Below are 230686 nucleotides of genomic sequence, written 5' to 3' on the forward strand. Positions count from 1 at the left end.
TCCTCTGGTCATGCCCATCTGGGGTCTGTTGTGGCTGCGCAAGCACCCTGAGAAGGTAGCTCGATAATGAAGCGGTGGTATTCACTGGCTGAAGTTCCCGCAGGGTGGGGGCCAAGTGCGGTCACCATTGGGAAGTTTGATGGCGTGCATCTGGGACATCGTGAAATTCTTCGACAGTTGCGTGAACTTGCTGATTCTCGAGGTTTAGCCTCTACGCTGATCACTTTTGATCGTCATCCTGCAGAGGTAACCGCACCGGATGCTGCACCCCTTGAAATACTCAGTGATGCCGAACGCCTCGAGCTCATCGCTCAACAGGGTGTTACTGCAGCACTAGTGCTTCCCTTTGACCAAGAGCTTGCTGCGGTGAGTCCACGAGAGTTTGTGACCGAGATTCTTTTGGGCACTCTCAACGCCAAAGCAGTACTCGTCGGTCACGACTTCCGTTTTGGCGCGAATGCACAAGGGACCGTGGAACTGTTGACCGAGTTCGGCCACGAGCTCGGTTTTGATGTTGTCCTCATCGAAGATGTGAAAGAAGACGGCCATGGCCGTATTTCTTCCTCACATATTCGTGAGCTCATTGCTGCAGGAGAGGTTACACAGGCAACTGAACTTCTGGGAACTTACCCCAGGGTCAGTGGTGAAGTTGTTCACGGACATAAACGTGGACGAGAACTCGGTTTCCCCACCGCCAACATTGGCCATGATGCACGAATTGTGATTCCCGGTGACGGAGTCTATGCAGGCTGGTTTGTGGACGCTGGAAAGCGGTACCCCGCAGCTATTTCTGTGGGAACAAACCCGACCTTTGAAGGAAATCTGTCACGCACGGTTGAGGCTTATCTCCTTGATGAAAACCTTGACCTCTATGGCCACATGGCCACTGTTGAATTTGTGGCACGCATTCGAGGAATGATTGCTTTCAGCGGGGTTGAAGAGCTTGTGAAACAAATGCACGACGATGTTCGCGTCACGAGAGAGCTCGTGGGATCGGGAAAGCAATGACGGAAGAATTCAACACCACCAACGATGATTTGGGTGAGTCCCAAGATGTTGGCGGAGTGAAAATAGCTGTTGCACAGTTTGGTCCTGGTCCTAACGTTGCTGAGAACGTAAAAACCATTCAAGCTCTCGTTCACGCGGCCGCCGACAATGGTGCTCGGCTAGTGATCTTGCCGGAATACTCCTCCGTGCTCGGCGGAAAATTGGGTGACTGGGTCTTTGACTATGCCGAGCCGCTTGATGGTCCTTTTGTTGAAGCAATGACGGATCTAGCAGAAGAGTGCAATATCGGCATTGTTGTTGGCATGCTCGAGCAATCCTCTGATCCTTCAAACAAGCTGCCCTTCAACACTGCCGTTGCAGTTCTCCCCGGTGCTGGGTTGGTGGCCAAGTATCGCAAGGTTCACCTCTTTGATGCTTTCGATTACAAAGAAAGCGAGTGGATGCAAGCAGGTAATCCTGCCGATGCACCAGAGGTTTTCGAGATTGATGGAGTTGTCGTTGGTATGCAAACCTGCTTCGATTTGAGGTTCCCGGAGACCACCCGAGAGCTCGTTGATGCCGGTGTGCACCTGGTTGCGCTCATCGCTGAGTGGATTTCAGGACCGAAGAAAGCCCATCACTGGGCAGCACTCACCTCCGCTCGAGCGATTGAAAACACCGTGTATCTCGCCGCTGCCGATCAGATTCCACCAATTGCGGTGGGGATGTCTCGCGTCATTTCTCCGCTTGGTGAGACCCTGATCGATATGGGGCAGCAAATGGGTGTTTCCATTGCGACCGTCAACGTGCAGGCGGTTGAAGATGCGCGGGCACAAAACCCCTCTCTTCAACTTCGCCGCTATAGCGTCACCCCAAGGACCTAGGGGGACAAGTCATGGTTGCACAGTGCCAGAGCTGCGGTATGCCACTGCACACAAAGAAAGCTGGAGATTGCCGTGGCACGGAGGCCGACGGTAGTCGTAGCGAGAAGTGGTGTTGTCTCTGTTATGAAAATGGTGCATTTATTGGCCCAGATTGCACTCTTGAACAGATGCAGGAGATTGTCGATAACGCATTGAAAGAACAGGGCAGTTCCAAGCTGATGCGGTGGCTTGCCAAGAAGGGTGTCCCGCGACTAGAACGCTGGAGGAATTAACAGGTTCTCAGGCGTAGTGTGTATTTCATGAGCACGCTTAAGAAAGCATCTGATGCCACAGCGTTAGTGACCCAACTCCGTGAGAGTTTTGAATCTGGTCTGACAAAGAAGCGCCAGTGGCGCATCAACCAGCTCACTGCACTGAGGCAGTTGATTACTGACAATGAGAGTGTTCTCGAGTCAGCGCTTGCTACTGACCTTGGAAAATCTGCCACCGAAGCGCAGCTGACAGAAATTGGCATCGTCCTCGGTGACATTGATTATGCGCTGAAGAATTTGTCATCGTGGCTGAAGCCTCAGAAAGTCTCCATCCCGCTTGCGATGATGCCGGGCAAAGCCTTCGTGGTGAGCGAGCCCTTGGGTGTGGTGTTGATTATTGCGCCGTGGAATTATCCGCTACAGCTTTTGCTTGCACCGTTGATTGGTGCCATCGCAGCGGGTAATGCTGCAGTGCTCAAACCCAGCGAAATGGCTGCGGCAACCTCAGCTGCCCTAGCCAAGCTCATTCCGGTGTATCTGGACACACGTGCCGTGGCAATCGTTGAAGGTGCCGCGAAAGAAACCGGTTGGCTACTCGAACAACGTTATGACCACATTTTTTACACCGGTAACGGACGTGTGGGCCAGATAGTGCTCGAGGCCGCAGCCAAGCACTTGACTCCCGTCACCCTCGAGCTTGGCGGAAAGTCTCCCATCTATGTCGATGAGACGGTTGACCTTGAGGCGGCCGCGCAGCGCATCGCCTGGGCAAAATTCCTCAATGCTGGTCAAACCTGTGTTGCTCCGGACTATGTGCTGGCCACCTCTTCTGTGCAACACGAGTTGGAAGCTCACTTGGTTGCCGCTATTGCTTCCCTGTATGGCCCTGTGCCAAAGGATTCCCCAGACTATGGCCGGATCATCAATCAGGGACATTTTGAACGTCTCACCGGGCTCCTTCAAGACGGACGCGTTGTTGCTGACGGTGACCCAGATGCGAAACAGAAATTCATTCCACCAACAGTGCTTGCTGAAGTCTCCCGCGATGCACCTGTGATGCAAGATGAAATCTTTGGGCCCATTTTGCCGATGATTACCGTGCAAGACCTTGATGACGCCATTGATTTCATCAATTCCAAGCCAAAGCCGTTAGCTCTATATGTTTTCAGCGAAAACACTCTGGTTCGTCGCGCCTTCACCGAACGAACCAGCTCAGGCTCTCTTGCTTTCAACGTTGCTGTGGTGCAGCTGAGTGTTCCTGAACTTCCGTTTGGGGGAGTAGGTGCCAGTGGCATGGGTGCCTATCGCGGCAAGCGTTCCTTCGACACGTTCAGCCATGAGAAGGCCGTCTTCGCCAAGTCCTTCAAGCCGGAAACTCTTGCACTCATTTTCCCTCCCTACACCGAGTCAAAAAAGAAAATGATTCGTGGTTTGCTGCGCAAACTGAGCTAAATAAGAACGGAAGCTGACTGTTTGTCAAAAAACGCTGTTTTTTGTCTGAAAAACTGGACAGTCTTCTTGTTTGGCTCCAAAAGACAGACATAGACTCAAAGTCGACCCACAAAGTCCTTTCAACACAGCAATGGAGCTGATAACCAGTGTCTGAACAGACAACACCTTCAACACGTCCAATTGACACTCTGGGATTGTCCTCAACCGACAAGGTGGGCAATTTCTCGGGGAATGCGCAACTGCCCATCGCGCCGGCAGCTACTCGCACAGAAACCGACTCACTCGGAGCCATGCAGGTTCCAGCAGACGCATATTGGGGTGTTCACACCGCTCGAGCTTTGGAGAATTTCCCCATCGCTAAGCGTCCTATCTCAGTTTTCCCTGAACTTATCGTTGCCCTGGCTTGCGTCAAGCAGGCGGCAGCCCGCGCCAACCTAGAAATTGGTGTGCTCGATCCCCACAAGGCCGAAATTATTGACCGCGTCTGTCAAGAAATCATTGACGGTGCTTGGCACGAACAGTTCGTAGTGGGAATCATTCAAGGTGGCGCTGGAACCAGCACCAACATGAACGCCAATGAGGTTATTGCTAACCGTTGTTTGGAGCTCATGGGCCACGCCAAGGGCGCATACCAATACATGCACCCCATTGACGATGTGAACAAGTCCCAGTCCACCAATGACACCTACCCCACTGCGGTCAAGTTGTCTTTGGCTTTTGCTCTTCCTCACCTTCTCAAGGAATTGGGGCTGCTTCGCGATGCGTTCAACGCCAAAGGCGAAGAATTCAAGCACATCCTCAAAGTGGGTCGCACCCAGCTTCAAGATGCGGTCCCCATGACTTTGGGACAGGAATTCCACGGCTTTGGAACCACCTTGGGCGAGGACTATGACCGTTTGACTGAGACCGTGTGGATGCTCAGTGAAATCAACCTTGGTGCTACAGCTATTGGTACCGGTATCACAGCTGATCCTCGATACCGAGAGGCAGCTGTGCGTCATCTGGCACAGATTTCTGGTCTCGACATTCAAAGCGCACCTGACCTCATCGAGGCAACCAGCGACGCCGGAGGTTTCATGAGCTTCTCCGGAACACTCAAGCGCTCAGCTATCAAGCTTTCAAAGATCAGCAACGACCTTCGTTTGCTCTCTTCGGGTCCCCAAGCAGGTTTGGGAGAAATCAACCTTCCAGCCCAGCAGGCAGGATCCTCCATCATGCCGGGCAAGGTGAACCCTGTAATTCCTGAGGCGGTCAGCCAGGTTGCCTATGCAATTGCCGGCAATGACGTCACAGTCACCATGGCTGCCGAAGGCGGCCAGCTTCAGCTCAATGCGTTTGAACCCGTGATCGCTTACTCCCTGCTCCAAGGAATTAGCTGGTTAGCCCAAGCATGCATGACATTGCGCGTGAACTGTGTCGAAGGCATCACCGCCAACGTTGAACGTCTTGAAGGAATGGTTGCCTCCAGTGTCGGTGTTATCACTGCACTGATTCCATTCATTGGCTACGGTCCTGCAGCTGAGCTCGCTAAACAGGCTCTCAAGACTGGACGTCCCGTTGCGGACCTCGTCGTTGAAGCGGGATTGATGTCCAAAGAGGATGTCTTGCGTGAACTCTCTCCAGCCAAGATTTCTGGAATGGAAGCGTAACCCTCAGCGTTCACTGGTTACGCTGGAGAGATGAGTAGCGCATCCGACGTCGTCATGCAACGCATGTTGACGGTTCCAGATTTTCCCTCGGAAGGAATCCTGTTTCGCGATTTGACTCCGGTCTTTGCCCACGGCCCTTCTTTCCGAGCCGTAGTGGATGGGCTCATCGAGCCTTTTGCCGGCAAGTTTGATGCAGTTGCCGGGCTGGAAGCCCGTGGGTTTCTTCTTGCTGCTGCCGCAGCAATCGATGGGGGTGTGGGTGTTCTTCCTATCCGTAAAGGCGGCAAGCTCCCTGGCGACATCATTGGTGAAACTTATGACCTCGAATATGGCACTGCCACTCTCGAGGTGAATCCACTTTCACTGCCAGCTGGTGCTCGTGTCTTGGTCTTGGATGATGTCCTGGCAACCGGCGGAACTATCAATGCATCAATCTCGCTGATAGAGCGTGCTGGCTGGACAGTGGCAGGAATTGCAGTCGTGTTGGAGCTTGAAGCACTTGAGGGACGCCAGCGATTAGCTGGCCGAGAGATTCATTCACTTCTTACTCTCTAACCCCTTTCAAACCTCTACGCTTAGAGTCATGACAATCCCTACCGTGACTCTCAATGATGGCCTCGTTCTTCCCCAGATTGGCTTGGGAACATACAAGCTCACAGACAATGACGGCATTGCCTCGATTGTTTCTGCCATTCACTCGGGATACCGCCTGATTGATACGGCAACGCGTTACAACAACGAGGTTGAAGTCGGCAAGGCAATCGCTGCATCGGGTGTTCCACGCGAAGAGATTATTGTTACCACCAAGCTTCCAGGTGCTGCACACGGTTTTGATGAAACCATGGCTTCTTTTGAGCTCAGCCGTCAAGCATTGGGCTTGGACTACATTGATCTGTACCTCATTCACTGGCCGAATCCCAGCGTGAATCGCTATCTCGATTCATGGCAGGCCATGATCGAGCTCAAAGATGACGGCCTTGCCCGAAGCATTGGGGTGTGCAACTTCACAGAGGAGTTCCTCACCCGTATTATCGAAGCAACCGGGGTGGTGCCTTCGGTCAACCAAATTGAGTTACACCCCTATTTCCCTCAAGCACACATGCGTGAGGTACACGCCAAGTTAGGTATCCAGACGGAAAGTTGGAGTCCTCTGGGTAAGACAGAGGAACTGCGCCACGAAAAGATCATCGTTGATCTTGCCGAGGCCCGTGGAGTAACTCCAGCTCAGCTCATTCTTCGCTGGCACACCCAGCAAGGCTTGATTCCTCTGCCCAAATCTGCCGACCCTGAACGTCAGGCCTCGAATCTGAACAGTTTTGGTTTTGACCTCACAGTTGAGGAAATTAGCCTCATCTCAAGTCTTGAACGTGGTCGCTTGTGGGGTGGAGACCCCAACACCCACGAAGAAATGTAACCGGGAAGCTCACAGCTAGGAAGTTTTTCGAAGATGTCAGCGCACGATTCACGTTTTCTCTTCAGTGGCGGTACCGTTTACACCCTCAACCCTCAACAACCTGTTGCCGACACCTTGGTGGTTGAGGGAAGGAGCATTGTTTATGTCGGGGATCTCTCAGGTGCAGGTGAGTTCGTCACAGAAGACACCAGGGAGATAGATCTCGCCGGTGGCATGTTGCTCCCAGGGTTTATTGACGCACATGATCACCTGATCATGGGTGCTGCCACAAAAGTGGGAGTTGACCTCAGTGGGATAACTGGAACTGCTCAGGTGTGTGCTGCCATCAAAGAGTGGGTTGATGCAGCACCTGAAGGAACACTTCTTCGAGGTCACGGGTGGATGCCAGCATCCTTCGAAGAGGGAACACCACGCAGGCAATGGCTTGATGAGATTACCGGTGACCGCCCGATGGCACTGCTGTCGGCCGATGCTCATGACATCTGGTTTAACACTGCTGCAATGAACGTGTGTGGACTGACCAAGGACAGCCCTGATCCGGTGCCTGGTGCACAGTATTTTGTCCGAGATGAGGACGGCTTGCCAACAGGCCACGGTGTTGAGGGTGCAACTTGTTTGCTCATCGGCTCACGCTTAGGTTTCTTTTCACCCGAGGGCATCACCGAAGCAATGAAGCTTACGGTTGATCCCGCCCCATCGTGGGGGATTACTGCGACCTATGATGCGGGAATTCTCATCGGAGAAAAGCAAGACGAGTCAGAACCGATCTTCCAGATGCTCGTCGAGCGAGACAAAGCTGGCAATCTGCCGATTCGAATTGTTGGTTCGGTGTGGACTAGGAACGCAGATGATGTGCCCCAGCACGTCACAGACACCTTGGTGAAGTGGAATAAAAAATACGCTTCAGAGCATGTCAGCGTCAGTGTCAACAAACTCTGGGCTGATGGAACCATGATGAGCTATGGCTCCTTGCTTTTGGAGCCTTTCTGCACGGGAAACCATGGCCGTGGAACCATGTCCTTCACACCTGAGCACATCGAGGCTCAAATTGAAGCTACTCAACGTGCAGGTTTTGATATGCACATCCACAACGACGGTGATGGCTCTGTTCGAGTAATCCTGGATGCCATAGAGCGAGTGCAACAACGCATTGGGCGTGGTGATTCACGTCACACCGTTTGCCACAACACTTTGGTTCACCCTGACGATATTCCACGCTTTGCCGAGCTCGGCGTTATCGCGAATGTCACACCGATGTGGGGAACGAACTACAACGGTGTCTACATGGATGTCTATGAAGAACTACTCGGACCAGAGCGTGTCGAACTGGAATCTTTTCCCTATGGCGATCTCCTTCGAAGTGGTGCAGTGGTGACCTATGGTGCCGATATTCCAGGGGTTCTCATTTCAGAAATCGCTCCCTTGATTCAGATAGAAGCAGCTGTAACCAGGCAACGTCCGGGATTTCCCAACGATCGTGTCTTTATCGAGCGTCAGCGGGTGAATCTTGAGCAAGCTTTGGCTGCAGTCACCATCAATGCTGCGTATCAAATACGAATGGAAGACCAGATTGGTTCACTTGAGGTGGGCAAGCGGGCAGATCTTGTCGTTCTCGGACGAAACTTGTTTGAGATTGACCCTCACGAGATTCATTCAACGCCCATCCTGCTAACCATGATGGATGGAAAGATTACGTTCGAGCAGAACGTGAACGCTTAACCACTGTCACAATCACGGCAACGATAACCACTCCGAGAGTGAATAACACGTTGGGGCCGTTCAAGATCAGCAACACAATGGTCATCGCTAGTGCCACGATGGCAACCCACCAATCCCAACTCCAACGAGGGAAGATCAACACCGCGGCAGTCATACCTAAGACATAGATAGCCACCATGGAACTTAGGTGGATGGGGATGAGGGTGAGCAATTGGAAATCTTGGGCAAAGAGTATGCAGAAGAAAACTATCGAAATAATCAGTGACAACATCAAGCTTCGGCGAGGAATTTCATCGGGCTCTGCGCCTTTGGCGAGATAACGGGGAAGATCTCCGTCTCTGCCCAGTGAAGCACCGAGTTTGCCGATGGCAGCAAGGTAAGCGTTGAGGACTCCCAACGAGACGATGGCGGCGATACTGGCGATAATGATGGAGCCTGCCTTGGGAGCTGTTTCGTTCACCAAGGTGAGCAACGGAACACTGCCCTTACCGGCGTCTTCACCGAGAACACCTATGGTCACCCACTGCAGTGCTAGATAAGCAAGGCCAACAATCAGCAGCGCAATTGCTGTTGCTATAGGGATTGTGCGGCGAGGGTTCTTAAACTCGGCGGCGATATGTGTGCCAACTTCCCAACCAGCAAAAGCCCACACGAACAAGCTGATGGCCACACCCACACCAATCCACCCGTGAGGCATGAAGGGAGTGAAGCTTTCTTCTTGCACCGCTGGTGCGCCATAGGCAATCACGCCAACGACGACAATAACGAGGAGCGCACTCAAACCGAGTTGAACCCAGCCGGCAACTTTCACTCCGAACAGGTTCAGGGTGAAAGGAACCAAGAACAACACCCCGGCAACTAATGGCAGTAGAGCACGGTCCGCGCCCGAAATGGCAATGACATATTCCGCACCCATCACCGCGACGACAGGCTCGCCAGCAGCAACTCCGAAGAAGAAAAGATATCCAGCTACGCGTGCCCAGGTGTTACCCATCGATTTGCGAACATAGCTGGCAACACCGCCAGAGTCTGGATAGCGGGCAGCTAAAGCGGCAAAGGTTCCAGCCAGGGGGATGGAAAGGAAGAAGATGATGGCTACCGAAAGAATTGAGGCGGGTCCTGCAACCTGTGCGGCTAAACCCGGGAGAACCAAGATTCCGGTGCCGAGAACGCTGGCAATGTAGAGAGCGGTTCCTTGCGCAATACCTAAGGTGCCTTTGTGTTCACTCACTTACTCACTCTGCCATGAAAAAGTGCGCCAGCATGATTTCTGCGGGTTAGGTTGCGACATCTCATTTTTGGTTAACCGAGGAAACCACGAAGAAGAGCTGCAGATCCTGAAACGTGATCTGCCATGGCAGCGCGTGCTTTTTCGGAGTCACCCGTCAAAATGGCCAACACGATTGCCTCGTGCTGTTCGTTGGAGTGAGAGATGTTGGGTGCAAGCAGTGGAATTCCATCGAGCAATTCGTTGATGCGCATGCGTGAGGAGGCAACCTCGGAGAGTAACGAGGGTGAGCCGGTGAGCTCTGCAATGAGCAGATGAAGTCTGGAATCGAGCATGCGGTAATTCTCTGCCGTAGACAGAGAAGTTTCCTTTAACACTGCCCAGAGCTGTTCTCTTTCAACCGAGGTCAAGCTTCGAACAGCAGCGAATTCGGCGGCGCCACACTCCAAAATTTGACGCAAGACGAGGGCGTCCTCGAGTTCATCGTGAGTGAACTCTAGGTTGTGTGTGAGCTCACCATCACGACCCATTCGAAGGGGTTGGCTGGGCAGGTTTTCTGCCACGAAAGTTCCGCCATAACGACCACGCTTAACAATGAGATAACCCGCATCAACAAGGGCAGAGATTGCTAAGCGAACCGTATCCCGGCTGACCTCAAGCATCGCTGCGAGTTCTCGCTCGGGAGGAAACTGGGCGCCAGGAAGAGCTAGACCTAAGCGAATAGTTTGCAGAAGACGCTCCACGGTTTCTTCATAGGTGTTTCCACCGCGAACAGGCCGAAGAAGCAAATCCCCGTTGAGAGGATTTGCCGCAACGGCCTGGTCGGAGTGAAGCTCTGGCGACATTGGAGGTGGTTTAGTCCAAGGGTGTGACGTAGGCAGATGAAATTCCGCCATCAACCAGGAATGTTGATCCTGTGATGAAGGAGGAGTCATCACTTGCCAAGAACGCGACGGCTGCAGCCAGTTCTTCCGGCTTGGCGAATCGGCCGATAGGGATGTGAACCAGACGACGCTGTGCACGCTCAGGGTCCTTGGCAAAGAGCTCCTGAAGCAAAGGAGTGTTCACTGGCCCGGGGCATAGGGCGTTAACACGGATTCCCTGACGAGCAAACTGGACACCCAGTTCACGGCTCATTGCAAGAACACCACCCTTAGACGCGGTGTAGGAAATCTGAGAAGTTGCAGAACCCATCACGGCAACAAATGATGCGGTGTTGATAATGGAACCGCTTTGTTGCTTGACCATGTGACGAAGTGCAGAACGAGAACACAGGTAGACAGACTTGAGATTCACATCCTGGACCTTGTTCCAAGCAGGAAGCTCGGTTGTTTCGATGGAGTCATCATCTGGAGGAGAGATGCCTGCATTGTTGAAAGCAATATCTACTGAGCCATAAACCTTAAACGCAGTATCGAAGAGGTTGTTGACCTGATCTTCGTCAGTAACATTCACGAGAACAAAGAGACCGCCAACTTCAGCAGCGGCTTTCTCGCCAGATACAGGATCCATGTCGCCGATGACAACGGTTGCACCTTCTGCAGCAAATCGCTTCGCTGTGGCAAGACCAATTCCGCTCGCACCACCGGTAATGACAGCAACCTTGCCAGCAAGGCGCTGGGTGAGGTCAATTTTTTCGATACTCATTGTTTTCTCCTTTGTGAGGTTTATGAAGATTGTTTAGTCAGCGGGGATGAAGACGTTTTTCGTCTCCGTAAATGCCAAAGCCGCATCGGGGCCCAGTTCGCGCCCCAAACCAGATTGCTTGAAGCCGCCAAATGGTGTGTTGTATCGCACCGAGGAGTGCGAATTCACAGACAAGTTTCCTGATTCCACGCCGCGTGAGATGCGGATAGCGCGCCCCACGTCTCGAGTCCAGATAGATCCAGACAGGCCATACTCCGTCGCGTTAGCGAGCTCAATAGCGTCTGCATCATCATCGAAAGGAAGCACCGTGACGACAGGACCAAAGATTTCCTCGGTCGCACTGACGTGGTCACGAGATCCTGGAGTGAGAACGGTGGGAGCAAACCAATAACCAGCACCCTCAGGCGCGGTGCCGCGGAATGCCACAGGTGCGTCACTGGGGACATAGCGGGAAACACTCTCGAAGTGGTTTTTGTGAACCAGAGGCCCCATTTCGGTTGCCTCATCACGCGGGTCACCAACCTTCACACCCTTGACTGCTGGCTCGAGGTATTCCATGAACTTTTCATAGACACTTCGGTGAACCAAGATGCGACTGCGAGCGCAGCAATCCTGCCCAGCGTTTTCAAAAACCCCGTAGGGAGCAGTTGCCGCCGCTTTTTCGATGTCAGCATCAGCAAAGACGATGTTGGCGCTCTTTCCGCCCAGTTCTAGCGTGACGCGCTTAATCTGGTCTGCAGCGCCTGCCATGATGCGTTTGCCCACCTCAGTTGAGCCGGTGAACACCACTTTGCGAACGGCCGGGTTGGTGACGAAGCGCTCGCCAACGACAGAGCCTTTTCCCGGCAAGACCTGGAAGAGCCCTTCGGGCAGCCCAGACTGAAGAGCGAGTTCACCTAAACGAATGCTGGTGAGGGGAGTCCACTCGGCTGGTTTGAGAACGACAGCATTTCCTGCCGCTAATGCCGGGGCAAAACCCCACGAAGCAATGGTCATGGGGAAGTTCCAGGGCGTAATCACACCGACAACCCCAAGAGGTTCTTGGAAGGTGACATCGAGGCCGCCGGCGACAGGGATCTGCTTACCAAACAGACGTTCTGGCGTTGCTGAATAGTATTCCAAGACATTGCGCACGTGTTCTGCTTCCCACCGTGCTTGCCCTATGGGGTGGCCAGAGTTGCGCACTTCGAGTTGCGCCAGGTTTTCAACATCCGCATCAACCGCATCAGCGAATAATCGCAGTGCTGCCGCGCGGTCTGCTGGGTTGCGTGCAGCCCACTCTTTTTGTGCCTTCTGGGCCCTATTGATGGCCTCATCGGTTTGTTCCTGGCTGAGGTGCTCAATTGTTTCCCCGGCTTCTTCCGTTGCAGGGTTGATGATGGTGTAACTCACGATGAGCTCCTTTGTGATGAGGAAAGACTGCGACGGTGGGTGAGGGCATACTCTCGAGCTGCCTCAACGAGGCCTTCAAACAGGCCAATATCTTCCGGGGTCTGTTCGGGGTGCCACTGCACAGCTAACCCAAACGGAACATCATCCAGCTGCAATGCCTCAATCACGCCGTCTTCGGTGGTGGCTACGACGGAGAGGCCTTCACCGACTTCCCCGATGGCTTGGTGGTGGTACATCGCACCAACAGGGGAGTCATTGTTTAATACGGATGCCAGCAGTGAGTCTTCTTTGACGTTGACAGGAATGTGGCTGAAGTTTCCCTGCCCTTTTTGATAGCGGTCATCCCCGACAACTTCGGGTAAGTGTTGAATGAGATCTCCACCACGAATCACGTTAAGCATTTGTGCACCACGGCAGATGCCAAGGAAGGGGAGCTCTCGTTCAATAGCAGCGGTGAGGAGTTCGTCCTCGAGGTTGTCACGATCAGGGCGCGGTTCATCGGTAAGTGGATGTGGTGTTTGACCATATCGAGCTGGGTCCACGTCCTTTCCACCGCAAATAATCAAGCCATCGAGGCCGTCAAGAATAGTGTTGGCAATCTCGGCGTTGACGGCCTGTGGTGGAATGAGAACAGCTATGCCGCCAGCTTTATTGACTGCGTCAAAATAGACCTTCGGCAGGAAGGCAGCCTGGACATCCCACACGCCCGACTTGGCTTGTTCGAGATAGGTTGTGAGCCCGATGACTGGCAGTGGTTTAGAGACGTTCGAAGCCACGAATTCGCTCCCAGTCTGTGATCGCCGCATCGTAGGCGGCTACTTCAATACGGGCGTAGTTGAGATAGTGATCAACTACTTCTTGGCCAAAGGCTTGCTTGGCAATCTCTGACTGCGCGAAGAGTTCAGCCGCTTCGCGGAGGGTCGAAGGAACACGGGGAGCGCCCCCGGTGTAGGCGTTTCCGGTTGTGATGGGCTCAAGCTCCAGTTCATTTTCGATACCGTGCAGTCCTGCTGCAATCAATGCGGCAACCGCGAGGTACTGGTTCACATCTCCACCAGGAACTCGCTGCTCCACACGCATGGCGTGGCCTTGGCCCACTACACGCAATGAACACGTGCGGTTGTCTAGACCCCAGGCAACTGCGGTGGGGGCAAAGCTGCCGTCAACGTAACGCTTGTAGGAGTTAATGTTGGGGGCAAAAAACAAGGACAGTTCACGCATCGCAGCGATCTGACCTGCCAAGAAGTGGCGGAACAGTTTGCTCATTCCGTGATCTTGGCTCTTGTCGGCGAAGACAGGGTTGCCGTCGTTGTCACGCAGGCTGATGTGGATGTGGCACGAGTTTCCTTCACGCTCATTGAACTTCGCCATGAAGGTCAATGATTTGCCGTGCTTGTCAGCGATGACTTTTGCTCCGCTTTTGTAAACAGAGTGGTTATCGCAGGTGACTAACGCGTGGTCATAGCGGAAAGCTATTTCTTGTTGACCCAGGTTGCATTCCCCCTTGACGCCTTCGCAATACATTCCTGCAGCATCCATCGAATTACGAATGTCTCGCAGGAGAGGCTCTACTCGGGTCGAGGCCAGGAGGTCGTAGTCCACGTTGTAGTCGGTGGAAGGACGAAGGTTGTCATAGCCCTTAGCCCAAGCCTCACGGTATGTGTCATCAAAAACAATGAATTCAAGTTCTGTTCCGACATAGGGGACCAGTCCTAGCTCTGCTAGACGATTGATCTGGGTGCGCAGTATTTCACGAGGGGACTGCTCAACGGGGGTGTGATCCAGCCATTGCATGTCTGCCATCACCATCGCTGTTCCTTCAAGCCAGGGTGCAGTTCTGAGTGTGCTCATGTCGGGAATCATGGCCATATCGCCATATCCTCGTTCCCAACTGGAGATCGAGTAACCATCAACGGTGTTGTTTTCCACGTCGACAGCAAAGAGGTAGTTGCAACACTCGGCACCGTGTGCCATCACGTCTTCTACGAACAGGCGCGCAGAAACTCGTTTACCTACCAATCGCCCTTGCATGTCAGTAAACGAGACGATGACGGTGTCGATGCTTCCGTCCTCGACGAGGGCTTTGAGCCCTTCAGGGGTGAGGTTTCCTGCGGCACTAGACATCCTGGCTCTCTTCCTTGAGGTAGGTATTTCAACCATTAGACCACCCTATTGGGTGATTACTGTCAAGTGTTATGCGGTAAATCGCAGATTTCTTTTTGAAAAATTTTTGGTTAAAGGTAGTTACAAGAACCAAATTGAGGCATATAGTCATCTCCAAGGAATCTCACAGCGTTGTGTGCCTCGCCTCGTATAGAGGTGCTCAACCCGAGCAGAAGGAAATTGTAAATGTCCAAAGACACCTTGAACGTCTCGGGTGTGACGTACACAACCGCAGACGCCAACTATTTCAAGAAACGGACGCTCAAGCGTTCTGCTGGATTGTGGGGCCTGTGGGGTCTCGCCGTCGCAGCAGTTATCTCTGGCGACTTCTCCGGATGGAACTTCGGAATTGGGTTCGCTGGCTTTGGTGGAATGCTGATCGCATTCGCCGTACTTATCTTCATGTACTACGGAATGATGTTTAGCATCGGTGAGATGGCCGCTGCCATGCCTCACTCGGGTGGTGCCTACTCCTTCGCTCGATCCGCATTGGGTCCCTGGGGTGGTCTAGCAACAGGGCTTGCAGAAACTATTGAATACGTCGCAACAACGGCGGTTATTGTCTACTTCTCTGCCTCCTATGCGAACAGCATTACCGCAGAACTCCTGGGACTCTCCTTGCCCATGTTTGTCTGGTACATCATCCTGTACGCGGTTTTCGTTCTATTGAATGCTGCGGGTTCCGCCATCTCGTTCAAGTTTGCAATTGTGGTGTCCATCATCTCTATTGCTATCTTGTTGGTCTTCTCAGTAATGGCGGTGTTCTCCGGCAAGCTCGACTTCAACTCACTGTGGAACATCGCACCTGAAGAAGGACAGTCCGCATTCCTGCCATACGGTTGGTTGCCAATCCTCTTTGCTCTTCCCTACGCAATGTGGTTCTTCCTTGGTATTGAAGAGCTTCCTCTGGCTGCAGAAGAATCTCACAACCCCGTTCGTGACATCCCTCGTGCTGGTTTGATCGCTCGCACCACCCTGATCATCACTGGTCTGCTGGTTCTCTTCCTCAACACTGCATTGGTGGGTGCTGAAGAAATTAGTGCTGCAGGTGAGCCACTGCTCGATGGATTCCGTGCCATGGTTGGTGACGGTGCTGCGGCAGTCCTCGCATTGTTCGCACTCATTGGTCTGCTTGCTTCACTGCAAGGAATCATGTTCGCATATGGACGTAACATGTACTCCCTGTCACGTGCTGGTTACTACCCCAAGGTGTTCTCCCTCACTGGAAAGCGCCAGACTCCTTATGTTGCACTGACCGTGGGCGCCGTTATTGGTTTTGTCGCCTTGGTCATTGTTGACAGCCTGGGTGGTGCCGGTGGTGTTGCTGGAGCCATCGTGCTGAACATCGCAGTATGGGGTGCTGTGATTGCCTACGTGCTGCAGATGATCTCCTTCATCGTTCTGCGCAAGAAGTTCCCTAAGGCAAACCGCCCCTACAAGAGCCCCTGGGGTATTCCAGGTGCTGTGATCGCAGCAACGGTATCGATTGCAATCTTCTTCGGGTTCTTTATTAATGAACCCGCACGACCAGCAATCATTGCTATCGCTGTGATCTACGCCATCATGCTGCTGAGCTTCGCTGTCTATGGACGAAAGAACCTGATTCTTTCTCCCGAAGAGGAGTATGCAGTCTCCGGTGGTCTCCACGGCGACCCACAAAAGGAAGGCTACGGCGGCAAGGTTGAGGAAGAACTCCTCGCCATGGACGGCGTAGACGACGACAAGAAATAACAACAACGCAGTCGGGGGCCGGTTCCTTCAGGGACCGGCCCCCTTTTCTCTGACAGTATTGAGACATGACTGAACACAACCTCACAAAGCCAGAAATCGACGCTCCTATGGAGCCAGCTCCCGTAGAGCTCGTTATCACCGACATCGTCGTGGGTGACGGTGCTGAAGCAACTCCTGGAGCCACCGTGGACGTTCACTACGTCGGTGTGGAATACGAAACCGGTGAAGAGTTTGACGCATCCTGGAACCGTGGCGAATCGATCAACTTCCCCTTGCAGGCCCTCATCTCCGGATGGCAAGAAGGAATCCCCGGAATGAAGGTTGGCGGACGCCGCATGCTCGTGTGCCCTCCAGCTAAGGCATACGGTCCCGCAGGTGGTGGACACCGCCTCTCCGGCAAGACTCTCATCTTTGTTATCGACCTGCTAGGCGTTAGCTAAGCATGACCTTTCCTGCCATCGACAGCACCGCTGTGCGCTGGTCAGTACCTCGCGAAAAGGTCGCCTCCGCTCTGGCCGAACGCCCTCTGCTTCTGATGATGCACGGCTACGGCTCGAACGAGGGCGACCTCTTCTCGTTGGGGCAATACATGCCCGAAGAATTTGTGATTGCCTCACTTCGCGCTCCGCTGAGCGCTGGCCCAGGTTTTGCCTGGTTCCAGATTGACTACGACGCAGAGAATGCGACACTTCGACGTGACGTGAACGAAGTGACGCGCTCCACACACCAACTGATTTCCTGGATCGATGAACTCGAGGACGAAGTTGGCGGTTTTCAAGATGTTGCCCTGCTGGGCTTCTCCCAAGGCGGTGTCATGCTTACCCAGCTCTTCCGTCATCAGCCTGAGCGTTATAGCGCTGGAGTATTTCTTGCCAGCTTCGCCGTCGTTGACACCACAGAAGGTGGTATAGAACGCGACACTGCGCTCGCTGAGGTCAAGCCACCAATTTTCTGGGGCAGAGATCCTCAAGACCCCGTGATCACCCCCGACCTCATTGATTTCACACGTCGTTGGCTTCCGGCACATTTTGACGTTGACGCACAGCTCTATGCTCACGTGGGGCACGGGCTATCCCTTGAAGAAATTGAAGACGCTACCGCCTTCCTCAGAAAGCACGTTGGGCTTTAGTCGTCGATTTCAATTTGTTTGATGCGTGACGTGTGACCACGCACCACACGGACGTGAGACTTGGCAGTGCCGAAGTGCTCAGCAATCAATTTCAGAACAGCATCGTTGGCTGCGCCATCGATTGCTTTTTCTCTCACGAAGACAACAAGTCCTTCAGCATCCTCTTCAATGAGAGGTCCTTTGCTGCTGCCGGGTTTAACCCGAACAACAATGCGCATGGAAATTACTTAGCGAGGTAGGGAGCGCCGTATTTGTTTGATCCAGGCTGGCTGGGCTGCAACATGAACACCAGCTCGATAATCCAGCCCACACTGGGAATGAGAAAGAGCAGGAAGAACCAGCCGCTCACTCCCTGGTCGTGAAGTCTGCGCACGGTAACCGTAATGGTTAATAGCCACAAGAACACTGCAATGGCTCCCGCTGCGATGAGGAAGGGAAACAACGCCCAGACATCACCCTGGCGCACCATCATGGCGACAAGGACAACCGGGATAACTGCTACCAACGAGACGATGAATACGAACAATCTCCAGTACCAATACTCTGAGCGAGGGGAGCGTCCCTGGAGCTTGTTGAACTTGGAAAAAACGGACTGAATAGCTTCTGCAAAACTCATGCTTCCATCTTCTCGCATTTAACGATTACTGCCTCCCAAGGCTGGGAGGCAGTAATGAGAATGGGACTTGCTTTATACGGCTTTGGGGTTCGGCCCAAAGCGGTTGTCGGTGGGGTCACTGTCCTTGACGTACCACACAAGCAAAAAGATCCAGCCGACCAGTGGAATCAACGCGAAGAGGATGAACCATCCAGATTTGTTGATGTCGTGAAGGCGACGAACCGAATAAGCCAGTGACGGCAGGAAGATTGCCAGAGCAGCAAGTCCTCCTAAGAAGCCAAAGAAGCTTTCTGACTTGCCTCCAGATAGGACGTTGAACACGAGTGATACGAGGATGGTGAAAAGGTACCAGTACCAGAAACCAGAGCGACGGCTTCGTCCCTTGAAGTTGACGTAGTCGCTAAAACCAAACTTGATGGATTCAACGAAATTCATGATGAATCTCCTTTTTCTTTGGTTGTGTCGTTCACAACCACGATATTTAGAGTATCTGCGTAAGGAGTGTGTCTCGGTAAATACACTGCAGCCTCGAAAATCGAAGGCAGCAGTTGAGAGTGTTGGCTTCCTATGCAGACTTGGGGTTGTCACCAAACCTGTTAGCTCCAGGAGTTGAATCCTGAACCCAGAAAATGAGCAACACAATGAATCCCACCAGGGGAATTAAGCCGAGGAAATAGAAACCTCCTGAGCGGTTGGTGTCATGAAGGCGTCGCCAGATTACTCCGAGCGTCGGAAGCAAGAGTGCGAGTGAGACCACAATCCAGAGGTAATACGCCCAGTTGAACATTCCCGCCAACATAGCGTCCAGGCTGGTTGCACTGGTCAACATTCCTATGGTGCTCATGTTCCAAATGAAACTCATCACGATGTTCACCAGGGAGATAAAGAGGTACCACCACCAGAATTCAGATCTGCTGGCGCGGCCACTAAATGTGGCATATTTCGAGAAGACGCTTTTGATTGATTCTGTGAAATTCATTTCTTTCCCCTTACCTCGGCATGAAGGTGAGTGTTTCCTTGCCACACACAGTACTCCTCGGGCGTCAAATGGTCAGCTATTTCTCTGCTAATCTTGTGAGGTTGCCGTCTAACGGCCGCGGATACAGAGAGCTCCACGCACAAGGCATGGGGCGCCGCGCAACGAGGTACTAAGAAAGGGGATCCCACTATGGCACTTGAAGCAAATGTCAAAAAGGCGATCATCGAAGAATACGCAACTCACCCCGGTGACACTGGATCTCCTGAAGTTCAGGTTGCTCTTCTCACCAAGCGCATCAAGGACTTGACCGAGCACCTCAAGGAGCACAAGCACGACCACCACTCACGTCGTGGACTGCTCCTGCTCGTTGGTCAGCGTCGCCGTCTTCTCGGCTACCTGGCTGATGTCGACATCACTCGCTACCGTCAGCTCATTGAGCGTCTCGGACTGCGTCGATAGTCAAATCAGACACGTCAACGAATGCCACCCTGCGGGGTGGCATTCGTGTTTATCCTCGCCCTAAACGACAAATTCTCAGGCTTCATGGGCTTATTGAGGGTTTTGGGGTACTCTTGAGATAGAGCAGGCAGGCAGTTCGCTGGTCTTCGGTGGTGGTTTACCAACAGATGTTGGTGGATTTCTACTGGTGGCCAGCACGAAGTCTGATACTCGTGCAACGTATGTCCGTGTTTGAACGGCTTCGTTCTGCCTTGCTTCGCTCCGGATGTATGAGTCGGTGCCCACACGGGGTAACGACGATAAACAAAGGAGAAAGACCTTAATGGAAGGTCCAGAAATCAAATTTGCCGAAGCCGTTATTGATAACGGTAAGTTCGGCAAGCGCGTGGTCCGCTTTGAAACCGGACGTCTCGCACAGCAGGCTCAGGGCGCAGTTGCGGCCTACCTGGATGAAGAAACTATGTTGCTCTCTGCCACTTCGGTGAGCAAGCAGCCTAAAGACAACTTCGACTTCTTCCCACTGACTGTGGATGTAGAAGAGCGTAGCTACGCAGCAGGAAAGATCCCCGGTTCGTTCTTCCGTCGTGAAGGCCGTCCGTCGACTGAGGCCATCCTGGTCTGTCGTCTGATTGACCGCCCACTGCGCCCATCCTTCGTTGATGGTCTGCGTAACGAGGTTCAGATCGTTGTTACCGTTCTCTCTATTGCTCCTGGTGAGTTCTACGACGCACTGGCCATCAACGCTTCTTCCGCGTCGACCCAGATCTCCGGTCTGCCATTCTCAGGCCCTATCGGTGGTATCCGTATGGCCCTGATTGACGGCCAGTGGGTTGCATTCCCCAACGTTGACCAGCTCAAAGAGGCCGTCTTCGACCTCGTCGTTGCAGGTCGCATTGTTGTGGACAAGGATGGCAAGGAAGACGTCGCCATCATGATGGTTGAGGCAGAAGCTACCGAAGTGAGCTGGGACCTCATCAAGGCTGGTGGCATCAAGCCTGACGAGGCAATCGTCTCGCAGGGTCTCGAAGCATCAAAGCCTTTCCTCACTGCATTGATCAAGGCTCAGGAGGAGCTCGCACGTCAGTCGGCTAAGGAAGTACAGGACTACCCTGTATTCCCTCTCTACTCTGACGAGCTCTACGCAGCAGTGAGCGAACTTGCTCTTGCTGACCTGGAGAAGGTTTACCTCATCGCAGACAAGATCGAGCGTCAGAATGCTGACGACGAGGTCAAAGCTCGCGTCAAGGAAGCAATTGTGGCCAAGGTTGAAGCAGGCGAGCTTGATGAGACTGCTCTCAACCAGTTCAGTGCCGCATACAAGTCGGTTACGAAGAAGGTTGTTCGCGGACGTATCCTCACTGAGGGTGTTCGTATGGACGGCCGTGGTTTGCGCGACATCCGTGCCTTGGATGCTGAAGTTCAGGTCATCCCACGCGTTCACGGTTCAGCTATCTTCCAGCGTGGAGAGACCCAGATCATGGGTGTCACCACGTTGAACATGCTGAAGATGGAACAGCAGATTGACTCGCTGTCACCAATCACCTCAAAGCGCTACATGCACCACTACAACTTCCCTCCATATTCCACCGGTGAAACCGGTCGTGTGGGAACACCTAAGCGCCGCGAAATCGGTCACGGATTCTTGGCCGAGCGTGCACTTGTGCCCGTTCTTCCAGGTCGTGAAGAGTTCCCTTACGCCATTCGCCAGGTATCTGAGGCTTTGGGCTCTAACGGCTCGACCTCGATGGGTTCTGTCTGCGCATCGACTCTGTCGCTGCTCAACGCTGGTGTGCCACTGCGCGCACCTGTTGCAGGTATTGCGATGGGTCTCGTCTCTGACGAGGTCAACGGTGAGACCCGCTACGCAGCTCTGACCGACATCCTTGGTGCAGAAGATGCTCTCGGCGACATGGACTTCAAGGTTGCAGGTACTTCCGAATTCATCACCGCGATTCAGCTCGACACCAAGCTTGATGGCATCCCTGCCTCCGTGCTGACCGGTGCGCTGACTCAGGCTAAGGAAGCTCGTACCGCAATCCTCGCTGTCATCAACGCAGCAATCGATGGTCCTGACGAGATGGCACCTACTGCTCCTCGCGTGATCAGCGTTCAGATTCCTGTCGACAAGATCGGTGAACTCATCGGCCCTAAGGGAAAGACGATTAACACCATCCAGGACGAGACTGGTGCAACCATCTCGATCGAGGATGACGGAACCGTCTACATCGGTGCAACCGATGGTCCTTCGGCTGAGGCAGCTCGCGCACAGGTTAACGCCATTGCGAACCCCACCAACCCTGAGGTTGGCGAGCAGTTCCTCGGTACCGTCGTCAAGCTGGCAACCTTTGGCGCGTTTGTCTCCTTGCTTCCTGGCAAGGACGGCCTGCTGCACATCTCAGAGGTGCGCAAGCTTGCAGGTGGCAAGCGTGTTGAGAACGTTGAAGACGTTCTCTCCGTTGGCCAGAAGGTTCTCGTCAAGATCACCAAGATCGATGACCGCGGCAAGCTTTCGCTGGAGCCCGTTCTCGAAGGTGAAGAGGGCGAAGCAGCCGCTGAAAGCGACGCTGAGTAGCTCCAATTCCTCACGTAATGCCCGCCCGCTTTTGTGGGCGGGCATTACTGCGTTGTAAGGATGTATTCCTGTTTTTGGGGGACGGAATTGAGTGGGTTCGGGGGACAGTTTTTCCATATTGGTGGACTTCAGGTCTGTCGTAACATTGCTGTGACATTTCTCCTCTAATGTCAGATTTATGAGTGGGGAAAACATCAGTACACCGGGGGGAATAACCCCTGCCACTGATGCTCCAGATGTCTCTCGCACCATCGGCCAGACTGATATGAGCGTGTTCCCACTTGCTCTCGGTGGTGCCGTGTTTGGCTGGACTCTTCCTAGCGGTCGTTCCATCGATTTACTTGACCGTTTTGTCGAGCTCGGTGGTCAGATGGTGGACACCTCGGATTCTTACTCCTCTGGGATGTCGGAGCAGATCATTGGAAAATGGATGCGCGAGCGCGGCAACCGTTCTGAAGTTGTGGTGGCAACAAAGGTCGGACGTCACCCCGATTTTCCTGGCCTGTCTGCAACCAACATCGTTGAGGCCGTTAATGCCTCGTTGGAGCGTTTACAGACCGATTACATTGACCTTCTCTATTTCCATGCTGAAGACCCAGACGTCTCGATGGAAGAAAGCCTTTCTGCGGTAGAGAATCTCATCCAAGCAGGCAAGGTGAGAGCTTTAGGAGCTTCCAACTTTTCTGCCGACCGTTTACTCGAAGCCCGCATCATTGCAGCAAGTGGCCTTCCGCGTATTGAAGCAGTGGCTTTGGAATATTCACTTCTTCGACGAGACATCGTCGAAGGCAACATCACCATGATGGCGATTGCGCAACAGATGTCGATCATGCCGTATTTCATTTTGGCCAACGGTTTCTTAGGGCGTCACCGCAACATTAAATCGTTCAACCCTAATGACACCCGCTCACGTCGTGCAGCTCAACACGGTGGTCGACACGGCACTCACGTGCTCAGAGTTTTAGACAACGTTGCTATGGCTCAGGGAGTTGATATTTCTACTGTCGCGGTTGCCTGGGTTTTGGGCAGATCAGCGGTGGGAATTCCCACAATCGGTGCTGAATCTATTCGTGAGCTCGAAGCTCTGATGCATGCACCGCAACTGAACCTTTCTCGTCAGCAGATAGCTGACCTTGATCGTGCTTCCGTGGAACAGGGTCGTAACTGGCTGCCCTCGCTCAATCGTTCGTAATCGGCCGGCATAAAGTCAGTAGTGTGCTCTAGGCTTGAGCACCGTATGAATAAACCCATTGCTTTTCCCTTAGATCAAGCAGAACTGAGCTTTGTTGCCTCAGGTGATGCCTTAGTTCGCCGCAGTGTTTTACCCTCCGGTGTGCGCATTTTGACCGAACGAGTTCCCGGTGCACGCAGCGTGACGCTGGGGTATTGGGTTGCCGTTGGCTCGCGTGATGAAGTGCCAGCAGAATCAGCACACGATGGTGTTGCCGCTCACCCTGCCAGCTTGGGCTCCACTCACTTTTTGGAACACCTGCTTTTCAAGGGAACGCCCACTCGCTCTGCTTTAGATATTGCGATTGCTTTTGACTCAGTTGGCGGCGAACATAACGCCGCGACCGCCAAGGAATACACCTGCTATTACGCCAAGGTGCGCGATCAGGATCTTCCCATGGCTATTGATGTGATGAGTGACATGCTCACCTCGAGCGTGATTGATCCAGACGAGTTTGAAACAGAGCGTGGTGTAATCCTCGAAGAGCTCGCCATGGCTGAAGATGATCCTTCGGATGTTGCTCAAGAAAGATTCTTTGAAGGCGTGCTCGGAAATCACCCCCTTGGTCGTCCAATCGGTGGAAATCCTGAGACTATTCGTTCAGCCACCAGGGAAGCAGTTGTTGCCCACTACCGCGCCAACTATCGCCCCAATGACCTTGTGATTACGGCTGCAGGTTCGCTTGATCATGATGAACTCGTCGCACAGGTGCAACGCACTCTCGAGGCAGCTGGCTGGGACTTGAGCGTGGAGGCAACTCCTGTTCCGCGTCGATCTACTACCCCAGCTCTGATTACTCAGGGAACACCACTTCAGGTGATTGAACGTCCCATTGAGCAAGCAAACATCATGGTCGGTGTCCCGGGCATTGTTGCAACGGACGAACGTCGTGTCGTGCAAACGGTCATGAATTCCATTCTCGGTGGTGGAATGTCTTCACGTCTCTTCCAGGAAATCCGCGAAAAACGTGGCCTGGCATACTCCGTTTTCTCTTTTGCATCCTCTTATTCGGATGCAGGAGCGTTCGGGCTTTTTGCGGGAACATCTCCCAAAAAAGCACCCGAGGTCGCCGAGCTTTTGATTGGTGAATTTCACAAGTTAGCAGAGTATGGCGTCACCGCGGATGAACTTTCACGAGCACGAGGACAGCTCGCCGGGGGTTCGGCTTTGGCGCTCGAAGACACGGACACTCGCATGTCTCGATTAGGTAAGTCCGAAATTTCTTCTGGCGAATTCATCGATTATGACGCAGCTCTTGAACTCCTCGATGCTGTCACTGTTGAGCGAGTTCAAGAACTTGCCAAGGAACTAGCAGCAGGCAAACTCTCTGTGGTTTCAGTTGGGCAAGCCGATGAGGCCGCGTTATCGCGTATCCTTGCTCAGGGATAATTCATGGCACACAACATCATCTTGGTTCGTCACGGCGAACAACTCGACGCCGAACATGGTGTTATTGACGGTCCGCTCTCACCTCGCGGCATTGCGCAGGCAGAAGCCGTGGGGCGTCGCCTTGCTGACGTTGAGTTCTCTCATGTGTGGCACTCACCATTGGAACGCGCGTGGGAAACCGTTCGCGTGATGAGTGAACAGATGCAAGGTGTCACCACCGAACCATCTGCACTGCTGATGGACTGTATCCCAGCAGGCAAGAGCGAAGAAACACCTTCGGTGTTTGATCCTTTTTTTGGTTCGGTTACCGAAGCAGATATTGAAGCAGGCTCTGCTCAAATGGCGGATGCTGTTGCTGAGTTCCTGGCTCCAGGCCGCCAAGGTGAAACAGATTTACTCGTAACTCACAACAACGTCATTGCGTGGTTTGTTCTCGAAGCGCTCGGTGCACCAGCTTGGAAGTGGGTTACCTTGAACCAGGCATACTGCGGCATTACGGTTCTGCAGCAGCGACCAGGTCGCCCCTGGGCTCTCGTCTCACACAACGACCTTGGTCACCTGCCCGTGGAATTGCGTTCGGGTATTCCTGACGCTTACACAATCTAGACTTGTCTTGTGACTACTTCTGTTGCTGTTGTTGGCGCCTCAGGCAAGCTGGGGACTTTAGTATGCCGTTTGATCACTGAGTCAGAAGATTTTGAACTTGCAGCTCAGCTGGGTTCCACTAGTGACCTATCCGAGATGCTTGTTGCAGACATCGTGGTGGATGTGTCGCTTCCTTCCATCAGCCGTAAGGTTCTTGAATTCGCTGTGGAGAACGGAAAATCAATACTGATTGGAACCTCAGGTTGGTCTGCTGAGCGGATTAACCAGGTTGAGCCGTTGATTGATCAGCACCCTGAGGTTGGCGTGATCTTTATCTCCAATTTCTCCCTTGGCTCAGCTCTTTCTGCACACCTAGCAACGCTTGCTGCCAAGCACTTTGATTCCATTGAAATCATCGAAGCCCACGGTATTCACAAGGTTGATTCTCCTTCGGGTACCGCGGTGAGCACCGCAGAGCGAATCGGCAAGGTTCGAGACCAGGACATTCAAGCTCCGCATGCTGACCAGCGCGCACGTGGCCAACTCGTTGCCGGTGTTCCTGTGCACTCTCTGCGCATGGAGGGTGTTGTTGCCAAACAGGATGTGATCTTTGGCGGCAACGGTGAAACGGTAACCATTACGCACACCACACTCTCGGACCGTTCCTACGAGGCGGGCATCATGGCCGCAATCCGAGCACTTCCTGGGCTTTCTGGAAAAATCGTCGGCCTCGACCGCGTCATTTCTCTCTAATAACGTGCGCACTTTCCTCGGAGTACTCCTGATGGCAGCGCTGCTAGTGCTGTATTTATGGGCTGCGTTCTACCAAGGCATCATCTTGATTTCCACCGGAGTGCCGGTGGCAGTCGTGATGGGGTATGCCCTCATCGTGTTGCCTTTGGTGGGTGCCTGGGGTTTGTGGCGAGAACTCGCATTCGGGTTTACCACCAGCAAACTCGTCAAAATCTTGCAGGCTGAAGGTGCTCTCCCCGGAGAAGATATTCGTCACCGTCCCAGCGGACGCCCCCTTCGAGAGGATGCCGATAAGGAATTTCCTCGTTATGCCGCAGCGGTGGAAAAGGAACCTGAGAGCTGGCGCGCGTGGTTTGAACTGGGAATGGCTTATGACGCTTCGGGCGATCGCAAGCGAGCTCGTCATGCTATTCGAACAGCCATCGCTCTGCACAAAGCCAATCCTGCGTAGCTAGTTATCCCAGGGCAGCAACACAGCAGGTGGAATGGTTGCCAAAAGAGCTAAAGGTGAGAGATAGTTCCCATTTTTGCGAGCGCCCATATGGAGACATTCACAGTGAGGGCCAGTCGAAACCTTCCCAATAACTTGTCCGCGTTCTACTAGGTCTCCTACTTTCAGCTCTGTGCTTACTGGTTCAAAACTGGAGAGATATTGCCCGTGTTGGAGGGAGATGACGTCTCGATTGATCACGTGTCCCACAAAGTGCACAACCCCGTCTGCTGGGGCCAGCACCTCCTGCCCCAGGTGCGCAGGGAGATCTATGCCGCGATGACCAGGTGCATAAAACCGCTCAGGGGCCTCGTAATGCCGCAGGACTGAACGCTGACCGGAGAGCGGCCACGACCACGTTCCTGAAAGTAAAGCTTGAGCACTATGTGCATTGAAGCTCACCACAACAGCTATAGCTAACAGGCTTGTTGCGAGTAAACGAATTGCTTTGACATTCCACATGCGCTCGAGCATGCGCGAAAGTGATCACCGACATGTGACATTTAGCGTTCTTTGCGCACAACGTCACATTTAGTGCGTTGTGGAGGACTCCTTGGCGTATTCGGCGTACAGTTCACGTTCTCGGTTCTTGCGGGGGAAGAAGAAGAACGTGATAAACATGCCAATAATCATCACGAAGATGCCGGTTGCATAAGCCCAGTTAGCTCCTGCGAGGAAAGATGCTTGTGCTGCATCAACAATGGCGGTGGCGTAGTCGGGATATTGCTTCGCGACATCCTCGGCACTTCCAAAGGATTTTTGTAATGCCTGGCTCACATCCGAGGTGATGAGCGACTTTGTTGCTTCTGGAGCATCCGCAATGGCTTTCGAAATAGCTGAGGCGTATCCAGCGCCCAAAATCGCACCCAATAATGACTGCATGATTGAGCCACCGAGATCACGTTGAAGATCGCCTGTACCTGATGCCATACCCACTTTGGTGACTGGAACGGAATCGGTGAGTGCGTGAGATGCGGGGGTACCGGCAAAGCCCACTCCGATTCCGACAAGTATGTAGCTTAGCATGACAAAGGCAACTGGGGTGTGGATATTCCACAAGAGGAGCATGCTGACGAAGCCAAGCATGCACACAACAAAACCTATGAGAAGAGTTGTGCGTGATCCAAAGCGTTCAATCATACGGCTGGAAAATGGAGCCACGATGACCATCGAAATTGCACAAGGCAAGATGGCTGCACCAGCTTCGAGCGTGTTGTATCCTAAAACGTTTTGAAGAAATTGCTGTCCAACAAACATCGCGCCCATCAGTGAACCAAAGACGATAATTCCGGACACCGCCGCAACCCAGAAGGGTGGCCTCGCGGCATAGTGCAGGTCAAAGAGAGGTTCACTGGCACGTTTTTGTCGCCAGAAGAAGAGAACTCCCATCACAACAGCAAAGCCGAGCATTCCCAAGGCAATGCCTTCCTGAGAATCCAGTGCGAGGTAATTGATACCCAACACCAATGAACCAATGAACAGCGCAGAAAGAACACCGCCGAGGTGATCGACTTTGTCGTTTGTTTCATTCACGTGTGCAGGAACCAAACGCCAGACCATGAAAATGGCCACAACGGCAAAGGGAACAGCAATGAGGAAGCTGTAACCCCAGGGGAGAACAAGCAGAACAGCACCTGCGAGCAAGGTAGAAGAGGCGGACATGGCCGCACCAATAGCAGACCACAATGCAATGGCCCTTGTTCTGGCAGGTCCAGACCACAGCGCTGTAATCAAGGCCAAAGTGGTGGGATAGGCCATCCCGGCAGCAAAACCTCCGATGAGGCGAGAAAGTGCCAACACCTCAATCGTGGGAGAGAGGGACGACATCAATGCTGCAGGAATACCAATGATCAAACCCAGTAACAGCATTCCTTTGCGACCGAAGCGGTCACCGAGAGCGCCCAAATACAGAACCGTGGCAGCGAGCCCCAAAGAGAAACCGACGGCAACGATATTGAGTCCGGCTTGAGAAGCACCCAAGTCTCGACCAATATCAGGAAGCCCAACGTTAGCTACCGACAAGTTCATGTTGGCAACGCCAGCACCCAAAATGAGAGCGGTGAGGATGAGGGAAGCATTCTTGGGGGAAGTGCTGGGGGGAAGTGCTACGGGAGCTGAAGATGCCATACCCCTATTGTGCCTGTTATGCTTGTTGAGCACTCCATTTATGGGGTGACTTCGCGTGCCCACCACGTATGACAAAACCCTTCGGTCGAAACTGAGCAATCAGATTCGCGGGAATTGCATCGGGCACTAGGGCAGAAACCAACCGGTTATCTGCGACAAAACCGCAAGCGGTATGTGTTGTGCTGTGCACAAAACATGCCAAGAAAAGGAGATGGCCATGGCCGTCGTAACAATCCGCCAGCTGCTTGACAGCGGTGTTCACTTTGGACACCAGACCCGTCGTTGGAACCCTAAAGTAAAGCGTTTCGTTCTCGCAGAGCGCTCCGGTATCCACATCATCGACCTGCAGCAGTCTTTGGCACACATTGACAACGCCTACGACTTCGTCAAGGAAACCGTCGCACACGGCGGCACCATCCTGTTCGTAGGAACCAAGAAGCAAGCTCAGGAAGCAATCCTTGAGCAGGCAACTCGCGTAGGTCAGCCTTATGTCAACCAGCGTTGGCTGGGTGGCCTCCTCACCAACTTCAACACCGTTGGTAAGCGCCTTGCTCGCATGAAGGAGCTCGAAGAGCTCGACTTCGAAGACACCACAAAGAGTGGCTTCACCAAGAAGGAACTGCTGATTAAGAAGCGTGAACTCGACAAGCTCCACAAGAGCCTCGGTGGTATCCGCAACCTGACCAAGACTCCTTCCGCTATCTGGGTTGTTGACACCAAGAAAGAGCACCTGGCAATTCAGGAAGCTAAGAAGCTTGGTATTCCCGTTATCGGTATCCTCGACACCAACTGTGACCCAGATGAGATGACCTACCCCATCCCTGGTAACGACGATGCAATCCGCTCTGTTGGTCTGCTCACTCGTGTGATTGCAGATGCAGTTGCTGAAGGTCTGATCCAACGTCACCAGAAGCCTGCTGAGGGCGAATCTGCTGAGCCACTGGCTGAGTGGGAGCGCGAACTCCTCGAAGCAAGTGCTGAGGCAGTAGTTGAAGCAGCAGTAGTTGAAGCTGTGGCAGAAGAGGTTGCAGCAGAAGTTGTAGCTGAAGTTGCTGCAGAAGAGAAGAAGCCTGCTGCTAAGAAGGCTGCTGCTCCGAAGGCTGACGCTGCAGAAAAGAAGCCTGCCGCTAAGAAGCCAGCTGCCAAGAAGCCAGCTGCCGAATAATTTCCGACACTCAATCCTTAAATAGGAGATAAAACTATGGCATCTTTCAGCATGGAAGACCTCAAGACTCTGCGCGAGCGCCTCGGCACCGGCATGGTCGACACCAAGAACGCCCTCACCGAAGCAAACGGTGACTTGGAAAAGGCAACCGAAATTCTTCGCCTCAAGGGAGCAAAGGGTAACGCGAAGCGTGCCGACCGTTCCACCAGCGAAGGTCTCGTTGCTGCCAAGGAAGAAAATGGCACCGCAACCATGATCGAGCTCGCCTGCGAGACCGACTTCGTGGCCAAGGGTGACAAGTTCGTTGCTCTGTCTGAGAAGGTTCTTGACGCAGTTTCCGCAGCTGGTGCAACCAGTGTTGAAGCAGCGCTGGCAGCTCCTGCCGGTTCACAGACTGTTGCTGAACTCATCGCAGATGAAGCAGCAATTCTTGGTGAAAAGATTGAACTTCGTCGTCTCGCATCATTCAGCGGAGATAAGTTCTCAATCTACCTTCACCAGACCAGCCAAGACCTTCCTCCACAGGTTGGTGTTGTTGTCGCCTACTCCGGTGACGACGCAGAGACCGCTCGTGCAATTGCACAGCACATCTCCTTCGCTGACCCTGTGTACCTCAGCCGCGCAGATGTTCCTGCAGAGGACATCGAAAAGGAGCGTGCAATCGTTACCGAAATCAGTCGTAACGAGGGCAAGCCCGAGGCTCAGCTGGAGAAGATTGTTGACGGTCGTATCACTGCCTACATCAAGCAGATTGCTCTGCTCGAGCAGGAATACTCTCGCGACAACAAGTTCAAGGTTCAGCAGGTCGTTGACAACGCTGGCCTGACCATCACCGGCTTTGCACGTTTCAAGGTTGGCGCATAGTCACAAGCGCTATTTGCAAAGAAGCCCAATCCCAATGGATTGGGCTCCTTTCATGTGTGCCGTGGTGGGCACCACGTTTCACCAGAGTAAATTAGTACCAGCGCTACTTCACAAGATAAGGATTCTCATGCCGACAAACACCCGCCGTCGAGTACTTCTCAAGCTTTCGGGTGAAGCGTTTGGTGGCGGTGGACTTGGCGTCAACCCTGACGTCGTCAGCGCCATTGCCCGAGAGATTGCCGTCGCCTCTGAAAAGGTAGATGTTGCGGTTGTCGTCGGTGGAGGAAACTTCTTCCGCGGAGCTGAGCTCTCCCAGCGAGGTATGGATCGTGCACGAGCTGACTACATGGGAATGCTCGGAACAGTTATGAATGCCCTCGCACTGCAAGACTTTCTTGAGCAAGCAGGTGCTGCTACCCGCGTGCAATCCGCTATCGCAATGAGCCAGGTTGCTGAGCCCTATCTGCCACTGCGTGCAATACGACACCTTGAGAAGGGACGAGTGGTTGTCTTCGGTGCCGGTGCTGGTCTGCCATTCTTCTCCACCGACACCGTCTCTGCACAGCGTGCTCTCGAAATTCACGCTGATGAAGTACTCGTAGCAAAGAACGGTGTGGATGGTGTTTACACAGCAGATCCTAAGACCGACCCTCAAGCAGAAAAGCTAGATACCGTCACCTTTAGGGACGCACTCAAGCGTGGACTCAAAGTGGTGGACTCCACCGCGTTTAGCCTGTGCATGGATAACAAGATGCCCATGCGAGTTTTTGGTATGGAACCTTCCGGAAATGTCACCAAGGCAATCCTGGGAGAAAAGATTGGCACGCTGGTCACCAACTAGACTGGCATTCTCGCACCAAATTTCAAGGAGTTACCGTGATTGCGGATGTATTGTCAGACGCTTCAGAGCGTATGGCCAAGGCTGTTGAAGTAGCCAAGGAAGATTTCTCGAGCGTTCGCACTGGCCGCGCTAACCCTGCCATGTTCCAAAAGGTCATGGTGACCTATTACGGCAGCCCTACGCCTCTGGCTCAGTTGGCTTCTATGCAGAACCCTGAGGCACGCACTCTCCTGATCACTCCATTCGACAAGGGTGCGCTACGTGACATTGAGCAGGCCATTCGCGACGTGCCAAACCTGGATGCTAACCCCACTAATGACGGCAATGTCATTCGTGTGACCATGCCTGAGCTCACTGAAGAGCGACGCAAAGAATACGTCAAAATCGTGAAGGCTAAGGCCGAAGATGCCAAGGTTTCTCTGCGCAACATCCGCCGCAGTGCCAAGGATGGCATTGATGCGTTCAAGGGTGAACTCGGTGATGACGAGCGCGCTCGTGGCGAGAAAGAACTCGAAGCACTCACCAAGAAGTATGTCGATGCTATCGATGAAGCTCTAAAGCACAAGGAAGCTGAACTACTCAAGGTGTAGTGAGCTCTGGTTCCTGCCATGAACGAGAATCCACATCGCGATGAACACAGCAAGAGAAATCCTGCTGGTGAATTGCACGCCCAATTAAGGGCTACTCGGGCTGATTTTGAACGCCAACTCGAAGCCAGGCGTCTCCAGTTTGAAAAAACGAACGAAAAAATCAAGCAAAAATCCGGTCGTAATCTTCTCGGAGCCATTGGCATCGGAGTCGGCCTAGGGGCACTTTTGCTCCTGAGTCTGTTGGTCACTAAAGAGCTCTTTATGCTCTTTGCGGCTGTACTGCTGGGGATATCTGCCGTTGAATTATCTACAGCATTGCGGGCTATGGGGCGGCGTGTGCCTCGCATCTCCTCGGCAGCGACCGCGGTCATTGCCGTTCCAGTAGCCTATTACTTCGGGGTAGTTGCAGCCATCGGTGTGGCAATTATCGGTGTGGTTTTTGTCTCTGCGTGGCGTGCTCTCGAAATCAAGCGAGGGTTTCACGCCATAGCGGACGTGAGCTTATTCAAGGACTTCAAGGCTGCGGCTTTTGTTCAGGCTTATGTCACTGTGTTGGGTAGCTTTGCCGTGGCACTTGTGTCACAACCTAACGGACAATGGTGGACTTTGGCTTTCTTGATCATTGTCGTCTCAGTGGACACCGGGGCTTATGTCAGTGGTTTGAACTTTGGCAAGCACCCCATGGCGCCCAAGATCAGCCCCAAGAAAACTTGGGAAGGTTTTGCTGGTGCAGCGCTAGCAGCAATCATCGCTGCAGTTCTGCTGAGCATTTTTATGCTCGGTCAGCCGTGGTGGTTTGGTCTCATTCTCGGTCCTATTTTGCTCGTTACTGCAACCCTGGGCGATTTGGGTGAATCACATATCAAGCGCACCATCGGAGTGAAAGATATGAGTTCCTGGCTTGCTGGCCACGGTGGTTTTCTTGATCGTTTGGACTCGATTTTGCCTTCAGCTCTCGTGACGTATGTGATCTATGTCTTGGTTGTGCACTAACGCACATAATTCTCTGAAACAATAAGTCTTGTGAGTAAGTCATTTCCCCGCGTCAAGCGCGGCGCCCGCGGATACAACGCAGAGCAAGTCGATGCCTTTATTGAACAGGCACGCATAGCCTACGACAGCAATATTGCCGGGGCGGTGACTTTGACCTCCACAGACATTCGCAACACCGCCTTCTCGTTGCAAAAGGGTGGATACTCCACACGCCACGTTGACGGGGCTCTAGAGAGACTCGAAACAGCCTTCGCCGAGCGAGAACGTGCCGTTGCATTGGCAACAATGGGTGAGGCTGCATGGCTGCAACAAACGAGCGAGCTGTCCGCTGCCCTCACATCACGTTTTGCACGCAAACCAGGACAGCGATTCAACAAAGCTAAATTCCTAGCCCAGGGTTACAAAGTTAAGGACGTGGATGCGTTTGCCCAACGGGTCAATGCATTCCTCACAACTGGTGAACCTCTGAGTGTTGCTGATGTGAGATCTGTTACATTCCGACCCGGTCGTGGGGGATATGACGAGGCGCAAGTGGATGCTGTCCTTGATGCTCTTGTAGAACTACTGTTAGCCCTCGGAAACAACTAAAACCCCTGTTCAGAGGCCCTCTGTTGGCTGATTCTCAGCCTTCTGGGCTAAAATTGGAGAACTGTGGGTAGACATTCAGAAGTAACTCGCGCGTCGGACCGTTCGGTTCCACGCGCCACGAGTGACTCTGCAGCCTCAGCTTCATCGGCGCGCAGAGGCTTTTCGCTTGCCCTGCCACACTTCTCAGGTCCACAGCTGTTCCCTTCTCAGCGTTCATTCAAGCTGTTCTCTTCAGCCTTTTTTGTCACCGTCGGTTTGCTGCTGGTCAACGTAGTTGATCCTTATTCTGGTGCCGTGGCTTCGCCGTATTACATCCCGGCAACAATTGTGGCTCCGGATGGTCAAGATATTGATCTCGACGGCACCTACACCACTGCTGCTGGCCGTGATGGTGTGAGCATTAGCGCGAGAGTTGCCGCAAAGTCTGCATCCGCCACTGCGCCTGCAGCAGGCATTCCTGATCCTGATACAGCACAGGCCATTGGTCTTCAGGCAGTTTTGGCACGTGGCTGGGGTATGGAACAGTTTGATTGTCTCGTTGCCCTGTGGAATCGGGAATCCCACTGGAATGTTTACGCTCACAATAAGAGCAGTGGTGCTTATGGCATTCCGCAGTCCCTTCCAGGCGAAAAAATGGCAACTGTTGCAGATGACTGGCAAACCAACCCGGCAACACAGATCGAGTGGGGTCTTCGATACATCCAGGGTCGTTATGGATCACCCTGTGGTGCATGGGCACACTCTGAAGCTGTTCACTGGTACTAATGGCTAAGAACAACCGTTCCCGTAAACGGGATGCGGAATATGAACCATTGGACGTTGAGCGTCTCACAACGGGATTTCGCCGCACAGAGGTGCGAAACGGTCGTGAATGGACTGTACAGCCCATTTCAGCCCTCAATGCAAGCAAGAACTATACCTGTCCGGGATGCTCGCTGATCATTCAGGAGGGCGTTCCCCACGTGGTTGCGTGGCGCAACGATGGAATCTTGGGTGATCAGGCAGATCTGGAAGCCCGGCGCCACTGGCACCAGGCATGTTGGAAAATGAGTTAGTTATGGCTGTGGAAATTCGTGGCGGGATCAACCTGCCAGCTCGTCGGGAAGAAATCGAACTGCATACCAGTGACGGTCTGACCTTGGTGGGGGAGTTAGCTCTCCCTCTTGAAGGTGAACCTGTCGCCACATTGGTGACATTGCACCCTCTGCCCACGGCAGGAGGATTTATGGATTCTCATATCCTGCGGAAAGCTGCCGGCAGACTTCCTGCACTTGCTCAGTTGGCAGTAGTGAGATTCAACACCCGTGGTACGAAGTCGGCTCGCGGTCAGAGCCATGGTGAATTTGGCCATGGCGTTGATGAGCGGGCAGATGTTGCTGCCGCCATGGATTTTGTTCACCAGCGAGGACTTCCGCATCCCTGGCTTGTTGGCTGGTCTTTTGGAACTGAGTTGGCATTGAAATATGGCCGGGAACACGCCATTGATGGTGCCATTCTGCTTTCGCCCCCACTGCATCGTGCCACGGCAGAAGAAGTAGCTGCTTGGAATAACGACCACCGTCAACTCGTGGCACTTGTACCCGAGCACGATGACTATTTACAGGGACCTGAAGCGCGTGAGCGCTTCTCTACGGTCTCTCACATCGACATCGTTGAAGTCGAAGGGGGAAAGCACCTGTGGGTTGGTGAGAACCAAACCAAGCGTGTCCTCAACGAAATAGTTGAACGGGTTAACCCAACAGCAGCACCATTACCCGAATATTGGGATGGTCCTTTCGTCGAATAGCTGCTCGGGGAAGCCCTAAATTTCGTTCTGAGCCGGATAGACGACTTCTTTCACAATCAAGACAATTGATGCTGCAATCGGGATTGCCACCAAAGCACCCAAGACTCCCATGAGTGTTCCACCTGCGAGGGCGGCAATGACCACGACAGAGCCGGGGATAGAAATAGCCTTGTTCATGATTCGAGGACTGAGAACATACGCCTCAATTTGCATGTAAATCAAGAAGTAGATGCAGATCACCAGTGCCGTTTCTGGACCTGCCAAAAGAAGCTGACCTGAAGTCACCAAGATCCAGGACAATACGGTACCGACAAGAGGAATCAGCGCGAACAGGAATGCGAGGAAACCAAAGAGGAGGGCTTGTTTTCCTCCGATAATTGTGAGGACGATGAAAGCCAGTAAACCATTGAGCACAGCAAGTGAAATCTGGCCAACAACGTATTTGCCCACTCCGCTCGTGATTTGTTCACTCATCCGAATGAAGCCCTCACGCTTGCTCAGTGGAACAAAACGGTATGCCGTGTCTTTGACCAACTGAAGAGACGCGGTGAAGTACAGGGTCAGAATAACCACAATCAAGGTTCCACTGATGGCATTGGCAACACCCACACCGACGGCTAATGCACCACCAGCAATCTTGCTGATGTTGGCGGGGTCACTGAAGAATTTGCCCAATTCGGCCAGTACGGCATTGACATCAATGACGTTACCGAATTGCTTGTCGAGAAAAGCAATCCAATCTTGCGTTTTCAAATCAGTAATCTCTGAAGGCAAGTGGGTCCACAATGAGACCAATTGGTCAATCATTGCGGGAACAATTGCGAACAAGACCCCGATAAAGACTCCAAGAACACCCACCACCACAGTTGCGATTGCGGCCCACTTAGGGAATTTCTTGGTTTCAAGCCACTTCACTGCAGGGTCAAGACCTAATGACAAGAACAGAGCAATAAAGATATATGTGAGAACTGTTGCCAACGACTGCACCGCAGTCATCAGGATGATTCCTAGGCCAACGCCCAAGCTACCGATCAGACCGGCGCGGAATGCGTTTTGAATTTTCACTGGGAAAGCTCCTTTTTTGTGGCCCGCTTCGTGGGGCGTGGTGCCACCGGAAGTGTTTTCTCTAACTCCAACCGTAGTGCGTCAAAGAATGAAGCGACGGATTCACGCTCGAGTCGGATTTCTTCAAGCTGGGTATAAATCGAAGCAAGCACTGCGGCAACATACTTTTCGGCATCAGCAATGATTTTGCGTGCGTGTGTGGTGGCCGCATCCTCTGTAGCTGCAGCCTTCTTTCGTGCCTGCTCAATGATGTTCCGTGCATCTTGATCAGCAGTGTTTTCTTGCGCAGCTAACTGTGCTTCCAGTTCGCGCTGCGCAGTTCTCGATACCGCAAGTTGTGCCTCAGCAGAAGCTATGTATTTATCTGTTTGTAGGACAGATTCTTGGTGCCTTTGTTCAATATCGTGTTCCATTTGTGCACGAACTGCAGCCCCATCTGCATTGAGCTTGAGAATCTGCATAATCTCGTCGCTGACCGTGACGCCTTTGTCTCGGCCAGCTACGAGGACCAAACGCAACTCGGCAGCCTCACGCTGGGCATCAGCAATGATCCGGCTTGCTTCATTGCGTGACTCAGCACGCATTTTTGCGCTCAGGGTTGAACTGTCACCGTGAATCTTCTTTGCTTCAGCTTGCGCTTCAGAAATGATGCGATCTGCTTCAGCCTGTGCAGAAGAAATTATCTCTCCAGCCTCAGCAGTAGCCTCCTCGCGAATCTCCTGAGCATTCTGAAGAGCTTCAGCTCGAACTTGTTCATATCCTTCACGCGCAGATGCAATGAATTGGCTTGAGGTTTTCTCAGCAGCTGAGCGAATAAGCAGCGCATCGCTTTCCGCGTTGAGAATAATCTGCCGTGCTTGCTTATCTGCCTGAGTAAATTTTTTTGCAAGTTGAGCTGTGAGCCCAGCAGGAGTGGGGCTTGCTTGGTTGTTGAGCTCGAGTTCGAGCTCGGCCACTCGTTCCTCTAAAACTTTAACTTGAGCAAGGGTGTCATCGTGCAGCGTTTTGGCGGCGAGCAGTTCGCGGCGGAGTTTCTGCACCAGTGCGTCCACCTGCTGAGGATCGTATCCGCGCAAGACGCGAGAAAACGAAGATTCAGAAGACACTGTTCCCTTTCGTACTCCCGACTTTCGGGAGAAAGCAACCCTGTGAGTCTACCTAGGAGTGGGGGCCAACTCTGCGTCGAATATAGGGAAAAAGCCCCTCACAGGTTTCCCTCACGCGTTTCGGGTATCTTTAGAAGGACTTAACGTGACGTTAGTGACCACATCTGGTGTCATGAACGTGCATACGTACAAGGAGACAAATCGTGCGGTTCATTATTGCTATTGGCGTGTTCGTCGTAGCAGCCATCCTGCTTGGCATCGGTGTAACCCAGAAGCTGTTTTTCTCCGGACCCGAAATGATCACCCTCAGTGCGGAAGTAAATCCCAACGCCCCTTACGTGGTCATTGACGGTAAGACTCTTACTCTCCACGGAAACACCCCCTACGTCACAGTTACTGGAGCGAGCAAGGGTAACTTTGTCGGTTATGGTCGCACAACTGATGTGAAGGCGTGGATCGGTGCTGACGATTATGAAGCTTTGGGTTATTCCACAAACCAAAGCAAGTTTGTTCTCGCTGAGGGTAAGCCTCTGGTGAACAACCCAGAGAACCCGGCCCTGACTGAAATTCCCGAACAATCAATCACCACTCCCGCCGGTAGTGATCTGTGGCTGGGTGAGGCTAGCGCCCAAAAAACTGCCACAGTACCCACTGAACTCGACAAGAGTATGTCTGTCATCATTGCATCAGATGGGACAGCCAATGCTCCAGGCAATGTAACCATTTCATGGCCGCTTCCTAGTGCTGTTCCGTTTGCAACTGGATTCATCATCATCGGTGGGGTGTTGGCGCTCGTCGGCCTCATTCTTTATTTGTGGGCTCTGCGCCATGACCGTAATACTCAAGGACCTAGGCGTCGAGGATCAGGTCCTAAACCCCCTAAGCCTCGTAGCTTGAGCATGCCCACACCAAAATCTTTGGTCAGTGCTGCGGCCAAAGGCCGCCGGGCACTGCCTCGAGGTTCCAGTTTTGTAGCCCTCGGTCTCGCCGGTGTTTTGACAGTGGGGTTGAGCTCCTGCAGTCCATTCCAGGCTCCACAGGCACCTGCTGAGCAAGCAACTCCTTCAGCAACGCCAACACCAGGTATCGAAGGTGAACCACCAGCAGTGACGGAACGTCAGCTGGGTGTAATTCTGGAGAAGATTTCGACCGTTGTTTCCTCGGCTGATTCCACACTGGATGCAAACCTTTCTGCAACGCGATTGATCGGTCCTGCCCAGGAAATACGCGCGGCAAACTATGCCATCCGAAAGGTTGACAGCGGGGTTCCCGCATTGCCAGCATTAGCGGCTTCACCAATTACGTTTGTGATGCCTCAGGCCACTAACGCGTGGCCTCGACAAGTCATTGCGGTTGTCCAGAACGAAAAAGATCCATCTGTACCAACCATGGGGCTGATGATGATCCAAAACTCTCCTCGGGATAACTACCACATTGAGTATTTGGTCACACTGGAACCAAATGCTTCCGTACCGACAGTTGCGCCAGCAAATGTAGGTTCTGCATTGGTCATGCCAGATTCAAAGCTCCTCCTGATTTCCCCCGACCAACTTTCTGCCGCATATGGTTCAGTATTGATGCAGGGTGAAGCAAGTCCCTATTTCGGTTTGTTCGATCTCACTGCCGACACTCTTGTTACTCAGATTGGTAAAGCTTACAAAGACCAAAAAGTTGCTTCACTCTCAGGACGCGCATCCGTTGAATTCAGCCAATCACCCGGAACTGGGGTTCCTATGGGCTTGGCCACACTCGACTCAGGTGCCATTGTGACTGTTGGTCTGAACGAAATTGAAACCGTCAAGCCCACCGAAGCTGGTGCATCGGTCAGTCTTGAGGGTCAAGCCAAAACCTTAAGCGGCATTTCTTCTTCCCCTACAGGCGTGGAATCTACCTATGGCTTGCAACTTGCCTTCTATGTTCCGCCTTTGGGCAGCACAGAAAAGATTCGTCTCCTGGGTTACACCCAAGGTCTGATTGCAGCAAAGGGACTCTAATGTCGATGCCGTCACTTCCTAACCTGCGTGGCGCGGTTGACCTCAGTTCACTGGTGAACCGCCCTGCACCTGGATCAGTAAACACCGCTGGTGGAACTCGCGCTCCGGGGGAGACTTCTGCTCCGGTTTCTGCAGGAACCTCCGTTCCAGTTCCGCAATTAGTTCTCGAAGGAACAGACACCAACTTCACCGCCATCTTGGATCTGTCGAACCAAGTGCCCGTAATTGTTGACCTGTGGGCAGATGAAGCACCCCAGTGTGCTGAACTCTCTCCGATACTGGAAAAAGTTGTTCTCGCATTTGAAGGACGACTCATCCTTGTCCGAGTGAACGCGGTAGAAAACCCTCAACTAACTCAGGCATTCCAAGCACAAACCGTTCCAACGACCGCTGCCGTTTTAGCTGGACGACCTCTTCCACTCTTTGCAGGGGTTGCCGGGGAAGCTGACATTCAGAACCTCTTTGAACAAGTTCTGGAACTTGCTGCACAAAACGGTGTTGTGGGCATTGCCAAACCTGCAGGAGATTCTGTCGGTGAAGAAAGTGCTGAAGTTTCGCCTCCAGCACCAGCTCTACCCCCGTTGCACCAAGAAGCCTTTGACGCTGCAGAGCGCGGAGACTACCCAGCTGCAATTGCGGCGTGGGAGAAGGCACTCAAGCAAAACCCTAACGACGCGGATGCGAAAGCCGGTCTTGCCCAGATTTCCTTATTGCACCGCTTGCAAAGCAAAGCAATGGCAGATATTCGTTCCGCAGCTGCAGCTAATCCTCACGGGTTAGAGCAGCAGCTGGATGTTGCAGATCTCGACGTCTCTGGCGGTCACATTGAGGATGCTTTTGATCGTCTGCTCGTGCTTTTTCCCACCTTGGATCAAGATGGTAAGAACGTCGTTCGTGCCAGGTTGCTTGAGCTTTTTGAGGTTGTCGGTGTGACTGACCCTGTCGTCAATGCCGCACGGTTGCGACTGACAAACCTGCTGTACTAGCTACTTCGCAGGCTTGTAGAAGAACAGAACACCCAAAGGTGGCAGGGTAATTCGAGCGGAGTGTTCGAAATTGTTCCACTGGTCCTTGGTTGCAGTCACCTTGCCCATGTTGCCCACACCGGAACCACCAAAGTCCTGAGCATCAGAGTTGAACAGCTCAGTCCAGACTCCACCTGAGGGTAAACCAAGCTGGAAATCATGGTGTGGGTTTCCGGCAAAGTTCGCCACCACAGCTAACGCATTGCCCTTGGCGTCATATCGGACGAAGGAGACAACATTGCGACCGTTATCTGCACCATCAATCCACTGGAAGGCTTCAGGGTCGCTATCGCGCTGCCACAGTGCTGGGGTATCTTGATAGACCTTATTGAGCTGCTTCACCATTCGTTGAAGTCCTTGGTGGGCAGGCTGGTCCAAAATCCACCAATCGAGAGAGCGTTCCTGGCTCCACTCTGAGGGCTGACCGAACTCTTGTCCCATAAAGAGCAGTTGCTTGCCAGGATGGCCCCACATGAACGCCAAATATGCACGCATATTTGCCAGCTTTTGCCAGTGGTCGCCTGGCATCTTTGCCAGTAACGATCCCTTGCCATGAACGACCTCGTCATGAGAGATCGGCAGGATGAAGTTTTCACTAAACGCATACTGGAAAGAGAAGGTGATGTCCCAGTGGTGATATTCCCGATACATCGGATCGGTGTGGATGTATTCGAGGCTGTCGTGCATCCACCCCATGTTCCATTTGAAACCAAAGCCTAAACCGCCACCTTCGGTTGGGGCGGTGACACCACCCCAGGAAGTGGACTCCTCGGCTGCCATGATGACACCGGGGTGGTGTTTATACACGGTGGCGTTGGCTTCTTGCAGGAAGTTGATGGCTTCGAGGTTTTCTCGTCCGCCGTATTGGTTCGGTAGCCACTGGCCGTCTTCGCGACTGTAATCCAGGTACAACATGGATGCGACAGCATCGACGCGCAAACCATCAATATGGAACTCTTCGATCCAATACAGCGCATTGGCCACGAGAAAGTTTCGCACCTCATTGCGACCAAAATCAAAGATGTAGGTTCCCCAGTCGGGATGCTCGCCCTTGCGAGGATCAGCATGTTCGTAGAGGGGCTGACCATCAAAACGTGCCAAAGCCCATTCGTCTTTGGGGAAGTGCCCAGGAACCCAGTCCAGAAGCACTCCGATTCCCGCATCGTGCAGGCGGTCAATGAGGTATTTCAGATCATCTGGGTCACCAAAGCGTGCAGTGGGCGCGTAATAGCCAGTGACTTGATACCCCCAAGAAGGCCCATACGGATGCTCTGCCAACGGCATGAACTCCACGTGGGTAAAGCCAGTTTCAAGAACGTGACCAATGAGGTCATCTGCTAGCTGGCGGTATGACAATCCTTGGCGCCATGAACCCACATGCAGTTCATAAATACTCATGGGGGCAGCATGCTGAGCGGTTTTTGCTCGCTTGGTCAACCACTTCTTATCGCCCCACTTGTAGTTGGAGTGAGCAATGATGGAGCCCGTCAGCGGTGGGCACTCGGTTTGGCGTGCCATCGGATCAGCACGTTCAACCCAGTGGCCTGCCTTGGTGAGTATTTCAAACTTGTAGACCTCACCGGGGTGCACATCGGGTACAAACAGTTCCCAGACGCCACTGGAGCCCAGCGAACGCATCGAGTGGCCTTCACCATTCCAGCTATTGAAGGTTCCTTTAACGCGCACGGCCTGGGCATTTGGAGCCCACACGCTAAATGCGGTTCCTTGAACAGTCCCCTTGACTCCACCGTGGCCGATATAGCGAGCCCCGAGGACTTCCCACAGCCGCTCGTGTCGACCTTCACGAATCAAGTGCAGGTCCAGCTCACCGACGGTGGGGGCGAAGCGGTAGCCGTCTTCTGCAATCCATTCAGAACCATCGGGGTAACGGGTTTCAATTTTGTAATCTTGCAAACCCAGTTTGTGTGCACCCTCCCAGATGCCGTGACCGGCGTGACTGAGCTCGATACGTGCTTTGCTACCCAATACGGCGATGACCTCAGAGGCCAAAGGGCGCCGAGTGCGAATAATCGTGACGTGATCTGTTGAACCTTCGACAGTGATGAGGTGCTGTCCAAGCACACTGTGTGGGTCGTAATGACTTCCCTGGGCAACCCAGGCAAGCAAACCATCATCGAGCTGGGGAGTGCGCCAATCCGAGGTCGCGGCTTTCTTAGTTGCAGTTATTTTGGCTGCAGATCTTTTCACGGTTGGCTTTTTCTCTGTCACGAGTTCACTCCGCTCACGTGCAAAATATGGACTGGTTCAGTGAAAGGATCCAAGCGCACGTAGTTATCTGCACCCCAAGTCCATTCGGTACCTGTGATGAGGTTGGTAACGGTGAGGGTGTCACCGTGTGAGGCACCCAGGGTTGTCAGATCCAAATGCACGGTGGTTTCCCTCACAGAGTGAGGGTCAGTGTTCACCACGATGATGAGAGTGTCGGAGCTTCCAGTTCCCGTAAATTGCGCATCCAAGTGCTTGCTGTAACACAGGATTGCCTCATCGTCAGTGCGCTGAATGGTGATGTTTCGCAACTGTCCCAGAGCAGGGTGTTCTGCGCGGATGGCGTTCAATTGAGTCAGGTAGGGAGCTAGTGAGGTCCCGGCCTTGTCGATGGCAGCCCAATCGCGGAATTTGTATTCGAACTTTTCGTTGTCGATGTACTCCTCTGCGCCCGGGCGAGCTACAGATTCATAGAGTTCAAACCCTGTGTACACCCCCCACAGTGGTGCAGCTGTTGCCGCGAGCGTGGCGCGAATAGTGAAGGCGGCAGGGCCGCCGAATTGCAAGTATTCGGTGAGAATATCTGGGGTGTTCACAAACAGGTTAGGCCGCATGAAATCTGCGGTGTCATGCGAAATGGAACGGAAGAATTCTTCCAGTTCCCATTTCGTGTTACGCCATGTGAAATAGGAATATGACTGTTGGAATCCCACTTTGGCAAGTGTTTGCATCATGGCTGGGCGAGTAAACGCTTCCGCTAAAAACACAACCTCAGGGTGTTTGGTGTTGACTTCAGAAATCAACCATTCCCAGAAATCGACAGGTTTGGTGTGTGGGTTATCCACCCTGAACGTGGTGATCCCTTTGGAAATCCAGAACAAAACCACCCGCAGCACCTCAGCACGAATGCCTTCGGGATCGTTATCAAAATTGATGGGGTAGATGTCTTGATACTTCTTTGGTGGGTTTTCTGCGAAGGCAATGCTGCCATCGGGCAAGGTGGTAAACCATTCAGGGTTTGTTTTCACCCACGGGTGATCAGGAGCAGCTTGTAGGGCAAGATCTAATGCAACCTCGAGCCCGTTCTTTTTCGCTTCTTTGAGAAAGAACGCAAAGTCAGAAAAGTCGCCCAAGTCGGGATGGATTGCATCATGGCCGCCGTCTGCAGAACCAATGGCCCACGGAGAGCCTGGGTCACCTGGCTGTGTGACCAAGGTGTTGTTGGGGCCTTTACGGTTGATAGTGCCGATCGGGTGAATGGGGGGCATGTATAAAACGTTGAAGCCCATTTTGGCCACAGCCGGTAAACGTTTGGCAGCCGTGCGGAAGGTACCCGACGTCCAGGAGCCATCTGCATTGAGCTTGGCACCCTCGGAGCGAGGGAAGAATTCATACCAGTTAGCAAACCCGGCACGCACGCGCTCTACATGCAGCGGGTATTCAGCTGAGAAGGTTTCCAAGCTAGAAATGGGGGCGTGCAAAAGCAAAGCATCAACTTCTTCGCCACTAGCTTTTTCAAAACGAACCAGAGGGTCAATGGCTGTATCTGCCAATGTGGCTGCAACAGCCGCCAGTTTCTTGCGGTGGGTTACCGTCCTCGAGGGTTCCTTGGAAGCTCGAGTGAACAGCTCGGAACCGATGGTGAGCATCAACTCCACATCAATTCCTAGAGGAATCTTCACCTCAGCGTTGTGATGCCATGTTGCATAGTCATCCGAGTAGGCCTCAACGGTGAAAGTCCACGCACCAGGCTTATCTGGCTGTGCTTGAACAATCCACCTGTCGGTGCCAGGACCTGCAGAGTGCATCTGAATCCTCGAAGACTTCCCTTCGGGGTTGCGTAAATGCAGTGCAACACCGATCAGGTCGTGACCTTCACGGAAACATGTTGCACTGAAGGGGACAACTTCCCCGACAAACGCTTTCGCAGAAAGCCCAGGCACCCCCAGATCAGGGCGAACGTCGAGAATGGGAATGCGGCCGATGGATGAGGGTTCCATAATCGAAAACTACTCTCTTGCAGTGTGTTCTGGAAACTACGAGTTTGCAGCGTTAAACAACAAAATGGATGTTCCCGTGAGTTTGAACGTCTCACCGGGGCGCAGCACGCCAGGAACTTCCCGCGGGGTGTGGTGGGGACTAAACCACAGTGGTTCGTAGAAGAGAACCCCCTCATGTTTGGGGACCACCACAGAAGTGGGTTGTTCTGTTCCATGGATGATCATCAAAATACGGTTGAAATCACCAGATTCTGGGGTGCTTGCGGCAACATATTGCAGCGTGCGGTTGTGAGGATCTTCCCAATCCTCCAACTCCATCATTTCGCCCTGCGTGTTGTACCAATCAACCTGGCTGGCACTGGGAATGCGCTCGCCGAAGACACCAAATTTGGTTGGACGCAGTGCCGGATGTTCCTGGCGCATCTTTGTCAGATGCTTGGTGGTCGCAAGCATGTCTTGCTGCCACTCTTGCAGTTCCCAGTTCACCCACGTCAAAGGGGAGTCGTGACAATAGGCGTTGTTGTTACCGTGTTGAGTGCGACCGAATTCGTCACCGGCGGTAATCATGGGGATACCCGCAGACAAAATCAGTGTTCCCATCAAATTACGCATGGTGCGCCGGCGTGCAGCAATAACATCTGGATTATCTGTGGGGCCTTCAACGCCATGGTTGAAAGAACGATTGTTATCCGTTCCATCACGGTTATCTTCACCGTTACCGATGTTGTGCTTGTAGTTGTACATCGTCAGATCGTTCAACGTAAAGCCATCATGTGCAGTGATGAAGTTCACCGAGGCGACAGGGCCGCGCCCAGCAGAGAATGTGTTGCTTGATCCTGCCAGACGGGTGGCGAAACCGCCCACACCGGTGGGAGCAATACCTGTCTCTCGAGCCTGTGCAATATCAGGAAGCCAGAAATTACGGATGCGATCGCGGTAGCGGTCGTTCCATTCGTGCCAGCCATCTGCAAAGTTTCCGGTCTGCCAGCCGCCTAAGCCAACATCCCACGGCTCCGCGATGAGCTTGGTCGTGGAGAGCACAGGATCAGTTCGTATTGCCTCGAGCAGTGGGTGGTCTTTTTCGTACTCAGCATCTTTATTGCGACCCAACGTCACAGCAAGGTCAAAACGGAACCCATCAACGTGAACCTCTTCGGCCCAGTAACGTAGCGAATCAAGAATGAGTTTTTGAACAACAGGCTCAGATGCATTCAACGAGTTTCCGCACCCTGTGGTGTCGATGTACTCACCATCTGGTGTTTGGCGGTAATAGCTTGCATTGTCTAAACCGCGAAAGCTCAAACGTGGGCCGAATTTACCTTCTTCTGCGGTGTGGTTGTAGACCACATCAAGAATGACTTCTAAACCAGCAGTGTGAAGGTCTTTGACCATCTGTTTGAATTCACGAAGTACCGCTGATGGTCCTTCCGTACGAGATTCATGGGTGGCATACGCCTCATGTGGGGTAAAGAAGTTGAGGGTGTTGTAACCCCAGTAGTTGGTCAGGCCCTGTCGAAGTAGGTGTTCTTCGGATAAAAAAGTGTGCACAGGAAGTAGCTCAACTGCCGTCACGCCAAGCTCGGTGAGGTAGGTCGTCATGGCTTCGTGACCAAGCCCAGCGTAGGTTCCGCGAAGTTCCAGTGGAACGCCAGGGTGCATCTTGGTCAAACCGCGTACATGGGCCTCATAAATGACTGATTGGTCAAGTGGGGTTTGTGGTTTGGCTGAATTTTCCCAATCAAAGCTGGTGTCCACCACGACATTGCGCCACTGATTACCAACCTTGCTCAAGCCCTTGGCGTAAGGGTCAATGAGGAGTTCTTCAACTGAGAAAGAATCTTGGGGGCCAGCAGGACCCCACGCTTGAAGTGAATACTCTGCACCAGAAATGAGCTTGGAGGACGTGGTGCTCCACACCCCGGCTTTACCCTTTTTCAAGGAGTGGCGTTCAGCAATGTGATTACTGCCGGGAGCCTCATAGATCAGCAGGTCAATTCCCTCAGCATGCGCACTAAAAACCTTGAGCTCGCCACCGTTTCCGGTTTGGCGCACGCCAAGGTTGTTCAGTGCAGGAGGGATAGTCACTCGAAATAGACTATCCAGATACATTGCCAGTATGTTTCGAACGCGGTGGCCTGGCAGAAAATAGGTTCAACCACAGGTTTAAGGAGAGGAGAACACCCATGGCTTATCTTGACCATGCTGCCTCCACTCCGGTTCGTCCTGAAGCAGCCAAAGCGTTCATTGATGCTCTTGAACTATCAGGAAACCCATCTTCCGTTCATCGCCACGGACAGGCTGCTCGAGCACTTGTTGAAGACGCCAGAGAATACTTAGCAACTGTGCTGGGGTGCGAACCTATCGAAATCATCTTCACCTCTGGTGGCACCGAATCCATCAACCTCGCCCTCGTCGGGCTCTTTCGGGCTTCTGTCGAGAAAGACGCTAAGCGCAACCGAATTATTGTTCCTGAAGCAGAGCACCATGCCACCTTGGACACTGTCTTGTGGCTGCAGGAGCACGAGAGTGCGGTACTCGAGTGGATTTCCGTTGACAGCTTGGGACGCATTGATGTCACTGAACTTGGAGAGACACTCGAGCGTGCCGGTAGTGCTGTAGCACTGATGACCATGTTGTGGGCTAATAACGAGGTGGGCACCATCCAGCCTGCGGCGGATGTTGCCGCGCTCGCCGCACAACACAAGGTTCCTCTCCATATCGATGCGGTTTCTGCATTTGGTCATATCCCCATCAACTTTGCCCAGCTGCGCGAAGAAACAGGCGCTGAAGGATCAACAGGTCTTGTTGCGATGAGTCTTTCTGGTCACAAGTTCGGTTCCGTACCTGGTGTTGGTCTCCTCATTGCCAGCAGGCATGCCCAGTTGGAACCCCTCATTCATGGTGGGGGACAGCAGCGTGGTCTGCGCAGTGGAACTCTAGATGCTCCAGCCATCTCTTCTATGGCCATTGCCGCGTTGAAGACAGATACAGAGTTTCCGGAGCAAACCAAGCGATTGAGCGCACTTCGTGATCTGGCTATCGCCAAAATTCAGGAGTTGGTTCCTGAGGCCGTTCTTAGCGGGGATCGAGTCAACCGCCTCGATAACAACGTCAACTTCACTTTCCCGGGTTGCCAGAGCGATTCTTTACTCTTCTTACTTGATGCCATGGGGGTCTCAGTCTCCACCGGCTCAGCATGCCAGGCGGGCGTAGCACAGCCTTCCCACGTATTACTAGCAATGGGCTATGACGAAAAGGGAGCTTCTTCTGCTATCCGAGTCTCGCTAGGACACAGCACAACTGAGGAAGAACTTGAAGAATTCTTCGCAGCACTGCCTGAGGCATATGAGCGTGCACGAAGGGCCGGCACAACTTCCTAGGCTTTGGTCAGCTGGGGCACCTGGTCACGGCTTAAACTTGGTTTATGCGAGTTTTAGCGGCGATGAGCGGTGGAGTTGATTCTGCCGTCGCTGCTGCGCGCGCTGTTGAAGCGGGCCATGACGTTGTTGGCGTTCATCTTGCCCTAAGCCGTATGCCTGGAACTATGCGCACCGGTGCTAGAGGCTGCTGCACGATCGAAGATTCGATGGACGCGCAGCGTGCTGCCACGATGCTGGGCATTCCCTATTACGTGTGGGATTTTTCCGAACGTTTCAAATCAGACGTGGTGGAAGATTTCATCTCTGAATATCAAGCTGGCCGCACACCAAATCCCTGCATGCGCTGCAATGAGAAAATCAAGTTTGCTGCCCTGATGGAGAAGGCGCTTGCTCTCGGTTTTGATGCCGTGTGCACTGGCCACTACGCCAATCTCGTTCCAGATGCCCACGGCAATCTTGAACTCCACCGGGCAAGTGCCTGGGCTAAAGACCAGTCCTATGTCCTGGGTGTCCTTACCAGTGAGCAGTTAGCTCATGCCATGTTCCCCCTCGGGGACACTCCGTCCAAGGATCTCATTCGCGCAGAAGCCGCACAGCGCGGCCTCAGCGTTGCGCAAAAGCCGGACAGTCATGACATTTGTTTCATTCCCGATGGAGATACTCGAGGCTGGTTGGCAGACAAAGTTGGTATCAGCGAGGGCGACATCGTTGACACTGAGGGCAACAAACTCGGCACACACGAAGGGACCCCTGGTTTCACTATTGGTCAACGCAAGGGTCTTCACATTGGAACCCCCGCCCCAGACGGCCAGCCCCGTTTTGTTCTAGAAATTCGGCCCAAGTCCAACACCGTCGTGGTTGGTCCCCGCGAAGCACTCGACATTACTGAGATTGCAGGCACCAGTTACACCTGGTGTGGTCAAGCTCAAGAAAACCCTGAAACTGCCTTTGAAGTTGATGTTCAGATTCGTGCGCACGCAGATCCTGTACCTGCGATAGCTCAGTTGGTTGGTGACGAACTTGTCGTTCGGCCGACCACCCCACTGAACTCTGTCGCAGCAGGGCAAACAGCAGTCATTTATGTGGGTACGAGGGTGTTAGGCCAGTTCACTATTTCTCGCACCGTCAGTGATCTCAACACTGTTCTCACCGAGAAGGCCACCACATGAGTGGGGACGCTTTGTTTGGTGATGATTTAGAAATCGTTACTGAACCCAGCGACTTCGAGAAAGCTCAACACGAAGCCGAAGAGCTGACCTCCAAAATCTTGGATGCTCGTGATGCCTATTACGAGCGAGACGAAAGTCTGATTGCTGACGTTGAATACGACGCACTGATTCACCGTCTCGAAGAAATCGAGCGCGAATATCCCGAGCTTCAGGGACAAGACAGCCCCACATTGTCTGTTGGTGGGAAGGTTACAGAGCTTTTTGCTCCCGTCACCCACGCCGCACGAATGATGAGCCTGGACAATGTCTTTTCGGAAGAACAGTTCATGGACTGGGCGGCACGAATTAGAAAAGACACAGGGCGTGAGGTCAACTATCTCTGCGAGCTGAAGATAGATGGCTTGGCCATCAACCTTCGCTATGAAAACGGTGTGCTCATTTCTGCTGCAACCCGTGGTGATGGTGTTGTTGGAGAAGATGTCACTGCGAATGTACTGACGATCAAGTCCATTCCCACGCGTCTTGCCGGCCAAGGGCACCCGGCACTGGTCGAAGTGCGCGGGGAAATCTTCTTTCCCGTAGAAGCATTCCGAAAATTGAATGTGGAATTAGCTCAAGCTGGAGAGAAAGTCTTTGCTAACCCGCGTAACGCCGCCAGTGGGTCCCTGAGGCAAAAAGACCCAGAAAAAACAGCTACCCGTCCACTGAGCATGCTGGTGCACGGTATTGGTGCGTGGGAAAACGCACCCGTCCCCACACAGTCAGAGGTGTATGAACTCCTCAAGAGTTGGGGATTACCTACCTCAAGCCACTATCGAGTTGTTAGCTCCGCACAAGAGGCGGCCGGCTTCATCCGAGAGATGGGTGCAGCTCGCGATTCTGTAGAGCATGAAATAGACGGCATTGTCATTAAGGTCGATGACATGGCCACTCAGCGTGAGCTGGGATCCACTTCTCGTGCGCCACGTTGGGCTATCGCCTACAAATACCCACCAGAGCAGGTCAACACCAAGCTGGTAGACATCCGTGTCAGTGTTGGACGCACCGGACGGGCCACGCCCTTTGCGGTCGTCGAGCCCGTTAAAGTTGCCGGCTCCACCGTAGAGTTCGCTACTCTTCACAACCAAGACGTGGTCAAGGCCAAGGGTGTGCTCATCGGTGACACCATCGTCATCCGCAAGGCAGGCGATGTTATTCCTGAAGTCCTCGGCCCTGTGCTGGAACTGCGTAATGGCACTGAGCGTGCGTTCGTGATGCCGGAAGGTTGCCCTGAGTGTGGTGCGAAGCTCGCACCTGCTTCTGAGGGGGACATTGACTTGCGGTGCCCTAACCAAAAGAGCTGCCCTGCCCAGGTTCGTGGACGGGTAGAACACATCGGTTCACGTGGCGGTCTGGATATTGAAGGCCTCGGCGAAGTTGCCGCCACCGCACTCACAAACCATAAAGATGGCGAACAGCCTCCGCTTGAAACCGAAGCCAACCTGTTTGCGTTGACCTTAGAAGATCTCAAAAAAGTTCCCTACTTCGTCAATGCTGATGGCTCTGAATCCAAAAACGCGGTGGAACTCATTGCGAACCTGGAACTGGCAAAGACAAAACCACTCTGGCGTTTGCTGGTCTCTCTCAACATTCGCCACGTAGGCCCAGTAGCAGCAAGAGCACTGGCAAATCACTTCGGTTCTCTTGATGCCATCCGTACTGCCTCCATCGATGAGCTTGCAGCAGTTGATGGTGTGGGAACAATCATTGCTGAGTCGTTGAAGAATTGGTCCGAGGTTGACTGGCATCAGGACATCATTGAGCAATGGAAGGCAGCAGGTGTTCAGTTTGAAATCCCTGGACATGCGGGCCCTGGAGCGGTTGCAGAGATTGATGGCCCCTGTTCTGGACTAACAATCGTTGCCACAGGTTCTCTCGAGGGATTCACTCGCGAGGGAGCTCAGGAAGCAATCATTGCTGCGGGTGGCAAGCCCGCATCGAGTGTGTCGAAAAAGACAGACTTTGTTGCTGCAGGACCAGGAGCGGGTTCGAAGCTCACTAAGGCTGAAGAACTGGGTATTCCTGTTCTTGATGCTGAAGGGTTCAAGAAGCTGCTTGCCGAAGGTCCCAGTGCCTTTCGCTCGGTAGACTAAATACTCAATCCCCCGAACTTTCAGGTTCGTTTGTAGTGCACGGAGAATCATGTCTGACATTTCTGCCGAGCAGGTGCGCCACCTGGCGAACTTGGCTCGTATTGACCTTTCCGACGCGGAAATCGCGACGATGACAACTGAGTTGGGCCAGATCATGGAAGCTGTGGCTTCTGTGCAGGCTGTTGCCACTCCGGATGTGCCTGCAACCAGCCACCCCATTCCCCTCAAGAACGTCTACCGTCCCGATGTTGTCGCTGATGTGATTCCTACCGAGAAGGCATTGGCCTCTGCTCCTGAGCACGATGGTTCGCGCTTCAAAGTCTCTGCAATTCTGGGGGAGGAGCAGTAATAATGTCTGACCTCATTCACAAGACCGCTGCTGAGCTTGCAGAAATGCTCGCAGCGGGAACTACAACTTCTGTTGAAATTACCCAGGCACACCTCGACCGTATTGCTGAAGTTGATGGCGACCTCAATGCTTTCTTGCACGTCAACGCCGAGGTTTCGTTAGAAGCAGCGAAAGCTTCAGATGCACGTCGTGCTGCTGGAGCACCGCTGAGTTCTCTCGATGGTGTTCCCATCGCCATCAAGGATGTTCTCGTAACTACCGATATGCCCTCAACCTCGGGTTCCAAGATTCTTGAAGGGTGGATGTCACCTTATGACGCCACCGTGGTGACCAAGGTCCGTGAAGCAGGGTTGGTGCCTCTGGGTAAGACCAACATGGACGAATTCGCTATGGGTTCTTCCACGGAGCACTCCGCTTATGGTCCAACACGCAACCCCTGGGATCTGGACCGTATTCCTGGCGGTTCCGGTGGTGGTTCTGCTGCTGCTGTGGCCGCTTATGAAGCTCCTCTTGCTTTAGGTTCTGACACGGGTGGTTCTATTCGCCAGCCTGCACACATCACGGGAACTGTGGGCGTGAAGCCAACCTACGGTGGTGTTTCTCGTTACGGTGCTATTGCTTTGGCATCAAGCCTTGATCAGATTGGTCCCGTTACCCGAACCGTAATGGACTCTGCCTTGCTGCACGATGTGATCAAGGGTCACGATGTGCATGACAGCACCTCACTGAAGGACGAATGGCCTTCCTTTGTGGAGGCTGTCAAGAATGCCAACGTTGCAGGCCTCAAGATTGGTGTTATCGAACAGCTCGACGGTGAGGGCTTCCAGTCTGGTGTTCTTGCTCGTTTCCACGATGCTCTGGAACTTCTCAAAGAAAATGGTGCAGAAATTGTTCCAGTTTCTTTGCCCAGTCTGGAATATGCGGTTGCTGCGTATTACTTGATTCTTCCTGCAGAAGCATCCAGCAACTTGGCCAAGTTTGACTCCGTTCGCTTTGGTCTGCGTGTAACCCCAGAAGGCGGTGGAACCGTGGAGCAGGTGATGTCTGCAACCCGTGAAGCTGGTTTCGGTGCTGAAGTAAAGCGACGGATCATCTTGGGTACGTATGCACTTTCCGCTGGGTACTACGACGCCTACTATGGCTCTGCTCAGAAGGTGCGCACGCTCGTGCAACGTGACTTTGCTGATGCCTTCAGCAAGGTTGATGTCTTGGCTTCACCCACAGCACCCACCACGGCGTGGAAGCTTGGCGAACAGCTCGACGACCCCGTTGCAATGTGGCGCGGAGATGTTGCAACCATTCCTGCCAACATGGCTGGTATTCCTGGCATCAGTATTCCTGCTGGTCTCGCAGACGAAGACGGATTGCCAGTCGGCATCCAGTTCCTCGCCCCGGCTCGTGAAGATGCACGCCTCTACAACGTCGGTGCCGCACTCGAAGCTCTGCTGGAGCAGAAGTGGGGTCACACGTTGATCAGCCAAGCACCAGAACTCAAGGGAGGGGCGCTCTAATGGCTCAGGCAAAGCTCATGGACTATGACAAGGCGCTCGAACTGTTCGAGCCCGTCCTCGGTTTTGAAGTTCACGTTGAACTCTCGACAAAGACCAAGATGTTCTCGGCAGCACCCAACAACTTTGGTAGCGAACCCAACACAAACATCACCCCTACCTGTTTAGGTTTGCCAGGTTCACTTCCTGTTGTTAACGAAGAAGCAGTTCGCTACTCCATTAGCTTGGGCCTTGCACTGGGCTGCGAGATTGCAGAATCTTCGTCCTTTGCTCGAAAGAACTACTTCTATCCTGACCTGGCGAAGAACTACCAGATTTCACAATATGACGAGCCGATTGCCTTGAACGGAAACGTGGAAGTTGAACTTCCCAACGGCCGCATAATCAATGTCGATATTGAACGTGCCCACATGGAAGAGGATGCTGGCAAGCTCACCCACGTTGGTGGCTCCACAGGCCGTATTCAAGGCGCTGAATATTCGTTGGTTGACTACAACCGTGCTGGTGTCCCCCTGGTGGAGATAGTGACCCGCATGATTGAGGGCGCAGAACATGACGCACCTGAATTAGCCAAGGCCTATGTTGCAACTATTCGTGACATTGTGATTGCTCTGGGAATTTCTGACGCCAAGATGGAACGCGGAAACCTGCGGTGTGATGCCAACGTTTCTTTGCGTCCTCGTGGTTCAAACAAGCTCGGTACTCGCACCGAAACCAAGAACGTCAACTCACTGCGTTCGGTAGAGCGTGCTGTGCGCTACGAAATTCAGCGCCAGGCGCAAATCTTGGCTGATGGTGGAACCATCATCCAAGAAACACGCCACTGGCACGAAGACACTGGTGCAACCAGCGCCGGTCGCCCCAAGTCAGATGCTGATGATTACCGTTATTTCCCCGAGCCAGATCTACTGCCGGTCGTGCCAGATCCTGCGTTGATTGAAGAATTGCGTGCAGCGCTTCCAGAGAAGCCAGCTGAACGTCGTCGTCGCCTCAAAGCAGAGTGGGGCTTTACTGACCTTGAATTCCAAGACGTGGTGAACTCTGGCCTCCTCAATGAGGTTTCTGAAACTGTTGCTGCAGGTGCGTCAGCTCAGGCGGCACGTAAGTGGTGGACCGGTGAAATTGCTCGCCTGTCTAACGCTGCCGGCGAAGAGGGAATCGACATCACACCTACACAGGTTGCCGAACTGCAACAGCTCGTTGATGAAGGAACCCTCAACGACCGTTTGGCACGGCAAGTTCTTGAAGCTGTAGCAGCTGGTGAAGGCTCTCCTCGCGACATCGTGGAAGCTAAGGGTCTTGCTGTTGTGAGTGATGATGGCGCTTTGATCGCCGCTATCGACGAAGCACTTTCCGCTCAGCCGGATGTCCTTGAAAAGATCAAGGATGGCAAGGTTCAAGCTGCCGGTGCGGTTATCGGTGCAGTGATGAAGGCGATGCAGGGTAAAGCAGACGCGGCTCGCGTTCGTGAACTCGTGCTTGAACGGGCCGAAGCGCTCTAAACTAAATGTGTGGTTGGCGTGAGCTCACGCCCTGATATGAAGGAGCTTCCATGCGAGTTCTCTTGTTTATCGTCGTGATGGCACTTTCTGTTGGCTCCTGCTGGACCATGGGACAGGCATTCGCATACCCCGAATACGGCGCTTGGATTTTCGCAGCTGGGGTTCTCGGTGCAACCCTTGCATTCGGTCTCGCTTCTAGGTGGAACCGCGCCTAACATTCTTCATATCGACATGGACGCGTTCTTCGCGTCCGTGGAGGTATTGGATCGACCTGAGGTTGCCGGCAAGCCGGCAGTTGTTGCACACGATTCACCACGATCAGTTGTCACGAGTGCAACCTATGAAGCTAGGGCTTTAGGTATCCGTTCAGCGATGCCGTTGGTCAGCGCCAAGAGGTTATGTCCTGATGTCATTGTTCTTGAACCCCATTTTGAGAAGTATCGGGCGTATTCCAAGAAAGTGATGTCTATCTTTCATGACTTCACTCCCGTCGTTGAACAGCTTTCTATCGACGAAGCATTTTTGGATGTCTCTGGTGCACAGAAAATTTTTGGCACACCAGAACAGATTGCCCAGCAAATAAAGGATCGCGTTCGTGACGAGACGGGATTGCCCTGCTCTGTGGGAGTAGCAAGTACAAAGTTTGTCGCAAAGCTGGCCTCAACAAAGTCAAAACCTAACGGCTTGCTTGTTATTCCCGATGATGAAACGTTGGCATTTTTACACCCCCTTCCCATTGAAGCCATCTGGGGTGTGGGAAAGAAAACTGCTGAGGTGTTACACAAGCGTGGGTTGCACACGGTTGCAGATATTGCCCAGTCGCCACCAGCAAGTTTGATTTCAGCTCTAGGCCAGGCCGCGGGGACTCAGCTGTTTGAATTGTCTTGGGCGCGGGACCCGCGCCCTGTGACAACGCAACGGGCAGAGAAAAGCATTGGCAAAGAACACACCTTCAACGAGGACGTCACGGACGCTGAGAAGCTCAAAGCCACACTGTTGTTCCAAGCCGACCATGTTGGAGCCCAGCTTCGCAAAGCGCAGCTCGAGGCTCGAACAATCGGCTTGAAGGTCACGTTCTCAGACTTTGAATCGCTCACTCGCAGTCGCACACTCCCAGAAGCCACGAGTGTGGGACGCGAAATACACAAAGTGGTGTGTGAACTTCTCGACGAGCTCAAAACCGGCGGCAGAGCGATACGTCTCATCGGTGTTCGCGCCGAATCCTTGGTGGATGCAGGTACGCAACAACTCTCGTTGTGGGGCGACGAGGGGGACGCCTGGAAAGAAGCAGAGATTGTGATGGATCAGGTGGGAGAAAAGTTTGGTCCCGATAGTGTTCGTCCTGCCTCGTTCTTGCGTAAGATTGAACCAACACGGGAGTCCGGTACACCGGGCTGAGAGGAAAGTTTCGTAACTTTCGACCGTCGAACCTGATCTGGATCATGCCAGCGCAGGGAGGCATTCTCAACGAATAATCCCGTGCCCTCATTTCAACCGAAAGGGGCACGCAAGTGCACGCAACAACTGTAAGTAAGTACCGCTGGCGCGTTGTCGATATCGTCGTCGCAAGTGTGATTGGTGTCGCATCCGGCATCATATTCTGGGCCTGGGGTTTGGCCTATGGGCCACTCTCGGCAGCACTGTCTGCAACACCAGGCTTCACTGCACTGCTTGGTGGTGGGTGGCTGTTTGCCGCTGTCCTGGGTGGTTTGATCATCCGCAAACCTGGCGCCGCAATTTATACCGAACTCATTGCAGCAACCGTCTCAGCATTGCTGGGTAGCCAGTGGGGATTTGGGACGCTCATCTCAGGTCTTGTTCAGGGCCTCGGGGCTGAGATTGTCTTTGCCCTATTCCTCTACGCCAACTGGTCTGTGTTTACAGCTGTGTTAGCTGGTGCTGGCGCAGGTGTCGCGATGAGTGTCAATGACTTAGTTGTTTGGTACCCCGGTGTCGACGCGGGATTCCAGATCACCTACGTCATTTGTGGAGTTATCTCTGGTGCTCTCATCGGTGGATTGATGTCCTGGTTTATTGTTCGAGGCTTAGCCAGGGCTGGTGCGCTCAGTAGATTTGCCGCGGGGCGAACAAGCTAGGTGGCAACTCTTTCAGCGCAGGAGTGGGGCTGGCAGTATGCTGCCCGCTCTACCCCTGCGCTGAGCAATATCTCCTGTGAGATTGCGCAGGGGGAGCGAGTTCTACTTCTTGGCGCTTCCGGCGTTGGTAAAAGTACCCTACTCAGAGCTTTCGCGGGTGTGCTCGGTGAGGATGAAGGAACTGAACAGGGTTCCGTCTTGGTCAATGGGCTGCCCCCATTGAATTCCCGTGGTCGCATTGGTTTGGTATTACAAGATCCGGAGAACCAAGTCATTTTGGAGCGCGTCGGTGACGATGTTGCTTTCGGTTGTGAAAATCTCGGCATTCCCCGTGAGGAAATCTGGCAGAGAGTGGAGACTGCCTGTGATCTTGTCGGGCTGAATGTTCCACTCAACCACTCAACTTCCGCACTATCCGGAGGCCAAAAGCAGAGATTGGCTTTAGCTGGAGTGCTGGCAATGCAACCAGAAATCATTGCCCTGGATGAGCCCACGGCAAATCTTGATCCTGCAGGAGCTCTCGCATTGAAGAATGCGTTGACCAAGGTCGTTGATGCCACTGGTGCAACCATCGTGATGGTTGAGCATCGTGTGGAGCTGTGGTGGGATTTTGCCACCCGCATTATTGTGCTGGGGCACAACGGTGTGCTGTGGGACGGTGCGCCGTCAGAGTTATCTCAGGAGAAAGCTATTGAGTTCGAGAAGGCTGGCGTTTGGCTCCCGCATGTAACTCAACCAACTCAGCATCCTGGAAAAGCAGGGGAAACACTCCTCGCTACGAAACAGCTCGAGGTCGGATATCCCTGTTCAACCTCAGCACTGCGCATTCCAAACCTTGAGGTTCATGCCGGTGAAGTTTTGGCGATTATGGGGCCCAATGGTGCAGGCAAAACAGCGCTTGCGCTGACTTTAGGTGGGCTTATTCCTGCGCAATCAGGAAAGGTTGTTGCCTCAGAACAACTGTGTGGAATATCTCGATCGGATGAACCCATTCAATGGCGCTCACGCGAACTCTTAAGCCGTATCGGCAGTGTCTTCCAAGCGCCCGAACATCAATTCATTGCCGCTACCGTTCGGGAAGAGCTCTCGGTTGGGCCACGAGCTCTCAAGATGCCTGAGGATCACATTCACGCGCTCGTAGATTCGCTGATGCAACGTTTGCACCTTTCTGATCTTGCGGATGTGCACCCGTTTACTCTCTCTGGTGGGCAACAGAGGCGTCTTTCTGTGGGAACTGCTCTAGCAGCACAACCTGCAGTGCTCATGTTGGATGAGCCAACATTTGGCCAAGATGCCTCCACCTGGACGCAAATGGTGGAGCTGCTGAGAGAGCTACGGGATGAGGGACATGCCATCGTGGCTATCACCCACGATGAGGCATTCGTGTCAGCTCTTGCAGATCGGGTTGTGAGAGTCGGAGGTGTACATGACCTCGATTAATCCGATTGCCAAACTGTGTGCTGCTGCCATTCTTGGTGTGGTTTTGCTGCTATCTCTTGATCCTGTTTCTGCTGTTGTTGCACTGATCTGTGAATGTGCATTGTTGCCTTTTGCCGGGGTTCCAGCAAGGAAACTTCTCAAGATTTTGACTCCACTACTTATTGCTGCCCCGTTGGCAGGATTATCAGGTCTTTTGTACGGACGTGATGAAGGCAACACGGTTGTTGTTATTGGTCCATGGAACATTACTCAGGGAGAGGTTGCGCTGGCAGTAACCATCTCGTTGCGCATTCTGGCAGTGGCACTTCCTGCGATAGTCCTCTTCGCAACAACAGACCCCACGGATTTAGCTGATTCGCTGGCTCAATTCTGGAAGCTTCCTGCTCGGTTTGTTCTCGGCGCACTCGCGGCCATTCGTATGCTGGGTTTGATGCGTCAGGACTGGAACATGCTTCGACTTGCCCGCCGTGCTCGTGGAGTTGCTGATGGCGGTGGGCCGATCAGAGCACTTACGCGATTGATGAGCTTGGCTATGGCGTTACTCACTCTGGCAATCCGACGAGGTAGTTTGTTGGCTACAGCAATGGAATCACGTGCATTTGATGCGCCAATTGTCAGGACCTGGGCTAGGCAATCTGTGTGGCGAGCGCAAGATGGCTGGTTTATTGGCGGAGCATTCGTTGTGGCAGGAATATCTGTCACTGTGGCTGTGATGACGGGAGCGTGGAATTTTGTTATCTCCTGATATGGAGCACATTCTTGCTCACATCAATCAGCTCTCCACGGCCTATGAGAAGAATGTGAAACACACTCGTGATGCTCCGGCACCCACGTTCCTACTCGATGGTCCGAGCGGAGCCGGAAAGACCACTCTTTCCGCGCACATTGAGAAGAACTGGAATTCGGAAGTAACACTCCAGATAGTGCACATGGATGATCTGTATCCAGGCTGGGATGGACTTGTTGAAGGCTCTCGGATTGTCTCGCGCATGCTCGAGGAGCGCGCTGCAGGCCAGAACACCCAATGGCAGAAATATAGTTGGGCCAGGGCAAAACTCACAGATTGGCATTCGGTTGACGCACATGTGCCGCTGTTGATCGAAGGTTGTGGGGCATCGCCTCAGGGGTCCCAGAAACATTCACAAGTGCGTTTGTGGCTCGATTCAGACACAGAACTGCGTAGGGAGCGGGCACTTTCACGAACGGGTGAGAACTTTGCCGAACACTGGAGTGACTGGGATGCTCAATTTACTGAATATGTTCGTATCCACAACCCACAGTCCATTGCGACACTTCAGGTGCGCTCAACCGAGTAGCCTAGAAGTATGACTACACCAGATCACACCGACGTCTTCTTCACCGCCGAGTTCATTGACGGTCCACTCGCAGGTACCGCTGAGGAACGTGTCCTTGTTCGTGGAACTCACGACGAGAAGCTTAGCGAGGTCGCCCTCGTCGACGGTATTGAGTCGATCTTCCGCTACTTCGCAGTAGACACTCGAGAGGTTGCTGGCAAACTTCACGTTCGCTACACCTTCAACGAGCCAGCAAGCGACACTTACATCTCAGAGGACGAGAACGAGTAGACGTTCCATTAACGAGAAAAAGTAGCCCCGGAACAAAAAGTTCTGGGGCTTTTTCTTGTCTGGTTACTGCTCTTCGGTTTCGACTAAGGCCGAAGCAATCTCTCTGGTTGCTTTGGCCTGACGTGCAGTGACTGCTCGAACAATCCACAACGCAACAGCACATAACACTATGACAATGCCCAGGAGGATTGCTTGTGCCATGGCAGCGAGAACAACAACACCGACAATCAGGACCGCTATCGCAGCGATACCGAAGAATGAGCTGAGTTGGTCCTTGGTTTGGGCAGATTTTGTGTAATTCTCGGAAAGCACTGCTAAGCCTTTAGTGCTGTCCGTATCGGTACTCACTGTCTCAGCGACCTCAACGAGAGTCTCTTTCACGTCAAGATCTTCGTTGACGGCAGAGGGATTGCGGAGCAGTCGGATGTATTTGTCCGAGATGGAGTCGGTGTTCATCGTCTCGAGAACATACTCAGGGCTAGTGCGGGCCTTGTTGCGATTCTTAAATTCGTTGAGGAGTTCATCAAATGCATCTTGTGGGTCAGACCCAGACAATGGCGATGCGTTCACAGTGTTTATTCCCCTATATAAATCACTTCACAGTATAGGGGAAAACACCTTATCAATTAGGGGGATACTCCTAGCTTGAGAGGTCAAGGGTTAAATGACGATGTCCCGGAAAGATTTTCCGGGACATCGTTCTTGGGGTGAGTAACGGGGCTTGAACCCGCGACCCCCTGAACCACAATCAGGTGCTCTACCAACTGAGCTATACCCACCAAGGGTGTTTCTGGCGAACCGTCAACTCAATAATCTTACACGTTAGACGCAGGGAGAAAAACTTGGTTTATGAGTGCTTGGCGACAACCTCGGCAGCGATTTTCCCTGCCTCTTCGCTGGAAGGCCCGGGGTTAGGAATCAAGAGTGCGTGGCGGTAGTAATCAAGTTCACGAATGGACTCTTGAATGTCCGCCAGAGCACGGTGGCCGCCATCTTTGGTGGGGGAGTTGAAGTAGACGCGAGGGAACCAGCGGCGTGCGAGCTCCTTCAATGAGGAAACATCAATGTTGCGATAGTGCAGGCGAGCATCTACCTCAGGCATGTAGCGAACAATAAATGCCCGGTCCGTGCCAATGGAGTTGCCGCACATCGGGGGCTTCTGTCCCTCGGGCACATGCTCGTTGATATACGCAAGAACTTGAGCCTGTGCTTCAGCAAGGGAAACTCCGTTGGGAATTTCGTCAATAAGCCCCGAGGTGGTGTGCATGGTGGTGACAAACTCACCCATGTTTTCCAATGATGCCTGGCTTGGGTTGATGACAACATCAAAGCCCTCATGAACCGCGTTGAGTTCCGAGTCAGTAATGATGACGGCCACTTCAACCAATTCGTCAACATCGAGGTTGAGTCCGGTCATTTCACAGTCAATCCAGACCATGTACTCATTCGGTGTTCCCATACTCACAATTCTAGGCGTGAGCACAGACAAAGATTCCCTGGCCATCAGCTGGCCAGGGAATCTGTTGAGGTGAGGGTGCTCTACTTCAGAATGCGAATGAGTTTACGGTTGACAAACTCTTCGATTCCGTATCGTCCAAGTTCGCGACCGAAACCGGAGCGCTTGATGCCACCGAAGGGAAGCTCAGGGCTATCTAGGCCAACACCGTTGACGTAAACCATGCCGGCTTCAATCTGATCTGCTACACGAAGAACTTGTTCTTTATCGGTGGAGAAGAGGTAGGAGCCCAAACCGAATGGGGTGTCATTAGCTACAGCAATAGCTTCTGCTTCATCCTTGACGGAGTAGACAATGGCCACAGGTCCAAAGAACTCTTCGTGGTGAGCATCCATGCTTGGCTTCACATCAGTGAGCACAACACCTGAGAAGTAGGTTCCGTTGCGGTCGCCACGTGCGTGAACGGTTGCACCTTGTTTCACTGCGCGAGAAATCTGTTCTTCGAGTCCGTCTGCAGCGCCTGCGGAGGACAAGGGTCCAAGGTAAGTGTCCTCATCCATAGGGTTGCTAGGAACCATCTCCATCATCTTGGCGGTGAACTTCTCCAAGAACTCTGGGTAGAGGCTTTCGATGACGACAAAACGCTTAGCTGCGTTACAGGCTTGAGCGTTGTTGTCGTTACGACCAGCGATTGCAGCCTCAACGGCATAGTCCATGTCGTCGGTGCTGAGCAGAATGAAGGGGTCGGATCCACCGAGCTCGAGAACAACCTTCTTGAGGTAGCGACCAGCGGTCTCGGCAACAGCAGCACCTGCACGCTCAGAACCGGTGAGAGAAACACCCTGCACGCGGTCATCAGCGATAACAGTTTCAATCTGCTTGCTGTCGGCATACAGGTTTTGGTACGCCCCAGCAGGGAAGCCTGCGTCGAGGAACATCTTCTCCATTGCTGCAGCAGATTCGGGGCACTGTGATGCGTGCTTGAGCAAAATGGTGTTTCCCAGGACGAGGTTTGGGCCTGCAAAACGTGCAACCTGGTAGTAAGGGAAGTTCCACGGCATGATGCCCAGCAGCACACCCAGCGCAGAACGGCGAATGAAGGCTTCGCCTTCACCCTCGAATTCCACGATGGGTTCGTCTGCTAAATACTTCTCTCCGTTTGCTGCATAGAAAGAGTAAATATCTGCAGTGAAGTCGACTTCGCCTAGAGCCTGGGCAAGTGGCTTGCCCATCTCGCGAACAATGATTTCTGCGAGCTCTTCACGGCGTTCGCGGTGAAGCATCGCAACCTTTTCAATCAGGGCCGCACGTTCGGCAATCGTGGTCTTCTTGGACCAGTTTTGGTAAGTGTTGTGGGCTGCTTCGATAGCAGCACTGATCTGTGCATCAGAGTCTTGCGCATAAGGTGCGCCGCTTTCTCCGGTAGCAGGGTTCGTAACGATGTACTTGCTCATATCCACTCCTATGTGGCGTCAATGGTGATGCTTCGATACTAACTGTTTGGTTGCGAATAGAAACAGGGTTCACCGTTAGTTCACGGCGCATTCACGGGAAAAAAAGTCCCCCCGGCAGGAATCGAACCTGCGACCAAGAGATTAGAAGGCTCTTGCTCTATCCACTGAGCTACGGAGGGTTATCTCTTAAGTTTACGGGGTGTTTATGACGCGGTTTTTCAGTTCAGAGTTACTTCTTCGCCACGGGAATAGTTCCGGTTGTTGCTGCTAGGTCTAGATCCATAACTACCTTGCCCTGACGTGATGTTTGAGCCAGCACGATTCCTGCGGTCACAATCAGTGCACCAATGATCTGGATGAGAGAGAGCGCCTCGCCTAGCCACAGCCACGCCACGATGAAGGCAAAGATCACCTCGGAGGACGCAATAATTCCTGCTGAGGTGGCCTTGAGCAGGCTCAAGGCCTTGAAGGAGAGATAGAACGCCACGAAGGAACCCATGGTGATGGCCCACAAGAAGGGAACCCAGAGCGGAACATAGATTGCTGCAAGGGATCCTGAAAGGGAAATCTGGTGGGCAAAAACGGAGTAGTCCATGTTTTGCCAGCCGCTAAAGAATGCCCAAAATAGCGAGGCAAACAACATGGCCCAGAACGTCATTCCTAAGACGTTCATTCCCTTGAGGGCGTGCTCACCGATGAGGAAGTAGACGGTGTACGCGGCGGCAGCGATGAGGGCAAAGATCATGCCCAAGCCATCTACAGAGCTATTCCATACCTCGGCAACGACGGCCAGGCCTACAAGGACAAGAGCAATAGCTGCCCACAAACGGGCACGCACTTTTTCTTTGAAAACAAAACGTGCAATGACAGCAACAGCTAGAACAGCCAAGTATTCAAACAGCAGTGCAATACCTACGGGAATGCGTGCAATAGCGAGTGCATAGAACCACTGAAGCATCGCCACACCAAAGACACCCAATGCGGCCATTGTGAGTAGTTGCTTGAAGGTAATTTTGAAGGCACTGCGGTCGGTGAATAACAGCACAATGCCGGCAATGATCATTGTTGCTGTGGCGCGAAAGAAGGTCATTTGCGCGGCGGTAACGCCCTCGGAGAGTACGAGTTTGACCACGCTTCCGTTCGAGCCGAACAAGATCGCGGCTAGGAAGCCAATGATGTAACCCATGTCAGTTACTAATCTAGAGGAATGACAACTTTCGTAGTAGCTGGTGGATGTTTTTGGTGTTTAGATGCGGTGTACCGCACCCTCAACGGAGTGACTGATGTCATTTCCGGTTATTCGGGTGGAAACACCGAGAACCCCAGCTATGAAGAAGTGTGCACGGGAACTACAGGTCACGCTGAGGTAGTCAAGGTTGTCTTTGACGAGAAGATCATTCCTGCCGAAGTCATCTTGGATGTCTTCTTCACCTTGCACGACCCACGTCAGCTCAACCGCCAGGGCAACGACATTGGCACGCAGTATCGCTCCGCCATGTTCTATGACGGAGAAGCACAAAAAGAACTATTCCAAGCAGCTATTGACCGCGCGAATGAGTACTGGGGCGGTGGACTGGTTACCACGCTAGAGCCGCTGGGTGCTTTCTACGATGCTGAGGAGTATCACCAGAACTTCTTTGCCAGAAACCCTGGACAGGGTTACTGCCTAGCTGTTGCTGTTCCCAAAGTAAACAAGGTTCGCGCGTCTTTCTCCAGCTACATCAAGGACTAGTCCTCCACAGGGGGTAGATCTCAGGTTCTTCCTCGAAAGCCGAATCAAGCACGTTCTTCGTCTCCATAACGGCGCATCCTTCCTACACGTGTTCACACTAAGGAAGGACGTCATCATGACTGACACGATTACCCTCAGCGGATTGGTTGCAACCACTCCTCGCCATCTCACCACCAGTGAAGGTTTAGCAATTACAAGTTTTCGTTTGGCATCGAGCCAGCGACGCTTTGACCGGGCATCCTCTCGCTGGGTAGACGGTGACACCAATTGGTACACCGTCTCTGCTTTTCGACAGCTTGCCGAAAACGCTGCAGTATCTGTCAATAAAGGAGATCGCGTCGTGGTCTCTGGCAAGCTGCTCATTCGCGATTGGGAAAACACCGACCGTTCGGGAACGACCGTGGAAGTTGAGGCAGATGTCCTCGGGCACGACCTCAGCTGGGGAATCTCTCACTACACCAGAAACACAACATCCGCTGATGTGACAACCATCTCCGAAGATGATTGGGGTGGCTTGCCGGACCGCGACAATGACGAGGAAGACGAACTCCCACTTGCAGCGAAAACTCGCAAAAAGGTTTCCGCCTAACGCCTGTCTCAGCTCCTACCCAGAACGCCCCCTTTAGACTTGGGGGCGTTCTGTGTTGCGCAGAAGTAGGCTCAAGGGGATGACCGTGAAGAAAAGAATTGCACTTGCTGCGCTTGCGCTCGCCGCAGCCAGCTCTCTGTTCTTGAGCGGTTGTGAAGGTGGCGCCTCAGAATCCACCTCATCTTCAAAGCCCAGTTCTAGCCCAGTTGCAAGTGAAACGGCTAAGGCAAAGAAAGCACCGAAATTCCTCCCCGAAGGAAGTGCCAAAGACAATCTGTACTACTTCACGTGGGTGATGGAACAAGCTCTTGCAGCTGACCCTGCAACTGATGCCACCACGATGGCCCAGAAGATTGCTGATTCAGGTTTTGGAGCGGCGGGCATTCAATTCACCTTGGACCGCACTGCTGTAGGGCTAGCCTCTGACTCTATGTTCATTGGTGTTCCCTTTGCAGGAGAGTGTTTAGTAGGCCAGTTTGGCCCCAAGATTTCTGGCGTTAAGACAGATGTTGAACCTGCACTAGCCTCTGGTGGCTGCTTACTGGGGACGGGAATTCAAACCCTGGGCTAACACCTAGAATTAAGCCATGGCTGAGTTCATTTATTCCATGGTTCGTGCGCGCAAAGCAGTGGGCGACAAGCTCATTCTTGATGACGTCACAATGTCGTTCTTCCCTGGCGCAAAGATTGGTGTCGTTGGTCCCAACGGTGCTGGTAAGTCAACGATTCTCAAGATCATGGCAGGGCTAGACACTCCTTCAAACGGTGAAGCTAAGCTCAGCCCCGGCTACTCGGTCGGCATCCTCATGCAAGAGCCTGAACTCGACGAGAACAAGACTGTCCTGGAAAACGTCCAAGAGGGTGTTGGCGAAATCATGGGCAAGATCAACCGTTTCAACGAGATTTCTGCTGCCATGGGTGAGCCAGACGCAGACTTTGACACCCTGCTTGCCGAGATGGGCACCCTGCAGGAAGAAATCGACGCTGCCAATGGCTGGGACTTGGACTCCCAGTTGGAGCAAGCCATGGATGCCCTGCGTTGCCCACCTGGAGACTGGCCTGTAGACAAACTCTCTGGTGGTGAGAAGCGTCGTGTGGCATTGTGCAAACTCCTATTGCAGAAGCCCGACCTTCTGCTTCTCGATGAGCCCACTAACCACCTTGATGCTGAATCTGTGCTCTGGCTTGAACAGCACTTGGCGAAGTACCCTGGCGCTGTTCTCGCCGTGACCCACGACCGTTACTTCCTGGACCACGTTGCTGAGTGGATTGCTGAAGTTGACCGCGGACACCTGTACCCCTACGAGGGCAACTACTCCACCTACCTCGAGAAGAAGCGTGAGCGTCTTGAGGTTCAGGGCAAGAAGGATGCCAAGCTTGCTCGCCGTCTCTCGGAAGAACTTGATTGGGTTCGCTCGAACGCCAAGGGCCGTCAGGCTAAGTCCAAGGCTCGTCTGGCTCGCTATGAAGAAATGGCTGCCGAGGCAGAGAAGGCACGCAAGCTGGACTTCGAAGAAATTGTTATTCCTGCAGGTCCTCGACTGGGACAGGTTGTTCTTGAGGTCAAAGACCTCAAGAAGGGCTTCGGTGATCGCACCCTCATTGACGGCCTGTCTTTCTCGTTGCCTCGTAACGGCATCGTTGGAATTATAGGTCCTAACGGTGCGGGTAAGTCCACTCTCTTTAAGACGATTGTCGGTCTCGAAGAGCCAGACAGTGGTGAAGTCAAGATTGGTGAAACCGTCAAGATTTCCTATGTAGACCAGAGCCGAGGCGGCATTGACCCTAACCTGAACCTCTGGGAAGTTGTCTCTGACGGACTGGACTTCATCCAGGTTGGAAACGTGGAAATCCCTAGTCGTGCCTATGTCTCCACCTTTGGTTTCAAGGGTCCCGACCAGCAGAAGAAGGCTGGAGTGCTCTCCGGTGGTGAGCGTAACCGCCTGAACTTAGCGTTGACACTCAAGCAGGGTGGAAATTTGTTGCTTCTCGATGAGCCCACCAACGACTTGGATGTGGAAACTCTTGGAAGTCTCGAGAACGCCTTGCTCGAGTTCCCTGGTTGTGCTGTGGTCATCACGCACGACCGGTGGTTCCTCGACCGTATTGCCACACACATCCTGGCTTACGAAGGCACCGACGAGAACCCTAGCTACTGGCACTGGTTCGAGGGCAACTTCGAATCCTACGAAGCTAACAAGATTGAGCGTCTTGGCCCAGATGCTGCCAAGCCACACAGCAGCACCTACCGCAAACTCACACGCGACTAGGGCTTCATTATGCGTTTACACATCCCCACGAACATCCGCTGGTCTGACCTGGATGCCTACGGGCATGTGAACAACGCAGCCATGTTTGGTTTGCTTGAAGAAGCTCGTATTCACGCTTTCTGGGCGGGGGATTCTGGTCATGGAAATGACCACATGGCCACCAGAATTCTTGAGGGTGGCCCGGATGCCGATACCTTCACGCTCATTGCGCACCAAGAAATTGAATATTTAGCTCCCATTCCCTACATGCGTGAACCACTGGATTTACAAATGTGGTTAGGGCACGTTGGGGGAGCAAGCTTGGAAGTCTGTTACGAAATCTATTCCCCGCTACAAACTGCCACGGTAGAGAACCCACAACAGCTGTTTGCGCGTGCAACAACAACCATCGTGTTGGTCGATGCGAAAACGACTAAACCCCGTCGTATGACTGAGGACGAGCGTGAAGCTATTGCTCCCTATGTGGAGGAAGGCATCCAGTTCAAGCGTCGGAGCTAGAACAGCTAGCTAGCAACTAGGCGGTATAGATCACGCCGTCTTTGACTTCAATCGCATAGCTGGGCAGAGGCGAATTTGCAGGGCCGCTCATCGGATCGCCGTTGACCGGATTGAAAGTTGCCTCATGGCAGTCGCACTTGATGATTTTTTCGCGGCATCCCACAACACATCCCTCGTGGGTGCAAATGGCGCTGAAAGCGTGAAACTCGTCGGCAACAGGTTGCGTGACGACAAGCTTGGTTCCCTCAACTTCGAAGTTTCGTCCTGCACCAACGGGAACATCGGATGTGGGTCCAATCTCAAGCCCCTTGGGGAGCATTCCGCTTCCACCGGCACTGGCGCTGACAGCATTGGAGCACCCTGTCAGGGCAACGGCAACACCGGCAGCGCCTATTGCTCCAAGCCCAAGAACTTCTCGGCGTGAAAGCTTAGGGGTGAGATTACGGGCAGCCATTAGGACTCCATTCCAGGAATGCGGACCATGCCCTCTTGGGCAACGGAAGCAAGAAGTATTCCATCTCTAGAATAGATACGTCCTAAGGATAAACCACGTCCCCCTTGAGCACTGGGTGATTCTTGGACGTAGAGCATCCACTCGTCTACTCGACCGAAACGGTGGAACCACATGGCGTGGTCGAGACTTGCTGCCTTCAAGCCGGGTGTGGCCCAGGGGATGCCGTGCCGGCGGTAAATCGGTTCAAGGATTGTGTAGTCGCTGACATAAGCCAAAGCCGCACGGTGCAGCATCGGGTCATCCGGGAGTGCTGACAGAGATTTCATCCACACAGCTTGGTGTGCAACCTTTTCTCCTTCAACGCTCATATATATCGGAGATTCACAGTGGCGAAGATCAAAGGGACGCTGGGTGGCCCAATACTGTGCCACAGGGTGATCAATGGGCCCTAAGAGTTCACCTGCGGTGGGCAAGCTTTCAGGTTCAGGAAGTCCTGTGGGCATGTCCATTTGATGATTCACGCCTGGATCTTCGTCTTGGAAAGAGGCAATCATCGAAAAGATGGGAAGTCCATCTTGATAGGCCTGGGTTCGACGGGTTGAAAAAGAGCGCCCATCGTGAATGCGGTCAACAGAAAACGTAATCGGTTTAGTTATATCCCCGGCACGCAAAAAGTAACCGTGCAAAGAATGAACCGGACGATCTGTCGGAATAGTTAACGAAGCGGCTGTGAGGGATTGAGCCAGAACCTGGCCGCCATAGACCCGGCCGTGTGGCATGAACTGGTTGGGGGCAGAGAACACGTCTTCACCATTGACACTGGGTTCTGGGGTGAGGTGAAGAGTTTCGAGCAGTGCTTCGATGTTTTCGTGCATATGTTCTGGCTGCATATCGTCCCCGGTGAGGTGAAGAAGTGATTCATTCGCTAGTTTAGGTTGCGAGATGACGAATACGGTGACCTTGGCTAGCGAACATGACGCTGCTGATCTGAAGACCTATCTAGAACGTGCGGATCGGCTGGGATGTGAACATGTGTGGCTAGTTGGTGCCGGTGGCGCTCTAGCCGCTTATGTCGCTGTGCTGACACCGCATGGACTGCTCGATGTTGCTCCGACTGTTTTGGGCTTAAGAATCTTCGAACGGGTGGAAACAGACCACCTGGACTTGGTCGTTCATGTTCGTGCCATGCTCGATCGTTTAGCCCGCGACGAACTTGCCATTGCACTCCCGGTCGGGCAAGCAGGTATTGCCTGGACAGGAGTAGCACCACCGCGAGGTAATTGGGCTCCGGAAGGAACTATGAGTGAAATTGAACTTCAGCTCACCGCCAAATCTGGAATAGAAGAAGTGGCCAAGGCCAACGGCTTGGGAACAAACATTGTCACTGCAGTGCGCGAAGAGGTGTGGCACAGGCCACTTAACGTTCTGGGCTCAGACGGAATGAGTGTCCCTGCTGGTGTTGCCTTTGCCGCCTTTGGCTTAGGTTTCCTGGGAACAGCTGAAGCTCACGTCACCCGCTCTGCTGCGTGGAAGCGTATTTCGACCCAGCGCGGTCACATTCTGGTGAAGTAGTTAATCCTCAAAAGTGTTTGTCATGGCATAGGCGGCGCGTTCGAGATACTCCAAAAGTGTTTCCCTTTGCAGTGGTGGAAGGTTCAGTTTGTCCACGGCATGTTCCATGTGGCCTAACCAACGATCTCTCGCGTCAGGGTTGATTTTGTAAGGCATGTGGCGCATTCGTAGCCGTGGATGTCCACGGGTATCACTGTAGGTCGTGGGGCCACCCCAGTACTGTTCCAGAAAAAGCTTGAGGCGCTCTTCAGCCGGCCCCAAATCCTCTTCGGGATACATGGGCTTGAGAACGGGGTCTTTGGCTACGCCTTTGTAAAACTCATGTGCCAGTTTGGCAAACACAGCTTCGCCACCAACCTCCTCATAAAAGGAGAGAAGTTCGTCGCTCATTACTCAGAGGCCTGGATCGCTGAGGTGTCGCGAGCGGGCTTCTTGGCTGGCGCTTTCTTTGTAGCTGGTTTTTTGGCGGGCTTCACAAAAGCGGCAATAGGCTCGGCAGATTGGCCATAGGTCATGTTTCCGACGCGAGTAATTTCACCGTTACGAACAAACCAGATGGTTCCGTCATCACCCTTGATGGTGGTGATGCGCACACCGACGGATTCGACAACGCCCACAGCTAGACCGACATCCACGCGGTCTCCCACGCCCAACTGATCTTCAAAGACCATGAACATTCCGTTGAGTACGTCTTTGACAATATTCTGAGCACCAAAACCTAAAGCTGCAGCTCCAATACCGGCAGATGCCACAATCGCTGTGACGGAGACTCCTAGCTCTTGAAGAACAACAATGGCAGCAACAGCAATAACCATCCAGGAAATGGAATTGCTGAACACGGTTCCCATGGTTTGGGTGCGCTGAACCTGACGCAACGCAGAAATGTTGGCGGGAACACCTGCAAGCTGGTGCTTTTGGTTCTTGTTATGAGCATCGGAGACCATGCGGCGAATCACACGGCGACTCAAAGCTAATAGAGTCCAGCGAATGATCGCTGCGGTGATGATGGTTATCGCAATGTTGATGGGGATTGAAGCGGAGTTATAGATCGCTTCTAGTGTTTCTGCGAGGTTCATGCAGATTCCTTTGTGTCACGAGCTTGCGCAGCAAGCGTGCGTTCTGTTCCAGCCAAGTTTTCAACAATCAAACGGCGCAATGGAGCCGGTGGGTTGTTGTTGTTCAAGTAGTTACGTGTTGCCTCAGCCAGCGCTTCGTTAGCCAGCGGAGCAGGGTAGTAACTTTCCACCAGCTCTTCGGCAATTGCATAGCTGCGGCTTGCCCAGACCTTTTCGATTGAGTCAAAGTATTGCTTGACGAATGGTTCTAAGACTTCCAGATTGTGTGCTTTGTTGAAACCTAAACCGGTAGCGCGCACAATCAAGTTGGGCTTGTCATCTGCAACCCAGACCGAGTCCCACGCTGCTTGTTTTTGTTCCAAGCTCGGCAGGGCAGCCTTGGCGTGAGCGGCAGACTGGGCTCCGGTCGCGGTGTTGTCCTCAGCGAGGTAGGCATCAATATCTGCTTCGGTTGCCTGACCGCCAGCAGCAAGTGAAATAAGCAGCTCCCAGCCAAGATCAGTATCGATATCAAGCTCACCGAGAGAAATCTTTCCCTCACGCAATGCCTTGACGTTATTGAGGTGTTCTTTCGTGGTCGCGATCGCGGCAAAGTTACGTAAGAACTGGAACTGGTTGTCGCTACCTGGTTCTGCCTGGTTGGCGAGCTCCCAGAGAGCATCGGCGACACGGACTGTTTGTGCCTCACGTGTTTCAGGATCGACATAGCTGGAGGTAACAAGCAGGAGCTGCCCCAGAACGGTGCGCACAACTGTGGACTCTGTTTCGGTTGCAATATTGCCTAAGACGAGATCAATGAAGTCGCGACCAGCAGTTTCTGCATCGCGCGTGGAATCCCACACAGATCCCCAAACCAGTGAGCGAGCCAGAGGATCCTCAATGTCTTTCAAGTTGGCAATTGCCACCCGCAGAGAAGCATCATCAAGACGAATCTTGGCGTAGGCAAGATCATCATCGTTGATGAGGATCAGATCCGGCCGCTGAAGGCCAACGAGTTCGGCTACTCCTGTGCTCACTCCATCAACATCGAGCTCAACGCGGTGATCGCGAACGAGCTTGCCAGCCTTGAGGTTGTAGAAACCAATCGCCATGCGGTGTGGGCGGATGGTGGGCCAGTCAGTCGGAGCAGACTGTTCAATTGAGAAAGCAGTGATGGTGCCATCTGCATCGGTGGTTAGGGCGGGGCGCAGCGTGTTTACGCCTGCCGTTTCCAGCCACAGTTTGGACCACGTGGTGAGGTCACGACCAGAGGTGGCTTCCAACTCGGCCAAGAGATCTTTCAGCTCAGTATTTCCGTAGGCGTGCTTCTTGAAATACTGACCAACACCTGCGAGGAACTGTTCCTGACCGACCCAGGCACCAAGTTGCTTAAGCACGGAGCCACCCTTTGCGTAGGTGATGCCATCAAAGTTCACGCGCACGGCATCAAGGTCGGGGATATCCGCCACGATGGGGTGTGTGGAGGGGAGTTGGTCCTGGCGATAGGCCCAGCTTTTTTCCATGACAGCAAAGGTTGTCCAGGCTTCATGCCATTCGGTTGCCTCTGCAGTGGCCAAGGTGGAGGCATACTCTGCGAAGCTTTCGTTGAGCCACAGGTCATTCCACCAGCGCATAGTGACAAGGTCACCAAACCACATGTGGGCAAGCTCGTGCAGGATGGTCACTACGCGACGCTCACGGATGGCGTCAGTTACTTTGGAGCGGAAAACGTAAGCCTCGGTGAAAGTGACACATCCCGCATTTTCCATGGCACCGGCGTTGAATTCGGGCACGAAAAGCTGGTCGTATTTGTCGAAAGGGTAGGGGTAGTCGAACTTGCTTTCGAAGTAGGCAAAACCTTGGCGGGTTTTTTCAAACACGTAGTCAGCATCCATGTATTCCGATAGCGACTTGCGGCAGAACACACCCAAAGGAATCACGCGACCATCAGTACTCGTGAGCTCGCTGCGCACCACGTCATAGGGTCCGGCAACGAGCGCAGTGATGTAGCTGGAGATGCGGGGAGTAGGGTCAAAAATCCAGGTAGCTGAGCCATTGCTGTGCTGTACCGGGGCTGGAGTGGGTTGGTTGCTGGTGACCACCCAGTAGTCAGGAGCTGTCACGGTGAACTGGAAAGTTGCTTTGAGGTCTGGCTGTTCAAAAACAGCAAACATGCGCCTCGAGTCAGGAACCTCAAATTGTGTGTAGAGATATACCTCGTTATCGACAGGGTCAACAAATCGGTGCAAACCTTCACCAGTGTTGGTGTATTTCGCATCAGCAACAACCGTCAACGTGTTGTGTGCTTGCAAGTTTTCTAGCTGGATGCGAACACCGTTACTGACTTGTGCCGGATCAAGATCAACACCGTTGAGCGTGACCGAGTGAACCTTCTCAGTAATGGCGTCGATAAAGCTGGAATAACCTTCCGTCGCAGAAAACTCGACAGTTGTGGTGGTGCCAAAAACCTGCTCACCGCGCAACAGATCAAGATCTACCTTGTAGCTGTGCACGGCAATGTGCTGTGCTCGTTCAATGGCTTCGTGGCGAGTGAGATTTTCTCCGGACACTACTTTTCCTTCCAGCGGTTTGGTTAAGAGCCTAACCCGGACCGCGTCCCCCTAAAATCGAGGAATGCGCATACATATCGCCACAGACCACGCTGGCCTGGAATTTAGCCAGTTCTTGCAAAATCACCTCACTGAGGCAGGCCACGAGGTTATCGATCACGGCCCCACCGAATATGACGCATTAGATGACTATCCCGCTTTCTGCATTAACGCAGCTGCGGCTGTTGCTGCGGATCAGGCCGCGGGTGTTGAGGCACTCGGTGTTGTCTTTGGTGGTTCTGGAAATGGTGAACAGATTGCCGCAAACAAGGTCAAAGGTATTCGCGCCGCCCTGGTGTGGAGTTTGGCTACCTCAAAGCTCGCTCGTGAACACAACAATGCGAATGTGATCTCCATTGGTGCACGTCAGCACAGCTTGGAAGAAGCAGTGAGCTTTATTGACACCTTTATTGCGGAACCTTTCCCCGGTGATGAACGTCACGTTCGTCGTATTGCCCAACTGGCTGAATACGAACAGACCGGCGACATTCTGGGCAAAGGCGTAGACAAGTACTAGCGACGAATTAGTGCGCCATGCCTGAGGGACATTCTGTTCACCGTATTGCCCGGCAGTTTGAGCGAAACTTTGTCGGGCAGCGCGTTGCTGTTACCTCCCCTCAGGGACGATTTGCTGACGGTGCGGCATTACTGAACAACCTCGAGTTGGAAGAAGCCTGGGCGGTCGGCAAACAGCTCTTCATGCGTTTTTCAGATGATCACTGGTTGCGTGTTCACCTGGGGATTTATGGCGCATGGGATTTTTCTGGCACCATCCACGCTGATGCCACGATCGCCTCTGCAAATGGCCGGATGGGGCAAACCAATCAGCGCGGCACTGTTTTTGATACTGCAGGAGAAAACTCTCTCAGTTCTATCGGTGCACCCCGCAAAACGCGCATGCGCATGGCCGAGGAACAGCACGAACGCGAACTCGAGCAGACAACCCAGTTTCCACCCGAGCCCATCGGAGCTGTCCGCGTTCGACTGCTGACCGAGACGGTCTGTGCAGATCTTCGCGGACCAACCGCGTGTGAAGTATTGACCTCGGAACAAGTTGATTCCGTTCTAGATCGGTTAGGCCCTGATCCGCAGCGTGACTCCAGCGATGAGGCAGGCCAGAAGTTTGTCGACGCTGTTGTGAAAAAGAACACACCTATAGGGTTGCTCCTCATGGATCAATCTGTGGTTGCCGGAATTGGCAATGTGTACCGGGCAGAAATGCTATTTCGGGCACACATAGACCCCTATCGCCCCGGTAAGAACGTCACCTCTGATGAAGTCTGGGGATTGTGGCGAGACTGGGTGTACCTTCTCGAAATTGGTGTTCAGACCGGACAAATGATGACCATCGACGGTCTTGAAGGTGAAGCGTGGCGTAAAGCAATGGCTAACCGAGCCGATCGGCACTGGGTTTACAAACGTGAAGGTTTGCCCTGTCTGAAATGCGGAACGCATATTCGCCTCGATGAGATGGCTAATCGCAAGCTCTATTGGTGTCCTTCGTGCCAAACTTGAGCCATGCAGCTCACTCTCACTAACGCACGTATCCCCGGTGAACGCGGCCTGATGGGCAGCCTCATCAATGTGGTCATCACTGATGGGGTGATTAGCGACATTGAATTTGTGGGCGCCACCGGTGCGATAGATCTGACACAGGTTCTCGACGGCGAGAGTATCGATGTTGGTGGGCGCTACGTCATCCCGGGAATGTGGGACACACACACCCACTTCACCTCGTGGTCTTTGATGTTGCAGCGACTGAATTTAGAAGGTGTTGAATCTGCCCGTGAGGTAGGCGAACAAGTGAAGAAACGTCACCAAACCCACCCTGGAACCATGGTGGGTTTCGGCTGGCGTGGCAGCCTGTGGGAAGAAGCGCCACACTTCAGCATCCTGGATGAAGCTTGTGCTGATGAAGAGGTGTATCTCTTCAGTGGCGATGGTCACAGTGTGTGGCTCAACTCGAAAGCTCTCGAGGTTCGTGGCCATGCGGGGCACCCCACAGGGCTTCTCGTTGAAGACGATTGTTTTGCTATCTGGGGTTCACTCTCTGATCAAACTCCTGAACAGCTCGATAAGGCAGTCCTTGATGCCTCACGTGCAGCTGCTGCACGAGGAGTTGTCGGCATTGTTGATTTCGAAATGGGATGGATTCTGCCGGACTGGCGCCGTCGTATCAGCAACGGAAATGATCTCCTGCAGGTTGAATTCAGTGTGTACACCGAGTACTTGGACCGTGCCATTGAGACTGGTTTGCGCACTGGCGATGTCATCGCCTCCACAGATGGCCTGCTTCGTATGGGAAATTACAAAGTCATCTCTGATGGTTCACTCAACACCCGCACAGCCTTCTGTCATGACCCCTATCCAGGTCTAACGGGAAAGAATGCCCGCGGCATTCTCAATGTTCCTTATGACGAACTGGTTTCCTTGATGACCAAGGCAAGTTCTGCCGGCATCAACCCATCCATTCACGCCATTGGTGATGACGCCAACACCTTTGCCCTCAATGCTTTCGAAGAAGTGGGCTGTGAAGGAACCATTGAACACGCCCAGCTGTTGGCATGGGAAGACATTGAGCGATTTGCTCAGCTAGGTGTGATCGCATCAGTCCAACCCGAACATGCCATGGATGACCGAGATGTTGCTGACGTGCTGTGGGAGGGGCGCACCGACCGCTGTTTCCCCTTTGCCTCCATGCTCAAAGCAGGTGTGAAGCTCTCCATGGGTTCTGATGCTCCCGTTGCGCCTTTAGATCCGTGGCTCGCTATTGCTTCTGCTGTAGAGCGCACACGCGATACCCGTGAGCCTTGGCATCCCGAGCAACGCATCGAGCCTCAGGCGGCACTTGATGCCTCGGCTCGCACGCGTATTGCTGTGGGGCAGCCTGCGGACTTGTGCTTGGTTGATATCGATCCGCTGTATGCGTCAGTTGACCAATTGCGCACAATGCCTGTCGCACTCACCCTCAATGGTGGGCGAATTACTCATAACACGCTCTAGATATGGAAGCACGAACAAGCGTCGCAAGGCGGCAGAAGGGCTATGGGTGGTTTCTCTACCCCGGCCTTGGCGTGCTCGTGGTGTTCTTTTTCGGCATGTTTTTGTGGAACGTCGGGATCAGCTTTCTCAAGTGGCCAGGATATGGGCCCGCAAAATGGGTGGGCTTAGATAACTTCCGCAACATTCTGGATAATCAAGACTTCTGGGAATCATGGATTCATGGTGCGTTTTATGTGATTCCGTATGCACTTATTCCCACAATTCTTGGGTTAGTACTTGCGGTGGCAACCTATGACGCTTTCGTCGGCAAATTCGGTTCCAAGCTTGTTTCCGTTGCCCGAACTGGTTTCTTTCTGCCACAGATTGTTCCTATTGCAGTATCGGGAATGATCTGGATGTGGATGCTAGATGGTTCTGGGGGAGCGCTTAATTCGTTCCTTGAGCAACTCGGCATGGGGACGGTGACAAAAGAATGGCTTCGTGAACCAGATACTGCCCTGTTGGCGGTTGCATTCTTCATGCTGTGGCTACAAACCGGGTTCGCTTACGTTGTGTTCCTAGCCGGGCTTTCTCGACTGGACCCCTCCGTGTTAGAAGCATCCCAACTTGATGGAGCTAACTGGTGGCAGCGGCTGCGCTGGGTCACTGGCCCTTCTCTGCGCCCAGAAAGTTTTGTCATTCTGTTGTTTTTGATTGTGGGCGCATTGAAGGTCTTTGCCCCTGTCTTTTATCTCACGGGTGGCGGTCCCAACGGGGCGACGATGTCTCCCGCAACGTTCGCCATTGATAGTTTCTTTGGCGGCGCCTCGGTGGGTATTGGTTCTGCTTTGGTCACCACTCTGGCGCTCATTATTGGTGGACTCCTCGGCGTCACATTCTTGATTGTTCGACTGCGTGCTCCGGCGGTGAACCGCGATGCGTAGAGCACTTTCTCGCCTGCCCAGATCTTTGGTTATTGCATTGGTCATTGCTGTGGCAGTGCTCTGGCTCTTGCCGGTGATTATGGTCGTGCTGGCTTCGGTGAAATCCAATCAAGACTTTGCCTCTAGTGGGTTCCTGGATCTGCCCAAAGAAATTGCCTGGAACAACTTCGAGATGTTCTTTGGTGGCATCAATATTGGTCAGAAGATTCTCAACTCGTTCACCATCAGTATTGGTGCGGTTCTGATCAGTTTGTTCTTAGCGTTCCCTGTTGCCTATGCCGTGAGCGTGGGCAAACACCGCTTACGTCCCGTCGTGATCACGTTGAGCGTGCTGATCTTCTTGCTCCCTGTTGAATCAGTGGCATTCCCCATCTACTTGCTCTCGAAGATGACCGGGCAATACGGCAGCATCGGATTCTTGATCATGCCGCTGGGCATTATCGGCAGCGCCTTTGCCATCTTCCTGCTGGCGAATGTGATGAATCACATTCCTGCCTCGCTGGCAGAAGCTGCCGAGATAGATGGAGCCAACAAGTGGCAGGTGATGTGGAAGGTTGTTCTTCCGCTGATGACGCCGACAGTGTTGACTGTTGCGTTGTTGTTGTTTGTCAACAACTGGAACGAGTATTTGCTCACCTTGTTGCTCCTGCCTGACACAGCAAGCCAAACGGTGCCCTTGGCCATTTCTATGGTCAACTATGGCCAATTTGGTGGTGCGCCTGGAGAGCTTGTTGCTGCTGCAAGTGTCTTAGCAGCATTACCGTCCCTGCTTGTTTTCCTGTTCTTTCAGCGCACACTCGTGCGAGGAATTACTGCAGGAACGCAGTAGTTAGAGAATAATTCAAGGGGGGATTATGAAAAAGAACGAAGATCTTGATGATGATCTGAACATTGAAGATGCCATGGATGATGACGGCGCTTCGTCTAGCCCTGGAATCATTGGCACCATCGTTGCGGGCATTGTGAACTTCTTCGGTTACTTCTTCCGCTAACGCGCATAAACCGTTGCCAGTTCGTCCCACCTGGTGGTGGCACGAAGAGAGAGCATTTCTCGCTTCATTTCCCACTCGCGTGCACTCTTGAAACCTGCCGCACCCAACCCGATGCTGAATGCACCGTGCTTTTCCATCACTTTGTCTAAGGTTTCCCCTAATCGCCTGCGTTCATGAACAGGGGTGAACAGATCTAAGTATTGGTGGGACTCCTTAGGGCTGACATCATGCAGCAGGATTCCCGCGCGGACGTATTTGCGGCCTTCTTCAATCCGGTTTAGCAGCACTGAACTGGAGGCTTTGAGAATTTCCACCGGATCGTTGGTGGGGATAGAAAAGACAGCGTTGACATAGGGGGAGTGGAATGGTTCATTGGCAAAGCGTGAGGTGCCAGCAAAACAGGTCAATGCCCCTGCCACAGAGCCTTGTTTGCGCAGACGTTTACTGACCCGCTGGGCATAGACAGCCAAGACTTCTTCCATCTGTTTGCGGGTGGTCACCGGGGTGGCGAAACTACGTGAATACATCACCTGGTTCTTGACTAGGCGTTCACCCTCGAGTTTGATGCAGTCAATTCCACGCAGTTCGTAAACAGAGCGTTGCACCACCACGCCAAACTTTTTCTTGATGCGAACCGGGTCCGCATCTCTCAGGTCTTTGATGGTGTGAATTCCTTGTGCCGCCAGCCGTTTACTCAAACGCCTGGCAATGCCCCACAGATTGTCTACGGGCAGCGCGGCCATGATGAAATCCAATTTTTCTGCAGAGAACATATCTAGATTGCAGACCCCGTTCATTCCCGCAGATTTCTTGGCGCCGGCATTAGCCAGCTTTGCTTGCGTCTTCGAGCGGCCAATGCCGACGCAGACGGGCAACCCTAACCGGGTCTGGATAGCTTCTTTGATGCGGTGACCTGTTGCAAGTAGCTCTTCTGGTGTTCCGGTGAGCTCCAAGAACGCCTCATCGATGCTGTACACCTCCACGGCGGCGGAGAACTCCTGCAAAATACTCATCACCCGGGCAGAAAGATCACCATAAAGCTCATAGTTGGATGAGCGCGCTACTAAGCCCACACTCGGCGCCCACGCAGAAATCTTGAACCAGGGAACACCCATCGCAACACCTAAAGCTTTCGCTTCACTACTGCGGGCAACAACACAACCGTCATTGTTTGAGAGCACTACAACGGGCTTACCCATCAGTTTCGGATCAAAGACGCGCTCGCAGGAGGCGAAGAAACTATTGACGTCCACGAGTGCGATGCGGCGCTGTGACGAATCAGACATGATGCAAACACCTGGTCACAACACCCCAGATAATCAGTTCACTCAAGGACGCCACGGAAATATCTGGATACTTGGGATTCTCTGCTTTGAGCAGCACATTCTCAGAACGAATGTGCAGGCGCTTGAGGGTCAGCTCACCATCGAGCACTGCCACCACGACGTCACCGTCGCGAGGTGTCAGGGCTCGATCTACGATGACCTCATCGCCGTCACTAATGCCTGCATTTTTCATGCTGTCACCAGAGACGCGAACAATAAACGTGGAGTTCACGTCTTTGATCAGGTGAGTGTTCAGATCTACGCGACCGTCAAAATAATCTTGGGCAGGGGAGGGCCACCCCGCTGAAACGGCGGTTGATGCGGCCAAAATAGCCGGAATGGATTCCCCGCGCAGTGGTCTGACCGCTGCAGATGGTGCAGTTTGTGCCATGGTGAGCCCCTCTGTTTATTCGAATATATCTTCGAATAGTTGAGCATATCCCACGGACACTGGGTGTTGTCTAGTCCTGAAGTGAGGTAGGAGCAAAACAAGAAATCCCCCGGAATTCCGGGGGATTTTCTCTATGTGGAGGGGATGACGGGAATCGAACCCGCGTAATCAGTTTGGAAGACTGAGGCTCTACCATTGAGCTACATCCCCAGAAGGGTTGGCACCAGTTTAGCGTGGGCCAGCCATCTCATCTTATACGTTAGAGTAGTACTCGGTCATTTCGCCTCGGCGAATGCCGGACTTGCTTGAAGTTACCTTCTGTGTAACGTGAGGGCAGGACCGGGGCGTAGCTCAGCTTGGCTAGAGCGCCCGCTTTGGGAGCGGGAGGTCGCAGGTTCGAATCCTGTCGCCCCGACCACATCCAGATCCACACCATCACAAGCAGGAGTACCCCTTCGTGAAGACTACGGTCGAAAAAGTAAGCAACACCCGTGCCAAGCTCACCATCACGGTGACCCCAGAAGAGCTCAAGCCAGCTATCAAGCACGCGTATGAGCACATCTCTGAGTCGCTCAACGTTCCTGGTTTCCGCAAGGGCAAGGCACCGGCAGCTTTGATCGACCAGCGCGTAGGTCGTATGGCTGTGCTCGAGCACGCCGTCAATGAAGGCCTCGAAGGCTACTACCGCAAGGCCGTCGTTGACGAGAAGGTGCGCCCCATGGGGCGCCCCGAAGCAGACATTGTTACCTGGCCAGCTGAGAAGGACTTCTCTGGCGACCTGGTTGTCACCATTGAGGTTGACGTTCGTCCCGAGATCAAGCTTCCTAAGCTTGACGGTCTCTCCGTAGAGGTTGAGGCAGCAGCAGTATCCAAGGAAGACGTTCAGAAGGAACTTGACGACCTGCGTAGCCGTTTCGGCACCCTCGTCACCGTTGACCGTCCAGCTAAGAAGGGTGACTTCGCTCAGCTCGACCTGGTTGCCACCATTGGTGGTCAGGAAGTAGACACCGCACAGTCCATCTCCTACGAGGTTGGTTCTGGCGAGCTCATCGAAGGTATCGACGAGGCTATTGAATCTCTCACCGCTGGTGAGTCCACCACCTTCGAATCCAAACTGCTCGGCGGGGACCACGAGGGTGAGAAGGCACAGATTGCTGTGACTGTTACCGCTGTTAAGGAGCGCGAGCTTCCTAAGGCAGATGACGACTTTGCTCAGATTGCGTCTGAATTCGACACCATTGCTGAACTGACCGAGAGCCTCAAGGCTCAGGCAGAGCAGCGCAAGGTTGCCGTTCAGGCTCGCGAAGCTCGCGAGAAGCTTGTTGACAAGCTCGTCTCCGAAGCGAAGATTGAAGTTCCTCAGGCACTGATTGATGACGAAGTACACCGTCACCTCGAGGGTGAGGGTCGTCTTGAAGATGACAAGCACCGTGCTGAAGTTATCGAAGAGACTCAGAAGCTTTTCGCAACCCAGATTCTTCTGGACACCATTGCCGAAGCTGAAGATGTTCAGGTGAGCCAGGATGAGCTCACGCAGTACATCATTCAGGGTGCCATGCAGTACCAGATGGATCCTTCAGAGTTTGCCAAGATCCTCACCGACAACAACCAGATTCCTTCCATGGTTGCTGAGGTTGCCCGTAATAAGGCAGTCAGCATTATCTTGGGCAAGGCCAAGGTTGTTGACACCAAGGGTAAAGCCGTCGATATGAGTGCATTTGCTCTCGTTGAAGACAAGAAGGCTGACAAGCCCGCAAAGACAGAGAAGACTGACGCAGCTGAGAAGCCTGCGAAGAAGCCTGCTGCGAAGAAGCCCGCAGCGAAGAAGGACTAGTTCTTCGAACGAATTAATCACCCCCGCAGGAAACTGCGGGGGTTTTCGTTTTCGCTAAGCGCCGAAGCTCGCCATGAGGTGCTGAACAAAGCTCACTAACAGGCTCGTTCCCAAGGCGAACATCACAAGAGCAATAATGGCATCGAGTACGCGCCATGAGGTGGGCTTCTTGAATACCGGATCAAGCACGCGTGCGCCAAAGCCCAGAGTGCTAAACCAGATAATGCTGCCAAGCATTGCTCCTGTGGCAAACCACCACCGGTTTTCTTCGTAGGTGCCGGCAACAGAGCCTATGAGAAGAACTGTGTCGAGATACACGTGGGGGTTCAGGTAGGTCAGTGCGAGTGCTGTTCCCACAGCAACTTTGAGGCTGACTCTTTTTCCACCGGTGTCTGTGTTGAGAACTTCGGGCTTCCAGGCGCGCTTGGCCGCCATCACGCCATAAGTACACAAGAAAACACCACCGACAAGCTCAATGAGTAGGAGCAGCCATTCCAGCTGTTGAATAATGGCGCCCAGCCCGGCAACACCTACGGCGATGAGGAGTGCGTCTGAGAGTGCGCATATGGCGACAATGGCAAAAACGTGTTCTTTGCGTAAACCCTGACGCAGAACATACGCGTTTTGTGCACCAATAGCCACGATGAGGGAGAGTCCAAACCCGAGGCCGGCTAATGCGGCAGCAAGAGTGGGAGTCATTATTTCAGTGTACTTCTCAGCACACCTCAAACATTCTCTAAGTCTTTTCTCAGGCAGAACAGATTGACTATGACCAATCCCACCGAACTCTTGGAGTGTGCAATGAAGTGTCCAACTGACGGAGCAACACTGGTTATGTCCGATCGCTCAGGAGTTGAGATCGACTACTGCCCTGAATGCAGAGGTGTTTGGCTCGACCGTGGTGAGCTAGACAAGATTCTTGAACGCTCAGTTTCGGCTCCTGCCCCCGCTGCAGCTGCTGCACCACCTCAATACAACGCTCCACCTCAGTACAATTCGTATCCGCAAAATGGCTACAAGAAAAAGCCGCACAACTGGCTGACAGAAATTTTTGATTAGACCCCACTCCTCATTGGGTAGTCGGGCCTCCTTCGTCTCGGGAGGCCCGACATTTTTTAATTCGTGCGCCTGGGGCGAACGGCACTCCGCCTGAGGCGAACACTGCCGTGTTGAGAGTGTTTGCTCCAGTAGATTGAAAAACATCGCAAGCGAAATCTCTTGCGGTTGTTGAAATGGAGTTGACATGGCCGACTTGGTAATGCCGAACAACGTCTTTGAGCGTCTGTTAAAGGACCGCATCATTTGGTTGGGTTCGGATGTGCGTGACGATAACGCGAATGAGATTTGCGCCAAGATGCTTCTGCTGGCCGCTGAGGATGCAGAGAAAGACATCTACCTTTACATCAACTCTCCCGGTGGTTCGATCACTGCAGGTATGGCAATCTACGACACCATGCAGTTTGTTCCCAATGACATCGTGACCGTGGGTATTGGTATGGCTGCCTCGATGGGACAGCTGCTACTGACCTCGGGCACCAAGGGCAAGCGTTACATCACTCCTAACGCTCGTGTTCTACTGCACCAGCCACACGGTGGCTTCGGTGGTACTGCTTCTGACATCCAGACCCAAGCACAGCTGATCAACTCCATGAAGCAGAGCTTGGCCGAGATCACCGCAGCTCAGACGGGTAAGACTGTTGAGCAGATCAACGCAGATGGTGACCGTGACCGTTGGTTCACCGCTCAGGAAGCTCTCGAGTATGGCTTTGTTGACCATGTTCGTGCCTCAGCAAGCGATGTCACCGGTGGTGGCGGAACCAAGACTGCGTAAGCGCCAGAGACAGATTCGAGGACTACACATGACTATCCCAAACTTTGGCGGAACCGCATTCAATGGAAAGGAAGCTCCTTCCAGCCGCTATGTTCTTCCTACCTTTGAAGAGCGCACCGCATACGGCTACAAGCGTCAAGACCCCTACGCGAAACTTTTTGAAGACCGCATTATCTTCCTGGGTGTCCAGGTTGACGATGCTTCGGCAGATGACGTGATGGCTCAACTTCTGGTACTTGAAAGTCAGGACCCAGACCGTGACATCGTGATGTACATCAACTCTCCCGGTGGATCTTTCACCGCGATGACGGCAATCTACGACACCATGCAGTACATCCGCCCCCAGGTCCAGACAGTGTGCCTCGGCCAAGCAGCATCAGCTGCGGCTGTGCTGTTGGCAGCAGGTGCTCCCGGTAAGCGTCTTGCTCTGCCTAACGCACGTGTTCTCATTCACCAGCCTGCAACCGGTGATGCAGGTCGTGGTCAGGCATCAGATATCGAAATCCAGGCCAAGGAAATCATGCGTATGCGTGAATGGCTGGAAGAGACTCTGTCCAAGCACTCGAACCGTTCTGTTGAACAAGTCAACAAGGACATCGACCGCGACAAGATCCTCTCGGCTGCAGAAGCACTCGAGTATGGACTGATTGACCAGGTTCTTACCTCGCGTAAGAACGCTGCTATCGGCGCCTAAGTTCAGTACATTTCACGAAAACCCCGGCTTCGGTCGGGGGTTTTCGCTTTTTCGGCACGCCGACGCCACGCATTCGCAGGTGAACAGCAACGTCTGTGGTTCGGGTTAGGCTCGAATGTCTCGTATTTCCAGATGAGAAGGAGTTGACCATGGCACGTATCGGCGAAAGCGCTGACCTGCTCAAGTGTTCCTTCTGTGGAAAAAGCCAGAAGCAGGTAGCCCAGCTCATTGCGGGCCCTGGCGTTTACATCTGCGATGAGTGCGTTGAACTGTGCAACGAGATTATTGAAGAACGTCTGGCAGAAGCCAACGAAGAGGGCGTTATTGCAGACTTCGATCTGCCCAAGCCTCGTGAAATTTTTGCATTCCTTGAGGAATACGTCATTGGTCAAGAACCAGCCAAGAAAGCCCTCTCCGTTGCGGTTTACAACCACTACAAGCGCGTGCGCGCTGGTGAGGGTGTTAAGACAGCAGAAGAAAAAGCAAACGAAGTTGAGATTGCCAAGAGCAACATCCTCCTGATCGGTCCCACCGGATGTGGAAAGACCTATCTTGCACAAACTCTTGCTCGCCGTCTGAATGTTCCGTTCGCTGTTGCTGACGCAACATCGCTGACGGAAGCCGGCTATGTCGGTGAAGACGTCGAGAACATTTTGCTCAAGCTCCTGCAGGCTGCCGACTTTGATGTGAAGCGTGCAGAGCAGGGCATCATTTACATCGATGAAATCGACAAGATCTCACGCAAGGCAGAGAACCCCTCGATTACACGTGACGTATCTGGTGAAGGTGTTCAGCAGGCCCTGCTGAAGATTTTGGAAGGCACTGTTGCCTCCGTTCCGCCACAGGGTGGTCGTAAGCACCCCAACCAGGAATTCATTCAACTCGACACCACCAACGTGCTCTTCATCGTTGCCGGTGCATTCGCGGGGCTGGAAGACATCATTCAGTCTCGTGCAGGAAAGACCGGTATCGGTTTTGGTGCTCCACTGCAGAGCAAGGATGAAGCACGTGACTTCTTTGCAGAGGTACTGCCGGAAGACCTCCACAAGTTCGGTCTAATCCCTGAATTCATTGGCCGTCTTCCCGTTATTGCGACAGTGTCGCCACTAGATCGCAGTGCCCTCATCGACATTCTGACGGAACCCAAGAACGCTCTGGTCAAGCAATACCAGCGCATGTTTGCTCTGGATGATGTTGAGTTGGAATTTGAACCTGCAGCACTGGATGCCATCGCTGACTTGGCCGTCCTGCGCCAGACCGGTGCACGTGGTTTGCGGGCCATCTTGGAGAACGTCCTCGGGCCCATCATGTTCGAAGTTCCATCAACAGACCAGATTCATAAGGTCATCATCACGGCAGAGTGCGTCACCGAAAATGCTGCCCCGACCGTTGTTCCCCGCTTGAGCTCAGCTGTGATTGAGCCAGAAGAACGCACAGCCTGATAACATTCTTCTAACCTAATTTATTTAGGTGTAAGCGACTGCCGAGCCCGGCCCACGCTTCGCGGACAACTAGGTGTTGTCTATTTCGCGAAAGTGTCCCGAGGGAAATATGAGCAACGCATCACCGTCTAGTTCTCTTGAACTGAGTATTGGCGTGCCCTTTTCCTTTGAGGTTTACCCACCACGCAACCCTGAACTCCGAGATGCACTGCACGCAACCATCTTGGAACTTGCTGCATCCGGTCCAGATTTCATCTCCGTTACATATGGAGCAGGTGGTTCCTCTCGTGATGCCACCTTGGAGTGCGTGAAATTCATTCTGGAAAACACTGATGTTGAGCCGATGGCGCATCTCACCTGTGTTGCTGAGTCCTATCAGGGCGCAAATGAGCTCGTGCGGACATTTCTTGACTCTGGTGTCCGTTCTTTCCTCGCCTTGCGTGGAGACCCACCACAGGGAACGCAGGAAGGCGAGGACTTCCTCGGAGACTTAGGTAGCGCAGCGGAACTTACCCAGCTCATTCACCGTGTTCAAGCAGAACGTGAACCATTCGTGTTCGTGGAAGAACCCAGATGGCATGCCGGTGCAACACGTCTGAGCCAAAAGCGTGAGTTTGTTCGTATTGGTGTTGCTGCATTCCCAAATGGGCATCCTCAGTCACGCTCGAAGACCCAAGACATTGATGTTTTGCTGGCCAAAGAAGCTGCGGGAGCAAACCTGGCAATCACCCAGTTGTTCTTCCACGCAGATGACTACCTTTCCTTCGCCCAGAAGGCGAAGGAGGCAGGTCTGAGAATGCCCATCATTCCGGGCATCATGCCGGTGATTAGCCCCGGACGTTTGCGTCGCATGATCGAGATCTCTGGGGAAGATATGCCCAGTGATTTGGAGATTGCTCTTGAAATTGAGCCCACAGTTGAAGGTCAGCGTGAGATTGGTGTTGAGCACGCAGTTAACTTAGCTCGTGAGCTCATGGCTGGGGGAGCGCCCGGTATTCACTTGTATGCCTTCAACCAAAGCGGACCGGTATTAGATGTTCTGCGTAGGCTTGAAGCCTAAAGTTTGAGATAAATAAAAGGCCCGCACGCTGTATTCAGCATGCGGGCCTTTAGTTTGTGGAGGTTTAGACCGAACGAAGAACCGTGACGACCTTGCCCATGATGGTGGCGTGGTCTCCCAGGATTGGTTCGTAGTTGCTGTTGCGAGGAAGCAACCAGGTGTGGCCATCACGTTGCCGGAAAACTTTGACCGTTGCTTCATCATCAAGAAGAGCAGCAACAATGTCACCGTTTTCTGCTGTCTGTTGACGACGCACGACGACGAAGTCACCATCGCAGATTGCTGCGTCAATCATCGACTCACCTTTGACCTTGAGCATGAAGAGTTCACCGTCGCCAACAAGCTGCCGAGGCAGCGCCATCGTGTCTTCAGTGTTCTGCTCAGCAGTGATGGGACCACCTGCGGCAATTTGGCCTACAAGTGGAACCTGAACCGCTTCACCTAGGGGGATGATGTTGTCTGCCACGGGAGCGACTTGACGAGGAGTTGATCCCTGGCCGAGAACCTCAAGGGCGCGAGGAAGTTTGGGGTCACGGCGAATGTAACCACCGAGTTCTAGCTGTTGGAGCTGATAGGTCACACTCGCCAATGAGGACAGACCAACTGCATCCCCGATTTCTTGCATGGAAGGGGGGTAGCTGTTTTGGTCAATGTACGCGGTGATGACGTCGAGGATAAGTTGCTGCTTTGCGCTCAGCCCTTTGCGACGTTTGCTTGTGCCAGCTGCTGTCTCAGTCATGGCTTTTTCCGATCTGTCTGGGAGTGTTCCAATCCACAAACCGGAATGTCCGTGGCTGGTGATGAACTATCTCCATTACCGAAAGAGTATTCGAAATATGCGAAGAAAACAAACACATATTCGAAAATTCCGCAAGTAATGTCCAAAAAACCTTCAATATCTACTTGACATTGAGGAAATACGAATATATCTTCGAAATATATCTTCGAATCGGGTTCTCCCGGCCGAGAGCCCGATTCGAGATAAAACAGGAAAAGGAGAATCTCATGAGCGCAGTACTCGCATTCACCGCACCAATTCACCGCCCCGTCGAACCTGACTACATTGACGAGCCATGCAGCGAAGCTGGCAGTGTCCGTGGCTCCGGTCACACTAACAATGTGACTTACGTAAACTTTCTTCCTGCAGCTACCCCCACTACTCGTCTTCGCATCACTAAGCGTGGTCGTCGGGTTCTCACAGCACTCGTCGCGCTTCCTCTTGTGATCGGCGCCCTTGTCGCTGCACTCAACAGCGGTGGTGCTGTGGCGACTGCTGAAGGAGCATCACAAGATTTCACATACGTGACCTTGTCCTCTGGTGAGACCCTGTGGCACCTGGCTGCTGAAATCGCACCCAACGCTGACCCACGTGACGTTGTGGCAGAGATTGTCTCGCTGAACAACCTAGAAGGTCCAGTTCAGGCAGGACAAAAGATCGCTCTACCCGCAGGTTACTAAGTCACATATTCCTGCATTCTTCTTTTCGAACGCCGGCTCCTAGAAGGGGGTCGGCGTTCTTCCTTTCTTTCACGGCTTAAACTGAAGAGGTGACTTCTCTTGACGACCTCCCCATTCGCGACGACCTTCGGGGCCTCAAGCCTTATGGCGCTCCTCAAGAGCACGTGCGCGTGGAGCTCAACGTCAACGAAAACACACACCCAGTACCACCGCAGGTTGTTGAAGACATCATGGGGCGAATTCATATAGCTCTGGGGCGAATCAACCGATACCCAGATCGTGAATTCACCGAACTGCGCAAGGCACTAGCCACCTATTTGGGTCACGGGCTGACAGCTGAGAACATCTGGGCGGCAAACGGATCGAATGAGGTCATTCAGCAGCTACTCCAGGCATTTGGCGGCCCTGGCCGTTCGTTGCTGGCATTTCCTCCTACCTACTCCATGCACTCCATCATTGCCTCTGGGACAGGCACGCAGTGGATTCCTGCTCAGCGTGATGCTGACTTTGAGATTTCCCCTTCAACGGCGGTTGCAGCCATCAAGGAACACAAGCCTGACATCGTGTTCTTCTGCACCCCCAACAACCCCACAGGAACCCCAGTCTCGCTAGAAACTATTGCTGCGGCCTATGACGCGACCGATGGCATTGTTTTCGTTGATGAGGCTTATGCCGAGTTTGCGCCTGAAGGTGAGCCCAGTGCGTTGACATTGTTGTCTGGTCGTCCACGCCTGGTCATCTCTCGCACCATGAGTAAAGCTTTTGCCTTTGCTGGTGCTCGCTTGGGGTATCTAGCTGCTGATCCTGCAGTGACCGATGCTCTTCGCTTGGTTCGTTTGCCCTACCACCTCTCTGCACTGACGCAGGCAGCTGCGGAAGGCGCACTGGCGCACACTCCAGCAATGCTGGCGATGGTCGATGACATTCGTTCTCAACGAGACCGCCTCGTCACTGATCTCACTGCCCTCGGATACACGCCATATCCCTCAAGTGCGAACTTCGTTCTCTTTGGTGGGGTTCGTGATCCTCAGGATGTGTTTGAGAAACTCCTAGCTCAAGGAATCATCATCCGTGACATCGGTATGCCCCATCACTTACGTGTAACGGCTGGTACGGAAGCAGAAACCACCGAATTCTTGGACGCACTAGCAGCCATTGATGGCTCGATTAATGGCGCTCTTTAAGCTCCACTAAACTGGAGCTATGACACAGGCACCACGCATTGCGAGCATTTCTCGCACCACGAGCGAGTCAAGCATTGAACTCACCATCAATCTTGATGGAACTGGTGTGAGCAACATCGAGACCACTGTTCCATTCTTCGATCACATGCTCACCGCGTTTGCTAAGCACTCTCTCTCGGATCTCACCGTCAAGGCTTCGGGAGACACTCACATTGATGTTCACCACACCGTTGAAGACATCGGTATTTCTCTGGGTCTGGCGATTCGTGAAGCGCTGGGGGATAAAGCCGGTATTTCTCGCTTTGGTGACGCACTCGTTTCTCTGGATGAAGCCCTCGTTCAGGCGGTTGTGGACATCTCTGGACGCCCATTCCTGGTGCACTCTGGTGAGCCTGCAGGTTTTGAATTCCACCTCATTGGTGGTCACTTCACCGGATCCATGGTTCGTCACGTCTTTGAAGCAATAACTTTCAACGCTGGACTAACCACCCACATCACCGTATTGAACGGTCGTGACCCTCACCACATTGCTGAGGCAGAGTTTAAGGCGTTTGCTCGAGCATTCCGCCAGGCCAAAGCGCTTGACCCACTCGTGCAGGGAATACCCAGCACGAAGGGTGCTCTGTGACCCCAAAATCCGTCGTTGTTTTCGACTACGGCACGGGTAACATTCACTCCGCAATCAAAGCGGTAGAGCTTGCAGGCGCAAAGGTCGAACTCACGCGGGACAAAACAAAGTGCGCTGAAGCTGATGGCCTGCTTGTTCCTGGTGTGGGCGCCTTTGCGGCAGTGATGGAAGCACTCAACGCAGTTGACGGCGGTGAAATCATTGAACGTCGTCTTGCCGGTGGCCGTCCAGTGATGGGGATCTGTGTAGGCATGCAGATTATGTTTGCCAATGGTCTTGAAGGTGGCGTAGATACGCCTGGCCTCGGTGAATGGGATGAGACAGTCCACAAGCTTGATGCGCCGATTCTTCCCCACATGGGGTGGAACACGGTTGAGGTGGGCGAAAACTCGAAACTCTTTAAGGGCATTGAGAACGAGCGCTTCTACTTTGTGCACTCCTACGGTGTCACGGAATGGAACCTGGACGTCATTCCGCCTTTCCCAAAACCATCGGTCACCTGGGCTGAGCATGGCCAACGCTTTATTGCTGCGGTTGAAAATGGTCCACTCGTTGCAACCCAATTCCATCCAGAAAAGTCCGGCGAAGCAGGTATTCAGCTCTTGCGCAACTGGCTCGAAACTCTCTAACACTGACATAAGGAACATCTCATGACCGCGCCAATTCTTGAACTTCTGCCTGCTGTTGATGTTGCCGAAGGCAAAGCTGTCAGACTCACTCAGGGTGCACTGGGAACCGAAACTGACTTTGGTGACCCCGTTGATGCTGCCTCCGATTGGGCTCAGCAGGGAGCTGAATGGATTCACCTCGTTGATCTCGACGCAGCGTTTGGACGCGGTGAAAACCGTGCCTTGCTCCGTCGCGTGATCGTCGAAGTCCCCGGAGTGAAGATTGAACTCTCTGGTGGCATTCGCGATGATGCATCTTTGGAATCTGCTCTTGAAAGTGGAGCGACCCGTGTCAACCTCGGAACTGCAGCACTGGAAAACCCAGATTGGGCCGCTTCAGCAATTGCGCGCTATGGTGACCAGATCGCAGTGGGTTTGGATGTTCGCGGTGAGACGCTAGCAGCCCGTGGCTGGACTCAAGAAGGTGGAAACCTCTGGGATGTTCTTGCCCGCTTAGAAGACGCCGGATGTGCTCGCTACGTTGTTACCGATGTCACACGCGATGGCATGCTCAACGGCCCCAACCTCGAGTTGCTCACTGCCATCACGCAGAAAACGGGTAAGCCCGTTGTGGCCTCTGGTGGAATTGCCAGCCTTGATGATCTTGTTGCTCTGCGTTCACTGGTTCCACTGGGCGTTGAAGGTGCGATTGTAGGTAAAGCGCTTTATGCTCACAAGTTCACTCTCAAACAGGCCATTTCGGTCGCGTACAATTAGGACACTCCATGGCACACTCACACGACGGTCACATGTTTGGATCCTCTGACCACGCGGATTCTGCGGGACAGCCATGGGAAGGGCGCGAGTTCGAAGAGAATCCCTTCGCCGCAGATGATGGAACAACCCCAGAGCATCTCAAACTTGCTCTGGATGCTTTCCACTCGTTGCCTTTAGATTCAGACGAACGAGCAGGGCGTCATATGAACGTTGTGGATGCTCTTCGCATCTCTCGTTTCCTTGTTCCACTTCTTGCTGAAGCAGGAGACGTGGGCGTCAACGCTGCGGGCCTTGTTGTTGATAAAACTCAAGAGTTAGCCATCGTGACAGTTGCGGGACCCAGCGGACAAAAAGTGTTGCCAGTCTTTACCTCTGTTGTAGCAATGCAAACCTGGAATAAGGCTGCTCGCCCAGTACCTGTTGAAGCCAGGCGTGCTGCTCTAGCTGCAGTTTCGGATGGAGCTCAATGGATGGTTGTCGATCCACAGAGTTCAACGGAAATCGTTCTGCGCCGTCCGGTCGTTGAAGCCATTGCGCAGGGTAATCCCTGGATTCCTAACCACATAGATCCCATGCTTCAAAGTGTTTTCGACAAGTCCATATCTGACGAGCCCTTTGTGAAGGCAATTCGATTAGCATCAGGTGATCCCGATGCTCGAGGCCGAGATGAAGAACTCGTGGTTCAGATTGTTCTGCCCCCGAGTCTGGAACAAAACGAGGTGGAGCGAGTAATTCGCTCGTTGTCTAACAAGTGGGCGCAAGAGGAAATATTCTCAGAGCGTGTTGACTCAATGAGATTGCAACTCATTCCTGCTGTCTAATTCCAATTCTGGAAACCCAGCCCTATACGGGCTGGGTTTCTCTAGTGAGTGTGGTGATGGAAACGTGGCGCTTCCGCGAGATAGAAACAGCCGTTACCGCAATTGCTCCGAGTGTCCACAACACCATTGCAGTGATGGCACCTGCGAATCCAGACACCTGCCCATCACTGATGATGGCCTGCAACGCAGTTACCGCTCCTGTAGCTGGTGTATAGCCCAGGATGCTATCGAGTATCTGTGGCACCGTTGAGATTACGCCGGTGACGAGGATAAGAATTCCAACCGCAAGTGAGACCAGGCGGCCAAAACCGCCCAATACGGCAACTAGAGCTTGGTTGGTTGCTGTGAATGCCAGGCTGATGAGCGCTGATACCAGTGTGATCGAGACCCATTCCGCAACGTCGTAGCCTTGCGCGAAAGCAATCACGGTTGCTACCGCAACCGCTTGCGAAATCGCTGCCACGGCAGGGATTCCGTAGGCACGGGTTGCCAGTGAGAGTGAGGATCGGGTTGATTCAAGAACACGCAGCGGAATAGCCCTAAGCACAATGAAGATGGCAAGTGCGCCCAGCCACAGTGATAACACCACATACAGGGGAGTGCTGTTAGCGCCGAAGGTGAGCCCGCCACCGTTCTTGATTTCTACCGGGGCAGTAACAAGATCAGCCAGAGTGCTGACTTGATCCTCGGTGTAGGTGGGGATATTGGCTACAGCTTCGTCGAGCCCGTCTCCAAGCTTCTGAGAACCATCGCCCAGCGCACTCGCACCAGAAGCGATGCCGCTCACTCCGGTAGCGATACCTGAGCTACCTGCAGCAAGGTCGCGAATTCCTGTTGAAAGCGCAGGCATACCACCAGCTAGTGCCGAGGTTCCCGTTGCGAGGCCCGAAGTTCCTTGAGCAACGCCCGCAGCTAGAGGAACTAGCTGTTGTGACAGAGTTCCACTAATCGTGTCTAGTCCGCCACAATATTGCTGATTGTTACTGGTAACAGCAAGACAGGTGTTCCCTGAAAGTGTAGCCAGACCCCCGGCGGTTTGACCTAGTGCTCCAGACAACTGCTGCGCATAGCCATCTGTTGTTGCTGCTCCGTTGGCAAGCTGTTGCGTTTGTGAAGGAAGCTGAGAGGTCTGAGCGTTCAGTGCCCACATTCCTGATGAGAAAGTGGAGGCTCCGGTTGCTAACTGATTTGCACCATCTGCGAGGGCATAAATTCCCTTGGTCAGTTCATCTGAACCATTTGCTGCTTCAGATAAGCCAGTGCTCAAGTCACTAAAACCAAGTAATACACGCTCCAAATAGAGTGAGGTGAGTTGCTGGTTCATGAGGTTCACAGCCGTTGAGGTAATTGCTGTAGTGATTGCGTCATCTACGAGTCGGCTCTTGTTGCTGGTTGTCACCTCAATCAGTGCCTGAGAGGCATCTGTAGCATTGCCCATCGCCGAGGTGGCAACCTTGGAGAAGTTCTCGGGGATGGTTACCGCAGCAACATAGGTTCCGTTCTCAAGGCCTTTCTTAGCGCCTGATTCATTGGTGATGACCCAGTCATAGTTGGTGTCGGAGCCATCTCCTTCAACCAAGCCCGCAGTCAAGAGGCGTCCCAATGGTGTGATCTGGCCGTTGACGGTGACGGGCTCATCGTTGTTGACGATGGCTGCTTTGACGCGGTCGAGTCGTTCTGTGGGGTTCCACAGTCCCCACATCAACCCACCTACAACAATCAAGGGAACAAAGATCAACCCGATGACGACGAGAAGTTTGGGCTTGCTTTCGGTTTGACCGCTGAGTCTGGTGAATAACGAAGCCATGATTATGCCTGCACTTTCTTGCGTGAGGACGACGCATTGTCGAGATCAAGTACCCGAGCATCTACGCGAGCACTGAGGAAGCTACCCCAAGTTTCAACGGGCATGTCATCGGTGGTTCCAACCAAGAGTGTGAGGGGCTGGCCCGACTGTGATGCAGTTTCGCGAGCGGCAGCGAGAGCATCTGCCACCGCGTAACGTTCGCTTTCAGAGGTGAGGAAGTCGATGTTGTCCAGGATGATGATCTGTGGTTTTTCCGAAGAGGCATCTTCGATGGCTTCAACGGTGTTGCGGTTGGCGTGAGTGGATACATCAATCAGTGCCACGCGCGAACGCACTGCTCCAGAACGAACTGGCAGGACCATGTTGGCAACTTTGAGCTTTCCGGTTTCGATATCTAAACGACCACTGAGTGCCAATAGAAGTGCCGAGGTGGCAATCTTGTCACTTCCGGTCACAAACAAAGTTGTTCCTGCAGGAAGAGTAAATGTGAGATTACGGAAGTAGGAGCGGGTACCTTCTGCATTGGTGAGGCTAATATCCTCTGCAGCAATCGCAAGGTTCTTTTCTTTTGGCCAGTCAGCTAGCTCGAGTTCATGCTGCACGCCTTCACCCTCCACATCAAAGTGGGGAAGTATTCGATCAAGCCACTTGGGCATGTACCAGGCTTTATCACCGAGTAATTGCAACACTGCAGGGACAAATGTCATGCGCACAATAAATGCGTCGACGAAAATTCCGACTGCCAGCGCAAGCGAGATACTCTTCATGTTCACGTCGCCCTCAGGCACAAAGGCAGCAAAAACTGCAAACATAATGACGGCAGCTGCAGTGACAACCTTCGCTGACCCGACAAATCCAGTCACAATCGACTTTCGAGCTTTACCAGAGTGGACATAGTCCTCGCGCATGCGAGCGACCAAGAACACTTCGTAGTCCATGGCTAAGCCGAACAAAATACCCATCACAATAATTGGCATGAAGCTCAGAACTGGACCAGGCCGGTCAACGTGAATCAGTTCAGATCCGAATCCTTCCTGCATAACAAGAGTGACGACGCCAAAAGCCGCAGCAACACTGAACAAATAACCAACCGCAGCTTTGATGGGTACCCAGATGGAGCGGAACACCATGGTGAGCAAAATCAGCGACAGGCCTACCACCACGATTCCGAAAGGCAACAGGGCATTACCGAGACGTTCAGACACGTCAATACCACTGGCGGTAAAGCCTGTCACAGCCAGGTCAACACCATATTTGTCCTGGAAGTAGTCCTGCTTGTCTCGAATGGCCTGAACGAGCGCTTTCGTCTCTTCAGAGGCAGGGGCGCCCTCGGGGATGACTTGAATGATGCCGGTGTCGGCGGTCATGTTGGGGGTTGCCAGAGGAACAGCAGCAACACCAGGAATCTTTTCCAGTTCTGTCTTGAGATCATCCATTAATCCCAGTGGGTCAGTGCTGGTAACGATGGTTCCGGTGACGAGTAGGGGTCCGTTGTATCCTTCCCCAAAGTTTTCGGCAACAAGGTCGTAGGTAATACGAGAGCGGTCAGTGGGGGCATTTGATCCCGCATCTGGCAAAGCTAGGCGAAGATTCAGGGCAGGGAGTGCGACCACGGTAATCACGGCAACTACGGCCAGAATTGTCACAACAGGGAAACGTGTGACGGCAGTAACCCAGCCGAGGAAGAAGCGGTTGGGCTTGTGGGCCTGTGATTCAGCTTTTTGGGTTTTCTTTGGCTTGGGACGTAAGCGCTCGCCAGCGAAGCCCAACAGTGCAGGAATGAGTGTGATGGAAATCACAACGGCCACACCGACCCCGACGGCTGCGGCCACACCCATCGTGGTGAGGAATGGAATGCCTGCAATGCCCAGACCGACAAGGGCAATCATCACAGTCAAACCGGCAAAGATGACGGCCGAGCCAGCCGTTCCAGTGGCCCGCGCCGCGGCTTGCTCGGGAGTATCACCCTTACGCAGTTCGTCTTGATGGCGAGAAATAATGAACAAGGCGTAGTCGATACCTACAGCCAGTCCCAACATGAGAGCAAGCATGGGGGTTGTCGAGGTGACCTTAGCGAAGGCAGTTGCTAAGAAGATCAAGGCAATAGAAATGCCCACACCCAACAGTGCAGTGATGAGGGGCATTCCAGCGGCTAAGAATGAACCAAAAGTGAAGACTAAGACAACCAGGGCGACGCCCACACCAATAAGTTCGGTGGCAGTCACGGTGGGCATGCTTTGGCTATATATCTGACCACCGAGAGAAACGGTGCTTCCCTCGGGCAGATCGGCTTGGAGTTGCTCAGTAGCTTTCTCAAGTTCTGCTAGGGAGGAAGCCTTAATTTGCGCAGTTGGACCAGAGAACTGAATGCTGATCAAACCTGCTTTGTCGTTCTTGCTTATTGCACCGTTAATGCGTTCATTGAATGGCGAAGTGGCGTTATCGATCTGGGGAAGTTTTGCCATGTTGTCTGCAGCAGCATTGAGAGCATCTTCATAGGTTGGGTCAGTGATGAACTGCCCGTCAGCTGCCACAACAATAATTTGTGCTGAGGCACCGCTGACTTGGGGGAATGTGGTGCTCAAGGAATCCAAAGCAGCCTGTGACTCTGTTCCGGGGATGCTGATGCTGTTATCGAGGCCTTTGTTGAAGACCGCAGCGGCACCACCAATAGCGACAAGGATGACCAGCCAGGAAACGAGAACGAGCCGGCGAGAACGGTAAGCCCAACGTCCCAACGAATACAGCAAAGATGACATGACTGCCCTTGTTGTCAGGCGACTGCCGGTGATGAGCCGGTGCCGCGCGGAAGAAATACACTTCGATACACCGGTGTATCCGATACATCAGTGTATCCTTAATTTCATGGGAAGCACAACCGAAGCAGAGAACAAACCTGCAGAGTCCGCGCGACGTCAAAAAACGCGTGAACGCCTCATGGATGCTGCTTTTGAAGTCTTCTCAGAAGTGGGCATTCACGCCGCTACGGTCGAAATGATTACCGAACGAGCAGATTTCACCCGCGGAGCTTTTTACTCCAATTTCGACACGAAGGAAGAATTGTTCCTCGCGCTCGCCGAACGCGGATACAACGAGCGGCTTGAACTGCTTCGAGCAAGCGTGGCAAACATCGACGTCATCATGCCTACCCTGCTTGAAGAAAATCCCGGAACGCTCTCGGCAACCGAGCTCGGTCCCATCGTGGCAAGCTTCCTGGAACAGCAGGGGGATAACCGGTTATGGTTCCTCTTCCAGTCCGAGTTGAGATTGCTCGCAATGCGAGATCCAGAGGTGGGGAAGCTTTTTCTCGAGCAAAAGCATGCTGCTGATCAAGAATTTGGAAACATCATCGCTGCAGCATTCACCGCGGTAGGTATCACGCCTGCCATTGCGTCTGAAGAACTTGCCATCGTGCTGATGAACACCTATGAGGCGTCATTGCAAGAGGCCATCATGGCAGGCGGAGACAAGGTTCAAGTACGTGCGCATGAGCTTTTCATGCAGCGCATGCTTGGCCTGATCAGCCAACTAGCTAGTTAGTTAACTGGCCCGGTCCACTTTTCCCCAGGGCCTTTGCCAATTTCATCAGGGATGGGAGAAGCCTCACGGAAGGCAAGCTGCAACGAACGCAGACCATCGCGAAGCGGACGAGCGTGAGAATCACTGATGTCAGGTGCCGCTGCGGTAACTAGACCGGCGAGAGCATTGATGAGTTTGCGAGCCTCATCTAAATCTTTGAGGGAATCTGCGTCAGGGCCTTCGGCAAGGCCACATTTGATGGCAGCTGCACTCATCAGGTTGACGGCAACCTCCACAATCACCTCGATTGCGGGGACTTCGGCAATATCAAGAACGGCCTTGTGAAGGGCGTCGTTCTGGTCGCTTTCGCTCACAATGTATTCCTCTGCTAGGCTTGTGCAGGTTTCTTAGCTCACGCCAAGAAATTGAAAGAGGAGAAATCTCCCACCCGTATCCCGCAACATCAGGTTACTGGGTTCTTGCACTCCGCTTCGCTCAGCTCGCTGAGCAAGTAGGTTAGGGTGCCGCAAGGAACATTCCTTGCGTCGTGTATATGTGGATTAAAGTCTGCGTTGCGCGTAAGACTCCTCTTTCTCCCCGAATAAGGGTTTCGAGAAATAACAAGGAGCACCGCATTAGCGATCCACGTACAAACGACCGTATCCGCGTCCCAGAAGTTCGCCTCGTTGGTCCCAACGGCGAGCAGGTAGGTGTCGTGGCGATCGATGTTGCCCTTCGACTTGCACAGGAGGCTGACCTCGATCTCGTTGAGGTAGCTCCCGAAGCTAAGCCGCCAGTGGCCAAGATCATGGACTACGGAAAGTTCAAGTACGAAGCTGCGCAGAAGCTCAAAGAAGCTCGTCGTAACCAAGCCAACACGGTCCTCAAAGAGGTCCGTTTCCGCCTAAAAATCGACGTTCATGACTATGAAACCAAGAAGAAGCGCGCAATTGGCTTCCTCAACGATGGTGACAAAGTCAAAGCAATGATTCTTTTCCGCGGTCGTGAGCAATCACGTCCAGAGCAGGGTGTTCGTTTGCTTCAGAAGTTCGCTGAAGAAGTTGCCGAATACGGAACTGTAGAATCAAGCCCCACCATTGATGGCCGCAACATGGTCATGGTGATTGGCCCACTTCGAAGCAAATCAGAAGCCAAAGCAGAGCAGAACGCTAAGCGTGATGCAAACAAGCGTGCTGACAAGCGTTCAGAAGCAAAATCTGGAGAATCTGTTCTCGCTGTTGAAGAGGACAAGGCAAACGCCGTCAAAGTCGTTGAGGCTGAGGTTCTTGCCCCAGTCAAGAAGGCCCCCGCTGCGAAGGCAGCCCCCAAGAAGTCCACCAAGTCGGTCTCAGACGAGCTCGACGACTAATAGACCCGCTTTCCCACAACTGGGATAAGTGAAACCCCCAAGGAGATCCAATGCCAAAGATGAAGACCCACTCCGGGTCCAAGAAGCGCTTCAAGGTAACCGGTACCGGCAAGCTCAAGAAGCAGCAGGCCGGCATGCGTCACAACCTCGAAGTTAAGTCCGGAAAGCGTAAGCGCAGCCTCAACCACGACGAGGTTCTGTCTCCAGCTGACTCCAAGGTAATCAAGAAGCTTCTCGGTCTGTAATCGGCTGAGCGAAAACTAAAAGGATAAGAACATGGCAAGAGTAAAAAGAGCCGTCAACGCTCACAAGAAGCGTCGCGTCATCCTCGAGCGCGCCTCCGGTTACCGTGGACAGCGTTCACGCCTCTACCGCAAGGCTAAAGAGCAGGTCATTCACTCGCTCGTCTACAGCTACCGTGACCGTCGTGCCCGCAAGGGTGACTTCCGTCGCCTCTGGATTCAGCGCATCAACGCAGCAAGCCGTGCCAACGGCCTGACCTACAACCGTTTCATCCAGGGACTCGCTCTGGCAGACATCCAGGTTGACCGTCGCATGCTTGCAGAGATCGCTGTATCCGATCCTGCAACCTTCACCAAGCTGGTTGAAGCAGCACGCAAGGCACTTCCTGCAGATACTTCTGCACCCAAGGTCAAGGCCTAAGGAACATCATGCTCGACAACCCCCGCGCTCCTCGCGTGAAGGCGGTTGCGAAGCTAGCCACGAGGGGAGCCCGGTCCGAGACCGGGCTCTTCCTCTTGGAAGGCCCGCAAGCCGTCGCCGAGGCGTTGGCATACCGCCCGCAACTGATTGTGGAGCTTTATGCCACGCCCACCGCGTTAGAGCGTTACCAAGACATCGCAGCAACTGCTGTCGATGCCGGGGTAGATGTCGAGTTCGTCTCTGAAGAAGTCCTCTCCGCCATGGCAGACACGGTCACCCCGCAGGGTTTCATTGCGGTTGTGCACCAGTTCCCTACAGCACTGAAAGACATCTTTGCTGAAGACCCCAAGCTGATTGTCATTCTTGAAGAAGTCCGTGATCCAGGTAACCTGGGCACCATTATTCGAGTGGCAGATGCTGCCGGTGCTGACGGAGTGATTTTGACTGGCCGTTCAGTAGATCTGTACAACCCCAAAGTTGTGCGTTCCACCACGGGTTCTCTCTTCCACCTGCCCATCACGGTGGACGTGGAGCTCGAGAACGTGCTTCCATATGTTCGTGAAGCTGGCCTGCAACTTCTTGCTGCCGACATCAAGGGTGAGGATCTCGTTCTTGCTCGCACCAATGGTGTCCTCGATGCTCCAACTGCGTGGTTGTTTGGCAATGAGGCCCGTGGTTTGAGTGACGAACACTTTGCCTTGGCAGAAAAAGCCATCACCGTTCCTATCTACGGTGATGCTGAATCCATGAATTTAGCTACAGCAGCTGCTGTGCTGATCTACGAGAGCGCGTTTGCTCACAACAAGGCCTAGGCCTGTCGCGTGAGTGAGAGCTCGCTCCCAACATAAAATTGAGAACTGTGTCTGCACCTACTGAAATCACTGAAGCCGCTGTCGCGGCTGCGGTCAACGACGCCCTGACAGCTATCAGCGCTGCGGTCGATTCCGCAGCCCTCAAAGCTGTCCGCACTGCACATCTGGGGGAGTCCTCAACGCTTGCTCAACTCAATGCGCTGATGAAGGACGTTCCTGGAGACCAGAAGGCTGCTGCCGGCAAGCTCGTTGGTCAGGCGCGTGCCGAGGTTAACCAGGCATTTGCTGCCCGTGAAGAAGCCATTGTGCGGGAAGAGCAGACTGCCCAGCTTGCTGCTGAAAAGGTCGATGTCACCGCTGGCGCATCACGATGGAGCGCTGGTGGGCGGCACCCACTCATGCTGTTGCAGGAAAGCATCTGTGACGCATTCGTGGGCATGGGTTGGGAAATTGCCGAAGGACCAGAACTCGAAGGAGAATGGTTCAACTTCGATGCTCTCAACTTCGATGCTGACCATCCTGCACGCGCGATGCAGGACACCTTCTTCGTTGAGCCAGTTGATTCTAACCTAGTTCTGCGAACCCATACTTCTCCAGTACAGGTGCGCTCGATGCTCGAGCGCGAAGTTCCCATCTATGTCTTGGCTCCAGGACGGGTCTACCGCACCGATGAACTCGATGCCACCCACACTCCTGTTTTTACCCAGGTGGAAGGTCTGGCCGTGGATAAGGGCCTGACTATGGCTCACCTGCGCGGAACCTTGGAGCACGCAGCTCGGATCATGTTCGGTGAAGGTGCCAAGATTCGCCTGCGCCCGAACTATTTCCCCTTTACGGAGCCCTCTGCTGAGCTTGATGTTTGGCACCCCACTTTCGCCGGTGGTGCCCGCTGGATCGAGTGGGGTGGCTGTGGCATGGTCAACCCCAACGTGTTGCGCTCTGCCGGCATTGACCCTGAGGTGTATTCCGGTTTTGCTTTCGGCGTTGGTGTTGAGCGCACGCTCATGTTCCGTAACGACGTCAGCGATATGCACGACATGGTCGAAGGCGATGTTCGCTTCAGTCAGCAGTTTGGAATGGTGGTCTGATGCGCGTCCCACTCAGTTGGTTAGCTGAATACGTTGATCTCGCCACTGACATCACTCCTGAGCAGGTTCAAGCAGATCTGGTCAAGGTTGGTTTCGAAGAAGAAGACATTCACGGCGGAGACATTTCTGGTCCCATCGTTGTCGGTGAAGTTCTTGAATTCACTCCCGAAGAACAAAACAACGGCAAGACAATTCGCTGGTGCCAGGTTCGTGTTGCACCGGACGGGCAGCTTGCAGCCGATGGCGGCGATGCCATCCACGGCATTGTTTGTGGAGCAAGCAATTTCTTTGTTGGAGACAAGGTTGTTGTGACCCTGCCAGGTGCTGTTCTCCCTGGGCCGTTCCCCATTGCCGCGCGAAAGACCTACGGTCACGTCTCTGACGGCATGATGGCCTCGGCTAAGGAGCTGGGCCTCGGCGAGGGTCACGATGGCATTATCCGTTTATCCGAGATGGGTCTCGACCCCGAGGTGGGCACCGATGCTTTTGAGCTTTTGGGTCTGTCAGAAGCTGCCGTAGAGATCAATGTCACTCCAGACCGCGGATATGCTTTCTCGATTCGTGGTGTTGCTCGCGAATATGCACACTCAACCGGTGCTTCTTTCCGCGATCCTGCAACTGAGGTCATCACTGCTCGCGGTGTGACCGAGGTCAAGACTTTTGCGACCGAATTCCCCTTATCAGTCGATGACACCGCACCGATTCGCAGTCGCGTGGGCTGCAATGTCTTCGCTACCCGTATTGTGCGTGGAATCGATGCCACAGCTCCTACCCCATCGTGGATGGTTTCTCGCCTGAAGCTTGCCGGAATTCGTTCCATCTCTCTCCCAGTCGATATCTCGAACTACGTCATGATCGAGACTGGTCAGCCCAACCACGCATATGACTTGGACAAGCTTTCTGGCGACATCGTTGTTCGCCGTGCAGCTCCGGGAGAGAAAATCGTCACCCTCGATGAGGTAGAGCGCACTCTTGATGTTGAAGACCTCCTGATTACCTCCGGAGGTAAACCTGTTGGTCTTGCTGGCGTGATGGGTGGCGCAAACACCGAAATCTCGGATGAAACCACCAACGTCCTGATTGAGGCAGCAAACTTCGACCCCGTTTCTATCGCCCGTTCCGCACGTCGACACAAGCTATCTTCAGAGGCATCTAAGCGTTTCGAACGCGGTGTTGACCCGGAGATTGCTGCCGTGGCTGCTGGACGAGTTGCTCAACTGCTCGTGGAGTTTGCCGGTGGCGAGATTGTGGATGAAGGTTCCTACTTCAACCACTTTGCAGCACCAGAAGCTATAGAACTTCCCGCAGGTTTCGTCACCAACCTCATCGGGTTGGAATACAGCGATAACCAGATTGAATCCTCGTTGATAGAAATCGGGTGTGAGGTTGTCAAGGCAGGTAGCGGTTTCATTGTTACCCCGCCAACCTGGCGCCCTGATCTAACCGATAAGTGGACTCTGGCAGAAGAAGTTGCACGCATAATCGGATACCACCTTATTCCTGCTGAACTTCCTGTTGCTCCTCCAGGCCGCGGATACACCGTTGCCCAGGATGTTCGTCGTCGCGTCTCCAACACCCTGGCGGCAACTGGTCACACTGAAGTGTTGAGCTACCCGTTCTTCGGCGAAGAAACAAATAACCTCTTTGGTTCTGCTGTGGAGGCGAGTGTTCCTCAGGTTCGCTTAGCTAACGCTTTGGATGCTACTCAGGGGTGGATGCGCACCTCATTACTCCCAGGACTCATCGCGACTGCAGCACGCAATCGCTCTCGTGGACTCAACGATCTAGCGCTGTTTGAAACAGGCTTGGTGTTCCTGCCCGAAGAGGGTAAGACATATGGCCAAGAGGTTGTTGCCGGAGGCGTACGACCTGCTCCGGAAGTTGAAGCTGCTCTCTACGCAGGGATTCCACCACAACCTCGCTACATCTCTGGCCTCTATGTAGGAGATGCGTTGACCAAGCAAGTTGGACAAAAAGCTGTTGCCTACAGTTGGCAAGATGCTCTCACTGCAGTTCAACAAATTGCTCTAGGTGCAGGTGTTCAAATCTCCGTCCGCCAAGGAAGTCACAAGGCCTTCCATCCTGGCCGCACTGCTGAACTCCTCCTCGGCGGCGAGGTTATTGGGTATGCCGGTGAACTCCTGCCCTCAATCGCTGAAGATGCACATCTTCCTCGGACGGTGGCAGCGTTCGAACTGAACCTGGATGCAGTTTCTGCGGCAGCAGGTGTGCCACACACCGCTGTTGACGTGAAGACTATGCCTGCTGCTACTCAAGACCTCTCGCTCGTCGTAGACGAGAGTATTCCAGCTGCAGATGTTCGTGCTGCCGTTATCGAGGGTGCGGGAGAACTTCTTGAGAGCGCCACACTTGTGGATGTCTACCAGGGCGCAGGAATTCCTGAAGGGCAGCGTTCCTTGACCTTTGCTTTGAGATTTAGGGCTCCTGATCGCACACTCACTGCTGCTGAGGCCACTGCATCAAAAGAAGCCGGTGTCGCGCTCGCGGCCTCGCGTTTCGGTGCAACTATTCGCGAATAAGCAACTTCACTTCGAATGAATTTGTTATTTGGAGCTTCGCCACGGAGAATAACTCTTCTTCTGGCTCTGATCTCTGGAATAACTTTAGGTTTGTTTGCCTTATTGCTACAGAACTCTCTGCAGTGGAACTCAATAGTGACCGCAATCCTTGCAGTAGATATTGGAGCGGGATTAGTCAGCAACGCTTCCACGTCTACCAATGAGGCATGGAAAGCACAGAGCCATGCGCGTCAATGGGTATTTGTAGTGTTCCATCTCACCATTTACCCACTGGCTATCTTGCTGCTTTCCAGCTCAAATGTTGTAACAGTTACTCTCATTACGGTGCTTCTAGTAAAAACAGGTTTGTTCTTTATCAGAGTGCTGTATCCATCATTACGTGGGAGGTGATTTGTGGGATGACGGAGAACAAAACAGTCCCAACCACAGCCTCAGTAGCTGATTTCATGAATTCAATTGATCATCCGGGCAGGAAAGCAGATGCTCTACTCCTTCTTGACATGATGAAGAGTGCTTCTGGTGTCGAACCAGTGATGTGGGGTCCCAATATTGTAGGTTTCGGATCCTTTCATTACCGGTATGCCTCTGGGCACGAAGGGGATATGCCTGTCATCTCTTTTTCGCCCCGAAAAGCTGCGATGTCGGTTTATGGCGTTTACTACCCAGGCTTTGAAGCTCAGATAGCAGAAATTGGCTCTTACAAAACCGGTAAATGGTGTTTGTACCTTGGGAGTTTTAAGTCACTCAATCTTGAAAAACTTCAGTCAGCTCTCAACTGGGCTTGGAACGGCGGTATTCCCGTCATGTCATCCGAATTGAGCCATTAGATATAGACATGTTGCACCAACCGGGCAAAGTTCAATAACTGGTTGAAGGTTTTAGATAGAGTTATCTAATGACATACTCGGTTGCCATTGCTGGAGCCAGCGGTTATGCCGGTGGCGAGGTACTTCGTCTGCTCGCAGACCACCACGAGTTTGAGGTGCGCACGGTTACAGCTCACTCCAATGCTGGCCAGCGTCTGGTTGATGTGCAGCCTCATCTACGCAGCTATGGCAATCTCGTTTTGCAGGACACCACCGCGGAAATTCTTTCCGGCCACGATGTCGTTTTTCTTGCACTGCCTCACGGCTCCTCTGGTGCCCTGGCCGCACAGCTCAACGCTGAGACTCTGGTCATTGACTGTGGTGCTGATCACCGTCTTGAAGACAAAGAAGACTGGGATGCGTTCTACGGGGGAGAGTTCAACTCTGCCTGGACCTATGGCATTCCTGAGCTACCACTGTCTTCTGGATCACAACGTGACTATTTGGTGGGAACCAAGCGCATTGCTGCGCCAGGGTGTAATGCGTCGGCCATTTCTTTGGCTATCGCCCCCGGTGTGAAGGCAGATCTCATTGAAGCAGTAGACATTGTCTCCGTCTTGTCCGTGGGGCCCTCTGGTGCAGGTAAATCTGTGAAAGTGAACTTGCTTGCCAGCGAAATTATGGGATCGGCGTCGGCATATTCCGTCGGCGGCACCCACCGTCACACCCCTGAAATTGAACAAAATCTGCGCAAGGCAGGTGCTGTTGAAGCATCCGTGTCCATGACACCCGTGCTCGTTCCAATGGCTCGCGGCATTTTGGCCACAACAACCGCGCGTGTGAAACCAGGCGTCACTTTGGAGAAGTTGCATGCAGCATGGAGTGCAGCGTATGCCACTGAGCCATTTGTCCAGGTTCTCCCTCTCGGCGAATTCCCTCGCACCGCAGACACTCTGGGCGCCAACACCTGTTTGATGGGCCTGGCCTTGGATGAAAACGCAGGCCGTGTCGTCGTCATTAGTGCCTTGGATAACCTCACCAAGGGAACAGCCGGAGCAGCCATCCAGTCGGCAAATATTGCTTTAGGTATTGAAGAAACCACTGGTTTGACCACGAATGGAGTAGCCCCGTGAGCGTAACCGCTGCAGCAGGCTTTAGCGCCGCAGGTGTGGTGTGTGGGTTGAAGTCCACCGGTAAGAAAGATTTCGCCATGGTGCGCAATCTTGGACCACTGAAATCTGCAGCTGCTGTGTTTACCTCCAACCGCTGCAAAGCTAACCCCATTTTGTGGAGCCAGCAGGTCATGGCTGATCCTGTAGTGGAAGCGATTGTCTTGAACTCTGGCGGGGCAAACTGCTACACCGGTGCGCGCGGCTTCCAGACTACTCATGAGACCGCAGAGGCTGTCGCTGAACGGCTGGAAGTTTCCGCAGGAGATGTTCTCGTGTGTTCTACCGGTCTCATCGGAGAACAGCTTGACCTTGACAAGCTCAAGACCGGGGTCTGGGATGCTGGGCTCGTTGTTCTCTCAGATGCCGGAACAACCGAGCAGGCCGGAATCGATGCTGCCGAAGCCATCATGACCACTGATTCTGTTCCAAAGCTCTCGGTTTCAATCGGTGCGGGTTACACCATCGGCGGTATGGCCAAAGGTGCCGGCATGTTGGCCCCGGGCTTGGCCACCATGCTGGTCGTCATCACGACAGACGCGGTCTTGACCAGTGAACAACTCGACACTGCACTGCGTGCATCAACACGTGTCACCTTTGACCGTCTGGACTCAGACGGATGTATGTCCACCAATGACCAAGTAACGTTGCTTGCTTCGGGAGCATCGGGTGTTGAACCTGAAATCTCGGAATTTACGGCACGTCTGACCGAACTCTGTCGTGATTTGGCCCTCCAACTCCAACGCGATGCAGAAGGCGCCAGTCACAACATTCACATCACGGTTTCTGGCGCGGTCTCGGAAGAGGATGCTGTAGATGTCGCACGTGCAGTCAGCCGTTCCAACCTGTTCAAGGCAGCCATTTTCGGTAACGACCCTAACTGGGGACGAGTTCTAGCTGCGGTGGGAACTACCTCGGCGGTCTTTGACCCCTACAACATCGATGTCAGCTTCAACGGAGTGCAGGTGTGCACCTCTGGTGAGCCTGATCAGTCACGTGAATTAGTTGATCTCACACCTCGTGAAGTAGATATTCGCATCGAACTCCACAGTGGCCCTGCCTCTGCCACAATTTGGACTAATGATCTCACCCACGATTACGTGCACGAAAACAGCGCCTACGCGAGCTAAAGAATTCAAGGATTTTGTTATGACCCAAATGCGTGAAGAAGACGCCGCCGCAACCATCAAAGCTGCCACGCTGATTGAGTCCCTGCCGTGGCTCAAGAAGTTCAATGATCAGATCATCGTGGTGAAGTTTGGCGGCAACGCCATGGTCAGCGAAGAGCTCACCCGCGCTTTTGCCGAAGACATGGTGTATCTGCGCACCGTCGGAATTAAGCCCGTCGTTGTGCACGGTGGCGGCCCCCAGATCACCAAGATGCTCGAGCGTTTGGGTATCGAAAGTGAATTCCGCGGCGGATATCGTGTGACCAGTCCTGAAGCAATGGATGTTGTGCGCATGGTGCTCACTGGCCAAGTTTCTCGTGATTTAGTTGGCCACATGAACGAACATGGTCCGCTTGCTGCATCAATCTCGGGTGAAGATGCAGGGCTGTTTGTCGGCGAGCGTCGCGGTGTTGAAATCGACGGCGAAATGGTTGACCTCGGTCTTGTAGGAGACGTGGTTGATGTGGATCCTGAGGCAGTTCATGCGCTCATCGATGCTGGCCGTATCCCTGTTGTTTCTTCCATCGCTCCTGATAAGGACACCCCAGGTCAGTCTCTCAACGTGAATGCTGATGCGGCCGCTGCATCGTTGGCTGTTGCCCTTGGTGCTGCCAAGTTGGTCATTCTGACCGATGTGGCCGGACTGTATAGCGATTGGCCGAACACGGATTCCTTGGTCTCGGAAATCACTGCGGATGAGCTACGAGCACTACTGCCATCTCTTGAATCAGGCATGATTCCAAAGATGGCTGCCTGTTTAGAAGCCGTTGATGGGGGAGTTCCTAAGGCAGCCATTATTGATGGGCGCAACCCGCACTCGATTTTGCTCGAAATCTTTACCCAGACTGGTTCTGGAACGGAAGTAGTGGCCTCATGACCAAACATTTCCTTCGCGATGATGATGTGACGCCGGCCCAGCAGGAAGAGATTCTCGATCTAGCTGCAGCTCTTAAGCAGAGCCCCTACAGTGAACGCCCCCTTGAAGGGCCGCAGACCGTGGCAGTGATTTTTGATAAGACCTCGACGCGCACCAGAGTTTCTTTTGCCGTGGGCATTGCCGACTTGGGTGGTGTTCCTCTCATCATGGATTCGGGTTCGAGCCAGCTTGGTGCCAAAGAATCTATTTCTGATACTGCTCGCGTTCTCGAGCGAATGGTTTCTGCAATTGTGTGGCGCACATTCTCTCAAAAAGGTTTAGAGGAAATGGCGGCAGGAACAACTGTCCCCGTGGTCAATGCGCTCAGTGATGAGTTTCACCCCTGCCAGTTGTTAGCTGATTTGCTCACGATTCGTGAGCACAAAGGGGCTCTTCAGGGTCTGACAGTTGCTTTCGTTGGTGATGGAAGTAGCAACATGGCACACTCTTATTTGCTGGCGTGTGCAACAGCAGGAATGCATGTTCGCATTGGTGCCCCAGCAGGTTACCTGCCTGATTCTCAGATTGTTGCAGACGCGGAAGCTATCGCTGCGACAACCGGTGCAACAGTTCTGGTTTCCGAAGATGCACAGGTTGCCGTTTCTGGCGCTGATGTTGTTGTGACTGACACGTGGGTGTCGATGGGGCAAGAGGATCAAAAAGCAAAGCGCGTGAAAGATTTCAGTGCGTACCAAGTTGACTCTGCTTTGATGGCGCAGGCTGATGCTTCCGCTATCTTCTTGCACTGCCTGCCTGCATACCGGGGTTACGAAGTTGCCCAAGAAGTCATTGATGGCCCACAGAGTGTTATTTGGGATGAGGCAGAAAACCGCCTACATGCTCAAAAGGCTTTGCTGACGTGGTTACTTCAACACAGCTAATGACCCAAACAGAAACAGCTCAACGTTTTAAGCTTCCGGTGGTCCCGGGAGTGGCTGTTGCCTGGGTACTCATTGGCGCTTTGGTCCTTGTCTTTCCTGAATCGGTTGAGCCAGAAGGAATGTTCATTAGTGTCCTTGCTACAACGATCACTATTTTGATTGTTCACTTTCTGGCAGAGCTGTTCTTGGGACAACATGTTCTCAGCGCGAAAGACCATTCATTCGGGTATGTGGTGCGGTCTGAACTCAAGGCAATGATGTGGATGGCAATGTGGGTTGTTCCTGCGCTGATCCCTTCGCTGATTTACAGCTTTGAGGTGATCACCTATACCCAAGCGGTGGAGTGGACTGCGCGTGCAATTCAGATTCTTGCTGGAGTGCTCGGATATCTCGTCGCATGGTCTCGTGGGCGCGTGTGGTGGTGGCGCGTTCTTATGGGTTTAGCTTTTGTCGTGGTTATTTCTATTGCACTTCTGATCGAAGCGCTCACCCACACTCTTGTCTCCGCAATGCACTAGTTCTGCTCCCATAGAATTGAAATCATGACTGCCTCACATAACGCCGCAAACCGAGCTGGGGAAGCCGGAGCGCTTTGGGGTGGTCGCTTCGCCTCTGGACCCTCACCTGAACTTCAAAAACTGAGCAAATCAACCCACTTCGATTGGGCATTGGCGGATTACGACATCAGTGGCTCAGTGGCACATGCAAAAGCTCTCAATGCAGCGGGCTACCTCACCGCTGATGAACTTCGCGTCATGATTGACTCTCTTGAACAGCTTCGTGCCGAGGTTGCAGCTGGGGATTTTGTCGCGCTGGAAAGCGATGAGGATGTTCACTCGGCGCTTGAGCGCGGTCTCATTGACATTGCTGGAATTGAGGTCGGTGGCAAGCTGCGTGCGGGCCGAAGCCGCAATGACCAGATTGCAACCCTAGTTCGTCTGTACTTGCTCGATCACTCACGCACGATCGCACATGAACTCACGCAGCTCATTGACGCGATTGCCGGGCAGGCCGCTGCGCATCCTGCAGCAATTATGCCTGGTCGTACCCACCTCCAGCATGCACAGCCAGTTTTGTTGGCGCACCAACTCCTGGCGCACGCCTGGCCACTTGTTCGTGATCTTGAACGTCTGTCCGATTGGAGCGCACGTGCTTCACAATCGCCCTACGGTTCCGGAGCGCTTGCAGGTGGTTCATTAGGACTGGATCCTCAACTTGTCGCCACTGAACTGGGGTTATCTGGTCCAACAGAGAACTCCATAGATGCCACGGCAAGCCGTGATGTCGTTGCTGAGTTTGCTTTCATCGCCTCGTTGATCGGGATTAACCTTTCACGGCTGTCCGAAGAGATCATAATTTGGAATACCCGTGAGTTTGATTTTGTGAAGCTGCACGATGGGTACTCAACAGGGTCATCCATCATGCCTCAGAAGAAGAACCCAGACATTGCCGAATTGGCTCGAGGCAAATCTGGTCGATTGATTGGAAACCTCACCGGCTTGCTTGCCACACTCAAAGGCTTGCCTTTGGCCTACAACCGTGACTTGCAAGAAGACAAAGAACCGGTTTTTGATTCGGTGGAAACACTCGAAGTGTTACTTCCTGCCTTCACGGGAATGGTGGCAACCCTCACCTTCAATACTGAGCGGATGGCAGAACTTGCACCGCAAGGATTCTCGCTGGCAACAGATGTTGCTGAGTGGCTTGTGAAACAGGGTGTTGCCTTCCGTGATGCACATGAAATCTCCGGCGAACTGGTTCAATTTTGTGAAAGTCGAGGCCTCGAACTTCACGAACCAACTGATGCTGACTACCAGAGCGTGAGCCCCCATCTCACTCCTGAAGTCCGCTCCGTGTTGACCATCGAAGGCTCTGTGAACAGCCGTAACGGTGTAGGCGGAACTGCTCCAGCACAAGTAGCCATTCAGCTGGGGACGCTCACCGAGCGTGTGAAAGATCTCAACAAGGCGTTAGGGCTGTAATTGTCACTCGAAACTCAAAGAAATGATTCCAGCTTCGATACCCTCTGGGATGAGCTTGTGTGGCGTGGACTCATTCACGTCTCTACCGATGCAGACGAGCTGAAGAAACTTTTCCAGGGTCCTCCCATTACCTACTACTGCGGTTTTGATCCCACTGCGCCATCACTGCACTTAGGTAACCTGGTGCAACTGTTGCTGCTCCGTCGCATTCAGCTAGCCGGACATAAGCCTCTGGGTCTTGTTGGCGGTTCAACAGGCTTAGTGGGAGATCCACGCCCTACGGCAGAGCGCACACTCAACACCAAAGAAACCGTCAATGAGTGGGTTGGTTATCTCACCTCGCAGATTTCTAAGTTCCTGAGTTTTGAGGGAGCAAATGCTGCTCGCATGGTGAACAACCTGGACTGGACAGCACCACTTTCTGCAATTGATTTCCTGCGTGATATTGGTAAGTACTACCGCGTGGGAACCATGCTGAAGAAGGATGCTGTTTCAGCACGACTGAATTCTGAAGCAGGCATTAGCTACACCGAATTCAGTTACCAAATCCTGCAAGGAATGGATTTCCTTGAGCTCTACCGAAACTATGACTGTGTTCTGCAGACCGGTGGTAGTGACCAGTGGGGAAACCTCACCAGTGGCACTGACCTGATTCACCGTGCCGAAGGCAAGAGCGTGCACGCTATTGGTACGCCGCTGATTACCAACAGCGATGGAACCAAGTTTGGTAAGAGCGAGGGCAACGCAGTCTGGCTCGACGCGTCGATGACATCGCCCTATGCGTTCTACCAGTTCTGGCTGAACACAGACGATGCAGATGTGATTGACCGCATCAAGGTCTTTACTTTCCTCACCCGCGCAGAAATTGAGGAGCTTGCCCAGCAAGTTGAGCAAGAGCCTTTCAAGCGTGCAGCTCAGCGTCGACTTGCTCTAGAAGTAACCAGCCTCGTTCATGGAGAACAGGCTACTCAGGCAGCGATTGCAGCTGCTGCAGCTTTGTTCGGGCAAGGTGATTTAGCCGAACTTGATGCGCAAACCCTCGAGGCGGCACTGCGTGAACTTCCGCACACCACCACACCAAAGAACACTCCCGTTGCACAGTTATTAGTGGACACAGGTTTGTCGCAGAGCTTGGGTGCGGCTCGTCGCTCCATCTCTGAAGGTGGCGTCTACCTCAACAACAACAAAATCGAGGCAGAGGATGAACTGATCGAAGGACACGTCCTTCCCAGTGGAATGGCAGTATTGCGCCGTGGAAAAAAGACCCTAGCTGGAGTCTTTGCTGAGTAATTTCATTCTCGGTTTGCCTCCGGTATCTGCCGACGGTAGCTGGGTAGGGTTGAAACATGTGTGGATTTAACGGCTTTGTGGTGACAAACACCACACGCGACAACGCGGCTGTAATCCGTGACATGTCTGATCAGATCGTGCACCGCGGACCAGACGACGACGGCTACTTTGTCAACGACCGCATTGCACTCGGATTCCGCCGACTGTCCATTATCGACCTCGAAGGCGGTCACCAGCCCATGACTAGGGCAGAAGGTGACTACACCGTCGTCTTCAACGGCGAGATTTACAACTACCAAGAATTACGTACTGAGCTCGAGGCTAAAGGCTACGTTTTTGCCACCAACTCAGACACCGAGACGTTACTGCACGGATACGTCGAATGGGGTAATGAACTACCCACACACCTGCGCGGAATGTTTGCTTTCGTTATTTTTGACCACGTCACCGGTGAGCTTTTTGGTGCACGGGATATCTTCGGCATCAAACCCTTCTACTACTTCAAAGAGGGGGCAACCTTCCTCTTTGGTAGTGAGATCAAGTCATTTCTCAAACACCCAGACTTCACCAAACGATTCAATGCTGAGCTTCTTCCGGCGTATTTGAGCTTTGAATATATTCCTGATCACCGCACATTCTTTGACAACGTTTACAAACTGTTGCCGGGGCACTCATTCCGTTATGCCGACGGAGACCTCACAATTCGCAGGTATCACGAAATCGATTTCAACATAGATCCGAACATCACTCTCGAACAGGCGACGACGCGTATTCGTGAACAGTTCGTCGAATCCGTTCAGGCACACATGATTGCCGACGTCGAGGTGGGAAGCTTCCTATCTTCAGGTGTTGACTCCAGCTACGTGGCATATCAAGCCAACTTGTTGACACCTCTGCGCACCTACTCGGTGGGCTATGAAAACTCCCAGTGGAGTGAGCTGCCATATTCCTCTTCTTTTGCTGAGCAGACTGGGATTCAGAACAAAGCTTCCACAATGGGTCCTGAGGACTTCTTTGGTGCTGCTGCAGATATTCAGTGGTTCATGGATGAGCCCCTGTCGAACCCCAGTGCTGTGCCCCTGTATTTCGTCGCCAAAGAAGCCAGCAAAGATGTCAAGGTTGTGCTCTCTGGCGAAGGAGCAGATGAACTCTTTGGTGGCTACAACCATTACAACGAGCCTGGCTCAATGCGCGCTTATCTTAAGCTGCCGTTCTCTATACGCTCGGGTCTGTCAAAGTTCGCGGCAAAGTTCCCCAAGGTCAAAGGCCGCCGCTTTCTGATTCGCGGTGGGCAGCCACTGTATAAGCGTTACTTCCGTATCGACTATGTCTTCAATGAAGCAGAGCGCTCGCAGTTGCTTCGTGATCCCAGTTTGAACTTTGATACGGCAACGCTGTCAAAGTCGCTCTTTAATCACGTCAGCGATCTCGATGATGTAACCCAGATGCAATACGTAGATATGTACACCTGGTTGATCTACGACATTCTGCTCAAAGCAGACCGCATGTCTATGGCTAACTCTCTTGAATTGCGTGTTCCCTTCTTGGACAAAAAAATGCTGGAACTAGCCATGACCCTGCCGGAGAACACTCGCGTTGTTCCCCACCAAGGCAAAATTGCTCTGCGCAGAGCGGCAGCATCTGTGCTGCCACCACAAGTTTCAAACCGCCCCAAGATTGGATTCCCGTCGCCACTGTTCGAATGGATGCGGCAACCGGAATATGCAGCGAAGATTTCCGCTGTCTTTGACTCAACAACGGCTCGTCATTTCTTCAACAATGATTTCTTGCAGAAGATGCTTGCCGACCACGTCTCGGGCAAAGTTTCCAACATGCAAAAGATTTGGTCCATCTACTGCTTCGTGCTCTGGTTTGACCAGTACTTCGCTGAAGGAGCACAAGCAGCTCAGAAGGCTGCCTAACTCATGGAACAGCTCACCTTTCTGCCTGTGCTCCTCGGCAGCGATATCAATGCATATGGCATGGCTCGCTCCTTCCATGAGGAATATGGCGTGAAGTCTCTTGCCTTGGCGTCCTTTCCTTTGGCGCCCACTCGCTACAGCAAGATTGTTACCGTGCAGGTTCATGAATCACTTGCTGATCCAGAAGCTTTTTTGGCCATCGTCCTCGAACAGGGCAAAGAACTTTCAACGAAACACGACAAGCTTGTGCTTGTTCCCTGCGGGGATAGCTATGCAGAGTTGGTTTCCCGCTTCCAGAAAGAACTCAGCGAATTCTTTATCGTTGCAACGCCACCACACGATCTTCTTGAGTCACTGGTGAATAAAGCTCGCTTTTATGAGCTGTGTGCCGCACACGGCATTGCCCACCCAGCCACGCGCATCATTACTGCCCAGGACGCGCGAGATGTTGATGCCCTTGAGATTCCGTTTAGTTTCCCTGTTGCTCTCAAGCCGTCAGATTCGGTGTCTTATCTTGACGTGAAGTTTGAGGGTCGCAAGAAGGCGTACATTCTCGATAGCGCAGATGAAGTTCGTCACATTGTGCGAGAAATCTATGCCCACGGATATACAGACACGTTAGTTCTCCAGGAATACATACCTGGAGATGATTCTCATATGCGTGTTCTTAACGCGTATGTCGATGCCACCTCCACGGTGCGAATGATGTGTTTGGGAAACCCTCTGCTGGAAGATCATGCCCCAGATATGGTGGGGAACTACACCGTCATCCGAAGTAGCTCCAATCAGGAGGTTTACGCTCAGATTCAGAAGTTCCTGCAGGGCATCGGGTATGTCGGTTTCGCGAACTTCGACATGAAGTTTGACGCGCGGGATGGAAGCTACAAGCTATTTGAGTTGAACCCTCGCCAAGGGCGCAGCAGCTTTTTTGTTACCCTGGCTGGCTATAACCTGGCTCGCTACCTTGTCGAGGATCGAGTATTTGGTCGACAATCAACGACTGTCTATGGAGATCACGAGAGTTTATGGATGCAAATCCCCAAGCGAGTGTTTTTGAAGTACGTGCAATCTGCCGATGAGAAAAAACGTGCACAAGCGTTAATCCGCACTGGCAAGTGGGGAACAACGCTGCGATATGCCAAGGATATGAATCTCATGCGCTGGCTGATCCTGTTGCGGATGGACATGCGGTATTTTCAGAGTTACCGCCGTTACTTCACGGCACGCTCAGCTAACACCGAAGGGGTTTAGAAATGACCAACCTCATTGGTGTGCTTGGGGGCATGGGTCCCGATGCAACAATTACCTACTTGTCTATGGTGGTCGAAAACACACAGGCCTCAACTGATCAAGAACATGTTGACCTGGATTGTGTAATGCATTGTTCGATTCCCGACCGCACCGCATACATCTTGGACCGCTCTCAGCCCTCGCCTCTACCTGACCTCATTCAGGACATACAGACACTGGGGGAGCGTGGGGCCACAGCAATCGCAATTCCGTGCAACACCGCACATTACTTTTTTGAAGAATTACAGGCTGCCTCACCTGTTCCTGTGCTCAACATGCTGGAGTTGGCCGTTGATAGCCTGCGCGAACGCTACCCTGAGGCGCGAACTGTCTGTGTTTTGGGAACACGAGGAACCGCTCAAACTGGTGTTTATGCCCCCGCTGTCGAAAAGGCAGGGCTGACTCTGGTGGATGTGAGTGAGGAAGGCCAGAAGCTCGTGGATACCGTCATCTTTGACCGCGTCAAAGCAGGTATTCCTACTGAGCATTCGTTGTATAGCGACATGCTTGCTGAGGGAATGGCTTCTGGCGCAGATGCTCTTATTCTGGCCTGTACGGAACTTTCCGTTCCTGAGCGGCAGATTGAGCATGATTTCCCCACCCTGGATGCTCTTGTTTCCCTTGCCCGTGCCACAGTAGTTACGGCTGGAAAGCAGCTGAAACCTGCCCTGTAGCTCACTTGAGGTGCGACACGCCCGGGATGCCACAGAGATTTGCTGGGATCGTAATAAACCCGTAATGTAGTCACTTGTCACCCCAAAGGTGCGGAATGCCTCAGAGCTTCCACCCTCAAGCGGGACCATCTCAGTTACTTTGAGAAAACGCCATGGCGAACACTTGGTAACTATCTGGATGAAAATCCATCATGTAACGCGATGTTGCGAACGGCAGCCTGAGAGTCCATGACTCTCCGGTGATGAGTTTGACAAGATCGTTTTTGATGGTAGGTTAGGACAGTTGCCCTAAACCGGTTCTGAAAAGAATTGGAGTAGGAGCGCCCGATCCTTGAGAACTCAACAGCGTGCACAATGTCAAATGCCAAAACCCGGCATCAACTTTTGTTGATGTACGGATTCCTTTGGAAAAAAATTAGACAACAAAACATGTCAGCAATGACTGTTCTGTTTTGTCAGTTTCAAACTCGTGACATTCGCCCTTATTCCGGGGAATGTCACATAAATAGATTTGCCACTAGCTTTTAGCCGGTGGCTATCAATCTTTTACGGAGAGTTTGATCCTGGCTCAGGACGAACGCTGGCGGCGTGCTTAACACATGCAAGTCGAACGATGAACCCGGAGCTTGCTCCGGCGGATTAGTGGCGAACGGGTGAGTAACACGTGAGTAACCTGCCCTTGACTCTGGGATAACTGCTAGAAATGGTAGCTAATACCGGATACGACCCTCGGCGGCATCGCCAGGGGGTGGAAAGAATTTCGGTCAAGGATGGACTCGCGGCCTATCAGCTAGTTGGTGAGGTAACGGCTCACCAAGGCGACGACGGGTAGCCGGCCTGAGAGGGTGACCGGCCACACTGGGACTGAGACACGGCCCAGACTCCTACGGGAGGCAGCAGTGGGGAATATTGCACAATGGGCGCAAGCCTGATGCAGCAACGCCGCGTGAGGGATGACGGCCTTCGGGTTGTAAACCTCTTTTAGTAGGGAAGAAGCGAAAGTGACGGTACCTGCAGAAAAAGCACCGGCTAACTACGTGCCAGCAGCCGCGGTAATACGTAGGGTGCAAGCGTTGTCCGGAATTATTGGGCGTAAAGAGCTCGTAGGCGGTTTGTCGCGTCTGCTGTGAAATCCCGAGGCTCAACCTCGGGCCTGCAGTGGGTACGGGCAAACTAGAGTGTGGTAGGGGAGATTGGAACTCCTGGTGTAGCGGTGGAATGCGCAGATATCAGGAAGAACACCGATGGCGAAGGCAGATCTCTGGGCCATTACTGACGCTGAGGAGCGAAAGCGTGGGGAGCGAACAGGATTAGATACCCTGGTAGTCCACGCCGTAAACGTTGGGAACTAGATGTAGGGTCCATTCCACGGATTCTGTGTCGCAGCTAACGCATTAAGTTCCCCGCCTGGGGAGTACGGCCGCAAGGCTAAAACTCAAAGGAATTGACGGGGGCCCGCACAAGCGGCGGAGCATGCGGATTAATTCGATGCAACGCGAAGAACCTTACCAAGGCTTGACATATACCGGAAAAGCGTAGAAATACGCTCCCCGTAAGGTCGGTATACAGGTGGTGCATGGTTGTCGTCAGCTCGTGTCGTGAGATGTTGGGTTAAGTCCCGCAACGAGCGCAACCCTCGTCCTATGTTGCCAGCACGTAATGGTGGGAACTCATGGGAGACTGCCGGGGTCAACTCGGAGGAAGGTGGGGATGACGTCAAATCATCATGCCCCTTATGTCTTGGGCTTCACGCATGCTACAATGGCCGATACAGAGGGCTGCAATACCGCAAGGTGGAGCGAATCCCAAAAAGTCGGTCTCAGTTCGGATTGAGGTCTGCAACTCGACCTCATGAAGTCGGAGTCGCTAGTAATCGCAGATCAGCAACGCTGCGGTGAATACGTTCCCGGGCCTTGTACACACCGCCCGTCAAGTCATGAAAGTCGGTAACACCCGAAGCCAGTGGCCTAACCGCAAGGAAGGAGCTGTCGAAGGTGGGATCGGTGATTAGGACTAAGTCGTAACAAGGTAGCCGTACCGGAAGGTGCGGCTGGATCACCTCCTTTCTAAGGAGCATTTGGAGACTTCGGTCTTCCAGAGCCTCTACTCAGACGAATGTTCTGAGGAGGTTAGCTCATGGGTGGAACATTGACATTGATTCAGAACCAAATGGTTCACAGTTAGTACGGTCTTCGGACTTGGAACGCAGTGCTCCAGGAGAGTCTGAATACGCACGCTGTTGGGTCCTGAGGGACCGGGACACCAGGTTTTACTTGGTGAAACGAACCTCTGGACCTTTCTTCGTTTACATCACTCGTAAACAAGAGGGGTACCGCCCGTACTTTGAGAACTACACAGTGGACGCGAGCATCTTAGATTCAGAGATTTATCTCTGAATCACAAAGATCATATTGAGCGTAAATTAATTTACGTTCCGATAGATCATTGGTCAATTTTTCTATAACGAAAAATCGATTCAAACTCATGTGATTTCAAATTTCTAAGAGCAAACGGTGGATGCCTTGGCATCTGGAGCCGAAGAAGGACGTAGTAATCTGCGATAAGCCTCGGGGAGCTGATAAACGAGCTTTGATCCGAGGATTTCCGAATGGGGAAACCCCGCTGGGCCCGCAAGGTGACCCAGTGACTCCCGCCTGAATATATAGGGCGGGTAGAGGGAACGTGGGGAAGTGAAACATCTCAGTACCCACAGGAAGAGAAAACAAAAGTGATTCCGTAAGTAGTGGCGAGCGAACGCGGAAGAGGCTAAACCGATCATGTGTGATATCCGGTAGGAGTTGCATGGTCGGGGTTGCGGGACTTTTCATTCTGTTCTACCGAGCAGTGAGCGTTACAACGTTGTATAGACGAATGGTCTTGAAAGGCCAGTCATAGAGGGTGCCAACCCCGTAGTCGAAATGCAGCAATGGCGCGAGAAGTATCCCAAGTAGCACGGGGCCCGAGAAATCCCGTGTGAATCTGTCAGGACCACCTGATAAGCCTAAATACTCCCAGATGACCGATAGCGGACAAGTACCGTGAGGGAAAGGTGAAAAGTACCCCGGGAGGGGAGTGAAATAGTACCTGAAACCGTTTGCTTACAAACCGTTGGAGCACCCTTGTAGGTGTGACAGCGTGCCTTTTGAAGAATGAGCCTGCGAGTTAGTGATATGTGGCGAGGTTAACCCGTGAGGGGAAGCCGTAGCGAAAGCGAGTCTTAATAGGGCGTTTCAGTCGCATGTTCTAGACCCGAAGCGAAGTGATCTATCCATGGCCAGGTTGAAGCGACGGTAAGACGTCGTGGAGGACCGAACCCACTTAGGTTGAAAACTGAGGGGATGAGCTGTGGATAGGGGTGAAAGGCCAATCAAACTTCGTGATAGCTGGTTCTCTCCGAAATGCATTTAGGTGCAGCGTTGCGTGTTTCTTGCCGGAGGTAGAGCTACTGGATGGCCGATGGGCCCCACCGGGTTACTGACGTCAGCCAAACTCCGAATGCCGGTAAGTGAGAGCGCAGCAGTGAGACAGTGGGGGATAAGCTTCATTGTCGAGAGGGAAACAACCCAGACCACCAACTAAGGTCCCAAAGCGCGTGCTAAGTGGAAAAGGATGTGGAGTTGCAGTGACAACCAGGAGGTTGGCTTAGAAGCAGCCACCCTTGAAAGAGTGCGTAATAGCTCACTGGTCAAGTGATTCCGCGCCGACAATGTAACGGGGCTCAAGCACGCCACCGAAGTTGTGGCATTGATATATATTGGTAGGCCTTCGTGGTCCAGCCGTATTGATGGGTAGGAGAGCGTCGTGTGGCCAGCGAAGCGGCGGTGGAAACCAGCCGTGGAGGCTACACGAGTGAGAATGCAGGCATGAGTAGCGAAAGGGGAGTGAGAAACTCCCCCTCCGGAAGACCAAGGGTTCCAGGGTCAAGCTAATCTTCCCTGGGTAAGTCGGGACCTAAGGCGAGGCCGACAGGCGTAGTCGATGGACAACGGGTTGATATTCCCGTACTGACGAAAAACCGCCCAAACTAATCCAGTAATGCTAAGTGTCTGAATCCACCTGATCTGAGACTTCGGTCGACGACGGGCTGGCCTAGCACACGACCCTATGCTGGTGCGGTTAGCGTATTAACAGGTGTGACGCAGGAAGGTAGTCAAGCCGGGCGATGGTTGTCCCGGTCTAAGGCCGTAGGGCGAGAGATAGGCAAATCCGTCTCTCATTAAGCCTGAGAACCGATGGGTAGCTCTCACGAGCGAAATTGATGATCCTATGCTGCCAAGAAAAGCATCGACGCGAGGTTTTAGTCACCCGTACCCCAAACCGACTCAGGTGGTCAGGTAGAGAATACTAAGGAGATCGAGAGAATCGTGGTTAAGGAACTCGGCAAAATGCCCCCGTAACTTCGGGAGAAGGGGGGCCTGAGGCGTGTAGGGATTTACTCCTGAAGCGTTTGAAGGCCGCAGAGACCAGTGGGAAGCGACTGTTTACTAAAAACACAGGTCCGTGCCAAGTCGCAAGACGATGTATACGGACTGACGCCTGCCCGGTGCTGGAAGGTTAAGAGGAGCGGTTAGCGTAAGCGAAGCTGCGAATTTAAGCCCCAGTAAACGGCGGTGGTAACTATAACCATCCTAAGGTAGCGAAATTCCTTGTCGGGTAAGTTCCGACCTGCACGAATGGCGTAACGACTTCCCAGCTGTCTCAACCGCGAACTCGGCGAAATTGCACTACGAGTAAAGATGCTCGTTACGCGCAGAAGGACGGAAAGACCCCGTGACCTTTACTACAGCTTGGTATTGGTGTTCGGTGTGACTTGTGTAGGATAGGTGGGAGACTTTGAAGCTGGCACGCTAGTGTCGGTGGAGTCATTGTTGAAATACCACTCTGGTCACTCTGGACATCTAACCATGAACCGTAATCCGGTTCTGGGACAGTGCCTGGTGGGTAGTTTAACTGGGGCGGTTGCCTCCCAAAAAGTAACGGAGGCGCCCAAAGGTTCCCTCAACCTGGTTGGCAATCAGGTGGCGAGTGTAAGTGCACAAGGGAGCTTGACTGTGAGACTGACAGGTCGAGCAGGGACGAAAGTCGGGACTAGTGATCCGGCAGTGGCTTGTGGAAGCGCTGTCGCTCAACGGATAAAAGGTACCTCGGGGATAACAGGCTGATCTTGCCCAAGAGTCCATATCGACGGCATGGTTTGGCACCTCGATGTCGGCTCGTCGCATCCTGGGGCTGGAGTAGGTCCCAAGGGTTGGGCTGTTCGCCCATTAAAGCGGTACGCGAGCTGGGTTTAGAACGTCGTGAGACAGTTCGGTCCCTATCCTCTGCGCGCGCAGGAAATTTGAGAGGATCTGTCCTTAGTACGAGAGGACCGGGACGGACCAACCTCTGGTGTGTCAGTTGTTCCGCCAGGAGCACCGCTGATTAGCTACGTTGGGAATGGATAACCGCTGAAAGCATCTAAGCGGGAAGCCGGCCTCAAGATGAGATTTCCATCCCTTCGGGGGAGAGGCTCGCAGCTAGACTACTGCGTTGATAGGCCGGATGTGGAAGTGGGGACTAAAGACCCATGGAGCTGACCGGTACTAATAAGCCAATAATTTGATAATCACTACACATAACCTGTTGTAAGGCTAGGTTTTGTGGCCTGATGTTCGCGTCCACTGAGTGGTTCTCGATGTACGGTCGAGAACTGCGCATACATCGTATGTGCACGTTTCACTTTGATATACATCAATAGTGTTTCGGCGGCCATAGCGAGAGGGAAACGCCCGGTTACATTCCGAACCCGGAAGCTAAGACTCTCAGCGCCGATGGTACTGCAGGGGGGACCCTGTGGGAGAGTAGGACACCGCCGGACTTCTTTGTAAAAGAGCCACCCGTTTTTACGGGTGGCTCTTTTGCGTTAAGCTAGACCACGTAGTTCTCAATTCGTCTTGTGAACTGCGTTCAAATTACACAGAGGACTCTTTGATGAGCGAAGAAGATAAAGATTTCGGCACGCCTGAACGTGTTGATCGACCCCGCCGAGACGGCCAGGGTTCCAGAAACAACCGCCCAGAGAGTTCTCGTGAACAGCGCCCCAATCGCTACGGTGTTCCACGCGATGGTTCACGTCCACAGCGTGATGGTCGCCCAGGGCAATCACGCGGTGAACAACCCACGTATGGTGAGCGTGCCTCGCGTCCAGATCGTGAAGATCGACCCCGCTATGGAGATCGCCCCCACAGAGGTGATCGTCCAAGCTATGGTGACCGCCCTCAGCGCAGTGACCGTCCTGCTTATGGAGCACGCCCTGATCGAGGAGAGCGTCCTCGTTATGGCGATCGTGATGGTGCTCCGCGCGCTGATCGTCCTCGCTTTGGGGATCGTGATGGTGCTGGCCGTGGTGACCGACCACAACGTCCTTCGGGGGAGCGTTCTTCCTATAGTGAACGCCCTGACCGAAATGACCGTCCTGAACGCGGCGGTTATAGCCGCGGTGGTTCACAAGGTGCACCCCGTGGCGAACGCACAGGTAATGACCGTGGTGGCCGTCCCGCATACGGTGATCGTGGTCCCCGCCCCGAACGCACAGAGCGTTCTTATGGCGATAAGCCACAACGGTCTAATGAGCGCAGCTATGGCGACAGGCCACAACGCAATGAACGCCCCTACGGTGATCGCCCTCAGCGGTCTCAAGACCGCCCCTCATATGGAGATCGTCCCGAGCGTCCACGCTATGGAGACCGTGGTGGTCGCCCAGATCGTGCAGGTGCTCCACGCACTGGAGGCCGCAATTTTGGCGATCGTGACGAGCGTCGTCCACGTTTTGAGGAGCCTGAGCTTACTGAAGAACAGAGGATGGCACGCGAGCTTCGTATGGTTCGCCCCCACCACGAAGATCCCTGGATTGATGATGATGTCACGGATGACATGCTCGACAAAGCAGCGCGCAATGAGCTGAAAACCCTCACCAAAGAGAATGCAGAGCGCGTTGCCAAGCATTTAGTCATGGCAGTGAGACTGATGGATGAGAATCCTGAGCTGGCGCACCAGCACGTTCTTTCTGCTGCTCGTCGTGCTGGACGTATTGCGATTGTTCGAGAAACGCTGGGTATTACTGCATATGCGATAGGCGATTTTGCCCTGGCGCTACGTGAATTGCGCACTTACCGCCGTATTTCTGGTTCAAATGAACAAATTGCGCTGATGGTTGATTCTGAGCGTGGTGTTGGACGCCCAGATAAGGCATTGGAGCTGGGGCGTTCAGTTGATAAATCAACCCTGTCTGAACCAACACAGGTTGCCTTAGCTATAGCAATGTCGGGTGCACGACTTGATTTAGATCAGGTCGATCTAGCGTTAGCTGAACTAGAAATTCCTCAACTAGACCCGTCCAAAGCGTTCACATATAGCCCAGCATTGTTCCATGCGTATGCCGAGGTGTTAGAAGAGTTGGGCCGTCACCAAGAGGCTGCCGAGTGGTCAACGTGTGCTGAAGTTGCTGAACGGGCACTCATCGATGCTCAGTTGATTGCTTCGACAGATGAAGACGAACAAGACATCATCGTATTTGAAGAAGAATTAGAAGAAGACCAGTTTGATCTGGTCAGCGAAGGACCTCTTGATGTTGAGACTCTCGCACTGGCCGATGTCATTAGCTCTGGCGCCTTCGAGGAGTCAGACAGCGCTGAAGTTGAGCTATCTGACACTGAACTGAGCATCGCAGAGCAAGATGCTCTCATCGCTGAAGGTATTGGTCCAGATGATCTTCTTGAGGATGATGTTCGTCAAATCCTATTGGAGACTGCTCACCTGGATGAAGAGGGGAAATAGGCGTGAGTCTGTTTTCTAAGAAACAGCCAATTTTGGGTCCTAGCCCCGTGGAGGGTAAATCTGTAGTGCTGGCGGATCTCGATGGCGTCGTTTATGCAGGTCCTGGCGCTATAGATTATGCGGTTGAGTCACTTAACTCTGTCGCAGAACGCACTCGGGTTGGTTACATCACGAACAATGCCTCACGCACAGCAGCTAGTGTTGCCTTTCACCTTCGTGAGCTTGGTTTGGACTGTGCTGAAGAGGACGTTGTGACTTCGCCTCAAGCAGCAATGCACCTGCTTGCTGAGGTTGTGGAGCCAGGGTCCACCATTTTGGTTGTCGGCGGTGAAGGCTTGACTTACGAGTTGGAAAAGAACGGTTACACCGTTACTTTCTCGGCAGAAGATAACCCAGCTGCTGTCATTCAGGGGTTTTCACCCGAGCTTGGTTGGAAACAGCTTGCAGAAGCAGCTTTTGCATTGAATGCTCGACCCAGTGCTGATGCCTTTGGCGGAACCGTCACAGATGCACAGGGCGAGGGCATTCCGTGGGTTGCCACAAACATGGACTGGACTATCCCTGTTGCTCGTGGTGTTGCCCCCGGTAATGGAACGTTGGTTTCTGCTGTGCACACCGCAGTTGGTCGTTTACCTCGGGTTGCAGGTAAGCCCGAACTTCCCATCTTCGAGGAGGCAGCCCGTCGCTTCGGCACTTCCGAAGCTCCAGAGACTGCATTGTTTATTGGTGATCGTCTCGACACCGATGTCATGGGTGGTAATCGTGCGGGAATGGAAACAGTTCTTGTGCTCACCGGTATTGATCAACCCAAGCAACTACTTGCAGCTCCTGCAGGGTCACGTCCGACCTATATTCTCGGGGACCTCCGCGAGCTTCAGTTGCCCTATCCCACCCCGGTAACAAACAAAGACGGGTCAGTCACGGTCCGTGGAGCCACGGTGCGTAAAGAGGGCATGGATTTGGTGATCGTCAGCAGAGGAGAAGACAAGTTGGATCTTCTTCGAGCTGCGTGCCAAGTTATCTGGGATAGCGGTTTGGCCATCTTTGGTTTCACAGTCCCTGAGGAGCTCTACCGTTTCTAATCTCCTCGCGTTAGTGTGAGAACACAGCGAAGGGGGCTCGTATCATGGCTCACAGGACGGTAATGCCCTCAACCAAGCTGGGACGATGGGGTTTTGGGCTCATCATTACAGCGGCAGGACTTGTTGCTCTTTCGATGATCACAGCGCTGTTCTTGAGTAATCCTGCAGCTGGAACGGCTTATAACGTTTTGGGCATTCTGGCGCCCGTATTCATTCTTGTGAGCCTAGTTTCGCTTGTTCTTTCGTGGATCGCCATCCTCAAGCACAAAGACCGAGGATTATTGTTGATTATTTTCGCCTCCGTCCTCACAGCCCTGTTTCTGTTTTTCTTCATCGGCGAGGTTGCCGAATCTAGTTGGTCTGGAAATTAGGGGAAATCATGACGTTTTTACCCAAAACTGCCACGGGGAAGTGGGGCTTTGGCCTCAGCCTGGCATTTGCTGTGTTGTTTTTGCTCAAAGTGTTGGCGCGTCTCCCGCTTCCGTCGATGGCCATTTTTGCGGTGGGAATAGCAGGGGTTGTTCTTAACGTGCTTGCGTTGTTTAGAGGCGAGCGCTCCATCTTGTTTTATGTTCTAGGTGGTCTGATTAGCTCTTTTGTTCTGTTCTGGATTGGCGGAGAAATACTTTTTCCGCATTAATTTCGTTAACGAGTGAGGGCCCCGGTATTGCTACCGGGGCCCTCACTGTTGGTGTTCTTAGTGGTGAACTTCCTTCTCTGCACCGTGACCGGTGAGTGAACGAACTTCCATCTCTGCGGCAAGCCAAGCGTTTTCCTTACGACCACCTGCATAGGTTCCGAGGATACCGAGCAGGAATGCCAGAGGAATCGAAACGATACCTGGGTTGTCCAGTGGGAACCAGTGGAAGTCAACACCCTTGATCATGGAGGCAGTGAGCTCTCCAGTCTTGGGGTCAAGCTTTCCGGAAACCACGGGGGAGAAGATGATCAGAACGATCGAGGAGATCAAACCACCGTACATCGACCACAATGCACCACGAGTGTTAAAGCGGCGCCAGTAGAGCGAGTAGATGATGGTGGGCAGGTTTGCGGAAGCTGCAACAGCGAAAGCCAGTGCAACCAAGAACGCAATGTTCTGGCCCTGAACCGCAATACCACCGATGATTGCGAGGACACCAATGACAACAATGGTGATGCGTGCAATCTTGACCTCAGCGTTGGGGCGAACCTCACCGCGCTTGATCACGTTGGCATAAATGTCGTGTGCGAACGATGTAGCAGCGGTGATGGTCAAACCAGCAACCACAGCCAAAATCGTTGCGAACGCGATAGCGGAAACGATACCCAACAGAACGGGGCCACCGAGAGCTGCAGCAAGCAGCGGAGCAGCCGAGTTTGGTCCGCCAGGTGCTGCGGCGATGGTTGCTGGGCCAACGAGGACCAGTGCACCGAAGCCGAGAACCAGGGTGAAGAGGTAGAACGCACCGATGAGCCAAATAGCCCACACAACGGACTTACGAGCTTCCTTAGCGGTAGGAACCGTGTAGAAACGCATGAGAACGTGAGGCAGACCAGCGGTACCTAGTACAAGAGCCATACCGAGAGAGATGAAGTCGATAGGGTTCTTGCCGTACTTGTTACCAGGCTTGAGAGCATCAAAGGGAACTTCGAGAGCAGCAGCTGCTTCCTGACCCTTGGTGAGTAGGTGACCGAGGTCAAAACCGTTGAGTGCGAGCACCCAAATGGTCATGATTCCAGCACCAGCAATAAGCAAAGCTGCCTTGATGATCTGAACCCAAGTCGTACCCTTCATACCACCAACGAGAACGTAGATCACCATGAGGATACCTACGACCGCAACAACCAAGGAGGTTGCAACAGTGTCCGTTGCGGGGATACCCAGCAGCAGTGACACGAGGCCACCGGCACCAGCCATCTGAGCCAGGAGGTAGAAGAAGCAGACAACCAAGGTAGAGATAGCTGCGGCCAGACGCACTGGGCGCTGGTGGAGGCGGAATGAAAGTACGTCCGCCATGGTGAACTTACCTGTGTTGCGCATGAGCTCTGCGACGAGAAGCAGAGCTACCAGCCATGCAACAAGGAAGCCGATGGAGTAAAGGAATCCGTCGTAACCGCTAAGTGCAATAGCACCGGTAATTCCGAGGAAGGATGCGGCTGAGAGGTAGTCACCTGCGATAGCCATACCGTTCTGGCCACCAGTGAACGAACGTCCACCTGCGTAGAACTCGTTAGCGGACTTGTTGTTACGACCAGCGCGAATAACGATAATCATCGTCACGATGACGAACGCAGCGAAGATGCTGATGTTCAGGACGGGGTTGTTATCACTTGCGCTAGTTGTTACTGCGTCAGCAGCGAAAATGAGTGCGTTGCTCATGCGGCACCTGCCTTCTGCTTAGCTTCGAGCTCCTGACGGAGTTCAGTTGCCAGTGGGTCAAGACGCTTGTTGGCGTAGCTCACGTACCACTGGGTGATGGCGAAGGTCGTGACGAACTGAGCGAGACCCAGAATCAGACCGATATTGACAGAACCGAACACGGGTGTTGCCATCCATGCCGATGCAAAAGTAGCCAGAACGACGTAGAGGAAGTACCACGCCAATGCTGCTACGAGTAGTGGAATAACGAATCCGCGCTGACGCTTTCGCAATTCCTTGTATTTTGGTGTTTCTTCGAAGGCAGGATAATCAATCCTGTGATGACCCTTCTCGGTCTCTTCGTTACTCACACGGCCTCCTTGCCTAATGTGTTTGGGGGTATTGCAGTGAATCTGCCGGATTTAGGCCGGCTTCATCGGTTCAGGGTTGCCCACGAGGGCAACCGTGAGATCTTCGAGGACACTGATGTCCTCAATCGTTGGTGGGACGACGAAATCTTCGCCATCCACTATCTGACGCATTGTTTTGCGCAGAATCTTTCCTGAACGGGTCTTGGGAAGGCGCTCGAGTACGAGCACGTCGCGGAAGGCAGCTACGGGGCCTACCTTTTCTCGGACCAATTGCACCAGTTCGGAACAAATCTCGTCGTGGTTCCGGTCAACGCCTGCCTTGAGGGTGACAAAACCACTAGCTCTCTGGCCTTTAAGTTCATCTTTCACGCCGATAACAGCACATTCAGCAACATCAGGGTGGTGTGCGAGTGCTTCTTCCAGCTGACCGGTTGAAAGTCGATGTCCGGCAACGTTAATGACATCATCGGTGCGGCCCATGACGAATACATAGCCATCTTCATCGATATAGCCGGAGTCTCCGGTTGCGTAATACCCATCAAACGCATCCAGGTAGGCCTTCTGGTAGCCGTCTGGTCGACCCCATAATCCGGCTAGAGTTCCTGGGGGCATGGGGAGCTTAATGACGATGTTTCCTTCTTCGCCGGCAGCAACGTGGTTGCCTTTGCCGTCGACAACTTCAACTTTGTAGCCAGGAACTGGAACAGTCGAAGACCCAGGCTTGATTGGTAGCGTTTCAATACCGCGAGGGTTGGCCGTTATCGCCCAGCCTGTTTCAGTCTGCCACCAGTGATCTACCACAGGAATGCCCAGGCCTTCACTCGCCCATTCCAATGTTTCTGTGTCTAGGCGTTCTCCAGCCATAAAAAGTGTGTGCATGGAGCTTACGTCGTACCGCGCCAGTTCCTTGAGCTCAGGATCTACTCGTCGGATTGCACGAAGTGCAGTGGGGGCAGTGAAGAGTGCACGAACCTTGTACTCATCCACGATGCGCCAGAAAGCTCCCGCATCCGGAGTTCCAACTGGCTTACCTTCATAAATGACGGTGGTTGCCCCAGCTAACAGGGGAGCGTAGACAATGTACGAGTGGCCCACGACCCAGCCCACATCGGATGCTGCCCACATCACTTCACCGGGCTTGATGTTGTAAATGTTGGCCATGGACCATGTCAGGGCAACAGCGTGACCGCCATTGTCTCTCATAATGCCCTTGGGATTTCCGGTAGTGCCGGAGGTGTAGAGAACGTAGAGCGGGTCGGTTGCGAGGACAGGAACACAGTCAGCGGGCGTTGCCTTTGCCGCGGCGTCATCCCAGTCCAACCACGTCACGCCATTGACCCCGTTGTAGGTCTTGATAGTGCCAGGAACGTTGCGGCGTTCTTTCACAATCACGGTGTGAATGGAACCTTGTGATAGCTCGAGAGCTTCAGCAACCATGGGTAGGTATTCAACAGTTCGCCCAGGCTCAAGACCACCTGAGGCAGTGACCAGTACTTTTGGCTTCGCATCGTCGATGCGAACCGCTAATTCGTTTGCGGCGAATCCGCCAAACACGACTGAGTGGACAGCGCCGATTCGAGCGCAGGCCAGCATCGCAATGATGGCCTGAGGGATCATGGGGAGATAGATAATGACCCGATCACCCTTGGTGACTCCCTGGGCAATCAATACCCCAGCAAATGCTTTGATGTCCTCAAGAAGTTCAGCGTAGGTGAAGCGATCTTTGACTCCGGTCATGGCCGAGTCATAAATGACGGCGGTTTGATCACCGCGACCTTCGAGTACGTGTCGATCTACGGCGTTGAAACAGGTGTTGAGCTCAGCTGCAGGGAACCAGCGGTAGACAGGAGCACCTGAGTCATCGAGAGCTTCAGTGGGGGGAGTAATCCAGTCGATGGCCTTGGCGGCGTCTAGCCAGTACTTCTCAGGGTTCGAGGCGCTGGCTTCATACACCGATTGGTAGTTTTGTGCTGCAGTCATCTCTCGCCTCCCCTTTGAGTATGGGGTTCTCCTCGTTGAGAACTCCGTGAGTTGTGCTGCCAATTTCTTGAGCTGAAAAACACCTCAGAAATAAACGCTAGGGATGACTGTATACACAAAATGACTATTTGTGCAATATTTCTGCAACTATTGCGTGTTGCGAGCCCTGTGTGTATACATAGAGGGAGTAAGTCTGTATACAATGAAGTTGTTGGGGCTGGTCAAGGGAGACAACATGAGAGCAAGTGACAAGGCATATCGGACGCTTCTCCACGAAATTGTCGACGGCGATTTAGCGCCGGGGACCGTCTTGGCCGAGGTTGAACAATCCACTCGCCTGGGAGTCTCGCGCACACCACTTCGTGAAGCGCTCTCCAGACTGATGGCAGACGGACTGGTTGAATCCGCTCCTGGTCGCGGCGTCGTTGTCACCGAAGTTTCACTAGAAAACATCGCTGAGCTTTACGAAGTTCGAGAAGCGCTCGAAGAGCAAGCTGCTCGTTTAGCTGCCCAACGTCGTGATCCCAAAGTCTTTATCAAGATTGCCGAAGAATTTGCTCACGCTTCTGAACTGATTGAGTCAGGAGCAGAAGGTGTTCGTCACTACTACGAGCTCAACGAAAAATTGGATGAAGCTGTCGACGAGGCCGTCCAGAATGCGTATTTAGTTTCAGCGCTACAAAATGCTCGCGTTCACCTTTCTCGAATTCGCCGAATGGCAAAAGATAATCCTGCGCGCCTGCATGAAAGTGTTTCGGAAACTATCTTGATTATCCAAGCCATCATCGATGGTGATGCTGCATTGGCCGCGCATGCCACCCACGTTCACCTACACAAATCTTTGACCAATATCCGCGCCTCCGTGAAGGGGCACCTCAAATCAGTTGACGTGGCATAACCACATCAACATCCCGAAGGGAAGCTCATGAAGTTGCACAAAGTCCGCGTTTATAAGAGCGAAGAAACTCTTGAGCGTAAAGACCAACTCGCCTGGAAAATCGCGGAGGTAGCTTCTGATCCAGTAGAGGTAACCGCAGAGGTGACTGACATGGTCATCAACCGCATTATTGATAATGCCTCTGTAGCAGTAGCTTCTCTCACTCGTAAGCCTGTTGTATCTGCGCGTTCACAAGCACTCGCACATCCTGTTTCCACCGGCGGCAATGGCGCCAACCTGTTTGGAGAGCCACAGGATGTGCGTGTATCTCCAGAATGGGCTGCCTGGGCTAATGGTGTTGCTGTGCGTGAACTCGACTACCACGACACCTTCCTTGCAGCAGAATACTCGCACCCCGGTGACAACATTCCGCCCATTCTGGCTGTCGCCCAGCACGTCGGCGTCTCAGGTGCAGACCTTATTCGCGGTATTGCAACCGGTTACGAAATTCAGGTCGACCTCGTGAAGGCCATCTGCTTGCACAAGCACAAGATTGACCACGTAGCTCACCTCGGCCCCTCTGCTGCTGCCGGTATCGGAACGATGTTGAAGCTTCCTGCTGAAACCATCTACCAGGCAATCGGTCAAGCACTGCACACCACCACGGCTACTCGTCAGTCACGTAAGGGTGAGATTTCTTCATGGAAGGCGCATGCTCCCGCATTTGCCGGGAAGATGGCTGTTGAGGCAGTTGACCGCGCTATGCGTGGAGAGACCAGCCCCACCCCCATCTACGAAGGTGAAGATGGTGTGATTGCGTGGATGCTTGACGGACCCACTGCAGCATACGAAGTACCCCTTCCCGAAAAGGGAGAAGCCAAGCGCGGAATCCTTGACACGTACACCAAGGAACACTCTGCTGAGTACCAAGCGCAGGCTCTTATTGACCTTGCCCGCAAGATTCACAACGAACACCCTGAAGTGACCAACCCAGAGAACGTAAAGTCTGTGGTGATTCACACCTCACACCACACCCACTACGTCATTGGCTCGGGCGCAAACGACCCCCAGAAGTATGACCCCACAGCCAGCCGTGAGACTTTAGATCACTCAATTCCTTATATCTTCACTGTTGCGTTGCAGGATGGTACCTGGCACCACGTAGACAGCTACGCTCCCGCTCGGGCATCTCGCGCAGACACCGTCGCACTGTGGAACAAGACCACTACGCTCGAAGACGCCGAGTGGACTCGTCGTTACCACTCCGAAGACCCTGCAGTGAAGGCATTCGGTGGTCGTGTGGAAATCACACTCAACGATGGAACGGTAATTGTTGATGAGCTTGCTGTCGCAGATGCACACCCCCTCGGTGCTCGTCCATTTGCTCGTGAGCAATACATCAACAAGTTCCGTATTCTCGCCGACGGTGTCATTGACGACGCAGAAGTTGAGCGCTTCTTGACACTTGTTCAGCGCCTGCCTGAACTCACCGCTGAAGAGATTGGCGGTTTGACCGTCACCGCCAAGCCAGGCGTTCTGTCCTCAGTGCCTCTGCCCAAGGGCCTGTTCTAATGCTGTATGCCAAGACAACTCCAGCTGAAAAGCGTCGCCTTTTCCGTGAGCGTTTAGCCACCGGTGAACTGCTGCAGTTCCCTGGTGCGTTTAACCCGCTCTCGGCCAAACTCATTCAGAGCAAGGGTTTTGACGGTGTCTACATCTCTGGTGCTGTCTTGGCGGCGGACCTGGGTTTGCCTGACATTGGGTTAACCACGTTGAGCGAGGTTGCTGGTCGTGGGGAGCAAATTGCTCGCATGACAGATCTCCCTGCTCTCATCGATGCCGACACCGGTTTTGGTGAACCCCTCAACTTAGCTCGCACCGTGCAGACTCTCGAAGACGCCGGTGTTGCTGGTCTTCACATCGAAGATCAGCACAACCCTAAGCGGTGTGGACATCTTGATGGCAAGAACGTTGTCGATGACAACACCGCCATCAAACGCATTAAGGCAGCGGTAGATGCACGCCGTGATGAGAACCTTCTCATCATGGCCCGCACCGACATTCGCGCAGTTGAGGGTCTCGATGCAGCTATAGATCGCGCCAAGATGCTTGTTGATGCTGGCGCTGATGCCATCTTCCCTGAGGCGATGAAAGATCTCAGTGAGTTTGAGGCCATGCGAGCTGCTCTCGATGTTCCTGTTTTGGCAAACATGACCGAGTTTGGCAAGAGCGAACTCTTCACCAAGAAGCAGTTGGCAGATATCGGCATCAACATTGTGATCTACCCAGTCTCACTATTGCGTCTGGCCATGGGTTCTGCTGTTCGAGGACTTGATTCTCTTCGCGAAACTGGATCCTTCCAGGCATCTGTGCCTGAGATGCAGACTCGTGCAGATCTCTACGAAACCCTCGACTACGAGGCTTACAACCACTTTGATTCAGGCATTTTCAACTTTGACCTGAGCACACACACCAAGCACTAACTCGAACGACACGTTCGTCTCAACCTGTGAGGACAAGCTATGACGGAACAACCACAGATATTTAAGGGCTTAGCTGGCGTTGTGGTCGATGCAACCGCGATTTCTAAAGTTAACCCCGAGACCAACTCATTGCTCTATCGCGGATACCCGGTACAAGAACTTGCTGCTAGCAAGAGCTTCGAAGAGGTTGCGTGGCTACTGTGGCACGGAGAGCTTCCTACAGCATCAGAATTGGCAGGTTTTCAAAAATCTGAGCGCGCCCAGCGCGCCCTGGATGCCCATGTCAAGCGCGTCATTGATGAACTTCCGCTCACCGCCCACCCCATGGATGTTGTGCGCACTGCTGTCAGTGTTATTGGTGCGTCAGATCCCACAACTGATGACTCGTCGGCGGAGGGAAACCTGGCCAAGAGCATCACACTCTTTGCCAAGCTTCCGGCAATCGTCTCCTATGACCAGCGTCGCCGCCGTGGCGAGGGTGTTATTGAACCCCGCGAGGACCTGGACTACTCAGCCAACTTCCTCTGGATGAGCTTTGGTGAAATTCCTGATGACGTTGTTGTTGATGCATTCCGTGTTTCGTTGATTTTGTATGCGGAGCACTCCTTCAATGCTTCGACCTTCACCGCTCGCGTGATTACCTCAACCCTGTCTGACCTTTACTCGGCAGTAACCGGCGCTATTGGAGCGCTTAAGGGCCCCCTCCACGGTGGTGCCAATGAAGCTGTGCTTCACATCTTCAACGAAATCGGGTTTGGACCCAACGCACATGAGCGTGCTGAAGCATGGCTCGAGCAGGCATTGGCTGAAAAGCGCAAAATCATGGGCTTTGGTCACCGTGTCTACAAAAAGGGCGACTCACGTGTACCCACCATGCGCAAGTCCATGGTTGAGCTCATTGAGTACTACAACCGCCCCGATGTTCTTGACCTCTATGAAGGCCTTGAAGCGGCTATGACCGAGCGTAAGGGAATTCTTCCCAACCTGGATTACCCTTCAGGTCCGGCCTATCACTTGATGGGCTTTGACACCCTCACCTTCACCCCAATTTTCGTGGCAGCACGAATCACCGGCTGGACTGCTCACATCATGGAGCAGCTCCAAGCAAATGCTCTTATCCGCCCGTTGTCGGCCTACAACGGTGTGGATGAGCGTCACCTCTGAACACATAGGGGATATGAGTAAAGCCTTGCGGGATCGTCTCTCCCGCAAGGCTTTGTTCTTGGTTTACTTCCGATAACCTTGAACCATGAGCACCTCAGAAAACATCACTCAGTCAGACGGCGAACTCGTCTCTGCGCTGTCCGTCGTTGAGGACCAACCGCTCGAAAACCGTGCAGAAGGCTATGCAAAGCTCTACGACGACCTCCGAGCACAGCTCGAAGGTGGCGACATCCCTTCTCGTGACTAGTCAACGCCTCGATGCCGCCCTCGCAGCCAGATCTCTGGCTCGCTCTCGCAGTCATGCCGCCACACTGATTGCTGAAGGCTTCGTTCGAGTGGGTGGCAAGGTCATCAATAAACCTGCCTTCAAAGTTGAAGACAATGATGACATCAGCGTGGACGGCGCCGATCACTATGTTTCTCGTGCTGCGCACAAGCTGATTGCTGGTCTTGACGGTTTTGGCATCGATGTCTCTGGCCGTGCTGCCTTTGATGTGGGTGCAAGTACTGGTGGTTTTACACAAGTGTTACTAGAGCGCGGTGCGCAACCTGTCGTTGCTTTGGATGTTGGTCACAGTCAGCTCTCTCCCCGCATTCGATCTGATGAACGTGTCTTCGTTGTTGAGGGTGTGAATGCAAAAGGTCTTGATCGAGAAAAGCTTTCTGCCTTGGTCAAGCAGGATTTTGTGGCAGATGTTGTTGTTGCCGATGTGTCATTTATTTCGCTAACTCACATCATGTCGGCTCTCAAGGCTTGCGCAACCGAGACCGCTGACTACATTCTGCTCGTCAAACCACAGTTTGAGGTTGGCCGAACCGGAGTCAAAGAAGGCATCGTCACCAACCCCGCCCTGCGCGAAGAAGCAGTCATGGCGGTGTTGTGGTCAGCCTTTGATAACGGATTAGGAGTGTGCGGAATCCTGTCCTCCCCAATCCTGGGTGGGGCTGGTAATCAAGAGTTTGTGCTCTGGCTCCGTGCGGACAGTGGGTCTAATCCATCAGAATGGACTCAACAGGTTCACAAACTGGCAGGAGCATAGGTATGAGCGCACACGATCGCTATATCCTCGTTGTCTCCCATGCCACCCAGCAGGCCACTTTGGAAGCCGCAGTCGAGGTCTGCCAGCAGATACAGTCGCAGGGAGCTGTTCCAGTAATACGCGAACTAGAACTTTCTGCGGTTCTGGAACTTGCTCCTGAGCTCACCTCGCTCAAAGTCTTAGAAAAACATGTTCCTGTCACTGAGATTGAGTGCGCCATTGTTGTCGGGGGAGATGGAACCATCCTTCGCGCCGCAGAGTTATTGCGGGGAACAACTATTCCCATGTTGGGGGTGAACACGGGACACGTGGGATTCCTTGCCGAAACAGAACGAGACACTATTACCGAGACCGTTTCTCGCGTGTTAGCTAAAGACTTTGTGGTGGAGGAACGCTCAACACTTTCTGTTCGCGTCAAAGTAGGCAATGAAGTTGTTTATGAAACGTGGGCGCTTAATGAGGCCACGGTTGAAAAGGCGAGCAGGGAACGCATGCTTGAGGTGGTTATCGAGGTGGATCGTCGGCCCCTGTCCTCCTTTGGATGTGATGGGGTTGTGATGAGCACACCGACAGGATCAACAGCCTATTCCTTCTCGGCAGGAGGCCCGATTGTGTGGCCGACCGTTGACGCAATGATTTTGGTACCTCTCTCAGCCCATGCGCTTTTTGCTCGGCCTCTGGTTGTCGGTCCAGAATCTGTTCTTGCTGTTGAAATTCTTGAACGCCGCAGTGGTCATGGTGTGCTGTGGTGTGATGGTCGCAGAACACGTAATCTTCCTCCCGGAGCACGCGTAGTGGTCAAGAAGTCACCTGTGCCTGTGTTGCTTGCCCGACTGCACCACGAAACGTTTACCGATCGACTCGTTGAGAAGTTTGATTTACCTGTCACCGGCTGGCGAGGTCCTGGCGCGTGATTGAAGAAATTCGAATAAGAGATCTTGGCGTTATCTCTGAAGCAATACTTCCATTAGGTCCCGGGTTCACTGCCATCACGGGTGAAACAGGTGCAGGAAAGACCATGGTCGTCACAGCTCTGGGGCTGTTGCGTGGAGAACGCTCTGATTCCACAGCTGTACGTTCTGGCTCCGATACAGCGTGGGTTGAAGGTCGCTGGATAATTGAGCCCACAGAAACCATCACCGAAACAGTGACTGATGCTGGAGGTCTCATCGAAGGTGACGAACTCCTGTTGGGTAGATCTGTTTCTGCAGAGGGCCGATCACGCGCTGTTGTTGGTGGGCGAAGCACACCTGTGGCAGTACTGGGAGAACTAGGTGAGCTACTCGTTGCTGTTCACGGTCAATCTGACCAGGTTCGATTGCGCTCCACATCAGCTCAACGTGAGGCACTAGATCGTTTTGCTGGACCTCATTTCGCTGAAGTCCTGGGTGAGTACGCTCATGCTTTCCGCCGCTGGAAAGCTAATGCTGCCGAGCTAGCTGAACTGATTGCTGCTCGTGATGCTCGCGAAAAAGAGGCAGAAGAATTACGTCTGTCCATCTCCGACATTGAAGCAGCAGCACCACAGCCTGGAGAAGATGAACAGCTCACCGCACTTGCACAGCGCCTGATGCATACCGAAGACCTGCGTGTGGCAACAGCTCAAGCTCGGGCAGCACTGTCTTCGGATGACTCAGACGAGCTTGATGCACTTGCCCGTGTTGATCTTGCCAAGAGGGCACTTGAGAAGGTCGCAGATGTGGATTCAACATTGGCTTCCTTACTGGAAAATCTCACGCAGTTGTCCTTTCAGCTCCACGATGTTGCCGGGGCACTCTCCTCGCATCTGGCCAATCTTGAGGGGGAAGGCGAACAGAATCTCGACACTATTCAGGAACGCCGCGCAGAACTAAACACCCTGATGCGCAAATACGGTCCCACCCTCGATGATGTGCTCGCGCGGGTGAACTCCGGTAGTGCCCGGCTGCTTGAACTTGATGGTGATAGTGAGCGAATTACTGAGCTTGCTGAGGAGGTTAATGCAGATCACGCACTTGTTCTTCGCGGCGCGGAAGCCCTGCATATCCTCCGCGAAGAAGCAGCACAGAGACTCTCTGCTGCGGTCACTGAAGAACTTGCTGCACTTGCAATGCCTGATGCGCAATTGTTTGTGAAAGTCACCCAGGGTGAAGAACTAGCTGTGCACGGTGTAGACACCGTTGAGTTGCTGCTTCGACCCCACCCTGGCTCTGAGCCTCGGCCAATATCCAAGAGTGCATCAGGTGGTGAGCTTTCACGCATCATGCTTGCTCTCGAAGTGGTGATTGCCGGTCAAGACTCAGTTCCCACCTATGTTTTCGACGAAGTCGATTCTGGCGTTGGCGGGGCCTCTGCCATAGAGATTGGTCGACGCCTTGCCCGCTTGGCAGAAAAGTCACAAGTTATCGTGGTGACTCACCTTGCTCAAGTAGCCGCCTTTGCGACCAACCATTTGCGTGTGGTCAAGGACACCTCCGGGGAAGTCACCGCAAGCAGCGTGCACAAACTCACCGGATCCGAACGCGAGGCAGAGATGGCACGTTTGCTCTCCGGACTACAGGATTCAGAAAATGCTTTGGCTCACGCCCGCGAGTTGATTGAGCTGGCCTCCTCCCGCTGATAGGCTCTAATTCCGTGGTGAATACTTCGGGATCTAACGTAACCAAGCACATTTTTGTCACCGGGGGCGTTGTCTCGTCACTCGGGAAAGGCCTGACGGCAGCTAGCCTCGGCAATCTTCTCACCGCTCGCGGTCTGCGGGTGGTCATGCAAAAGCTTGATCCCTATCTCAACGTAGATCCTGGAACGATGAACCCGTTCCAGCATGGTGAAGTCTTTGTCACCGATGACGGAGCTGAGACAGATCTCGACATCGGTCACTACGAACGTTTCCTTGACATCAACCTGTCTCAGGCAGCTAACGTCACCACCGGTCAGATTTACTCTCAAGTCATTGCCAAAGAACGTCGCGGTGAATACTTGGGAGACACTGTTCAGGTCATTCCTCACATCACGGACGAAATCAAGCGCCGTATGCGCCTCCAGGCAGAGGACATTCCTCAGCCTGATGTCATCATCACCGAAATCGGTGGAACTGTCGGTGACATCGAATCACAGCCATTCATTGAGTCTGCACGTCAGGTTCGTCACGAACTTGGTCGCAAGAACGTGTTCTTTGTTCACGTATCTCTCGTTCCATTCATGGGTGCTTCGGGTGAGCAGAAGACAAAGCCAACTCAGCACTCTGTTGCTGCGCTGCGCTCCATCGGCATTCAGCCTGATGCTCTCGTTTTACGTTCAGATCGACCCGTTACAGAAAGCAACAAGCGCAAGATCGCGCTCATGTGTGACGTGGACGAAGACGCTGTAGTCAACGCCATAGACGTTCCCTCTATCTATGACATTCCAACCATGCTCAACAGTCAGGGACTTGATGGCTATATCGTTGACAAACTGGGATTGGATTGCGGTGAAGTCGACTGGTCTCACTGGACTCCACTATTAGAAGCTGTGCATGATCCTGCACACGAGGTCACCATTGGTCTGGTTGGAAAGTACATTGACCTTCCAGATGCGTATCTTTCCGTTTCTGAAGCACTACGTGCTGGTGGTTTTGCTCACCGCACCAAAGTGAACCTTCGCTGGATTCCCTCCGACAACTGTGAAACCCCAGAGGGTGCTGCAGAAAACTTGTCTGACCTCGATGGCATTTGTGTTCCTGGTGGTTTCGGTATTCGCGGTATTGAAGGCAAACTTGGCGCATTGAAGTTTGCTCGCGAAAACGGCATCCCAACTTTGGGGCTGTGCTTAGGTCTGCAATGCATGGTGATTGAATATGCCCGCAACATGGCTGGTTTGACCGACGCGTCTTCTTCGGAGTTTGACCCAGAAACCAAGACCCCTGTGATTGCCACCATGGCTGAGCAAGTGGACATCATCAACGATGGAGACCTGGGTGGAACCATGCGTTTGGGCCTCTACAAGGCAGCTCTTGCTAAGGATTCGTTGGCAGCACAGGTCTACGGCTCTGAACTCATTGAAGAGCGTCACCGTCACCGCTATGAAGTTAACAACACCTACCGTCAGCAGATTGCTGACGCAGGCCTGTCCTTCTCAGGAACCTCACCTGATGGACAGTTGGTCGAGTTCGTGGAATTGCCCACCAGCGTTCACCCGTATTACATCGCTACCCAGGCTCACCCTGAACTGCGCTCACGCCCCAACAATGCACATCCCCTGTTCTCTGGGCTCGTTGAGGCTTCACTTGAACGTCAAAAGGCAACTCGTCTGTTCGATATCGAAATAGTCTAATCCTTACTCATGTCTGGTTCATCGCAGGAAGATTTTCGCGACCTTCCTGTTGACGTGTCGATTACCGATCGTGACACAGTGTTTACCGGTCGGGTCTGGAATGTGGAGCACGAACGCTTCGAATACAACGATCACGTCATCGCCCGAGACTATGTCGACCACACCGGCGCTGTTGCAGTATTGGCCTTAGATGACAATGACCGTCTGCTGGCTATCCAGCAGTACCGTCACCCCATTCGCATGCGTGAATGGGAGATTCCGGCAGGACTGCTGGATATTCGCGGAGAAAGTGCACTGCTCGCTGCGCAACGCGAATTAGCCGAAGAAGTAGATTTACAGGCAGATTCTTGGGCGGTACTCACTGACTATTGGACGTCACCAGGTGGATCCAATGAATTTGTACGTATCTATTTGGCCAGAGACCTACATAACACACCTGTTCCTTTTGAGCGCAGTGAAGAGGAAGCAGATATGGAATTGCGCTGGATAAGCCTGGATGAAGCGCACGATGCGGTGTTGGAAGGTCGGGTCTCCAACTCCATCTTCCAAATCGCAATCTTGCAAGCACATGCCTCCAGGGCACGAGGCTGGGACACCCTGCAACCCGAGGATGCCCCCTTCGAGATGCGGGAGCGCCGTGATCGACTCGGCAGTGGCGCACCCTGGCAGGGGTAGTAGTGAACCTACAGCAAGCCAGAGATAACTATCTGCGCTATGTCCAGATAGAACGCGGGCTTTCCGTCAACACCGTTGCCGCCTACACCCGCGATATCGATGCCTACCTGCTGTGGCTCAGTGAGCGCGACATCACTGAGGCGCAACAGATCACGTTGCAACTGGTCAGCGAATACGTTCAATGGCTAGCAACGAGGACAGAAAGCCCGTTGACGGCCTCGAGCCAGTCCAGAACTCTCAGCTCAATCAAAGGATTTCACAAGTTCTTGGTCGAAGAAGGACTCCTCGAACACAACGTCACGGCAGACCTCAATCCGCCCAAGCTTCCCAAGCGCTTGCCGAAAGCCATCAGTGTTGAACAAATGTCTGCACTGTTGGCCGCCACTGATGGAGAGGAAGAGATTCGAGTTCGCGATAAAGCGCTCCTGGAGCTGCTGTATGCCACAGGTGCACGTATTTCTGAAGCAGTCAACCTCAACGTTGACGATGTCACCATGAATGAGGGAATGATTCGTTTACGCGGAAAGGGTGGCAAACAGCGGATTGTTCCGGTTGGTTCCTACGCCCAAGCAGCATTAGATGCCTACTTAGTGCGAGTGCGTCCCGTATTCTCAGCCCGAGGAAAGTCCACTCCGGCACTGTTTCTCGGTCCTCGAGGTGCTCGTGTGAGCAGACAGATGGCCTGGCTCATCATTCGTGACGCTGGAGAGCGTGCTCAGCTAGACATTGAACTCTCTCCACACACCTTCAGGCACTCATTTGCAACTCATTTACTCGCCGGTGGGGCAGACGTTCGCGTAGTTCAAGAGCTACTCGGACATGCTTCTGTCTCAACAACACAGATTTACACTCTGGTCACCGCAGATACACTGCGTGAGACCTACATCACGGCACACCCGCGAGCACGCTGAACAAGCTCAACTTCGGCCTAATATCTCGTTAGACTAAACAGCACGAGACAGCGTGGGTGTACTCATCGAGTTTCGTGATTTTTGCTCAATCTCACAGTGGGGACACTCGAGTGGTTACGTACAAGAACGGCGTGAAGGTCGGCCCAACTGGACGTCCCTTGAAAGACTTCCCAGTCCCGGCACCTCTCACCTCTCACGGCCCTGCTCGCATCATTTCAATGTCGAACCAAAAAGGTGGGGTTGGAAAGACCACGACGAGCATCAATTTAGCTGCTGCGCTGGCCGAATACGGCCGTAAAGTGCTGGCAGTGGATTTCGACCCTCAGGGTGCACTTTCTGCTGGTTTGGCGATTCAAACCCACGACGTTCCCACCATCTACGACCTTATGCGTGGATCGGTCAAGGACACGAAGTCGGCAATTCAACACTCGAAGGTTCCTAACCTTGATGTGATTCCTGCCAACATTGATCTTTCTGCTGCAGAAGTCCACCTCATCAACGAGGTTGCTCGCGAGCAGATTCTTGCCGGTGTGCTTCGTCAAGTGAAGAACGACTATGACGTTATCTTCATTGACTGCCAACCTTCACTGGGCCTTCTCACGGTAAATGCGCTCACCGCTGCACACGGCGTCATCATTCCTTTGGCCACCGAGTTCTTTGCCCTGCGTGGTGTTGCATTGCTGATTGAGACCATTGACAAGGTCAAAGAGCGCCTCAACCCAGCTATTGAACTTGATGCAATTATTCCGACCATGTATGACCCTCGAACCTTGCACTCGCAAGAGGTCATGGAGCGCGTGGTGGAGACCTTCGGCGACAAAGTCACCGACACCGTTATTGGTCGTACCGTGAAGTTCCCAGATGCCTCCGTCGCGGGAGTTCCCATTACTGAGTTTGCGCCTGACCATGCCTCGGCTAAGGCTTATCGTCAGCTTGCTCGTGAATTGATCGAACGCGGTGTCGTCGCTTAGCGAGCCCACCACTGACGCTGTTGACACTCCAGTTGAGGGTGCCGACGGCGGTTTCCGTGTTGCTGTAGGGGAGTTTGAAGGTCCTTTTGACCTGTTGTTGAACCTCATCTCTAAGCATGAACTTGATATCACTGAGATTTCTCTCAGTGTCGTCACGGATGAGTTCATCCAGTACCTCAACACCCTCGATCTGGAGAAAGAACTCGACGCCGCCACAGAATTCCTCGTTATTGCTGCGACGTTGCTTGATCTCAAAGTTGCTGGGTTGCTTCCTCAAGGCGAAGTTGTTGACGCTGAAGATGCGGCACTGTTCGAAGCTCGTGACCTGCTCTTTGCTCGATTGCTGCAATACCGTGCTTTCAAAGATGTCGCTCAGTGGTTCTCAGAACAGTTAGATACTGAATCAACCCGTCATGTGCGCACCGTTCGTCTTGAAGATCGCTTCCGCAAGCAGGTTCCTGAACTAATTTGGAACACGAGTAAGGAAGATTTCGCGGCGTTGGCCATGTTGGCCATGGCGCCGCGGGAGATTCCCGTGGTCGGTCTTGACCACCTGCATGCTCCACTGGTCAGTATCCGTGAACAGGCCGCCACCGTCGTGACCAAACTGCGCTCAGGAAAACCGATGACGTTCCGTGAACTGGTTGCAGATGCAGCCGTTGCTGGCGTGATCGTGGCGAGGTTCCTTGCGGTGCTGGAGCTCTACCGCCACGCAGCTATTTCTTTTGCCCAGGATGAACCCTTGGGTGATCTCACCATTGAGTGGACCGCCAGCAACTGGTCCGATGACAACCTCGCCAATTTGGGGGCCGATTATGACCGATAATGCAGAAACCGCCGCCGAGGTCACCCTAGATGACGTAGTGGATGCAACTGTGGCAGAACATGCCCCTGTGGATGTTGAACGCGCCATAGAAGCCATCTTGATGGTTGCAGACGAGCCACAATCAGTCGTCTCGATTGCCTCTGCCATGAGCGTGCCGGTTAAAGCCGTCAAGCAAGCCATTGAAAACCTCGTGAACGACTACAACGGCACCAACGGAACCATTGAACGCGGTTTTGAACTGCGCGAAGTTGGCGGCGGATGGCGCATATATGTCCGCGAAACATACGATCACGTTGTAGCGGACTTTGTTCTTACCCAAAACCCCACCAAGCTCTCTCAAGCAGCACTAGAGACTTTGGCTGTTATTGCCTACAAACAACCCATTAGCCGTGGGCAAATTGCTCAGATACGTGCTGTCAACGTTGACTCGGTAGTTCGAACACTGCTTAGCCGAGGACTCATTACTGAAGTCTCCAGTGATGCAGAGACTGGTGCCATCCTCTATGGCACCAGTGACCTGCTGTTGCAGCAGCTGGGAATCAACTCTTTAGATGAACTCCCGCTCATTTCTCCACTGCTGCCAGATGGCCAGGAAGGCTTCGATGTCGACGCTTCGTAGTGGTGATCCTTTACCCGAAGGGTTCAAAAACGCTGACCGTCCACCCATAGAAGACTGGAATGCTGAAGCTGCACCCCAAGGGGTGAGAATTCAGAAGGTCATGGCGGCAGCAGGGGTAGCCTCACGCAGGGTTGCCGAGAACATGATTGCCCAAGGCCGTGTAGCCGTCAACGGCAAACTCGTGACCGAACCCGGTTTACGTGTTGACCCCGAAGTGGATGAAGTGACCGTGGACGGTATTCCCGTCCAAGTAGACACCTCCAAGCGTTACCTCATCTTGAACAAGCCCGTCGGTGTCGTCAGCTCCATGGCAGACGACCGTGGAAGACCAGACCTCTCAGATTTCACCAAGCACTACGAAGAACGCCTGTTCTATGTCGGGCGCTTAGATCAAGACACCAGCGGTCTACTCATTCTCACCAATGACGGAGATCTAGCCCACGTGCTGGCTCATCCCTCCTTCGGAGTGCAAAAGACCTACATTGCCAAGGTAAGAGGGAAAGTCACACCACAAACACTCTCCAAGCTCACTACAGGTTTTGAACTCAGCGATGGATTCATCCAAGCCGATAAGGCACGATTACTCTCTGTTTCGCATAACGGAGACACCTCACTCGTTGAAATCACCCTGCACTCGGGGCGAAATCGAATTGTTCGCCGCATGCTCAAAGAAGTAGGCCACCCCGTACTGGAGTTGGTGCGACGTGCTTTTGGTCCCCTGCACCTTGGCACGCTACCGGTAGGGCAGATGAGAGACCTCACTAAAGTTGAACTAGGGGCAGTGCTTGCGCTTTCGCGCTCCAACACGGAAGAACTACCCGAATACACCGAAATCGACAATGACGATATGAGCGAAGGAGAAGACAACTAATGTCAGATACCAACGCCGTGCGCCTGAATGCGCAAGTCCGTATCGTCGGAACTGGCCTTCTTGGAGCCAGTATCGGTCTTGCATTGCGCTCGCAAGGGATTGATGTCGCGCTCGCCGATGCCTCACCGAGTTCAGTGCATCTCGCCACAGACCTAGGTGCTGGACGTCCGGCTCACGCAGATGACCAGCCCAAAATCATTGTGGTGTGTGTTCCCCCCGATGTCACCGCAGATGTCATTGAGGCAGAACTTAAGGCATTCCCTAACGCAGTAGTCACCGATGTGGCTAGTGTGAAGCTGGCACCACTGCACCAGCTTCAGGCCAGGGGAGTGGACATCACCCACTACGTGGGTGGGCACCCACTTGCCGGCCGAGAACGTGGCGGAGCCATTTCTGCACGTGGAGATCTCTTCTTGGGTCGTCCCTGGGTTGTCTGCCGCGATGAGGAAACTCCCGCCTGGGCTCTTGCGCTTGTTGAAGACTTAGTTCTCGACTTAGGTGCTGTGCCCATCGAAATGACTCCAGAGGCTCATGACGAGGCAGTGGGCTTGGTTTCTCATGTTCCTCAGATTGTCTCCAGCCTGATGGCGAAGCAACTTGAGGGTGCTTCAGATGAAGCAGTTCGGTTAGCTGGCCAGGGTGTGCGTGATGTGACACGCATCGCTGCCAGCTCACCTGAGCTGTGGATTCAAATTTTGGGAGCAAATAAGGACTCCATCGTAGGAGTGCTCGAAAACTTGCAAAAAGACCTTCAAAGCGTCACTGAGGCTCTGAGAGATGTCGATGCACCCGGAGCGCGCAAGGTCATTGCCGAAGAAATGGCAGCCGGCAATGCCGGAGTCGCAAGGCTTCCCGGCAAGCACGGACAAAACCGTCGCTATGCCCAGATTGTTGTTCTCATTGATGACCGTCCAGGTCAACTTGCACAGTTGCTCACAGAACTCGGAGAGCTCAACATCAACTTGGAAGATCTCCGTCTTGAACATGCCGAAGGTGCGCAGATGGGTATGGTCGAATTTTCTGTCGTTCCCGAGGTGAGGGAAACTCTCATTGCAGAATTGACCAAACGTGACTGGAGAGTGGCCTATTGAGCGCACCTATCGTTGTTGCCATAGATGGGCCCGCCGGTAGTGGTAAATCATCAGTTTCGAAAGCAGCGGCGCGCACACTGGGCTACGCCTACCTTGACACAGGCGCTGCTTATCGTGCTGTGGCATGGCATGTCCTCAATGAAACCGTCGATCCAGCGGATGAAGCTGCAGTGATTGAATCGTTGAACGACTTCGGTTACGTCATCAGTACAAACCCCGATGAATACTTCGTTCGTGTCAATGAAGAAGACATAACAGATGCTATTCGGGAGCCCCGCATCACAGATGTGGTGAGCAAAGTGGCCAAGATTCCTGTAGTACGCCAATACTTGGGAGACCTCTTCCGCCACATCATGGCCACCACAGACAAGCCCGGAATTATTGCCGAAGGTCGCGACATCACCACAGTTGTTGCCCCGGATGCACCGGTACGAATCCTGCTGACAGCCAGCGAAGAAGCTAGAATGGCAAGGCGCTCTGCGGAACTTCCGCAGCAATCGCAAGATCAAACGGCGTCTGCACTGCGTGCCAGAGATGCAGCCGACTCGCGAGTATCTGACTTCATGACCGCCGCTGATGGCGTTGTGACCGTTGATTCAACCGACTTCTCCTATGAGCAGACGATTGATGCGGTCGTTGAAGTTATTCGCTCGCGCACGGCATAGGCGCAGGCGAAGGAGAAAATTATGGCTGAGAACCTCACCCCCGGTGACGAGGATGTGTTCGACGAAGAAAACGAACTCGAGCAGCTTTCTGAGCGCCTAGAAGATCTCGACGAAGAACTTGCCATTGCCCGCGCAGCTTCGCTGCGCGCTGGCTTGGATGACTACGACCTCGACGAGGAAGACTTTGAGCTGCTTGATGCAGCCACTGAAGATCCAGACCAGATCACATACCTGCCAGCACTTCCCGTGTTGGCAGTGGTGGGACGTCCCAATGTGGGAAAGTCTGCCTTAGTCAACAGAATCATTGGTCGCCGTGAAGCAGTCGTGGAAGACACCCCAGGTGTGACTCGTGACCGTGTCTCCTACAAAGCCGAATGGATGGAACGCCAGTTCACTCTGGTGGATACCGGCGGCTGGGAACCAGATGCCAAGGGAATCAACGCGTCTGTAGCCGCACAGGCTGAAGTCGCCATTGACCTCTCCGATGCTGTTTTGTTTGTTGTTGACGGCAACGTCGGAGCAACAGCCACAGATGAGCACGTTGTGAAGCTTCTCCGTAAGACCAAGAAGCCTGTCTACTTGTTGGCAAACAAGGTAGATGATGCTCGTCAAGAACCCAACATTGCTAACCTGTGGTCTCTTGGTCTGGGGGAGCCACACCCTGTTTCTGCACTCCACGGACGTGGTGTTGCTGACCTTCTCGATCTGGTCATCCCTCAGCTTCCCGAAGTTTCTGCGGTAGCTAAGCAAGAAGTTGGTGGCCCTCGCCGTGTGGCCATTCTTGGTCGCCCTAACGTGGGCAAGTCCTCACTGCTCAACAAGGCTGCCGGTGAAGAACGTGTGGTTGTTAATGACCTCGCGGGAACTACACGTGATCCTGTGGATGAGCAGGTAGAGATTGCGGGCAAGGTGTGGCGTTTTGTCGACACTGCCGGTATTCGCCGCCGTGTTCACCTTCAGCAGGGTGCCGACTTCTATGCAACGTTGCGCACTAGCGCTGCATTGGAAAAAGCTGAAGTTGCTGTTGTCATGATTGACGTTACTGAGCCGATCTCTGAGCAAGATGTTCGCATCATTGACTTGGTGCTTGAGTCAGGTAGGGCACTTGTTCTCGCATTCAACAAGTGGGACATGCTCGATGATGATCGTCGCCGTTACCTTGAGCGTGAAATTGAACAGGATTTGGCACACGTGGCCTGGGCGCCACGTGTCAACATTTCTGCTCGTACCGGTCGTCACATGGAGAAGCTGGTTCCAGCTCTCGAGCGTGCGCTTGAGTCATGGGATACCCGTATTCCTACCGGAAAGTTCAACGCCTTCTTAGCAGAGCTCACCGCAGCACATCCCCACCCACTTCGTGGTGGAAAGCAGCCACGTATTCTTTTCGGAACGCAGTCTTCGACTCGTCCGCCAACCTTCGTGCTCTTCACCACCGGCTTTTTGGACCCCGGCTATCGTCGTTACATCCAACGTCGCCTGCGTGAAATTTATGGTTTTGAAGGTTCTCCCATCAACATCAACATGCGTGTGCGCGAGAAGCGGAAGCGATAGCCTTCACACATGGGCAAAATCCCGCCACACCTCCCACCGCCGCATTTACGTGACCCCGGTGATGCGTGGGCGGTGGGACCAGACGGCACCAAGTATTGGGGTGCATTTGGAGCAGCAGGCCTACTGGTATTCCATCCGGAAGCAGGAGTCCTGCTACAACACCGGGCAGAGTGGTCTCACCACGGCGGAACGTGGGGAATCCCTGGTGGTGCAATCCGACAGGGTGAAGAAGCCGTTGCAGGAGCTTTGCGCGAAGCAGATGAAGAAGCCGGAGTCCCTGCGGACAAAGTTATCGTCATGTTCTCCCACGTCAAAGATCTCGGTTTCTGGAGCTATACCACTGTTGTGGTCCAGGCCTCAGAAGTTTTTGAACCGGTAATGGGGGATTCCGAAAGTGAAGCTCTTGCGTGGGTGGGGTTCGACCTCGTCGACTCCTTTGATCTTCACCCAGGATTTGCCGCTTCGTGGCCTACGCTTCGCGAACGCATTGACGCTCATCTAGGAAGCTAAAGTACCTGTATGGCTAGTTCTCGCGGTTTTGATCGACTCGTCAACTTTTCTGACGCTGTTGTGGCAATCGCCATCACTATTTTGGTGTTACCCCTGGTGGACGAGGCCAGCACTATTGGGCACGGTAATGTGAATCACTTCCTGGCCGGAATTGGTGCACAGGTTTACGTCTTTGTCTTGAGCTTTGCAGTCATTGCCTACTATTGGTTCCTGCACCACACCTTCTTCGAACAGCTCCAGCAGGTTGACAGACGCATCATGCTCTTGAATACCTTGTGGTTATTTGGAATTGTTTTCATTCCATTCCCCACTGCACTCATTGTTGATTCCAATGGACCTGCTGGCTGGGCAACAACCATCTATATGGGAACCATGCTGTTCTTGGCGATTGTTCAGTTGGCCATGAAGGTTTACGTTCAGAATCACAAAGATCTCTTGACGCCGGGAACGGTATATATCCGCGGTTACATCGGCTCTCAAATCATTGTTGTGCTGTTGGCTGTAGCAATTGTTATTGCCACTGTATTCGCCAACATTGGGCTTTGGGCATTGATGCTTTTATGGACAACCCCACTGTGGGTCAAGCCTGTTCAGAAGTTACAACGTTCTCAATAGACCTTGCACATGCACGTCTGCAGAACCGGTAGGATAAACAAGTTGTCTTGTCGTGAAAACGTCGAGATCACGGGCTGTGGCGCAGCTTGGTAGCGCACTTGACTGGGGGTCAAGGGGTCGCAGGTTCAAATCCTGTCAGCCCGACCATAAAAAACGACCGGCAATTGTCGGTCGTTTTTCATTAATCCAACTGGCCAGACCATCAAGCGCCTCCTTTCTGATACAAACTCGGTGTTCATATGGGCCTCTGGCTCATAAAAATCGAGGGCTAGAGTGGAGGGGTGCTCTCACGCCTTCTGACTATCTCCCGCCCCGTGTTGTGGGTCAACACCATTGGGACCACAGTCATGGCCATGTGGCTCACGGGCCAGCTGTGGACGTGGGACATTATTTGGCTTCTGCTGTGGGTCACGCTTCCGTTTAATCTCTTGATTTACGGCATCAACGACATTTTTGATCAAGAGACTGACAACATCAATATCCGCAAAGGTGGATATGGCGGCGCAAAGATTTACCCGAAGGAAGTTCCCTGGATTTTCTGGGGAGTAATTCTTACCAACGTTCCCTTTTTGGTTTTCTTTGGTCTCAGCTATTCGTGGCAAACAAACGCCTGGATTTGGGCATACACACTTTTCTTCTACTTCTATTCTTCGCCACCTCTTCGCTTCAAAGGCAGGCCATTCTTAGATTCGCTCAGCAATGCTGACTATGCCTTCCCTCTCGCCTTTGTCCCGTTAGCTTTGGGTTTTGAGCCCATCTGGATGGCAGTGTGGGGTTTGATGGCCTGGTCTCTTGCCAAGCACACCTATGACGCCATCCAAGACATCGAAGAAGACAAGTATGTGGGAATCAAAACCACTGCTGTATTACTGGGTACCAAAGGCTCACTCTGGTGGGTCTCTATCTGGTGGGCAGTTTCATCCGTGTTCTTTGCGGTCATTAATATTCCTTTAGCGCTAGCCAACGCCGGTTATGCAGCATGGTTAGTGTGGCTGATTACTCAAAATGATTCCCCTGAGAATGCCAAGCGGGTATACAAATACTCGGTTGCTTACCCTTACATCGTGGGTGCTGTAGCGGGGGTTCAACTCGTTCTGGCTATTTTCTTTGGTTTATATCAACCGTGAAATCAGCAGAGAAGAAAAAGATTGTTATCGTAGGCGCTGGCCTCGGTGGACTCAGTGCGGCAGCACTGCTTGCTAAAGCAGGCCACTACGTCACTGTTCTGGAGAGAAACTCATGGATTGGTGGAAAATCTCGGCGCATTGAGGTTGCCGGTCAACGCATCGACACCGGCCCTTCGCTCGTCACTTTCCCCGCAGTATTGGAAGAACTCTTTGCTCGTTATGACAGCATGGGTCCTGGAACACCCGCAGCAGAAATAGCCAACCTTGAGTTAGAGAGACTTCCTGAGGTGGGGACGTATTTCTTTCGTGATGAAGTGGTGAATCTTCCCGTCGAACGAGATCACCACTGGTATCCAGCATGGAAGAGGTTTGATGAGATTCATGGAGGGCTCAGTCCCGAAATGGTCAAACTTCTCGTTTCTGACCCGTTTGATCCCAGCACGCTTCCAGCAGTGAATGCCCTGCTCAAAAACTATGGAAGACATATTTCAACAAGCTCGTATCTTTCCAGTTTGGATTGGATGCCAGAAGAACTCAAAGAAGTTATTGCAATCCATACGTTGAATGCAGGAATTTCGCCGGAACGCACTTTGGCGCTGTATGCCACGATGCCGGCAGTCATGGCGCGGGAAGGTATTTTCGTTCCACGTGGGGGAGTCTATGAAATAGCTCTAGCGCTCTCGCGGATGGCCACAGCAGCTGGCGCCCAGATAATTACCGATGTGCCTGTCACCTCTATTGCTCGAGGACGCGTCACCACAGAAAACGGTATCTATGACGCAGATGTCATCATCGGTGCCGCTGATGCCCAAGTTATCGACGCACTTCTTGGAAAAAAGATTCCACAAAATGAGAAAGTTTCCTGCTCAGGGATTGCTGTCTTTGCTGTGCTGGACGAGCCGCTGCCGGAGTCAACCGTCACTCATTCGGTGATTATGCCCAGCAACCCAGCTCAACTCCATGAGGCATTGGATAGGCGAGAACTTCCAGAAGAAACCATGGCCTTTGTGAACTACTACAAGCCAGGTCATATTTATCCCAACACCAAGGCAACTGCTGCACTGTTACTCACTGCCCCCTCAGATGGGAAAGAGTATGACCTCTCTAGTGAGTTTGTTCAACGAGAGCTCAGCCGTATTTCCCTAATGATGGGGCTTCCGCGCAACTTAGCCGAGTGCATTGAGGATTACACCGTTTTGCACCCCAAATATTTCTCTAGTTTTGGTGCTGACGGAGGAGCACTGTACGGGGCAACTAGGAAACTGTGGCAGGGCGGCCCCTTCCACCGGCCGGCATATTCGTCACTGACTCGACCTTGGTTGTGGAGAGTCGGAGCATCCGTTCACCCCGGGGGTGGAATACCTGCGGTCCTTGGTGGATCAATGAATTCTGTAGCCCGCTTGCTCAAGAAACTGTAAGTTTTGAGGCATTGATTGCAGCAACACGTCAACAAGTGCTGATCTGAGTGTCCTTCACGCCGAAGCTAGACTCTCCTTCGTGACTGAAACCAAGCGCCGCTTTGTCGATCTGACGCCGCTCAAAGTTTCGCCCGCATTCGCCAGGCTTTGGATTGGTGCTGGACTTTCGGGCATTGGTGCTCAAATGACCATCATGGCGGTGGGTCTCCAAATCTTCGACATCACCCAAAACACATTCATGGTGGGGCTTGTAGGGGGCATTGCTCTTATTCCGATGCTTTTTGCTGGTCCATGGGGTGGAATGCTGGCTGATAGCCAAGATCGAAGAACCGTCATTCTGGGAGCCATCACGGTTTCATTCATCTCGACGATCGGTCTCGTTGTTCTCTCTATTGCTGATGCGAATCTCGAGGCAAATGGCGACAGCGTTGCAGTGTGGCCGTTTTATGTCTTTACGACCATTAGCGCTATGGCATACATCATCTCGGGTGCTGCGCGCATGGCGGTCTATCCTCGAATCCTTAAGCTCGAGGACGTTCCCAAAGCTAATGCGCTCAGTGGTATTTCTATGGGCATTCAATACACGGTGGGACCAGCACTCGCAGGTGTCCTTGTTGCTACGTCTGGATTCACAGTGACATTCATGGTGGACATGATCTTGATGTTGGCTGGATTCTTTGGCGTCTTTACCTTGCCGAAGATTCCCCCACTGAACGATGCAGTAGCTAAGGGATGGGATGGCATCAAGCAAGGTCTTGCTTTCTTGCGTTCTGCACCGAATATCCGCACAAGTTTCCTTTTCGACATTATTGCTATGGGTTTAGGTAGGCCCTATGCAGTTCTCCCTGCTGTTGCTGCCACCGTGATTGGGGGAGGACCGACTACTGTGGGGATCCTCACGGCAGCAGCAGCCGTGGGAACTTTCTCTACAAGTTTGCTCAGTGGTCCTGTCGCACGAATTAACCGTTTTGGTCTAGCAATTGGTCGCGCCATCACCATTTATGGCGCATTCATCGCTTTATTTGGTGTGGTCGTACTGGCAGGAATGGTGGGCGCATTTGGCCCGGTGGGTAACACCTGGTCAGAGGTCAGTGTTGTTGGACTCGTGCTTGCTGCTCTGTGTTTTGTGGGTATGGGTGCTTCTGATGAGGTCTCTGCGATATTTCGATCCACCATTTTGATGACTGCAGCACCAGATGAAATGCGTGGCCGCCTTCAAGGAGTCTTTTATTCCGTTGTTGCCGGTGGGCCACGACTAGGTGACCTATTCACTGGAGTAATGGCGGTTTCTATAGCCCTTTGGGCTCCAGGAATAATTGGTGGACTGGGAATCATTGTCCTGATTACAGTGTTGCTCAACACCAATAAGAGATTTAGGAATTATGACAACCGCACCCCTGAGCTCTAGGCAAGAAGCAAACATGCAACGCATGTTTGCAATGCCCTTTGCGGATTTGTATCCGCTCTATGTCACGAAAGTTCTAAAAAAGAACAGAACTGAAACTGAGCTTCGTTCTGTTATTTCCTGGCTGACCGGTTATGACGACAATGGCATAGACAGGTGTATTTCATCGAGCCTGAGCTTGTCTGAATTCTTTGCCAATGCTCAGTTAAATCCTGACGTTGCATTAATCACCGGAAGTGTCTGTGGAGTGAAAGTGCAAGAAGTTCAGGATCCTCTCATGCGCAGTATTCGTTACATGGACAAGCTTGTGGACGAGCTGGCTCAGGGGAAATCTCTCGCGAAGATAATGCGCACTCTCCGCTGATAGAGCGTGATCCATCACACTGTTGGTTCTTTATAGCAATTTAGCCGTTGCTCCCTGTTGCTTCGTAGTTTTGTGGAATACAGTTAGTTATCTGCGTTTAGACGCTTAGTCCAGACCATGTGGCGCAGAAAACAAAGGAGAATCCCGTGTCTGTTGATCTCATCATCAAGGCATCGTCCATCATCACGATGGACCCCCACAATCCTCGTGCTGAAGCAGTAGCAGTCGATACCGCAGAAGGAACCATTGCTGCGGTTGGCACTCTTGCAGATGTACAGGCTGCAAACCCCGGTGTCAGCGTCTCAGACCTGGGCGACACGGTTTTGATGCCTGGTCTCATCGACCCCCACAACCACCCTGCCCTCAGTGGTCTCTCCACTCAACTGCCAGCACACTGGATTGCTCCTTACGTTGGATTTCCAACCTATGCAGACGTGACAGCTCATTTTCAAAAGCTTGAGAAGGAAACACCTGCCGGGGTTCCTCTCTTGTTCAACGGTTTGGACCGTATTTTGCACGGTGCTCCCGAGCTAACAAACACAGACCTTGATGTCTTTTTCCCTGACCGACCCGTCGTTGTTCTCGACAACTCTGGCCACGAAGCCTACTTCAACACGGCAAACATCAAAGCTTTGGGTTGGGTGGATAACAAGCCTCCAGCAGACCCAGTTGGTTCAAGCTTTGGTCGTAATGCAGACGGCACGTCAAACGGCCGCGCATATGAGATTGGTGCCCAGCTCATTGCAGGCGCTCCTGTTCTTGGTGCGATTGCTCAGCATCCACTTGTTCCTATTGCAGAGTGGTACAAGCTGATGGCTTCCAATGGCATCACGTCTACCTCTGAGCACACATACCAGGCAAGTCAGCTGAAGGCATATATTGCCATGGCTATGACTCCTGACAACCCACTGCGTATCTCGCTCTACCACATGAGCACTGAGGCAGATTGTGACCAGCCAGTCCAGACGCCTATCCCTGAGAACCGGCTCAAGAAGCAGGGAATCAAGCTTTGGGCAGACGGTTCTCCTTGGGTGGGCACTATTGCAGCATCCTTCCCTTATCTGGACAATGACGCGACTCGCGCGGCTAACATCAAGATTGGTCCTGGCGGCGAAGGAGAGATGAACTACACCCGCGCTCAGCTTGACCAGATTTTGGACAAGCTCGTTCCTAGCGGTTACCAAATGGCTTTCCACTGCAACGGTGACGTTGGCATGGACGTTGTTCTTGACGCTTATGAGCACGCACTGAGCAAGCACAACTTGCTCGGTACTGATCACCGCTGGCGTATCGAGCACCTTGGTGCTTGCCGTGCAGACCAGTTCGAGCGCGCCGCTCGTTTGGGTGTCGGACTATCCATGAGCCCATTCCAGTTCATTTACTGGGGAGACAAACTCGATGGTGAAATGTTCCCCTCTGAAATTGGTTCGCAGTGGCAAGCCGTAGGAGATGCTTTCCGTTCAGGCGCTGTTGTTTCTTTCCACAACGATGGTGCTGTGAGCCCTCCCATTCCCTTGCTCAACTGGCAGGCAACCACAACACGTCAGGTTGCCTCGGGCAAGGTACACGGAGCTAATCAAGCCATTAGCTTGGATGACGCTATCAAAGCTCAAACAGTCAACGCAGCTCATATGCTGGGCCGCGAACACGAAATTGGCTCTATTGAGGTGGGCAAGCTCGCTGACTTTGCTGAACTCTCCTTCGATCCTTACCAAGCTGATCTTCACAAGCTGACTGAACAGGTCAAGGTTTTGGGTACCTGGGTTGGGGGAAAGAAGATAGATCTGGATGCCTTCATGGCACAGGTTGAGGCGATGGACCCCACTGAGCACAAAGATATTCATCATCAGGTACACGCAACTAAGAAGTGCTGCTAACTACTTCTCGGAGCGAAGTTACGGTTATTGAAGCTTGACTTATTTCGTCAAATTTCAACTAAAACTGACGAATTTATTCATTAATCATTACCTTTGAAATACCGGAAGAAAACTTCCGTATTCCCCTCATTCAAAAGGTAAAGATTTATGTCAGTACTCAACGAAGTTCTTGCTGCAAACGAGTCCTATGTAGCTGATTTTGGCGCCAAAGGTAAACTCGCTCTTCCCCCTGCACGTGGATTCGCCATCCTTACCTGCATGGATGCACGTCTCGACCCAGCAAAGTATGCAGGGCTCAGCGAAGGAGACGCGCACGTCATCCGCAATGCCGGTGGTCGTGCATCTGACGACGCAATTCGTTCGCTCGTTATTTCCTACAAACTCTTGGGAACCAAAGAATGGTTCGTTATTCACCACAGCGACTGTGGAATGGAGTTCTTTACCGACGAGGTGATGCGTGGGCTTCTTGCAAATAGCCTCGAAACCGCAGCTCTGGGTGCTGAAGGCTTCTATGACGTAGGAACTGGTCCTGGATCTGCAGAAGCAAAGTACATCGACTGGCTCACCATTTCTGACAATGCCCAAAGCGTGGTTGAAGATGTTCAGCGAATCAAGTCTCACCCACTCGTGCCTGCAGGAATCCCTGTTTATGGCTACATCTACGACGTCAAGACAGGTCGTTTGATAGAAGTTCCGGCAGCTACTGCTGCTGGTGCTGCCAAGTAACTTAAGCACCACAACCTCCCCTTTGTCTTTAGGCAAAGGGGAGGTTTCTTGTTAATGAGTATCGTTGAGTTATGACATATGAACGAACTTTGATTTCTTCCGGATCTGTTTACGAACCAGTTGTGGGCTATTCCCGAGCAGTTCGCGCAGGAGACTTTGTCTTTATTGCCGGCACAACCGCAGGTGCGCCTGAGGGTGCTATTGGCGGTAACGACCCCGCCGCTCAAACTCGAGAAATCTTCAAACGCCTGGCTATAGCTCTCGAACAAGCCGGAGCAACTTTTGGTGATGTTGTCCGCACCAGGATTTATCTGACCAACATCGCTGATTTTGATGCCGTAGGCAAAGTTCACGGAGAATTCTTTGGCGAGATTCGCCCGGCCGCAACCGCTGTTGAGGTGAGCGCTTTGGCTGCCCCTGACATGCTCGTTGAAATCGATGTTGATGCAATTATTGGTTCAGCAACAGTTCGTTAGTTACACCTAACTCATTAGGCTGAACTCATGGTTGAACAGCCCGCACTCATTGCCGATGTTACTGAATTAGAAGAACAATTTGCCCAATTGCAATTCACATCCCTCACTCACGAAGATGCGCTTGCTCTCGGAATGGACCTAGCTGCTCGGGCAGAAGAGAGAAATTGGCCAATGGCTGTTTCTGTGTTTTTGGGTGATCAACACGTTTTCCGATATGCCTGCCCCGGAACTTCCGCAGAAAATGATGAGTGGCTTGAAAGAAAAAGACGGACTGTGTACAAGTTTCACGAACCCACTTTCTTAATCGGTCAAAGATTTGCTGCACAGGGCAAAGATTTCTATGTGGAAACAGGTTTGCCTAACCCCGACTACGTTCCCTACGGGGGAGGATTCCCACTGATTGTCAACGGAGAGTTTCTGGGAGCAATTCTCTCCAGCGGTGTTCCCCACCAAGATGACCACGCCATCATTGTTGAAACCTTGCGTGCTGCACTCGAAAACTAGTTCATGATTTTTGATCTGTCGGTTTTGCCGGCATTCCTTGTTTCCGCCCTGGTGATTATTCTCTCTCCTGGTGCAGATACCTTCTTGTTGCTGCGCTCAACACTTCGCGGAGGCAAGAAAGAGGGATTTCTCACAATGCTGGGTATTTATGCCGGCATTGCAACACTCTCGCTGCTCTTAATTTCTGGGGTTGGCTTAGTTGTCGCAAAAGCCCCCGGCGCTTTGTTCTGGCTGAAAATACTGGGTGCACTGTATTTGCTCTTTCTCGCCGTTCAGAGCCTGCGTGCAGGAATAAATCTCGTCAAACGCAACTCTGCTGGAGAACCCATTACTGTCGATCAGGGCCGGATTGTTACGCGCCAGAAGGCTAGCCCATTTGTTTTGGGTTTCTTGACTAATGTCACAAACCCTAAAGTTCTTATATTCTTCCTTGCATTCTTCCCACAGTTCCTCGGGGAGAGCTCACATGTCGCGGTTCAGCTGGCCATGCTCTGCCTAATCTTCGTAGTGGTTTCAGCAGTGTGGCTGGTTACCTTAGTTTTTGCAGCATCAGCAATGAGAAAAGTGATGACCACCACGGGCTTCACCATTTCCATGGAATTTGTTGTGGCAACAGTGTTCGCCGTGCTGGCCATCACTTTGTTGTTTACAGGTTTGAGTGTGCACTAAACCCACTTTGCATTAGACGTCTTTGTAGTTGGCCTTTGCGGTTGCTTTATCTTTCTTGTCTGCACGCTTTTCTTTCAGAGATTTAGCTGGAGCAGTTTTTCCGTTGCTCTTTTTGATGTTTTTCTCGGCCATGATGATGCCTTTCAGGCGAGTCGCGGTGACTCTTGTTCGTGAGCCTACGCCTGAAGTCTGCGTGCACACTGAACGCGCCCAAGCCACCTAGTCTGAATATGTGAACTTTCTGACCCGCAATAAAGCAGACATCATGCTTCTTGGTGTTGCAGCGGTGTGGGGAAGTAGCTACCTGGCTACAAAAGTTCTTACTGAGCGAGGCAGCGTATTTGCTATCTTGTCGGCACGCTTCTTGATCGCAGCAGTAATCATGTTGGCTGTGTGGTCTTTTTCAAAAAATCGTCGACTTGATCGACGCGGATTCTTCATCGGTGTGGTGTTTGGCCTTACACAAGCAGGTATTTTGAGCCTGGAAACGTGGGGCGTGAAGCTCACAAGTGCAACCAATGCTGGGCTGATAATCAGCATGACCATTGTGTTTACCCCCATTCTTGAATCCCTGTGGTTGAGGAAATGGTTACCAAGGACATATTTCATTGCCGCGACCGTCGCCATTGTGGGCGTTTTGCTCTTAGTCTCGGGCAATGGTTTTCATGCTCCCAACTGGGGCGATGCACTCATGCTTGGTGCAGCAATAGTGCGAAGTATTCACGTCACAGCTCTGGGCAGGCTCACCTCTGGATATAGCTATAGCTCTGTTAGCGTGACATTTGTTCAGACTGTAGTGTGCGCCGTGGTGTTTACCCTCGCAGATGTTCCAGGTGTCTTCGCCAGTTATTCGAGCTTTACGATTGGGGATTGGCTCGATCTGTTCTATCTTGCTGCAGCATGTACCGTATTCGCCTTCTTGGTGCAGTTGTGGGCTGTGCGCCAAACCTCTGCTGCGCGAGTGAGTTTGCTTCTCGGTACTGAGCCAATCTGGGCAGTATTGATTGGAATCACACTGGGTTCCGATGTTCTGGGATGGCTAGGTGTTCTCGGTGCGCTGTTGATTATCGGGGGAAGTTATCGGGCACAAGCTATTGAGCTCAAGCATCGTGTTGTTCAAGTAATGCCCGCGGGGCCTGGATAGCAATCCTCAATGAGGTGTGCGAGCTCCGTTGACGAGCAAAGTTTGTCCTGAGATAAACCCTGCTTCTTTTGAAGCAAAAAAGACACACGCAGCACCGATATCTTCTGGAGTTCCCCATCTGCCCGCGGGAACTGTTTTTAGATAACCATCGAGGACTTCTTGAGGAAGATCTTTGTGCCGATCAACGGGGATGAATCCAGGTGCCACATGGTTAACCGTGATTCCAAAAGGGGCGAGCTCGGATGCCATCGATCGGGTCCATCCAATCTGCGCGCCTTTGCCGGCAACATACGCGGAGGAGAAAGGTTCACTTGTTTCAAACACTTCCGATGTGATGTTGATTATTCGCCCAAAATTTGCTTTTTTCATACTCGAGACCAAGGCGTTTGTTGCAACGTATGGAATTTTGAGAAAAACATCGATCATCTGCTGGTGGTAGTCCCAGTCATAGTCTTCGATGGCATGCGTAAATTGAGGCGGAGTGGCACAAATGACAACTGTGTCAACAACGTGGCCCCGTGAATTAGCAACTTCTTGTGCTGCGGCATAAACCTCGGATTGTGTTGCATCCCCACAAATAACGCTCAGTTGCGACGATGAAGAGGATAACTCTTTGCGGAAAAAGGCTTCTTTTTCGACGTTTGTGTCCAGTGCGATGACGTGAGCCCCGGCCTGGAGAAAAGAAGAACAAATGCCCTGACCTAATCCACCCAGCCCGCCAATAACAAGAATTGATCGCCCAGTAGCTTGAAACATACTCATGGAAACAAATGTATCTCCCGCACTTAATGCAAGGGCTGAATTAGGCTTGAGATACTCCCTCCCCGACAAGAAGTTTTTCTTGCGGTACAAATAGAACAGTTCAACGCCATACGCTCGAGACGGCGACTGGTTACATGTTTCAAGGGAGAACCGAAGGTTATGGCACCACACGACGCCACCTGGACCGACCGTCAAGCAGTTGCTGAAGAGCTCATTCCACTGATTGGTGGACTCTATCGAGACAACGGAGTTGTTACCTCGATTCATGGCCGCCGGCTGATCAACTCATCACCATTACAAATCGTCAAAGCTCATCGTTATGCGCGCCATGTTGACGGTCAAGAACTCGACATCAACCGCACTCTCGAATTGGTTAAGGCCATCGTTGCCCTCAACCCTGGTCCTGCATCGATTAACGTCGCAGGAATTTTGGCCGAGCAAGCTGCCTCGGGTAAGTCCATCTCTGAATTTGCGGCTGAAGCGCTCGCTCCTGTAGCTGGTCAGGGGCGTCCCGCTAAAGCAGAGGACGCCAAAGATGTTGTCCTTTACGGTTTTGGACGCATCGGTCGTCTCTTGGCGCGTATTTTGCTCGGAAATGCTGAGAACGGTCGCGGACCTGTTCTCAAAGCCATCGTCGTGCGCAAAGGTGGCGACCAAGACCTGGTAAAACGTGCCAGCCTACTTCGTCGCGATTCTGTTCATGGCCCCTTCAACGGAACCATCACCATCGATGAAGAGAAGAACCTCATCATTGCCAATGGCAAGCCAATTCAGGTCATCTACTCCAACGATCCCACCACCGTGGACTACACAGCTTATGGAATCAAGGATGCGATCCTGGTGGATAACACGGGACGTTGGCGCGATGAGCCAGGCCTGTCTCAACACTTAGAGGCCAAGGGCATTTCGCGGGTTGTACTTACAGCACCTGGTAAGAGCCCACTTAAGAATGTTGTCTATGGAATCAACCACGACACCATTACTGATGCGGACAAGATCATCACAGCTGCATCCTGCACAACAAATGCCATCACGCCTGTCTTGAAAGTCATCAACGATGCATACGGTGTTGAATACGGTCACGTCGAAACAGTGCACTCGTACACCAATGACCAAAACCTCATCGATAACTTCCACAAGGGAGATCGCCGAGGACGCTCTGCCGCAATGAATATGGTCATTACTGAGACGGGCGCAGCCAAGGCTGTTGCCAAGGCTCTACCAGAGTTGGAAGGAAAGCTCTCTGGCAATGCAATTCGCGTTCCCACACCAGATGTCTCAATGGCAATCTTGAACTTGACTCTTAACAAAGCTGTCGATCGCGACACTGTAAACAAGATGCTGCGCGATGCGTCGTTGATCTCAGTCTTAAGAAACCAGATTGACTACATCGAATCACCCGAAGTTGTCTCAACAGACTTTGTTGGGTCAAACCGTGCTGGAGTCGTGGATGGCCTTGCCACCATTGCCAATGGCAAGAACATCATCCTTTATGTCTGGTACGACAACGAGTACGGCTACAGCCACCAGGTTGTTCGCGTCATTCAAGAACTTGCTGGATTACACCCACCTAAGTTCCCAGCTCTGTAGTCTGAAGACTATGAAAACAACACCCCACGCCAGTTACGGCGGGGGTGTTGTTGCTTTGCTTCTCGCGTGCACATTCTGGGGAACCACAGGTATGGCTGCGAGCTTCATTCCGCAAATAAACCCTGTCATTATTGGTGCCAGCACAATGGGCATTGGTGGATTGATTCTGGGTTTGACTGCCCTACCTGGAGTCTGGCTGGTATGGCATAACATTGGTGCAAAATCACTCGTCATTGCCGGTGCTTTCGGACTCGCGCTGTACAGCACAGTGTTCTATATCGGAATGAGTTGGGCTGGGGTTGCGCTGGGTAATGTCATTGCTCTGGGGTCTGCCCCATTATTTGCTGGACTTATCGAATGGGTCGTGGACAAGCAGCGCCCCACTGCAATGTGGCTAGTTGCGACCGCAATCGCTGTGGTCGGTGGTGTGCTTTTGGTTTCCGGCCGAAACTTTGGCGAGGACGGCAGGGGAGTAGTTCGCGATTCAGCAATGGTAGTTGCAGGAATTGTGTTGGCCTTGCTTGCTGGTTTCGCTTATGCGCTCTATACCTACATGGCGAACAAGCTGATGAAGCCACATGCTGACAGGCCTCAAGGTTTAGGGCATCGCCCAGTAATCTCCACTATTCAATTAGCTTCTGCCCTTCCACTTCTTGTCATCTTGATTGCTCTCGTCATTGGCAACCCTGGGCAGTTCGCGAATGTTCCCTTAGCTATTCCAGTTATGGCATATCTTGCAATATTCCCTACCGCAGTGGGCCATTTGCTTCTTGCCGTTGGGCTTGGAGCAATGCCTGCATCCCGTGCTGCGGTCTACACCCTCTTCGAGCCAGTGGTCGCTGTCATTCTCGCTGTCATTGTTGTGGGAGAAGTAATTACTCCACTTGGCTGGATTGGGCTACTCATCGTTCTGGCCGGTCTTGCACTTTTGTCTCAGGAAAAACGATCACGATGAGATGGCTCATGGCCGATCAGCTCGGCCCGCATTTTGATGATCGCGAAGATGTGTTACTGATTGAAGCGCAAGCGGTACTGGCTCGTAGGCCGTATCACTGGGCAAAAGCTCATCTGATTCTCAGTGCTTTACGGCATCGCGCAGCTGAATTGGGTGAACGTGCTCGATATGTCACGGCAGAACACTATCGAGATGTCTTAATCCCTTTGCGGGATTCTGGGGAATCACTAAGCGTAGTGAACCCGACAAGTTGGGGAAGCAGGGCTCTTGTCCGTGAGTTGGGCCTCAAGATTTTCCCCAGTCGAGGATTTGTCAGCTCTGAAGATTTCTTTTCTTCCTGGGCTCAAGGGAAAAAGCCTGGATCTCTCAAACTGGAAAACTACTACCGTCACTGGCGAGACACCTCAGGTGTTCTTATGGAGGGTCCCCTGCCTGCAGGCGGTCAATATAACTACGACCATGACAATAGACAGCCACCGCCTAAAGGTGCAGCCAATCTTGGCTTGCCTGCACCGTGGGAACCTGTAGAAGACGAGATTGATGCTCAGGTTCGGGAGGATCTCACGACATGGTCGCGTGAAGGAAAGATCACACTCTTAGGTCGTGATGGACCACGCAGATTTGCTGCAACACGTCAGGAAGCACTGGCGGCACTGGCTGATTTTGTTGAGACCAGATTGATGGATTTTGGCCCCTTTGAGGATGCAAGTCTCATGGGTGATGATGTCATGGCTCACTCCATGCTGAGTGTTCCGCTGAACCTTGGTCTTCTCCATCCTCAAGAAGTTATTGATGCTTGTGTGAATGCCTATGACCAAGGGAAAGCTCCACTAGGAAGTGTGGAGGCCATAGTTAGACAAATAGCTGGCTGGCGAGACTGGGTTTGGCACTTGTATTGGCATCTCGGTGAGGATTATGTCCAACAGAGTAACTATCTTGATGCTCACGTCGATTTGCCTCAACAATTTTGGGATCTTGACGGCGAGAATGTTTCTGCAAAGTGTATGAGCCATGTCTTGAAGTCCGTTGGGGATACCGGCTACGCCCACCACATTCAACGTTTGATGATTCTCGGGAATTGGTCTTTGCAGCGTGGGTATAACCCTGCACAACTCAATGATTGGTTCATTGACGCATTCGTAGATGGAACTCCCTGGGTCATGCCTGCGAACGTGATAGGCATGAGCCAACACGCAGATGGCGGCCTCGTGGCCACCAAGCCGTATTCATCCGGTGGTGCCTATATCAATTCCATGTCTGATTTTTGCAGCGGCTGCCCATTCAACCCCAAAGTGAGATTGGGCGAGAATGCTTGTCCGTTTACCGCAGGTTATTGGGCGTTTTTGCACAGAGTTGAACCACGTATTCGTGGAAACCACAGGATGGCTCAACCGCTAGCAGGAATGCGAAAGCTTGCAGATATCGACGCCGTAGTTGAGCAGGAAACTCATCGAACGAGCTGGTAGGCGACCTGACTAGCGACTGCTCTGTCGTGCAGGACGCTGACGTTGTCCGCCTCCTGCAGCGGTTCCGTAGTTACGAGAACCTGAACCATTGCTGGGTTTGTGTGAACCTGAGCGACGTTGACCGTTCTCATTTGCAGGCGGACGCCCAGAACGATCTCGTGCTGGTTTGCCATCTTTGGTCACACGAGTGGGCCGACCTGCAGGGTTCACACCGCGCGCTTCGCGCTGAGCGCGCTTGCGTTGAGCATTTGCCCCCATTGACTTTCCGTTTCCGCCCTGATGCTTAGCCTCCCGCGGTGCAGGTTTCACATATGGTGCGATCTCACCCACGAGTTCGAGAACTTCAGGGGAGCTTGCCGTCACCTTCTGTGGCTGAACCTGAATATCTGCCTTCTTAAGAAGCGAAGCTAGATCTTTTTGTTGCGTGGGCAAACAGATGGTAACCACATCACCCTCAGCACCGGCGCGAGCGGTTCGCCCAGAGCGGTGCAGATACGCTTTGTGTTCCATCGGCGGGTCAACGTGAATCACGAGTTCCACGTTGTCTACGTGCACTCCTCGAGCCGCAACATCTGTTGCAACAAGGACGTTGACGTCACCGTCGCCAAATGCAGCAAGGTTGCGATCGCGTTGAGGTTGAGAAAGATTGCCGTGGAGATCTACTGCAGGAATTCCTGCCTCGGTTAGGGCCTTAGCCAGTTTCTTGGCATGGTGCTTGGTGCGCATGAACAAGATGCGACGACCGGTACCCGAAGCAAGCTTGTACACAAGCTCCTTTTTGGCATCGTTGGCGCTGGTTTCAAAAACATGGTGGGTCATTGCCGCTACAGGTGAGTTAGCTTCATCAACCGAGTGGAGAACTTCGTTGTGGAGGAACTGGTTGACTAACTTGTCAACGCCGTTGTCCAGTGTTGCCGAAAAAAGAAGTCGTTGGCCACCGGCAGGCGTAGCCTTCAAGATCTTGGTCACGATAGGCAAAAAGCCTAAATCTGCCATGTGGTCTGCTTCGTCTAGAACTGTTATTTCGATGGCATCTAAATGAAGAAAACCTTGCTTCATGAGGTCTTCAAGACGGCCTGGAGTTGCAACCACTATGTCGACGCCTTCTTTGAGTGCGGTGACCTGACGGCCTTGAGAGACTCCGCCAAAGATGGTTGTTACGCGCAAGTCATAAGCCTGTGCAAGTGGTGCCATGGTGTTGGTGATTTGTGTTGCAAGCTCCCGTGTTGGGGCAAGCACAAGACCTAGGGGTCGACCAGCACGACGGCGGCCACCTGCCAGCTTGCCGCCGAGACGAGCAACCATAGGAATACTGAATGCCAGTGTTTTACCCGACCCGGTTTTGCCTCGGCCGAGAACATCACGGCCGGCAAGAGTATCCGGAAGCGTATCTATTTGGATAGGAAAAGGAGTGTCAATACCAACTACGGTCAGCGCTGTGACGAGAGGGGCGGGAACGCCAAGTTGGGAAAAAGTCTTTTCAGACATGAGTTTTACCTTTGGATAAATCTCCCGGTCATTCACATTTCGTGTCAAACACAGCACTCAACATAAGCGAGGGTCAAACGAAGCGAAGTAAATCACTGGGAATATGTGGCGAAGGCGTCTGGTGACGCATCCGTTCGCCGAAGAAAAATGTCAACCAGTGTGGTGAGGGAAGCGTTCTATCGACGCAGGGAACGAAATACATCGTTCACAAGATTTCTCTAGCCTATCGGGGAAAGCTGAGAAAGCCCCTTCTGCTGCTCAAATGATGTTTGAGAACGCAGAAATACTGGTGGGGGTTTCCGGTGAAAGGTCATAATTTGTCTCGTATTTTGTTAACGAGAAAAGTCCACTAATGTGAACAAGTACGAAAGGGGAAAAGTGAACGATTCACTCGCTGGCGATGACGCCACACAGGTCCCCGGTTCGACCCCAGCTCCAGACGTCACAGCAACATTTACCCAGTCTTTCCTTGAGCAAGTTAAAGCACTCGAAGCAGTCGATGTCACTGCTGAAGAACAGGAAGCCATCGCTTCTCTTCCCAGCGGCAATGCACTGTTGATTGTTCGTCGAGGACCAAGCCAGGGTTCGCGCTTCCTGCTTGATGTTGATGTCACCACCTGCGGTCGCCACCCAAATTCAGACATTTTTCTCGATGACGTGACCGTCTCACGTCGTCACGCCGAATTCCGTCGCAAGGGAACAGAATTTGAAGTGCGGGATCTTGCCTCACTGAACGGCACCTATTACGAGGGTGAACGTGTTGAACGTCATGCTCTCAAAGATGGTGATGAAGTTCAGGTTGGTAAGTTTCACCTCACCTTCTTTGCTTCACGTGTAGACCTAGCTCGAGGTGCATAAAGAACATGGCAACAACGGTAAGAAAAAGCACCCCTGCGCGCGGACTTCTCAGCATTGGGCAAGTTCTAGCCAAAGTTTCACCAGATTTTCCTGATCTGACCCCCTCCAAGCTCCGCTTTCTAGAAGAGCAGGGACTGATCACTCCCGAGCGTACCCCCTCTGGGTATCGAAAGTTCTCCGTTGAGCACGTTGACCGCTTGCGTTTGATTCTGACCATGCAGCGCGATCACTACCTTCCCCTGAAGGTTATTCGTGCGCATCTGGAGGAAATTGATACAGGCAACAACCCCGCACTTCCCAACGCAGCAAGCCTCTCCGCAGATTCACTTTTGGCCACCCCCGCTCGCTACACCCGTGAAGAGTTTGTTCGAGCCTGTGGTGCGAGCATGAACCTGCTTCAAGACGCTGTATCAGCCGGAATGCTTGAACCTGCCGATTCCTATACCGATGAGCACATCGTTGTGCTGACTGCGCTAGTAGAGCTGCAACGTTCAGGAATTGAACCACGTCACTTGCGCACCATGCGTGCAGCTGCAGAGCGTGAATATTCCTTGATCGAGCGTGCTTTGGTCCCCGTTTCTCACCGCCATGATGCAGCCAGCAAAGCTCGTTCCATTGAGCGTGCTCATGAGATTTCTCGGCACATTGAGATTGTTCGTTCTCAGATGCTGCGTCAAGTAATTACTCAACAATCTCGATAATCTCGAGTATTGCGACACGCCGAAAGGGCGTGTGAAGCTTTAAATCCCAGACACGATTAAAAACTGTCTGTAAGTTTGAGGATACAAACTCTCAACAACAACTTGAACCTTAAAGTTGTTGATTTCAGGTAAGGGCCGGAAATGAACGAAGTGAACCGCAGCGACGAAGCTCGCTACGAGCTTGACGTCCTGTTCAGCGATGGTATGCCTGAACGCGATGAGAATGCAGGTTACCGTGGTGCCGAAGCTGCAAAGGCAGCTGGCATTACCTACCGTCAGCTTGATTACTGGGCGCGCACGGAACTTGTTGTTCCCACTGTCCGTGACGCATCAGGTTCTGGTTCACAGCGCCTATATGGCTTCCGCGATATTTTGGTTCTCAAGCTTGTCAAGCGCCTGTTGGACACCGGAATTTCACTCCAGCAGATTCGTGCAGCTGTTGACCAGTTGCGATCTGCCGGTATCTATGACCTGGCACAAACCACTCTGATGAGTGATGGCTCCAGCATTTACTTGTGCACCACCAATGACGAGGTCATTGACCTCGTCAGCCGCGGTCAGGGTGTGTTTGGTATCGCAATTGGCAAGGTCTTGCGTGAAGTCGAAACCAGCCTGGTTGAGATCACCTCAACATCTGCCGATGCTTCAGATGAGCTTGCAGCTCGACGAGCCCGCAAAGTTGGCTAAGCGTCTTTTACGAAAACTTAACGAAATAAACCCAGGCAATACCTGGGTTTTTTCTTGTCCTGTTTTAGGACTTGGGAGCGTATTCGCCAATTTTGCCAGCGCGAGAAATGCGGTTGAGGAGTTGATCAAAGTTTTTCGCCATTTCAGCGGCAGCCTCTCCAGGCCAGGCGTGAACTGGGCGTGCAGCACCCTGGGCTTGTTGGAGTGAGGTGCGTTCTGGGAGCTGAGGTTGGAGAACCAGGGGGCCAAACATGTCTCGAAGTTCCTGAATGCGGAACTGGTGCTCTAAAGATTGAGCACGGACACGGTTGATTATCAGGCCAAGAGGCTGAAGTCGGGGGCTGAGCCCGCGACGCACTTCTTCGATGGCGCGCAGAGCACGGTCAGCGGCGGCAACAGAGAATAAACCGGGCTCAGTGACGACCACGACACGGTCAGAAGCCGCCCAAGCGGTTCTGGTGAGCGCATTCAAGCTTGGTGCACAGTCGATGAGGACCAGGTCATATTCGTCCTCTATGGTGGCCAGAGCTTCTTCTAAGCGCCACACCTCACGAGCAGTGGGGTGAGGGCCATCAAAGTTGACAGCGGAAGGGCTACCAATCATCACATCGATAGGGGCATGACCTGGGGCTGACCAACCAGCAGGGCCAATAGCTTGGCGAACAGTCTTGAGTTTGGGGTTCGCCAAAACATCAGCAACATTGAGGTGATCTCGAGTATCCACTCCAAGACCGGTAGAGACGTCAGCCTGAGGGTCAAAATCGACTACAAGAGTGCGCAAATTGGCGGCAAAAGCAGCAGATGCCAAACCGAGGGTGACCGTTGTCTTTCCAACGCCACCCTTGAGTGAACTAATACTGAGCACGTGCATTGAGACCACGATACCTTCTGTAGTCTTGGAGTACCTAACTACGAACCGATGCTGGCGGCATTCGAAGGGGTCATATGTTCAAGAAAATTTTGGTAGCAAACCGTGGCGAAATTGCGATTCGCGCATTTCGTGCGGCTGTCGAGCTAGGAGCGAAGACTGTTGCAGTTTTCCCTGAGGAAGACCGCAGTTCTCTGCACCGTCAAAAGGCAGATGAGGCTTATCAGATCGGTGAACCCGGTCATCCTGTCCGCGCTTATCTCGACGTTGCTGAAATAATTCGTGTAGCGAAGCTTTCCGGCGCAGACGCAATTTACCCTGGATACGGTTTCCTCTCAGAAAACCCAGAATTAGCTCAAGCGGCTGCCGATAACGGCATCACATTCATCGGCCCACCTGCCCGGGTACTGGAAATGGCAGGAAATAAAGTCACTGCAAAAGAACACGCCATCTCTGCAGGTGTTCCAGTGCTCAAATCGACACCAGCAACAACCGACATCGACGCGCTTCTGGCAGGGGCAGCAGAAATTGGATTCCCCATCTTCGCCAAGGCTGTAGCAGGCGGTGGGGGACGCGGTATGCGTCGTGTGGAGACGATGGAAGAACTTCGTCCCGCACTTGAGGCTGCCATGCGTGAAGCAGAAAGCGCCTTCGGTGACGGCCGCATGTTCCTAGAGCAGGCTGTCCTTCGTCCACGCCACATCGAGGTTCAGATTCTGGCTGATAGCCAGGGAGAAACCATTCACCTTTTCGAGCGTGACTGCTCCGTTCAGCGTCGTCACCAAAAGGTAGTTGAAATTGCTCCAGCTCCGAACATTTCAGATGAATTGCGTGCTGCTTTGCACCGCGATGCAATCGCTTTTGCCCGTTCCATTGGATACCAAAACGCTGGAACAGTTGAGTTCTTGGTAGATACTGCAGGTGAGCGCGCTGGTCAGCATGTCTTCATTGAGATGAACCCTCGTATTCAGGTTGAGCACACAGTTACTGAAGAAGTGACTGACGTCGACCTCGTTCAGTCTCAGATGCGTATTGCGGCGGGAGAGTCGCTCGGTGATTTGGGCCTCCACCAAGAGGACATTCATGTTCGTGGTTTTGCACTGCAGTGCCGTATCACCACAGAAGATCCTTCACAAGGTTTCCGTCCAGACACTGGCAAGATTACGACCTACCGTTCACCCGGTGGCGCTGGTATACGCCTCGATGGTGGAACGGTCAGCCCAGGTGCACAAATTAGCCCACACTTTGACTCCATGTTGGTTAAGTTGACCTGTCGAGGTCGCACCTATGCTGCAGCAGTTGACCGTTCGCGTCGTGCGCTTGCAGAATTCCGTATTCGTGGTGTCTCCACCAACATCCCATTCCTTCAAGGCGTGCTCGACGACCCACAGTTCAAAGCTGGTGACGTAGCTACTAACTTCATTGAAGAACGACCACACCTGCTTACTGGTCGTGAGTCGAAAGACCGGGGAACCAAGATTCTTAACTGGGTTACCGATGTCACCGTAAACAAGCCCAATGGTCCTAGACCTGCAGGTGCAGATCCCAAGTCCAAGTTGCCCCGCATCGATCTCAACACGCCTGCCCCTCCGGGGAGCCGTCAGGCTCTGCTTGAGCTAGGCCCCACAGGCTTTGCTCAGGCTTTGAGGCAGCAGAAGGCAGTCGCGGTAACGGAGACGACCTTCCGTGACGCACACCAGTCGCTTTTAGCTACTCGTGTTCGCACCAAAGATTTGGTCAACGTTGCCCCCTATGTTGCTCGTATGACACCTCAGCTCCTCTCCGTTGAAGCGTGGGGTGGTGCAACCTACGATGTTGCCCTTCGTTTCCTGGGTGAAGACCCCTGGGATCGACTTGCAAAATTACGCGAGGCACTGCCCAACGTAGCAATTCAAATGCTTCTTCGTGGTCGCAATACTGTTGGCTACACTCCCTACCCTGAGGAAGTAACCAAGGCATTTGTTCAAGAAGCTGCCGCAACAGGTGTTGACATCTTCCGCATTTTTGATGCACTCAATGATGTGAATCAAATGCGTCCAGCAATTGATGCCGTACTCGAAACGGGAACGACGATCGCTGAAGTTGGTGTGTGCTACACCGGCAACTTGTTGGACCCCAACGAGGACAAGTTCACACTGGACTACTACCTGGCACTTGCTGAAGAAATGGTCGCCGCCGGCGCTCACATTTTGGCTATCAAGGACATGGCTGGCTTATTGCGTCCTGCAGCAGCAGCCAAGTTGGTTAGCGCCTTCCGTGAGCGTTTCGACCTGCCAGTCCACGTTCACACTCACGACACCGCAGGTGGACAACTCGCCACGCTTCTGGCGGCTGCGGCAGCAGGTGCGGACGCAGTAGATGTTGCCTCTGCACCTATGTCTGGAACCACAAGCCAGCCCAGTGCATCATCTTTAGTTGCCGCGTTGGCAAACACGGAACGTGACACAGGGCTGAACCTAGATGCAGTCTGCGATCTCGAACCATACTGGGAAGCTGTTCGGAACATATACAAGCCATTCGAATCTGGCTTGCCTGCTCCAACAGGACGTGTTTACCACCACGAAATTCCTGGTGGTCAACTCTCTAACCTCCGCCAGCAGGCTATCGCACTCGGTCTTGCAGATGACTTTGAGTTGATTGAAGACATGTATGCTGCAGCGAACAAGATTCTTGGTCGTGTACCCAAGGTGACACCGTCTTCCAAGGTTGTTGGTGATCTTGCGTTGCACCTCGCAGCTGTGAGGGCAGACCCAGCAGACTTTGAAGCCAACCCCCAGAAATATGACATCCCAGACTCTGTCATTGGATTCATGGCCGGTGAACTTGGCGATATTCCTGGTGGATGGCCTGAACCTTTCCGTTCCAAAGTTCTCGAGGGCAAGACCATCAACATTCAGATAGCTCCTTTGTCGGAGGAAGACCACGCAGGTCTGGCAGGTGGTTCTGCATCACGCCGTGCAACGTTGAACCGTTTGCTCTTCCCCGTTCCCACGAAGGCATTCGAACAGGTTCGAGAAACCTTTGGTGATGTTTCTGTGCTGGACACGGTTGACTATCTCTACGGTCTCGAATCTGGAAGCGAACACATTGTCGACCTTGGTCAAGGTGTTCGTTTGTATGTCGGACTCGAAGCTATCGGTGGAGTAGACCCCAAGGGAATGCGCACGGTGATGACCACGCTCAATGGTCAACTCCGTCCCGTATTTGTGCGTGACCGTTCTGTTGAAATCAGTACCAAGAGTGCAGAAAAGGCAAACCTGACAGAGGCAGGCCACGTAGCGGCACCATTTGCCGGTGTCGTCACAATCAAGGTTGAACCGGGTCAGACTGTTGCTGCAGGAGACCCTGTCGCTTCGATCGAAGCGATGAAGATGGAAGCGGCAATTACAGCCAGCATCACTGGACGTGTTGAGCGCATTTCCTTCCAAAAATCTCAACAGGTTGAAGCAGGAGATCTCATCGTCGTCATCACACCGATTACTCCGGCAAATTAGGCAAAAACAATATTTCAAAAGCCACAAACAACTTCGGCTCCGAAACTATTCGGGGCCGAAGTTGTTTCGGTAGACTTACGAAGTTACTCGAAACTAAAGGATTAATTCGTGAGCACAGATAACCCTAAATCACCTGCAAAGAAGACTTCATCAAAGAAGTCTTCAACGAAGAAGCCAGCTGCTCAAGCATCTGTTCCGGTTGAATCTGCAGAGCGCATTTCAGAGGTTTCTGACGCCACTGAACGCATTATCGAACAGGCCCCTGAGGTATCAAACATTAGCCTCCCAGCAGTTCCTGTAAACCTTGTTTCGCGTGGATCTGAAAACCTTGAAGAGTCATTACGAAATGCCTTCAGCGGAGGAACTGAGATTCCTACGATTGCATCCCCTTCCGCTACTCGCGAGGAGGAAGAAGAGCTCATTCAGGTAGATGCAGAGCTTGTTGACACCGGGTCCCTCCCTACACGTCGCGATCGCCTATCAGGAGAACCTTCGGGTAAACCTGAGCCTGTAGCGATGCTCACTCCTGAGCGCGTTCTTGATGCAAAGAAGAAGCGTGACAAGCCCACTGAGGGATGGAACAAGTTCGTGTACAACGTCACGTTCCACGCTGTGAACCTAGGTGACTCACCTCAGACTCGTCATCGCAAAGCACTAGATACCAGCATTGGTCGCCCCCTCACGGGTGGAACAAAGTTTGTTCCAGTTCTCACTCGTAAGGGCGGCGTGGGTAAGACAACCACGACAACCCTTCTTGGTATGGCAATGGCCTTGGTGCGCGAGGACCGTGTTCTAGCCATTGATGCCAACCCTGACCGTGGAACTTTGGCTGAACGTTTCAACAAAACCACGGAAAAAACAGTTCGAGACTTGGTCTCTAACGCGGCCAAGATTTTGACCTTCAATGATTTTTCTGAGTACGTCAACCGTGACAAGACTCGACTGGATGTTCTGGCTTCGGATACCGATCCCTTTTTATCCGAAGCTTTTGGGGCTAACGACTACAACATCGTGGCAGATCTCGCGAGCCGCTATTACTCGGTTGCATTGACTGACTGTGGTACCGGAATTATTCACTCTGTCATGTCTGCAACCCTGCAGCGCGCTGATGGTTTGGTTATTGTCTCCGGTGGCTCATTCGATGAAGCACGCCTTGCTTCTGAAACACTGACCTGGCTCGAATCAAATGGCTACGGCGAACTGGTGAAGAACTCTATCGTGGCAATCAACACCGCTACTCAAGGAACGAACTTGATTAAGCTGCGCGAAATTGAAGACCACTTTAAGTCTCGTGTTCGTGAGACAGTTCGTGTTCCCTATGATGCAATGCTTGCTGCTGGTTCCTACATTGACTTCAAGAAGCTCAAGCCAGAGACTCAAGAAGCAGCTCGCCAGCTTGCTTCTCTGGTTGTTGACGGCCTCTAAGTCTCAAGAGCTCAGATGACTGAACGTTCTATTCGCATCTTTGGCGACCCCGTTCTCAAGACACCTACCGAGGAGATCGTCGTTATTGACGACAAGATCCGTGCTCTCGTAGATGACCTCGTAGACACCGTCAAGATTCCTGGACGTGCAGGTGTTGCCGCCACTCAGATTGGAGTGGGTCTTCGTGCGTTTAGTTACAACGTTCACGGAGATGTTGGCTACATCCTCAACCCTCGTATCGTTGAAACACGCGGAGATCTTGAGCTGGTTGAAGAAGGGTGCCTGAGCATTCCGAACCTATGGTTCAAGACACCCAGGTATCCTTTTGCCAAAGTTGAAGGGACCGACCTCGACGGCAACACTCTTGTGCTTGAGGGGGAAGGCCTGATGGCACAGGCACTTCAGCACGAGTGTGACCACCTAGATGGTCTGGTGTATCTCGACCGGTTAGATCAACAGACACGCAAAGAAGCTATGCGCCAAGTGCGCGAAAGCGATTGGTTTTAATCGACCGCTCCTGAGACACCCTCATACATCGCCTCAATCTCGTTCGCATAATCTTTCACAATCACATTGCGCTTGATGCTCATCTTCGGAGTTAGGTGACCTGACTCCTCGGTGAACTGTGTCGGCAAGATTGTGAACTTACGTATAGATTCAGCACGAGAGACGCGAGCATTGGCGCGATCTATGGCAGTTTGAACTTCTGCAATCACCGCAGGGTTCTTGGCCGCTTCAGCAATACTCATCGTGGGATCGAGCTTGTTGTTGGTGAGCCACATAGGCAACATTTCGGGGTCCAATGTTACGAGTGCAGAGATAAACGGCTTTGCGTCTCCCACAGCCACAACTTGGCTAATCACAGGGTTTGCGCGAATGGGGTCCTCAAGGAATGCGGGAGCAACGTTCTTTCCACCTGCGGTCACAATAATTTCTTTCTTGCGACCAGTAATGGTGATGTAGCCATCAGCATCAATCTCACCGATGTCACCGGTTTTGAACCAGCCATTGTCAAAGGTTTCTTTGGTAGCTTCTGGATTCTTCCAATATTCCTTGAAGACGTTAATTCCTGCGGCTTCAATCTCACCTTCGTCGCTCAACCGGACAGAACATCCTGGTAGTGCGGGTCCTACAGTTCCAATTTTGAATTTGGAAGGAAGGTTGATGGAGATCGGAGCAGTTGTCTCAGTGAGGCCGTAGCCCTCAAGAACGACTAAGCCCAAGGCATGGAAGAAGTGAGCTAGGCGATCACCTAATGGGGCTGAACCGCTAATTGCGTAGGTGCAGTTTCCACCGAGTGCAGCACGCAGTTTGGAGAGAACAAGTTTGTCCATCACAGCAAACTTCAGCTTGAGACCAAACGGAATGTATCCGTCCATTTCAGCTTTGGAATATTCGATTGCAGTTTTTGCAGCGGCACGGAAGATATTTCCCTTGCCCCCTGCTTCAGCTTTCTGCTCTGCAGAGTTGTAGACCTTCTCAAACACGCGAGGCACAGCTAGGAGGAAGCTGGGCTTGAAAGATTGCATGGCTGGCAATAATTGGGTTGTGTCGCCTTGGTGGCCCACTTTTACACCACCTTGCACAGCCAGAATCGAAATAAAGCGTGCGAAGATGTGTGCCGTTGTGATGAAAAGCAACGTGGAGGACTGAGGGTTAACCACCTCGGGGACGGCAGCCTGCGCATTGCGTGAAAGCTCCAAGAAGTTGGAGTGAGTTAGCACGCAGCCTTTGGGCTTGCCAGTCGAACCCGAGGTGTAAATCAAAGTCGCTAGATCACTTCCATGAAGGGAAGAGCGACGTTCTTCAACTTCCTCGTCGGAAATGCCGGATCCCGCGATTACGAGAGCTTCCAAATCGCCAGCATCGATCTGCCACACAGAGTGAACGAATGGAGCGTCTGAGCGGATTTCTTCAAAACGTTTGAGGTGGTCTGGAGTTTCAACAATCAAAGCAACAGCTTCAGAGTCTTCCAAAATCCATTGAATTTGGCTTGGAGCGCTTGTTTCATAGATGGGTACCAGCGCTGCACCGGCAAACCACATAGCAAAGTCAACGAGGGTCCACTCATAGCGGGTTTTGCACATCAAACCAACACGATCACCTGGCTTGATACCACTGGCTATGAAGCCTTTAGCAAGTGCAATGACTTGTTCAAGAAACTCTGTCGAGGTGACGTCTTTCCAACCCCCGTCTACAGGGAGCGAAAAAAGAGCATTATTGGGAGTTTCACGCACTCTATCGAGCAAAACCTGCGTGGTATTTGCTTGGGGATCCGCTGCAACTAGAGCGGGCGTGTCGAACTGAATAACACTCTTTTCCATGGCATCTCCTTCGGTGTTAACTACACTTTAGTAGTCCCTCCATTCCCTCCCCAGACTTTCAGGAGACTCACAGGTATGTATTCCATTGGTATCGATATTGGGGGAACAAAAATTGCTGGAGCCTTGGTAAACGAGTTAGGGGAGATCATCACCAAAACTCAAGTTCCTTCACCCGCCCACAGCGCGGAAGATATGGAATTGGCCATAGTTTCGCTCATCTCAGAGCTCTCTGAAGGTAATCCCGTCATTGCTGCCGGGGTTGCAGCAGCAGGATTCATTGACGCCGCTCAATCCACTGTCTACTACGCCCCAAATATCGCGTGGCGTAATGAACCCCTCAAGGACAAGCTCGAAGCGAAGATTGATTTGCCGATCGTGATTGAAAACGATGCGAATGCGGCCGGGTGGGCAGAGTACAGATTTGGAGCAGGGAAATCTTTCACCCACATGACCATGCTCACCATTGGTACTGGTGTCGGTGGAGCAATCATCGCCAATGGCGACTTGTTTACTGGTGGTTTTGGTGCAGGAGCAGAACTGGGGCACCTTCGTGTACAACCCGATGGTCTGGAGTGTGGATGTGGCCAGAGAGGTTGCATTGAAGCATATGCTTCGGGCCGCGCTCTGTTGCGCTACATGCGCGAAGAAACGCAAAACCCTCAGCTGGAAGCTTTAGAGGGGAAAAAACTTCTCGAGGACGGTGATCCAGCTGCTTGGCGCGCGGTGAGTACCCTCGGTGGCTGGATGGGTGTGGCCTGTGCAAGCCTTTCTGCAGTTCTTGATCCACAGGTTTTTGTCATTGGTGGCGGTGTTGCCGCAGCTGGTGAACACCTTCTGGAACCCATCCGTGAGTCTTTTTTGAGTAACGTATCTGCTCGCGGTTACCACCCTGAGCCTGAATTTCGTATTGCTGAAATGGTCAATGATGCCGGTGTCGTTGGTGCGGCAGACCTTGCCCGCCGCCACGCAGAAAAACTCTAGAGGTAAGCTAAAAGCATGTTTTATTGGCTGATGAAAAACGTCATCGCCGGACCGTTGCTCAAGGGCATCTTTCGTCCGTGGGTAACCGGTGCTGACAACATTCCCGCTGAGGGCGGAGTGATTTTAGCCAGCAATCACCTCTCGTTTGTCGATTCGGTTTTCCTTCCCATCTCCATCGATCGAGAAATGGTCTTCTTAGCAAAAAGCGAATACTTCACCACTAAGGGCATTAAGGGATGGGCTACGAAGTGGTTCATGAAGGGCACAGGAATGTTGCCCATAGACCGCTCAGGCGGAAAAGCTTCTGAAGCTAGTTTGAACACAGGTTTGCGTGTGTTAGCAGAGGGCCGAGTATTAGGAATTTATCCCGAAGGCACTCGTTCTCCTGACGCCAAACTTTACCGCGGTCGCACCGGCATTGCCCGAATGGTCCTGGAATCAGGTGTTCCCGTTATTCCTGTTGCCATGATTGACACTGAGAAAATAATGCCGATTGGTTCTAAGTGGCCCAAACTGCGTCGCCCCGGAATCATTATTGGTAAACCGCTGGACTTTTCTCGTTTCCAGGGCATGGAGGGCGACCGTTTCATACTTCGTGCTGTGACAGATGAAATCATCTATGAGCTCGCTGGCTTGTCAGGCCAAGAGTATGACGATGTCTATGCCTCGTCTGTGCGTGAAAAACGCCCCGTCAGCGCAAGATAAGCTTAAGACTTGGTTTGATAAAGCCAATTGAGACAAGCATTCACAGCTGTGATACCTATCACGCATCCATATACAGGGGAGTTCCTTCGTGGCTAGCCAAACTGAGCCCAATATCGTCGCTGACAAAACCGTCATCGAGGGTTTGGACTATTGGCGCACACTTCCCATCAAACAGCAGCCTGAATGGCCAGATGCTGCAGCAGTGAAAGCAACGAGCGCACAGTTAGCTGCTCTTCCGCCGTTAGTTTTTGCCGGTGAAGTCGACACTCTTCGTGAACGCCTTGCTAAGGCTGCTCAAGGTCAGGCATTCCTGCTTCAGGGTGGAGATTGCGCAGAGACCTTTGCCGGTGCAACAGCTGACAAGATCCGTAACCGCATTAAGACCGTTCTTCAGATGGCCGTTGTGCTCACCTACGCAGCAGAGATGCCTGTAATCAAAATGGGCCGTATGGCAGGACAGTTCGCCAAGCCTCGCTCGAGCGACACCGAAACTCGTGGTGAGGTTACTCTGCCCGCCTACCGTGGTGATATTGTCAACGGTTACGATTTCACCCCCGAATCACGCACAGCAAACCCAGATCGTCTGCTCAAGGCCTACAACACATCTGTGGCAACGTTGAACCTCATACGGGCTTTCACCACAGGTGGTTTTGCAGACCTTCGCGAAGTACACCGATGGAACCAAGGTTTCGCCAAAAACCCAGCCAATGTTGAATACGAAGCGATGGCCAACGAAATTGATCGCGCAATCAAATTTATGGCTGCATGTGGCGCTGATTTTGATGCTCTCAAGACCACAGAGTTCTTCGTTTCTCACGAAGCACTCTTGATGGAATACGAGCGCCCTATGACTCGTATTGATTCACGCACCGGCACCCCGTACAACACCAGTGCACACTTCCTGTGGATCGGTGAGCGCACACGTGAACTTGATGGTGCTCACGTGGACTTCCTCTCCCGAGTGCGTAACCCCATTGGTGTGAAGCTCGGCCCAACCACAGACGTTGACACGATGAAGAAACTTATCGACAAGCTGGATCCTGAGCGTGAGCCAGGACGTTTGACCTTCATCACCCGCATGGGCGCTGGAAAGATTCGTGAGGCGTTGCCTCCACTTCTAGAAGCCATCAAGGGCATGGATGCTAATCCTCTCTGGATTACCGATCCCATGCACGGAAACGGCATCACTACCCCCAATGGTTACAAGACCCGTCGCTTCGACGATGTCATGGACGAAGTTCGCGGCTTCTTTGAAGCACACCGCCAGGTTGGCACATTCCCCGGTGGAGTGCACGTAGAGCTCACAGGTGACGACGTCACTGAATGTTTGGGTGGTTCTGAACAGATTGATGAGAAGGACCTGGAGAGCCGTTATGAGTCTCTCTGTGACCCTCGACTCAACCACATGCAATCACTTGAGCTTGCATTCTTGGTTGCTGAGGAACTTAAGAAGGCGTAATCCTCTCACTTAACTGTTGAGGCCCCGTCACTACTAGGTGACGGGGCCTCAACATTGTTCAGTGTTACTTGACTACTTTGTTGAAGCCGGTAACAGGCTGTGCTTCATCGAAGCCAGCAACCTGCTTGCGGAATCCGCGAGTCAAAATGAGCAGCCAAACCAGACCAACACCGGCCCAGATGAGACCACCAGTGAGTGCCTCGGGGGAGAGGTTGACCCACAGGATGATAGTCATAGCAAGTCCAAGCAATGGCATGACAATGAACTTGAAAATGTCGGAGCCGGTCTTACGGCGGCCCTGACGAATTGCAAACCATGCAAAGACGGAGATGTTGACGAAGCTAAAAGCAATCAACGCACCGAAGTTGATGAAGTGAACAATGTCAGCCAAGGTCAGAACAACACCGGTCAAGCAGACGATACCTGCAAGAACTACGTTGAAGGTTGGTGTCTGTGTCTTGGGGTTGACGTAACCGAAGAGCTTGTTGGGGAGAACGTTGTTACGTCCCATAACCAGCAGCATACGAGCCACAGAAGCCTGTGATGCAAGCAGTGACGCAATAGTTGCGGCGAAGCCAGCTGCAGTCAGGATGATCTTCATGGTTTGACCACCGACGAGCTCACCAATGATGGGAAGTGTTGAGTCATCAACGTACTGACGGTCTCCACCGGGAGCGAATACGTTCCAGTCAGGGAAGAGTGCCTGAGTGAAGTACGCGGTCACGATGAAGATACCGCCACCGATGAGAACGGTGAGCATGATCGCACGAGGAACAACCTTGGGGGTACGAGCTTCTTCAACGTACATGGTGACGGCATCGAAACCAATGAAGCTGAAGCAGACGATAGTTGCACCAAGAAGAACGAGGGAGAAGTCAACGCCTTCGTGGACGAATGGTGTCGGGGTGATGAGCGTTCCTTCCCCGGCACCTCCGAGAAGCTGGACAATAACCATCACAACGAAGGCAAGCATTGCAGCGATTGCAATGATGAGCAGAATCGTGTTGACGTTCGAAGTTCCACGCATGGTGACGTAGATAATTCCTGTCGCAAGAACAGTGAAGAGGATAACCCAGACAGCGCCGTCAACTTCAGGGAAGAAGGATTCCATGTAACTGCGGACGATGATGATGTTGACCAATGGCAACAGCATGTAGTCCAGCATGGAGGTCCAACCGACCATGAAACCAACGTTGGGGTGAATGGAGTTCTTTGCGTAGGTGTATGCAGAACCCGCGGAAGGGAACTCTGCTGACATCTTGCCGTAGCTAATTGCGGTGAAGATCATCACGATCAAAGCAACCAGGTATGCCAGTGGCACAACGTTGTTTGTGGTTTCGGCGACCATGCCGAAGGTGTCAAAGACAACAGTTGGGGTCATGTAACCCAGACCGAGAGCCACAATGGCCCACATTCCTAGGTTACGTTTCAGTGCGACCCTCGAGCCGCTACCGGGGACAAAGGATTCTGGCATAACTTCTCTCTTCGTTGAGGCCATTTATTTAATGTCAAGGGGTTGCCCCCTGAGCATTTCCCCAGCCTAGTCCTCATTGAGGTGCGAAACGAGTGTAGAAATGGAGTTTTTACAACGAATTCATAATCTATTTGTTTGGGTTCCGTTGCGAAATTTCACTACGAATTCAAAGTTCTGACCCCATATTGTTAGACCATGGCAACTGTTAATCTCACCACTGACACATTCGATTCCACCATCATGGGCAACGACATAGTCGTTGTCGATTTTTGGGCTGAGTGGTGTGGCCCTTGCAAGATGTTTGCACCAACTTTTGAAGCAGTCTCTGAGAAGAATCCAGAGATAGTCTTCGGCAAAGTAGACACCGAAGCAGAGCAGTCGCTGGCAGCCGCGGCCGGAATTCGGTCAATTCCTACTCTTATGATTTTCCGGGACAGTATTCTTCTGTTCTCCCAACCCGGTGCCTTACCGCCGGCGGCCTTGGAAGATCTTGTCGAGCAAGTCAAAGCCCTAGATATGACAGAAGTCCACGCTGAGATTGCAAAACAGCAATCAGACATTGGCAGCTAAAGCCCACATATAACTAGTGAACCCCCTTCTGTTGAGAAGGGGGTTCACTGAGTTGAGAGTAATCGAACGTTATCGAACGAGTGCACGTCCCCATTTATCGCGCATCTTGCCAGTGGCGATGATGATGATGTCAACAATCCACCAGATACCCAAACCACCACCAGTAATGAGTTTGAGGATTCCGGTTCCCCATTTCCCAATGAACATGCGGTCGATACCCAGGGTGCCGACGAAGATTGACAAAATGAGGGTGACTGTCCAGTCACGGGGAGCTGTTGCGGTTTCTTGAGCCATACTTACAAATTACTCCACGTTCTCGATAAAAATCTGACCTGTTGAACTCTGACGTATCGTAGTTCCATCATCGAGCTGAACCACCGGGCGGTTTTCTAGATAGGTCAACGTCCAATACCACTCACTGGTGTCTTGTTTCAGCGCTGTGAGTTCGCGCTCGACCTCGGCGACTGCTTCCCTTACAGACTTGTCTAGAGTTTGTGGTGGTGCAGTATGAGCTTTCCATCTTGTTCCAAGCTGCATCACTTTTCCTGCGTGGTTTCCGGTGCTGGGGCTAGTTCAATCTGGCTTACACCAAGCTCGGATGCTTCTTCGAAGGTGAGTTGTGCAATTCGACCGGTAGCCATCAAGTCGCCTTGTGCTGCTTTGAGTAATGAGATAGTTGCTTCAGGTGCAGCTATGGTCGCGGTGAGAACCTCAGTCTTTTGGCTTGCCGAGGCTTCAGTTTTCGCACGACGAATACCAATAAGAGCCTCGGATGCAGCCTTGAGTACCTCGGGGTTACCAATAACCTCTTCACCTGGAACCGGCCAAGCCGAACGGTGAATACTGTCATCATTGAACCATGACCATGCTTCTTCTGCGGCAAATGGCAGAACAGGTGCAAGAAGGCGCAGGAAGACAGTCAATGCTTGGTTGAGCGCAGCAGCTGCGGAAGCTTGCTCTGGGTGCTCGTGGTTATAGGCACGTTCTTTGACTAACTCAAGGTAGTCATCTGTGAACGTCCAGAAGAAATGCTCTGTCACTTCTAATGCCTTGGCATGGTCATAGTTTTCCAACGCTTCAGTTGCTTCTCGAACTACATTGTGAAGAGTTTCGAGCATGCTCAAATCCAGAGGGTTGGTAACCACTGTGTCTGCAGGAGCATTGAAACCCAAGATGAACTTGGAAGCGTTCAAGAGCTTGATGGCTAAGCGGCGACCAATCTTGATCTGTGTGGGGTTTTGCGGGTCAAACGCAGCATCGGTACCTAGGCGACTGCTCGCTGCCCAGTAACGAACAGCATCAGAGCCGTGCTGATCCAACATGTCTGCAGGAGTGACCACGTTGCCCTTGGACTTGGACATCTTCTTACGGTCTGGGTCCACGATGAAGCCAGAAATGGCAGCATTTGTCCATGGCTTGCCACCGTTTTGAAGGGCAGAACGCAGCATAGTGGAGAACAGCCAGGTGCGAATAATGTCTTGGCCCTGGGGGCGTAGGTCGAAGGGGAAGACCAGGTTCCACAGGTCCTCATCACGTTCCCAACCACCAGCTAGTTGAGGAGTCAGGCTCGAAGTTGCCCAGGTGTCCATGACGTCAACTTCACCCTGGAATCCGCCCGGGATACCACGCTGAGCTTCGGTGTATCCGGCAGGAACATCGCTGGAAGGATCAACAGGGAGTTGTTCTCTGGAAGCAATAATGGGCTCGTCAAAGACGGGGTTGCCGTCTCCATCGAGTGGATACCATACAGGAATGGGAACACCGAAGAATCGCTGGCGAGAAATGAGCCAGTCACCGTTGAGACCATTGACCCAGTTCTCATAACGGACACGCATAAAGTCGGGATGCCAGGACATTTCCTGACCAAGCTCGATGAGCTTCTTCTTGAGTTGGTCATCTTTAGCGCCGTTAACCAAGTACCACTGGCGAGTGGAGACGATTTCAAGAGGCTTGTCACCCTTTTCGAAGAATTTGACCGGGTGCATGATGGGCTCAGGTTCGCCCAGCATTTCACTGGACTCCTTGAGCATCTCGACCATGGCAGTCTTCGCGCTGAAAGCAGTCTTGCCAGCAAGCTCAGCGTAAGCAGCTTGTGCTTGAGGAGATTCAAGGCCTTCTGGTGCTTCAGATACGAAACGACCATCGAAGCCGATTACAGCACGCGTTGGCAAGTTGAGCTCACGCCACCAGATCACGTCGGTGACGTCACCAAAGGTACAGATCATGGCGATACCGGTGCCCTTGTCTGGCTGAGCAAGGTGGTGGGCGAGTACAGGTACTTCAACACCGAAGACAGGGGTCTTCACTGTTTTGCCAAAGTAGGGCTTGTAACGTTCGTCATCAGGGTGAGCTACCAGAGCAACACAAGCGGGTAATAATTCTGGGCGGCTGGTCATGATCTCAATGTGACCGCCATCAGGCTTGTGGAAAGTGAGGCGGTGATATGCGCCGGGCATTTCTTTATCTTCGAGTTCCGCCTGTGCCACTGCAGTGCGGAAAGTCACATCCCACAGAGTCGGTGCCATCGCCTGGTAGGCCTCACCACGTGCGTGGTTATTGATGAAAGCTAACTGGCTTGTGGTGATGGTTTCATCAGAGATGGTGCGATAGGTCTGGGTCCAGTCCACAGAAAGCCCGAGTTGACGCCAAACGTCCTCGAACTGCTTCTCATCCTCAACAGTGAGCTTTTCACAGAGCTCAATGAAGTTCTTACGACTAATGGGAAGCTGATCCGCTGCTTTAGAGCTCTTGTTATCTCCACCCTCGAATGGTGGAACAAAGTTCTCAACATAGGGGAGGGTAGGGTCGCAGCGCACTCCGTAGTAGTTCTGAACGCGACGTTCCGTGGGCAGGCCATTGTCATCCCACCCGGCTGGATAGAAAACTTCTTTGCCGCGCATGCGTTGGAAACGGGCGATGACATCGGTGTGGGTGTAACTGAAAACGTGTCCGATGTGCAGTGATCCCGATGCTGTGGGGGGAGGTGTGTCAATGGAATAGACACTGGCTCGGGTTTGACCGTCTTTGCGGAAGCGGTAGAGACCCGACTCTTCCCATTTCTTGTCCCAGAGACTTTCGAGACCTTCCAGAGCCGGCTTGTCAGGAACATTCGCGGGCGTCATAGTCATAGGTATTTCTCGCTCTCTATGGGCGGCATCGCGTCAACGCAAGAAAACAGGATGTTTGCTCACTTGATGCCTCAAATGGTGATGTTTATAGCTTACTAAAGGCAATAGAATGGACTCTAACGACATCGATCCGGCTATCACCGGGGAGTTTTCGGAAGAACAGTCTTAGGACTAAGTAGAACCGAACGGGACGAGCCCGTTATTGCTCAAGAACAAGAGGTGAGATTTTTCTCACAAGCTCAGGTGGTACCGCGGAAGAAATTTCGTCCTGGCACAGTGTTTTACTCAACAACTGGAGCCCTAAGTGACGTATCCCCGCCGTAATACATTCGGTCAACAGACTGAGATCGTTCCTTCGCCATCGTTCCCCGCCATCGAAGAGCAGATTCTTGCTTTTTGGGAGAAAGACAACACGTTCCAGGCATCAATAGAACAGCGTGCTCATGGAGACGAATGGGTCTTCTATGACGGTCCGCCTTTCGCCAATGGTCTTCCTCACTACGGACACCTTCTCACCGGCTACGCCAAAGACCTGTTCCCTCGCTACCAAACCATGCGCGGTAAAAAGGTTGATCGTCGCTTTGGATGGGACACACACGGTCTTCCTGCCGAGCTGGAAGCAATGCGCCAGTTGGGAATTACTAAGAAGGAAGAAATTGAAGAGATGGGTATTGCTGCGTTCAACGCAGAAGCCCGCTCCTCTGTTCTTCGCTACACCGGCGAATGGGAACAATACGTTACACGCCAGGCTCGCTGGGTCGATTTTGAAAACGACTACAAAACGCTCGATATCTCCTTCATGGAGTCCGTAATTTGGGCGTTCAAGCGTCTGTATGACAAGGGCCTGGCCTATGAAGGTTTCCGGGTTCTTCCATATTGCTGGAACGATGAGACTCCGCTGTCAAACCACGAGTTGCGTATGGACGATGACGTCTACAAGATGCGTCAGGACCAGTCGGTAACTGTGACGTTCCCCCTGACCGGGGACAAAGCAACTGCATTGGGTCTCGCTGGAGTTCGTGCCCTGGCATGGACGACCACACCCTGGACTCTGCCAACAAATGCGGCACTGGCTGTTGGGCCCACCATTCGTTACGCGATTGTTCCTGCTGGGCCTAATGGAGCAGCGGATGGAGTGGCTTGTTGCGAAGCGGACTATTTGATTGCAGAGGATCTGTTAGGCAACTATGCCAAGGATTTGGGTTATGAGGATGCGGCTTCAGCAAAAGAAGCAGTGAAGTCTCATATCGTGGGCCAGGATCTTGATGGTGTGACCTATGACCGACTCTGGGATTACTACGCAGACGATGAGGAATACCTGACCAACGCGTGGCAAATCCTTGTTGCTGACTACGTCACCACTGCAGACGGCACCGGCGTTGTTCACCAAGCACCTGCGTATGGTGAAGAAGACCAAAAGGTCTGTGAGTCTGCTGGCATTGGTGTCCGCGTTTCCGTAGATGATGGAGGAAAGTTTCTCTCTCGTTTCACAGAAGTCGCAGGCATGCAGGTATTCGAAGCAAACAAGCCGTTGACAACACTGCTGCGCGAACAAGGCCGACTGTTGCGTGTGGCCTCTTATGAGCACAGCTACCCACACTGTTGGCGGTGCCGTCAGCCGTTGATTTATCGTGCTGTATCTTCCTGGTTTGTCTCAGTCACCTCATTCCGCGATCGCATGGAAGAACTCAACCAAGACATCAACTGGGTTCCTGAGAACGTCAAAGACGGACAATTTGGAAAGTGGATTGCTAACGCTCGCGACTGGTCTATCTCACGCAACCGCTATTGGGGATCTCCCATTCCTGTGTGGAAGTCAGACAACCCCGACTACCCGCGCATTGACGTGTACGGATCGCTCGATGAAATCGAAGCTGACTTCGGTGTTCGTCCCACTGATTTACACCGACCATTCATTGATGAGCTAACCAGGCCTAACCCCGATGACCCAACCGGGCAATCCACCATGCGTCGTATTGAAGACGTCCTTGACGTGTGGTTTGACTCTGGTTCGATGCCATTTGCTCAGGTGCACTACCCGTTTGAAAACCAGGAATGGTTTGACAGCCACAACCCTGCAGATTTCATCGTGGAGTACATCGGTCAAACCCGTGGTTGGTTCTACACCCTTCACATTTTGGCAACTGCACTCTTTGATCGCCCGGCCTTCAAGAACGTGGTCTCACACGGAATTGTGCTCGGTAGCGATGGCCAAAAAATGTCTAAGTCTCTGAGGAACTATCCTGACGTTTCTGAGGTATTTGACCGCGATGGCTCAGATGCCATGCGCTGGTTCTTGATGAGCTCTCCTGTTCTGCGCGGAGGTAATCTCATCGTTACCGAGGAAGGAATTCGCGAGGGTGTCCGCCAGTTGCTGCTGCCTCTGTGGAATAGTTATTACTTCTTCAGCTTGTATGCCAACGCGGACAACTATGAAGCCTCGTGGCGCACCGACAGCACGAACGTTCTTGATAAGTATCTTCTTGCAAAGACACGTGATCTCATCCTTGAAGTGCAAGGTCACCTCGATGCGCTGGATTCCACCAACGCGGCTGAAGCACTTCGAAACTTCGCAGATGTCTTGACCAATTGGTATGTTCGCCGCTCTCGTGATCGTTTCTGGACCGGTGGTGCCGAAGCGCACGAAGCCTTCGACACGCTATACACCGTTCTTGAAACCCTCTGTCGTGTAGCAGCACCTTTGCTTCCTCTCGTAACTGAGAACATCTGGCAAGGTCTCACCGGTGGTCGTTCTGTTCACCTCGAGGACTGGCCAGATGCCGACACGTTCCCTGCAGATCCTTCTCTCGTTGCCTCAATGGATGCTGTTCGAGAGATCACATCTTCTTCTTTGGCCTTGCGTAAGAAGGTCGGACTGCGCGTGCGACTGCCCCTTGCAGATCTCACTGTTGTGTCAGATTTGTCTGATTCTTTGGCGTCGTTCAGTGACATTCTGCGCGATGAGCTCAACGTAAAACAGGTCACTCTGGTTCAGTTCACGGACGGTTCTGCAGCTGAATACGGCATCACCTCGAAACTCACCGTCAATGCACGCGCTGCTGGCCCTCGTTTGGGCAAGCAGGTTCAACAGATCATCCAGGCTGCTAAAGCTGGAGACTGGTCAGAGAACAACGGTGTTGTCGCTGCGGGGGGAGTTGAGCTTGTGGAAGGTGAATATGAGCTCACCTTAGAATCCGGGGACGGCACTAATGGAGCACGAGCCCTCGCGTTGTTACCTGGGGGTGGTTTTGTCTTACTCGATACTGTCACCACATTTGAGCTTGAAGCAGAAGGCTTGGCCCGTGATGTGATTCGTGCAGTACAGGACACTCGCAAGGCTGCGGGATTTGATGTTTCGGACAGAATCCATCTGGACGTGTTCTGCTTTGCTGAGGCCGATGCTCAGGCACTCAAAATGAAGACAGATGCAAACATTGCATCTGATACTTTAGCCACCGAGTTTGGTGTTCATGATCCTGCATTCCATAGCGAACTTGCTCAGTTTGAAACAGTATCTCCAGCTGAGTGGTTACCTGGTTTGCTATCTCACAGTCCCGAACATTTTGCGGTGTTCCCTGCCGGGCAATACGCGAATGAGGGTAGCTTTGTAGTGGCTGTTTCGCGCGTGAATCGAGTACTCAATGTCTAGAGATGACCTGACGCCCGGTGGCTTTGCCAATGGTGACTTCTCATCTGATGATGACTATGACGGTTTGGATCCGGCCGAGATGGATGAGTATGCCCGTGCTGCTGCGCTTGTTTATACCGAGCTGCAAGCACGTCTGGGTGAAGGAATGCCTCAACCCAGGCTGGAGCCAACCAGGCGTGTGGTTGAACTCCTCGGTGACGTGCACCGCGCCTATCCCATCATTCACATCGCAGGAACAAACGGGAAGACAACCACAGCACGCCTGATTGAAGCAATACTTCGCGCCTACGGCCTCTCCACGGGAGTCTTCACCTCACCCCACCTCGTTTCGTTCAACGAACGCATTTTGCTTAACGGAGTTCCTGTTCGTGACGATGTCTTGGTGACGAACTGGCTTGATGTGAAGCCCTATGTCGAACTTGTTGACGCCGAATTGGAAGCGAAGGGCGAACCTCGTCTCACTTTCTTTGAAGTGATGACGATCCTCGCATATGGCACTTTTGCAGATGCCCCAGTTGATGTGGCCATTGTGGAAGCAGGCTTGGGAGGTGAATGGGATTCAACCAATGTTGCTGATGGAGTAGTTGCTGTATTCACCCCGATTGCTCTAGATCACATGGAACGTCTTGGTAAAGATGTTGAGACTATCGCCCGCACAAAGTCTGGAATTATCAAGCCGGCATCAATGGTGGTCTCTGCTGCTCAAGTTCCTGAAGTTCGTGCAGTCCTAGAAGAAGCCGCTGATCTCACTGAATCAACGCTCACATTTGTCTCGACAACGACTGAGCCGGAAGTGGGAAACCCTATTGCTGTGGTTTCTCGCGCTGTGGCTGTCGGTGGACAACTTGTCACGATTCAAGGTGCAGCTGGTCGATATGAAGATATCTTCCTTGCGTTGTATGGAGATCATCAGGCTGATAATGCCGCTTTGGCTATCGCTGCAGTCGAGGCTTTCTTGGGTGGCGCTTCTCAACAACTAGAACAAGAAGTACTCGATGAAGCATTTGCCACAGTCTCCTCGCCAGGGCGTCTCCAACTTGTCGCCGCAGATCCGACCGTGTTAGTTGATGCAGCACACAATCCTCATGGTTCGCTCTCTCTAGCTTCAGCACTGGGAAGTTATTTCACTTTCGATGACCTGACCATTGTGCTGGCCATTTTTGAAGATAAAGACGTACAGGGAATTGTTCAGGCGCTTGCCCCTGTTGCAACACGATTCATCGTGACAACCGCTCCTTCTGACCGAACACGTTCGGCTCGTGACCTCGGTTTCCTCGTTGCAGATATTACCGGGGATGACAAAGTAGTAATCGAGGAAGATCCTGTCGTTGCTTTAGCTATGGCTAGAGGGTATGCCGCGAATTCGGAAAAGGGCGCAGTAGTCGTAACCGGTTCCATAACTCTCGTTGGATTAACAATTGGTTTAGCTGCAGAAACACAAGGATGGACATTATGAGCACCCCTCCACGCAGAAGGTCTGCACAGACCTCACTGGGACAAGTTGTTCTTGGTTTTGAATTGATTGTTGTGGCATTGGCAGCTTTGACCATTTTTGGTTTAGGTGCTCTACCGCCAGCACTAGCACTCGGTGGGGGTGCAGCATTGTGTCTGCTCATGGTTCTCACGATTGCCCTCATGATGAGGTTTAAGTGGGCATTTATCCTCGGCTGGATTGTTCAAGTGATATTTGTCGCTTCCGGATTTCTCGTCACGATGCTGTTTTTGATTGGTGCTGTATTTGCCGGTATCTGGACCTTCGCCATGACGACAGGTGCAAAACTTGATTCTCAAAGTAAAGGAAACTCATGACTGCAATTGAAGAAACCCTCGTCCTGATTAAGCCAGATGGTGTCGCTCGGGGATTAACCGGTGAAATTTTGCGACGAATTGAAGCCAAGGGCTATGCACTAGTTGATATTCGGCTGGTTCAAGCTGACCGTGAATTACTCGGCAAACATTATGAAGAGCACGTGGGTAAGCCCTTCTATGAACCACTTGTGAACTTTATGGAGTCTGGTCCCGTTGTTGCTATTCGACTGGCTGGTAACAGAGTTATTGAAGGTTTCCGTTCTCTTGCAGGTACCACTGATCCCACGACTGCTGCCCCGGGCACCATTCGCGGAGACCTCGGTCGAGACTGGGGCCTAGCAGTTCAACAAAACCTCGTTCACGGTTCAGACTCTCCAGAATCAGCAGCACGTGAATTAGCTCTCTGGTTTAGCTAGAACTCATACGACTGTGCCCCTCGCTTGTGCGGGGGCACAACTCGTTAAGGCTGGAGTTCTTCGGCGATTTCCTCTGCGGTAGCAGGTCGCTTCAAAATTGCTGCAACAGCAATGAGGCCCAGGGAAGAAATCGCGCCTATCAGGAACGCGGTGGTGATTCCTGCACTGAGAGCCTCAACTTCAGTACTTCCTGTTTGCGCAAGATTAACTGAGATCATCGTCATGACAGTGATAAACAAGGCTGTTCCGGCAGCTCCAGCTAATTGCTGAAGTGTGCCAATTGTGGCGCTTGCATAGCTGTAGAGCTTGGGCGGTACTGAGCTCAGCGACAACGCAAACAGTGGTGTGAACAGGAATGCGAGGCCGATGCTGAGCAAGGTGTAGCTGATAAAGACCATCCACACGGTGGTGGCGGTAGTGAATGTCACCATTGACCAGAAAGCGACACTTACTGTAATTGCTCCGGGCAAGAGAAGCTTCCTGGGGCCATGTTTGTCATAGATGCGTCCCACCGTTGGGCCCAACAAGCCCATGATGAGGCCACCGGGTAACATCATCAGCCCGGTAACGAGAGGTTCGACACGGAGAACATTTTGCATATAGATCGGGATGAGGATTCCTGCCCCAAACAAAATGAGCATTCCAATTGCCATCAACATCATGGCTTCGGTAAATGAACGTGAACGAAAAGTTCGCAAATCAAGCAAAGCAGAATCGGTCTTCTGCAATCTGGTTTGGCGAATGAGGAATAGTGCGAATAGAACTGCACCTGCGCCAAGGGGGAGCCACGGTGAAACAATTGCTGTTCCGCGGGCCGAGTCCGCAAAAGAGCTCAAACCATAAATCAAGCCGGAGAAAGCGAATGCACTCAGGACAACGGAGATGCTGTCAATAGGAATCTTGCGTGTTTCTTGAGAATTGGTAATTCGAATAGAGCCAATGACGAGTGTGGTCACACCGATGGGGAGCATGATCCAGAACAACCAACGCCAGTCCAGGAAGTTCAACACAATCCCAGAGAATGCAGGACCTAACGCAGGTGCCGCAGAGAGAACCAAAGAAATATTTCCATTGATACGTCCACGAAGGTGTTCAGGAACGAGTTGCATGACTGTAGTCATCAGCAATGGCAGCATGATGGCTGTTCCACTTGCCTGCAAGATACGTCCACACAACAACTGCAAGAAACTTTGGGATAACGCGGCTACAAGAGTTCCCGAGGTGAAAAACAACATGGCCGCCATGTACATGTTCCGGGTACTGAATCGCTGCAACAAGAAACCCGTTGTGGGAATGATCACAGCCATGGTCAACATGTACGCAGTATTGAGCCATTGCCCAGTGCTTGGTTGAATCTGTAGTTGCTCCATAATCTGGGGCAGAGCTACACCGAGTGCCGTCTCATTCAAGAAGACGACAAAGGTCGACACCATCAGCACACCAAGAATGACCTTGTGGCGAGGATCGAGCTTGTCGGAAACAGTTACAGGTTCCGCAGCAGGCATTACTACAGCGTACCGACCCAATTCAGTACAAGCTGCGCAATAACAGCTTCGATGAGGTACGAAGCAAGCGTAATGATGACTACCCAGCTCAGGAGAGTTTCCCCAAGTCTGGTTGCTTTAGCGCCCCAAATCCCGTTTTTCATCGTCCAGAACGTTGCAACCCAAAACAGGGGAATGACGGCAAACCAAGTCACCATGCACCATGGGCACAGAGTACCCAGGACAAATACTGATTGACTGAACAGCCAAATTACGAATGCAAAAGCACCTGCCGTTCCAATGACAAACGCACGCCAGAACCAGTTGGCATATCGTGCACCAGCAAGAATGCCTACGCCAATAGTGATGACAACAGACCAGGCCATCAAACCAATAAGGGGGTTGGGGAAACCAAAGAGTGACCCCTGCCATGAACCTAGATTCTTGCCACATTGCACGATGACACTGAAGTCACAAGAGGCTGCTTCATCTGGGTTGGTGAGCTTATGAATTTTTTCTAAGGTCAGGGCAAATGCGGCCACAAGGCCAACAAACCCAGAAACAATAAGAAAAATGGGCAAACCTCTCAAACGGGTGCCCGGTTCACTAGTAATACTCACCTCATCATTATCTCGAGAATCGCCCGGGATTCAGCTGAGAGCCACACGTATGTGTGGAAACCTGCCATAATTGAGATAGTGCGAAGACATGAGGTCTCGCGCGACGTGACAAACAGACTTTGCACAATGTGATTGTGCGCACGGGAGATCACCGCGATCACCCGCCATAGTTCCAGAGCCACACGGGCCGGAAGTTATGGGAAGACTAAAAAGATTTATAGAACAGAAGCTTTGAGTTTCTGTCACAAGAGAATAGTTGCTCCAGCTGGCGCGGTGACAGCCCGGGGTAATGGGAAGTACACCACTGATGGTGAATAACACCGAAAACGACGAGAATGTGACCCTAGAGGTTGTCTCTGAGGTTCTCGCTGAAGCTGTTGAAGCGGAAAACCTCATCATTTCTGAAGCCGTTGAGGTTGCTGAATCGATAGTTGAGCAGGCCGAAGATACAGCGGCTGAAATTGTCGCTCAGGCACAAATCAACGCAGCTGAAGTTGAGATTGCCACTGACGTGATTGCAGAAGCAATTATGGAGACTGCGGTGGAAGTAGCAACCCCGACACCAATCGAATACCCTACATTCGTTGCTCAGGACGTCACAGATATTTTCTTCTTTGCGCCGAATCTTCCAGGCTCAGAAAACCGTATTCCCAGCCGTGACGGTCGTGAGCGTTTCGAGGATCGACGCAACCGTCAAGGACGCAACGAGCGCGGTGCTTTCGGTCAAAACCAGGACAACGATGCCGAAGAGGGAAGTTCAACACTGCGTCGACGTGCGCGTCGACGTCAGGGTGAAGACCGTGTAGGACAGGATGACCCCGCTAACACGATTGTTCGCATTCGCACCCCTCGCGCACCTGAGGTCATTACTGAACCACAACGCATTAAGGGTTCAACACGTTTAGAGGCGAAGAAGCAGCGCCGCCGTGACGGCCGTGATGCTGGGCGTCGCCGTACGGTAGTCACCGAGAGTGAATTCCTTGCACGCCGTGAGGCAGTCGACCGCTCCATGATTGTTCGCGAGCGCGAAGATCGCGTACAGATAGGCGTGCTTGAAGACAATGTTCTTGTTGAGCACTACGTTGCTCGCGCCTCTGAGGCCAGCCTGATTGGCAATGTCTACCTCGGTAAAGTGCAGAATGTTCTTCCGTCTATGGAAGCTGCATTCGTTGATATTGGCCGTGGACGTAACGCCGTCTTATATTCAGGCGAAGTTGACTGGGACTCGGTAGAGACCGGTAACCAACCTCGCAAGATTGAGAACGCACTCAAGCCAGGAGATAAGGTCCTTGTTCAGGTAACGAAGGATCCTGTTGGCCAAAAAGGTGCCCGTCTGACTTCCCAGGTTTCTCTCCCAGGTCGATACCTTGTCTACGTACCAAACGGTTCAATGAATGGCATCAGCCGTAAACTCCCTGACACAGAACGCACTCGCCTCAAGCGCATCCTCAAAGAGGTTCTTCCTGAAAACGTTGGTGTCATCGTTCGTACCGCAGCTGAAGGTGCAACCGAAGAACAGCTCACCGTTGACGTTCAGCGATTAACGCAACAATGGGAAGAGATTTCTCGTAAGGCAGAAACCGACAACGCCCCAGCCATCCTGCACAGTGAATCAGACCTTCTGATCAAAATTGTGCGTGACGTCTTCAACGAAGACTTCCAGCGAATGATTATTCAGGGTGATATGGCTAAGGCCACTATTGAGAGCTATCTCAACCAAGTAGCGCCAGAGCTTCTCGAGCGTATTTCTGCCTATGAAGGCGATCGTGATGCCTTCGATGAATATCGCATCACTGAGCAAATTGAGAAGGCACTCGACCGTAAGGTTTGGCTTCCTTCAGGTGGCTCATTGGTCATTGACCGAACTGAAGCCATGACAGTGGTCGATGTTAACACCGGGAAGTTTGTTGGTTCTGGTGGAAACCTGGAAGAAACCGTCACGAAGAATAACCTCGAGGCTGCTGAAGAAATTGTTCGCCAACTTCGCTTGCGCGATATCGGCGGAATTATTGTTGTCGACTTTATTGACATGGTTCTTGAATCCAATCGAGACCTTGTCCATCGTCGTTTGATTGAATGCCTGTCTCGAGACCGCACAAAGCACCAGGTTGCTGAAGTGACCTCACTAGGTCTCGTACAAATGACCCGTAAAAAACTTGGTTTAGGTCTGCTTGAAACATTCTCAGAAGCCTGCCAGGTATGCGCTGGTCGAGGTGTCATCGTTCATCATGAACCTGTTACGCGTCCGGGAAACAACGGGGAATCTAACGCGGCTGAGCCTCGTAAGCGCAGTAAGGGTCGTAACAACGACAAGCCTGTGGCTGCCGCTGTTTTAGCACACCCCATTCCCGAGGGTGCCAAGAACGCACTGGCTCAAATCGCTGCCAGTACTCTCGGCCACAACACTGAAGACCATGTTGACGAGGAAACAGCAACGGAGGTAGTCGAAATACTCGACATTCCCGTTGTGAAATCAGATCGCGGCCGTAAGCCTCGAGTTTCAGCTGAAAAGGTTGAAAACATCCTCGAAAACGTCCTTGATGCCTTGCCAGAACCCAGTGCTGCAGGTCATGGACGAGGTCGTTCACGTCGAGTCTCCACATCAACAATTTCAACCACAGGGAATGTTTCTTCCGCTGCCAATGAGAATGAGGCAGTGGGGGAGTAATTCTGTTGGCATGTGCGGCCTTGTTGGTTTGACCCGCGTGCCATAAATGGCTATTCTTGAACCTTGGTGCCAGTTCCTTTCAGAACTTTGTGCCCCAGTCTTCTGCGAATAGTGGTCAGTTTGCCCGAAACCTTCGCAGAAATAATTCATTAGCTTTAAGAAATTAGGTAGCAAAGTGGTTTACGCAGTAGTGCGCTCCGGCGGTCGCCAGGAAAAGGTTGAAGTCGGCACCATCGTCACAATGGACCGTGTGCAGGCAGATAAGTCCGGCACCATCGAACTGCCCGCAGTTCTCCTCGTAGACGGCGACAAGATCACCGCAGACCAGGCTTCACTTGCCAAGGTTAAGGTAACCGCTACTGTCCTCAACGACCTTCGCGGTCCCAAGATCATCATTCAGAAGTACAAGAACAAGACCGGTTACAAGAAGCGTCAGGGCCACCGTCAGGAGCTCACTCGCGTTCGGATCACCGGCATCAAGTAAGGCCTAGGAGAGACTCAGATGGCACATAAAAAGGGTGCGAGCTCCACTCGCAACGGTCGTGACTCCAACGCACAGCGCCTCGGCGTGAAGCGCTTCGGTGGTCAGAAAGTTCTTGCTGGCGAAATCATTGTTCGCCAGCGTGGTACTCACTTCCACCCCGGCGTAAACGTCGGACGTGGCGGCGATGACACTCTCTTCGCCCTCGCAGCAGGTGCAGTTGAGTTCGGTAACAAGGGTGGCCGCAAGGTCGTCAACATTGTGACTGTCTAACACCAGCACATACAGCTTTAGAGGAAGGGCGAGCTTTTAGCTCGCCTTTTCTTATTTCACATACATTCACTTCATTAGATGAGGAGCAGCTGATGGCAACATTCGTTGACAACGTCACTTTGCACCTCAAAGCTGGCCACGGTGGAAATGGTTGTGTCTCGGTTAAGCGGGAAAAATTCAAACCACTTGCAGGTCCCGACGGTGGAAATGGGGGAGATGGGGGAGATATTGTTCTCTACTCAGATCCTCAGGTAACTACACTGCTGAGCTTCCATCGCTCACCCCACATCAAAAGCCAACACGGTGGCCCCGGTATGGGCGACCACCGTCAAGGATTTAAGGGCGAAGATCTTGTTCTTTCCGTTCCTGTGGGAACTGTGGTCAAGGACGCAGACGGAACTCTCATTACAGATATGAATGTTCCAGGTATGAAAGTGGTGATTGCTCCTGGAGGTCAGGGAGGACTTGGCAACGCAGCCTTGGCATCCACCAAACGCAAAGCTCCTGGTTTCGCACTGCTGGGAACTATGGGGTTTGAGGGCGACATCATTCTTGAACTCAAGACCTTGGCTGATGTTGCTCTTGTGGGGTATCCCTCTGCAGGGAAATCCTCTCTCATTGCAGCCCTATCAGCAGCTCGACCCAAGATTGCTGATTATCCATTTACGACACTTCACCCCAACTTGGGCGTAGTTCAAGCAGGTGAAGTTCGATACACCATCGCAGATGTTCCTGGCCTCATTGAGGGTGCATCCGAAGGTAAAGGACTTGGCCTAGAGTTTCTTCGCCACGTCGAGCGGTGTACAGCACTTCTTCATGTGATTGACTGTGCAACTCTAGAACCAGGCCGTGACCCGCTCACTGATCTTGATGTGATTCTTGCGGAGCTTGCCGCTTATCCAGTTCCTTCTGAGCAGATTCCTTTATTGGAACGACCTCAGTTGATTGCACTTAATAAGGTTGATGTCCCCGACGCCAAAGACCTTGCGGATATGGTGAGGCCATTCCTTGAAGAGCGTGGATATCGAGTATTTGAGATTTCTGCCGTTTCGCATGAAGGATTGCGTCAACTGTCATTCGCTCTTGCCGAGGTCGTTGAGGAAGGGCGTAAGCAAGCTGCTGACAATGAAGTTGTTCCGGTGATCATGCTTCGACCTAGAGCAGTTGATGATCAAGGATTCGACATCCGCGTCGAAGGTGGCTCTAACGGGAACGTTTATCGCGTGTTGGGAGCTAAGCCTGAGCGCTGGGTTGAACAAACCGACTTCAACAACGAAGAGGCTGTCGGTTACCTTGCTGACCGTTTAGCGAAGCTTGGTGTCGAGGATATGTTGTTCAAGAAAGGCGCTGTTGCAGGTTCAACCGTCATCATTGGTGAGGGCAACGGATTGGTCTTTGACTGGGAGCCAACGATGACTTCTGCGGCAGAACTCATGACAGGACCCCGTGGAACAGACGAGAGGTTGAATCAAAACAATCGTCGAACCAACAAGGAACGCCGGGATTCTTATTACGACTTGATGGACGCGAAACAAGAAGCCCGTGACGAACTCGTTCGAGAACGTGATGCAGGTATTTGGCAAGTAGATGAAGAGATCGCAGATGAGAGTTAGTTCACGCGAAGATATCCCTCGTGCACATCGTGTAGTGGTCAAGGTCGGTTCTTCCTCGATCAGTGGTGAAAATGTTCACCAAATCAAGACTGTTGTGGACGCACTGGCAGAAATGCACAGTCGAGGAACCGAGGTTGTTCTGGTTTCCTCAGGTGCAATGGCAACAGGCTTTCCATACATCAATCTGACTTCTCGACCTACAGATCTCCCAACCCTGCAGGCTGCCGCTGCTGTTGGTCAAAGCAGGCTAATGGTTCGATACCAAGAGCTTTTGGACAACTTCGACATCGTTGCAGGACAGGTATTGCTCACCTCGGGTGATTTCGAAAACGACTCAACACGCTCTAATGCAGCTTTAGCAATGGAGAAATTGCTGGAACTGCGAGTGCTTCCCATCGTGAACGAGAATGACACCGTTGCCACCCAAGAAATTCGTTTTGGTGACAATGACCACCTTGCAGCTCTTGTAGCTCAGCTCGTTCAAGCTGATGTGCTCGTGCTGTTGTCTGATGTTGATGGCATTTACACCAAACCGCCTCATGAACCCGGTGCACAACGTATTGAAAACGTACCTTTTGGTCATCTTCTTGACCATGTTGAGTTTGGAACTGTTGGCTCCGCTGGCGTTGGAAGTGGGGGCGCAGGAACGAAGGCAGCTGCTGCACAGTTTGCTGCTCAAACTGGAACATCAGTGCTCATAACAGATGCTGCACTCGTTTCTTCTGCATTGCGTGGAGAAAACGTGGGAACTTGGTTCGACGCGGCAAGCTCAATTGATCATCTCTGAGCTCGATAACATGGGGATATGTCCGCTTTGAATACGCATCTTAGTCCTGTGCTCCTCATCAAGCTTGAGGCTGCTCAAGAAGCGTCTCGCGTCTTAGGGACACTCAGTACTGCGCAGAAGAACACGGCACTAGAGGCAATTGCAGACGCCATCGACGCAAACCAAGGCCTTATCCTCAGGGCAAATGACGTGGATATTGAAAAGGCAGAGGCAAACGGCATGTCCTCTGGCATGCTCGATCGACTTCGTTTCACCCCAGAGCGGCTTTCTTCCCTAGCTCAAGCTGTCCGTGACGTTATTTCACTTCCCGATCCAGTCGGGGCAGTTGTTCGTGGAAATGACATGCCTAACGGTATTCATCTTTCGCAGGTGAGGGTGCCCTTTGGTGTCATCGGTGCAATCTATGAAGCACGACCAAATGTCACCGTTGATATCGCCGCATTATGCCTTAAAAGTGGTAATGCAGCGGTGTTACGTGGTGGCACTGCAGCAGAAGGAACAAATACAGTAACCGTGGCGCTCATGCAATCAGCACTAAAGTCTGTTGGTATTCCTCAGGCATCCGTGCAAACAATTGATGAGCTCGGTCGTGAGGGTGCTACGCAACTCATGGCTGCACGCGGCTTTGTGGATGTTCTTATTCCTCGTGGAAGTGCCAACCTCATCAATGCAGTGGTTCAAGAATCCAAAGTCCCTGTTATTGAAACTGGCGCTGGTGTTGTGCATATTTATGTCGAAGAATCAGCAGATTTCGATCAGGCAGTGGAGATCGTCCATAACGCCAAAGTTCAACGTCCGAGTGTGTGCAATTCTTTGGAAACACTTCTCATCGATAAAAAAATTGCTTCAGAATTGCTTCCACGCATTGTTTCTCGGCTTGAAGCTGCTGGTGTAACGCTCAAGGGCGATACGTCAGCACAGACTCTCTGTTCTAGCCTGGGATCTGCCACTGATGAAGACTTTGCGACTGAACACATGTCCCTCGAGATGTCAGTTAAAATCGTCGCTGGCTTGAGCGAGGCGCTCGAGCACATCAGAAAGTACTCAACCAAACACACCGAGTCCATCCTCACGAACAATATTGCTCAGGCAGAAAGATTCTTAGCCGAGGTTGATGCTGCTGTAGTGATGGTGAACGCTTCAACACGATTTACGGATGGTGGAGAATTTGGCTTCGGTGCGGAGGTGGGTATTTCGACTCAGAAGCTTCACGCCCGTGGTCCGATGGGCCTTCCTGAACTTACGTCAACAAAGTGGATTGTCCGAGGTTCTGGGCAAATTCGCCGCTAGACTTTATCTATCACCACCAATATGGAGAAACGATGAATGCAGTAGAGATTCTTGCCAACACAGAAGGTCACGAAGCCTTTCCACTCGTGATTCCCGCAATTGCTTTTGCAATCATCGCAGCTGGCTTCTTTACTTTCCTTGGTTTGGTCACCTACAGCTACAAGAACGTTGCTGCACGTCACCGTCAGAAGTGGTCTGAAGCATCCGATCACGGCGTCCACCACTAAAGAAGAATTTATGACCGATCCCGGTCACAGCTCGCGTATTGGCGTCTTTGGCGGAACGTTTGATCCGCCCCAAAACGGCCACTTAGCTGTTGCTCAGGCAGTTCTAGAGCGTCTTGAACTCGATCATGTCCTGTTTGTTCCAGCAGGTGATCCCTGGCAAAAAAATGTCAAGACACCAGCTATTGACCGTTTCGCGATGGTTGAAATCGCTCTACTAGGGCAAGAACGAATGTCCGTTAGTAGCGTCGATATTGAACGTCAAGGGCCGACGTATACCATCGATACTCTGACGGATCTGGCCAATTTATATCCCAGCGCAGAACTCTTTTTTATCCTCGGGGATGATGCTTTTTCTGGTATTACTTCCTGGAAAAATTACGAACAACTAACCCAGTTGGCCACAATTGTTGTCGTTTCACGGCACGGAACACCAGTAGAAGTCCCCACAAAGCTTTCACCCAGCGTAAACTTGCTAGAAATGTCAGCTTTACCTATCTCGTCAACTCAATGTCGTGATCGAATCAAGGAAGGTCACTCACTCGAGGGACTTGTTCCAGCAGGGGTAGCTGAATACATCGAGAAGAAGAATTTGTATCGGAGAACAACGTGAGTGGTGACACCCCCGAGATCGTCCTCAACGAATTCGGCGACCTCTCTCGTAAAGCACGGCGTGAATTAGAAGCACGTGGCATTGACCCGGACACTGCTGTTGTCGAATACATCGCCGCAACAGGCCAAATGCCTGTCATTACTCCCGAAGAAGCTGCTGCCGCCAAGGCGCAAGCACAGGTAGAAGCAGAGAGATCACGCGTTGAGGAAGTTGTTCCTTCGCCCTCGGTTACTTTTCCCACTCCTACTAGGCCTGAATCTGTCGTTTCTCCCGTTGAACAAGTTGACATTGAGCCAGAATCCGCAGTTCCTCCCATCTCAGTACCTGTAACAGCTGCAGAGACTGGACCTATTGAACCTCTCGTGGTTTCCCCTGCTCTCGATTCAGGTTCTCTCACTGCAGTTGAAGAAACTCTGGCTACCGTTTCTGAACACACTGGTGAGATCGTTACTGGTTTTGATTCTCTACTCACCACAAACACCGACACTGTTTCAACAGGACCTTCAAAGAGCGAACTACGCAAGCTAGCACGCAAAGAGAAGAAAGCTCAATCCGCAGCAGTTAAGGCAGAAAAGCTTGCTGCTAAGGAAGCGGCACTTCGTGAAGCGGAAGCTGCTGCTGCAGCGGCAGCAGTGATTGCTGCAGAACAAAAAGAGGCGCGAGCTACTGAAGCAAAACTAGCTGCCGAGCGAGCAGAATCAGAACGTCTCGAGGCAGAGCGTGTTGCAGCTGAAATCGCTGAAGCTGAACGACGTGCTGCAGAGTCTGCCGATGCTCAGCGCCGTGAAGAACAAGCGCGTGCTGATGAAAAGAAACGTGAAGAGCAACAGCTGCAGGCTGAGGTCGCAGCTGCAGAAACTATTGCTGAAACTTCCGAGCCGGCATCAGCTGCCGAGGATCTACCTCTCGAAGAACTCGAGGACGTCTCTGTTGATGACGATGATGACCAGGAATCTGAACTAGAGCCACAAACTATCTCAGAGGCTACAGCTGCAATTGCCATCGCTGAAGCAGTAGCTGCAGCTGAAGCTGTCGTGGAAGCCGGTGAAGTAAGTGTCGACAATGGCAATCTTGCCAGCGCCGTCCCTGCAACCACAGGCTCTATCTCAGTCATTCCAAACACTCTTATTTTGCCCAATCTTCCAGAAACAACCGGAAGCATTGCACCGATTGTTCCCACTGGCGAAATAGTCATCACGGGGTCAATTCTGATCCCATCTTCTGTTTCTCAAACGGGTGCACTTGATGCAATCGACACCTCTGAGGTCGACATCATTGCTGATGAGGATCAACCCGCCCCAACACAGGGAATGGCACCTGTCAGTGCAGCTTCTGCTGTGAGCGCCTACAACATCTCCAACACAGTCGTCACAACACCACGAGGTATGAACGAACGACTACCTTTCATCCTCTCTGTAACAGCTGCCGGTTTGGCTGTGGGAGTGGTGGCCCTATTCGTTGCCGGTTATTTCTTAGGACTGTTCTAATTGGCTGCTACTGAAAACGCTCTTCGTCTGCTCGCTATTGCTGCTACTGCAGCAGATGACAAGGGTGGAGAAGATCTTGTTGCATTGGATATCTCCGAACCTCTGCCTTTAGTTGATATTTTCTTGCTCGTTACTGGACGTAATGAACGTAATGTCATCGCAATCTCTAACGAGATTGAAGACAAAATGATTGAGGCAGGCGTCAAAACAATTCGACGCGAAGGCCGAGCAGAAGGACGATGGATTCTTTTGGACTTTGGTGATCTCGTAGTTCACGTTTTCCATGAAGAAGAGCGCATGTATTACGGACTGGAGCGTTTGTGGAAAGACTGTCCAACTATTCCGCTTCAATTAGCAAGCCCCTCTGAGGTGTAGTAATCTAAACAAGTTGTCACTGAGCAATAGCTCGGAACACTAGGGTCTGTGGCGCAGCTGGTAGCGCACCTGCATGGCATGCAGGGGGTCAGGGGTTCGAGTCCCCTCAGATCCACAAAAATCCCCGCATCAGGCGGGGATTTTTTGTTCTAACACTTATGGAGAATCATGGCTAATGCTTTACCTGCATGCCCTACTTGTTCATCTGAATACACCTATGAAATGGGTGCATTGTTGGTGTGCCCTGAGTGTGCACACGAATGGAACCCTGACGAAGATCAAGGTCTAGATTCGTCAGAAATTAAGGACGCTGTCGGAAATGTTCTCTCGGATGGCGATACCGTCACCGTGATTAAGGGTTTGAAAGTCAAAGGCTTTCCCCAAGACATCAAAGTGGGAACAAAGGTACGCAATATTCGTCTGGTTCCTGACGCTGCTAACGGTCACGACATTGACTGCAAAGTTGATGGTTTTGGCCAGATGCAACTCAAATCCTCTGTCGTGAAGAAAGTCCTCTAAACCAGGTCTCTCCAGTCCACCTCGGGTTCATCTGCTCCACGGGGTGGAGGAGGTCCGTCTTCAGCACCAAAACCGATGCTGTCGGTGTGGATGCCAATTGAAGCCGTGAATGCTCCAGTTGGGGGATTGATCACAACTTCTTCATCACGGCGATATTGCAACACATTGTCGATATAGTCACGAACAGCTTCATTGAGGGGAACATCTCGTGATTGCTTCTGGGACATGAACCATCGATGTTCGAGTACTTGGTGGAAAACTTCAGCTGGTTCTAATTTGCTGTCGAGGTTTTCTGGAACCGCCCTGATGACAGGTTCGAAAACACGGGTGAGCCATAAGTGCGCCACGACTTCTTCATCAAGGTTGAGCAGGCTCACTGTTGCCGCGTAAGCGTCTAGGTCGTTTAGAAGCCTCCGGGCCTGGTTCTCTTCGGTATCTAATCCCGTCAAGCGTAAAAGGCGTCTGGCATGGTGGCCTGAGTCAACAACTTTGGGTTGAATCTTGACGTGTGTCCCATCTTCATCTGTCTTGATGGAAAGTTCTTCAATATCGAACCCCAGCTCATTGAGTCTCTGGACTCGTTTGTTGATTCGCCATAGTTCGTTTTGTTTCAATAATTCAGGATCATTGAGTTCATGCCACAAGGTGTCATAGGAGGCCATGATGGACTCGCTTGTGGCCACTGGGTCTATGGAAGCATCGAGCTTTCCACCTGCCTGAATGTCCATGAGTTCACCGGCAATATTGACACGAGCAATCTCGAGATCGTGTTCGCGTTGACCTGGGGTGAGGTGGTCATAAAGTCTGCCTGTTTCGGCGTCGACCAGATAGGCAGCAAACGAACCAGCATCGCGTCTAAATAGAGTGTTAGATAAGGAGACATCCCCCCAAAAAAATCCAACATTGTGGAGTCGGACAAGGAGCAAGGCAAGAGAGTCAACGAGACGTTGGGTCGTTTCAGGGCGCAATGTCGTTGAATACAGAGCTCTAAATGGCATTGAGAATTTGAGATGCCGGGTTACCAGTGCGGCAGCTAAGGGATTTCCCGCTTCATCTTTACGCCCCTGAACAACGGCGACCGGTTCGACGCAGGGAATATCTATTTTTTGAAGATTCCGCAGCATCTCGTATTCGCTCTGTGCCATTTCGTCAGTGGTTTCTTTAATCGCGATGACGAAGCCGTCAAGTTGAGCAAAGCGCACAATGTGGCGAGAAATTCCCTTAGGCAGGGCTGTGATGGTGTCATCTGGCCACATTTCTAGTGGAAGATTCCAAGGCAACGCAAGCAGACCTGGTTCCACGGTGGCTGCGGTGATATTGAGTGAACCACTCATTATTTGTGAATTCTTCCTATCAAGCGAGTTGCCCGCGACCAGCTAGCTGATCGCGGGCAACACTGCACGAGAAGTTTCGAGGAATTGTCTTGATACAGAGGGACTAAAGAGTTACTGCCCCTGATAGACGCTCGCCGGACTCTGCGTCGAAGACGTGAATGTGCTTCTCGGTGGGAAGTACGAATACTTCATCGCCACGCATTGGGTGATCGCGCCCATCCACACGTACTGTGATGTTGTGCTCTGCACCATCAATGGTGACGTGGCCGTAGAGGTATCCGTCAGCACCGAGTTCTTCAACGACATCAACCTTGATTTTGAGGCCTTTATCTTTGTTGACAGTGAGGTCTTCGGGGCGAATGCCTACTGTGACGGCGCCGGTAGCTTTTTTCGCCACTTCAGCGTCAACCTTGGCAACAGTGTTTCCAAACTCGACACCACCAGATACAACTTTGGAGGGGAAGAAGTTCATTGCAGGAGACCCAATGAATCCAGCTACAAATTTGTTTGCGGGACGTTCGTAAAGGTCACGAGGACTACCAACTTGTTGAAGTAGTCCGTCTTTGAGTACCGCAATACGGTCACCCATGGTGAGTGCTTCAACCTGGTCGTGTGTGACATAAACAGTGGTAACACCGAGGCGACGCTGAAGAGAAGAAATTTGGGTACGAGTCTGCACGCGAAGCTTCGCGTCCAAGTTGGATAGAGGCTCGTCCATAAGGAAGACCTGAGGCTTACGAACGATTGCACGTCCCATGGCTACACGCTGACGCTGACCACCGGAAAGCGCCTTGGGCTTGCGGTCGAGGTATTGTTCGAGGTCGAGAAGTTTTGCTGCTTCGAGCACGCGTTCGGCACGCTCTTCCTTCTTCACTCCCGCAATCTTGAGGGCAAAGCCCATGTTCTCAGCCACAGTCATGTGGGGGTAAAGCGCATAGTTCTGGAACACCATAGCAATGTCGCGGTCTTTAGGCGGAACATCTGTAACATCGCGATCCCCAATAAGAATGCGACCGCTGTTGACTTCCTCGAGACCAGCGAGCATGCGCAAAGTTGTTGACTTTCCGCAGCCAGAGGGGCCTACGAGAACCAGGAATTCGCCGTCAGCAACCTCGAGGTTGATTTTGTCCACTGCGGGTTTGTTTGTTCCCGGGTAGAGGCGAGTGGCGTTTTCAAATGTAACTGTAGCCATGATGAGTACTGCTCCTTCACCGGCAGGTACGTGCCGGACGATCCGTTGTGAATGGAAAGTGATACCCGTCTTTGGGTATCACAATGTTTATTCTGGCATAGATGCAGCTTAGGGAATAGAACACGGCTTGTCTGAGTTGATACCAATAGTAAAAATTTCGGAATTTAAGGATGATCGTGGCACATATAGTGGAATTTGGTTTAGACACTTTTGGTGATGTCACAGTTGATCTAGAGGGCAATCCCGTCCCTCACGACCAAGTTCTTCGAAACGTAGCTGCCGAGGCAGTGCTAGCAGATCAAATTGGTTTGGATTTTTTCGGGATAGGGGAGCATCACCGTTCTGACTTCGCGGTTTCTTCACCGGAGGTTCTTCTCGGGGCGATAGCTGCACAAACCAAAAACATTCATTTGGGTTCTGCGGTTACTGTGTTGAGTTCAGATGACCCTATTCGTGTTTTTCAAAAATTTTCTACTCTGGATGCTGTTTCTCAGGGTCGAGCCGAAGTCATCGTTGGCCGTGGTTCGTTTACCGAGTCATTCCCGTTATTTGGATACGACCTTCAGGATTACGAAAAACTCTTTGAGGAAAAACTCGATCTCTTCGCTCATTTAGTCCATGGAGGTCCAGTTTCGTGGGAGGGCACGATCCGTCCTGCGCTGGTTGATCAAGAGGTCTTTCCTCAGACCGCTTCGGGAAAGCTAAAGACCTGGATAGGTGTCGGGGGGAGTCCCCAATCTGTTGTTCGTGCGGCCCAATATGGCCTTCCCCTGATGCTGGCGATCATTGGAGGAGACCCGCTGCGGTTTAGACCGTATGTTGATCTGTATCACCAAGCATTAACGCAACTGGACTTGCCAGTTCTACCAATTGGGCAGCATTCTCCTGGCTTTATTGCGGCGACCGACGAAGAAGCCAAAAATCTCATGTTCCCTCACTACGCAACCATGCATGAGCGCATCGGCCGCACACGAGGTTGGCCTCCGCTTTCGCGCGCACAGTTCGAACATGAGGCAGGGCCTGAAGGCGCTCTTTTCGCCGGGTCACCAGAAACTGTCGCAGTCAAACTTGCTCGGAGTATTCACGGTTTGGGGATCTCTCGCTTTGACCTCAAATACAGTTTGGGCACACTGCCACATGAGCATTTGATGGAAAGCATTCGCCTTTACGGTGAAGTGGTTGTTCCACGAGTTCGGGAACTGCTTTCAGAAATGGAAAGTAACACGGAGTAAACATACCCCAGGGGGTATAAACTGAAGATATGTCTCGGCCTCGCAAAATCGTAGTCATCGGTGGTGTAGCCGGGGGAATGTCCGCGGCGACACGTCTTCGCCGCCTTGATGAGAAAGCCAATATTGTTGTCCTGGAACGAAGCGGCTTTGTTTCCTATGCGAACTGTGGCTTGCCCTACCATCTCAGTGACACCATAGAAAAACGTTCTTTACTGATTCTGCAAAATCCAGTCAGCTTAGGTGCCCGATTCAACTTAGACGTTCGGGTACGTCACGAAGTGCTCTCTATAGACCGTGAAGCAAAAACAGTCACAATCTTTGACCGGGTGTGGAAAGTAACCTACGTCGAGAAATATGACTTTCTCGTTCTTTCTCCAGGCGCAGCAGCTGTGATGCCCGAAGGTGCAGATTCAAAATGGATTCTTGCGATGCGCACTGTGGAGGACATGGATAAAGCAATCGCCTGGTTATATCCCAATCCCAAGTCGGCGGTTATTGTTGGCGGTGGTTTCATCGGTTTAGAGCTTGCTGAAAATCTTCTCAAGCGCGGAATGAGCGTGACACTGATTCACAGGGGAAAGCAACTTCTGAGTTATCTCGATCCCGAACTCGCTGTTGCAGTAGCTCAACGTGTGCGTGCTGCAGGTGTTGATTTACGTTTGGGCTCAGCTGTTGAATCATTCCAGCGCACTTCAGTGACACTGGTAGGAGGCGAAGTTGTCCCAGCAGATGTGATTTTTTCTGCCATGGGAGTTAAGCCTGAAATCACACTTGCTGTGGAGGCGGGTCTTCGGATTGGTGCCAACGGCGGAATCTGGGTTGATGACCTGCAACGCACGAGTGACCCACACATTTTTGCTGTTGGAGATGCTGCAGAAAAGATAGATGCCATCAGTGGCGATGAAAGACTTGCAACCTTAGCTGGTTTGGCCAACAGGCATGGTCACTCGGTTGCCAATGCCATTGCTGGTGCTGACGCTGTTTCTGCAACACCAAGTTTGGGAACATCAATAGTGAGTTTTGACGGCTTGGTAGCTGCCACAGTTGGCTGGAGCGAGAAGGCTTTGCGTGCTGCAGGGCGCAAAGTTCGCGTAATTCATACGCACCCGGCAGACCATGCCGCTTATTATCCGGGCGCTCAAACAATGAGATTCAAGCTCATGGTGGATCCTGACACTGATCTCATTCTTGGCGCACAAGCAGTTGGCGGCAATGGCGTTGATAAGCGAATTGACGTCATTTCTACAGCCATGTTTGCTGGCATCACTGCATCACAACTTGCACAACTTGAATTGGGTTACGACCCACAACATGGATCTGCCAAGGATCCCATCAATATGTTGGGGTATGTGAACAGAAACATCGCACAGGGTCTTACACAAGTTGTTGAGTGGCATGAGATCGAATCACTCACTCAACAAGGTTTTACCATTGTTGACGTTCGCACTGAGGGCGAACACAAATACGGACACATTGCTAGTTCAGTGAACTACCCTCTCGATGTCCTACGAGATCACATTCAAGAGCTCCGAGGCCACAAGGTAATTGTGTACTGCCAAGTTGGTCAGCGCGGACATACCGCTGCACGTGTTTTAGCTCAAGAAAGCATTGAGGTTTTCAACCTTAATGGTGGATATCTCACCTATAAAGCTGGTTTAGCTTCGATTGGAGATCAATAATGACTGACGTGACTGCCGCAGAACAGCGTGCCATCGTTAATCGTCTCAGAAGAGCCCAAGGTCAGCTCGCCGCTGTTATTACAGCAATCGAGGCAGGAGGTGACTGCCGTGCGGTTGTCACCCAACTTTCTGCTGTTTCCGGAGCGATTGATAAAGCAGGTTTTGCCATCATTGCCAAGGCAATGCAGGATTGCATAGCCAATGGAGATAAATCAGATAAAGATGCTCCTACGGTTGCTGAATTAGAAAAGCTTTTTCTCTCCCTCTCCTAGCTAAACTCGCAGGGTGGGAACACTCAAACAAGTACGCCGTCGGTGGACGATACTTGGCGTGTTTGTTGCGTCTGTCTTCATTGTGTGGATCTGTGTGACGTGGCCTCAGCCAAAAGCTGTCGAAGCTGACCCGGCTACGTTTTATCGAGTTACCCCTGTAGCGCAGCCCACTGTGTGGGGTGAAGACCCTGTTGAGTTTTATGTTCACGAGACCATGTCTGAGATGTCTCTTGAGCAGAAAATCAGATCACTACTCATCATCAACCAACCCGGTATTGACGCAACCTCGCTTCAGGGATTTGTTGAGTCTCAACAATTGGGTGGATTCATCCTCATGGGTAGCAATATTCCTGAGACACCTGAGGAGCTATCTGGCATCACTGCTGCGTTACGGGGTAATCCAGAACTCCCACGTCTTATCGGCATTGATGAAGAAGGAGGCGAAGTCAAGCGACTTCCCTATGACACTTTTGCAGGCGCGGATGTGCTTCGCAATGAACCAATTGAGGCAACAGCCCAAGCATTTACTTCACGAGCTCAACTGTTGAAGTCGGTTGGTATCAATCTCAACTTTGGCGTTGTTGCTGATGTTTCTGGAGACGCCGCATCTTTCATTTATGGACGATCATTTGGCTCTGACGGTCTGAGCGCCGGTGATCGTGTAGCTGCTGCAGTGACTGCCGAGAATCCATATGTACTCAGTACTCTCAAACATTTTCCCGGTCATGGGAGTGCGCCAGGAGATTCTCACGTTGGCATTCCATCATCTCCGCTTGACTATGAGTCTTGGAAGCTGAGCGACGGAATTCCCTTTGCCATGGGTATTGCGGCAGGAAACCCTTTAGTGATGTTGGGGCATTTATCCTTCCCAGCAATTGATCCAGTACCGTCATCGCTTTCACAACGATGGCATCAGATTTTGCGGGAAGATTTGGGGTTCGACGGTGTCATCATCACCGATGATATGACCATGCTGGAAAGCTCGGGTTTACCGGAGTATTCCGACTCCACTACAAATGCAGTCGAAGCGCTGCGAGCTGGAAACGATCTTTTGTTGTATGTTCCGAGAGTGAATTTTGACGTTGGGGCACTAGTTTCTGCTGTAACCAATGCGGTGAAAGCGGGAACAATATCAGCGGCACAGCTTGATGAATCTGTAGCTCGTGTCCTCACTCTTCGCAGAGAGCTTTACCCTGAGGCAAAAACATGGATACCACCGTGTGATGAGAGATGTCTCATCTGGGTGACCTACTAGTTAGTCAGAAACACTGATTATTTCGTCGCGAATACGCCGAAGGTTTTCCATCAGGAAGCCAATTAATATCCAGTTAGCTCCTGAGGGTGGTGTGAGTCTGATCGGTTCGGTCAAGGCAGGTAGTTCATTTGTTGCTGGGTGTGATTGGTTGTGTGCAGGAAGACCTGCATCACGAACCAACATGCGCAGATCATGAGCTGAACGCATAAACTCTTCAGCAATCTGGGCAATACCAGGTTCAGCAATGACTGATTCGTCATAGTTGTCGCGAACTGCTCGAGCAACACCAATAGTTCGGGTGACGAGTACGGCTAATTGAGAAAGCAACTGTTGCTCTGCATCTAGTTCTTTCTCGTGTTTTCCTTTGATGACATTAAATCGAAGACTTTCTTGAGCAGTTTGGATTGTTGCCTGAGCAACGTTGAGTTGATTTCGAAGTTCACGTGCTCGTGTGTTGATGTTGGAGAGAACTTCATAGCTTGTTGAGCGTCTCAGCACACTTCCAATATCTTCGAGGACCTCCGCAATATTTGCTCCAAGTTCAGAAACTGCTTTTTGGGATGGTTCTAGGGCAACTGGGGGAACAATAACTGCATTCACAATGAATGCAATGGTTGCACCGATGATGGTTTCAACGATTCGGCCCAGGGCATATTCCGGTGTTGCAGAACCGATAGCGATGACCAGCATGGCGCTAATAGCAATTTGATTCGAAGTTCCCGGAGTGAATTTGAATAACCACCCAGCGATGAACGCAGCAATAACCGCGACTAGAACAAGCCAGCTGTGCGATCCAAAAATCAGACTTGCGCCTAAAGCCACAGCAACGCCAAGAACTACCCCGGTGCTTCGTTCGAGGGCTTTCCCCAAAGATTGATTGATGCTTGGTTGCACAACGATGATGGCCGCAATTGCTGCAAAGATAGGTTGCTCATCGGGATAAACGAGTAACGCGACAAACCACGCCAGAAGAGTGGCAATAATCGTTTTGGCAAGTTGTAAAAACGGGATGCGTTTCTTCGTTTGGACGTTGGAGACAATACTCACCCTCTCACCGTATGGGTTAAGCCGCTTTCGGCTTCAGTGCCACGCGTGGACACACTGCTAGACATGCACACTCAAGTTTCTGGCAGTTCATCCACAGAGAGCGAAAAGTGATCTCCTTTTCAATGCGAACTCATTTATGTTGTGTGGATGCAATTTCTGGAAATGCTGTTCAAGAAAACTTTCGGTCTGGAAAGAAAAGACCAGATCTCACTCCAAAAGCCTGCCCTCTACAGGTGGAAGATCACTACGGCTGCAGCGTTTATTGCAGGTTTAGCTGTGGTTATTATCGCTGTGGCCTGGTCATTCGTGGGTTCAGCTACCAGCAGTAACACTGTTCCTGTTGAGCTCAAATCAACTGCTCTCGGCAATCCCACAATCTCTGCACAAGAAATTGGCGTGCTTGTCCATGTAGCCGGAGGAGTGAATCACCCAGGTATTTACCAAATTTCCCCGGGCTCACGAGTCATCGATGCAGTTATGGCCGCGGGCGGAATAGCTCCTGGTGCCAGCGATTGTGGAATCAATCTTGCCCGTCAGGTATCTGATGGAGAGCAGATAGTAATCAGCGTAGACACCGACTGCAGTGCCGAAAAGGGTCAAGCAAACTCTGGAGGAGCCTTACTCTCTCTCAATAACGCAACTGCTGATGAACTTGATGGACTACCGGGAATCGGTCCCACTTTGGCTCAACGAATCCTTGAGTGGCGCGAGGCCAATGGAAGTTTTATTGACATAAATCAGCTCAATGACGTCCCTGGAATTGGAGACAAATTATTTGAGTCCCTGCACGAGCTTGTCAGCTTGTGAGTTTCACTTCACGAACCGTAGACCTTCGACTGGCTATACCGGTTCTTGCGAGCTGGATTCTCCTGGCAACAGCCATACTGCTTGGTCAAGAATTCGGTAAGAGTTTCTTGTGGGGATTGATCGGTTGCAGTGTTGGTTTTAGCGTTGCGATTTTCGGACCCCGCCTGCATTCGCTGCTGTTCCTGAGTGGATCGATTAACTCTGGTTTTTTCTTGATTTATCTGATTCGACTTCCAACACATCGTGAGTCAATGCCGTGGGAAGCCGTTGTTTCTCAACAACACGCCTCGCCTGAGTGGGCGGTCAATCTCAGGGAAAGATTTCTTGAGTTGACCTCCGAGCTTCCGGGGGGTGGTGGTGAATTATTGCCAGGTTTATCAATTGGGGATACTTCTCGGTTATCTGAATCACTCGATCACGCCATGAAAACAGTTTCTTTAACCCACATCACTGCTGTTTCGGGTGCAAACTGTGCAATTGTTACGGCCGGTGTCATGATGTTCGCTGCCTTGTGTGGAGCTGGGCGCAAACTTCGATTGATTGCTGGCATGACGGCACTTGTTGCGTTTGTGATTATTGTGACTCCACAACCGAGCGTGGTTCGAGCTGCGGTGATGGCAACTATTGTGATGATCGCTTTATTAATAGGACGCCCCGCTGCTGGTATTCCGCTCCTATCGAGCGCAGTTGTGGGTTTGCTGTTGTGGAATCCTTGGTGGGCGGTTGAATTGGGCTTCATTCTTTCTGTTTCTGCCACTGCTGGATTGTTGCTTTTTTCACTTCCGCTGTCCCAGAAGCTTGCTCAATGGATGCCTTATTGGTGTGCGGTAGCAATTGCCGTACCACTTTCAGCACAGTTGCTGTGTCAGCCATTTATTATCCTGCTTTCGCCACAGATGCCTACATATGGTGTTCTAGCAAATATGGTTGCTGGCCCTGTAGCACCACTGGCCACGGTCTTCGGCCTGCTCGCGGGTGTGCTGGCCATACCAGTACCTTGGCTTGCTCAGATGCTGATGTGGATCGGCTGGTTGCCTGCCCAGTGGATTGGGTCTACTGCCATGTCGGTTTCTCAATTCCCGTTTGCGTCCCTCGGATGGGTTTCGGGTGTAGCGGGTGCACTGTTAGCGGCATTTTTCAGTACGTGCGTACTTTTAGCCTTACTCGCTCGGTCGCCGCGCGTGAGGAGGGCATTCGCATCTCTTCTGACAGTGTCTGTTATGTCCTGGGTTCTTGTCTTGTTTGTCATCAATTTACGAAGCATTTCTTCTATCCCTGCTGGATGGAACATCGCAGTTTGTGATGTGGGTCAAGGAGATGCAATTGTGCTGGCATCGGAAGGCTCATACGCCCTTATTGATACCGGGCGAGAACAAGGCAAGGTGGAGGAGTGCCTGAGGAGATTAGGAATTTCTCGACTCGATCTCCTTGTTCTCACGCATTTTGATAAAGACCATGTTGGCGGGCTTCAAGCAGTTATCGGAAAAGTTGAAAAGGCCATCGTGGGCCAACCAGAAAACAAAGAAGATGAATCGCTATTGTCAGACCTCGCACGCTCTGGTGCACAACTCTCACGTGGATTGAGCGGAACGTCAGGATATCTCGGCGCTGCGAAGTGGCAAGTTTTGTGGCCAGACGGATTACACCCAGAAATGAGTGTCGGAAACCCAGGATCTGTGACACTGTTGGTTAGTTTTCCCGAATTTCAGAGTCTGTTTCTGGGTGATTTGGGAAAAGAATCTCAACTCGCATTGTTGAAGACTGTTTCCCTCCCTCAGATAGATGTTGTGAAAGTAGCTCATCATGGATCAGCAGATCAAAGCATGACTTTGTATCAACGCATCCAGCCTGCAGTTGGCTTGTTTTCTGTGGGGAAAGGCAATGAGTATGGTCACCCAAGAAAAGAAATCTTGAATGAGCTAGAAAGCTTGAATGCTCTTACCCCGCGAACCGATGAAGACGGATTGATTCTTGTCTTACCGAATCAGACAGGGATCTCTGTCTGGACTGAGCATTAAGCTTGCATCATGGCAGCTCAGAGAAAGAATTCCATTCCACAGTTCACGTGGTCAACTGCCGTACCCGCACCTCTCGTGCTCGTCACTGGTGCTGAAAGTTTCCTAGCCGATCGTGCTACGCAGCGGATACGCGAATCACTTCGTGCTGCAGATGCATCCTTGGAAGTCAGCGATATTGATGCAAGTTCGTATACCCTTGGCCAACTCCTCACTCTCGCCAGTCCTTCTTTGTTCGGGGAGCCCCGATTAATTCGAGTCAGCGACGTTGAAAAATGTAACGACGAATTTCTCCTTGACATGCTTGACTATGTCGCATCTCCTGATCCCGACACCACCGTGGTTCTCCGTCATAGCGGGGGAGTGCGTGGCAAAAAACTACTCGATACTCTCCGAGCAGGAACTGGTGAAGCCGTAGAGGTCGTATGTGTCGAACTCAAAAGCGATAACGACAAATATGACTTTGCTGCCCAAGAATTTCGACAGGCAGGTCGAAATATCTCACCAAGTGCGCTGCGTTCGCTCGTCCAAGCATTTTCTGGATCAGGTTCGGAGCTTGCCAATGCTTGCCAACAACTTATCGCCGATGCCGAAGGTGAAATAACAGACCGAACTGTCGAAGATTATTACGGTGGACGAGTTGAGGCTACAGCATTCAAAGTCGTTGATAACGCAGTTGCCGGTCGACTTGGAGACTCACTTGTCATTCTTCGCCATGCTTTGCAAACGGGAGCCGACCCTGTTCCTATTGTTGCGACGTTCGCGGCAAAACTGCGTTTGATGGCCAAGCTCTTCGGCGAGCGTAGAAGCGCAGGAGAGCTAGCCGGAGCGCTGGGAGCAGCACCATGGCAGATTGATCGAGCACGCAAGGATCTTCAAGGATGGACCGAAACTGGATTAGGCAATGCCATAGAGGTCATCGCAGAAACAGATGCGAATGTAAAGGGAGCATCGCGCGACCCTGTCTATTCACTTGAACGCATGGTTACTGTAGTTGCGCGTTACGGAAGACGTTAACTAAATAAGGCCCCCTTTGAGGGGGCCTTATTCAATAGTGATTCTTAGAGAGCAGCAACCTGCTTGGCAATGGATGACTTGCGGTTCGCGGCGTTGTTCTTGTGAAGAACCCCCTTGCTCACTGCCTTGTCGAGCTTCTTGCTTGCGTTCTTTAGTGCTGCTTCAGCTGCTGCCTTGTCGCCAGCGCTGATAGCGGTCTTGGTTGCACGAACGGCGGTCTTCACTTCAGACTTCACTGCCTTGTTGCGCTCGTGAGCCTTCTCGTTGGTGCCAATTCGCTTGATTTGCGACTTAATGTTTGCCACGTTTACCGTGTCTTTCACTCGTTATTCGTACGTTTGGATTGTGTCGCGCTAGAGGTAGAGGGCTCACGGCGACGAATCGTGCAGGTGGGACTACACGTAAGCCAATAGACAACACTACCAGTAATCGCTGTCGTTGCTAAAACTGTGCCTGAGTTCGTGGGAGACTAGAGGTTCTATGTCTCCTCGTTCCTCAAAACCATTGCAGCCTGCGTCAACCAACCCAGCGAAGATTCGCAATTTTTGCATCATCGCTCACATTGACCACGGTAAGTCGACCCTTGCCGATCGCATGCTTCAAATCACCGGCATTGTTGATGATCGTTCTATGCGTGCTCAATACTTGGACCGGATGGATATTGAACGTGAACGTGGCATCACGATCAAAAGTCAGGCAGTGCGCATGCCGTGGGACGTTGACGGACAAACTTATGCCCTGAACATGATTGACACCCCAGGTCACGTTGACTTCACCTATGAAGTTTCTCGTTCCCTTGCCGCGTGTGAAGGGGCGATTCTTCTCGTTGATGCAGCTCAGGGCATTGAGGCGCAGACGCTCGCGAACCTTTATCTGGCAATGGAAAATGACCTCACAATCATCCCGGTGCTCAACAAGATTGATTTGCCAGCTGCAGACCCTGAAAAATATGCCAAAGAGCTCGCGGATTTGATCGGTGGCAAGCCTGAAGATGTTCTTCGCGTATCAGGTAAAACTGGCTTGGGTGTTCCTGAATTGCTGGATCTTGTGGTCGAGAAGATTCCTGCTCCAGTCGGCCAGGCAGATTCTCCTGCTCGAGCAATGATTTTTGACTCCGTGTATGACGCATATCGAGGAGTTATCACTTACGTACGTGTTATCGACGGCATGCTGAAGCCTCGTCAACGAATCCAAATGATGAGTACCAAAGCTTCGCATGAGTTGATCGAGATTGGTGTTAGCTCGCCAGAACCCATTCCCTCAGAGGGATTAGGGGTCGGTGAAGTGGGCTATCTCATCACCGGCGTTAAAGATGTCCGTCAGTCCAAAGTTGGTGACACTGTCACTGACTTCGTCAAACCTGCTACTGAGCCACTGCCGGGATATACCGACCCCAAAGCAATGGTATTTTCTGGGCTTTACCCCATTGATGGCTCGGACTATCCCGTGCTTCGTGAAGCTCTAGACAAGCTCAAACTCTCCGATGCTTCTCTGAATTATGAACCAGAAACTTCTGTTGCACTTGGGTTTGGTTTTCGTTGTGGTTTCTTAGGCCTGTTGCACTTAGAAATCATTACCGAACGTCTCGAACGCGAATTTGGTCTTGATCTCATTGCCACAGCTCCTTCAGTTCCCTATGAGGTCACAACTGAAGATAAAAAGACCGTCACCGTGACAAACCCCAGCGAATACCCTTCGGGAAAGATCATTAAAGTATCTGAACCCTTAGTTCGCGCTGGAATTCTCACTCCCAAGGACTACGTCGGAACAATCATGGAATTGTGTCAAAGCCGTCGTGGAAATCTTCTTGGCATGGAGTACTTCGGTGAAGATCGTGTCGAAATGAAATACGAAATCCCACTGGGGGAGATTGTCTTTGACTTCTTTGATCACCTCAAGAGCAGAACCCAGGGTTATGCCTCATTGGACTATGAAGAAGCAGGTGAGCAGGATTCTGATCTGGTTAAGGTCGACATCCTCTTGCAAGGGGAACAGGTGGATGCCTTCAGCGCGATTGTCCACAAAGATAAGGCTTATGCCTATGGTCTGATGATGACGGAACGTTTGAAGAAACTCATTCCGCGTCAACAGTTTGAAGTGCCGATTCAGGCTGCTATTGGGGCACGTATCATTGCGCGTGAAACCATTTCTGCAATCCGCAAGGACGTCCTTGCCAAATGCTACGGCGGTGACATTACTCGTAAGCGCAAACTCCTCGAAAAGCAAAAAGAGGGAAAAAAGCGTATGAAAATGGTTGGCCGTGTCGAGGTTCCACAAGAAGCATTCATTGCAGCGTTACAAGGTGATGATGAGGTGAAAAAGAAATGACCGAATCAGCACGTCGAAGCAATTACTCTGCCGATCGCTCGGTAACTTACGGAAGCGTTGGAGCAACTCAAGCAGCAGATGTTTTGGTTTTCCCTCCGCAAGGCTTCTCATCCTCGCAGTCAGAGTTTCGCCTCGGTAGCGGTCAAGAACGTTTTGACGCTGCTTCTGCCGCACTGATGACGTGGGGTGTTCCGTGTGGTTCACGTCTCGAGGTCGTGAAGATTGACCAAGCAGATGCTGAAGGTTATGCAGGCTTGTTATTCAATGAGTTTGGTGCCCCGATTGCACCAACTTCTGATGTGTTAGATCAGCTCTATTCCTCAGATGGCACCCCGTTTCTTTCTGCGGGAACCACGATTGAACTTGCTGGTGTGTGGACCCCGTCAAAGATTTCTGCCTCTTATCGCGTGATTTATGTCGTCCGCGAAGACCGTCGTATGGGTTATGCACTTGGAACTCTCGATTCCGTGCCAGTTATTGGCGAGGAATACTTTGGTGTGGAGTGGCGCGAAGATGATTCAGTGTGGGCTGTAGTTCGCTCTGTCACCTCAATTGCTGAAGGTAGAAAATACGCCTGGAGTGCCCCACTCATTCGCGCGCGTCAGTGGTGGCTTCGTCGTCATTACGTCCGAGCTTTGCTTCCTGCCCGTTCGGTGTAAACAATGGCTAGCCAATTGCCAGATGGTCTGGCTATGCCGCTCAATGGGGCATTGCCGAGCACTGTAGGTGTTGGCGCCTTGGGCAAAACGATGAGCGCCTATGTGCACATTCCCTTTTGTCGGGTTCGTTGCGGCTATTGCGATTTCAACACCTACACTTCCACTGAGCTCAGAGGAGTCTCACAAGCCTCGTATGTGGAGGAACTCAAGAAAGAAATAGCTCTGTCGATAGATGTTCTTCAAAGAGCAGATGTCTCAATAAGACCGTTACACACTATTTTTTTCGGTGGTGGTACACCGACGTTACTGCCTAGTTCTGACCTAGCAGATGCGTTACAAGCTCTTCGTGGCAGCCATGGAATTGAACCAGAAGCTGAAATCACGGTTGAAGCCAATCCGGATACCCTCACCGAAGAATATGTTGATGGATTAGTCAGAGCTGGTTTCACACGTGTGAGTGTGGGAATGCAATCTGCAGTTCCCCACGTACTTTCAGCACTGGATAGAACACACAATCCAGCTGCCGTCGAACAAGCGGTTTCATATATTCAGTCTGCCGGGCTAGAAGCCAGTATCGATTTGATCTATGGATCTCCGGGAGAGAGCCTGGCAGATTGGCGGAGGTCTCTAGAACAAGCTATCTCTTTGAACACAGGGCATATTTCTGCGTATGCCCTCATCGTTGAAGACGGAACAGCTTTGGCGCGCAAAATTAGTTCTGGAGCCATGGATGCTCCTGATGATGATTTACAAGCAGAAATGTATGAACTAGCTGAAGAGCTTTTGAGCAAAGCTGGATTTGAGTGGTACGAAATAAGCAACTGGGCGAAGTCGCAACAGCAACAGTCACAACACAATCTTGCCTATTGGAATAATCAAGATTGGTGGGGCTATGGACCTGGTGCACACTCGGCTATCGGAGGCATACGTTTCTGGAATGTCAAACACCCAGCTGCCTATGCCGGACGTCTTGCCGAGGCTCACAGCCCAGCCTTGTCCTATGAAACTCCTGACGAGCAAGCAGTCAGATTGGAACAGGTGTTATTAGGGTCACGAATAGCGGCAGGCATACCCACTCAAGGACACAATCCTCAAGCCATTTCTACTCTGATTGCTCGTGGTCTCATTGACGGTAAGCGTGCCATGAGGGGCCGAATTGTCTTAACCCTTTCTGGCCGCCTTCGTGCTGATGAAGTTGTTCGAGAATTACTCTTTCGTTCTCAGGATTGACGGCGGAAAATCCGATATCATTAGCACTCAGGAGCATCGAGTGCTAGTGATGTAAAGGAGGATTCGATGGTTTCACAACGTGGGCTTGAAGTTCTTCGCGTCATCGTCCAAGATTACGTTTCTTCACGTGAGCCCGTCGGTTCAAAAGCTATTGTTGACCGCCATCAATTTGGGGTATCTGCAGCGACAATTCGTAACGATATGGCTTTGCTGGAAGAAGAAGAGCTCATCGTTGCCCCTCATACATCTAGCGGTCGAGTTCCCACAGACAAGGGATATCGCCTTTTCGTTGACCACCTTGCCGAAGTCAAACACATCACGCCCACGCAAAAGCAAGCCATCGATCAATTTCTCGATGATTCAGCAGATTTTGATGAACTCCTCGGGCGAACGGTTCGCTTGCTTTCTCAATTGACTAACCAGGTCGCTATCGTCCAATACCCGACATTGGGTTCTACCCGAATTCGTCACATCGAGCTCGTTTCACTGGGTAATCGTCGTGCTTTGTGCGTTGTGATTAGCGACAACGGCCAGGTCGAACAGAAATTGATAGATCTCGAAGTTGAGCTCAGTGAACAAGACCTTGCCCAGTTATGTTCTGGAATTAATGCTCAAGTAGCCGGGAAGCTTCATAGCGAGCTTTCTGAATCAATAACTTCACTCACGTCCCAGGTGCCGAACGCCCTGATTCCAGCAGTCACACACATAGCCTCAGCTCTGAGTGACAGCATTCAAGCTAATCGGCAAAACAAGTTAGTGATGGCGGGCACAGCAAACTTGGTGCGAACGGGCGAAGATTTCTCCGACAGTATTTACCCAGTTCTCGATGCCATTGAAGAACAAGTAGTCCTATTGAAACTATTGACCGAAATGAAGGCGGATGCTGACGAGGTGGCAGTAAGTATCGGCCGTGAACACAGTAATTCAGGCTTAGAGCAAGCAAGCTTGCTTTCCACTGGCTACAGCTCGGCTGGTGAAAAGGCCACGCTAGGGTTGGTCGGACCAACCCGAATGGATTATTCCTCCAACATCGCATCAATTCGTGCTGTTGCCCGATATCTCACTCGTGTGCTCGATGCACGCTAAACCCTCATTCAAAGGAGATGGCCTTCGTGGCTGATCATTACGACGTTTTAGGTATCTCACGTGATGCCAGTGCTGAAGATATCAAGAAGGCCTATCGCAGACTTGCACGTGAGCTTCACCCTGATGTGAATCCAGACGAGGCTGCACAAGAAAAATTTAAACTCGTCACCCACGCCTATGAAGTTCTCAGTGACCCCGTGCAACGCCAACAATATGATTTGGGTCCACAAGCCGGCTTTGGCGGAAATTTCGGCGGGCAAGGTTTTAGTGACTTTGGAGACATCTTCAACACCTTCTTCGGTGGAGGCCAGCAACGCGGTCCCCGCTCCCGCATGGAACGTGGTCAAGATGCTCTACTGCGCGTAGAGGTAGACCTCGCTGATGTGATTTTTGGCGTTCACAAAGATATTGAAATTGATACAGCAGTGGTGTGCGAAACCTGTTCGGGAAACTGCTGTCAACCAGGGACTTCGCCAGTGACCTGTGACATTTGTGGCGGTTCTGGTTCAATTCAACGTGCAGTTCGCTCACTGCTGGGAAACGTCATGACTTCCAATCCTTGTGGTAGCTGCAGAGGTTATGGAACCACCATTCCCGCACCGTGTACAACATGCCAAGGGCAAGGCCGTGTAAGGGCGTCGAAAACTATTCCCCTGGACATTCCTGCAGGTGTGGATACAGGTGTTCGACTTCACATGGCTCAAGCAGGAGAAGCTGGTCAAGCAGGCGGCGTCCCCGGCGACCTATATTTTGAAATCAAAGTCAATCACCACGATGTGTTCAGTCGAGACAATGATGACTTACTGTGCACTCTGGAAGTTCAAATGACCGATGCCATCTTAGGAACCACAGTTACGGTTCCAGGGCTTGATGGTGAGGTCGCACTCGAAATTAAACCCGGAACGCAAGGGTCAGAAGTTCTGACCGTTAAAGATCGGGGCATAACGCGCCTTCGCGGAAATGGTCGCGGTGATCTTAAAGTGGGAATTCACGTGATTACACCCACAAAGTTGAGCTCAAAAGAAAAAGAACTCATTTCAACTTTTGCCAAGGGCCGAAAGCAATCCGCTCCAGCATTGACTCATTTCCAACAGGGAATGTTCTCTAAGTTGCGCGATCGATTCTTCAACGTTTAACCAATGGCACACTTTTACATCCTGGAAAGCCTGGAATCCTCTACTATCGGGTCCGAAGTAGTTTTGGATGGCTCAGAGGGAAAACATGCTGCCACAGTCTCTCGAGTGCGACCAGGGGAGACTTTCACTTTAGGCAATGGGCGCGGTCTCGTTCTTGAGGTCGAAGCTGAATCAGTATCTAAAGACTGCGTTCAACTTCGGGTACTTCAGGTTGAAAACAAGGAACGTCTTCATCCAGAAATTCTCCTGGTCCAAGCACTTGCCAAAACAGATCGTGATGAACGAGCAATCGAAGCAGCAACAGAGCTTGGTGTCGACACAGTAATTCCATGGGCAGCGTCACGGAGCATCTCCAAATGGGAAGGGCCCAAGATCGAAAAAGGCATTGCGAGATGGTCAGCAATTGTTCGTGAAGCGAGCAAACAATCAATTCGTCCCTACATTCCTCAAGTGCATCCTCCCGTTACTACTGCAGAACTTGTGAAGATGTTGCCAGCTGCTGACATCGTCGTGTTGGACCCCACAGGAGATGTTCCACTGAGTTCTTTCAATCCCACATCGCATCAAATAGCGATCATTGTTGGTCCAGAGGGCGGCATCACAGAGACTGAATTGGATACTTTCCGTAATGCAGGTGCCACAATCGTCACGATGGGAAACAATATTCTTCGAACGTCGACCGCAGGACCTGCTGCATTGGCCATCATGAATGCCAAACTAGGGCGCTGTTAAGCTAGAGCTATGTCCGAACAGACTCCTTCGATTTTCACAAAAATCATTAATCGCGAAATACCAGCAGAAATTCTCTTTGAGAATGATCGTCTTATTGCCATCCGAGACATAGCTCCACAAGCTCCTATGCACTTACTTGTGATTCCAAAGTCTGAAAACTTCCAGAACGTCACCGAATTAGCTGCAGGCGATCCTCAACTATTGGCAGAAATAGTCTCCACCGCTCATAACCTGGCAACCTTGCACTCCAACGGTGAGTATCGTTTAGTCTTCAACACAGGTGAGAGTGCAGGTCAGACAGTTTTTCACGTACATGCACACGTACTCTCCGGCGGTCTTCAGGAGCACACACTTGCCTGAATTTGCTGCACCACATTCAGACGTCATCACTGTAGATGGCGTTGAAATGGTTCGATTGTTGGGGCCACAAGACCGATTACTCACCACTGTTGAAAAACAGTACCCACTGGTTGACGTTCATGTTCGGGGAAATGAGATTCGTTTCAGCCCCAAAAACGCTAGTGACGATGCTCACAAAGAAGTTCTCGCAGCTCAAGAGCTCGTGCGCGAGTTATTGACCATGGTTCGACAAGGACAGGATCTCGCTCCAACTGATGTGACAAGCGGGAAACACATACAGGAAGCGCACCCGCACACATCGCCTTCAGCGGTATTGGGCGAAGATATTCTCTCCACGCGCGGAAAAACTCTCCGCCCTAAAACAGTTGGTCAGCAGGAATATGTCCGCGCCATAGAAGATCACACTATTACTTTCGGCATTGGCCCAGCCGGAACGGGAAAAACTTACTTAGCAATGGCAAAAGCTGTTCAAGCTTTGCAACGCAAAGAAGTCGAACGCATTATCTTGACTCGCCCAGCCGTGGAAGCAGGGGAGCGGCTGGGATTCCTACCAGGAACCCTCACGGACAAGATTGACCCATATCTGCGGCCACTTTTTGACGCTCTCAACGAAATGCTCGACCCTGAGCTTGTTCCCAAACTGATGGCGGTAGGCACCATTGAGGTCGCACCACTGGCGTATATGCGAGGTCGCACACTCAATAATTCCTTCATTATTTTGGATGAGGCACAAAACACCACTCCAGAACAAATGAAAATGTTCCTAACTCGACTTGGTTTTGACTCCAAGATGGTCATCACCGGTGACATCACTCAGGTGGACTTACCAACTTCTGCGAGCGGTTTGAGATTAGTCACAGGAATCCTTCAGGATATCGACGACATTCACTTTGCTCGCCTGACAAGCGCAGACGTTGTTCGCCATTCCCTTGTTGGACGCATTGTTGATGCCTACAGCGAATATGACGAAATGTCATTAGCTTCTCGTCATAAGCGAGAACAAGCCAAGGAAGCCCGTCAATGAGTATCGAAGTAAACAACGAATCCAGTTTCACTATTGATGAAGCGGCTCTCCAGCGTTTAGCAACATACTGTCTGGATGCTATGCGCGTTCATCCCGATGCAGATCTTGCCCTTGTCCTTGTTGACGAGGGCGCCATGGAACAACTTCACGTTCAGTGGATGGGCGAACCCGGCCCTACAGATGTATTGAGTTTCCCCATGGATGAGCTACGTCCAGGAAATGACGATGTCGTGACGCCACCAGGTGTGCTCGGTGACGTTGTGTTGTGTCCTCAAGTTGCTGAGGTCCAAGCAGAGGGTGCTGGTCATTCAACAATGGACGAATTGCTCTATCTAACTGCACACGGCATATTGCATCTTCTCGGGTTTGACCATGCTGAACCTGATGAAGAAAAAGAAATGTTTGCCCTACAAAGGGACCTCATTATCGGGTTCACCATGGCAGAGAAACAACGAGAGACTTCGTGACAATTTTTCTCACCGTTCTTGGCATGATTGCGCTGATAGGTTTCGGCGGGTTGATGGCTGCCAGTGAATCAGCAATGGGTGTGATGTCGTCTGAAGACTTTCGCCAAGCCGCTCAAGGACGACGAGCAGAGCGATCACTTTTGGCAATTTCACGTGATGTTGGTCCACACCGTACAGTAACTACATTTGTGAGAATTCTTGCCGAAACGGCTGCCGCCGTTATTGTCACACTGGCTCTAGTTTCACTAGGACTGCCTTACTGGGCAGCTTTGCTCTTTGCAATTTTGGTGATGTCTATAGCCAGCTTTGTTCTGGCCGGTTCAAGTCCACGATCGGTCGGTCGAGTGCATCCAGAAAAAGTATTGAGTGTTTCAGCGCCACTCATTCATTTCTTTCGAGTCATTCTCGGCCCTCTGGCAAACTTCCTTGTCACCATGGGAGATAAAGTTACTCCAGGTCGACCAGGCACAACATCCTTTGCTTCCGAAGAACAACTTTTGAGCATGGTCGACGAAGCCGTAAAGCATGACGTGTTGGAGACTGAGGAACGAGAACTTATTCACTCCATCTTCGAATGGGGAGAGACCGTTGCACGTGAGGTCATGATTCCTCGAACAGATATGGTCACGATCGACTCACATGCATCTTTGAGTGATGCTGCCAAGTTGTTCCATGAATCTGGATACTCACGTGTGCCAATCATTGGTGAAGAGATTGATGACATCGTTGGTGTGTTAAACCTTCGTGATGTCTCTCGTCGAATGTTTGAACACCCTGAAAACTTCGCCGAAGGCAAACTCATTGATCTGGCTCGACCTGCAATGTTTGTGCCTGAATCAAAGAAGGTGGATGACACACTCAAACAAATGCAAGCCGAATCTATTCACATGGCATTAGTCGTGGACGAACACGGAGGCATTGCAGGCCTTGTGACTCTCGAGGATCTTATTGAGGAACTCGTGGGTGATATTTCTGATGAACATGACCGTGGCGCACCGGATATTGAGCAGATTCGCGAGAACATTTATCGCGTAGCCACACGTTTACCCCTGGATGAATTAGGCGAACTCTTTGGGCTTGAACTCGAGGACGAAGATGTTGACTCGGTTGGCGGATTGCTGGCAAAAGAGCTCGGCAGACTCCCTGTTGTGGGAGATAGCGTTACCGTCAGTGGATTGATCATTACAGCTGATGTGAGTGGCTCACATAGAAAGCGTGTAACCCGAGTGGTTGTAGAACGCGATCAAGATCTCATCGATGCACTCAAAGCTTTTTCAGAACAGGATCAATAATGGCGAGACCACCCAAAGCATCAAAGCGTGAAGAAAGCTCAGGTGAATTTCGTTCAGGATTTGTTTCGCTGGTTGGACGCCCTAACGTGGGCAAATCCACATTGACAAACGCCCTTGTTGGCGAAAAGGTTGCCATTACCTCTTCGAAGCCACAAACCACTCGTCACACAATTAGAGGAATTACGAACCGTCCCACTGGACAACTGATTCTTGTTGACACCCCAGGAATTCACCGTCCCAGGACCCTACTAGGTGAGCGATTGAATGCCCTCGTTCAGGCAACTTTGGGAGATGTTGATGTCATTGGCATGTGTTTTCCGGCTGATGAACCAATCGGCCCAGGCGATCGCTTCATCAACGAACAATTGGACAAGTATCCACGAGCAATTAAAATAGCAGTCATCACGAAGACAGATGTTGCATCCAAGTCCCAAACAGCCGAACGGCTGATCCAAGTTCAAGAGTTGCGAGACTGGGCAACAATCATTCCTGTTTCGGCTGTTGGCGATGACCAAGTTGACCTACTTGCTGAAGAGCTCATTCAACTTCTGCCACTTGGTCAACCTCTATATCCCGAAGAAACCAATACAGATGAAGGTTTAGAAAAGCGCATTTCTGAACTCATTCGAGAGACCATTCTTGAGGGAGTCCATGAAGAACTCCCACACTCCCTTGCTGTCACTATCGACGACATGATTGAGCGGGAGGATAAGGATCTTCTCGAAATTTACGCCAATGTTTTCGTAGAGCGCGACAGTCAAAAAGGAATCATCATCGGTTCTGGTGGAGAGCGACTCAAAGACATCGGTCAACGCTCCCGGGCAGCGATCGAGCCCGTTGTTGGTCAGAAAGTTTTTTTATCTCTGCGTGTAAAGGTTGCCAAAGATTGGCAGCGGGACCCCAAACTCCTACAGCGATTGGGCTTCTAAAGTTCAAGTGCTAGCCTAGAAATATGTCCACTGGTTCGCTTCTTCTTAGTTGCCGCGACGAGTCCATTAATTAGGCCTCACTCGTCGCGGAGATGCCCGTTGGCTGACCACCATTCGCGAGGAGAAGACAGATGAAGAACAACCAGACCCCCAGCACTATGCCAGTGCACAAATACCGCCCCTATCACGAGAGCTTAGGTATCGATCTTCCAGATCGAACGTGGCCATCTAAACGCATCGAAAAAGCTCCGATTTGGTGTGCTGTTGACTTGCGAGATGGAAACCAAGCACTCATCGACCCGATGAGTCCTGAGCGCAAGCGCATCATGTTCGATCTCTTGGTCAAGATGGGTTACAAAGAGATTGAGGTAGGTTTCCCCTCTGCTAGCCAGACCGACTTCGATTTCGTACGATCTCTGATCGAAGAAAACGCTATTCCTGACGATGTCACTATTCAGGTGCTTACTCAAGCACGTGATCACCTCATTGAACGCACCTACGAATCCATCGCTGGAGCCAAGCAGGCCATCGTTCACTTCTATAACTCGACCAGTATTTTGCAGCGTGATGTTGTCTTCCGCGAAGACCGTCAAGGCATCATGGACATTGCACTTCACGGCGCACGATTCTGTCGTGAAATGGAGAAGAAGATTCCGCAGACAAAGGTCTTTTACGAATATTCTCCTGAAAGCTTCACTGGTACAGAGCTGGAATACGCCGTTGAGGTGTGCAACGCAGTTCTTGAAGTGCTTGAGCCGACACCTGATCGCAAGGTGATCATCAATCTACCTGCCACCGTTGAAATGGCCTCACCCAATGTCTATGCGGACTCCATTGAGTGGATGGGGCGCCACCTCGCTCATCGAGAGAACGTCATCATTTCTTTACACCCTCACAATGACCGAGGAACAGCGGTAGCTGCTGCTGAATTGGGTTACATGGCAGGCGCAGACCGCATCGAGGGATGCCTCTTTGGTAATGGTGAACGCACGGGAAACGTTGACCTGGTTGCTTTGGGTATAAATATGTTTACTCAAGGAATCGACCCACAAATCGACTTCAGCAACCTGGATGAGATTAAGCGAACTGCTGAATATTGCAACCAGCTCAAAGTTCACGAACGCAGTCCTTGGGCTGGTGACCTTGTTTACACCGCTTTCTCTGGCTCGCATCAAGATGCCATTAAGAAGGGCTTTGAGCGCATGGCAGCAGATGCCCAAGCTCAAGGCACACATGTAGACAACCTTGTTTGGGCTGTTCCTTACCTCCCGGTGGATCCTAAAGACCTCGGACGCAGCTACGAAGCTGTTATCAGAGTCAACTCGCAGTCGGGTAAGGGGGGAGTGGCCTACTTGCTGAAGAAGGACCACAACCTCGAGCTCCCTCGTCGTCTCCAAATTGAGTTCTCTGGTGTTGTTCAACACAAAACAGATGCTGAAGGTGGCGAAGTCTCCAGTGATGATTTGTGGGCGATATTCCAGGATGAATACTTGCCAGCCAAGGATGCTGTAAACAAGTGGGGACGGTTTGAACTCACTGGTAGTCGGACCGAAAGCGATTTCAATGGCACGCTGAAGCTCTCGGTCGACTTACGAGATGGCGATAGCGTCACTCGAAAAGATGCAATTGGTAACGGCCCGATTGACGCCTTCTTGAAGCTCATGCTGGAAGAAGGAATCAACGTTGAGCTCTTTGACTACGTGGAACACACGCTTTCTGCAGGTGGTGATGCGATGGCAGCAGCCTATGTTGAGCTGAACGTCAATGGCACACGACTATGGGGTGTTGGTATCGACTCTGATATCTCAACTGCGTCGTTAAAAGCAGTCGTCTCGGCAATCAACCGAGCAGTTCGCTAGCGAGAGGCCTGATCAAGAAGAGCATCTTCGATGTCTTCTTCAGTCGGTTGAGCTGCGCGTTTTTGCTGACGTCTAAGTTCCCGGGCCTTACCCTCGTCTGTCTCAGCATTTCTAATTCGTAGTTCATTGCGGATAGCCCACGCTAGAGCAATAAATGCAAGCACACCAAACATGATCCATTGGAATGCATAACTGAGGTGGGCACCTTCATCGAGTGAAGGCTTTTCGGCTGCTAGGGGTGGATTCTCAACTGGTGGAGGTGTTTCTGAATCGAGTACCCCGTATGCGCCTGTGTATGTGGGATATCCGATACTTTCTTCGATGAGAGGTAACTCAATCGTTGCTAGTTGGTTTCCTGCTGCTTCACGCCCTGGAATAGAAGGTTCGCCAGCTTTAAGTCGCGCAACGACTGTTACCTCTCCCGAGGGGGGTTCTGGCAACGTGTAGTTCTCTGTGCCGTCAGGCAATACGGGGAGCCATCCACGGTTAATAACAAAGACATCACCTTGATCCGTTAGGAGGGGAGTCAGCACCTCAACACCAGCTTGTTGCTCGCGTGGCCGACTTCTGACGATGAATTGATGATCAGACAAATATGTTCCAGTTACGGTAACTGGAATCCACTTATCGTCAGGATTGAATTCATTCAGGTTGGGCAATGCTTCACTGAGCGCCATGGGGCGCGCCTCGTAATTGGATAAGACCCTACTAATTTCTTGCTGAGCTTCTTCTCGACGGTTGAATTGCCATGTTGAGAGTGCAATACAGGTACCTGCGAATATTGCTGTCAACAACAGGTAAGTTAGCCACCTTTTCGTGAGGGCTACCGCATACCAGGGAACACGTTCAGGTGATTCTGAGGTGGGAACTGTGTTCAAGACTGCTTTTCTTGATAGAGCACTATGGTGCTGGGACGCTCTACATACGAGGTTTTTGGCGCCATCTTGACGTTTGCAGCAATCATGGCGAAGTAGGGAAGCACAATTGCTCCTGCCGCAAAAACGACAAGCCACCAGCCTGAAACAAAGAGCATCCCAATGATGCAGACCATACGAATGCTCATCGCAATGGTGTACTTGACCATACGTATTCGCCGCTCGTCGGCGGGAGATGGTGGAAGGGTTGTTGCGGACTGAAGTTTCTTCTTCATTGCCAGCACTACTCCAAGGTTGATGTGGTGCTACTAGCCTACGACTAAGCTGGCATTCGATGCATCCAAGAGGAGGAAATGTGACCGTTCGTACAGTGCTCATTACTGGTGGAAACAGAGGCATTGGATATGCCCTTGCAGAAGAATTCATCGCTCAGGGTCATCGTGTTGCAGTTACCGCACGTTCTGGTGAAGGTCCTGCCGGTTCGCTTACTGTTCGAGCAGATGTCACTGATGGGTCTTCACTTGATTCTGCTTACGCAGAAGTTGAAGAAAAACTTGGTCCAGTGGAAGTTCTCGTAGCGAATGCGGGAATCACTAAGGACACTTTAGTAATGCGAATGACGGACGAAGAGTTTGACTCCGTTGTTGATACCAACCTTGGTGGTACCTTCAAAGTAGTCAAGCGAGCGATCAAGGGCATGTTAAAGGCACGTTTCGGTCGCATCATTTTGATTTCATCTGTTGTGGGGCTTTATGGCTCGGCTGGCCAGGTGAACTATTCGTCCTCGAAGAGCGCGTTGGTGGGTATGGCTCGTTCGCTTACTCGTGAATTAGGCGCTCGAGGGATTACCGCGAATGTTGTAGCACCTGGATTTATCGAGACAGATATGACCGCAGCTCTCCCCGAGGAACAGCAAGAACAATACAAAAAGAACATTCCTGCCGGACGCTTTGCTCAGCCTTCTGAGGTTGCCAAGGTGTGTGCTTGGCTTGCATCTGATGATGCTGGCTATATCTCGGGTGCTGTAATTCCTGTGGATGGTGGATTGGGTATGGGGCACTAAAGCCCAATAATTCCCAAAACTTTGCTGAGGTCTCGTTCGTTCAAAGACACATCAGCGCGTTCTTGAACAATAGGCTTTGCACAGAAAGCAATACCCATACCGGCTGCTTCCATCATTTTCAGATCGTTTGCACCATCCCCGATAGCTACGGTGTGCGATAGGGGAGTTGAGGTTTCTTCAGCCCACTGGCGCAGCGCATCCGCTTTAGCATCTGCGTCAATGATGGGGCCTAAGACGTTCCCAGTCAGCACCCCATCAATAACTTCTAGACGATTTGCTTTCCATTGATCTAAGCCAAGTTGCTGTGCAAGAGGATCGAGGAGTTCGTGAAATCCTCCACTGACCACTCCAACAGTGCCACCGAGTTCATGTATTCGATTAATGAGTTTTTCTGCACCTGCGGTGACTGTAATTCGTGATCGAACAGTATCAAAGACCGAGGAGGGTAACCCTGCAAGTGTGGCAACTCTTTCTCGCAAACTCTCCGCAAAATCGAGTTCACCACGCATTGCACGTTCCGTCACAGCAGCGACGAGCTCTAGTGAACCTGCTTCCTCGGCTAACAGTTCAATAGCTTCGTTTTCAATCAACGTAGAGTCAACGTCGAGAACTACGAGGTACCGAGAAGAATCCGTAGCGGCAAAATCGTTACGGTCTTCGTTCATGGTGTTACTCGTACTCCCTTGCCCACGACGGTGATTCCAGATTCAGTGACCGTGAACCCACGTGCTTTATCGCGTTCGTGATTAACACCGATTTTTGCACCGGGTTCAACAACGACTTCCTTATCAAGAATAGCTCGGCGAATTTCTACGTCTTGACCAATGTTGACATGGTCAAAAACGATGGAATCATGGATGCTCGCACCAGAATCAACCTGACACCATGGGCCAAGAACACTGCGTTCAATGTGTGCGCCAGATAACAAAGACCCCAGAGAGACAACTGAATCAATAGTTGCTCCGACGCGTCCTCGTGCATCACGAACAAACTTCGCTGGGGGAGAGTTGACCTGCATAGAGTAAATCGGCCACTCAGTGTTGTACAGGTTGAAGACGGGCAAGGTCGAGATGAGGTCCATGTGTGCGTCAAAAAAGCTTTCGATGCTTCCCACATCACGCCAGTAATACTTATCTCTATCAGTTGATCCAGGCACGTCGTTTCGCTGGAAGTCATAGACTCCTGCCTGATTCTCGCCGACGAAATAGGGGATGATGTCACCGCCCATATCGTGGTTTGAATCCGTTAGTTCGCCATCTCGTTCAACTGCTTCAATGAGGGCATCTGCG

220 protein-coding genes, 6 tRNA genes, 3 rRNA genes and 1 riboswitch (2 of these 230 running past the window's edge) are annotated in these 230686 nt (G+C 52.3%); of the genes, 172 read left to right on the forward strand and 57 right to left on the reverse strand.

Annotated features, from left to right (window positions below; genetic code table 11):
• The 8 genes from AINA4_RS02595 to AINA4_RS02630 all read left to right on the forward strand — a co-directional run.
• Positions 1-67, forward strand: partial view of a hypothetical protein gene (locus tag AINA4_RS02595; RefSeq protein ID WP_281787392.1) — the 3' portion only. It extends 356 nt beyond the left edge of the window; 67 of the gene's 423 nt are visible here — the last part of the coding sequence; its start codon lies off the left edge, out of view; the stop codon is at positions 65-67.
• A complete protein-coding gene (locus AINA4_RS02600; RefSeq protein WP_281787393.1) occupies positions 67-1008 on the forward strand; it encodes a bifunctional riboflavin kinase/FAD synthetase in 942 nt (313 codons plus the stop codon). Before AINA4_RS02595 ends, AINA4_RS02600 begins: the two co-directional genes overlap by 1 nt.
• Positions 1005-1871: a carbon-nitrogen hydrolase family protein gene (locus AINA4_RS02605; protein WP_281787394.1), complete on the forward strand. Its 867-nt coding sequence runs from the start codon at positions 1005-1007 to the stop codon at positions 1869-1871. Before AINA4_RS02600 ends, AINA4_RS02605 begins: the two co-directional genes overlap by 4 nt.
• A 299-nt stretch (positions 1872-2170) precedes the next feature.
• Positions 2171-3574: an aldehyde dehydrogenase family protein gene (locus AINA4_RS02610; protein ID WP_281787395.1), complete on the forward strand. Its 1404-nt coding sequence runs from the start codon at positions 2171-2173 to the stop codon at positions 3572-3574.
• Positions 3575-3786: 212 nt separating this feature from the next.
• Positions 3787-5223: an aspartate ammonia-lyase gene (locus AINA4_RS02615; RefSeq protein ID WP_281787630.1), complete on the forward strand. Its 1437-nt coding sequence runs from the start codon at positions 3787-3789 to the stop codon at positions 5221-5223.
• Between the two features lie 30 nt (positions 5224-5253).
• Positions 5254-5778, forward strand: a complete 525-nt coding sequence (locus tag AINA4_RS02620; RefSeq protein ID WP_281787396.1) for an adenine phosphoribosyltransferase — start codon at positions 5254-5256, stop codon at positions 5776-5778.
• A 28-nt stretch (positions 5779-5806) separates the two neighbouring features.
• Positions 5807-6637: an aldo/keto reductase gene (locus tag AINA4_RS02625; protein ID WP_281787397.1), complete on the forward strand. Its 831-nt coding sequence runs from the start codon at positions 5807-5809 to the stop codon at positions 6635-6637.
• Between the two features lie 33 nt (positions 6638-6670).
• The gene (locus AINA4_RS02630; protein ID WP_281787398.1) at positions 6671-8356 is read left to right on the forward strand and encodes an amidohydrolase; all 1686 of its coding nucleotides are present in this window, start codon (positions 6671-6673) and stop codon (positions 8354-8356) included.
• Here the strand turns inward: AINA4_RS02630 and AINA4_RS02635 are convergent.
• From AINA4_RS02635 to AINA4_RS02660, 6 genes are all read right to left on the reverse strand, one after another.
• Entirely contained in the window at positions 8328-9587 is a 1260-nt protein-coding gene (locus tag AINA4_RS02635) for an amino acid permease (protein WP_281787399.1), read from the reverse strand. The two genes, AINA4_RS02630 and AINA4_RS02635, sit on opposite strands and share 29 nt — an antisense overlap.
• Before the next feature lie 71 nt (positions 9588-9658).
• On the reverse strand, positions 9659-10429 hold the full coding sequence (locus AINA4_RS02640) for an FCD domain-containing protein (protein ID WP_281787400.1): 771 nt from the start codon (positions 10427-10429) through the stop codon (positions 9659-9661).
• A gap of 10 nt (positions 10430-10439) precedes the next feature.
• A complete protein-coding gene (locus AINA4_RS02645) occupies positions 10440-11231 on the reverse strand; it encodes a 3-oxoacyl-ACP reductase (protein ID WP_281787401.1) in 792 nt (263 codons plus the stop codon).
• A 33-nt stretch (positions 11232-11264) separates the two neighbouring features.
• Positions 11265-12626, reverse strand: coding sequence for an aldehyde dehydrogenase family protein (locus tag AINA4_RS02650; RefSeq protein ID WP_281787631.1), 1362 nt, complete (start codon positions 12624-12626; stop codon positions 11265-11267).
• Positions 12620-13399 (reverse strand): gamma-glutamyl-gamma-aminobutyrate hydrolase family protein, encoded by a 780-nt coding sequence (locus tag AINA4_RS02655; RefSeq protein ID WP_281787402.1) that lies wholly within the window; start codon positions 13397-13399, stop codon positions 12620-12622. The genes AINA4_RS02650 and AINA4_RS02655 overlap by 7 nt, the downstream gene beginning before the upstream one ends.
• Positions 13380-14747, reverse strand: coding sequence for a glutamine synthetase family protein (locus tag AINA4_RS02660; RefSeq protein WP_281787403.1), 1368 nt, complete (start codon positions 14745-14747; stop codon positions 13380-13382). The genes AINA4_RS02655 and AINA4_RS02660 overlap by 20 nt, the downstream gene beginning before the upstream one ends.
• 225 nt (positions 14748-14972) lie before the next feature.
• Here AINA4_RS02660 and AINA4_RS02665 point away from each other — a divergent pair, with 225 nt between their 5' ends.
• The 3 genes from AINA4_RS02665 (at position 14973) to AINA4_RS02675 (ending at position 17646) form a co-directional block, all read left to right on the forward strand.
• Positions 14973-16517, forward strand: a complete 1545-nt coding sequence (locus AINA4_RS02665) for an amino acid permease (RefSeq protein WP_281787404.1) — start codon at positions 14973-14975, stop codon at positions 16515-16517.
• A gap of 65 nt (positions 16518-16582) precedes the next feature.
• Positions 16583-16957 (forward strand): FKBP-type peptidyl-prolyl cis-trans isomerase, encoded by a 375-nt coding sequence (locus AINA4_RS02670; RefSeq protein WP_281787405.1) that lies wholly within the window; start codon positions 16583-16585, stop codon positions 16955-16957.
• Positions 16958-16959: 2 nt separating this feature from the next.
• Positions 16960-17646, forward strand: a complete 687-nt coding sequence (locus AINA4_RS02675; RefSeq protein ID WP_281787406.1) for an esterase — start codon at positions 16960-16962, stop codon at positions 17644-17646.
• Here AINA4_RS02675 and AINA4_RS02680 read toward each other — a convergent pair.
• The 4 genes from AINA4_RS02680 to AINA4_RS02695 all read right to left on the reverse strand — a co-directional run bounded on the left by AINA4_RS02680 (position 17643) and on the right by AINA4_RS02695 (position 19241).
• Entirely contained in the window at positions 17643-17864 is a 222-nt protein-coding gene (locus AINA4_RS02680; RefSeq protein WP_348773306.1) for a DUF167 domain-containing protein, read from the reverse strand. The two genes, AINA4_RS02675 and AINA4_RS02680, sit on opposite strands and share 4 nt — an antisense overlap.
• A 5-nt stretch (positions 17865-17869) precedes the next feature.
• A complete protein-coding gene (locus AINA4_RS02685; protein ID WP_162784036.1) occupies positions 17870-18262 on the reverse strand; it encodes a DUF805 domain-containing protein in 393 nt (130 codons plus the stop codon).
• 72 nt (positions 18263-18334) lie between these two features.
• Positions 18335-18697: a DUF805 domain-containing protein gene (locus AINA4_RS02690; RefSeq protein WP_281787407.1), complete on the reverse strand. Its 363-nt coding sequence runs from the start codon at positions 18695-18697 to the stop codon at positions 18335-18337.
• A 130-nt stretch (positions 18698-18827) separates the two neighbouring features.
• Positions 18828-19241, reverse strand: coding sequence for a DUF805 domain-containing protein (locus AINA4_RS02695; RefSeq protein ID WP_281787408.1), 414 nt, complete (start codon positions 19239-19241; stop codon positions 18828-18830).
• Between the two features lie 189 nt (positions 19242-19430).
• Here AINA4_RS02695 and rpsO point away from each other — a divergent pair, with 189 nt between their 5' ends.
• The 7 genes from rpsO to AINA4_RS02730 all read left to right on the forward strand — a co-directional run bounded on the left by rpsO (position 19431) and on the right by AINA4_RS02730 (position 26681).
• Positions 19431-19700 (forward strand): 30S ribosomal protein S15, encoded by a 270-nt coding sequence (gene rpsO / locus AINA4_RS02700; protein ID WP_281787409.1) that lies wholly within the window; start codon positions 19431-19433, stop codon positions 19698-19700.
• Positions 19701-20022: 322 nt separating this feature from the next.
• A complete protein-coding gene (locus AINA4_RS02705) occupies positions 20023-22272 on the forward strand; it encodes a polyribonucleotide nucleotidyltransferase (protein ID WP_281787410.1) in 2250 nt (749 codons plus the stop codon).
• Between the two features lie 178 nt (positions 22273-22450).
• The gene (locus AINA4_RS02710) at positions 22451-23464 is read left to right on the forward strand and encodes an aldo/keto reductase (RefSeq protein WP_281787411.1); all 1014 of its coding nucleotides are present in this window, start codon (positions 22451-22453) and stop codon (positions 23462-23464) included.
• Between the two features lie 45 nt (positions 23465-23509).
• Positions 23510-24892, forward strand: coding sequence for a pitrilysin family protein (locus AINA4_RS02715; protein WP_281787412.1), 1383 nt, complete (start codon positions 23510-23512; stop codon positions 24890-24892).
• Between the two features lie 3 nt (positions 24893-24895).
• The gene (locus AINA4_RS02720; protein WP_096381640.1) at positions 24896-25498 is read left to right on the forward strand and encodes a histidine phosphatase family protein; all 603 of its coding nucleotides are present in this window, start codon (positions 24896-24898) and stop codon (positions 25496-25498) included.
• Between the two features lie 9 nt (positions 25499-25507).
• A complete protein-coding gene (dapB, locus tag AINA4_RS02725) occupies positions 25508-26230 on the forward strand; it encodes a 4-hydroxy-tetrahydrodipicolinate reductase (RefSeq protein WP_281787413.1) in 723 nt (240 codons plus the stop codon).
• Between the two features lie 31 nt (positions 26231-26261).
• On the forward strand, positions 26262-26681 hold the full coding sequence (locus tag AINA4_RS02730; RefSeq protein ID WP_281787414.1) for a hypothetical protein: 420 nt from the start codon (positions 26262-26264) through the stop codon (positions 26679-26681).
• Here AINA4_RS02730 and AINA4_RS02735 read toward each other — a convergent pair whose 3' ends face one another.
• Entirely contained in the window at positions 26682-27194 is a 513-nt protein-coding gene (locus tag AINA4_RS02735; RefSeq protein ID WP_281787415.1) for a M23 family metallopeptidase, read from the reverse strand.
• Positions 27195-27251: 57 nt separating this feature from the next.
• Entirely contained in the window at positions 27252-28847 is a 1596-nt protein-coding gene (locus AINA4_RS02740) for an MFS transporter (protein ID WP_281787416.1), read from the reverse strand.
• Between the two features lie 217 nt (positions 28848-29064).
• Between AINA4_RS02740 and rpsB the strand changes: the two genes are divergently transcribed.
• The 9 genes from rpsB (at position 29065) to AINA4_RS02785 (ending at position 35674) form a co-directional block, all read left to right on the forward strand.
• On the forward strand, positions 29065-30012 hold the full coding sequence (gene rpsB, locus AINA4_RS02745) for a 30S ribosomal protein S2 (protein ID WP_280799072.1): 948 nt from the start codon (positions 29065-29067) through the stop codon (positions 30010-30012).
• Between the two features lie 36 nt (positions 30013-30048).
• The gene (gene tsf, locus AINA4_RS02750; protein ID WP_281787417.1) at positions 30049-30876 is read left to right on the forward strand and encodes a translation elongation factor Ts; all 828 of its coding nucleotides are present in this window, start codon (positions 30049-30051) and stop codon (positions 30874-30876) included.
• Positions 30877-31003: 127 nt separating this feature from the next.
• Complete coding sequence (gene pyrH, locus AINA4_RS02755) at positions 31004-31717, forward strand: UMP kinase (RefSeq protein WP_281787418.1); 714 nt, start codon at positions 31004-31006, stop codon at positions 31715-31717.
• A gap of 35 nt (positions 31718-31752) precedes the next feature.
• Positions 31753-32307, forward strand: coding sequence for a ribosome recycling factor (gene frr, locus AINA4_RS02760; RefSeq protein ID WP_096381621.1), 555 nt, complete (start codon positions 31753-31755; stop codon positions 32305-32307).
• Between the two features lie 18 nt (positions 32308-32325).
• Positions 32326-33300: a phosphatidate cytidylyltransferase gene (locus tag AINA4_RS02765; protein ID WP_281787419.1), complete on the forward strand. Its 975-nt coding sequence runs from the start codon at positions 32326-32328 to the stop codon at positions 33298-33300.
• A gap of 30 nt (positions 33301-33330) precedes the next feature.
• Positions 33331-33888, forward strand: coding sequence for a DivIVA domain-containing protein (locus AINA4_RS02770; RefSeq protein ID WP_281787420.1), 558 nt, complete (start codon positions 33331-33333; stop codon positions 33886-33888).
• A 63-nt stretch (positions 33889-33951) separates the two neighbouring features.
• Entirely contained in the window at positions 33952-34653 is a 702-nt protein-coding gene (locus tag AINA4_RS02775; protein ID WP_281787421.1) for a lytic transglycosylase domain-containing protein, read from the forward strand.
• Positions 34653-34943 carry a hypothetical protein gene (locus AINA4_RS02780; protein ID WP_281787422.1) on the forward strand — a complete coding sequence of 97 codons (291 nt, stop codon included), beginning with the start codon at positions 34653-34655 and terminating at the stop codon, positions 34941-34943. Before AINA4_RS02775 ends, AINA4_RS02780 begins: the two co-directional genes overlap by 1 nt.
• A 2-nt stretch (positions 34944-34945) precedes the next feature.
• On the forward strand, positions 34946-35674 hold the full coding sequence (locus AINA4_RS02785) for an alpha/beta hydrolase (RefSeq protein WP_281787423.1): 729 nt from the start codon (positions 34946-34948) through the stop codon (positions 35672-35674).
• 15 nt (positions 35675-35689) lie between these two features.
• Here the strand turns inward: AINA4_RS02785 and AINA4_RS02790 are convergent, their stop codons facing one another.
• Positions 35690-36739, reverse strand: coding sequence for an AI-2E family transporter (locus AINA4_RS02790; protein WP_281787424.1), 1050 nt, complete (start codon positions 36737-36739; stop codon positions 35690-35692).
• The gene (locus AINA4_RS02795) at positions 36736-37845 is read right to left on the reverse strand and encodes a DivIVA domain-containing protein (protein ID WP_281787425.1); all 1110 of its coding nucleotides are present in this window, start codon (positions 37843-37845) and stop codon (positions 36736-36738) included. The genes AINA4_RS02790 and AINA4_RS02795 overlap by 4 nt, the downstream gene beginning before the upstream one ends.
• 203 nt (positions 37846-38048) lie before the next feature.
• Between AINA4_RS02795 and AINA4_RS02800 the strand changes: the two genes are divergently transcribed.
• Both AINA4_RS02800 and AINA4_RS02805 read left to right on the forward strand, forming a co-directional pair.
• Positions 38049-39839, forward strand: coding sequence for a hypothetical protein (locus AINA4_RS02800; RefSeq protein ID WP_281787426.1), 1791 nt, complete (start codon positions 38049-38051; stop codon positions 39837-39839).
• Entirely contained in the window at positions 39839-40825 is a 987-nt protein-coding gene (locus AINA4_RS02805) for a tetratricopeptide repeat protein (protein ID WP_281787427.1), read from the forward strand. Before AINA4_RS02800 ends, AINA4_RS02805 begins: the two co-directional genes overlap by 1 nt.
• Here AINA4_RS02805 and glgB read toward each other — a convergent pair whose 3' ends face one another.
• The 3 genes from glgB to glgX are packed head-to-tail and all read right to left on the reverse strand — an operon-like array spanning position 40826 to position 47175.
• Positions 40826-43093 carry a 1,4-alpha-glucan branching protein GlgB gene (gene glgB / locus AINA4_RS02810; RefSeq protein WP_281787428.1) on the reverse strand — a complete coding sequence of 756 codons (2268 nt, stop codon included), beginning with the start codon at positions 43091-43093 and terminating at the stop codon, positions 40826-40828. It abuts the gene before it with no gap.
• The gene (locus tag AINA4_RS02815; protein WP_281787429.1) at positions 43090-45090 is read right to left on the reverse strand and encodes an alpha-1,4-glucan--maltose-1-phosphate maltosyltransferase; all 2001 of its coding nucleotides are present in this window, start codon (positions 45088-45090) and stop codon (positions 43090-43092) included. The genes glgB and AINA4_RS02815 overlap by 4 nt, the downstream gene beginning before the upstream one ends.
• Positions 45091-45126: 36 nt before the next feature.
• The gene (gene glgX / locus AINA4_RS02820; RefSeq protein ID WP_281787430.1) at positions 45127-47175 is read right to left on the reverse strand and encodes a glycogen debranching protein GlgX; all 2049 of its coding nucleotides are present in this window, start codon (positions 47173-47175) and stop codon (positions 45127-45129) included.
• A gap of 98 nt (positions 47176-47273) precedes the next feature.
• Between glgX and AINA4_RS02825 the strand changes: the two genes are divergently transcribed.
• The 13 genes from AINA4_RS02825 (at position 47274) to AINA4_RS02885 (ending at position 60252) form a co-directional block, all read left to right on the forward strand.
• Positions 47274-48470: a cysteine desulfurase family protein gene (locus AINA4_RS02825; protein ID WP_281787431.1), complete on the forward strand. Its 1197-nt coding sequence runs from the start codon at positions 47274-47276 to the stop codon at positions 48468-48470.
• 44 nt (positions 48471-48514) lie between these two features.
• Positions 48515-49639, forward strand: coding sequence for a tRNA 2-thiouridine(34) synthase MnmA (mnmA, locus tag AINA4_RS02830; protein ID WP_281787432.1), 1125 nt, complete (start codon positions 48515-48517; stop codon positions 49637-49639).
• Positions 49636-51771 (forward strand): NAD-dependent DNA ligase LigA, encoded by a 2136-nt coding sequence (gene ligA / locus AINA4_RS02835; protein WP_281787433.1) that lies wholly within the window; start codon positions 49636-49638, stop codon positions 51769-51771. The genes mnmA and ligA overlap by 4 nt, the downstream gene beginning before the upstream one ends.
• A gap of 49 nt (positions 51772-51820) precedes the next feature.
• Positions 51821-52120, forward strand: coding sequence for an Asp-tRNA(Asn)/Glu-tRNA(Gln) amidotransferase subunit GatC (gene gatC, locus AINA4_RS02840; RefSeq protein WP_114128801.1), 300 nt, complete (start codon positions 51821-51823; stop codon positions 52118-52120).
• A 2-nt stretch (positions 52121-52122) separates the two neighbouring features.
• Positions 52123-53631 (forward strand): Asp-tRNA(Asn)/Glu-tRNA(Gln) amidotransferase subunit GatA, encoded by a 1509-nt coding sequence (gene gatA, locus AINA4_RS02845; RefSeq protein WP_281787434.1) that lies wholly within the window; start codon positions 52123-52125, stop codon positions 53629-53631.
• On the forward strand, positions 53631-55130 hold the full coding sequence (gatB, locus tag AINA4_RS02850) for an Asp-tRNA(Asn)/Glu-tRNA(Gln) amidotransferase subunit GatB (protein ID WP_281787435.1): 1500 nt from the start codon (positions 53631-53633) through the stop codon (positions 55128-55130). Before gatA ends, gatB begins: the two co-directional genes overlap by 1 nt.
• Before the next feature lie 50 nt (positions 55131-55180).
• Positions 55181-55345, forward strand: coding sequence for a hypothetical protein (locus AINA4_RS02855; RefSeq protein ID WP_172418252.1), 165 nt, complete (start codon positions 55181-55183; stop codon positions 55343-55345).
• Positions 55299-56528, forward strand: coding sequence for a DNA polymerase IV (dinB, locus tag AINA4_RS02860; RefSeq protein WP_281787436.1), 1230 nt, complete (start codon positions 55299-55301; stop codon positions 56526-56528). Before AINA4_RS02855 ends, dinB begins: the two co-directional genes overlap by 47 nt.
• A riboswitch (TPP riboswitch) is annotated at positions 56494-56601 on the forward strand. It overlaps the preceding gene by 35 nt.
• A gap of 40 nt (positions 56602-56641) precedes the next feature.
• The gene (locus tag AINA4_RS02865; protein WP_281787437.1) at positions 56642-57226 is read left to right on the forward strand and encodes an ECF transporter S component; all 585 of its coding nucleotides are present in this window, start codon (positions 56642-56644) and stop codon (positions 57224-57226) included.
• Entirely contained in the window at positions 57227-58666 is a 1440-nt protein-coding gene (locus AINA4_RS02870; protein WP_281787438.1) for an ABC transporter ATP-binding protein, read from the forward strand.
• Positions 58653-59411, forward strand: a complete 759-nt coding sequence (locus AINA4_RS02875; protein ID WP_281787439.1) for an energy-coupling factor transporter transmembrane component T — start codon at positions 58653-58655, stop codon at positions 59409-59411. The genes AINA4_RS02870 and AINA4_RS02875 overlap by 14 nt, the downstream gene beginning before the upstream one ends.
• Before the next feature lies 1 nt (position 59412).
• The gene (locus AINA4_RS02880) at positions 59413-59982 is read left to right on the forward strand and encodes an ATP-binding protein (RefSeq protein WP_281787440.1); all 570 of its coding nucleotides are present in this window, start codon (positions 59413-59415) and stop codon (positions 59980-59982) included.
• Positions 59983-59991: 9 nt separating this feature from the next.
• Positions 59992-60252, forward strand: coding sequence for a hypothetical protein (locus AINA4_RS02885; protein ID WP_281787441.1), 261 nt, complete (start codon positions 59992-59994; stop codon positions 60250-60252).
• A 63-nt stretch (positions 60253-60315) separates the two neighbouring features.
• Here AINA4_RS02885 and AINA4_RS02890 read toward each other — a convergent pair whose 3' ends face one another.
• From AINA4_RS02890 to AINA4_RS02915, 6 genes are all read right to left on the reverse strand, one after another.
• On the reverse strand, positions 60316-60822 hold the full coding sequence (locus AINA4_RS02890) for a hypothetical protein (protein ID WP_281787442.1): 507 nt from the start codon (positions 60820-60822) through the stop codon (positions 60316-60318).
• 133 nt (positions 60823-60955) lie between these two features.
• Positions 60956-61031, reverse strand: a tRNA-His gene (locus tag AINA4_RS02895).
• Between the two features lie 68 nt (positions 61032-61099).
• The gene (orn, locus tag AINA4_RS02900; RefSeq protein ID WP_281787443.1) at positions 61100-61711 is read right to left on the reverse strand and encodes an oligoribonuclease; all 612 of its coding nucleotides are present in this window, start codon (positions 61709-61711) and stop codon (positions 61100-61102) included.
• 80 nt (positions 61712-61791) lie between these two features.
• Positions 61792-63162, reverse strand: coding sequence for an NAD-dependent succinate-semialdehyde dehydrogenase (locus tag AINA4_RS02905; protein WP_281787444.1), 1371 nt, complete (start codon positions 63160-63162; stop codon positions 61792-61794).
• Between the two features lie 106 nt (positions 63163-63268).
• Positions 63269-63341: transfer RNA gene (locus AINA4_RS02910), tRNA-Arg, on the reverse strand.
• Positions 63342-63391: 50 nt separating this feature from the next.
• Entirely contained in the window at positions 63392-64348 is a 957-nt protein-coding gene (locus AINA4_RS02915) for a DMT family transporter (RefSeq protein WP_281787445.1), read from the reverse strand.
• A gap of 21 nt (positions 64349-64369) precedes the next feature.
• Between AINA4_RS02915 and msrA the strand changes: the two genes are divergently transcribed.
• The 5 genes from msrA to AINA4_RS02940 all read left to right on the forward strand — a co-directional run bounded on the left by msrA (position 64370) and on the right by AINA4_RS02940 (position 68251).
• The gene (gene msrA, locus AINA4_RS02920) at positions 64370-64894 is read left to right on the forward strand and encodes a peptide-methionine (S)-S-oxide reductase MsrA (RefSeq protein ID WP_281787446.1); all 525 of its coding nucleotides are present in this window, start codon (positions 64370-64372) and stop codon (positions 64892-64894) included.
• A gap of 115 nt (positions 64895-65009) precedes the next feature.
• A complete protein-coding gene (ssb, locus tag AINA4_RS02925; RefSeq protein ID WP_281787447.1) occupies positions 65010-65483 on the forward strand; it encodes a single-stranded DNA-binding protein in 474 nt (157 codons plus the stop codon).
• A gap of 79 nt (positions 65484-65562) precedes the next feature.
• Positions 65563-66054 (forward strand): hypothetical protein, encoded by a 492-nt coding sequence (locus AINA4_RS02930; protein WP_281787448.1) that lies wholly within the window; start codon positions 65563-65565, stop codon positions 66052-66054.
• A 16-nt stretch (positions 66055-66070) separates the two neighbouring features.
• Positions 66071-67753 (forward strand): energy-dependent translational throttle protein EttA, encoded by a 1683-nt coding sequence (gene ettA, locus AINA4_RS02935; RefSeq protein ID WP_281787449.1) that lies wholly within the window; start codon positions 66071-66073, stop codon positions 67751-67753.
• A gap of 9 nt (positions 67754-67762) precedes the next feature.
• Complete coding sequence (locus AINA4_RS02940; protein ID WP_281787450.1) at positions 67763-68251, forward strand: thioesterase family protein; 489 nt, start codon at positions 67763-67765, stop codon at positions 68249-68251.
• Positions 68252-68267: 16 nt separating this feature from the next.
• Here the strand turns inward: AINA4_RS02940 and AINA4_RS02945 are convergent, their stop codons facing one another.
• Both AINA4_RS02945 and AINA4_RS02950 read right to left on the reverse strand, forming a co-directional pair.
• Positions 68268-68705 carry a Rieske (2Fe-2S) protein gene (locus tag AINA4_RS02945; protein WP_281640810.1) on the reverse strand — a complete coding sequence of 146 codons (438 nt, stop codon included), beginning with the start codon at positions 68703-68705 and terminating at the stop codon, positions 68268-68270.
• Complete coding sequence (locus AINA4_RS02950) at positions 68705-69580, reverse strand: acyl-CoA thioesterase II (protein ID WP_281787451.1); 876 nt, start codon at positions 69578-69580, stop codon at positions 68705-68707. Before AINA4_RS02950 ends, AINA4_RS02945 begins: the two co-directional genes overlap by 1 nt.
• 67 nt (positions 69581-69647) lie before the next feature.
• On the opposite strand from AINA4_RS02950, the gene AINA4_RS02955 reads away from it, so the two are divergent.
• A complete protein-coding gene (locus tag AINA4_RS02955; protein ID WP_281787452.1) occupies positions 69648-70277 on the forward strand; it encodes a hypothetical protein in 630 nt (209 codons plus the stop codon).
• On the opposite strand, the gene AINA4_RS02960 is transcribed toward AINA4_RS02955, so the two are convergent.
• Genes AINA4_RS02960 through pepN form a run of 3 tightly spaced genes read right to left on the reverse strand, consistent with a single transcriptional unit; the run spans position 70278 to position 73902 of the window.
• A complete protein-coding gene (locus AINA4_RS02960) occupies positions 70278-70667 on the reverse strand; it encodes a globin (protein ID WP_281787453.1) in 390 nt (129 codons plus the stop codon).
• A complete protein-coding gene (locus tag AINA4_RS02965) occupies positions 70667-71353 on the reverse strand; it encodes a mechanosensitive ion channel domain-containing protein (protein WP_281787454.1) in 687 nt (228 codons plus the stop codon). Before AINA4_RS02965 ends, AINA4_RS02960 begins: the two co-directional genes overlap by 1 nt.
• A complete protein-coding gene (gene pepN / locus AINA4_RS02970) occupies positions 71350-73902 on the reverse strand; it encodes an aminopeptidase N (RefSeq protein WP_281787455.1) in 2553 nt (850 codons plus the stop codon). The genes AINA4_RS02965 and pepN overlap by 4 nt, the downstream gene beginning before the upstream one ends.
• A 64-nt stretch (positions 73903-73966) precedes the next feature.
• Between pepN and AINA4_RS02975 the strand changes: the two genes are divergently transcribed.
• The 6 genes from AINA4_RS02975 (at position 73967) to AINA4_RS03000 (ending at position 78859) form a co-directional block, all read left to right on the forward strand.
• A complete protein-coding gene (locus AINA4_RS02975) occupies positions 73967-74458 on the forward strand; it encodes a ribose-5-phosphate isomerase (protein ID WP_281787456.1) in 492 nt (163 codons plus the stop codon).
• Positions 74459-74475: 17 nt separating this feature from the next.
• On the forward strand, positions 74476-75456 hold the full coding sequence (locus AINA4_RS02980; RefSeq protein WP_281787457.1) for a DNA-formamidopyrimidine glycosylase family protein: 981 nt from the start codon (positions 74476-74478) through the stop codon (positions 75454-75456).
• Between the two features lie 3 nt (positions 75457-75459).
• Positions 75460-76944 carry an amidohydrolase gene (locus AINA4_RS02985; protein ID WP_281787458.1) on the forward strand — a complete coding sequence of 495 codons (1485 nt, stop codon included), beginning with the start codon at positions 75460-75462 and terminating at the stop codon, positions 76942-76944.
• Positions 76945-77039: 95 nt separating this feature from the next.
• Complete coding sequence (locus AINA4_RS02990) at positions 77040-77867, forward strand: sugar ABC transporter permease (protein WP_281787459.1); 828 nt, start codon at positions 77040-77042, stop codon at positions 77865-77867.
• On the forward strand, positions 77860-78696 hold the full coding sequence (locus AINA4_RS02995) for a carbohydrate ABC transporter permease (RefSeq protein WP_281787460.1): 837 nt from the start codon (positions 77860-77862) through the stop codon (positions 78694-78696). Before AINA4_RS02990 ends, AINA4_RS02995 begins: the two co-directional genes overlap by 8 nt.
• 25 nt (positions 78697-78721) lie before the next feature.
• Entirely contained in the window at positions 78722-78859 is a 138-nt protein-coding gene (locus AINA4_RS03000) for a hypothetical protein (RefSeq protein ID WP_281787461.1), read from the forward strand.
• Here the strand turns inward: AINA4_RS03000 and AINA4_RS03005 are convergent.
• From AINA4_RS03005 to AINA4_RS03015, 3 genes are all read right to left on the reverse strand, one after another.
• Complete coding sequence (locus AINA4_RS03005; RefSeq protein ID WP_281787462.1) at positions 78856-80145, reverse strand: Y-family DNA polymerase; 1290 nt, start codon at positions 80143-80145, stop codon at positions 78856-78858. The genes AINA4_RS03000 and AINA4_RS03005 overlap by 4 nt on opposite strands.
• On the reverse strand, positions 80138-80575 hold the full coding sequence (gene umuD / locus AINA4_RS03010; protein WP_281787463.1) for a translesion error-prone DNA polymerase V autoproteolytic subunit: 438 nt from the start codon (positions 80573-80575) through the stop codon (positions 80138-80140). The genes AINA4_RS03005 and umuD overlap by 8 nt, the downstream gene beginning before the upstream one ends.
• A gap of 136 nt (positions 80576-80711) precedes the next feature.
• Positions 80712-80785, reverse strand: a tRNA-Gly gene (locus tag AINA4_RS03015).
• Positions 80786-80915: 130 nt separating this feature from the next.
• Between AINA4_RS03015 and AINA4_RS03020 the strand changes: the two genes are divergently transcribed.
• A tRNA-Pro gene (locus AINA4_RS03020) sits at positions 80916-80993 on the forward strand.
• Positions 80994-81032: 39 nt separating this feature from the next.
• Positions 81033-82409 carry a trigger factor gene (gene tig, locus AINA4_RS03025; RefSeq protein ID WP_281787464.1) on the forward strand — a complete coding sequence of 459 codons (1377 nt, stop codon included), beginning with the start codon at positions 81033-81035 and terminating at the stop codon, positions 82407-82409.
• A gap of 54 nt (positions 82410-82463) precedes the next feature.
• On the opposite strand, the gene AINA4_RS03030 is transcribed toward tig, so the two are convergent.
• Positions 82464-83108, reverse strand: coding sequence for a LysE/ArgO family amino acid transporter (locus AINA4_RS03030; RefSeq protein ID WP_281787465.1), 645 nt, complete (start codon positions 83106-83108; stop codon positions 82464-82466).
• Positions 83109-83177: 69 nt separating this feature from the next.
• Between AINA4_RS03030 and AINA4_RS03035 the strand changes: the two genes are divergently transcribed.
• The 5 genes from AINA4_RS03035 (at position 83178) to AINA4_RS03055 (ending at position 87436) form a co-directional block, all read left to right on the forward strand.
• A complete protein-coding gene (locus AINA4_RS03035; protein ID WP_281787466.1) occupies positions 83178-83468 on the forward strand; it encodes a zf-TFIIB domain-containing protein in 291 nt (96 codons plus the stop codon).
• Positions 83469-83652: 184 nt separating this feature from the next.
• Positions 83653-84240 (forward strand): ATP-dependent Clp protease proteolytic subunit, encoded by a 588-nt coding sequence (locus AINA4_RS03040; protein WP_172418250.1) that lies wholly within the window; start codon positions 83653-83655, stop codon positions 84238-84240.
• Positions 84241-84268: 28 nt separating this feature from the next.
• Positions 84269-84934, forward strand: coding sequence for an ATP-dependent Clp protease proteolytic subunit (locus AINA4_RS03045; protein WP_281787467.1), 666 nt, complete (start codon positions 84269-84271; stop codon positions 84932-84934).
• Between the two features lie 149 nt (positions 84935-85083).
• A complete protein-coding gene (gene clpX / locus AINA4_RS03050; RefSeq protein ID WP_281787468.1) occupies positions 85084-86376 on the forward strand; it encodes an ATP-dependent Clp protease ATP-binding subunit ClpX in 1293 nt (430 codons plus the stop codon).
• Between the two features lie 109 nt (positions 86377-86485).
• Positions 86486-87436 (forward strand): methylenetetrahydrofolate reductase, encoded by a 951-nt coding sequence (locus AINA4_RS03055; protein ID WP_281787469.1) that lies wholly within the window; start codon positions 86486-86488, stop codon positions 87434-87436.
• Positions 87437-87500: 64 nt separating this feature from the next.
• On the opposite strand, the gene lexA is transcribed toward AINA4_RS03055, so the two are convergent.
• On the reverse strand, positions 87501-88175 hold the full coding sequence (gene lexA / locus AINA4_RS03060; protein ID WP_281640827.1) for a transcriptional repressor LexA: 675 nt from the start codon (positions 88173-88175) through the stop codon (positions 87501-87503).
• Positions 88176-88441: 266 nt separating this feature from the next.
• On the opposite strand from lexA, the gene AINA4_RS03065 reads away from it, so the two are divergent.
• The 6 genes from AINA4_RS03065 to AINA4_RS03090 all read left to right on the forward strand — a co-directional run bounded on the left by AINA4_RS03065 (position 88442) and on the right by AINA4_RS03090 (position 92912).
• Positions 88442-88894 (forward strand): hypothetical protein, encoded by a 453-nt coding sequence (locus AINA4_RS03065; RefSeq protein WP_345737949.1) that lies wholly within the window; start codon positions 88442-88444, stop codon positions 88892-88894.
• A gap of 89 nt (positions 88895-88983) precedes the next feature.
• On the forward strand, positions 88984-90078 hold the full coding sequence (locus tag AINA4_RS03070) for a histidinol-phosphate transaminase (protein ID WP_281787470.1): 1095 nt from the start codon (positions 88984-88986) through the stop codon (positions 90076-90078).
• A gap of 19 nt (positions 90079-90097) precedes the next feature.
• Positions 90098-90706: an imidazoleglycerol-phosphate dehydratase HisB gene (gene hisB, locus AINA4_RS03075; protein WP_281787471.1), complete on the forward strand. Its 609-nt coding sequence runs from the start codon at positions 90098-90100 to the stop codon at positions 90704-90706.
• Positions 90703-91335 carry an imidazole glycerol phosphate synthase subunit HisH gene (gene hisH / locus AINA4_RS03080; RefSeq protein WP_281787472.1) on the forward strand — a complete coding sequence of 211 codons (633 nt, stop codon included), beginning with the start codon at positions 90703-90705 and terminating at the stop codon, positions 91333-91335. The genes hisB and hisH overlap by 4 nt, the downstream gene beginning before the upstream one ends.
• A 21-nt stretch (positions 91336-91356) precedes the next feature.
• The gene (gene priA, locus AINA4_RS03085; protein ID WP_281787473.1) at positions 91357-92091 is read left to right on the forward strand and encodes a bifunctional 1-(5-phosphoribosyl)-5-((5-phosphoribosylamino)methylideneamino)imidazole-4-carboxamide isomerase/phosphoribosylanthranilate isomerase PriA; all 735 of its coding nucleotides are present in this window, start codon (positions 91357-91359) and stop codon (positions 92089-92091) included.
• Between the two features lie 8 nt (positions 92092-92099).
• Entirely contained in the window at positions 92100-92912 is an 813-nt protein-coding gene (locus AINA4_RS03090) for an SseB family protein (RefSeq protein WP_281787474.1), read from the forward strand.
• A 22-nt stretch (positions 92913-92934) separates the two neighbouring features.
• On the opposite strand, the gene AINA4_RS03095 is transcribed toward AINA4_RS03090, so the two are convergent.
• Positions 92935-94719, reverse strand: coding sequence for a YhgE/Pip family protein (locus AINA4_RS03095; protein ID WP_281787475.1), 1785 nt, complete (start codon positions 94717-94719; stop codon positions 92935-92937).
• A gap of 2 nt (positions 94720-94721) precedes the next feature.
• On the reverse strand, positions 94722-97478 hold the full coding sequence (locus AINA4_RS03100) for an MMPL family transporter (protein ID WP_281787476.1): 2757 nt from the start codon (positions 97476-97478) through the stop codon (positions 94722-94724).
• 106 nt (positions 97479-97584) lie between these two features.
• Here AINA4_RS03100 and AINA4_RS03105 point away from each other — a divergent pair, with 106 nt between their 5' ends.
• On the forward strand, positions 97585-98259 hold the full coding sequence (locus AINA4_RS03105; RefSeq protein ID WP_281787477.1) for a TetR/AcrR family transcriptional regulator: 675 nt from the start codon (positions 97585-97587) through the stop codon (positions 98257-98259).
• Here the strand turns inward: AINA4_RS03105 and AINA4_RS03110 are convergent.
• Positions 98256-98612: a DUF1844 domain-containing protein gene (locus AINA4_RS03110; protein ID WP_281787478.1), complete on the reverse strand. Its 357-nt coding sequence runs from the start codon at positions 98610-98612 to the stop codon at positions 98256-98258. The two genes, AINA4_RS03105 and AINA4_RS03110, sit on opposite strands and share 4 nt — an antisense overlap.
• Before the next feature lie 173 nt (positions 98613-98785).
• Here AINA4_RS03110 and infC point away from each other — a divergent pair, with 173 nt between their 5' ends.
• From infC to AINA4_RS03230, 24 genes are all read left to right on the forward strand, one after another.
• The gene (gene infC / locus AINA4_RS03115) at positions 98786-99607 is read left to right on the forward strand and encodes a translation initiation factor IF-3 (RefSeq protein WP_281787479.1); all 822 of its coding nucleotides are present in this window, start codon (positions 98786-98788) and stop codon (positions 99605-99607) included.
• A gap of 50 nt (positions 99608-99657) precedes the next feature.
• The gene (gene rpmI, locus AINA4_RS03120; RefSeq protein WP_096381479.1) at positions 99658-99852 is read left to right on the forward strand and encodes a 50S ribosomal protein L35; all 195 of its coding nucleotides are present in this window, start codon (positions 99658-99660) and stop codon (positions 99850-99852) included.
• A gap of 31 nt (positions 99853-99883) precedes the next feature.
• A complete protein-coding gene (gene rplT, locus AINA4_RS03125) occupies positions 99884-100270 on the forward strand; it encodes a 50S ribosomal protein L20 (RefSeq protein ID WP_281787480.1) in 387 nt (128 codons plus the stop codon).
• Positions 100271-100278: 8 nt separating this feature from the next.
• Positions 100279-101082: an RNA methyltransferase gene (locus AINA4_RS03130; RefSeq protein WP_281787481.1), complete on the forward strand. Its 804-nt coding sequence runs from the start codon at positions 100279-100281 to the stop codon at positions 101080-101082.
• 47 nt (positions 101083-101129) lie between these two features.
• The gene (gene pheS, locus AINA4_RS03135) at positions 101130-102170 is read left to right on the forward strand and encodes a phenylalanine--tRNA ligase subunit alpha (RefSeq protein ID WP_281787482.1); all 1041 of its coding nucleotides are present in this window, start codon (positions 101130-101132) and stop codon (positions 102168-102170) included.
• Positions 102170-104710 (forward strand): phenylalanine--tRNA ligase subunit beta, encoded by a 2541-nt coding sequence (gene pheT, locus AINA4_RS03140; RefSeq protein WP_281787483.1) that lies wholly within the window; start codon positions 102170-102172, stop codon positions 104708-104710. Before pheS ends, pheT begins: the two co-directional genes overlap by 1 nt.
• Positions 104711-104916: 206 nt before the next feature.
• Positions 104917-105537, forward strand: coding sequence for a hypothetical protein (locus AINA4_RS03145; RefSeq protein ID WP_281787484.1), 621 nt, complete (start codon positions 104917-104919; stop codon positions 105535-105537).
• 68 nt (positions 105538-105605) lie between these two features.
• The gene (gene argC, locus AINA4_RS03150; protein ID WP_281787485.1) at positions 105606-106649 is read left to right on the forward strand and encodes an N-acetyl-gamma-glutamyl-phosphate reductase; all 1044 of its coding nucleotides are present in this window, start codon (positions 105606-105608) and stop codon (positions 106647-106649) included.
• Positions 106646-107815 (forward strand): bifunctional glutamate N-acetyltransferase/amino-acid acetyltransferase ArgJ, encoded by a 1170-nt coding sequence (argJ, locus tag AINA4_RS03155; protein ID WP_281787486.1) that lies wholly within the window; start codon positions 106646-106648, stop codon positions 107813-107815. The genes argC and argJ overlap by 4 nt, the downstream gene beginning before the upstream one ends.
• 19 nt (positions 107816-107834) lie before the next feature.
• A complete protein-coding gene (argB, locus tag AINA4_RS03160) occupies positions 107835-108731 on the forward strand; it encodes an acetylglutamate kinase (RefSeq protein ID WP_281787487.1) in 897 nt (298 codons plus the stop codon).
• The gene (gene argF, locus AINA4_RS03165) at positions 108728-109651 is read left to right on the forward strand and encodes an ornithine carbamoyltransferase (RefSeq protein WP_281787488.1); all 924 of its coding nucleotides are present in this window, start codon (positions 108728-108730) and stop codon (positions 109649-109651) included. Before argB ends, argF begins: the two co-directional genes overlap by 4 nt.
• The gene (locus AINA4_RS03170) at positions 109651-110169 is read left to right on the forward strand and encodes a hypothetical protein (RefSeq protein WP_281787489.1); all 519 of its coding nucleotides are present in this window, start codon (positions 109651-109653) and stop codon (positions 110167-110169) included. The genes argF and AINA4_RS03170 overlap by 1 nt, the downstream gene beginning before the upstream one ends.
• Positions 110170-110193: 24 nt before the next feature.
• Entirely contained in the window at positions 110194-111633 is a 1440-nt protein-coding gene (argH, locus tag AINA4_RS03175) for an argininosuccinate lyase (protein ID WP_281787490.1), read from the forward strand.
• Positions 111634-112923, forward strand: coding sequence for a tyrosine--tRNA ligase (gene tyrS / locus AINA4_RS03180; protein WP_281787491.1), 1290 nt, complete (start codon positions 111634-111636; stop codon positions 112921-112923).
• Between the two features lie 56 nt (positions 112924-112979).
• Positions 112980-114845 (forward strand): asparagine synthase (glutamine-hydrolyzing), encoded by a 1866-nt coding sequence (asnB, locus tag AINA4_RS03185; RefSeq protein ID WP_281787492.1) that lies wholly within the window; start codon positions 112980-112982, stop codon positions 114843-114845.
• Between the two features lie 3 nt (positions 114846-114848).
• Positions 114849-116096 carry a hypothetical protein gene (locus AINA4_RS03190; protein ID WP_281787493.1) on the forward strand — a complete coding sequence of 416 codons (1248 nt, stop codon included), beginning with the start codon at positions 114849-114851 and terminating at the stop codon, positions 116094-116096.
• 2 nt (positions 116097-116098) lie between these two features.
• Positions 116099-116809 (forward strand): amino acid racemase, encoded by a 711-nt coding sequence (locus AINA4_RS03195; protein WP_281787494.1) that lies wholly within the window; start codon positions 116099-116101, stop codon positions 116807-116809.
• A 545-nt stretch (positions 116810-117354) separates the two neighbouring features.
• Positions 117355-118875, forward strand: a 16S ribosomal RNA gene (locus AINA4_RS03200).
• Positions 118876-119299: 424 nt separating this feature from the next.
• Positions 119300-122415: ribosomal RNA gene (locus tag AINA4_RS03205) — 23S ribosomal RNA — on the forward strand.
• Positions 122416-122549: 134 nt separating this feature from the next.
• A 5S ribosomal RNA gene (rrf, locus tag AINA4_RS03210) occupies positions 122550-122666 on the forward strand.
• Together the 16S, 23S and 5S rRNA genes form the textbook arrangement of a ribosomal RNA operon.
• A 113-nt stretch (positions 122667-122779) precedes the next feature.
• A complete protein-coding gene (locus tag AINA4_RS03215; RefSeq protein WP_281787495.1) occupies positions 122780-124624 on the forward strand; it encodes a hypothetical protein in 1845 nt (614 codons plus the stop codon).
• A 2-nt stretch (positions 124625-124626) separates the two neighbouring features.
• Positions 124627-125706 carry an HAD-IIA family hydrolase gene (locus tag AINA4_RS03220; RefSeq protein WP_281787496.1) on the forward strand — a complete coding sequence of 360 codons (1080 nt, stop codon included), beginning with the start codon at positions 124627-124629 and terminating at the stop codon, positions 125704-125706.
• A 44-nt stretch (positions 125707-125750) separates the two neighbouring features.
• On the forward strand, positions 125751-126077 hold the full coding sequence (locus AINA4_RS03225; protein WP_281787497.1) for a hypothetical protein: 327 nt from the start codon (positions 125751-125753) through the stop codon (positions 126075-126077).
• Positions 126078-126085: 8 nt separating this feature from the next.
• Positions 126086-126346, forward strand: a complete 261-nt coding sequence (locus AINA4_RS03230) for a hypothetical protein (RefSeq protein ID WP_281787498.1) — start codon at positions 126086-126088, stop codon at positions 126344-126346.
• A gap of 57 nt (positions 126347-126403) precedes the next feature.
• Here AINA4_RS03230 and AINA4_RS03235 read toward each other — a convergent pair whose 3' ends face one another.
• The 3 genes from AINA4_RS03235 to AINA4_RS03245 are packed head-to-tail and all read right to left on the reverse strand — an operon-like array spanning position 126404 to position 130395.
• Positions 126404-128065 (reverse strand): cation acetate symporter, encoded by a 1662-nt coding sequence (locus AINA4_RS03235; RefSeq protein ID WP_281787499.1) that lies wholly within the window; start codon positions 128063-128065, stop codon positions 126404-126406.
• The gene (locus AINA4_RS03240) at positions 128062-128415 is read right to left on the reverse strand and encodes a DUF485 domain-containing protein (protein WP_281787500.1); all 354 of its coding nucleotides are present in this window, start codon (positions 128413-128415) and stop codon (positions 128062-128064) included. Before AINA4_RS03240 ends, AINA4_RS03235 begins: the two co-directional genes overlap by 4 nt.
• Before the next feature lie 51 nt (positions 128416-128466).
• The gene (locus tag AINA4_RS03245) at positions 128467-130395 is read right to left on the reverse strand and encodes a propionyl-CoA synthetase (protein ID WP_281787501.1); all 1929 of its coding nucleotides are present in this window, start codon (positions 130393-130395) and stop codon (positions 128467-128469) included.
• 235 nt (positions 130396-130630) lie between these two features.
• Between AINA4_RS03245 and AINA4_RS03250 the strand changes: the two genes are divergently transcribed.
• From AINA4_RS03250 to AINA4_RS03400, 31 genes are all read left to right on the forward strand, one after another.
• Positions 130631-131293 (forward strand): GntR family transcriptional regulator, encoded by a 663-nt coding sequence (locus AINA4_RS03250; RefSeq protein ID WP_281787502.1) that lies wholly within the window; start codon positions 130631-130633, stop codon positions 131291-131293.
• 27 nt (positions 131294-131320) lie between these two features.
• Positions 131321-132844 carry an MmgE/PrpD family protein gene (locus tag AINA4_RS03255; protein ID WP_281787503.1) on the forward strand — a complete coding sequence of 508 codons (1524 nt, stop codon included), beginning with the start codon at positions 131321-131323 and terminating at the stop codon, positions 132842-132844.
• A complete protein-coding gene (prpB, locus tag AINA4_RS03260; RefSeq protein WP_281787504.1) occupies positions 132844-133755 on the forward strand; it encodes a methylisocitrate lyase in 912 nt (303 codons plus the stop codon). Before AINA4_RS03255 ends, prpB begins: the two co-directional genes overlap by 1 nt.
• A 39-nt stretch (positions 133756-133794) precedes the next feature.
• Entirely contained in the window at positions 133795-134919 is a 1125-nt protein-coding gene (locus tag AINA4_RS03265; RefSeq protein WP_281787505.1) for a bifunctional 2-methylcitrate synthase/citrate synthase, read from the forward strand.
• Between the two features lie 85 nt (positions 134920-135004).
• Complete coding sequence (locus AINA4_RS03270; RefSeq protein ID WP_172418246.1) at positions 135005-135166, forward strand: hypothetical protein; 162 nt, start codon at positions 135005-135007, stop codon at positions 135164-135166.
• Complete coding sequence (locus AINA4_RS03275) at positions 135159-135959, forward strand: TlyA family RNA methyltransferase (RefSeq protein WP_281787506.1); 801 nt, start codon at positions 135159-135161, stop codon at positions 135957-135959. The genes AINA4_RS03270 and AINA4_RS03275 overlap by 8 nt, the downstream gene beginning before the upstream one ends.
• Before the next feature lie 2 nt (positions 135960-135961).
• A complete protein-coding gene (locus AINA4_RS03280) occupies positions 135962-136873 on the forward strand; it encodes an NAD kinase (protein WP_281787507.1) in 912 nt (303 codons plus the stop codon).
• Positions 136870-138558 (forward strand): DNA repair protein RecN, encoded by a 1689-nt coding sequence (gene recN, locus AINA4_RS03285; RefSeq protein ID WP_281787508.1) that lies wholly within the window; start codon positions 136870-136872, stop codon positions 138556-138558. Before AINA4_RS03280 ends, recN begins: the two co-directional genes overlap by 4 nt.
• Before the next feature lie 14 nt (positions 138559-138572).
• A complete protein-coding gene (locus AINA4_RS03290) occupies positions 138573-140249 on the forward strand; it encodes a CTP synthase (RefSeq protein WP_281787509.1) in 1677 nt (558 codons plus the stop codon).
• 9 nt (positions 140250-140258) lie between these two features.
• The gene (locus AINA4_RS03295) at positions 140259-140924 is read left to right on the forward strand and encodes an NUDIX hydrolase (protein ID WP_281787510.1); all 666 of its coding nucleotides are present in this window, start codon (positions 140259-140261) and stop codon (positions 140922-140924) included.
• A gap of 2 nt (positions 140925-140926) precedes the next feature.
• On the forward strand, positions 140927-141835 hold the full coding sequence (xerD, locus tag AINA4_RS03300; protein WP_281787511.1) for a site-specific tyrosine recombinase XerD: 909 nt from the start codon (positions 140927-140929) through the stop codon (positions 141833-141835).
• Positions 141836-141945: 110 nt separating this feature from the next.
• Positions 141946-142806: a ParA family protein gene (locus tag AINA4_RS03305; RefSeq protein ID WP_231951828.1), complete on the forward strand. Its 861-nt coding sequence runs from the start codon at positions 141946-141948 to the stop codon at positions 142804-142806.
• On the forward strand, positions 142793-143632 hold the full coding sequence (locus AINA4_RS03310) for a segregation/condensation protein A (RefSeq protein WP_281787512.1): 840 nt from the start codon (positions 142793-142795) through the stop codon (positions 143630-143632). Before AINA4_RS03305 ends, AINA4_RS03310 begins: the two co-directional genes overlap by 14 nt.
• Positions 143622-144251: an SMC-Scp complex subunit ScpB gene (scpB, locus tag AINA4_RS03315; protein WP_281787513.1), complete on the forward strand. Its 630-nt coding sequence runs from the start codon at positions 143622-143624 to the stop codon at positions 144249-144251. Before AINA4_RS03310 ends, scpB begins: the two co-directional genes overlap by 11 nt.
• The gene (locus AINA4_RS03320; protein ID WP_281787514.1) at positions 144235-145122 is read left to right on the forward strand and encodes a pseudouridine synthase; all 888 of its coding nucleotides are present in this window, start codon (positions 144235-144237) and stop codon (positions 145120-145122) included. Before scpB ends, AINA4_RS03320 begins: the two co-directional genes overlap by 17 nt.
• Positions 145122-146213 (forward strand): prephenate dehydrogenase, encoded by a 1092-nt coding sequence (locus AINA4_RS03325; protein WP_281787515.1) that lies wholly within the window; start codon positions 145122-145124, stop codon positions 146211-146213. The genes AINA4_RS03320 and AINA4_RS03325 overlap by 1 nt, the downstream gene beginning before the upstream one ends.
• A complete protein-coding gene (gene cmk / locus AINA4_RS03330) occupies positions 146210-146878 on the forward strand; it encodes a (d)CMP kinase (RefSeq protein ID WP_281787516.1) in 669 nt (222 codons plus the stop codon). The genes AINA4_RS03325 and cmk overlap by 4 nt, the downstream gene beginning before the upstream one ends.
• A gap of 21 nt (positions 146879-146899) precedes the next feature.
• Complete coding sequence (gene der, locus AINA4_RS03335; RefSeq protein ID WP_281787517.1) at positions 146900-148429, forward strand: ribosome biogenesis GTPase Der; 1530 nt, start codon at positions 146900-146902, stop codon at positions 148427-148429.
• A 9-nt stretch (positions 148430-148438) separates the two neighbouring features.
• A complete protein-coding gene (locus tag AINA4_RS03340) occupies positions 148439-148939 on the forward strand; it encodes an NUDIX domain-containing protein (protein WP_281787518.1) in 501 nt (166 codons plus the stop codon).
• A gap of 9 nt (positions 148940-148948) precedes the next feature.
• Entirely contained in the window at positions 148949-149554 is a 606-nt protein-coding gene (locus tag AINA4_RS03345) for a TMEM175 family protein (RefSeq protein ID WP_281787519.1), read from the forward strand.
• Positions 149555-149624: 70 nt separating this feature from the next.
• Positions 149625-149701 (forward strand) — tRNA-Pro (locus tag AINA4_RS03350).
• A gap of 134 nt (positions 149702-149835) precedes the next feature.
• Entirely contained in the window at positions 149836-150681 is an 846-nt protein-coding gene (locus AINA4_RS03355; RefSeq protein ID WP_281787520.1) for a UbiA family prenyltransferase, read from the forward strand.
• Positions 150678-152099, forward strand: a complete 1422-nt coding sequence (locus tag AINA4_RS03360) for an NAD(P)/FAD-dependent oxidoreductase (RefSeq protein WP_281787521.1) — start codon at positions 150678-150680, stop codon at positions 152097-152099. The genes AINA4_RS03355 and AINA4_RS03360 overlap by 4 nt, the downstream gene beginning before the upstream one ends.
• A gap of 79 nt (positions 152100-152178) precedes the next feature.
• Positions 152179-153507, forward strand: a complete 1329-nt coding sequence (locus AINA4_RS03365) for an MFS transporter (RefSeq protein WP_281787522.1) — start codon at positions 152179-152181, stop codon at positions 153505-153507.
• Positions 153482-153868, forward strand: a complete 387-nt coding sequence (locus AINA4_RS03370) for a DUF2200 domain-containing protein (RefSeq protein ID WP_348773307.1) — start codon at positions 153482-153484, stop codon at positions 153866-153868. Before AINA4_RS03365 ends, AINA4_RS03370 begins: the two co-directional genes overlap by 26 nt.
• A 146-nt stretch (positions 153869-154014) precedes the next feature.
• A complete protein-coding gene (locus AINA4_RS03375; protein ID WP_281787523.1) occupies positions 154015-155745 on the forward strand; it encodes an amidohydrolase family protein in 1731 nt (576 codons plus the stop codon).
• Between the two features lie 147 nt (positions 155746-155892).
• Entirely contained in the window at positions 155893-156471 is a 579-nt protein-coding gene (locus AINA4_RS03380; RefSeq protein WP_281787524.1) for a carbonic anhydrase, read from the forward strand.
• Positions 156472-156542: 71 nt separating this feature from the next.
• The gene (locus AINA4_RS03385) at positions 156543-156947 is read left to right on the forward strand and encodes a RidA family protein (RefSeq protein WP_281787525.1); all 405 of its coding nucleotides are present in this window, start codon (positions 156543-156545) and stop codon (positions 156945-156947) included.
• A gap of 27 nt (positions 156948-156974) precedes the next feature.
• On the forward strand, positions 156975-157451 hold the full coding sequence (locus tag AINA4_RS03390) for a heme-binding protein (RefSeq protein ID WP_281787526.1): 477 nt from the start codon (positions 156975-156977) through the stop codon (positions 157449-157451).
• A gap of 3 nt (positions 157452-157454) precedes the next feature.
• On the forward strand, positions 157455-158120 hold the full coding sequence (locus AINA4_RS03395; RefSeq protein ID WP_281787527.1) for a LysE family translocator: 666 nt from the start codon (positions 157455-157457) through the stop codon (positions 158118-158120).
• A 232-nt stretch (positions 158121-158352) separates the two neighbouring features.
• A complete protein-coding gene (locus tag AINA4_RS03400; RefSeq protein WP_281787528.1) occupies positions 158353-159264 on the forward strand; it encodes a DMT family transporter in 912 nt (303 codons plus the stop codon).
• Between the two features lie 6 nt (positions 159265-159270).
• Here the strand turns inward: AINA4_RS03400 and AINA4_RS03405 are convergent, their stop codons facing one another.
• Positions 159271-160026, reverse strand: coding sequence for an SDR family oxidoreductase (locus tag AINA4_RS03405; RefSeq protein WP_281787529.1), 756 nt, complete (start codon positions 160024-160026; stop codon positions 159271-159273).
• 159 nt (positions 160027-160185) lie between these two features.
• Between AINA4_RS03405 and AINA4_RS03410 the strand changes: the two genes are divergently transcribed.
• From AINA4_RS03410 to AINA4_RS03420, 3 genes are read left to right on the forward strand one after another with little or no spacing between them, the layout of a single operon-like run.
• The gene (locus tag AINA4_RS03410) at positions 160186-161616 is read left to right on the forward strand and encodes a glyceraldehyde-3-phosphate dehydrogenase (RefSeq protein ID WP_281787530.1); all 1431 of its coding nucleotides are present in this window, start codon (positions 160186-160188) and stop codon (positions 161614-161616) included.
• Positions 161617-161626: 10 nt separating this feature from the next.
• Complete coding sequence (locus AINA4_RS03415; RefSeq protein ID WP_281787531.1) at positions 161627-162571, forward strand: EamA family transporter; 945 nt, start codon at positions 161627-161629, stop codon at positions 162569-162571.
• An 8-nt stretch (positions 162572-162579) separates the two neighbouring features.
• Entirely contained in the window at positions 162580-164037 is a 1458-nt protein-coding gene (locus AINA4_RS03420) for a cryptochrome/photolyase family protein (RefSeq protein WP_281787532.1), read from the forward strand.
• Between the two features lie 9 nt (positions 164038-164046).
• Here AINA4_RS03420 and AINA4_RS03425 read toward each other — a convergent pair whose 3' ends face one another.
• Entirely contained in the window at positions 164047-165525 is a 1479-nt protein-coding gene (locus AINA4_RS03425; RefSeq protein WP_281787533.1) for a DEAD/DEAH box helicase, read from the reverse strand.
• A 378-nt stretch (positions 165526-165903) separates the two neighbouring features.
• Between AINA4_RS03425 and AINA4_RS03430 the strand changes: the two genes are divergently transcribed.
• The 3 genes from AINA4_RS03430 (at position 165904) to AINA4_RS03440 (ending at position 167771) form a co-directional block, all read left to right on the forward strand.
• Positions 165904-166383, forward strand: a complete 480-nt coding sequence (locus AINA4_RS03430) for an FHA domain-containing protein (protein WP_281787534.1) — start codon at positions 165904-165906, stop codon at positions 166381-166383.
• Positions 166384-166388: 5 nt separating this feature from the next.
• Positions 166389-167084 (forward strand): MerR family transcriptional regulator, encoded by a 696-nt coding sequence (locus AINA4_RS03435; protein WP_281787535.1) that lies wholly within the window; start codon positions 166389-166391, stop codon positions 167082-167084.
• A 141-nt stretch (positions 167085-167225) separates the two neighbouring features.
• Positions 167226-167771, forward strand: a complete 546-nt coding sequence (locus AINA4_RS03440; protein WP_281787536.1) for a MerR family transcriptional regulator — start codon at positions 167226-167228, stop codon at positions 167769-167771.
• Positions 167772-167835: 64 nt separating this feature from the next.
• On the opposite strand, the gene AINA4_RS03445 is transcribed toward AINA4_RS03440, so the two are convergent.
• The gene (locus AINA4_RS03445) at positions 167836-168642 is read right to left on the reverse strand and encodes a ParA family protein (RefSeq protein ID WP_281787537.1); all 807 of its coding nucleotides are present in this window, start codon (positions 168640-168642) and stop codon (positions 167836-167838) included.
• A 74-nt stretch (positions 168643-168716) separates the two neighbouring features.
• Between AINA4_RS03445 and AINA4_RS03450 the strand changes: the two genes are divergently transcribed.
• The 3 genes from AINA4_RS03450 (at position 168717) to def (ending at position 174065) form a co-directional block, all read left to right on the forward strand.
• Entirely contained in the window at positions 168717-172133 is a 3417-nt protein-coding gene (locus AINA4_RS03450) for a pyruvate carboxylase (RefSeq protein WP_281787538.1), read from the forward strand.
• Positions 172134-172241: 108 nt separating this feature from the next.
• On the forward strand, positions 172242-173558 hold the full coding sequence (locus AINA4_RS03455; RefSeq protein WP_281787539.1) for an AAA family ATPase: 1317 nt from the start codon (positions 172242-172244) through the stop codon (positions 173556-173558).
• 15 nt (positions 173559-173573) lie between these two features.
• The gene (gene def / locus AINA4_RS03460; protein ID WP_281787540.1) at positions 173574-174065 is read left to right on the forward strand and encodes a peptide deformylase; all 492 of its coding nucleotides are present in this window, start codon (positions 173574-173576) and stop codon (positions 174063-174065) included.
• On the opposite strand, the gene AINA4_RS03465 is transcribed toward def, so the two are convergent.
• Positions 174062-175882 (reverse strand): long-chain fatty acid--CoA ligase, encoded by a 1821-nt coding sequence (locus tag AINA4_RS03465; protein ID WP_281787541.1) that lies wholly within the window; start codon positions 175880-175882, stop codon positions 174062-174064. The two genes, def and AINA4_RS03465, sit on opposite strands and share 4 nt — an antisense overlap.
• A 75-nt stretch (positions 175883-175957) precedes the next feature.
• Here AINA4_RS03465 and AINA4_RS03470 point away from each other — a divergent pair, with 75 nt between their 5' ends.
• From AINA4_RS03470 to AINA4_RS03480, 3 genes are all read left to right on the forward strand, one after another.
• On the forward strand, positions 175958-176863 hold the full coding sequence (locus AINA4_RS03470; RefSeq protein WP_281787542.1) for an ROK family glucokinase: 906 nt from the start codon (positions 175958-175960) through the stop codon (positions 176861-176863).
• Between the two features lie 15 nt (positions 176864-176878).
• A complete protein-coding gene (locus tag AINA4_RS03475) occupies positions 176879-177568 on the forward strand; it encodes a lysophospholipid acyltransferase family protein (protein ID WP_096381331.1) in 690 nt (229 codons plus the stop codon).
• 88 nt (positions 177569-177656) lie between these two features.
• Entirely contained in the window at positions 177657-179027 is a 1371-nt protein-coding gene (locus tag AINA4_RS03480) for a 3-deoxy-7-phosphoheptulonate synthase class II (protein ID WP_281787543.1), read from the forward strand.
• Positions 179028-179091: 64 nt separating this feature from the next.
• Here AINA4_RS03480 and AINA4_RS03485 read toward each other — a convergent pair whose 3' ends face one another.
• The gene (locus tag AINA4_RS03485) at positions 179092-180441 is read right to left on the reverse strand and encodes an APC family permease (protein ID WP_281787634.1); all 1350 of its coding nucleotides are present in this window, start codon (positions 180439-180441) and stop codon (positions 179092-179094) included.
• A 255-nt stretch (positions 180442-180696) separates the two neighbouring features.
• On the opposite strand from AINA4_RS03485, the gene trxA reads away from it, so the two are divergent.
• Positions 180697-181071: a thioredoxin gene (trxA, locus tag AINA4_RS03490; protein ID WP_281787544.1), complete on the forward strand. Its 375-nt coding sequence runs from the start codon at positions 180697-180699 to the stop codon at positions 181069-181071.
• A gap of 69 nt (positions 181072-181140) precedes the next feature.
• Here the strand turns inward: trxA and AINA4_RS03495 are convergent, their stop codons facing one another.
• The 3 genes from AINA4_RS03495 to valS are packed head-to-tail and all read right to left on the reverse strand — an operon-like array spanning position 181141 to position 184193.
• Complete coding sequence (locus AINA4_RS03495; protein ID WP_281787545.1) at positions 181141-181365, reverse strand: TM2 domain-containing protein; 225 nt, start codon at positions 181363-181365, stop codon at positions 181141-181143.
• A 9-nt stretch (positions 181366-181374) separates the two neighbouring features.
• Positions 181375-181608 (reverse strand): hypothetical protein, encoded by a 234-nt coding sequence (locus AINA4_RS03500; protein WP_281787546.1) that lies wholly within the window; start codon positions 181606-181608, stop codon positions 181375-181377.
• Positions 181608-184193 carry a valine--tRNA ligase gene (gene valS, locus AINA4_RS03505; protein WP_281787635.1) on the reverse strand — a complete coding sequence of 862 codons (2586 nt, stop codon included), beginning with the start codon at positions 184191-184193 and terminating at the stop codon, positions 181608-181610. The genes AINA4_RS03500 and valS overlap by 1 nt, the downstream gene beginning before the upstream one ends.
• A 310-nt stretch (positions 184194-184503) precedes the next feature.
• On the opposite strand from valS, the gene ileS reads away from it, so the two are divergent.
• The 4 genes from ileS to ndk are packed head-to-tail and all read left to right on the forward strand — an operon-like array spanning position 184504 to position 190073.
• Positions 184504-187848: an isoleucine--tRNA ligase gene (ileS, locus tag AINA4_RS03510; RefSeq protein ID WP_281787547.1), complete on the forward strand. Its 3345-nt coding sequence runs from the start codon at positions 184504-184506 to the stop codon at positions 187846-187848.
• On the forward strand, positions 187841-189304 hold the full coding sequence (locus tag AINA4_RS03515) for a Mur ligase family protein (RefSeq protein WP_281787548.1): 1464 nt from the start codon (positions 187841-187843) through the stop codon (positions 189302-189304). Before ileS ends, AINA4_RS03515 begins: the two co-directional genes overlap by 8 nt.
• The gene (locus AINA4_RS03520) at positions 189301-189657 is read left to right on the forward strand and encodes a DUF4233 domain-containing protein (RefSeq protein WP_281787549.1); all 357 of its coding nucleotides are present in this window, start codon (positions 189301-189303) and stop codon (positions 189655-189657) included. Before AINA4_RS03515 ends, AINA4_RS03520 begins: the two co-directional genes overlap by 4 nt.
• Positions 189654-190073, forward strand: a complete 420-nt coding sequence (gene ndk / locus AINA4_RS03525; RefSeq protein ID WP_281787550.1) for a nucleoside-diphosphate kinase — start codon at positions 189654-189656, stop codon at positions 190071-190073. The genes AINA4_RS03520 and ndk overlap by 4 nt, the downstream gene beginning before the upstream one ends.
• Positions 190074-190117: 44 nt before the next feature.
• Here ndk and AINA4_RS03530 read toward each other — a convergent pair whose 3' ends face one another.
• Both AINA4_RS03530 and AINA4_RS03535 read right to left on the reverse strand, forming a co-directional pair.
• Positions 190118-191578 (reverse strand): DHA2 family efflux MFS transporter permease subunit, encoded by a 1461-nt coding sequence (locus AINA4_RS03530; protein ID WP_281787551.1) that lies wholly within the window; start codon positions 191576-191578, stop codon positions 190118-190120.
• A gap of 2 nt (positions 191579-191580) precedes the next feature.
• Complete coding sequence (locus tag AINA4_RS03535) at positions 191581-192177, reverse strand: vitamin K epoxide reductase family protein (RefSeq protein WP_281787552.1); 597 nt, start codon at positions 192175-192177, stop codon at positions 191581-191583.
• Positions 192178-192466: 289 nt separating this feature from the next.
• On the opposite strand from AINA4_RS03535, the gene AINA4_RS03540 reads away from it, so the two are divergent.
• The 12 genes from AINA4_RS03540 to AINA4_RS03595 all read left to right on the forward strand — a co-directional run bounded on the left by AINA4_RS03540 (position 192467) and on the right by AINA4_RS03595 (position 202507).
• Complete coding sequence (locus tag AINA4_RS03540; RefSeq protein WP_281787553.1) at positions 192467-194845, forward strand: Rne/Rng family ribonuclease; 2379 nt, start codon at positions 192467-192469, stop codon at positions 194843-194845.
• A 175-nt stretch (positions 194846-195020) separates the two neighbouring features.
• Entirely contained in the window at positions 195021-195329 is a 309-nt protein-coding gene (gene rplU, locus AINA4_RS03545; protein ID WP_281787554.1) for a 50S ribosomal protein L21, read from the forward strand.
• A gap of 18 nt (positions 195330-195347) precedes the next feature.
• On the forward strand, positions 195348-195599 hold the full coding sequence (gene rpmA / locus AINA4_RS03550) for a 50S ribosomal protein L27 (RefSeq protein WP_096381303.1): 252 nt from the start codon (positions 195348-195350) through the stop codon (positions 195597-195599).
• Between the two features lie 92 nt (positions 195600-195691).
• A complete protein-coding gene (obgE, locus tag AINA4_RS03555) occupies positions 195692-197212 on the forward strand; it encodes a GTPase ObgE (RefSeq protein WP_281787555.1) in 1521 nt (506 codons plus the stop codon).
• Positions 197202-197999 (forward strand): glutamate 5-kinase, encoded by a 798-nt coding sequence (proB, locus tag AINA4_RS03560; protein WP_281787556.1) that lies wholly within the window; start codon positions 197202-197204, stop codon positions 197997-197999. The genes obgE and proB overlap by 11 nt, the downstream gene beginning before the upstream one ends.
• Before the next feature lie 18 nt (positions 198000-198017).
• On the forward strand, positions 198018-199289 hold the full coding sequence (locus AINA4_RS03565; RefSeq protein WP_281787557.1) for a glutamate-5-semialdehyde dehydrogenase: 1272 nt from the start codon (positions 198018-198020) through the stop codon (positions 199287-199289).
• A gap of 32 nt (positions 199290-199321) precedes the next feature.
• Positions 199322-199516 (forward strand): hypothetical protein, encoded by a 195-nt coding sequence (locus AINA4_RS03570; protein WP_281787558.1) that lies wholly within the window; start codon positions 199322-199324, stop codon positions 199514-199516.
• A gap of 10 nt (positions 199517-199526) precedes the next feature.
• Complete coding sequence (gene nadD, locus AINA4_RS03575; RefSeq protein WP_281787559.1) at positions 199527-200126, forward strand: nicotinate-nucleotide adenylyltransferase; 600 nt, start codon at positions 199527-199529, stop codon at positions 200124-200126.
• On the forward strand, positions 200123-201613 hold the full coding sequence (locus AINA4_RS03580; protein WP_281787560.1) for a hypothetical protein: 1491 nt from the start codon (positions 200123-200125) through the stop codon (positions 201611-201613). The genes nadD and AINA4_RS03580 overlap by 4 nt, the downstream gene beginning before the upstream one ends.
• Positions 201614-201988 (forward strand): ribosome silencing factor, encoded by a 375-nt coding sequence (gene rsfS / locus AINA4_RS03585; RefSeq protein WP_281787561.1) that lies wholly within the window; start codon positions 201614-201616, stop codon positions 201986-201988.
• 42 nt (positions 201989-202030) lie between these two features.
• Positions 202031-202103: transfer RNA gene (locus AINA4_RS03590), tRNA-Ala, on the forward strand.
• A 53-nt stretch (positions 202104-202156) separates the two neighbouring features.
• Positions 202157-202507: a zinc ribbon domain-containing protein YjdM gene (locus tag AINA4_RS03595; RefSeq protein ID WP_281787562.1), complete on the forward strand. Its 351-nt coding sequence runs from the start codon at positions 202157-202159 to the stop codon at positions 202505-202507.
• Here the strand turns inward: AINA4_RS03595 and AINA4_RS03600 are convergent.
• Together AINA4_RS03600 and ugpC are read right to left on the reverse strand one after the other, a co-directional pair.
• Positions 202504-203841 (reverse strand): DUF4032 domain-containing protein, encoded by a 1338-nt coding sequence (locus tag AINA4_RS03600; protein ID WP_281787563.1) that lies wholly within the window; start codon positions 203839-203841, stop codon positions 202504-202506. The two genes, AINA4_RS03595 and AINA4_RS03600, sit on opposite strands and share 4 nt — an antisense overlap.
• A gap of 103 nt (positions 203842-203944) precedes the next feature.
• On the reverse strand, positions 203945-205033 hold the full coding sequence (gene ugpC / locus AINA4_RS03605) for a sn-glycerol-3-phosphate ABC transporter ATP-binding protein UgpC (RefSeq protein ID WP_281787564.1): 1089 nt from the start codon (positions 205031-205033) through the stop codon (positions 203945-203947).
• 176 nt (positions 205034-205209) lie between these two features.
• On the opposite strand from ugpC, the gene AINA4_RS03610 reads away from it, so the two are divergent.
• The 4 genes from AINA4_RS03610 to AINA4_RS03625 are packed head-to-tail and all read left to right on the forward strand — an operon-like array spanning position 205210 to position 209471.
• Positions 205210-206265, forward strand: a complete 1056-nt coding sequence (locus AINA4_RS03610) for an LLM class flavin-dependent oxidoreductase (protein WP_281787565.1) — start codon at positions 205210-205212, stop codon at positions 206263-206265.
• 29 nt (positions 206266-206294) lie between these two features.
• A complete protein-coding gene (locus tag AINA4_RS03615; protein WP_281787566.1) occupies positions 206295-207944 on the forward strand; it encodes an FAD-dependent oxidoreductase in 1650 nt (549 codons plus the stop codon).
• The gene (locus tag AINA4_RS03620; protein ID WP_281787567.1) at positions 207944-208216 is read left to right on the forward strand and encodes a metal-sensitive transcriptional regulator; all 273 of its coding nucleotides are present in this window, start codon (positions 207944-207946) and stop codon (positions 208214-208216) included. Before AINA4_RS03615 ends, AINA4_RS03620 begins: the two co-directional genes overlap by 1 nt.
• A 13-nt stretch (positions 208217-208229) precedes the next feature.
• Positions 208230-209471: a glycoside hydrolase family 3 N-terminal domain-containing protein gene (locus AINA4_RS03625; protein ID WP_281787568.1), complete on the forward strand. Its 1242-nt coding sequence runs from the start codon at positions 208230-208232 to the stop codon at positions 209469-209471.
• On the opposite strand, the gene AINA4_RS03630 is transcribed toward AINA4_RS03625, so the two are convergent.
• The gene (locus AINA4_RS03630) at positions 209472-210518 is read right to left on the reverse strand and encodes an FUSC family protein (RefSeq protein ID WP_281787569.1); all 1047 of its coding nucleotides are present in this window, start codon (positions 210516-210518) and stop codon (positions 209472-209474) included.
• Between the two features lie 162 nt (positions 210519-210680).
• Between AINA4_RS03630 and AINA4_RS03635 the strand changes: the two genes are divergently transcribed.
• From AINA4_RS03635 to holA, 3 genes are read left to right on the forward strand one after another with little or no spacing between them, the layout of a single operon-like run.
• A complete protein-coding gene (locus AINA4_RS03635; protein WP_281787570.1) occupies positions 210681-211325 on the forward strand; it encodes a helix-hairpin-helix domain-containing protein in 645 nt (214 codons plus the stop codon).
• Positions 211322-213343, forward strand: a complete 2022-nt coding sequence (locus AINA4_RS03640; RefSeq protein WP_281787571.1) for a ComEC/Rec2 family competence protein — start codon at positions 211322-211324, stop codon at positions 213341-213343. The genes AINA4_RS03635 and AINA4_RS03640 overlap by 4 nt, the downstream gene beginning before the upstream one ends.
• Before the next feature lie 9 nt (positions 213344-213352).
• Positions 213353-214357, forward strand: coding sequence for a DNA polymerase III subunit delta (gene holA / locus AINA4_RS03645; protein WP_281787572.1), 1005 nt, complete (start codon positions 213353-213355; stop codon positions 214355-214357).
• Between the two features lie 44 nt (positions 214358-214401).
• Here holA and rpsT read toward each other — a convergent pair whose 3' ends face one another.
• The gene (rpsT, locus tag AINA4_RS03650; protein ID WP_096381263.1) at positions 214402-214662 is read right to left on the reverse strand and encodes a 30S ribosomal protein S20; all 261 of its coding nucleotides are present in this window, start codon (positions 214660-214662) and stop codon (positions 214402-214404) included.
• A 175-nt stretch (positions 214663-214837) separates the two neighbouring features.
• On the opposite strand from rpsT, the gene lepA reads away from it, so the two are divergent.
• The 12 genes from lepA (at position 214838) to leuA (ending at position 227459) form a co-directional block, all read left to right on the forward strand.
• Positions 214838-216685, forward strand: coding sequence for a translation elongation factor 4 (gene lepA / locus AINA4_RS03655; RefSeq protein WP_281787573.1), 1848 nt, complete (start codon positions 214838-214840; stop codon positions 216683-216685).
• Positions 216682-217344 carry a DUF1990 family protein gene (locus AINA4_RS03660; protein ID WP_281787574.1) on the forward strand — a complete coding sequence of 221 codons (663 nt, stop codon included), beginning with the start codon at positions 216682-216684 and terminating at the stop codon, positions 217342-217344. Before lepA ends, AINA4_RS03660 begins: the two co-directional genes overlap by 4 nt.
• A gap of 3 nt (positions 217345-217347) precedes the next feature.
• Complete coding sequence (hemW, locus tag AINA4_RS03665; protein WP_281787575.1) at positions 217348-218574, forward strand: radical SAM family heme chaperone HemW; 1227 nt, start codon at positions 217348-217350, stop codon at positions 218572-218574.
• 66 nt (positions 218575-218640) lie between these two features.
• A complete protein-coding gene (gene hrcA, locus AINA4_RS03670; protein WP_280798931.1) occupies positions 218641-219660 on the forward strand; it encodes a heat-inducible transcriptional repressor HrcA in 1020 nt (339 codons plus the stop codon).
• A 26-nt stretch (positions 219661-219686) separates the two neighbouring features.
• Entirely contained in the window at positions 219687-220796 is a 1110-nt protein-coding gene (dnaJ, locus tag AINA4_RS03675) for a molecular chaperone DnaJ (protein ID WP_281787576.1), read from the forward strand.
• Positions 220797-220799: 3 nt separating this feature from the next.
• Positions 220800-221528, forward strand: a complete 729-nt coding sequence (locus tag AINA4_RS03680) for a 16S rRNA (uracil(1498)-N(3))-methyltransferase (protein ID WP_281787577.1) — start codon at positions 220800-220802, stop codon at positions 221526-221528.
• Positions 221529-221537: 9 nt separating this feature from the next.
• Positions 221538-221888, forward strand: a complete 351-nt coding sequence (locus tag AINA4_RS03685; protein WP_096381248.1) for a histidine triad nucleotide-binding protein — start codon at positions 221538-221540, stop codon at positions 221886-221888.
• A 46-nt stretch (positions 221889-221934) separates the two neighbouring features.
• A complete protein-coding gene (locus AINA4_RS03690) occupies positions 221935-222912 on the forward strand; it encodes a PhoH family protein (protein WP_281787636.1) in 978 nt (325 codons plus the stop codon).
• The gene (ybeY, locus tag AINA4_RS03695) at positions 222909-223379 is read left to right on the forward strand and encodes an rRNA maturation RNase YbeY (protein ID WP_281787578.1); all 471 of its coding nucleotides are present in this window, start codon (positions 222909-222911) and stop codon (positions 223377-223379) included. Before AINA4_RS03690 ends, ybeY begins: the two co-directional genes overlap by 4 nt.
• Positions 223376-224671: a hemolysin family protein gene (locus AINA4_RS03700; protein ID WP_281787579.1), complete on the forward strand. Its 1296-nt coding sequence runs from the start codon at positions 223376-223378 to the stop codon at positions 224669-224671. Before ybeY ends, AINA4_RS03700 begins: the two co-directional genes overlap by 4 nt.
• Positions 224671-225600, forward strand: a complete 930-nt coding sequence (gene era, locus AINA4_RS03705) for a GTPase Era (RefSeq protein ID WP_281787580.1) — start codon at positions 224671-224673, stop codon at positions 225598-225600. Before AINA4_RS03700 ends, era begins: the two co-directional genes overlap by 1 nt.
• Positions 225601-225731: 131 nt before the next feature.
• Entirely contained in the window at positions 225732-227459 is a 1728-nt protein-coding gene (leuA, locus tag AINA4_RS03710; RefSeq protein ID WP_281787581.1) for a 2-isopropylmalate synthase, read from the forward strand.
• On the opposite strand, the gene AINA4_RS03715 is transcribed toward leuA, so the two are convergent.
• Both AINA4_RS03715 and AINA4_RS03720 read right to left on the reverse strand, forming a co-directional pair.
• The gene (locus AINA4_RS03715; RefSeq protein WP_281787582.1) at positions 227456-228337 is read right to left on the reverse strand and encodes an SURF1 family protein; all 882 of its coding nucleotides are present in this window, start codon (positions 228335-228337) and stop codon (positions 227456-227458) included. The two genes, leuA and AINA4_RS03715, sit on opposite strands and share 4 nt — an antisense overlap.
• A complete protein-coding gene (locus AINA4_RS03720; protein ID WP_114129713.1) occupies positions 228334-228609 on the reverse strand; it encodes a DUF3099 domain-containing protein in 276 nt (91 codons plus the stop codon). Before AINA4_RS03720 ends, AINA4_RS03715 begins: the two co-directional genes overlap by 4 nt.
• 59 nt (positions 228610-228668) lie before the next feature.
• Between AINA4_RS03720 and fabG the strand changes: the two genes are divergently transcribed.
• On the forward strand, positions 228669-229397 hold the full coding sequence (gene fabG / locus AINA4_RS03725; RefSeq protein ID WP_281787583.1) for a 3-oxoacyl-ACP reductase FabG: 729 nt from the start codon (positions 228669-228671) through the stop codon (positions 229395-229397).
• Here the strand turns inward: fabG and serB are convergent.
• Both serB and glgC read right to left on the reverse strand, forming a co-directional pair.
• Complete coding sequence (gene serB / locus AINA4_RS03730; protein ID WP_281787584.1) at positions 229394-230062, reverse strand: phosphoserine phosphatase SerB; 669 nt, start codon at positions 230060-230062, stop codon at positions 229394-229396. The genes fabG and serB overlap by 4 nt on opposite strands.
• Positions 230059-230686, reverse strand: the 3' portion of a protein-coding gene (glgC, locus tag AINA4_RS03735) for a glucose-1-phosphate adenylyltransferase (RefSeq protein ID WP_281787585.1). 611 nt of this gene lie beyond the right edge of the window; the window shows 628 of its 1239 coding nt (coding positions 612-1239); its start codon lies off the right edge, out of view; the stop codon is at positions 230059-230061. The genes serB and glgC overlap by 4 nt, the downstream gene beginning before the upstream one ends.

It is taken from the genome of Aurantimicrobium sp. INA4 (genome assembly GCF_027924525.1).
Lineage (GTDB): Bacteria > Actinomycetota > Actinomycetes > Actinomycetales > Microbacteriaceae > Aurantimicrobium.

What these genes read in the sequence shown, in the direction of transcription:
- ettA (WP_281787449.1), top strand. Translation starts at nt 66,071, where the DNA reads ATGGCTGAGTTCATTTATTCCATGGTTCGTGCGCGCAAAGCAGTGGGC.
- AINA4_RS03425 (WP_281787533.1), bottom strand. Translation starts at nt 165,525, where the DNA reads ATGTCTGAAAAGACTTTTTCCCAACTTGGCGTTCCCGCCCCTCTCGTC.
- prpB (WP_281787504.1), top strand. Translation starts at nt 132,844, where the DNA reads ATGCTGTATGCCAAGACAACTCCAGCTGAAAAGCGTCGCCTTTTCCGT.
- leuA (WP_281787581.1), top strand. Translation starts at nt 225,732, where the DNA reads ATGAAGAACAACCAGACCCCCAGCACTATGCCAGTGCACAAATACCGC.
- AINA4_RS02940 (WP_281787450.1), top strand. Translation starts at nt 67,763, where the DNA reads ATGCGTTTACACATCCCCACGAACATCCGCTGGTCTGACCTGGATGCC.
- AINA4_RS03385 (WP_281787525.1), top strand. Translation starts at nt 156,543, where the DNA reads ATGACATATGAACGAACTTTGATTTCTTCCGGATCTGTTTACGAACCA.
- AINA4_RS02930 (WP_281787448.1), top strand. Translation starts at nt 65,563, where the DNA reads ATGACCGTGAAGAAAAGAATTGCACTTGCTGCGCTTGCGCTCGCCGCA.
- AINA4_RS02815 (WP_281787429.1), bottom strand. Translation starts at nt 45,090, where the DNA reads ATGGAACCCTCATCCATCGGCCGCATTCCCATTCTCGACGTTCGCCCT.
- hrcA (WP_280798931.1), top strand. Translation starts at nt 218,641, where the DNA reads ATGGTTTCACAACGTGGGCTTGAAGTTCTTCGCGTCATCGTCCAAGAT.
- rpmI (WP_096381479.1), top strand. Translation starts at nt 99,658, where the DNA reads ATGCCAAAGATGAAGACCCACTCCGGGTCCAAGAAGCGCTTCAAGGTA.
- rplT (WP_281787480.1), top strand. Translation starts at nt 99,884, where the DNA reads ATGGCAAGAGTAAAAAGAGCCGTCAACGCTCACAAGAAGCGTCGCGTC.
- AINA4_RS03595 (WP_281787562.1), top strand. Translation starts at nt 202,157, where the DNA reads ATGGCTAATGCTTTACCTGCATGCCCTACTTGTTCATCTGAATACACC.
- AINA4_RS03320 (WP_281787514.1), top strand. Translation starts at nt 144,235, where the DNA reads ATGTCGACGCTTCGTAGTGGTGATCCTTTACCCGAAGGGTTCAAAAAC.
- AINA4_RS02915 (WP_281787445.1), bottom strand. Translation starts at nt 64,348, where the DNA reads ATGGGTTACATCATTGGCTTCCTAGCCGCGATCTTGTTCGGCTCGAAC.
- AINA4_RS03685 (WP_096381248.1), top strand. Translation starts at nt 221,538, where the DNA reads ATGTCCGAACAGACTCCTTCGATTTTCACAAAAATCATTAATCGCGAA.
- AINA4_RS02605 (WP_281787394.1), top strand. Translation starts at nt 1,005, where the DNA reads ATGACGGAAGAATTCAACACCACCAACGATGATTTGGGTGAGTCCCAA.
- umuD (WP_281787463.1), bottom strand. Translation starts at nt 80,575, where the DNA reads ATGGCACAAACTGCACCATCTGCAGCGGTCAGACCACTGCGCGGGGAA.
- AINA4_RS02660 (WP_281787403.1), bottom strand. Translation starts at nt 14,747, where the DNA reads ATGTCTAGTGCCGCAGGAAACCTCACCCCTGAAGGGCTCAAAGCCCTC.
- obgE (WP_281787555.1), top strand. Translation starts at nt 195,692, where the DNA reads ATGGCAACATTCGTTGACAACGTCACTTTGCACCTCAAAGCTGGCCAC.
- AINA4_RS02995 (WP_281787460.1), top strand. Translation starts at nt 77,860, where the DNA reads ATGCGTAGAGCACTTTCTCGCCTGCCCAGATCTTTGGTTATTGCATTG.
- AINA4_RS02965 (WP_281787454.1), bottom strand. Translation starts at nt 71,353, where the DNA reads ATGAACCTCGCAGAAACACTAGAAGCGATCTATAACTCCGCTTCAATC.
- AINA4_RS03475 (WP_096381331.1), top strand. Translation starts at nt 176,879, where the DNA reads ATGTTTTATTGGCTGATGAAAAACGTCATCGCCGGACCGTTGCTCAAG.
- AINA4_RS03405 (WP_281787529.1), bottom strand. Translation starts at nt 160,026, where the DNA reads ATGAGTATGTTTCAAGCTACTGGGCGATCAATTCTTGTTATTGGCGGG.
- AINA4_RS03255 (WP_281787503.1), top strand. Translation starts at nt 131,321, where the DNA reads ATGAAGTTGCACAAAGTCCGCGTTTATAAGAGCGAAGAAACTCTTGAG.
- AINA4_RS03410 (WP_281787530.1), top strand. Translation starts at nt 160,186, where the DNA reads ATGGCACCACACGACGCCACCTGGACCGACCGTCAAGCAGTTGCTGAA.
- pyrH (WP_281787418.1), top strand. Translation starts at nt 31,004, where the DNA reads ATGCCGACAAACACCCGCCGTCGAGTACTTCTCAAGCTTTCGGGTGAA.
- AINA4_RS03090 (WP_281787474.1), top strand. Translation starts at nt 92,100, where the DNA reads ATGGCACACTCACACGACGGTCACATGTTTGGATCCTCTGACCACGCG.
- AINA4_RS03130 (WP_281787481.1), top strand. Translation starts at nt 100,279, where the DNA reads ATGCTCGACAACCCCCGCGCTCCTCGCGTGAAGGCGGTTGCGAAGCTA.
- AINA4_RS03565 (WP_281787557.1), top strand. Translation starts at nt 198,018, where the DNA reads ATGTCCGCTTTGAATACGCATCTTAGTCCTGTGCTCCTCATCAAGCTT.
- AINA4_RS03720 (WP_114129713.1), bottom strand. Translation starts at nt 228,609, where the DNA reads ATGAAGAAGAAACTTCAGTCCGCAACAACCCTTCCACCATCTCCCGCC.
- AINA4_RS03540 (WP_281787553.1), top strand. Translation starts at nt 192,467, where the DNA reads ATGGGAAGTACACCACTGATGGTGAATAACACCGAAAACGACGAGAAT.
- AINA4_RS03500 (WP_281787546.1), bottom strand. Translation starts at nt 181,608, where the DNA reads ATGCAGCTTGGAACAAGATGGAAAGCTCATACTGCACCACCACAAACT.
- AINA4_RS03170 (WP_281787489.1), top strand. Translation starts at nt 109,651, where the DNA reads ATGACCCAAACAGAAACAGCTCAACGTTTTAAGCTTCCGGTGGTCCCG.
- AINA4_RS02645 (WP_281787401.1), bottom strand. Translation starts at nt 11,231, where the DNA reads ATGAGTATCGAAAAAATTGACCTCACCCAGCGCCTTGCTGGCAAGGTT.
- rpsO (WP_281787409.1), top strand. Translation starts at nt 19,431, where the DNA reads ATGGCACTTGAAGCAAATGTCAAAAAGGCGATCATCGAAGAATACGCA.
- AINA4_RS03005 (WP_281787462.1), bottom strand. Translation starts at nt 80,145, where the DNA reads ATGTCTGATTCGTCACAGCGCCGCATCGCACTCGTGGACGTCAATAGT.
- trxA (WP_281787544.1), top strand. Translation starts at nt 180,697, where the DNA reads ATGGCAACTGTTAATCTCACCACTGACACATTCGATTCCACCATCATG.
- hemW (WP_281787575.1), top strand. Translation starts at nt 217,348, where the DNA reads ATGGCTAGCCAATTGCCAGATGGTCTGGCTATGCCGCTCAATGGGGCA.
- AINA4_RS02620 (WP_281787396.1), top strand. Translation starts at nt 5,254, where the DNA reads ATGAGTAGCGCATCCGACGTCGTCATGCAACGCATGTTGACGGTTCCA.
- AINA4_RS03250 (WP_281787502.1), top strand. Translation starts at nt 130,631, where the DNA reads ATGAGAGCAAGTGACAAGGCATATCGGACGCTTCTCCACGAAATTGTC.
- ugpC (WP_281787564.1), bottom strand. Translation starts at nt 205,033, where the DNA reads ATGGCTACAGTTACATTTGAAAACGCCACTCGCCTCTACCCGGGAACA.
- AINA4_RS02825 (WP_281787431.1), top strand. Translation starts at nt 47,274, where the DNA reads ATGGCTTATCTTGACCATGCTGCCTCCACTCCGGTTCGTCCTGAAGCA.
- AINA4_RS03380 (WP_281787524.1), top strand. Translation starts at nt 155,893, where the DNA reads ATGTCAGTACTCAACGAAGTTCTTGCTGCAAACGAGTCCTATGTAGCT.
- AINA4_RS03570 (WP_281787558.1), top strand. Translation starts at nt 199,322, where the DNA reads ATGAATGCAGTAGAGATTCTTGCCAACACAGAAGGTCACGAAGCCTTT.
- AINA4_RS02985 (WP_281787458.1), top strand. Translation starts at nt 75,460, where the DNA reads ATGCAGCTCACTCTCACTAACGCACGTATCCCCGGTGAACGCGGCCTG.
- argH (WP_281787490.1), top strand. Translation starts at nt 110,194, where the DNA reads ATGACTGCCTCACATAACGCCGCAAACCGAGCTGGGGAAGCCGGAGCG.
- AINA4_RS02945 (WP_281640810.1), bottom strand. Translation starts at nt 68,705, where the DNA reads ATGGCTGCCCGTAATCTCACCCCTAAGCTTTCACGCCGAGAAGTTCTT.
- AINA4_RS03635 (WP_281787570.1), top strand. Translation starts at nt 210,681, where the DNA reads ATGCTGTTCAAGAAAACTTTCGGTCTGGAAAGAAAAGACCAGATCTCA.
- AINA4_RS02990 (WP_281787459.1), top strand. Translation starts at nt 77,040, where the DNA reads ATGTTTTTGTGGAACGTCGGGATCAGCTTTCTCAAGTGGCCAGGATAT.
- rpmA (WP_096381303.1), top strand. Translation starts at nt 195,348, where the DNA reads ATGGCACATAAAAAGGGTGCGAGCTCCACTCGCAACGGTCGTGACTCC.
- AINA4_RS02695 (WP_281787408.1), bottom strand. Translation starts at nt 19,241, where the DNA reads ATGAATTTCACAGAATCAATCAAAAGCGTCTTCTCGAAATATGCCACA.
- AINA4_RS03370 (WP_348773307.1), top strand. Translation starts at nt 153,482, where the DNA reads ATGACAACCGCACCCCTGAGCTCTAGGCAAGAAGCAAACATGCAACGC.
- AINA4_RS03345 (WP_281787519.1), top strand. Translation starts at nt 148,949, where the DNA reads ATGGCTAGTTCTCGCGGTTTTGATCGACTCGTCAACTTTTCTGACGCT.
- ligA (WP_281787433.1), top strand. Translation starts at nt 49,636, where the DNA reads ATGAGTGGGGACGCTTTGTTTGGTGATGATTTAGAAATCGTTACTGAA.
- gatA (WP_281787434.1), top strand. Translation starts at nt 52,123, where the DNA reads ATGTCTGACCTCATTCACAAGACCGCTGCTGAGCTTGCAGAAATGCTC.
- mnmA (WP_281787432.1), top strand. Translation starts at nt 48,515, where the DNA reads ATGCGAGTTTTAGCGGCGATGAGCGGTGGAGTTGATTCTGCCGTCGCT.
- AINA4_RS02675 (WP_281787406.1), top strand. Translation starts at nt 16,960, where the DNA reads ATGACCTTTCCTGCCATCGACAGCACCGCTGTGCGCTGGTCAGTACCT.
- proB (WP_281787556.1), top strand. Translation starts at nt 197,202, where the DNA reads ATGAGAGTTAGTTCACGCGAAGATATCCCTCGTGCACATCGTGTAGTG.
- AINA4_RS03040 (WP_172418250.1), top strand. Translation starts at nt 83,653, where the DNA reads ATGGCCGACTTGGTAATGCCGAACAACGTCTTTGAGCGTCTGTTAAAG.
- AINA4_RS02905 (WP_281787444.1), bottom strand. Translation starts at nt 63,162, where the DNA reads ATGAGCAAGTACATCGTTACGAACCCTGCTACCGGAGAAAGCGGCGCA.
- AINA4_RS03000 (WP_281787461.1), top strand. Translation starts at nt 78,722, where the DNA reads ATGAAAAAGAACGAAGATCTTGATGATGATCTGAACATTGAAGATGCC.
- priA (WP_281787473.1), top strand. Translation starts at nt 91,357, where the DNA reads ATGACCGCGCCAATTCTTGAACTTCTGCCTGCTGTTGATGTTGCCGAA.
- AINA4_RS02780 (WP_281787422.1), top strand. Translation starts at nt 34,653, where the DNA reads ATGGCTAAGAACAACCGTTCCCGTAAACGGGATGCGGAATATGAACCA.
- der (WP_281787517.1), top strand. Translation starts at nt 146,900, where the DNA reads ATGGCTGAGAACCTCACCCCCGGTGACGAGGATGTGTTCGACGAAGAA.
- AINA4_RS02610 (WP_281787395.1), top strand. Translation starts at nt 2,171, where the DNA reads ATGAGCACGCTTAAGAAAGCATCTGATGCCACAGCGTTAGTGACCCAA.
- era (WP_281787580.1), top strand. Translation starts at nt 224,671, where the DNA reads ATGGCGAGACCACCCAAAGCATCAAAGCGTGAAGAAAGCTCAGGTGAA.
- AINA4_RS03435 (WP_281787535.1), top strand. Translation starts at nt 166,389, where the DNA reads ATGGCAACAACGGTAAGAAAAAGCACCCCTGCGCGCGGACTTCTCAGC.
- orn (WP_281787443.1), bottom strand. Translation starts at nt 61,711, where the DNA reads ATGGGAACACCGAATGAGTACATGGTCTGGATTGACTGTGAAATGACC.
- AINA4_RS02665 (WP_281787404.1), top strand. Translation starts at nt 14,973, where the DNA reads ATGTCCAAAGACACCTTGAACGTCTCGGGTGTGACGTACACAACCGCA.
- AINA4_RS02680 (WP_348773306.1), bottom strand. Translation starts at nt 17,864, where the DNA reads ATGCGCATTGTTGTTCGGGTTAAACCCGGCAGCAGCAAAGGACCTCTC.
- valS (WP_281787635.1), bottom strand. Translation starts at nt 184,193, where the DNA reads ATGACGCCCGCGAATGTTCCTGACAAGCCGGCTCTGGAAGGTCTCGAA.
- AINA4_RS03245 (WP_281787501.1), bottom strand. Translation starts at nt 130,395, where the DNA reads ATGACTGCAGCACAAAACTACCAATCGGTGTATGAAGCCAGCGCCTCG.
- AINA4_RS03690 (WP_281787636.1), top strand. Translation starts at nt 221,935, where the DNA reads ATGGTTCGATTGTTGGGGCCACAAGACCGATTACTCACCACTGTTGAA.
- AINA4_RS02955 (WP_281787452.1), top strand. Translation starts at nt 69,648, where the DNA reads ATGACGAATACGGTGACCTTGGCTAGCGAACATGACGCTGCTGATCTG.
- lexA (WP_281640827.1), bottom strand. Translation starts at nt 88,175, where the DNA reads ATGACTGAGACAGCAGCTGGCACAAGCAAACGTCGCAAAGGGCTGAGC.
- asnB (WP_281787492.1), top strand. Translation starts at nt 112,980, where the DNA reads ATGTGTGGATTTAACGGCTTTGTGGTGACAAACACCACACGCGACAAC.
- AINA4_RS02685 (WP_162784036.1), bottom strand. Translation starts at nt 18,262, where the DNA reads ATGAGTTTTGCAGAAGCTATTCAGTCCGTTTTTTCCAAGTTCAACAAG.
- AINA4_RS02600 (WP_281787393.1), top strand. Translation starts at nt 67, where the DNA reads ATGAAGCGGTGGTATTCACTGGCTGAAGTTCCCGCAGGGTGGGGGCCA.
- AINA4_RS02960 (WP_281787453.1), bottom strand. Translation starts at nt 70,667, where the DNA reads ATGAGCGACGAACTTCTCTCCTTTTATGAGGAGGTTGGTGGCGAAGCT.
- AINA4_RS03065 (WP_345737949.1), top strand. Translation starts at nt 88,442, where the DNA reads ATGAGCGCAGTACTCGCATTCACCGCACCAATTCACCGCCCCGTCGAA.
- ybeY (WP_281787578.1), top strand. Translation starts at nt 222,909, where the DNA reads ATGAGTATCGAAGTAAACAACGAATCCAGTTTCACTATTGATGAAGCG.
- AINA4_RS03520 (WP_281787549.1), top strand. Translation starts at nt 189,301, where the DNA reads ATGAGCACCCCTCCACGCAGAAGGTCTGCACAGACCTCACTGGGACAA.
- holA (WP_281787572.1), top strand. Translation starts at nt 213,353, where the DNA reads ATGGCAGCTCAGAGAAAGAATTCCATTCCACAGTTCACGTGGTCAACT.
- AINA4_RS02785 (WP_281787423.1), top strand. Translation starts at nt 34,946, where the DNA reads ATGGCTGTGGAAATTCGTGGCGGGATCAACCTGCCAGCTCGTCGGGAA.
- AINA4_RS03395 (WP_281787527.1), top strand. Translation starts at nt 157,455, where the DNA reads ATGATTTTTGATCTGTCGGTTTTGCCGGCATTCCTTGTTTCCGCCCTG.
- AINA4_RS03620 (WP_281787567.1), top strand. Translation starts at nt 207,944, where the DNA reads ATGACTGACGTGACTGCCGCAGAACAGCGTGCCATCGTTAATCGTCTC.
- AINA4_RS03390 (WP_281787526.1), top strand. Translation starts at nt 156,975, where the DNA reads ATGGTTGAACAGCCCGCACTCATTGCCGATGTTACTGAATTAGAAGAA.
- gatB (WP_281787435.1), top strand. Translation starts at nt 53,631, where the DNA reads ATGGCTCAGGCAAAGCTCATGGACTATGACAAGGCGCTCGAACTGTTC.
- AINA4_RS02690 (WP_281787407.1), bottom strand. Translation starts at nt 18,697, where the DNA reads ATGAATTTCGTTGAATCCATCAAGTTTGGTTTTAGCGACTACGTCAAC.
- AINA4_RS02705 (WP_281787410.1), top strand. Translation starts at nt 20,023, where the DNA reads ATGGAAGGTCCAGAAATCAAATTTGCCGAAGCCGTTATTGATAACGGT.
- gatC (WP_114128801.1), top strand. Translation starts at nt 51,821, where the DNA reads ATGTCTGACATTTCTGCCGAGCAGGTGCGCCACCTGGCGAACTTGGCT.
- AINA4_RS03230 (WP_281787498.1), top strand. Translation starts at nt 126,086, where the DNA reads ATGACGTTTTTACCCAAAACTGCCACGGGGAAGTGGGGCTTTGGCCTC.
- AINA4_RS02710 (WP_281787411.1), top strand. Translation starts at nt 22,451, where the DNA reads ATGAGTGGGGAAAACATCAGTACACCGGGGGGAATAACCCCTGCCACT.
- nadD (WP_281787559.1), top strand. Translation starts at nt 199,527, where the DNA reads ATGACCGATCCCGGTCACAGCTCGCGTATTGGCGTCTTTGGCGGAACG.
- AINA4_RS03495 (WP_281787545.1), bottom strand. Translation starts at nt 181,365, where the DNA reads ATGGCTCAAGAAACCGCAACAGCTCCCCGTGACTGGACAGTCACCCTC.
- AINA4_RS03105 (WP_281787477.1), top strand. Translation starts at nt 97,585, where the DNA reads ATGGGAAGCACAACCGAAGCAGAGAACAAACCTGCAGAGTCCGCGCGA.
- argC (WP_281787485.1), top strand. Translation starts at nt 105,606, where the DNA reads ATGACATACTCGGTTGCCATTGCTGGAGCCAGCGGTTATGCCGGTGGC.
- AINA4_RS02975 (WP_281787456.1), top strand. Translation starts at nt 73,967, where the DNA reads ATGCGCATACATATCGCCACAGACCACGCTGGCCTGGAATTTAGCCAG.
- AINA4_RS03340 (WP_281787518.1), top strand. Translation starts at nt 148,439, where the DNA reads ATGGGCAAAATCCCGCCACACCTCCCACCGCCGCATTTACGTGACCCC.
- AINA4_RS02980 (WP_281787457.1), top strand. Translation starts at nt 74,476, where the DNA reads ATGCCTGAGGGACATTCTGTTCACCGTATTGCCCGGCAGTTTGAGCGA.
- fabG (WP_281787583.1), top strand. Translation starts at nt 228,669, where the DNA reads ATGCATCCAAGAGGAGGAAATGTGACCGTTCGTACAGTGCTCATTACT.
- AINA4_RS03235 (WP_281787499.1), bottom strand. Translation starts at nt 128,065, where the DNA reads ATGAGCAACGCACTCATTTTCGCTGCTGACGCAGTAACAACTAGCGCA.
- AINA4_RS02875 (WP_281787439.1), top strand. Translation starts at nt 58,653, where the DNA reads ATGACCTCGATTAATCCGATTGCCAAACTGTGTGCTGCTGCCATTCTT.
- rpsB (WP_280799072.1), top strand. Translation starts at nt 29,065, where the DNA reads ATGGCCGTCGTAACAATCCGCCAGCTGCTTGACAGCGGTGTTCACTTT.
- AINA4_RS03280 (WP_281787507.1), top strand. Translation starts at nt 135,962, where the DNA reads ATGAGCGCACACGATCGCTATATCCTCGTTGTCTCCCATGCCACCCAG.
- AINA4_RS02805 (WP_281787427.1), top strand. Translation starts at nt 39,839, where the DNA reads ATGTCGATGCCGTCACTTCCTAACCTGCGTGGCGCGGTTGACCTCAGT.
- AINA4_RS02640 (WP_281787400.1), bottom strand. Translation starts at nt 10,429, where the DNA reads ATGTCGCCAGAGCTTCACTCCGACCAGGCCGTTGCGGCAAATCCTCTC.
- msrA (WP_281787446.1), top strand. Translation starts at nt 64,370, where the DNA reads ATGACAACTTTCGTAGTAGCTGGTGGATGTTTTTGGTGTTTAGATGCG.
- AINA4_RS03295 (WP_281787510.1), top strand. Translation starts at nt 140,259, where the DNA reads ATGTCTGGTTCATCGCAGGAAGATTTTCGCGACCTTCCTGTTGACGTG.
- AINA4_RS03045 (WP_281787467.1), top strand. Translation starts at nt 84,269, where the DNA reads ATGACTATCCCAAACTTTGGCGGAACCGCATTCAATGGAAAGGAAGCT.
- AINA4_RS03265 (WP_281787505.1), top strand. Translation starts at nt 133,795, where the DNA reads ATGACGGAACAACCACAGATATTTAAGGGCTTAGCTGGCGTTGTGGTC.
- AINA4_RS03600 (WP_281787563.1), bottom strand. Translation starts at nt 203,841, where the DNA reads ATGAGTGGTTCACTCAATATCACCGCAGCCACCGTGGAACCAGGTCTG.
- AINA4_RS03445 (WP_281787537.1), bottom strand. Translation starts at nt 168,642, where the DNA reads ATGCACGTGCTCAGTATTAGTTCACTCAAGGGTGGCGTTGGAAAGACA.
- AINA4_RS03420 (WP_281787532.1), top strand. Translation starts at nt 162,580, where the DNA reads ATGGCCGATCAGCTCGGCCCGCATTTTGATGATCGCGAAGATGTGTTA.
- tsf (WP_281787417.1), top strand. Translation starts at nt 30,049, where the DNA reads ATGGCATCTTTCAGCATGGAAGACCTCAAGACTCTGCGCGAGCGCCTC.
- AINA4_RS03035 (WP_281787466.1), top strand. Translation starts at nt 83,178, where the DNA reads ATGACCAATCCCACCGAACTCTTGGAGTGTGCAATGAAGTGTCCAACT.
- AINA4_RS03225 (WP_281787497.1), top strand. Translation starts at nt 125,751, where the DNA reads ATGGCTCACAGGACGGTAATGCCCTCAACCAAGCTGGGACGATGGGGT.
- argB (WP_281787487.1), top strand. Translation starts at nt 107,835, where the DNA reads ATGACCCAAATGCGTGAAGAAGACGCCGCCGCAACCATCAAAGCTGCC.
- AINA4_RS03190 (WP_281787493.1), top strand. Translation starts at nt 114,849, where the DNA reads ATGGAACAGCTCACCTTTCTGCCTGTGCTCCTCGGCAGCGATATCAAT.
- AINA4_RS02740 (WP_281787416.1), bottom strand. Translation starts at nt 28,847, where the DNA reads ATGGCATCTTCAGCTCCCGTAGCACTTCCCCCCAGCACTTCCCCCAAG.
- AINA4_RS03450 (WP_281787538.1), top strand. Translation starts at nt 168,717, where the DNA reads ATGTTCAAGAAAATTTTGGTAGCAAACCGTGGCGAAATTGCGATTCGC.
- AINA4_RS02720 (WP_096381640.1), top strand. Translation starts at nt 24,896, where the DNA reads ATGGCACACAACATCATCTTGGTTCGTCACGGCGAACAACTCGACGCC.
- lepA (WP_281787573.1), top strand. Translation starts at nt 214,838, where the DNA reads ATGTCTCCTCGTTCCTCAAAACCATTGCAGCCTGCGTCAACCAACCCA.
- AINA4_RS03415 (WP_281787531.1), top strand. Translation starts at nt 161,627, where the DNA reads ATGAAAACAACACCCCACGCCAGTTACGGCGGGGGTGTTGTTGCTTTG.
- AINA4_RS02715 (WP_281787412.1), top strand. Translation starts at nt 23,510, where the DNA reads ATGAATAAACCCATTGCTTTTCCCTTAGATCAAGCAGAACTGAGCTTT.
- AINA4_RS03515 (WP_281787548.1), top strand. Translation starts at nt 187,841, where the DNA reads ATGTCTAGAGATGACCTGACGCCCGGTGGCTTTGCCAATGGTGACTTC.
- AINA4_RS02670 (WP_281787405.1), top strand. Translation starts at nt 16,583, where the DNA reads ATGACTGAACACAACCTCACAAAGCCAGAAATCGACGCTCCTATGGAG.
- ssb (WP_281787447.1), top strand. Translation starts at nt 65,010, where the DNA reads ATGACTGACACGATTACCCTCAGCGGATTGGTTGCAACCACTCCTCGC.
- scpB (WP_281787513.1), top strand. Translation starts at nt 143,622, where the DNA reads ATGACCGATAATGCAGAAACCGCCGCCGAGGTCACCCTAGATGACGTA.
- AINA4_RS02765 (WP_281787419.1), top strand. Translation starts at nt 32,326, where the DNA reads ATGAACGAGAATCCACATCGCGATGAACACAGCAAGAGAAATCCTGCT.
- AINA4_RS02855 (WP_172418252.1), top strand. Translation starts at nt 55,181, where the DNA reads ATGCGAGTTCTCTTGTTTATCGTCGTGATGGCACTTTCTGTTGGCTCC.
- AINA4_RS03145 (WP_281787484.1), top strand. Translation starts at nt 104,917, where the DNA reads ATGGAAAGCACAGAGCCATGCGCGTCAATGGGTATTTGTAGTGTTCCA.
- def (WP_281787540.1), top strand. Translation starts at nt 173,574, where the DNA reads ATGACTGAACGTTCTATTCGCATCTTTGGCGACCCCGTTCTCAAGACA.
- AINA4_RS03485 (WP_281787634.1), bottom strand. Translation starts at nt 180,441, where the DNA reads ATGTGGGCCATTGTGGCTCTCGGTCTGGGTTACATGACCCCAACTGTT.
- AINA4_RS03440 (WP_281787536.1), top strand. Translation starts at nt 167,226, where the DNA reads ATGAACGAAGTGAACCGCAGCGACGAAGCTCGCTACGAGCTTGACGTC.
- AINA4_RS02885 (WP_281787441.1), top strand. Translation starts at nt 59,992, where the DNA reads ATGACTACACCAGATCACACCGACGTCTTCTTCACCGCCGAGTTCATT.
- AINA4_RS02735 (WP_281787415.1), bottom strand. Translation starts at nt 27,194, where the DNA reads ATGCTCGAGCGCATGTGGAATGTCAAAGCAATTCGTTTACTCGCAACA.
- AINA4_RS03215 (WP_281787495.1), top strand. Translation starts at nt 122,780, where the DNA reads ATGAGCGAAGAAGATAAAGATTTCGGCACGCCTGAACGTGTTGATCGA.
- AINA4_RS03530 (WP_281787551.1), bottom strand. Translation starts at nt 191,578, where the DNA reads ATGCCTGCTGCGGAACCTGTAACTGTTTCCGACAAGCTCGATCCTCGC.
- pheT (WP_281787483.1), top strand. Translation starts at nt 102,170, where the DNA reads ATGCGCGTCCCACTCAGTTGGTTAGCTGAATACGTTGATCTCGCCACT.
- AINA4_RS03325 (WP_281787515.1), top strand. Translation starts at nt 145,122, where the DNA reads ATGTCAGATACCAACGCCGTGCGCCTGAATGCGCAAGTCCGTATCGTC.
- AINA4_RS02630 (WP_281787398.1), top strand. Translation starts at nt 6,671, where the DNA reads ATGTCAGCGCACGATTCACGTTTTCTCTTCAGTGGCGGTACCGTTTAC.
- AINA4_RS03100 (WP_281787476.1), bottom strand. Translation starts at nt 97,478, where the DNA reads ATGTCATCTTTGCTGTATTCGTTGGGACGTTGGGCTTACCGTTCTCGC.
- AINA4_RS03680 (WP_281787577.1), top strand. Translation starts at nt 220,800, where the DNA reads ATGGCACACTTTTACATCCTGGAAAGCCTGGAATCCTCTACTATCGGG.
- AINA4_RS02625 (WP_281787397.1), top strand. Translation starts at nt 5,807, where the DNA reads ATGACAATCCCTACCGTGACTCTCAATGATGGCCTCGTTCTTCCCCAG.
- AINA4_RS02880 (WP_281787440.1), top strand. Translation starts at nt 59,413, where the DNA reads ATGGAGCACATTCTTGCTCACATCAATCAGCTCTCCACGGCCTATGAG.
- AINA4_RS03030 (WP_281787465.1), bottom strand. Translation starts at nt 83,108, where the DNA reads ATGACTCCCACTCTTGCTGCCGCATTAGCCGGCCTCGGGTTTGGACTC.
- AINA4_RS03270 (WP_172418246.1), top strand. Translation starts at nt 135,005, where the DNA reads ATGAGCACCTCAGAAAACATCACTCAGTCAGACGGCGAACTCGTCTCT.
- serB (WP_281787584.1), bottom strand. Translation starts at nt 230,062, where the DNA reads ATGAACGAAGACCGTAACGATTTTGCCGCTACGGATTCTTCTCGGTAC.
- hisB (WP_281787471.1), top strand. Translation starts at nt 90,098, where the DNA reads ATGACACAGGCACCACGCATTGCGAGCATTTCTCGCACCACGAGCGAG.
- AINA4_RS03470 (WP_281787542.1), top strand. Translation starts at nt 175,958, where the DNA reads ATGTATTCCATTGGTATCGATATTGGGGGAACAAAAATTGCTGGAGCC.
- AINA4_RS03660 (WP_281787574.1), top strand. Translation starts at nt 216,682, where the DNA reads ATGACCGAATCAGCACGTCGAAGCAATTACTCTGCCGATCGCTCGGTA.
- ndk (WP_281787550.1), top strand. Translation starts at nt 189,654, where the DNA reads ATGACTGCAATTGAAGAAACCCTCGTCCTGATTAAGCCAGATGGTGTC.
- AINA4_RS03195 (WP_281787494.1), top strand. Translation starts at nt 116,099, where the DNA reads ATGACCAACCTCATTGGTGTGCTTGGGGGCATGGGTCCCGATGCAACA.
- AINA4_RS02950 (WP_281787451.1), bottom strand. Translation starts at nt 69,580, where the DNA reads ATGCACGAAAACATCGAAGCACTGCTCGAAACTCTTCACCTCACCCCA.
- AINA4_RS03465 (WP_281787541.1), bottom strand. Translation starts at nt 175,882, where the DNA reads ATGGAAAAGAGTGTTATTCAGTTCGACACGCCCGCTCTAGTTGCAGCG.
- AINA4_RS03615 (WP_281787566.1), top strand. Translation starts at nt 206,295, where the DNA reads ATGTCTCGGCCTCGCAAAATCGTAGTCATCGGTGGTGTAGCCGGGGGA.
- clpX (WP_281787468.1), top strand. Translation starts at nt 85,084, where the DNA reads ATGGCACGTATCGGCGAAAGCGCTGACCTGCTCAAGTGTTCCTTCTGT.
- argF (WP_281787488.1), top strand. Translation starts at nt 108,728, where the DNA reads ATGACCAAACATTTCCTTCGCGATGATGATGTGACGCCGGCCCAGCAG.
- AINA4_RS03055 (WP_281787469.1), top strand. Translation starts at nt 86,486, where the DNA reads ATGAGCAACGCATCACCGTCTAGTTCTCTTGAACTGAGTATTGGCGTG.
- AINA4_RS03095 (WP_281787475.1), bottom strand. Translation starts at nt 94,719, where the DNA reads ATGGCTTCGTTATTCACCAGACTCAGCGGTCAAACCGAAAGCAAGCCC.
- AINA4_RS02730 (WP_281787414.1), top strand. Translation starts at nt 26,262, where the DNA reads ATGGCAGCGCTGCTAGTGCTGTATTTATGGGCTGCGTTCTACCAAGGC.